The 226,672-nt window shown below is 71.5% G+C and carries 210 protein-coding genes and 3 tRNA genes (2 of these 213 only partly in view); 135 read left to right on the top strand and 78 right to left on the bottom strand.

What is annotated here, in order from left to right; all coding sequences use genetic code 11:
* The 7 genes in view from NBW76_RS15680 to NBW76_RS15650 are tightly spaced (at most 10 nt apart) and all read left to right on the top strand, a layout consistent with a single transcriptional unit that may run on beyond the window.
* Nucleotides 1-1,309, top strand: the 3' portion of a protein-coding gene (locus tag NBW76_RS15680) for an ABC transporter ATP-binding protein (protein WP_055969276.1). 257 nt of this gene lie to the left of the window's left edge; the window shows 1,309 of its 1,566 coding nt (coding positions 258-1,566); the start codon falls outside the window, past its left edge; the stop codon is at nt 1,307-1,309.
* Entirely contained in the window at nt 1,306-2,424 is a 1,119-nt protein-coding gene (locus NBW76_RS15675) for an ABC transporter permease (protein WP_055969272.1), read from the top strand. The genes NBW76_RS15680 and NBW76_RS15675 overlap by 4 nt, the downstream gene beginning before the upstream one ends.
* Nucleotides 2,421-3,683, top strand: coding sequence for an ABC transporter permease (locus tag NBW76_RS15670; RefSeq protein WP_055969269.1), 1,263 nt, complete (start codon nt 2,421-2,423; stop codon nt 3,681-3,683). The genes NBW76_RS15675 and NBW76_RS15670 overlap by 4 nt, the downstream gene beginning before the upstream one ends.
* Nucleotides 3,683-4,156, top strand: coding sequence for a cytidine deaminase (locus NBW76_RS15665; protein ID WP_156364670.1), 474 nt, complete (start codon nt 3,683-3,685; stop codon nt 4,154-4,156). Before NBW76_RS15670 ends, NBW76_RS15665 begins: the two co-directional genes overlap by 1 nt.
* On the top strand, nt 4,153-5,346 hold the full coding sequence (locus NBW76_RS15660) for a cytochrome P450 (RefSeq protein WP_235492866.1): 1,194 nt from the start codon (nt 4,153-4,155) through the stop codon (nt 5,344-5,346). The genes NBW76_RS15665 and NBW76_RS15660 overlap by 4 nt, the downstream gene beginning before the upstream one ends.
* The gene (locus tag NBW76_RS15655) at nt 5,343-6,662 is read left to right on the top strand and encodes a thymidine phosphorylase (protein ID WP_056574605.1); all 1,320 of its coding nucleotides are present in this window, start codon (nt 5,343-5,345) and stop codon (nt 6,660-6,662) included. The genes NBW76_RS15660 and NBW76_RS15655 overlap by 4 nt, the downstream gene beginning before the upstream one ends.
* A gap of 10 nt (nt 6,663-6,672) precedes the next feature.
* Complete coding sequence (locus NBW76_RS15650; protein ID WP_055969263.1) at nt 6,673-7,137, top strand: MaoC family dehydratase; 465 nt, start codon at nt 6,673-6,675, stop codon at nt 7,135-7,137.
* A gap of 635 nt (nt 7,138-7,772) precedes the next feature.
* Here the strand turns inward: NBW76_RS15650 and NBW76_RS15645 are convergent.
* The 3 genes from NBW76_RS15645 to deoC are packed head-to-tail and all read right to left on the bottom strand — an operon-like array spanning nt 7,773 to nt 11,147.
* A complete protein-coding gene (locus NBW76_RS15645; protein ID WP_056552598.1) occupies nt 7,773-8,660 on the bottom strand; it encodes an aldehyde dehydrogenase family protein in 888 nt (295 codons plus the stop codon).
* The gene (locus NBW76_RS15640) at nt 8,660-10,114 is read right to left on the bottom strand and encodes an aldehyde dehydrogenase family protein (protein ID WP_056552594.1); all 1,455 of its coding nucleotides are present in this window, start codon (nt 10,112-10,114) and stop codon (nt 8,660-8,662) included. The genes NBW76_RS15645 and NBW76_RS15640 overlap by 1 nt, the downstream gene beginning before the upstream one ends.
* Nucleotides 10,115-10,163: 49 nt before the next feature.
* Nucleotides 10,164-11,147: a deoxyribose-phosphate aldolase gene (gene deoC / locus NBW76_RS15635; RefSeq protein ID WP_082481282.1), complete on the bottom strand. Its 984-nt coding sequence runs from the start codon at nt 11,145-11,147 to the stop codon at nt 10,164-10,166.
* 183 nt (nt 11,148-11,330) lie between these two features.
* Between deoC and NBW76_RS15630 the strand changes: the two genes are divergently transcribed.
* The gene (locus NBW76_RS15630) at nt 11,331-12,410 is read left to right on the top strand and encodes an adenosine deaminase (RefSeq protein WP_055969240.1); all 1,080 of its coding nucleotides are present in this window, start codon (nt 11,331-11,333) and stop codon (nt 12,408-12,410) included.
* A 151-nt stretch (nt 12,411-12,561) separates the two neighbouring features.
* Here the strand turns inward: NBW76_RS15630 and NBW76_RS15625 are convergent, their stop codons facing one another.
* Nucleotides 12,562-13,131 carry a hypothetical protein gene (locus NBW76_RS15625; RefSeq protein ID WP_056552591.1) on the bottom strand — a complete coding sequence of 190 codons (570 nt, stop codon included), beginning with the start codon at nt 13,129-13,131 and terminating at the stop codon, nt 12,562-12,564.
* Nucleotides 13,132-13,312: 181 nt separating this feature from the next.
* Here NBW76_RS15625 and NBW76_RS15620 point away from each other — a divergent pair, with 181 nt between their 5' ends.
* Nucleotides 13,313-15,583: a 5'-nucleotidase C-terminal domain-containing protein gene (locus NBW76_RS15620; protein WP_056552588.1), complete on the top strand. Its 2,271-nt coding sequence runs from the start codon at nt 13,313-13,315 to the stop codon at nt 15,581-15,583.
* Nucleotides 15,583-18,348: an ExeM/NucH family extracellular endonuclease gene (locus NBW76_RS15615; RefSeq protein WP_056552585.1), complete on the top strand. Its 2,766-nt coding sequence runs from the start codon at nt 15,583-15,585 to the stop codon at nt 18,346-18,348. The genes NBW76_RS15620 and NBW76_RS15615 overlap by 1 nt, the downstream gene beginning before the upstream one ends.
* Before the next feature lie 91 nt (nt 18,349-18,439).
* On the opposite strand, the gene NBW76_RS15610 is transcribed toward NBW76_RS15615, so the two are convergent.
* On the bottom strand, nt 18,440-20,059 hold the full coding sequence (locus NBW76_RS15610) for a phospho-sugar mutase (protein ID WP_056552582.1): 1,620 nt from the start codon (nt 20,057-20,059) through the stop codon (nt 18,440-18,442).
* Nucleotides 20,060-20,115: 56 nt separating this feature from the next.
* Nucleotides 20,116-20,907, bottom strand: a complete 792-nt coding sequence (locus NBW76_RS15605; protein WP_056552579.1) for a purine-nucleoside phosphorylase — start codon at nt 20,905-20,907, stop codon at nt 20,116-20,118.
* A gap of 182 nt (nt 20,908-21,089) precedes the next feature.
* Here NBW76_RS15605 and NBW76_RS15600 point away from each other — a divergent pair, with 182 nt between their 5' ends.
* Both NBW76_RS15600 and NBW76_RS15595 read left to right on the top strand, forming a co-directional pair.
* Nucleotides 21,090-21,329 (top strand): hypothetical protein, encoded by a 240-nt coding sequence (locus tag NBW76_RS15600; protein WP_056552576.1) that lies wholly within the window; start codon nt 21,090-21,092, stop codon nt 21,327-21,329.
* Between the two features lie 243 nt (nt 21,330-21,572).
* Nucleotides 21,573-22,460, top strand: a complete 888-nt coding sequence (locus tag NBW76_RS15595) for an SGNH/GDSL hydrolase family protein (protein ID WP_056552573.1) — start codon at nt 21,573-21,575, stop codon at nt 22,458-22,460.
* 43 nt (nt 22,461-22,503) lie between these two features.
* On the opposite strand, the gene NBW76_RS15590 is transcribed toward NBW76_RS15595, so the two are convergent.
* Nucleotides 22,504-23,322 (bottom strand): aldo/keto reductase, encoded by an 819-nt coding sequence (locus NBW76_RS15590; protein WP_056552569.1) that lies wholly within the window; start codon nt 23,320-23,322, stop codon nt 22,504-22,506.
* 242 nt (nt 23,323-23,564) lie between these two features.
* Here NBW76_RS15590 and NBW76_RS15585 point away from each other — a divergent pair, with 242 nt between their 5' ends.
* Nucleotides 23,565-25,583, top strand: a complete 2,019-nt coding sequence (locus NBW76_RS15585) for a phospholipase D-like domain-containing protein (protein ID WP_056552566.1) — start codon at nt 23,565-23,567, stop codon at nt 25,581-25,583.
* The gene (locus NBW76_RS15580) at nt 25,580-26,881 is read left to right on the top strand and encodes a glycoside hydrolase family 5 protein (protein ID WP_082481267.1); all 1,302 of its coding nucleotides are present in this window, start codon (nt 25,580-25,582) and stop codon (nt 26,879-26,881) included. Before NBW76_RS15585 ends, NBW76_RS15580 begins: the two co-directional genes overlap by 4 nt.
* A gap of 16 nt (nt 26,882-26,897) precedes the next feature.
* Here the strand turns inward: NBW76_RS15580 and NBW76_RS15575 are convergent, their stop codons facing one another.
* Nucleotides 26,898-30,302, bottom strand: a complete 3,405-nt coding sequence (locus NBW76_RS15575) for a CDP-glycerol glycerophosphotransferase family protein (RefSeq protein ID WP_250246803.1) — start codon at nt 30,300-30,302, stop codon at nt 26,898-26,900.
* 293 nt (nt 30,303-30,595) lie between these two features.
* Between NBW76_RS15575 and NBW76_RS15570 the strand changes: the two genes are divergently transcribed.
* Both NBW76_RS15570 and NBW76_RS15565 read left to right on the top strand, forming a co-directional pair.
* Nucleotides 30,596-31,645, top strand: a complete 1,050-nt coding sequence (locus tag NBW76_RS15570; RefSeq protein ID WP_056552561.1) for an XcbB/CpsF family capsular polysaccharide biosynthesis protein — start codon at nt 30,596-30,598, stop codon at nt 31,643-31,645.
* An 82-nt stretch (nt 31,646-31,727) separates the two neighbouring features.
* The gene (locus NBW76_RS15565; protein WP_082481261.1) at nt 31,728-36,086 is read left to right on the top strand and encodes a CDP-glycerol glycerophosphotransferase family protein; all 4,359 of its coding nucleotides are present in this window, start codon (nt 31,728-31,730) and stop codon (nt 36,084-36,086) included.
* A gap of 16 nt (nt 36,087-36,102) precedes the next feature.
* Here the strand turns inward: NBW76_RS15565 and NBW76_RS15560 are convergent, their stop codons facing one another.
* Nucleotides 36,103-37,221 (bottom strand): citrate synthase 2, encoded by a 1,119-nt coding sequence (locus tag NBW76_RS15560; protein WP_055969195.1) that lies wholly within the window; start codon nt 37,219-37,221, stop codon nt 36,103-36,105.
* 80 nt (nt 37,222-37,301) lie between these two features.
* On the opposite strand from NBW76_RS15560, the gene pdxH reads away from it, so the two are divergent.
* Complete coding sequence (gene pdxH / locus NBW76_RS15555; protein ID WP_056552983.1) at nt 37,302-37,958, top strand: pyridoxamine 5'-phosphate oxidase; 657 nt, start codon at nt 37,302-37,304, stop codon at nt 37,956-37,958.
* 12 nt (nt 37,959-37,970) lie between these two features.
* Here the strand turns inward: pdxH and NBW76_RS15550 are convergent, their stop codons facing one another.
* Nucleotides 37,971-38,249 carry a hypothetical protein gene (locus NBW76_RS15550; RefSeq protein ID WP_156364669.1) on the bottom strand — a complete coding sequence of 93 codons (279 nt, stop codon included), beginning with the start codon at nt 38,247-38,249 and terminating at the stop codon, nt 37,971-37,973.
* A 50-nt stretch (nt 38,250-38,299) separates the two neighbouring features.
* On the opposite strand from NBW76_RS15550, the gene NBW76_RS15545 reads away from it, so the two are divergent.
* The gene (locus NBW76_RS15545; RefSeq protein WP_200914439.1) at nt 38,300-39,568 is read left to right on the top strand and encodes an MFS transporter; all 1,269 of its coding nucleotides are present in this window, start codon (nt 38,300-38,302) and stop codon (nt 39,566-39,568) included.
* A gap of 170 nt (nt 39,569-39,738) precedes the next feature.
* Here NBW76_RS15545 and NBW76_RS15540 read toward each other — a convergent pair whose 3' ends face one another.
* Together NBW76_RS15540 and NBW76_RS15535 are read right to left on the bottom strand one after the other, a co-directional pair.
* Nucleotides 39,739-40,455: a hypothetical protein gene (locus NBW76_RS15540; protein WP_056552548.1), complete on the bottom strand. Its 717-nt coding sequence runs from the start codon at nt 40,453-40,455 to the stop codon at nt 39,739-39,741.
* A gap of 88 nt (nt 40,456-40,543) precedes the next feature.
* Nucleotides 40,544-41,899 (bottom strand): deoxyribodipyrimidine photo-lyase, encoded by a 1,356-nt coding sequence (locus NBW76_RS15535; protein ID WP_055969182.1) that lies wholly within the window; start codon nt 41,897-41,899, stop codon nt 40,544-40,546.
* A 46-nt stretch (nt 41,900-41,945) separates the two neighbouring features.
* Between NBW76_RS15535 and NBW76_RS15530 the strand changes: the two genes are divergently transcribed.
* Entirely contained in the window at nt 41,946-42,635 is a 690-nt protein-coding gene (locus NBW76_RS15530; protein WP_055969178.1) for a metal-dependent transcriptional regulator, read from the top strand.
* Nucleotides 42,636-42,659: 24 nt separating this feature from the next.
* Here NBW76_RS15530 and NBW76_RS15525 read toward each other — a convergent pair whose 3' ends face one another.
* The 3 genes from NBW76_RS15525 to NBW76_RS15515 are packed head-to-tail and all read right to left on the bottom strand — an operon-like array spanning nt 42,660 to nt 45,684.
* Nucleotides 42,660-43,571, bottom strand: coding sequence for an NAD(P)H-binding protein (locus NBW76_RS15525; protein ID WP_156366822.1), 912 nt, complete (start codon nt 43,569-43,571; stop codon nt 42,660-42,662).
* Nucleotides 43,572-43,573: 2 nt separating this feature from the next.
* Complete coding sequence (locus NBW76_RS15520) at nt 43,574-44,380, bottom strand: DUF1295 domain-containing protein (protein WP_235492863.1); 807 nt, start codon at nt 44,378-44,380, stop codon at nt 43,574-43,576.
* Complete coding sequence (locus tag NBW76_RS15515; RefSeq protein ID WP_056552543.1) at nt 44,377-45,684, bottom strand: cyclopropane-fatty-acyl-phospholipid synthase family protein; 1,308 nt, start codon at nt 45,682-45,684, stop codon at nt 44,377-44,379. The genes NBW76_RS15520 and NBW76_RS15515 overlap by 4 nt, the downstream gene beginning before the upstream one ends.
* A 143-nt stretch (nt 45,685-45,827) precedes the next feature.
* Between NBW76_RS15515 and NBW76_RS15510 the strand changes: the two genes are divergently transcribed.
* The 3 genes from NBW76_RS15510 to NBW76_RS15500 are packed head-to-tail and all read left to right on the top strand — an operon-like array spanning nt 45,828 to nt 48,439.
* Nucleotides 45,828-46,277: a PGPGW domain-containing protein gene (locus NBW76_RS15510; protein ID WP_055969169.1), complete on the top strand. Its 450-nt coding sequence runs from the start codon at nt 45,828-45,830 to the stop codon at nt 46,275-46,277.
* Nucleotides 46,278-46,319: 42 nt separating this feature from the next.
* A complete protein-coding gene (locus tag NBW76_RS15505) occupies nt 46,320-47,495 on the top strand; it encodes a S8 family serine peptidase (RefSeq protein ID WP_056552540.1) in 1,176 nt (391 codons plus the stop codon).
* Complete coding sequence (locus tag NBW76_RS15500; RefSeq protein WP_056552539.1) at nt 47,492-48,439, top strand: 1-aminocyclopropane-1-carboxylate deaminase/D-cysteine desulfhydrase; 948 nt, start codon at nt 47,492-47,494, stop codon at nt 48,437-48,439. Before NBW76_RS15505 ends, NBW76_RS15500 begins: the two co-directional genes overlap by 4 nt.
* A 7-nt stretch (nt 48,440-48,446) precedes the next feature.
* Here the strand turns inward: NBW76_RS15500 and NBW76_RS15495 are convergent, their stop codons facing one another.
* Together NBW76_RS15495 and NBW76_RS15490 are read right to left on the bottom strand one after the other, a co-directional pair.
* Nucleotides 48,447-49,112, bottom strand: coding sequence for a hypothetical protein (locus tag NBW76_RS15495; protein WP_156364668.1), 666 nt, complete (start codon nt 49,110-49,112; stop codon nt 48,447-48,449).
* Nucleotides 49,105-50,751: an Ig-like domain-containing protein gene (locus tag NBW76_RS15490; RefSeq protein ID WP_056552532.1), complete on the bottom strand. Its 1,647-nt coding sequence runs from the start codon at nt 50,749-50,751 to the stop codon at nt 49,105-49,107. Before NBW76_RS15490 ends, NBW76_RS15495 begins: the two co-directional genes overlap by 8 nt.
* Before the next feature lie 156 nt (nt 50,752-50,907).
* Between NBW76_RS15490 and NBW76_RS15485 the strand changes: the two genes are divergently transcribed.
* Nucleotides 50,908-52,275, top strand: coding sequence for an NAD(P)/FAD-dependent oxidoreductase (locus tag NBW76_RS15485; RefSeq protein WP_056552530.1), 1,368 nt, complete (start codon nt 50,908-50,910; stop codon nt 52,273-52,275).
* Nucleotides 52,276-52,278: 3 nt separating this feature from the next.
* Here NBW76_RS15485 and NBW76_RS15480 read toward each other — a convergent pair whose 3' ends face one another.
* Complete coding sequence (locus NBW76_RS15480; protein WP_055969152.1) at nt 52,279-53,271, bottom strand: DNA topoisomerase IB; 993 nt, start codon at nt 53,269-53,271, stop codon at nt 52,279-52,281.
* A 112-nt stretch (nt 53,272-53,383) separates the two neighbouring features.
* Here NBW76_RS15480 and NBW76_RS15475 point away from each other — a divergent pair, with 112 nt between their 5' ends.
* Nucleotides 53,384-54,346 (top strand): PHB depolymerase family esterase, encoded by a 963-nt coding sequence (locus NBW76_RS15475; RefSeq protein WP_055969149.1) that lies wholly within the window; start codon nt 53,384-53,386, stop codon nt 54,344-54,346.
* 193 nt (nt 54,347-54,539) lie between these two features.
* Here NBW76_RS15475 and NBW76_RS15470 read toward each other — a convergent pair whose 3' ends face one another.
* Nucleotides 54,540-55,088: a TetR/AcrR family transcriptional regulator gene (locus NBW76_RS15470; RefSeq protein WP_055969147.1), complete on the bottom strand. Its 549-nt coding sequence runs from the start codon at nt 55,086-55,088 to the stop codon at nt 54,540-54,542.
* A gap of 58 nt (nt 55,089-55,146) precedes the next feature.
* Between NBW76_RS15470 and NBW76_RS15465 the strand changes: the two genes are divergently transcribed.
* The 4 genes from NBW76_RS15465 to NBW76_RS15450 all read left to right on the top strand — a co-directional run bounded on the left by NBW76_RS15465 (nt 55,147) and on the right by NBW76_RS15450 (nt 57,642).
* Nucleotides 55,147-55,608: a PaaI family thioesterase gene (locus NBW76_RS15465; RefSeq protein ID WP_055969144.1), complete on the top strand. Its 462-nt coding sequence runs from the start codon at nt 55,147-55,149 to the stop codon at nt 55,606-55,608.
* An 87-nt stretch (nt 55,609-55,695) separates the two neighbouring features.
* A tRNA-Arg gene (locus NBW76_RS15460) sits at nt 55,696-55,768 on the top strand.
* Nucleotides 55,769-56,020: 252 nt separating this feature from the next.
* Nucleotides 56,021-56,998 carry a hypothetical protein gene (locus NBW76_RS15455; protein WP_156364665.1) on the top strand — a complete coding sequence of 326 codons (978 nt, stop codon included), beginning with the start codon at nt 56,021-56,023 and terminating at the stop codon, nt 56,996-56,998.
* An 8-nt stretch (nt 56,999-57,006) separates the two neighbouring features.
* Nucleotides 57,007-57,642, top strand: a complete 636-nt coding sequence (locus NBW76_RS15450; protein ID WP_055969137.1) for a hypothetical protein — start codon at nt 57,007-57,009, stop codon at nt 57,640-57,642.
* Nucleotides 57,643-57,673: 31 nt separating this feature from the next.
* Here NBW76_RS15450 and NBW76_RS15445 read toward each other — a convergent pair whose 3' ends face one another.
* On the bottom strand, nt 57,674-58,852 hold the full coding sequence (locus NBW76_RS15445; protein ID WP_055969132.1) for a PQQ-dependent sugar dehydrogenase: 1,179 nt from the start codon (nt 58,850-58,852) through the stop codon (nt 57,674-57,676).
* Nucleotides 58,853-58,995: 143 nt separating this feature from the next.
* Between NBW76_RS15445 and NBW76_RS15440 the strand changes: the two genes are divergently transcribed.
* The 5 genes from NBW76_RS15440 (at nt 58,996) to NBW76_RS15420 (ending at nt 62,364) form a co-directional block, all read left to right on the top strand.
* Nucleotides 58,996-59,274 (top strand): hypothetical protein, encoded by a 279-nt coding sequence (locus NBW76_RS15440; RefSeq protein WP_055969128.1) that lies wholly within the window; start codon nt 58,996-58,998, stop codon nt 59,272-59,274.
* A 92-nt stretch (nt 59,275-59,366) separates the two neighbouring features.
* Nucleotides 59,367-60,371, top strand: a complete 1,005-nt coding sequence (locus tag NBW76_RS15435; protein ID WP_156364664.1) for a PHB depolymerase family esterase — start codon at nt 59,367-59,369, stop codon at nt 60,369-60,371.
* The gene (locus NBW76_RS15430; RefSeq protein WP_055969122.1) at nt 60,368-61,165 is read left to right on the top strand and encodes an HAD-IIA family hydrolase; all 798 of its coding nucleotides are present in this window, start codon (nt 60,368-60,370) and stop codon (nt 61,163-61,165) included. The genes NBW76_RS15435 and NBW76_RS15430 overlap by 4 nt, the downstream gene beginning before the upstream one ends.
* A 106-nt stretch (nt 61,166-61,271) precedes the next feature.
* Complete coding sequence (locus NBW76_RS15425; protein ID WP_156364663.1) at nt 61,272-62,168, top strand: NAD(P)-dependent oxidoreductase; 897 nt, start codon at nt 61,272-61,274, stop codon at nt 62,166-62,168.
* Entirely contained in the window at nt 62,158-62,364 is a 207-nt protein-coding gene (locus tag NBW76_RS15420) for a hypothetical protein (protein WP_056552521.1), read from the top strand. Before NBW76_RS15425 ends, NBW76_RS15420 begins: the two co-directional genes overlap by 11 nt.
* An 8-nt stretch (nt 62,365-62,372) precedes the next feature.
* Here NBW76_RS15420 and mscL read toward each other — a convergent pair whose 3' ends face one another.
* The 3 genes from mscL to NBW76_RS15405 form a co-directional block, all read right to left on the bottom strand.
* On the bottom strand, nt 62,373-62,756 hold the full coding sequence (gene mscL / locus NBW76_RS15415) for a large conductance mechanosensitive channel protein MscL (RefSeq protein ID WP_055969111.1): 384 nt from the start codon (nt 62,754-62,756) through the stop codon (nt 62,373-62,375).
* Nucleotides 62,757-62,841: 85 nt separating this feature from the next.
* Nucleotides 62,842-63,450 (bottom strand): SAF domain-containing protein, encoded by a 609-nt coding sequence (locus NBW76_RS15410; RefSeq protein ID WP_056552520.1) that lies wholly within the window; start codon nt 63,448-63,450, stop codon nt 62,842-62,844.
* Nucleotides 63,451-63,551: 101 nt separating this feature from the next.
* Nucleotides 63,552-63,863: an FmdB family zinc ribbon protein gene (locus NBW76_RS15405; RefSeq protein ID WP_055969105.1), complete on the bottom strand. Its 312-nt coding sequence runs from the start codon at nt 63,861-63,863 to the stop codon at nt 63,552-63,554.
* Nucleotides 63,864-63,981: 118 nt separating this feature from the next.
* On the opposite strand from NBW76_RS15405, the gene NBW76_RS15400 reads away from it, so the two are divergent.
* Genes NBW76_RS15400 through NBW76_RS15390 form a run of 3 tightly spaced genes read left to right on the top strand, consistent with a single transcriptional unit; the run spans nt 63,982 to nt 66,802 of the window.
* Entirely contained in the window at nt 63,982-65,349 is a 1,368-nt protein-coding gene (locus NBW76_RS15400) for a hemolysin family protein (RefSeq protein ID WP_056552519.1), read from the top strand.
* A complete protein-coding gene (locus NBW76_RS15395; protein ID WP_055969099.1) occupies nt 65,342-66,385 on the top strand; it encodes a hemolysin family protein in 1,044 nt (347 codons plus the stop codon). The genes NBW76_RS15400 and NBW76_RS15395 overlap by 8 nt, the downstream gene beginning before the upstream one ends.
* Before the next feature lie 3 nt (nt 66,386-66,388).
* Complete coding sequence (locus NBW76_RS15390; protein ID WP_055969096.1) at nt 66,389-66,802, top strand: VOC family protein; 414 nt, start codon at nt 66,389-66,391, stop codon at nt 66,800-66,802.
* Nucleotides 66,803-66,854: 52 nt separating this feature from the next.
* On the opposite strand, the gene NBW76_RS15385 is transcribed toward NBW76_RS15390, so the two are convergent.
* Nucleotides 66,855-67,445, bottom strand: coding sequence for a 5-formyltetrahydrofolate cyclo-ligase (locus tag NBW76_RS15385; RefSeq protein WP_056552516.1), 591 nt, complete (start codon nt 67,443-67,445; stop codon nt 66,855-66,857).
* A 47-nt stretch (nt 67,446-67,492) separates the two neighbouring features.
* Between NBW76_RS15385 and NBW76_RS15380 the strand changes: the two genes are divergently transcribed.
* From NBW76_RS15380 to NBW76_RS15350, 7 genes are all read left to right on the top strand, one after another.
* Nucleotides 67,493-68,833 (top strand): UTP--glucose-1-phosphate uridylyltransferase, encoded by a 1,341-nt coding sequence (locus tag NBW76_RS15380; RefSeq protein WP_056552979.1) that lies wholly within the window; start codon nt 67,493-67,495, stop codon nt 68,831-68,833.
* 5 nt (nt 68,834-68,838) lie between these two features.
* Nucleotides 68,839-70,161 (top strand): gephyrin-like molybdotransferase Glp, encoded by a 1,323-nt coding sequence (gene glp / locus NBW76_RS15375; protein ID WP_082480489.1) that lies wholly within the window; start codon nt 68,839-68,841, stop codon nt 70,159-70,161.
* A gap of 91 nt (nt 70,162-70,252) precedes the next feature.
* Nucleotides 70,253-70,681, top strand: coding sequence for a cyclic pyranopterin monophosphate synthase MoaC (gene moaC, locus NBW76_RS15370; protein ID WP_056580971.1), 429 nt, complete (start codon nt 70,253-70,255; stop codon nt 70,679-70,681).
* The gene (locus NBW76_RS15365) at nt 70,678-71,208 is read left to right on the top strand and encodes a molybdenum cofactor biosynthesis protein B (RefSeq protein WP_055969087.1); all 531 of its coding nucleotides are present in this window, start codon (nt 70,678-70,680) and stop codon (nt 71,206-71,208) included. Before moaC ends, NBW76_RS15365 begins: the two co-directional genes overlap by 4 nt.
* A gap of 10 nt (nt 71,209-71,218) precedes the next feature.
* The gene (locus NBW76_RS15360) at nt 71,219-71,830 is read left to right on the top strand and encodes a GNAT family N-acetyltransferase (protein ID WP_055969084.1); all 612 of its coding nucleotides are present in this window, start codon (nt 71,219-71,221) and stop codon (nt 71,828-71,830) included.
* Nucleotides 71,831-71,909: 79 nt separating this feature from the next.
* Nucleotides 71,910-72,836, top strand: coding sequence for a hypothetical protein (locus tag NBW76_RS15355; protein ID WP_056552510.1), 927 nt, complete (start codon nt 71,910-71,912; stop codon nt 72,834-72,836).
* A gap of 62 nt (nt 72,837-72,898) precedes the next feature.
* A tRNA-Ala gene (locus NBW76_RS15350) sits at nt 72,899-72,971 on the top strand.
* Nucleotides 72,972-73,165: 194 nt separating this feature from the next.
* Here NBW76_RS15350 and NBW76_RS15345 read toward each other — a convergent pair.
* From NBW76_RS15345 to NBW76_RS15330, 4 genes are all read right to left on the bottom strand, one after another.
* Nucleotides 73,166-73,513 (bottom strand): TraR/DksA C4-type zinc finger protein, encoded by a 348-nt coding sequence (locus NBW76_RS15345; RefSeq protein WP_056552508.1) that lies wholly within the window; start codon nt 73,511-73,513, stop codon nt 73,166-73,168.
* Complete coding sequence (locus NBW76_RS15340) at nt 73,510-74,640, bottom strand: glutamate--cysteine ligase (RefSeq protein WP_056552507.1); 1,131 nt, start codon at nt 74,638-74,640, stop codon at nt 73,510-73,512. Before NBW76_RS15340 ends, NBW76_RS15345 begins: the two co-directional genes overlap by 4 nt.
* Before the next feature lie 148 nt (nt 74,641-74,788).
* Complete coding sequence (gene ligD / locus NBW76_RS15335; RefSeq protein ID WP_055969072.1) at nt 74,789-75,730, bottom strand: non-homologous end-joining DNA ligase; 942 nt, start codon at nt 75,728-75,730, stop codon at nt 74,789-74,791.
* Nucleotides 75,731-75,803: 73 nt separating this feature from the next.
* Entirely contained in the window at nt 75,804-76,409 is a 606-nt protein-coding gene (locus NBW76_RS15330) for a cysteine hydrolase family protein (RefSeq protein WP_056552505.1), read from the bottom strand.
* A 90-nt stretch (nt 76,410-76,499) separates the two neighbouring features.
* On the opposite strand from NBW76_RS15330, the gene NBW76_RS15325 reads away from it, so the two are divergent.
* Nucleotides 76,500-78,005: an FAD-dependent oxidoreductase gene (locus tag NBW76_RS15325; RefSeq protein ID WP_056552502.1), complete on the top strand. Its 1,506-nt coding sequence runs from the start codon at nt 76,500-76,502 to the stop codon at nt 78,003-78,005.
* 2 nt (nt 78,006-78,007) lie between these two features.
* Here NBW76_RS15325 and NBW76_RS15320 read toward each other — a convergent pair whose 3' ends face one another.
* Both NBW76_RS15320 and NBW76_RS15315 read right to left on the bottom strand, forming a co-directional pair.
* Nucleotides 78,008-78,349, bottom strand: coding sequence for a hypothetical protein (locus NBW76_RS15320; RefSeq protein WP_055969063.1), 342 nt, complete (start codon nt 78,347-78,349; stop codon nt 78,008-78,010).
* A gap of 57 nt (nt 78,350-78,406) precedes the next feature.
* Complete coding sequence (locus NBW76_RS15315; RefSeq protein ID WP_055969061.1) at nt 78,407-79,006, bottom strand: TetR/AcrR family transcriptional regulator; 600 nt, start codon at nt 79,004-79,006, stop codon at nt 78,407-78,409.
* 65 nt (nt 79,007-79,071) lie between these two features.
* On the opposite strand from NBW76_RS15315, the gene NBW76_RS15310 reads away from it, so the two are divergent.
* Nucleotides 79,072-79,641, top strand: coding sequence for a dihydrofolate reductase family protein (locus NBW76_RS15310; RefSeq protein WP_056552498.1), 570 nt, complete (start codon nt 79,072-79,074; stop codon nt 79,639-79,641).
* A 6-nt stretch (nt 79,642-79,647) separates the two neighbouring features.
* On the opposite strand, the gene NBW76_RS15305 is transcribed toward NBW76_RS15310, so the two are convergent.
* Nucleotides 79,648-80,664 carry a DUF4349 domain-containing protein gene (locus NBW76_RS15305; RefSeq protein WP_056552474.1) on the bottom strand — a complete coding sequence of 339 codons (1,017 nt, stop codon included), beginning with the start codon at nt 80,662-80,664 and terminating at the stop codon, nt 79,648-79,650.
* Nucleotides 80,661-81,239, bottom strand: coding sequence for an RNA polymerase sigma factor (locus NBW76_RS15300; RefSeq protein WP_056552971.1), 579 nt, complete (start codon nt 81,237-81,239; stop codon nt 80,661-80,663). Before NBW76_RS15300 ends, NBW76_RS15305 begins: the two co-directional genes overlap by 4 nt.
* 504 nt (nt 81,240-81,743) lie before the next feature.
* Between NBW76_RS15300 and NBW76_RS15295 the strand changes: the two genes are divergently transcribed.
* The 11 genes from NBW76_RS15295 to NBW76_RS15245 all read left to right on the top strand — a co-directional run bounded on the left by NBW76_RS15295 (nt 81,744) and on the right by NBW76_RS15245 (nt 91,159).
* Nucleotides 81,744-81,947, top strand: a complete 204-nt coding sequence (locus NBW76_RS15295; protein ID WP_055969052.1) for a Flp family type IVb pilin — start codon at nt 81,744-81,746, stop codon at nt 81,945-81,947.
* 267 nt (nt 81,948-82,214) lie between these two features.
* Nucleotides 82,215-82,892, top strand: coding sequence for a Flp pilus assembly protein CpaB (locus tag NBW76_RS15290; protein ID WP_156364662.1), 678 nt, complete (start codon nt 82,215-82,217; stop codon nt 82,890-82,892).
* Nucleotides 82,889-84,085 (top strand): P-loop NTPase, encoded by a 1,197-nt coding sequence (locus tag NBW76_RS15285; RefSeq protein WP_055969046.1) that lies wholly within the window; start codon nt 82,889-82,891, stop codon nt 84,083-84,085. Before NBW76_RS15290 ends, NBW76_RS15285 begins: the two co-directional genes overlap by 4 nt.
* Before the next feature lie 2 nt (nt 84,086-84,087).
* On the top strand, nt 84,088-85,473 hold the full coding sequence (locus NBW76_RS15280) for a CpaF family protein (protein WP_055970252.1): 1,386 nt from the start codon (nt 84,088-84,090) through the stop codon (nt 85,471-85,473).
* A 4-nt stretch (nt 85,474-85,477) separates the two neighbouring features.
* A complete protein-coding gene (locus NBW76_RS15275; RefSeq protein WP_055969042.1) occupies nt 85,478-86,413 on the top strand; it encodes a type II secretion system F family protein in 936 nt (311 codons plus the stop codon).
* 1 nt (nt 86,414) lies between these two features.
* Complete coding sequence (locus NBW76_RS15270; protein WP_055969040.1) at nt 86,415-87,293, top strand: type II secretion system F family protein; 879 nt, start codon at nt 86,415-86,417, stop codon at nt 87,291-87,293.
* Nucleotides 87,294-87,583: 290 nt separating this feature from the next.
* Nucleotides 87,584-88,798, top strand: a complete 1,215-nt coding sequence (locus tag NBW76_RS15265; RefSeq protein WP_055969037.1) for an alkane 1-monooxygenase — start codon at nt 87,584-87,586, stop codon at nt 88,796-88,798.
* A gap of 1 nt (nt 88,799) precedes the next feature.
* On the top strand, nt 88,800-89,081 hold the full coding sequence (locus NBW76_RS16945) for a rubredoxin (RefSeq protein ID WP_082480484.1): 282 nt from the start codon (nt 88,800-88,802) through the stop codon (nt 89,079-89,081).
* A complete protein-coding gene (locus NBW76_RS15255) occupies nt 89,078-89,245 on the top strand; it encodes a rubredoxin (protein WP_055969034.1) in 168 nt (55 codons plus the stop codon). Before NBW76_RS16945 ends, NBW76_RS15255 begins: the two co-directional genes overlap by 4 nt.
* A gap of 4 nt (nt 89,246-89,249) precedes the next feature.
* Nucleotides 89,250-90,506 carry an NAD(P)/FAD-dependent oxidoreductase gene (locus NBW76_RS15250; RefSeq protein WP_056552472.1) on the top strand — a complete coding sequence of 419 codons (1,257 nt, stop codon included), beginning with the start codon at nt 89,250-89,252 and terminating at the stop codon, nt 90,504-90,506.
* A 50-nt stretch (nt 90,507-90,556) separates the two neighbouring features.
* Nucleotides 90,557-91,159 carry a TetR/AcrR family transcriptional regulator gene (locus NBW76_RS15245; protein ID WP_235492887.1) on the top strand — a complete coding sequence of 201 codons (603 nt, stop codon included), beginning with the start codon at nt 90,557-90,559 and terminating at the stop codon, nt 91,157-91,159.
* On the opposite strand, the gene NBW76_RS15240 is transcribed toward NBW76_RS15245, so the two are convergent.
* Nucleotides 91,156-92,685, bottom strand: coding sequence for a dolichyl-phosphate-mannose--protein mannosyltransferase (locus tag NBW76_RS15240; RefSeq protein ID WP_056552465.1), 1,530 nt, complete (start codon nt 92,683-92,685; stop codon nt 91,156-91,158). The two genes, NBW76_RS15245 and NBW76_RS15240, sit on opposite strands and share 4 nt — an antisense overlap.
* 73 nt (nt 92,686-92,758) lie before the next feature.
* Nucleotides 92,759-93,763: a hypothetical protein gene (locus NBW76_RS15235; RefSeq protein WP_056552464.1), complete on the bottom strand. Its 1,005-nt coding sequence runs from the start codon at nt 93,761-93,763 to the stop codon at nt 92,759-92,761.
* 189 nt (nt 93,764-93,952) lie between these two features.
* Between NBW76_RS15235 and rsmI the strand changes: the two genes are divergently transcribed.
* The 7 genes from rsmI to NBW76_RS15195 all read left to right on the top strand — a co-directional run bounded on the left by rsmI (nt 93,953) and on the right by NBW76_RS15195 (nt 102,317).
* A complete protein-coding gene (rsmI, locus tag NBW76_RS15230; RefSeq protein WP_200931228.1) occupies nt 93,953-94,801 on the top strand; it encodes a 16S rRNA (cytidine(1402)-2'-O)-methyltransferase in 849 nt (282 codons plus the stop codon).
* A 108-nt stretch (nt 94,802-94,909) separates the two neighbouring features.
* The gene (gene metG / locus NBW76_RS15225) at nt 94,910-96,478 is read left to right on the top strand and encodes a methionine--tRNA ligase (protein WP_056552461.1); all 1,569 of its coding nucleotides are present in this window, start codon (nt 94,910-94,912) and stop codon (nt 96,476-96,478) included.
* On the top strand, nt 96,475-97,350 hold the full coding sequence (locus NBW76_RS15220) for a TatD family hydrolase (RefSeq protein ID WP_055969013.1): 876 nt from the start codon (nt 96,475-96,477) through the stop codon (nt 97,348-97,350). The genes metG and NBW76_RS15220 overlap by 4 nt, the downstream gene beginning before the upstream one ends.
* Nucleotides 97,351-97,425: 75 nt before the next feature.
* Nucleotides 97,426-98,610, top strand: a complete 1,185-nt coding sequence (locus NBW76_RS15215; protein WP_055969010.1) for a resuscitation-promoting factor — start codon at nt 97,426-97,428, stop codon at nt 98,608-98,610.
* Between the two features lie 59 nt (nt 98,611-98,669).
* Nucleotides 98,670-99,485 (top strand): 16S rRNA (adenine(1518)-N(6)/adenine(1519)-N(6))-dimethyltransferase RsmA, encoded by an 816-nt coding sequence (gene rsmA / locus NBW76_RS15205; RefSeq protein WP_369797020.1) that lies wholly within the window; start codon nt 98,670-98,672, stop codon nt 99,483-99,485.
* Between the two features lie 61 nt (nt 99,486-99,546).
* Nucleotides 99,547-100,470, top strand: coding sequence for a 4-(cytidine 5'-diphospho)-2-C-methyl-D-erythritol kinase (locus NBW76_RS15200; RefSeq protein ID WP_055969007.1), 924 nt, complete (start codon nt 99,547-99,549; stop codon nt 100,468-100,470).
* The gene (locus NBW76_RS15195; RefSeq protein ID WP_056552458.1) at nt 100,467-102,317 is read left to right on the top strand and encodes an ABC-F family ATP-binding cassette domain-containing protein; all 1,851 of its coding nucleotides are present in this window, start codon (nt 100,467-100,469) and stop codon (nt 102,315-102,317) included. Before NBW76_RS15200 ends, NBW76_RS15195 begins: the two co-directional genes overlap by 4 nt.
* A 58-nt stretch (nt 102,318-102,375) precedes the next feature.
* On the opposite strand, the gene NBW76_RS15190 is transcribed toward NBW76_RS15195, so the two are convergent.
* A complete protein-coding gene (locus NBW76_RS15190) occupies nt 102,376-102,870 on the bottom strand; it encodes a MarR family winged helix-turn-helix transcriptional regulator (RefSeq protein WP_055969001.1) in 495 nt (164 codons plus the stop codon).
* A 74-nt stretch (nt 102,871-102,944) separates the two neighbouring features.
* On the opposite strand from NBW76_RS15190, the gene NBW76_RS15185 reads away from it, so the two are divergent.
* The 3 genes from NBW76_RS15185 (at nt 102,945) to NBW76_RS15175 (ending at nt 105,180) form a co-directional block, all read left to right on the top strand.
* A complete protein-coding gene (locus tag NBW76_RS15185; RefSeq protein ID WP_056552457.1) occupies nt 102,945-104,297 on the top strand; it encodes an amidase in 1,353 nt (450 codons plus the stop codon).
* On the top strand, nt 104,297-105,067 hold the full coding sequence (locus NBW76_RS15180; RefSeq protein ID WP_056552456.1) for a methyltransferase domain-containing protein: 771 nt from the start codon (nt 104,297-104,299) through the stop codon (nt 105,065-105,067). Before NBW76_RS15185 ends, NBW76_RS15180 begins: the two co-directional genes overlap by 1 nt.
* A 34-nt stretch (nt 105,068-105,101) precedes the next feature.
* Nucleotides 105,102-105,180: transfer RNA gene (locus tag NBW76_RS15175), tRNA-Gln, on the top strand.
* 265 nt (nt 105,181-105,445) lie between these two features.
* Here NBW76_RS15175 and NBW76_RS15170 read toward each other — a convergent pair.
* On the bottom strand, nt 105,446-107,119 hold the full coding sequence (locus NBW76_RS15170) for a CapA family protein (RefSeq protein WP_056552455.1): 1,674 nt from the start codon (nt 107,117-107,119) through the stop codon (nt 105,446-105,448).
* A gap of 39 nt (nt 107,120-107,158) precedes the next feature.
* Nucleotides 107,159-107,323, bottom strand: a complete 165-nt coding sequence (locus NBW76_RS15165; protein WP_235492862.1) for a hypothetical protein — start codon at nt 107,321-107,323, stop codon at nt 107,159-107,161.
* A 79-nt stretch (nt 107,324-107,402) separates the two neighbouring features.
* On the opposite strand from NBW76_RS15165, the gene glmU reads away from it, so the two are divergent.
* Nucleotides 107,403-108,848, top strand: coding sequence for a bifunctional UDP-N-acetylglucosamine diphosphorylase/glucosamine-1-phosphate N-acetyltransferase GlmU (gene glmU / locus NBW76_RS15160; protein ID WP_255353959.1), 1,446 nt, complete (start codon nt 107,403-107,405; stop codon nt 108,846-108,848).
* Nucleotide 108,849: 1 nt separating this feature from the next.
* Nucleotides 108,850-109,815 carry a ribose-phosphate diphosphokinase gene (locus tag NBW76_RS15155; protein ID WP_082481700.1) on the top strand — a complete coding sequence of 322 codons (966 nt, stop codon included), beginning with the start codon at nt 108,850-108,852 and terminating at the stop codon, nt 109,813-109,815.
* Between the two features lie 9 nt (nt 109,816-109,824).
* Here NBW76_RS15155 and NBW76_RS15150 read toward each other — a convergent pair whose 3' ends face one another.
* Nucleotides 109,825-111,210: a collagen binding domain-containing protein gene (locus NBW76_RS15150; protein ID WP_055968988.1), complete on the bottom strand. Its 1,386-nt coding sequence runs from the start codon at nt 111,208-111,210 to the stop codon at nt 109,825-109,827.
* 130 nt (nt 111,211-111,340) lie between these two features.
* Here NBW76_RS15150 and NBW76_RS15145 point away from each other — a divergent pair, with 130 nt between their 5' ends.
* Together NBW76_RS15145 and NBW76_RS15140 are read left to right on the top strand one after the other, a co-directional pair.
* Nucleotides 111,341-112,333, top strand: coding sequence for a glycoside hydrolase family 6 protein (locus NBW76_RS15145; protein WP_056552450.1), 993 nt, complete (start codon nt 111,341-111,343; stop codon nt 112,331-112,333).
* A gap of 66 nt (nt 112,334-112,399) precedes the next feature.
* Nucleotides 112,400-113,455, top strand: coding sequence for a response regulator transcription factor (locus NBW76_RS15140; RefSeq protein ID WP_056552449.1), 1,056 nt, complete (start codon nt 112,400-112,402; stop codon nt 113,453-113,455).
* A 61-nt stretch (nt 113,456-113,516) separates the two neighbouring features.
* On the opposite strand, the gene NBW76_RS15135 is transcribed toward NBW76_RS15140, so the two are convergent.
* From NBW76_RS15135 to NBW76_RS15120, 4 genes are all read right to left on the bottom strand, one after another.
* Nucleotides 113,517-114,245, bottom strand: coding sequence for a hypothetical protein (locus NBW76_RS15135; RefSeq protein ID WP_056552445.1), 729 nt, complete (start codon nt 114,243-114,245; stop codon nt 113,517-113,519).
* A gap of 51 nt (nt 114,246-114,296) precedes the next feature.
* A complete protein-coding gene (locus NBW76_RS15130) occupies nt 114,297-115,733 on the bottom strand; it encodes a glycosyltransferase (RefSeq protein WP_082481215.1) in 1,437 nt (478 codons plus the stop codon).
* A gap of 119 nt (nt 115,734-115,852) precedes the next feature.
* Entirely contained in the window at nt 115,853-116,932 is a 1,080-nt protein-coding gene (locus tag NBW76_RS15125) for a diguanylate cyclase domain-containing protein (protein WP_056552440.1), read from the bottom strand.
* Nucleotides 116,932-118,731, bottom strand: a complete 1,800-nt coding sequence (locus NBW76_RS15120; RefSeq protein WP_056552439.1) for a cell wall metabolism sensor histidine kinase WalK — start codon at nt 118,729-118,731, stop codon at nt 116,932-116,934. Before NBW76_RS15120 ends, NBW76_RS15125 begins: the two co-directional genes overlap by 1 nt.
* Nucleotides 118,732-118,988: 257 nt before the next feature.
* Here NBW76_RS15120 and NBW76_RS15115 point away from each other — a divergent pair, with 257 nt between their 5' ends.
* The 7 genes from NBW76_RS15115 (at nt 118,989) to NBW76_RS15085 (ending at nt 130,166) form a co-directional block, all read left to right on the top strand.
* On the top strand, nt 118,989-119,666 hold the full coding sequence (locus NBW76_RS15115; RefSeq protein WP_056552436.1) for a 50S ribosomal protein L25/general stress protein Ctc: 678 nt from the start codon (nt 118,989-118,991) through the stop codon (nt 119,664-119,666).
* On the top strand, nt 119,663-120,229 hold the full coding sequence (pth, locus tag NBW76_RS15110) for an aminoacyl-tRNA hydrolase (protein WP_055968966.1): 567 nt from the start codon (nt 119,663-119,665) through the stop codon (nt 120,227-120,229). Before NBW76_RS15115 ends, pth begins: the two co-directional genes overlap by 4 nt.
* Nucleotides 120,230-123,715 carry a transcription-repair coupling factor gene (mfd, locus tag NBW76_RS15105; RefSeq protein WP_056552430.1) on the top strand — a complete coding sequence of 1,162 codons (3,486 nt, stop codon included), beginning with the start codon at nt 120,230-120,232 and terminating at the stop codon, nt 123,713-123,715.
* A gap of 51 nt (nt 123,716-123,766) precedes the next feature.
* On the top strand, nt 123,767-125,122 hold the full coding sequence (locus tag NBW76_RS15100; protein ID WP_055968960.1) for an NAD(P)H-quinone dehydrogenase: 1,356 nt from the start codon (nt 123,767-123,769) through the stop codon (nt 125,120-125,122).
* 121 nt (nt 125,123-125,243) lie between these two features.
* Complete coding sequence (locus tag NBW76_RS15095; protein ID WP_056552425.1) at nt 125,244-128,039, top strand: SpoIID/LytB domain-containing protein; 2,796 nt, start codon at nt 125,244-125,246, stop codon at nt 128,037-128,039.
* A 40-nt stretch (nt 128,040-128,079) separates the two neighbouring features.
* On the top strand, nt 128,080-129,744 hold the full coding sequence (locus NBW76_RS15090; protein ID WP_056552420.1) for an N-acetylmuramoyl-L-alanine amidase: 1,665 nt from the start codon (nt 128,080-128,082) through the stop codon (nt 129,742-129,744).
* Nucleotides 129,745-129,779: 35 nt separating this feature from the next.
* Nucleotides 129,780-130,166: a phage holin family protein gene (locus NBW76_RS15085; protein WP_056552415.1), complete on the top strand. Its 387-nt coding sequence runs from the start codon at nt 129,780-129,782 to the stop codon at nt 130,164-130,166.
* A 6-nt stretch (nt 130,167-130,172) separates the two neighbouring features.
* Here the strand turns inward: NBW76_RS15085 and NBW76_RS15080 are convergent, their stop codons facing one another.
* Complete coding sequence (locus NBW76_RS15080) at nt 130,173-131,951, bottom strand: biotin carboxylase N-terminal domain-containing protein (RefSeq protein WP_156364659.1); 1,779 nt, start codon at nt 131,949-131,951, stop codon at nt 130,173-130,175.
* A gap of 140 nt (nt 131,952-132,091) precedes the next feature.
* Between NBW76_RS15080 and NBW76_RS15075 the strand changes: the two genes are divergently transcribed.
* The gene (locus tag NBW76_RS15075; protein ID WP_055968947.1) at nt 132,092-133,273 is read left to right on the top strand and encodes an acyl-CoA dehydrogenase family protein; all 1,182 of its coding nucleotides are present in this window, start codon (nt 132,092-132,094) and stop codon (nt 133,271-133,273) included.
* Between the two features lie 108 nt (nt 133,274-133,381).
* On the opposite strand, the gene NBW76_RS15070 is transcribed toward NBW76_RS15075, so the two are convergent.
* From NBW76_RS15070 to NBW76_RS15050, 5 genes are all read right to left on the bottom strand, one after another.
* Nucleotides 133,382-133,594, bottom strand: a complete 213-nt coding sequence (locus NBW76_RS15070) for a hypothetical protein (RefSeq protein ID WP_055968944.1) — start codon at nt 133,592-133,594, stop codon at nt 133,382-133,384.
* Between the two features lie 70 nt (nt 133,595-133,664).
* Nucleotides 133,665-134,267 carry a nucleoside triphosphate pyrophosphatase gene (locus NBW76_RS15065; protein WP_056552414.1) on the bottom strand — a complete coding sequence of 201 codons (603 nt, stop codon included), beginning with the start codon at nt 134,265-134,267 and terminating at the stop codon, nt 133,665-133,667.
* Nucleotides 134,268-134,411: 144 nt separating this feature from the next.
* The gene (locus NBW76_RS15060; RefSeq protein WP_082481212.1) at nt 134,412-135,068 is read right to left on the bottom strand and encodes a hypothetical protein; all 657 of its coding nucleotides are present in this window, start codon (nt 135,066-135,068) and stop codon (nt 134,412-134,414) included.
* Between the two features lie 7 nt (nt 135,069-135,075).
* Nucleotides 135,076-135,345 (bottom strand): acyl-CoA carboxylase epsilon subunit, encoded by a 270-nt coding sequence (locus NBW76_RS15055; protein ID WP_082481210.1) that lies wholly within the window; start codon nt 135,343-135,345, stop codon nt 135,076-135,078.
* On the bottom strand, nt 135,345-136,943 hold the full coding sequence (locus NBW76_RS15050; RefSeq protein WP_055968939.1) for an acyl-CoA carboxylase subunit beta: 1,599 nt from the start codon (nt 136,941-136,943) through the stop codon (nt 135,345-135,347). The genes NBW76_RS15055 and NBW76_RS15050 overlap by 1 nt, the downstream gene beginning before the upstream one ends.
* A gap of 51 nt (nt 136,944-136,994) precedes the next feature.
* On the opposite strand from NBW76_RS15050, the gene NBW76_RS15045 reads away from it, so the two are divergent.
* The 5 genes from NBW76_RS15045 (at nt 136,995) to purE (ending at nt 141,344) form a co-directional block, all read left to right on the top strand.
* The gene (locus NBW76_RS15045) at nt 136,995-137,819 is read left to right on the top strand and encodes a biotin--[acetyl-CoA-carboxylase] ligase (protein WP_056552413.1); all 825 of its coding nucleotides are present in this window, start codon (nt 136,995-136,997) and stop codon (nt 137,817-137,819) included.
* A 122-nt stretch (nt 137,820-137,941) separates the two neighbouring features.
* Nucleotides 137,942-138,448 (top strand): PH domain-containing protein, encoded by a 507-nt coding sequence (locus NBW76_RS15040; protein ID WP_055968933.1) that lies wholly within the window; start codon nt 137,942-137,944, stop codon nt 138,446-138,448.
* On the top strand, nt 138,435-139,442 hold the full coding sequence (locus tag NBW76_RS15035; RefSeq protein WP_055968930.1) for an adenylate/guanylate cyclase domain-containing protein: 1,008 nt from the start codon (nt 138,435-138,437) through the stop codon (nt 139,440-139,442). The genes NBW76_RS15040 and NBW76_RS15035 overlap by 14 nt, the downstream gene beginning before the upstream one ends.
* A 44-nt stretch (nt 139,443-139,486) precedes the next feature.
* Nucleotides 139,487-140,626: a 5-(carboxyamino)imidazole ribonucleotide synthase gene (locus NBW76_RS15030; protein WP_200914436.1), complete on the top strand. Its 1,140-nt coding sequence runs from the start codon at nt 139,487-139,489 to the stop codon at nt 140,624-140,626.
* A 223-nt stretch (nt 140,627-140,849) separates the two neighbouring features.
* A complete protein-coding gene (gene purE, locus NBW76_RS15025; RefSeq protein ID WP_055968927.1) occupies nt 140,850-141,344 on the top strand; it encodes a 5-(carboxyamino)imidazole ribonucleotide mutase in 495 nt (164 codons plus the stop codon).
* A gap of 7 nt (nt 141,345-141,351) precedes the next feature.
* Here purE and mqo read toward each other — a convergent pair whose 3' ends face one another.
* The 3 genes from mqo to NBW76_RS15010 all read right to left on the bottom strand — a co-directional run bounded on the left by mqo (nt 141,352) and on the right by NBW76_RS15010 (nt 144,322).
* Entirely contained in the window at nt 141,352-142,875 is a 1,524-nt protein-coding gene (mqo, locus tag NBW76_RS15020) for a malate dehydrogenase (quinone) (protein WP_235492861.1), read from the bottom strand.
* A gap of 162 nt (nt 142,876-143,037) precedes the next feature.
* Nucleotides 143,038-143,664, bottom strand: a complete 627-nt coding sequence (locus NBW76_RS15015) for an MSMEG_1061 family FMN-dependent PPOX-type flavoprotein (protein ID WP_055968925.1) — start codon at nt 143,662-143,664, stop codon at nt 143,038-143,040.
* A gap of 70 nt (nt 143,665-143,734) precedes the next feature.
* Nucleotides 143,735-144,322 carry a hypothetical protein gene (locus NBW76_RS15010; protein WP_055968922.1) on the bottom strand — a complete coding sequence of 196 codons (588 nt, stop codon included), beginning with the start codon at nt 144,320-144,322 and terminating at the stop codon, nt 143,735-143,737.
* Between the two features lie 124 nt (nt 144,323-144,446).
* On the opposite strand from NBW76_RS15010, the gene NBW76_RS15005 reads away from it, so the two are divergent.
* From NBW76_RS15005 to NBW76_RS14995, 3 genes are all read left to right on the top strand, one after another.
* Nucleotides 144,447-145,598, top strand: a complete 1,152-nt coding sequence (locus tag NBW76_RS15005; RefSeq protein WP_056552960.1) for an acyl-CoA dehydrogenase family protein — start codon at nt 144,447-144,449, stop codon at nt 145,596-145,598.
* 65 nt (nt 145,599-145,663) lie between these two features.
* Nucleotides 145,664-146,206, top strand: a complete 543-nt coding sequence (locus NBW76_RS15000; protein ID WP_082481208.1) for a flavin reductase family protein — start codon at nt 145,664-145,666, stop codon at nt 146,204-146,206.
* A gap of 780 nt (nt 146,207-146,986) precedes the next feature.
* Nucleotides 146,987-147,280 (top strand): GNAT family N-acetyltransferase, encoded by a 294-nt coding sequence (locus NBW76_RS14995; protein ID WP_055968919.1) that lies wholly within the window; start codon nt 146,987-146,989, stop codon nt 147,278-147,280.
* A gap of 48 nt (nt 147,281-147,328) precedes the next feature.
* On the opposite strand, the gene NBW76_RS14990 is transcribed toward NBW76_RS14995, so the two are convergent.
* Nucleotides 147,329-148,471 (bottom strand): LCP family protein, encoded by a 1,143-nt coding sequence (locus NBW76_RS14990; protein WP_056552411.1) that lies wholly within the window; start codon nt 148,469-148,471, stop codon nt 147,329-147,331.
* 169 nt (nt 148,472-148,640) lie between these two features.
* Here NBW76_RS14990 and NBW76_RS14985 point away from each other — a divergent pair, with 169 nt between their 5' ends.
* The 3 genes from NBW76_RS14985 (at nt 148,641) to NBW76_RS14975 (ending at nt 153,289) form a co-directional block, all read left to right on the top strand.
* Complete coding sequence (locus NBW76_RS14985) at nt 148,641-150,098, top strand: LCP family protein (RefSeq protein ID WP_055968914.1); 1,458 nt, start codon at nt 148,641-148,643, stop codon at nt 150,096-150,098.
* An 87-nt stretch (nt 150,099-150,185) separates the two neighbouring features.
* Entirely contained in the window at nt 150,186-151,661 is a 1,476-nt protein-coding gene (locus tag NBW76_RS14980) for an LCP family protein (protein WP_055968911.1), read from the top strand.
* Nucleotides 151,655-153,289, top strand: coding sequence for a CDP-glycerol glycerophosphotransferase family protein (locus NBW76_RS14975; RefSeq protein ID WP_056552408.1), 1,635 nt, complete (start codon nt 151,655-151,657; stop codon nt 153,287-153,289). Before NBW76_RS14980 ends, NBW76_RS14975 begins: the two co-directional genes overlap by 7 nt.
* 13 nt (nt 153,290-153,302) lie before the next feature.
* Here NBW76_RS14975 and NBW76_RS14970 read toward each other — a convergent pair whose 3' ends face one another.
* The 3 genes from NBW76_RS14970 to NBW76_RS14960 form a co-directional block, all read right to left on the bottom strand.
* On the bottom strand, nt 153,303-154,109 hold the full coding sequence (locus tag NBW76_RS14970) for an ABC transporter ATP-binding protein (RefSeq protein ID WP_082481205.1): 807 nt from the start codon (nt 154,107-154,109) through the stop codon (nt 153,303-153,305).
* Nucleotides 154,093-154,965 (bottom strand): ABC transporter permease, encoded by an 873-nt coding sequence (locus tag NBW76_RS14965; RefSeq protein ID WP_055968907.1) that lies wholly within the window; start codon nt 154,963-154,965, stop codon nt 154,093-154,095. The genes NBW76_RS14970 and NBW76_RS14965 overlap by 17 nt, the downstream gene beginning before the upstream one ends.
* A gap of 76 nt (nt 154,966-155,041) precedes the next feature.
* Nucleotides 155,042-155,713 (bottom strand): TIGR03089 family protein, encoded by a 672-nt coding sequence (locus tag NBW76_RS14960; protein ID WP_056552405.1) that lies wholly within the window; start codon nt 155,711-155,713, stop codon nt 155,042-155,044.
* Nucleotides 155,714-155,862: 149 nt separating this feature from the next.
* Here NBW76_RS14960 and NBW76_RS14955 point away from each other — a divergent pair, with 149 nt between their 5' ends.
* Genes NBW76_RS14955 through NBW76_RS14945 form a run of 3 tightly spaced genes read left to right on the top strand, consistent with a single transcriptional unit; the run spans nt 155,863 to nt 160,421 of the window.
* On the top strand, nt 155,863-156,117 hold the full coding sequence (locus tag NBW76_RS14955) for a WhiB family transcriptional regulator (RefSeq protein WP_055970219.1): 255 nt from the start codon (nt 155,863-155,865) through the stop codon (nt 156,115-156,117).
* 54 nt (nt 156,118-156,171) lie between these two features.
* Nucleotides 156,172-159,003: a glycosyltransferase family 2 protein gene (locus tag NBW76_RS14950; protein ID WP_056552404.1), complete on the top strand. Its 2,832-nt coding sequence runs from the start codon at nt 156,172-156,174 to the stop codon at nt 159,001-159,003.
* Nucleotides 159,000-160,421 (top strand): DUF5719 family protein, encoded by a 1,422-nt coding sequence (locus NBW76_RS14945; RefSeq protein WP_156364658.1) that lies wholly within the window; start codon nt 159,000-159,002, stop codon nt 160,419-160,421. The genes NBW76_RS14950 and NBW76_RS14945 overlap by 4 nt, the downstream gene beginning before the upstream one ends.
* Before the next feature lie 36 nt (nt 160,422-160,457).
* Here NBW76_RS14945 and NBW76_RS14940 read toward each other — a convergent pair whose 3' ends face one another.
* Entirely contained in the window at nt 160,458-160,907 is a 450-nt protein-coding gene (locus NBW76_RS14940; RefSeq protein WP_156364657.1) for a metallopeptidase family protein, read from the bottom strand.
* Nucleotides 160,908-160,956: 49 nt separating this feature from the next.
* Between NBW76_RS14940 and NBW76_RS14935 the strand changes: the two genes are divergently transcribed.
* The 12 genes from NBW76_RS14935 (at nt 160,957) to secA (ending at nt 174,775) form a co-directional block, all read left to right on the top strand.
* Nucleotides 160,957-161,292 carry a DUF3499 domain-containing protein gene (locus NBW76_RS14935; protein WP_055968889.1) on the top strand — a complete coding sequence of 112 codons (336 nt, stop codon included), beginning with the start codon at nt 160,957-160,959 and terminating at the stop codon, nt 161,290-161,292.
* Entirely contained in the window at nt 161,293-162,654 is a 1,362-nt protein-coding gene (locus NBW76_RS14930; protein ID WP_056552402.1) for a phosphomannomutase/phosphoglucomutase, read from the top strand. It begins immediately after the preceding gene.
* 18 nt (nt 162,655-162,672) lie between these two features.
* Nucleotides 162,673-162,843: a Trm112 family protein gene (locus tag NBW76_RS14925; RefSeq protein WP_082480477.1), complete on the top strand. Its 171-nt coding sequence runs from the start codon at nt 162,673-162,675 to the stop codon at nt 162,841-162,843.
* A 42-nt stretch (nt 162,844-162,885) separates the two neighbouring features.
* Entirely contained in the window at nt 162,886-164,328 is a 1,443-nt protein-coding gene (gene ahcY / locus NBW76_RS14920) for an adenosylhomocysteinase (RefSeq protein WP_055968883.1), read from the top strand.
* A 49-nt stretch (nt 164,329-164,377) separates the two neighbouring features.
* Nucleotides 164,378-165,070, top strand: coding sequence for an MtrAB system response regulator MtrA (gene mtrA, locus NBW76_RS14915; protein ID WP_055968881.1), 693 nt, complete (start codon nt 164,378-164,380; stop codon nt 165,068-165,070).
* Between the two features lie 91 nt (nt 165,071-165,161).
* Nucleotides 165,162-166,655 (top strand): MtrAB system histidine kinase MtrB, encoded by a 1,494-nt coding sequence (gene mtrB, locus NBW76_RS14910; protein ID WP_156364656.1) that lies wholly within the window; start codon nt 165,162-165,164, stop codon nt 166,653-166,655.
* The gene (locus tag NBW76_RS14905) at nt 166,652-168,436 is read left to right on the top strand and encodes a GerMN domain-containing protein (protein WP_055968877.1); all 1,785 of its coding nucleotides are present in this window, start codon (nt 166,652-166,654) and stop codon (nt 168,434-168,436) included. Before mtrB ends, NBW76_RS14905 begins: the two co-directional genes overlap by 4 nt.
* 85 nt (nt 168,437-168,521) lie before the next feature.
* Entirely contained in the window at nt 168,522-169,289 is a 768-nt protein-coding gene (locus NBW76_RS14900; protein WP_056552398.1) for a ComF family protein, read from the top strand.
* 30 nt (nt 169,290-169,319) lie between these two features.
* Nucleotides 169,320-169,976: a ribosome hibernation-promoting factor, HPF/YfiA family gene (hpf, locus tag NBW76_RS14895; protein ID WP_055968873.1), complete on the top strand. Its 657-nt coding sequence runs from the start codon at nt 169,320-169,322 to the stop codon at nt 169,974-169,976.
* Nucleotides 169,977-170,008: 32 nt separating this feature from the next.
* On the top strand, nt 170,009-170,674 hold the full coding sequence (locus NBW76_RS14890; protein WP_235492860.1) for a response regulator transcription factor: 666 nt from the start codon (nt 170,009-170,011) through the stop codon (nt 170,672-170,674).
* A 77-nt stretch (nt 170,675-170,751) separates the two neighbouring features.
* Nucleotides 170,752-171,957 carry a winged helix-turn-helix domain-containing protein gene (locus NBW76_RS14885; protein ID WP_235492859.1) on the top strand — a complete coding sequence of 402 codons (1,206 nt, stop codon included), beginning with the start codon at nt 170,752-170,754 and terminating at the stop codon, nt 171,955-171,957.
* Between the two features lie 109 nt (nt 171,958-172,066).
* Entirely contained in the window at nt 172,067-174,775 is a 2,709-nt protein-coding gene (gene secA / locus NBW76_RS14880; protein WP_200931791.1) for a preprotein translocase subunit SecA, read from the top strand.
* Between the two features lie 76 nt (nt 174,776-174,851).
* Here the strand turns inward: secA and NBW76_RS14875 are convergent, their stop codons facing one another.
* Together NBW76_RS14875 and NBW76_RS14870 are read right to left on the bottom strand one after the other, a co-directional pair.
* Nucleotides 174,852-175,343, bottom strand: a complete 492-nt coding sequence (locus NBW76_RS14875) for an Rv3235 family protein (protein WP_055968867.1) — start codon at nt 175,341-175,343, stop codon at nt 174,852-174,854.
* Nucleotides 175,340-175,999 carry a LysM peptidoglycan-binding domain-containing protein gene (locus NBW76_RS14870; protein WP_056552395.1) on the bottom strand — a complete coding sequence of 220 codons (660 nt, stop codon included), beginning with the start codon at nt 175,997-175,999 and terminating at the stop codon, nt 175,340-175,342. The genes NBW76_RS14875 and NBW76_RS14870 overlap by 4 nt, the downstream gene beginning before the upstream one ends.
* Nucleotides 176,000-176,112: 113 nt before the next feature.
* Between NBW76_RS14870 and NBW76_RS14865 the strand changes: the two genes are divergently transcribed.
* Nucleotides 176,113-176,610 (top strand): hypothetical protein, encoded by a 498-nt coding sequence (locus NBW76_RS14865; protein WP_056552394.1) that lies wholly within the window; start codon nt 176,113-176,115, stop codon nt 176,608-176,610.
* Nucleotides 176,611-176,667: 57 nt separating this feature from the next.
* Here NBW76_RS14865 and NBW76_RS14860 read toward each other — a convergent pair whose 3' ends face one another.
* Entirely contained in the window at nt 176,668-176,934 is a 267-nt protein-coding gene (locus NBW76_RS14860) for a helix-turn-helix domain-containing protein (protein ID WP_055968861.1), read from the bottom strand.
* Nucleotides 176,935-177,063: 129 nt separating this feature from the next.
* On the opposite strand from NBW76_RS14860, the gene NBW76_RS14855 reads away from it, so the two are divergent.
* From NBW76_RS14855 to NBW76_RS14840, 4 genes are read left to right on the top strand one after another with little or no spacing between them, the layout of a single operon-like run.
* Nucleotides 177,064-177,735, top strand: a complete 672-nt coding sequence (locus tag NBW76_RS14855; RefSeq protein WP_156364654.1) for a hypothetical protein — start codon at nt 177,064-177,066, stop codon at nt 177,733-177,735.
* Nucleotides 177,732-178,952 (top strand): hypothetical protein, encoded by a 1,221-nt coding sequence (locus NBW76_RS14850; RefSeq protein ID WP_056552389.1) that lies wholly within the window; start codon nt 177,732-177,734, stop codon nt 178,950-178,952. The genes NBW76_RS14855 and NBW76_RS14850 overlap by 4 nt, the downstream gene beginning before the upstream one ends.
* Nucleotides 178,953-178,990: 38 nt before the next feature.
* Nucleotides 178,991-180,391 carry a wax ester/triacylglycerol synthase family O-acyltransferase gene (locus tag NBW76_RS14845; RefSeq protein ID WP_055968855.1) on the top strand — a complete coding sequence of 467 codons (1,401 nt, stop codon included), beginning with the start codon at nt 178,991-178,993 and terminating at the stop codon, nt 180,389-180,391.
* A 1-nt stretch (nt 180,392) separates the two neighbouring features.
* Entirely contained in the window at nt 180,393-180,704 is a 312-nt protein-coding gene (locus NBW76_RS14840) for a hypothetical protein (RefSeq protein WP_055968853.1), read from the top strand.
* 90 nt (nt 180,705-180,794) lie between these two features.
* On the opposite strand, the gene NBW76_RS14835 is transcribed toward NBW76_RS14840, so the two are convergent.
* The 8 genes from NBW76_RS14835 to NBW76_RS14800 all read right to left on the bottom strand — a co-directional run bounded on the left by NBW76_RS14835 (nt 180,795) and on the right by NBW76_RS14800 (nt 190,232).
* Nucleotides 180,795-181,280 carry a DUF2505 domain-containing protein gene (locus tag NBW76_RS14835; protein WP_055968850.1) on the bottom strand — a complete coding sequence of 162 codons (486 nt, stop codon included), beginning with the start codon at nt 181,278-181,280 and terminating at the stop codon, nt 180,795-180,797.
* Between the two features lie 24 nt (nt 181,281-181,304).
* Nucleotides 181,305-182,081, bottom strand: a complete 777-nt coding sequence (locus NBW76_RS14830) for a PspA/IM30 family protein (protein ID WP_055968848.1) — start codon at nt 182,079-182,081, stop codon at nt 181,305-181,307.
* A gap of 74 nt (nt 182,082-182,155) precedes the next feature.
* A complete protein-coding gene (locus NBW76_RS14825) occupies nt 182,156-183,904 on the bottom strand; it encodes a TPM domain-containing protein (protein ID WP_056552386.1) in 1,749 nt (582 codons plus the stop codon).
* 61 nt (nt 183,905-183,965) lie between these two features.
* On the bottom strand, nt 183,966-185,195 hold the full coding sequence (locus tag NBW76_RS14820; RefSeq protein ID WP_056552383.1) for a bifunctional glycosyltransferase family 2/GtrA family protein: 1,230 nt from the start codon (nt 185,193-185,195) through the stop codon (nt 183,966-183,968).
* Nucleotides 185,192-187,348 carry a glycosyltransferase family 39 protein gene (locus tag NBW76_RS14815; protein ID WP_200932644.1) on the bottom strand — a complete coding sequence of 719 codons (2,157 nt, stop codon included), beginning with the start codon at nt 187,346-187,348 and terminating at the stop codon, nt 185,192-185,194. Before NBW76_RS14815 ends, NBW76_RS14820 begins: the two co-directional genes overlap by 4 nt.
* 77 nt (nt 187,349-187,425) lie before the next feature.
* On the bottom strand, nt 187,426-188,865 hold the full coding sequence (locus NBW76_RS14810; RefSeq protein ID WP_056552379.1) for a cell wall metabolism sensor histidine kinase WalK: 1,440 nt from the start codon (nt 188,863-188,865) through the stop codon (nt 187,426-187,428).
* 22 nt (nt 188,866-188,887) lie between these two features.
* The gene (locus NBW76_RS14805; protein WP_056552371.1) at nt 188,888-189,610 is read right to left on the bottom strand and encodes a response regulator transcription factor; all 723 of its coding nucleotides are present in this window, start codon (nt 189,608-189,610) and stop codon (nt 188,888-188,890) included.
* A gap of 166 nt (nt 189,611-189,776) precedes the next feature.
* Complete coding sequence (locus NBW76_RS14800) at nt 189,777-190,232, bottom strand: hypothetical protein (protein WP_156364653.1); 456 nt, start codon at nt 190,230-190,232, stop codon at nt 189,777-189,779.
* 359 nt (nt 190,233-190,591) lie between these two features.
* Here NBW76_RS14800 and NBW76_RS14795 point away from each other — a divergent pair, with 359 nt between their 5' ends.
* The 14 genes from NBW76_RS14795 to NBW76_RS14730 all read left to right on the top strand — a co-directional run bounded on the left by NBW76_RS14795 (nt 190,592) and on the right by NBW76_RS14730 (nt 203,657).
* Nucleotides 190,592-191,842: a CpaF family protein gene (locus tag NBW76_RS14795; RefSeq protein ID WP_056552368.1), complete on the top strand. Its 1,251-nt coding sequence runs from the start codon at nt 190,592-190,594 to the stop codon at nt 191,840-191,842.
* Nucleotides 191,830-192,681, top strand: coding sequence for a type II secretion system F family protein (locus NBW76_RS14790; RefSeq protein WP_056552365.1), 852 nt, complete (start codon nt 191,830-191,832; stop codon nt 192,679-192,681). Before NBW76_RS14795 ends, NBW76_RS14790 begins: the two co-directional genes overlap by 13 nt.
* Nucleotides 192,678-193,721: a type II secretion system F family protein gene (locus NBW76_RS14785; RefSeq protein WP_056552362.1), complete on the top strand. Its 1,044-nt coding sequence runs from the start codon at nt 192,678-192,680 to the stop codon at nt 193,719-193,721. The genes NBW76_RS14790 and NBW76_RS14785 overlap by 4 nt, the downstream gene beginning before the upstream one ends.
* Entirely contained in the window at nt 193,621-194,949 is a 1,329-nt protein-coding gene (locus NBW76_RS14780) for a recombinase family protein (RefSeq protein ID WP_235492883.1), read from the top strand. Before NBW76_RS14785 ends, NBW76_RS14780 begins: the two co-directional genes overlap by 101 nt.
* 379 nt (nt 194,950-195,328) lie before the next feature.
* The gene (locus NBW76_RS14775) at nt 195,329-195,559 is read left to right on the top strand and encodes a hypothetical protein (RefSeq protein WP_056552350.1); all 231 of its coding nucleotides are present in this window, start codon (nt 195,329-195,331) and stop codon (nt 195,557-195,559) included.
* Nucleotides 195,560-195,902: 343 nt separating this feature from the next.
* Nucleotides 195,903-196,121: a hypothetical protein gene (locus tag NBW76_RS14770; protein WP_056552348.1), complete on the top strand. Its 219-nt coding sequence runs from the start codon at nt 195,903-195,905 to the stop codon at nt 196,119-196,121.
* Nucleotides 196,118-197,191 (top strand): AAA family ATPase, encoded by a 1,074-nt coding sequence (locus NBW76_RS14765; protein ID WP_200932643.1) that lies wholly within the window; start codon nt 196,118-196,120, stop codon nt 197,189-197,191. The genes NBW76_RS14770 and NBW76_RS14765 overlap by 4 nt, the downstream gene beginning before the upstream one ends.
* 118 nt (nt 197,192-197,309) lie before the next feature.
* A complete protein-coding gene (locus NBW76_RS14760) occupies nt 197,310-197,636 on the top strand; it encodes a hypothetical protein (protein ID WP_156364651.1) in 327 nt (108 codons plus the stop codon).
* Nucleotides 197,637-197,823: 187 nt separating this feature from the next.
* Nucleotides 197,824-198,243, top strand: a complete 420-nt coding sequence (locus tag NBW76_RS14755; protein ID WP_056552335.1) for a helix-turn-helix domain-containing protein — start codon at nt 197,824-197,826, stop codon at nt 198,241-198,243.
* 11 nt (nt 198,244-198,254) lie between these two features.
* A complete protein-coding gene (locus tag NBW76_RS14750) occupies nt 198,255-198,887 on the top strand; it encodes a hypothetical protein (RefSeq protein ID WP_156364650.1) in 633 nt (210 codons plus the stop codon).
* On the top strand, nt 198,884-199,126 hold the full coding sequence (locus NBW76_RS14745; RefSeq protein ID WP_056552320.1) for a hypothetical protein: 243 nt from the start codon (nt 198,884-198,886) through the stop codon (nt 199,124-199,126). The genes NBW76_RS14750 and NBW76_RS14745 overlap by 4 nt, the downstream gene beginning before the upstream one ends.
* Nucleotides 199,127-199,325: 199 nt before the next feature.
* Nucleotides 199,326-199,619: a hypothetical protein gene (locus tag NBW76_RS14740; RefSeq protein ID WP_056552319.1), complete on the top strand. Its 294-nt coding sequence runs from the start codon at nt 199,326-199,328 to the stop codon at nt 199,617-199,619.
* Nucleotides 199,612-201,690, top strand: a complete 2,079-nt coding sequence (locus NBW76_RS14735; protein WP_156364649.1) for a tape measure protein — start codon at nt 199,612-199,614, stop codon at nt 201,688-201,690. Before NBW76_RS14740 ends, NBW76_RS14735 begins: the two co-directional genes overlap by 8 nt.
* Before the next feature lie 194 nt (nt 201,691-201,884).
* A complete protein-coding gene (locus NBW76_RS14730) occupies nt 201,885-203,657 on the top strand; it encodes a hypothetical protein (protein ID WP_056552311.1) in 1,773 nt (590 codons plus the stop codon).
* A 180-nt stretch (nt 203,658-203,837) separates the two neighbouring features.
* On the opposite strand, the gene NBW76_RS14725 is transcribed toward NBW76_RS14730, so the two are convergent.
* From NBW76_RS14725 to NBW76_RS14700, 6 genes are all read right to left on the bottom strand, one after another.
* Entirely contained in the window at nt 203,838-204,284 is a 447-nt protein-coding gene (locus tag NBW76_RS14725; RefSeq protein ID WP_056552309.1) for a hypothetical protein, read from the bottom strand.
* A 246-nt stretch (nt 204,285-204,530) separates the two neighbouring features.
* Nucleotides 204,531-205,184: a hypothetical protein gene (locus NBW76_RS14720; protein ID WP_056552306.1), complete on the bottom strand. Its 654-nt coding sequence runs from the start codon at nt 205,182-205,184 to the stop codon at nt 204,531-204,533.
* Between the two features lie 124 nt (nt 205,185-205,308).
* On the bottom strand, nt 205,309-206,118 hold the full coding sequence (locus tag NBW76_RS14715; protein WP_056552304.1) for a hypothetical protein: 810 nt from the start codon (nt 206,116-206,118) through the stop codon (nt 205,309-205,311).
* A gap of 188 nt (nt 206,119-206,306) precedes the next feature.
* A complete protein-coding gene (locus NBW76_RS14710) occupies nt 206,307-206,801 on the bottom strand; it encodes a hypothetical protein (RefSeq protein WP_156364648.1) in 495 nt (164 codons plus the stop codon).
* Between the two features lie 125 nt (nt 206,802-206,926).
* The gene (locus tag NBW76_RS14705) at nt 206,927-207,301 is read right to left on the bottom strand and encodes a hypothetical protein (RefSeq protein ID WP_056552302.1); all 375 of its coding nucleotides are present in this window, start codon (nt 207,299-207,301) and stop codon (nt 206,927-206,929) included.
* Complete coding sequence (locus NBW76_RS14700; RefSeq protein ID WP_056552299.1) at nt 207,298-207,630, bottom strand: hypothetical protein; 333 nt, start codon at nt 207,628-207,630, stop codon at nt 207,298-207,300. The genes NBW76_RS14705 and NBW76_RS14700 overlap by 4 nt, the downstream gene beginning before the upstream one ends.
* A gap of 478 nt (nt 207,631-208,108) precedes the next feature.
* On the opposite strand from NBW76_RS14700, the gene NBW76_RS14695 reads away from it, so the two are divergent.
* From NBW76_RS14695 to NBW76_RS14670, 6 genes are all read left to right on the top strand, one after another.
* Entirely contained in the window at nt 208,109-208,270 is a 162-nt protein-coding gene (locus NBW76_RS14695; RefSeq protein ID WP_156364647.1) for a DUF5302 domain-containing protein, read from the top strand.
* Entirely contained in the window at nt 208,267-208,665 is a 399-nt protein-coding gene (locus NBW76_RS14690; RefSeq protein WP_056552955.1) for a TadE family protein, read from the top strand. The genes NBW76_RS14695 and NBW76_RS14690 overlap by 4 nt, the downstream gene beginning before the upstream one ends.
* Entirely contained in the window at nt 208,662-209,084 is a 423-nt protein-coding gene (locus tag NBW76_RS14685; protein ID WP_056552297.1) for a hypothetical protein, read from the top strand. Before NBW76_RS14690 ends, NBW76_RS14685 begins: the two co-directional genes overlap by 4 nt.
* Nucleotides 209,081-209,491, top strand: coding sequence for a pilus assembly protein TadG-related protein (locus NBW76_RS14680; RefSeq protein ID WP_082481197.1), 411 nt, complete (start codon nt 209,081-209,083; stop codon nt 209,489-209,491). Before NBW76_RS14685 ends, NBW76_RS14680 begins: the two co-directional genes overlap by 4 nt.
* Nucleotides 209,492-209,625: 134 nt before the next feature.
* Entirely contained in the window at nt 209,626-210,552 is a 927-nt protein-coding gene (gene bla, locus NBW76_RS14675) for a class A beta-lactamase (RefSeq protein WP_055968826.1), read from the top strand.
* Between the two features lie 106 nt (nt 210,553-210,658).
* Entirely contained in the window at nt 210,659-211,246 is a 588-nt protein-coding gene (locus NBW76_RS14670; protein WP_055968825.1) for a hypothetical protein, read from the top strand.
* An 81-nt stretch (nt 211,247-211,327) separates the two neighbouring features.
* Here NBW76_RS14670 and NBW76_RS14665 read toward each other — a convergent pair whose 3' ends face one another.
* Nucleotides 211,328-211,846 carry a hypothetical protein gene (locus NBW76_RS14665; protein ID WP_055968824.1) on the bottom strand — a complete coding sequence of 173 codons (519 nt, stop codon included), beginning with the start codon at nt 211,844-211,846 and terminating at the stop codon, nt 211,328-211,330.
* 54 nt (nt 211,847-211,900) lie between these two features.
* Nucleotides 211,901-212,311 (bottom strand): HIT family protein, encoded by a 411-nt coding sequence (locus NBW76_RS14660; protein WP_056552289.1) that lies wholly within the window; start codon nt 212,309-212,311, stop codon nt 211,901-211,903.
* Here NBW76_RS14660 and NBW76_RS14655 point away from each other — a divergent pair.
* Together NBW76_RS14655 and prfB are read left to right on the top strand one after the other, a co-directional pair.
* The gene (locus NBW76_RS14655; protein ID WP_056552288.1) at nt 212,310-214,304 is read left to right on the top strand and encodes a cutinase family protein; all 1,995 of its coding nucleotides are present in this window, start codon (nt 212,310-212,312) and stop codon (nt 214,302-214,304) included. The genes NBW76_RS14660 and NBW76_RS14655 overlap by 2 nt on opposite strands.
* Nucleotides 214,305-214,354: 50 nt before the next feature.
* Entirely contained in the window at nt 214,355-215,467 is a 1,113-nt protein-coding gene (gene prfB / locus NBW76_RS14650; RefSeq protein WP_056552285.1) for a peptide chain release factor 2, read from the top strand.
* A gap of 4 nt (nt 215,468-215,471) precedes the next feature.
* Here the strand turns inward: prfB and NBW76_RS14645 are convergent, their stop codons facing one another.
* From NBW76_RS14645 to NBW76_RS14635, 3 genes are read right to left on the bottom strand one after another with little or no spacing between them, the layout of a single operon-like run.
* Nucleotides 215,472-217,568, bottom strand: a complete 2,097-nt coding sequence (locus tag NBW76_RS14645; RefSeq protein WP_056552283.1) for an iron ABC transporter permease — start codon at nt 217,566-217,568, stop codon at nt 215,472-215,474.
* 51 nt (nt 217,569-217,619) lie between these two features.
* Nucleotides 217,620-218,609: an iron-siderophore ABC transporter substrate-binding protein gene (locus NBW76_RS14640; protein ID WP_235492857.1), complete on the bottom strand. Its 990-nt coding sequence runs from the start codon at nt 218,607-218,609 to the stop codon at nt 217,620-217,622.
* Complete coding sequence (locus NBW76_RS14635) at nt 218,606-219,439, bottom strand: ABC transporter ATP-binding protein (protein WP_082481195.1); 834 nt, start codon at nt 219,437-219,439, stop codon at nt 218,606-218,608. Before NBW76_RS14635 ends, NBW76_RS14640 begins: the two co-directional genes overlap by 4 nt.
* Before the next feature lie 117 nt (nt 219,440-219,556).
* Between NBW76_RS14635 and NBW76_RS14630 the strand changes: the two genes are divergently transcribed.
* From NBW76_RS14630 to NBW76_RS14615, 4 genes are all read left to right on the top strand, one after another.
* Nucleotides 219,557-219,961 carry a hypothetical protein gene (locus NBW76_RS14630; RefSeq protein ID WP_200932642.1) on the top strand — a complete coding sequence of 135 codons (405 nt, stop codon included), beginning with the start codon at nt 219,557-219,559 and terminating at the stop codon, nt 219,959-219,961.
* Entirely contained in the window at nt 219,958-220,716 is a 759-nt protein-coding gene (locus tag NBW76_RS14625; protein WP_056552280.1) for an SDR family oxidoreductase, read from the top strand. Before NBW76_RS14630 ends, NBW76_RS14625 begins: the two co-directional genes overlap by 4 nt.
* Nucleotides 220,717-220,733: 17 nt before the next feature.
* The gene (sigJ, locus tag NBW76_RS14620; RefSeq protein ID WP_056552279.1) at nt 220,734-221,603 is read left to right on the top strand and encodes an RNA polymerase sigma factor SigJ; all 870 of its coding nucleotides are present in this window, start codon (nt 220,734-220,736) and stop codon (nt 221,601-221,603) included.
* A 177-nt stretch (nt 221,604-221,780) separates the two neighbouring features.
* Nucleotides 221,781-226,672, top strand: partial view of a GEVED domain-containing protein gene (locus NBW76_RS14615; protein WP_250246802.1) — the 5' portion only. The gene runs 14,368 nt beyond the window's last position; the window shows 4,892 of its 19,260 coding nt (coding positions 1-4,892); it begins with the start codon at nt 221,781-221,783; its stop codon lies off the right edge, out of view.

Here is a 226,672-nt window from a genome sequence, read left to right as displayed (position 1 = left end):
CTCGTCCCCGTCCGACGCGATCGCCGCCGGCGTGGGCATGGTGTTCCAGCACTTCATGCTCGCCGACAACTTCACCGTGCTCGAGAACGTCGTGCTGGGGGCGGAGAAGCTGCACGGCATCGGCGACGCCGCGCGCGCGGAGATCCGGCGCATCTCCGAGGCCTACGGGCTCGACGTCGACCCCGACGCCCTCGTGGAGGACCTCGGCGTCGGTGCACGCCAGCGCATCGAGATCCTCAAGGTGCTGTACCGCGGCGCCTCCGTGATCATCCTCGACGAGCCGACCGCCGTCCTCGTGCCGCAGGAGGTCGACGAGCTGTTCGAGAACCTGCGCGAGCTCAAGGCGGAGGGCCTCGCGGTCATCTTCATCTCCCACAAGCTCGACGAGGTGCTGTCGGTCGCCGACACGGTCACCGTCGTCCGTCGGGGCACCACCGTCGAGACGCGTCCGGCCGCCGGCGTCACGTCGCGTCAGCTGGCCGAGCTCATGGTCGGCTCGGAGCTGCCGAGCCCCAGCACCGAGACGTCCACCGTGACCGACCAGCCGGTCCTGGAGGTCCGCGACCTCGGACTTCCCGCGCCGGCGGGGTCGGGTAGGCCGCTCCTGGCCGACATCGACCTGACGATCCACCGCGGCGAGATCCTCGGCATCGCAGGCGTGGAGGGCAACGGCCAGGCCGAGCTGGTCGAGGCCGTCATGGGCATGCGTCCGGGTGCCACCGGCAGCATCGCGCTCAACGGTGACGACCTGGCCGGCCGGTCCACGCGGCTGCGCCGCGAGGCCGGCATCGGCTACATCCCCGAGGACCGGCACCGGCACGGGCTCCTGCTCGACGCCCCGCTGTGGGAGAACCGGGTGCTCGGCCACCAGACGCGCGAGCCCAACGTCAAGGGTCCGTTCATCGACCGCGCCGGTGCCCGTCAGGACACCCAGCGCATCGTCGACGCCTACGACGTCCGCACCCCTGGCATCGACACGCTGGCCCGCGCCCTGTCCGGCGGCAACCAGCAGAAGCTCATCATCGGTCGCGAGATGACGGGCGAGCCGAGCCTGCTCGTCGCCTCGCACCCCACCCGCGGCGTCGACGTCGGCGCCCAGGCGGCGATCTGGGACCACATCAAGCAGGCACGGCGCGACGGTCTGGCGGTGCTGCTGATCTCGGCCGACCTCGACGAGCTGATCGGCCTCTCGGACACCATCCGGGTGATCCTGCGCGGTCGCCTGGTCGGCACGTTCGACCCCGCCACCGTCACCCCCCAGCAGCTGGGCTCGGCCATGACCGGTGCCGACGAAGGAGGTCCGGCATGACCGACCAGCGACTCAAGCGCATCGCCCTCGCGGCGGCCGCGCCCGTCCTCGCCCTCGTGGCGGCGTTCCTCATCACGAGCCTGGTGCTCGTCGTGGCCGGCGACTCCGTCGGTGGTGTGTGGGGCCAGATCCTCAGCGTTCCCGAGGCGCGCGGGCTCACCAACATCGTCAACGCGGCCACGGTCTACTACCTGTCGGGCGTGGCGGTGGCCATCGGCTTCCGGATGAACCTGTTCAACATCGGCGTCGACGGCCAGTACCGCGTGGCGTCGTTCGCCGCCGCGGTCGTGGCCGGCGAGGCGTGGCTGCCCGGCTGGCTCAACACGGCCGCCGCGATCCTCGCCGCGATGCTGGTGGGTGCGGCCTGGGCCGGCATCGCCGGGCTCCTGCGCGTCACGCGCGGCGTCTCGGAGGTGATCTCCACGATCATGCTCAACGCGATCGCGACCGCCCTCGTGGCCTTCATGCTGCGCAAGGCGGCCGTGAGCGACCCGGGCTCCAACATCGTGGCCACCAAGGAGATCCCGGAGGGCAGCCGGATCCCCGGCTTCACGCTCTTCCCCGGGGCGCCGAACCAGGTCTACGGGTTCGTGTTCCTCGCGATCCTCGTGGGAGTCGCGTACTGGCTCGTCATCAACAAGACCCGGTTCGGCTTCGACCTGCGGGCCACCGGCCTCTCCGAGAGCGCCGCGGTGGCCTCCGGCATCGACGTCAAGAAGATGGTCCTCGTCTCGATGCTGCTGTCCGGTGCGGCGGCGGGCCTCGTGGGTCTGCCGATCCTGTTCGGCGAGGCCTTCGCGTACGGCTCGACCTTCCAGTCGGGCCTCGGCTTCGCGGGCATCGCGATCGCGCTGCTGGGTCGCAACCACCCGATCGGCATCGCGCTCGGCGCACTGCTGTTCGCCTTCCTGGACGAGCAGTCCAACCCGCTGCAGATCCTGCTCGACGTCTCGCCCGACATCGTCAAGATCACGCAGGGGACGATCGTGCTGACCGTCGTCATCGCCTACGAGGTGGTGCGTCGCTACGGTGTGCGGCTCGAGCAGCGCCAGGTGGCCGCGACCCTCGACGACGACAGACCGACCGGCCCCACGACGGAAGGAGTGAGTCGATGAGCATCGCGACTCCACCGGTCGGCGGCGCGCCGACGGCTCCCGCGACGAGGTCGCGGATCACGTTCCCGGTGGTGCTGCTCGGCATCGCGGGTCTGCTGCTGCTGTTCTCCGCGCTGCGGGTGATCACCGGAGCCGACGACCTCAACTCCTCGGGCACGCTGCGCGCGACCCTCGTGGCAGCGGTGCCGATCGGTCTGGCCGGCCTGGGCGGCCTGTGGGCCGAGCGCGCGGGCGTGGTGAACATCGGCCTCGAGGGCATGATGATCCTCGGCACCTTCGGCGCCGGCTACTACGGCTACTTCGTGGGTCCATGGTGGGGCGTGCTGGGTGCCATCGGCTTCGGCGCCCTGGGCGGGCTGCTGCACGCCGTGGCCACCGTCATCTTCGGCGTCGACCACATCGTCTCCGGCGTCGCGATCAACATCATCGCGCTCGGCGCCGTGCAGTACCTCGCGGTGCTCGCGTTCACGGGCGTGCCCGGCGGTGGTCAGACGCAGTCGCCGCGCATCGACGACCTGCCGAGCATCACCATCAGTGCGCTCGCCGACCCGCTCGGCGACCTCGAGGCCAAGAACTGGTTCTTCCTGTCCGACCTGGCCGCGCTCCTGCGTGCCCTCGTGTCGAACCTCAACGTGCTCACGCTCATCGCGCTCGCCCTGTTCGTGCTCACCTGGTACCTGCTGTGGCGGACCCGGTTCGGCCTGCGGCTGCGCTCGGTGGGCGAGAGCCCGGCGGCGGCGGAGTCGCTCGGCGTGAACGTCATCCGCTACAAGTTCGTCGCCGTGGTCACCTCCGGTGCGTTCGCGGGTCTGGCCGGCGGGTTCCTGGCGCTCGTGGCGGCCAACGGCTTCCGCGACGGACAGACCGGCGGTCGCGGCTACATCGGCCTGGCCGCCATGATCTTCGGCAACTGGCGTCCAGGCGGCCTGCTGGCCGGCGCCGGCCTGTTCGGCTACACCGACACGCTGCGCCTGCGCGGCGGTGGCGACACGATCCACGGGCTGCTGCTGCTCGTCGCCGTCGGCCTCGTGGCGCTGGCCATCTGGCAGTGGCGCCAGCACGGACGTCGGTCGTCCCTCGTGGCGGCGCTCCTGGGCGTCGTCGTGGCCGGCTGGTACTTCCTGACCAGCTCGGTCCCGGAGGACCTCACCGGCATGACGCCGTACCTCACCACGCTGCTCGTGCTGGCGCTGTTCTCCCAACGCCTGCGCATGCCGGCCGCGGACGGCAAGCCGTACCGCAAGGGGAGTGCGGGCTAGTGGCCGAATCGTTCGGTCTCGGCATCAGCACCGCCGACGACCCCGTCGACTGGGGCGCCCTCACGAGGTACGCGACCGAGGTCATGCAGCGCGCCTACGCCCCGTACTCGCACTACAAGGTCGGTGTGGCCGGCCTGGTCGACGACGGCCGGGTGGTGCTCGGCTGCAACGTTGAGAACGCGGCCTACGGCGTGGCCCTGTGCGCCGAGTGCGGCATGGTCTCCGCGCTGCACGCCACGGGCGGTGGCCGTCTGGTCGCGGTCGCGTGCGTGGACGGCGAGGGCCGTCCGCTCATGCCGTGCGGCCGGTGCCGTCAGCTCCTGTGGGAGAACGGAGGTCCGGCCATGCAGCTGCTCACCGCCTCGGGCGTGCGGACCATGGACGAGGTCCTGCCCGATGCGTTCGGTGCTGATGATCTCGCCTCCGGCGAGGGGGCCGACGACCGCGCTCCCGGTCAGGGGGGCGAGGAGTGACGGTCGTCCCCGACCTCACCAGCCCCGACCTGCTCGACGACCCGTACCCGTTGCTGGCCCGGTGGCGCGCCGCCGGGCCGATGCTGCGGTCGGAGCGGGAGGGTCGATGGGTGGCCACCACCCACGCGGCGGTGAGCGCCGTGCTGCGCAACCGCAGCCTCGGTCGGCTCTGGACGGACTGGGAGCCCTCCGAGCAGATGGAGCCGTTCAACACGCTGCACCGCAACCAGCTCATGGAGAACGAGCCCCCGGAGCACACCCGCATGCGTCGGCTGCTGGCCGGTGCGTTCTCCCGCGGCCACGTGGAGCGGATGGGCCCGCGCATCGAGGTGCTCGCCGACGAGATGCTCGACGACCTCGCCGACGACCTCCGTGCGGGTCGGCCCGTCGACCTGCTGGCGCGCTACGCCGAGCCCATGCCGGTGTTCGTCATCGCCGACCTGCTCGGTGTGCCGCGTGAGGACCACGAGCGGCTGCGCGACTGGTCCCAGGCCATCGTGCACATGTACGAGCAGGGTGTCGGCGACGACGTCCGCGCCGCGGCCGTGACGGCCAGCAGCGAGTTCGCCGCCTACGTGCGTGAGGTCGTCGAGCTGCGCCGCCGGGAGCCGGGCGACGACCTCGTCAGTGACCTGGTCAGGGAGCGGCAGGACGGGAAGGGCTTCAGCGACGACGAGCTCGTGGCGACCGTGGTCCTCCTGCTCAACGCCGGCCACGAGGCGTCGGTCAACGTGTTCGGCAACGGCATGCACGCGCTGCTGTCGCACCGCGACCAGCTGGCCCGGGTCACCGGGGGTGAGGTCAGCGTGGCCACCGCGCTCGAGGAGCTCATCCGCTACGACGCCCCTCTGCAGATGTTCGAGCGGACGGCCACCACCGACGTCGAGGTCGCGGGCGTGACCGTCCGTGCGGGTGAGACGGTGGCCTGCCTCATGGGCTCGGCCAACCGCGACGCCGACGTGTTCGAGCGGGCCGACGACTTCGACGTCGCGCGCGACCCCAACCCCCACGTCGGCTTCGGCATGGGCCTGCACTTCTGCCTGGGCGCGCCGCTCGCGCGCGTCGAGCTCGAGATCACCGTCCGACGGCTCCTCGAGCGCTTCCCCACGATCGCGCTCACCGGCGTCGCCCCGCGCCGGCCCACCTGGGTGCTGCGCGGCTACGAGTCCCTCGAGGTGACCCTGACATGAGCCAGACCCCGCCCCCCTCCGGCACCGAGCGCTTCGACGCCCCTGCGGTCATCGCGGCCAAGCGCGACCGGCACGCCCTCACCGACGAGCAGATCGACTGGGTGGTCGACGCCTACACCCGCGGGGTGGTGGCACCGGAGCAGATGTCGGCCCTGGCCATGGCGATCCTGCTGAACGGCATGGACCGGCGCGAGATCGCCCGATGGACGAACGCCATGATCGCCAGCGGCGAGCGGATGGACTTCTCGTCCCTCAGCCGTCCGACCGCGGACAAGCACTCCACGGGCGGTGTGGGGGACAAGATCACCCTCCCGCTCGCCCCGCTCGTCGCGGCGTGCGGCGTGGCCGTGCCGCAGCTCTCGGGCCGCGGGCTCGGGCACACCGGCGGCACGCTCGACAAGCTCGAGTCGATCCCCGGATGGCGCGCCGCGCTCAGCAACGAGGAGATGCTCGCGCAGCTGGAGGACGTCGGCGCCGTCATCTGCGCGGCCGGCACGGGCCTGGCGCCCGCGGACAAGAAGCTCTACGCCCTGCGCGACGTGACCGGCACCGTCGAGGCGATCCCGCTCATCGCCAGCTCGATCATGAGCAAGAAGATCGCCGAGGGCACCGGCGCGCTCGTGCTCGACGTGAAGGTCGGGTCTGGCGCGTTCATGAAGACCGAGGAGAACGCGCGCGAGCTGGCCGAGACGATGGTGGCGCTGGGCACCGACGCAGGCGTGACCACCGTGGCGCTGCTGACCGACATGTCCACCCCGCTCGGCCTCACCGCGGGCAACGCGCTCGAGGTCCGCGAGTCGGTCGAGGTCCTCGCCGGGGGCGGGCCTTCCGACGTCGTGGACCTCACGCTCGCCCTGGCCCGCGAGATGCTGGCGGCGGCCGGACGCACCGACGTCGACCCGGCCGACGCCCTGGCCGACGGTCGCGCGATGGACGCCTGGCGGCGCATGATCTCCGCCCAGGGTGGCGACCCCGACGCTCCGCTGCCCACGGCCCGCGAGACGCACGTGGTGACAGCCGAGTCCGACGGCGTCCTCACGACCCTGGACGCGTTCGGCGTCGGCGTCTCGGCGTGGCGTCTCGGCGCGGGTCGGTCCCGTCCGGGGGAGGACGTGCAGGCCGGTGCGGGCATCGAGCTGCACGCCAAGCCGGGCGACGAGGTTCGTGCCGGTGCGCCCCTGATGACTCTGCACACCGACACGCCCGAACGCTTCGAGCGCGCGCTCGAGGCGCTCGAGGGCGCGGTGCGGGTCGAGGCCACCGCGTCGGGCGTCGGCGGCGCGTCCGCGGATGTGGTCATCGACCGGATTGGTTAGGGTCGACTGCATGCGTGTGCTCAACGACCGTCACGAGGTCGCCGGGTCCGTCGGTGACGAGCTGGGCGTGAGCGAGTGGGTCCAGATCTCCCAGGAGCGGATCGACCTCTTCGCCGACGCGACCGGCGACCGTCAGTGGATCCACGTCGATCCCGAGCGGGCGGCCGAGGGACCGTTCGGCGCCACGATCGCCCACGGCTACCTGACGTTGTCGCTGCTGCCCTTCCTGGGCGCCCAGGTCTACGCCTTCGCCGGCGACGTCGCGCGGGTGAACTACGGCCTCAACAAGGTGCGGTTCATGACGCCGGTGGTCGTCGGCTCGAAGCTGCGCAACCGCGTGACGGTGCTGGACGTCCAGGACGTCGAGCGCGGCCAGCAGGTGACCCTGCGTCACCAGATCGAGATCAAGGGCAAGGACAAGCCGGCGTGCGTCGCCGAGACCGTCACCGTCCTCATCGAGGCCAACGGCGCCTGAGCGGTCGTCCGCACGGGGGCCGTGGGGCTGCTGCTGCGTCGCTTCGGTTGGGCGTTCGCTCGGTGCTGCGCTGACTCGGTCTGAGCTTCGCTGCGTGTTGTGCTGACTCGTCTGGGCGTTCGATCGGTGCTGCGCTGGCTCGGCTGGGCCTTCGCTCGGTGCTGCGTCGCTGTGGCTGCGACTGGACCTGCTCTCCGAAAGGGCCTCGACCGGCGACGGGGTCCGGACTCGGGTGGGCTCTCGGGGGGTGGCTCGGGGACGCAAGATTCTGCGTTGGTGCGTGAGGGGTCGAAGGATGCTGCGATTGATACGGGATTCCGTCTTGAACGCAGCATCGTTGGGGTTTCTGCACGCGAAGGCAGAATCTTGCGTAGATCACGCACAGAAGGAGAATCGTGGCCGCGCCCAGCAGACCCAGCCGGGCCGAGACCCACCGCTCCGGTCGAGGCCCTCTCGGAGACCAACCCCACTCGGGCTCACAGCGACGCAGCCGCAGGAGAGGACCCAGCCGGACGGCGCAGCAGCAGGCAAAGGCCCGCCCGAGACCGCGCAGCCGCGGGCCGGGACTCAGCCGGACGTGTGCAGCCGCAGGTCAGGCTGGGCCGAGGAGGCGCAACCGGAGGACGCGACGAACCTCAGTACGCCGACCCACCCGCCAGCGACACGGCGCCCACGGGGTGCCAGACGGTCTTGATCTCCAGGAACGCGCGCAGGCGGGCGGTGCCGGGGGCGGCGGTGAAGTCGGGCTCGCGGCGGGGGGAGTAGACCCGCTTCACGGTGCCCGACGCCGACCGCTCCAGCTCCACACGGTCGTCGGCCGCCATGCCGGTGAGGTCGAGACCGTTGACGTCGGCGTGGCTCGCGAGCCAGGGCATCATCTCGGCGGCCCGGCCGGTGAGCACGTTCACGACGCCCGCGGGCACGTCGCTCGTGGCGAGGACCTCGGCGAAGGTCACGGCGACCGTCGGGTCGGCCTCGGAGGCCACGACGACCACGCTGTTGCCGCCGGCGAGCACGGGCAGCACGGCGGCCACGAGGGGCAGCAGGGCCGACGTCGGCGACGCCGCGATGGCCACGACGCCGGTGGGCTCGGGTGCGGAGTAGCTGAAGTACGGGCCCGACACCGCGTTGGCGCCACCGAAGACGGCGGGCAGCTTGTCGGTCCAGCCGGCGAAGTGCACGACGCGGTCGATCGACGCATCGACCTCGGCGCGCGCCTGGGCGGCGGTCGCGCCACGGCTCTGCACGATGAGGTCGACGAGCTCGGTCCGGCGGGCCTCGAGCATCTCGGCCACGCGGTACAGCACCTGACCGCGGTTGTAGGGCGTGGCGCCGGCCCACTTCGAGAACCCGGACCGGGCGGCGACGACGGCGTTGCGGGCGTCCTTGCGGGAGGCGAGGGCGGCGTTGGCCATGAGCGACCCCTTCTGGTCGTGCACCTGGTAGGTACGGCCGGACTCCGAGCGCGGGAACGCGCCACCGATGTACAGCTTGTAGGTCTTGGCGACGGACAGTCGTGCCATCAGAGTGCTCCCTCGTCGTCGGTGTCGAGGTAGGCCGCCATGCCGGCGGTGCCGCCCTCGCGTCCGAAGCCGGACTCGCCGTAGCCGCCGAACGAGGCGGTGGGGTCGAACTTGTTGAACGTGTTGTCCCAGACGACGCCGGCCTTCAGGCCTGCCGCCATGCCCATGGCGCGCGAGCCCTTCTCGGTCCAGACGCCGGCCGACAGGCCGTACGGCGTGTTGTTGGCCTTCGCGAGCGCCTCCTCGGGCGTGCGGAAGGTCAGCGTCGTGAGCACCGGGCCGAAGATCTCCTCACGGGCCACACGCATCGACGCGGTGGCGTCGGTGAACACCGTGGGGGCCACGAACCAGCCCTTCTCCGGGAGCGCGCAGCTGCTCGTCCACACCGTGGCGCCCTCGTCGGCGCCGACCTGGGTGAGGTTCGTGATCTTGTCGTACTGCATCTGGGAGTTCACGGCGCCCACGTCGGTGTTCTTGTCGAGCGGGTCACCGACGCGCAGCGTCTCGATGCGCTTCTTGAGCTTCTCGACGACCTCGTCGGCCACGGACTCCTGCACGAGCAGGCGGGATCCGGCGCAGCACACCTGGCCCTGGTTGAAGAAGATGCCCGACACGATGCCGTCGACGGCCTGGTCCACGGCGGCGTCGGCGAACACGATGTTCGCGCCCTTGCCGCCGAGCTCGAGGGTGAGCTTCTTGCCGGTGCCGGCCAGCTCGGACTGGATGCGCTTGCCGACGGGCGTGGAGCCCGTGAACGCGACCTTGTCGACGCCCGGGTGGTTGACGATGGCGCTGCCGACGTCGCCGGCACCGGGGACGATGTTGACGACGCCGGGCGGCAGCTCGGCGTCCGCGAGGATCTCGGCGAGGATCAGCGCCGTGACGGGCGTCGTCTCGGCCGGCTTGAGCACGACGGTGTTGCCGGCGGCCAGCGCAGGGGCGATCTTCCACGCGGCCATGAGCAGCGGGAAGTTCCACGGGATGACCTGGCCGGCCACGCCGAGCGGGCGCGGGGCGGGGCCGAGCCCGAGGTGACCGAGCTTGTCGGCCCAGCCGGCGTGGTGGAAGAAGTGCTGGGCGGCGGTCGGGACGTCGAAGTCGCGGGTCTCGCGGATCGGCTTGCCGTTGTCGAGCGACTCGGCCACGGCCAGCTCGCGCGCACGCTCGGCGATGGCGCGGGCGATGCGGAACAGGTACTTGCCGCGCTCGGCCCCGCCCATGCGCGACCAGGGGCCGTCGTAGGCCTTGCGGGCTGCGGCCACCGCGCGGTCGACGTCGGCCGCCGTCGCCGTGCTGACGGTGGTCAGCGGCTCGCGGGTGGCGGGGTTGAGCGACGTCAGGTCGTCGCCGCCGCCGTCGACGAACTCGCCGGCGACGAACATCTGGTACCGCGGCTTGATCGCGGCGATCGCCGCCGACTCCGGGGCCGGGGCGTAGGTCAGGTCGAGATCCATGGGGCTGCTCATCTCTTCGGGTGGTGCTGGGCGGCGGACGGACGCATGGTCAGTCGACGCTCACGTAGCGGGGGCCGCTGTAGTGGCCGTTGGTCTGGGTGCGGCGCTGCATCAGCAGGTCGTTGACGACGCCGGAGGCGCCGAAGCGGAACCAGTGCGGGTCGAGCCACTGCGGGCCGGCGACCTCGTGGACGGCGACGAGGTAGGCGATCGCGTCCTTGGTGGTGCGGATGCCGCCCGCGGGCTTGACGGCGCGCTGGGCGCCGGTGAGGTCGTGCAGGTCGCGCACGGCCTGCAGCATCACGTGGGTGACGGGCAGGGTGGCGGCGGGGGAGATCTTGCCCGTCGAGGTCTTGATGAAGTCGCCGCCGGCCATCAGGGCCAGCCACGACGCACGACGCACGTTGTCGTAGGTGGCGAGCTCGCCGGTCTCGAGGATCACCTTGAGCCGCGCCGAGCCGGCGGCCTCCTTCACCCGGGCGATCTGGTCGAACACCAGGCCGTAGTCGCCGGCGAGGAACGCACCACGGTCGATGACCATGTCGATCTCGTCGGCGCCGGCCTCGAAGGCCAGGCGGGTGTCGGCGAGCTTGACCTCGATCGACGAACGCCCCGCCGGGAACGCCGTGGCCACCGACGCGACCTTGACGCCGGTGCCGGCGACCGCCTCGGCCGCGACGGCGACCATGTCGGGGTACACGCACACGGCCGCGGTCGACGGCGTGCCCTCGACCTCGCGGTCGGGGTTCACGGCCTTGCGGCACAGGGCCCGGACCTTGCCCGGGGTGTCCGCGCCCTCGAGCGTGGTCAGGTCGACCATCGAGATGGCGAGGTCGATCAGGGCCCGCTTGGTGTCCTTCTTGATGGAGCGCGTGGCCAGCTGGGCGGCCCGCGCCTCGACGCCGACGGGGTCGACGGCGGGCAGGCCGTCCAGGAACGTGCGCAGTGCCGCGGTGTCGGTGCCGCCGAGGCCTACGTTCGAGCGCAGGTCGTCGATGGACACGTCGACGGTGGTGTCGGGGGTGGGGCTCATGGACGGTTCTCCGGATCGGGGGTCGGGCGGGTGACGGGTGGAACCGCCCGGTGCGACGGTTCGGCGGGGTAGCCGTCGAACCCCGTGAAGTCTGCCACCTCGAGCCGCGCGTGGTCATGCCTCCACCGCAGAGGGCACGGCGCGTGCACGCCGGAGCCGCCGGTCCCGTGCCACGATGGGTTCGTGACCCTCACCGCCGACCAGATCCGACGCGCGCCCAAGGTGGCGCTGCACGAGCACCTCGACGGGGGCGTCCGACCCGCCACCGTCGCCGCCATCGCCGAGGAGGTCGGCCACGCGCTGCCCGCGCCCGCGGACCAGCTGGGGCTGTGGTTCGCCGACGCCGCCAGCTCGGGCTCGCTGCCGCGCTACCTCGAGACGTTCGAGCACACCGTGGCGGTCATGCAGCGGCCGCAGGACCTGGCCCGCGTGGCCCGTGAGTCCGTCCTCGACCTCGCGGCCGACGGCGTCGTGTACGCCGAGCTGCGCTGGGCGCCCGAGCAGCACCTGCGCGGCGGGATGAGCCTGTCCGAGACGGTCGAGGCCGTCCAGGCCGGCATCGACGAGGGCCGGGCCGAGGCCGCGGCCGAGGGCACGCCGATCGTCGTCGGCCAGCTGCTCACCGCCATGCGGCACGCCCAGCACGGGCTCGAGATCGCCGAGCTGGTCGTCGAGTACCGCGACCGTGGCGTCTGCGGGTTCGACATCGCCGGTGCGGAGGACGGCTTCCCGCCGATTCTGCACCTCGAGGCGTTCGAGTACCTGCGCCGCGAGAACGCGCACTTCACCATCCACGCGGGCGAGGCGTTCGGCCTGCCGTCCATCTGGCAGGCCATCCAGCGCTGTGGCGCCGACCGGCTCGGCCACGGCGTCCGGATCATCGACGACATCGACCTCGCGGCCGAGGGCGGCCCGCGGCTGGGTCGGCTGGCGGCCTACATCCGCGACAAGCGCATCCCGCTCGAGATGTGCCCGTCGTCGAACCTTCAGACGTCGGCGGTGCCCGGCATGCGCTCCATCGCCGACCACCCGATCGGCCTGCTCAAGGAGCTCGGCTTCCGGGTGACGGTCAACTGCGACAACCGGCTCATGAGCGGCACGTCGATGAGCCGCGAGATGCAGCTGCTCGTCGACGCGTTCGGCTACGACGCCGACGACCTGCGCTGGTTCACCGTCAACGCCATGAAGAGCGCCTTCCTCCCCTTCGACGAGCGCCTCGCCCTCATCGACGACGTCATCAAGCCGCGCTACGCCGCGCTCTGACCCACCCCCGCCCCACCGGCGGCCCGGGACCGTCAGAGGTAGGTCTCGCACCGAACCACGCCGTCGGAGGTAGGTCTCGCACCTCATCCGGACGCGATGAGGTGCGTCACCTACCTCCGACCTGACGAGGTCGGACGGTCTCGCCGGGTTTTCAGGTGGGAGAGCGGAGCATCCGCCGGGCCTGGCGGGGAGTCATCGGCTCGCAGCCGGCGGCCACGGCCTGCGCGACGACGCGGTCGTCGTCGTTCTTCAGGCGCCAACCACGGCGCACGAGCACCCACGGGCTCTTGCGGCCCTCGCGCAGGTCCCGTGCCAGGCGCAGCGCGAAGGTGACCAGCCGGTGCCGACGTAGGCAGATGGCTGCGTCGAGCAGGCCCGCCTCGCGACAGGCGGACACGACCTGAGGCGCGAACAGGCCCTCGGCGATGAACTGGTCGCCCACCACCAGGTGCTGCGTGCCGGTACGGGCGCTCGAGGCGAGGTCGTAGACGGGCACGTCCGTCCCGCCGCTCGCACACAGCTCGGCGATGGCGCCGACGGCGGCGACGGGGTCCCACGAGCCGGGGTGGTCCCAGTCCGGGATGCCCAGGCTGGACCGCGGCAGGTCGGGGTCGTGGCCCTCGCGGTAGAAGTCGTCGAGGCGCAGCACCGACCACCCCAGCACCTGTCCGAGGTGGGACTTCCCGACACCCGACGGCCCGGCCACGATCACGACGCCCACGAGGGGTGAGCCTACGAGACGCCGACGCAGGCGCCCACACCGCGACTTCACCCATTCGTCACGTGAGGGGCGTTGACGCCACAGGTGGTCGTCGGGTGAAATCGAGGCACGTTCCAGAGCTGGTCCGGGCGCAGTCGTGCCATCGGGGGGCCGACTCGACGACCCGAAGGACCGCTCTCACGTGAAGACACGTCTGCGCCGCGCTGCGGCCGCACCCGCTCTCGCCCTCGGCACCACCCTCGCGCTCGGAGCAGGCGTCATCGCCGCGGCCCCGGCCCAGGCCGCCGACGACGTCACCATCCGGCTGCTCGACATCAACGACTACCACGGTCGTATCGACGCCAACACGGTGAAGTTCGCCGGCACCGTCGAGCAGCTGCGAGCCGAGGCGGGCGAGGCGAACACGCTCTTCATGTCGGCCGGCGACAACATCGGCGCCTCGCTGTTCGCGTCCGCCACGCAGCAGGACGCGCCCACCATCGACGTGCTGAACGCTCTCGACCTGAAGGTCTCGACCGTCGGCAACCACGAGTTCGACCGCGGGTTCGCCGACCTCACCGGCCGGGTCGCCGACCGGGCGGACTTCTCCTACCTGGGCGCCAACGTCGTCTCCAAGGCCACCGGCGAGCCGGCGCTCCCCGCGTACGAGACCTTCGAGGTCGGCGGGCTCGACGTCGCCGTCGTCGGAGCGGTCACCGAGGAGACGCCCTCGCTCGTCTCGCCGTCGGGCATCTCCGACATCGAGTTCACCGACCCGGTCGAGGCGGTCAACGACACCGTCGCCGAGCTCGAGGCGTCGGCTACCCCGCCCGACGTCGTGGTCGCCGCGTACCACGAGGGAGCCGGGGCCGGGACCCCCGACGGCGCGACCCTGGAGCAGGAGGTGGCCGCAGGCGGCGCCTTCGCCGACATCGTGCAGAAGACCGACGCCGAGGTCGACGCGATCTTCACCGGCCACACCCACAAGCAGTACGCCTGGCAGGCCCCGGTGCCCGGCGAGGCCGGCAAGACCCGCCCGGTGCTGCAGACCGGCAGCTACGGCGAGTTCATCGGCAGCATCGACCTGACCGTCGACGGCGACACCGGCGACGTCACCAGCACCGCCACCAACGCAGCACGCACCACCACCGACGACGCCACCCTGGTGAGCCGGTTCCCGCGCGTGGCCGAGGTCAAGACCATCGTCGACGCCGCGCTCGCCAACGCCCAGGAGGTCGGCAGCAAGCCCGTCGCCGAGGTGACGGCCGACGTCACCACGGCCTACGCCGGCGGCAACCGGGACGACCGCTCCAGCGAGTCCACCCTCGGCAACCTGGTCGCCGACGCCCAGCTCGCCGGCGTGAAGGACACCCCGGCCGGCGCCGACCTGTCCGTCGTCAACCCCGGCGGCCTGCGCAGCGACCTGCTGTTCAAGGGCACCGGCGGTTCCAACGCCGACGGCGTGGTCACGTTCGCCGAGGCCAACGCGGTGCTGCCCTTCACCAACAACCTCAGCTCGGTCAGCCTCACGGGGGCCCAGCTGACGCAGGTCTTCGAGGAGCAGTGGCAGCGCGACGCCGCGGGCAACGTGCCCTCGCGCCCCTACCTGCAGCTCGGCACCTCGAGCAACGTCGCCTACACCTTCGACCCGACCCGGCCCGAGGGCGAGCGCATCACGTCGCTGCGCGTCGACGGCGAGCAGGTCGGTGCCGACACGACGTACAAGGTCGCGGTGCCGTCGTTCCTGGCCTCCGGCGGTGACAACTTCCGGACCTTCGCCGAGGGCACGGCGGTCGACACCGGACTGCTCGACTACGAGGTCTGGATCGACTACCTGGGCGAGAACAGCCCCGTCGCCCCCAGCTTCGCCCGGCACGCCGTGCAGGTGGAGGGACTTCAGTCCTCCTACGAGGAGGGCGGCACGGTCTCGTTCACGCTGCCGAAGCTCGACCTGACGTCGCTCGGCAGCCCGCAGACCCGCAGCGTCACCGCCACGCTCTACTCCGGCGACACCCCGTACGACCTGGGCGAGTTCCCGGTCAGCGACGGCGCCGTCACCGTCGAGCGCACCCTGCCGGACGGCGTCACGGGCGACGTGCGCATCGAGGTCGAGGCGACCCCGACGGGGACCACGGCGGTCCTGCCGCCGTTCTCGATCGAGGAGTCCGGCGCCGACGCCAGGCTCGACGTCGTCACCCTGCCCTTCGTCAGGCAGGGTTCGCCGTCGCTGCTGGTGGCCCGCGTCAAGGGCGGCGAGGGACGCCCGACCGGAAGCCTGACGGTCACCGACGCCGCAGGCACGAAGCTCGGGTCGGCCAGGCTGACCCGCAGTGGCGTCGCCGTCCTGCTGCTCGACACCCGCCGGCTCCCGGCGGGCGCACAGGTGCTCACGGCTGCCTACAGCGGCGACGACACCTACGCCCCGGTCGAGCGTGACCTGAAGGTCACCGTCGTCGCGAAGAAGAAGCGCTGATGCGCGGCGTGCGCGCCGGCGCCGTCCTGACGGCGGGCGCCGCACTGGTCGCCGGCCTGATGGCCGCCTCGCCGGTCCAGGCCGCACCCGACGGCGACGGTCTGGTGATCGGCGAGGCCTACCTGAACGGTGGCAGCAGCGGGGCCACCTACCTCAACAAGTTCGTCGAGATCGAGAACCCCACCGACGAGCCGATCGACGTGTCCGGCTGGTCGTTGCAGTACCGCTCGTACTCCTCGACCGGCGCGTTCACCGGCGTCATCGCCCTCGGCGACCACCACGTGGAGCCCGGCGGCACGCTGCTGGTCTCGGGCAACGCCAACGCCTCGAACGGCCAGGCGCTGCCCACGCCCGACGTCACGTCGTCGATCGCGTTCTCGGGCAACGCCAACGGCGGCACCCTGGCGCTCGTCCGCTCCACGTCGGCGCTGAGCGGCGACCGAGCGAGCGTGCTCGGCTCCGACCAGCTCGTCGACCTCGTCGGCTACGGCGCGTCCGCCACCTACGAGGGGAGCGGTCCGGCCCCCTCGGGGTACTCGGTCACCTCGTCGTTGCAGCGCACGGACGCGCAGGACACCGACGACAACGCGGCCGACCTGCGCGGCGGTGCGCCGACGCCGCAGGCCTGTGGCACCGACTGCGACGGGAGCGGCACGCCGCCCGAGCCTCCGGTCGACGTCACGATCGCCGAGATCCAGGGCACCGGCTCCGCCAGCCCGCTGGTCGGTCGGACCGTCACCACCAGCGGCGTGGTCACCGCCGCGTACCCGTCGGGCGGCTTCGACGGGCTCTACCTCCAGACCGAGGGCACGGGCGGCACCGCTCCCGCGGACCGGACGGCTTCGGACGGGGTCTTCGTCGCGTCGGCCGCCATGGCGGCCGACGTCGAGATCGGCGACCACGTCGAGGTCACCGGCACGGTGGCCGAGAGCTTCGGGCTCACCCAGGTGTCGCCCGGGGCCGGTGACTGGAAGCAGCTCGCCGACCCGGCCCAGGCCGTGAAGCCCACGCCGCTCACCCTGCCGCTGGGCGAGGCGCAGCGCGAGAGCCTGGAGGGCATGCTCGTGGCGCCCGAGGGTCGCTACACGATCACCAACAACTTCGGCACCAACACGTTCGGCGAGATCGGTCTCGCCGCCGGCGACACCGGCTTGCCGCAGCCCACCGACGTCGCCCGCCCGGGATCGGCGGAGTACGACGCCGTCGTGGCCGAGAACGCGCAGCGCCTCATCACCGTCGACGACGGCGCAGGCATCAACTTCACGAGCGGCGGCAAGAACACGCCGGTGCCGTGGCTGCGTCCCGACAACGAGGTGCGCGCCGGTGCCCCGGTCACGTTCACCGGCGACGACCTGGTGCTCGACTACCGGTTCAGCCTGTGGCGGCTCCAGCCCACCCAGCAGCTGACCGCCGACGGCGACGAGCCGATCAGCATCGGCAGCACGCGGGTCGCCGCTCCGAAGGACGTGGGCGGCGACGTCAAGATTGCGTCGTTCAACGTGCTCAACTACTTCACCCTCACCGGGGAGGCGTACGAGAAGTCCGGTGCCGGCACGTGCACCTACTACTCGGACCGCAACGGCAACCGGGTCACCGTCAACTCCTGCACCAACGACGGCCCCCGCGGCGCTGCCGACGACGCGAACCTGCAGCGTCAGCAGGCCAAGATCGTCAACGCCATCGACGCCCTCGGTGCCGACGTCGTCTCGTTGGAGGAGATCGAGAACTCCGCCGCCTTCGGCATGGACCGCGACACCGCGCTGCGTGCCCTCGTGGCGGCGCTCAACGAGAAGGCCGGCCGCGAGGAGTGGGCGGCCGTCGCGTCACCCACCCGGGTTCCCGAGCGCGAGGACGTGATCCGCACGGCGTTCATCCACCGCGTCGGTGTCGTCGAGCCGGTGGGGGAGTCCGTCATCGACGACGACCCCGCGTTCGACAACGCCCGTGACCCGCTGTCGCAGGAGTTCCGGCCCGTCGGCGGCACGGAGCGCGACGACTTCCTGGTGGTCGTGAACCACTTCAAGTCCAAGGGCTCGGGCTCCGGAGAGGACGCCGACACCGGCGACGGCCAGGGTGCGTCGAACGCGTCGCGCGTCCGCCAGGCCACCGCGCTGGTCGCGTTCGCCGACGAGCAGAAGGCCGCGGCCGGCACCGAGACGGTGTTCCTGACCGGCGACTTCAACAGCTACAGCAAGGAGGACCCGATCGCGGTCCTCGAGGACGCCGGCTACGTGAACGTCCCCGCGAAGTACACCGACAAGACCACGTACCAGTTCGGTGGCCTGCTCGGCTCGCTCGACCACGTGTTCGCCTCGCCGGCCGCGGTGGACAAGGTCACCGGTGCCGACGTGTGGGACATCAACGCCGACGAGTCGCTGGGGCGTGAGTACAGCCGCTACGACAACAACGTCACGCGCCTGTACGACACGAGCCCCTACCGCGCCAGCGACCACGACCCGGCGATCGTCGGCTTCACGGCGAAGCAGAAGGAGCCGCAGGTCGGCCCCACGCGCATCGCCGTGACCGGCTACACCGCACCGCCCAAGGTCACGCTCACGGCCACGGTGGCCGGAGGTGACGTGAAGGCCGACGGCGGCGTGCTGCTCGTGCTCGACGGCTGGCGCCCGGTGGGTGTCGCGAAGGTCGTGGACGGCACGGCCTCGGTGCGGCTCTCCGGGGTCGGCAAGGGCAAGCGGACCCTGACCCTCGTCTACTCCGGCGACCGCCGCGTGAAGCCCGGGGTCACCCTCTACCGCACCCGCTGACCAGGTCCGGAGCCCCGCATCGGTGGATCGTCAACCGCAGCAGTGCCCCTGCGGTTGAGGATCCACCGATGGGTGGGGTCGGGCGGGTGGATCAGGCGAGGCCGAGAGCGACGGCGAGGTCCGTCTTGACGGCCTCGAGCGTGGCCGACGCCTCCTCGCGGGCGACCTCGACCGAGTCGGTGACCGGCACGACCACCTCGACGTAGCACTTGAGCTTCGGCTCGGTGCCCGAGGGACGGCAGATGATGCGCGCGGCGTCGCCGAGGCCCAGGCGGATGCCGTCGGTGGGGGGCAGGCCGGCGTACCCGTCGGCCAGGTCGTCGACGGACGTCACCTCGAGCCCAGCGAGCAGGCGGGGCGGGGTGCTGCGCAGCGTGCTCATGGCCGTCGCGATGATCGACAGGTCCTCCACGCGGACCGAGAGCTGGCCCGTGGCGTGCAGACCGTGCTCGCGGTACAGGTCGTCGAGCAGGTCGAGCAGCGTCCGGCCCTCGGCCTTCAGCTCGGCGGCGAGCTCGAGCACCGCGAGGATCGCCGAGACGCCGTCCTTGTCGCGGGCCACGTGCGGGGCGACGCTGTAGCCCAGCGCCTCCTCGTAGCCGAACACGAGGTCGTCGATCTTGCCCAGCCACTTGAAGCCCGTGAGCGTCTGCTGCCAGCGGCGGTCGTGCGCGGCAGCCTGGCGGCCGAGCATGTCCGACGACACGATCGAGGACCCGTACGTGCCCATCGCGCCACGCCGCAGCAGCAGCTCGGCGAGCAGCACGCCCGTCTGGTCGCCGGTGAGCATGCGGAACCCCTCGTCGTCGCGGACGCCGACGGCGCAGCGGTCGGCGTCGGGGTCGTTGGCCACGATCACGTCGGCCTGCACCTCCGAGGCCAGCTTGAGCGCCAGGTCCATGGCGCCGGGCTCCTCGGGGTTCGGGAACGCGACGGTGGGGAAGTCGGGGTCGGGGTCGCCCTGCTCGCGGACCACGTGGAGCGGCGCGAAGCCGGCACGGCGCACGACCTCGACCAGCGTGTCCCGGCCGACGCCGTGCATGGGGGTGTAGACGGCCACCACGTCGCGCGGCCCGTCGTGCGCGAGGTCGACGACGGCCTGCACGTACGCCTCGGCCACCTCGGGGCCCACCGTCGTGTAGTCGTCGCTGCGCGGGAGCTCGTCGACCCGCCCGACGGCGTCGATGAGGGCGGAGATGTCGGTGTCGGCCGGAGGGACGATCTGGCTGGAGTCGCCGAGGTAGACCTTGTAGCCGTTGTCCTGGGGCGGGTTGTGCGAGGCCGTGACCATGACGCCCGCCGAGCAGCCGAGGTGCAGGATCGCGTGGGCCAGCACGGGGGTCGGCAAGTGGGTGGGCAGCAGGTAGGCCCGCACACCCGCCGCGTGCATGATCTCGGCGGTGTCGCGGGCGAACACGTCGGAGTTGTGACGGGCGTCGTAGCCGACGACGACCGACGGGTCGTCGGGCGTCTCGCGCAGCAGGTAGGCCGCGAGACCTGCCGCCGCCTTGGCCACGATGACCCGGTTCATCCGGTTCGGCCCTCCACCGAGTGCACCGCGCAGCCCCGCAGTACCGAACTGCAGCCGCTCGTCGAAGCGGTCGTGCAGCGCGTCCAGGTCGTCGGCGTCGACGAGAGCCTGCAGCTCGGCACGGGTAGCCGGGTCAGGATCCTGGTCGATCCAGTCGAGGGCGAGGTCGACGACGGGCATGGTTCCTCCTGGCGGGCGGTGCTGGTGGGAGCGGTGCAGGTCGGGTGGGGCGCCCACTAGATCCGGGGGATGATGTCGGCGAGCAGGGCGCCCATGCGGCTCGCGGCCGCCTTGCCGGCCTCGAGGACCTCCTCGTGGTTGAGGGGCTCGCCGGAGATGCCGGCGGCGAGGTTGGTCACGAGCGAGAGTCCGAGCACCTCCATGCCGGCCTCGCGTGCCGCGATCGCCTCGAGCGTGGTCGACATGCCGACGAGGGTGCCGCCGATGGCACGCACCATGGCGATCTCGGCGGGCGTCTCGTAGTGCGGGCCGGGGAACTGCACGTACACGCCCTCGTCGAGCGAGGGGTCGACCTCGCGGCACAGGGCCCGCAGGCGCGCGGAGTAGAGGTCGGTGAGGTCGACGAAGTTCGCGCCCTCGATCGGTGAGGTGGCGGTGAGGTTGATGTGGTCGCTGATGAGCACGGGGGTGCCGGGCGTCCAGCTGGGGTCGAGCCCGCCGCAGCCGTTGGTGAGCACGACGGTGCGGACGCCGGCTGCTGCCGCGGTCCGGACGCCGTGGACGACGGCCGCCACGCCCTTGCCCTCGTAGAAGTGCGTGCGCCCGAGGAACACGAGGGCGCGGCGTTCTCCGATCTTGACCGAGCGCACCGTGCCGCCGTGGCCGGCGACCGCCGGTGCACTGAATCCGGGCAGGTCGGCCAGGGCGATCTCGTGGTCAGGGGTCCCGAGGGCGTCGGCGGCGGGCAGCCAGCCCGATCCCATCACGAGGGCGACGTCGTGGGTCGCTCCGTCGGTGCGGTCGGCGAGGGCTTCCGCGGCTGCGCGGGCGAGTTCGGCGGTGGTCACCGGTCCACCCTACGAGACGTGACGGACGCCACCGGTCCGGGCGAGTCACCGCCGTGCCCGGTTCCGGGCGCCGAAGGTCCCGACACGGGACCGGACAAAAGAGTGACTAGTCAGGTCTAGTCCTAAAGAACTAGTTCCGTGTAGTCTCCTGTGACCAAGGGGATGGACGAAAGGACTCCGGAGTGACGACGATCCGCACGCGCAGGGTGATCGCCTCGAGCGTCGCCGTGCTCGCGGCCACCGCGTCGCTGGTGCTCGTGCCGGCCACCGCGCAGGCAGCGTCCCAGGCCGGCATCCAGCCGCTCGTCACCCAGGCCATCCAGCCGCTCGACACCGACGGCATCCAGCCGCTCGACACCGACGGCATCCAGCCGCTCGACACCGACGGCATCCAGCCCCTCACCACGGTGGCGGCCGCATGACGCACTGAGACTTCCGGCCTGTCGGGGGACGGGCCGGACGGTGGAGCATCTCGGGGGGATGGTCCATCACACACGACGAGACCCTGGCCGTTCGGGGGGATGGCCAGGGTCTCGTCGCGTCTGGGCACCTGCGCCCCGACGCCTACTAGTCCGATCGAACCATCTTCGTGTGCTCCCCGACGCGCACGAGCGAGCATGTGTGACCCTTGACCGTCACGATCATCTCGGGGTTGGGAAAGACACATGCTCGACGCGCGCGCGCTCACGAAGAACCTGATTGCCGTCGGCGCAGTCACCGCAGGTCTGTTCACCGTCATGACGGTGCCCGCCATCTCCGACGAGCCGACGGCCGACCCCACGCCGTCGGCGGCCGTCTCGACGCCCGCGCCGACGACCGAGGTCGAGCCGTCCGCGGAGCCGGAGCCCACTGCGGAGCCGACGCCGACCCCCGCGCCCACCACGAGTGCGCCGAAGCCGAGCCCGACCCCCACCGCCACCGCCAGCAAGGCTGCCAGGGCCGCCTCGGCGCCGGCGCCGGGCGAGCCGCTCCTGGTGTTCGGTGACTCCACCAGCGCCTGGTTCTCCGACCAGCCCGGGTCGCCGTCGCAGGGCTGGTGGTCCAAGGTCGCGGCCAAGGCCGACATGCGGGCCGTGCTCTCGGCCGAGTCGGGCTCGGGCATGTGGGCCCGCGGCAACAAGTGCGGTGGCACCCGCTTCGACCAGCGGCTCTCGGAGATCGCGCGCATCAAGCCGGCCAAGATCATCGTGGCCACCGGCCGCAACGACTACCACCGTTGCCGCGGGGGTCAGGGGCAGGGCTACGTCACGAGTCCCCGCGCCCAGGTGGAGCTGGCGATCAGCAACTACATGACCAAGCTGGACAAGGCGCGCAAGGCCGAGGGGATCCCGGCGAACGAGGTCTACGTGACCACGCCGTGGGGCACCGACGGACGCAGCGTCCACTCCTGGATGTGGAAGGCGCAGAAGCGCGAGGCCGAGAAGCGTGGCTTCACCTACGTGACGGTCCGCTTCCTCGACGACCTGTTCACGCTGGACAAGACCCACCCGAACGCGCTCGGCAACACCAAGCTGGCCGAGGACTTCCTGCGGGTCTCGAAGATCGCCGGCTGACGGACCGGCCGCCGGGCCTGGACCGGCCCGACGACCGACATCGTCAGTTGAACTCGGACGGATCGGGTCCGGTGCGCTCGTCGCGGTTGATGGCGCTGATGCGCTGGAGCTCGTCGTCGCTCAGCTGCACCTCGGTGGCGCCGAAGTTCTCGGCGATGCGCTCGGGCGTGACCGACTTGGGGAACACGACGTTCTCGAGCGCCAGCTGCCAGGCCAGGACGACCTGACCGGGCGTGGCGTCGTGCGGCTCGGCGATCTCGACGACGGCGGGCTCGCTGAGCACGGCGCCCTGGGCCAGCGGGCTCCAGGCCTCGGTCACGATGCCGTGCTCGGAGTGGAACGCCCGCAGCACGTCCTGCGTGAGGGCGGGGTGCAGCTCGACCTGGTTGACCGACGGGGTGGTCAGGCCCTCGTCGGCCAGGCGCTGCAGGTCCTGGACGCGGAAGTTCGAGACGCCGATGGATCGCACACGGCCGTCGGCCTTCAGCTGCTCGAACGCCTTCCAGGTGTCGACGAAGCGGTCCTTCTCCGGCGTGGGCCAGTGGATGAGGTAGAGGTCGAGCACGTCGAGACCGAGCCGGCCCATGCTGGCGTCGAAGGCCCGCAGCGTGGACTCGTGTCCCTGGTCGTCGTTCCACAGCTTGGTGGTCACGAAGACCTCGTCGGCCAGACCCGTGGCCTTGAGCGCCGCGCCGACGCCCTCCTCGTTGCCGTAGATCTTGGCGGTGTCGATGTGGCGGTAGCCGACCTCGAGGGCCTTCTCGACGGCCGCCTGGGTCTCGGCGGGATCGATCTGGAACACGCCGAACCCCAGCTGGGGGATGGTGGTTCCGTCGTTCAGGGCGATGTCACGCACGGTCATGGTGGTGCTCCTGTTCGTGGGGGAGGGTCGGTCGGGGCGGGAGCTGCGCGATGGTCGGCGCTCCGCAGCCGCAACCCCCAGCATGGCAACCAGGTGGGGACCGGCAAGTCCGACGGTCGACCGCCCTGAAGGGCAGGGGAGATGTGCGCGAACCGGTCGGTGCGCGGCGGTCATCTTGGTACGATCATCCAGACTTCGTCTCGGGCTTGGAAGGTCGTACCCCTGTGTCTGTCCGCTCACTCATGCGCGCAGCCGTGCTCGCACCGCTGCTCGCGCTGCTCGGCGGACTGCTGGTCGCCGCCCCGGCCTCGGCCGTCACGGTGACCATCACGTCGAACCTCACCAAGGTCCGGGAGGGCTCGCCGGTGGAGTTCTCCGGCAAGGCGCCCGCCGGCTCCACGGTGCAGCTCTACCAGGGGGCACACAAGATCCCGACGCCCAGCACCACGGCCAGCACCAAGGTCCCACTGCCCGCGGCCACCACCAAGGCCACCTCGAGCGGAACCTGGAAGATCACGATCGTCTCGGCCGAGCGCGCAGCCGACGGGAAGAAGTACGTCGACGGCTTCCGCAACTATCGCGTCCGCGTCGGCTCGACCCAGTCGGCCGCCCGGCAGGTCAACTCCTACCGGCCCGTGTCGGTCTCGCTGAGCAAGACGATCAGCGGCAAGAAGACCGCCGTGGCGACGAACGAGGAGATCTACAGCCGCAGCGGCATCACGTTCTCGGCCGTCCTGTCGTACGGAGTCAAGGGCAACCCGGCCTACCTGCAGCGACGGGTGCCCACCCGCAGCTCGTCGGGCAAGATCACCGGCACCCAGTGGGCCACGGTCAAGACCGCCACGACCGGTTCCACCGGCGCCAACCGGACCGTCAGCTTCGGGTCCGTCTCCACGCCCCCCGGCCGGTGGCAGTACCGCGTGTCCACCAAGCTGGTGGGCCTCTACGCCATCGGGTACTCCACCACTCCCGCCGTGCACGTGGTCAGCTGCACCACCTACCCCTCGCGCCCTGCGGGCATCCAGCCCGCGTTCTCCAACCCCGGCGCGTACTCCACGGCCGACAGGACCAAGCGGTCCAAGGCGCTGCGCGACCAGCTGGTCAAGACCATCTGCGCCGCCGACACCGGCGCCGAGCTGAAGCTGGCCATGTGGCACATCGACGACGATGGGCTCTACAAGAACCCTCCCGAGATGGTGAACCCGATCCTGCGCGCGCTCGACTACGTGAGCGCGACCCGCAAGGTGAAGGTCAGCATGGTGGTCAACGACACCACCGGCAAGCAGGCCTACACGACGGAGTGGCTCAAGCAGATCGCCGCCCGCAATGGCGGTGGCTACTACGAGTGCAAGGAAGCCTGCATGAGCGACCGCGGGCTGAGCGGGCAGAACAACGCGGGTGACAACCACCAGAAGCTCCTGACCATCAGCAAGGCCAAGGGCGCACCCGTCACGGTCATCTCGACCTCCAACTGGTCGTACTGGCAGCTGCGCGACTACTGGAACTCCAGCTCGGTGCTGTGGAACGACGCGAACATCTACGCGCGCTCCTCGGCACGGTTGTCGCAGATGATCCAGGCCGCCGAGCGGACCTCGGCCGGCAACGGTGGCTGGGCGACCTCGGGCGCCGACGGCTTGGTCAAGAGCGCCGACGACAACACGTGGGCCCCGGCCGACGTCAGCTCGGGCGACGGCATGGTGAGCGCCAAGGAGCGGAAGGGCTCGGGCTCCGGCGCGGCTCGCACGGCTGTCTCGTTCTCGCCGTCCGGAGGCTACGACCCGATCCTCGATCGGCTGAAGGGTTCGAGCTACACGTGCGACAAGGGTGAGGCTGTGCGGTTCGCGGTGCTGCTCGGGACCGGCGACATCGGCACCAAGTGGGTCGACACGATCAAGGAGCTCAAGGCGAAGGGCTGCAAGGTCTACGTGGTCATGAGCCGGCCGATCCCGTCCGGCTCGCACGTCTTCGGTACCGACAAGGCGACGTTCGACGGGCTGAAGAAGCAGCTCGGCGGATCCACGACGTACCTGCGCTGTGGCCAGTACATCCACACCAAGAACATCCTGAGCGACGAGAAGTCGTCGGTGTGGACGGGGCCGCGCAACCTGGACTACTCCGGCTTCAGGCTGAGCGACGAGACGACCCTCCGGGTCTGGAACGACCCGACGCTCTACAACAGGTACAAGACCGACTGGATCAACATCTGGAAGAAGTCCACGAGCTGCGGCTCGACCCACGCAGCGTTCATGAAGCTGCGATGACCTCTTCGCACCGGCAGCGAGGCCCTTCCACCACGTGGAAGGGCCTCGTGGCCGTGGTGGCGCTCCTAGTCGTGGCGCTGGCGGGCGTGGTGGGGGCCCGCCTGCTCGACGTCGGTCCCTACCGTGACACGGGCGCGAGCACGTCGGCGACGCCGGCCGCGAGCGCTTCACCCACGCCGACGCTGCCCGCCGTGGGCGGCATGCGGGCCGAGGAGATCGACGGTCGCATGCGCATCGTCGACGAGACCGGCGAGCGGTTCAAGGTGTCGGCCGCCAACTGGTACGGCGCGGAGACGCCCGACCTGGTGCCCGGTGGCCTGGACCGTCGGCCGCTGGCCGACATGGCCGAGGAGCTGGCGGGAGCCGGCTTCAACACGGTGCGGCTCCCGTGGTCGAACGAGATGGTGCGTGACGACGAGGTGCCGGACCCGTCGCGGGTCGCTGCCAACCCTCAGCTCCAGGGCAAGACCGCGCTCGAGGTGTACGACGCGGTCGTGGAGGCACTGGCCGACGCCGACCTCAGGATCATCCTCGACAACCACCACTCCACCGCCGACTGGTGCTGCAACATCCGCGACGGGAACGGCCTCTGGTACACCGCCGAGCACCCCGAGAGCGAGTGGCTCGAGCACTGGACGCTCATGGCGAAGCGGTACGAGGACCAGCCGGCCGTGATCGCGGCGGAGCTGCGCAACGAGATCCGGTTCGACGTGAAGACCGACCGCATGCCCACCTGGGGGAGCGGTGACGAGGAGACGGACTGGAAGCGTGCTGCCACGCTGGGCGTCGAGGCCGTGCACTCGGTGGCTCCCCGCCTGCTCGTGGTGGTCGGCGGCCTGGAGCACAACTCCAAGCTGATCGAGCAGTTCCGCGACCCGTTGAAGATTCCGCGCCAGGACAAGCTGGTGTACGCGGTGCACGACTACGCCTGGCGCCACTCCGACGAGGCGCTCAGCAGCCAGTCGCTCTTCAACCGACGCATCCAGACCCGGTGGGGCGGGATGAACGACGCCCGCAACGACTTCGCCGCTCCGGTGCTGCTCACGGAGTGGGGTGCGTGCATCCGCCACGACGCCTCCGAGACCGACTGCGACCCCTCGCGCGCCAAGTTCCTGACCCGCATGGCGTCGAACCTCGAGACGACCGACATCGGCTTCGCCTGGTGGGCGTTCAACGGTACGCAGTCGTCCGGCTACACCCGCACACGCGGCAAGGACGAGACCTACGGCCTCGCCGACACGCAGTGGAGGCTGTCCTTCGACGCTCTGCCCAGCGAGCTGCAGGGCCTGCTGCGCTGAGGGCCGGCGAGGTCGGTCAGTCGACGAAGAACTCGTCGACGACCCGTCGCGCCGCCTTGCCGTCGTCCCACGGAGCGAAGCGCTCCTTGAACGAGGCGTAGCGCGCGCCGTACTCCGCGTCGTAGGACTCGAGGGCGTCGAGCGCGGCGAACAGCTGCGGCTGGGTGCTGCACCACGGCCCGGGCGCGATCGGCTCGAGGTCGAAGTAGACACCCCGGGCCCGCACGTACTGGGCGAAGTCGGGCACGAAGTAGAGGATCGGCCGACCGGTCAGGCAGAAGTCGAACATGGCCGAGGAGTAGTCGGTGAGCAGGGCGTCGGCGCTGAGGTACAGGTGGTTGATGTCGTGGTGGTGGGTGACATCGATGACCTGGGCGGTGGACCGGTCGCTCAGGTCGTGCCGGGCGTTGAAGCTGTGGCCGCGCAGCAGCACCACCCAGTCGTCGCCGAGGTGACGGGTGAGCGCCGACAGGTCGAGCCCGGTGAACAGGGAAGCGGTCCAACCCTCGCGGTTCAGGTCACGGAAGGTGGGCGCGTACAGCAGCACCTTCTTGTCCTGCGGGATGCCCAGCTCCTCGCGCAGTCGCAGGCGCTCGTCGAGGGTGGTGTCGACCAGGGCGTCGTTGCGGGGGTAGCCGGTCTCGAGAACCGTCCCGTCGTAGGAGAACTCCCGGGGGACCAGGTCGGTGAAGTAGGGGCTGGGCGAGATCATCGCGTGCCAGTGTCCGCCCTCGGCGCGGCGCACGGTTGCTTCCTCGGCGCTCATCCGCTGGTGCTCGACCTGGGACCGGCCCACGTACTTGTAGGGCGTGCCGTGCCAGGTCTGCAGGTAGCGCTGGTGCTCGCGGGGGGCGTAGCCGTCGATGCCGCCGTAGTTGTTGACCAGGAACCGGGCCGCGGCCAGCTTCTCGTACCACTGGGTGCTGTGCTTGACGATGGGGACGCCGCCGGGCGGGACCTGGACGGAGTGGTCGTCGACGCCCCAGTAGAGCGTGAGGTGCGTGTCGCGGCGCAGGAGCTCGCGGTGGATGGCCAGGGCGCTGTCGCAGGCGTTCGACCCCAGGTCGACGTAGAAGAACACCGCCTCCTCCGGCTCGACCTGGGCGTCCTCGCCGAAGGCGATGCGCGACTGGCGCCGGCTGTAGACGCTGCGGTCCGGCTCCGGCACGGGAGCGTCGAGGATCAGGCTGAGCCGACCGGTGGTGGTGGCCTTGACCGTGAGGTGCGCGTCGAAGTCATCGCGCTGGATCGGGTAGGTCTCGACGATGGGCAGCGCCGTGCGCAGGGTCCACGGCTCCTTCGTCTCGGCATCGCGCAGCGTGAGGGAGTAGCGGCCCGCGGGCAGCGGCCTGCGGCGTCCGTACCAGTCGGTGAAGCCGAGGTCGACCGTGGTCGAGAAACGCGAACCGTCCACCTCGAGGTCCTTCCAGGCGCTCGGCTGGTTCTCGGCCCGGTGCACCGCCAGCTGGAGTCGCGACCCAGGGGTCGTGCCCGACAGGCGCACCCTCGTGGCGCTGACGACGTCGAGCGCCTCGATGGTGGCCGAGCTGCGCTCGTCGCTCACCGCGATCATGCCGCGGCGGGTGCGCATGACGCTCGTGGTCACGTCGTCCTGCGCGGTGACCAGGTGCTCGGGCAGGTCCACGGGCAGGACCCGCCCCGCGGCGGTGCGGACCTTGAGGCCGCGCACCAGGTTGCCGCGGGTGGTGGGCGGGGGGACGTCGACGCGGAGGCGGTAGCCACGGGTGATGCGCTGGGTGAGCGTGGCCTCGCTGCGCTCCACCGGGTGCGGGTGGTCGAGCCACGCCGCCACCAGCGGCGACGTGAGGGTGGAGCTCAGGTCGACCGTGAGTCGGCGGTGCGACAGCTGCACGCGCGTGGCGCGCACCTTGGGGCGGCGCAGCACGAGCGTGACGGGTTGGCGCGGCTCCACGAGCGGGTCGACCACGAGGCCGGCGCCGACCTCGTGGGCGGCGACGGTGCGCAGGGTGCCGTTCCGGTCCTGCTCGACCAGCTCGGTCGACCGCTTCACCTCGCCGGCGACCACGGTGGCCACCAGGACCCAACGTCCCGAGCTCATGGCCTCGGCCACGTGGGGATCGTCCAGGTCGAGGACGGCGGTGAAGGCGGAGTCGGCGTAGGTGCGCATGGCGTCCTTGGCCAGCACGTCGACGGAGTGGTCGGTGCGTCGGCTGTGCGGCAGCTCGACCCGGGTGCCGTCGGCGACGTTCAGGGCGCTGATCTCGAGGGTCTGCTGACCGGCGTCGACGGTGTAGGGAACGTAGGCCCAACCCTCGATCTCGAGCACGTTGCCGCGCCAGCGCATGGCGGTGAGCTTGTGCTTGACCTGCGACCCGCTGATGAGCGTGCGGCTGGGGCGGGACAGCGGAGGCAGGCGGGACGGGTAGTTGGCGCTGCTGAGCACCAGCTCGCCGCTGCGCACGTCGGTCAGCCGCTCGGTGCCACTGGCGAGGAACCAGGCGTAGATGTCGGCGGCGGTGGCTGCTCCGAAGGCCACCGTCGAGGAGAAGAACAGTCGGTGCCCGTCGTGGATCCTGTTGCGCAGCTGCTCGGAGGTGCGGGCCCAGTAGGTGCGGACCACCTCGGTGAACAGGTCGCAGTACGCCTCGTCCGCGTCACCGACGTGGCGGGCGAAGACCCACAGGTCTCCGTGGAACAGCTTGAGGAAGAGGTGGTCGCTGATCGAGGTCTCGCGGTCGGCCCGCAGGATCTGGTGCATCTCGGCGATCGCCTCGAGCTTGGCCTGCATGTTGGGCAGCTCGTTGCGACGCTGGGTGATCGAACCGCCCTCGTCCCGCTCGCGCCAGGAGTACACCGGCTGGGGGAGCACGTCCACGGACTCGGCGAGCACGTAGGCGCGCGACATGGGCGCCATGTCCTCGTACAGCCGCCCGACGGGGAACGCGAGGTCGATGCGGTCGATGAACGTGCGCCGGAACAGCTTGTTCCAGACGACGGTGTCGTAGACGAGCTCGGGATGCTGAGCCAGGTTGGTGCGGAGGCGCCGCCGACGGTGGGACTCGCGCTGGTTCCAGGCCTGCCAGTTACGGGTGGAGTTGAACCGGCGTACGTTGCCGGTCGCGAACTCCGACTCGCTGACCATCAAGGTCGAGAGCATGCGCTCATACGCCGTGGGGTGCACCAGGTCGTCGCTGTCGGCGAAGGCGACGAACTCGCCGGTCGCCGCGGCCATGCCGACGTTGCGCGCGTGCGAGAGCCCACCGTTCGGCTGGTGGATGACCATGACCCGCTCGTCCTCAGCGGAGATCTCGTCGCAGATCGAGCCGGAGCGGTCGGTCGAGCCGTCGTCGACCAGGATGATCTGCAGGTCTCGGTACGTCTGGCGCTGCACGCTGCGCACCGCGTCGCGTAGGTACCGCTCGACGTTGTGGACGGGCACGACGACAGAGACGAGCGGCAAGGCCGAGTGCTGCTCGATCAGTCGTGTCGAGGTCTCGACACGTCGCTGCTGGGATCCCCGAGATGGTGAAGGTCTCCAGCGGAGGTGCTTCCTACGCATGGTGCCCGATCTTCCGATGAACGTGGTGCGGCTCTAATCTAGACGATCGGTTGATTTCATTCTGGTGAACGACCAGAGTCGGTCCGATCTGGCGCGTGGTGCGGTTAAAGTTGTCTAGTGCTTCATGCGAGGGGACGAGCGATCGACGTTCGAGTCGAGGGCGACGGAGAGGCATGAAGGAAGCGGTTCTCGCTGTCTCGGTAGACGGTGGTGTCGACGCGCTCCGCGAGGCGTTCGAGCGGAACGAAGGGCGACCCAACTGGTTGCACGTCTCACACGAGGGAATCGGCGCCTCGGACGCGAACCTGATGCTCGCGGCTCGGCGGGACTTGCGTGCACGTGCTCTGCTCGACGAAGTGACGAACCGCGGCTTCTACAGCTTCCGGGTCGAGGACTCCGTGACGCGGCTCGTTCATGAGGAATCGATCAGGTACCTCTGGTCGCAGGTCAAGGATGGTTCGTACGCGATCACGCCGGACAACGTCGTCCACCTGCTGCAGCCCGCCATGGACGCCCCGGCCCGCAAGCTCGTGGTCGTGTTCTCCGCCATGGGCACGGGCATGGCCGACACGAGCATCAACCGCTACTTCGTGCATTACTTCAAGAAGCTGCAGAAGTTCATTGCGAAGGACATCGCCGTCCTACGCATCGCGGATCTCGGCGGTGTGAAAGGGGCGTTCTATCGCGACACGACCTTCCAGCCGCGCAACTTCGAGCGGATCGCCGGGCTCATCGACGCCACCGCGAACGAGCTCGGTCTTGATCGTCGACAGGTTGTCCTGCTGGGGGGAAGCAAGGGCGCGACAGGGGCGCTGTACCACGGTCTTCACGGGGGTTTCCCGTTCTTGTCTGTCGATCCGATCGTCTCGGACGACTTCTACGAATCCACGATGGCCGACGCGCACTACACCGGTAGCGACATCTACCCGTGCTCGAAGCAGGAGCTGACGTCTCGGCTCGTCAAGGAGTTCAAGGTCTCGGGGAAGGCGTTGGATGAGGTGAGCCGCGTCGTTCTCACCTCGTCAAGGTCCCCGCAGTTTCCCTACATCGAGCCTCTGCTCGTCAACGAGCTGCGCTCCGACCTGACCTTTCTGGACGCGACGACGAATCGCATCGTGGACCACGGATCGGTGCTCACCGAGACGCTCCACATTCAGACCATGGCGCTCAACGCGCTGTTGTTCGATCTCGGAACGCCGACAGGCGTGCTTGAGATGCCGTGAGCGTCGTTGGCAAACGGGACCATCGCGAGACCAGGAAGCGCGGGGGCGGAACTGCTTCCGTGAACGAAGGGACCAAGCTGGCATGAGCTTTCGGACACGCATACCTCGTGCCCTGCGTCGTCGAACAAAAGAGAATGCCACGGCGGGCCCGCCCCCACTTCTCTCCGTGATCGTCCCGACCTACAACGTCGAGGCCTACCTCGCCGAGGCCGTGAACAGCCTGGTCGATCAGACGTACCCGAACATCGAGATCATCGTCGTGGACGACGGGTCGACGGACGACAGCGGCGTCATCGCCGACCGGCTCGCCGACGATCACGCGAACGTCCAGGTGATCCACCAGGAGAACGGCGGACTCGGCCACGCGCGCAACACCGGGGCGCGAGCAGCGCGGGGTGAGTACATCGCCTTCGTCGACAGCGACGACATCGTCCCGCCCGGCGCCTACAAGACGATGCTCGGAGTCGTGCGCAAGACCGGTTCGGACTTCGTGACGGGAAACGCCGAGCGGTTCACCGGGAGCAGGACCTGGCCTGCGTGGAACCAGGCGATCTCGCACCGCCGCGAGGCGCGCCGCACGACGATCCACAAGACTCCCGAGCTGCTCTACGACACCCAGGCCTGGAACAAGGTCTTCCGCAAGGACTTCTACGACCGCATCGAGGTCCAGTGGGTCGAGGGACGTCTCTACGAGGACATGTTCCCGGTGCAACGCGCCTACTTCGCCGCCGAAGCGGTCGACGTGGTCCACGACGTGATCTACCGCTGGCGCAGCCGCGACGAGTTCGACTCGATCACGCAGCGCCGTCGCGACCTGCGCAACCTCGTGGACAAGATCGAGATGGTCGACCGCGGGGCCGTCCTCGTCGAGGAGTCCGGTGACGCAGCGCTTCGCGAGCTCTTCGTGCAGAAGCTCTTCGACGGGGATCTCTTCGCCTACAGACAGTGGCTCGGCCAGGATCTCGCGTTCGACGAGGCCTTCGTCTCGGCGGTCCGCAGGCACTGGCCGCGGGACGGCGAGATGCACGTCCTCGACTCGATGTGGCTGGAGCGCCGTGTGTTCTACGCCTCGATCGTCGAGCACGGTCTCGACGAGGCGCTGCGTGCTTGGCAGTGGGTCCGCGAGAACCGGTTCCGGCTGCCGACCGTCATCCGGGACGGCCGACTGACGGTGGATCTCGAACGTCTCGACCCCGAGGCCCCGGTGCTCCCGGAGTCCATCTGGGTGATCGAGGCGGAGTCGCAGCTGAACTGCACCGTCACCGACGTCAGGTGGACGGGAACGCGGCTCGTCATCACGGGCTGGGCCTACATCCCCAACGACGAGCACCTCGAGCAGCAAGTCGTCAGGGTCGTGGCCGGGCGCGGCGATCGGTCGTTCGCCTTCGAGGTCGAACGACACGACACCCCGTACGCCAGCAGGTACGCGGCGTCGGAGCTGCGGTCGCACGCATGCACGGGCTTCACGGCGTCGTTGGACGTCGAGCACCTGCCTGCCTGGACGGACGATCTCGAACGGACGACGCGACTGCCGCTGCAGGTCGAGGTGGAGCGGGCAGGACTCGTCCGAAAGGGTCCCGTCGCCAAGGTGTGGCGTGGCGGTTCGATCCACAGCCTGGTCGCACGCCACACCAGCAACGACCTGCGGGTGCACGTGGTCGGGCGCGCAGGCGATCCGCTCGTCGTCGCCGTCGGACGCGCGGGGATCACGGCTTCGACCGCGTCCCTGGTCGACCGGCAGCTCACGGTGGAGCTCTCGGAGACGTCTGCCGCGCAGGTGGTCGAGGCTTGGTTGGAGCACGACACGAGCGGCGCGCGCACGGACGTCGAGATGGACTCCTCGGACGGGCGCGTCACGGTCTCGGCCGAACTGCGCGACGTCGGCGACCGCGGCTGGGTCACGCGGTACCTGAAGGTCAAGACCATGACCGGCTCGGTCCACCGGGTCGAGCTGCCGATGGGAGCGACGACCTCGACCGAGTCGCCGGACACGGCGCTGTGGCTCGGACGCACGGGATGGGGTCTGCTGACCGTGACGGACCGACCAAGGGTGGTCGAGGTCGACGAGGTGGAGCTCGTCCCAGGAGCGGTGATCCTTCGTGGGACGGCGGCTCCGGGCGTCTCCATCGACGTCGGACGAAAGCAGCTGCGCCACACCACGGAGGTGTGGGTGACCGCCCGGCGCGACGGAAGGACCTTCGAGGTCGAGGTGCCGATGTCGTCGGGGGACGATGAAGCACCGCTGAAGTCGGGCACCTACAAGTTCGTCGTGCGAGCCACCGATGCGCGGGCATCGCACCGGTACGACTGGCTGTTGCGATCGTCGGTGGAGGGAGCGGCTCACGCGCCCTTCCGGAGGGTGTTCGACGATCACGCCATCCAGGTCAACCTGACCGGATCGCGTGAGCTGCACTTCTGGTCCGAGCCACCCCTGGAGCCCGACGAGCGCTCGAAGCACTGCCAGGTGGAGCGGGCGGCGGCGTCGCGTCGGCTGCCGATCCAGGAGGCCGTCTTCTGCACCACCTACTTCGGGTTCGAGGCGTCGGACTCACCTGAGGCGATCCATCACGAGATCCGGCGGCGCTTCCCCGAGCTGCCCGTGTACTGGGGCGTGGTCGACCGCTCAGTCGTGGTGCCCGAGGGTGGCACGCCGGTCGTCATGATGAGCCAGGAGTGGCACGAGGCGATCGCCACCTCGCGGTTCCTCGTGAACAACGTGGGCTCGATCATGCAGGGCTACAAGCGCCGTCCCGACCAGGTCGACGTCCAGACCTGGCACGGAACCCCGCTGAAGATCGTCGGCCACTCGTTACTGAACCAGCAGGGCAAGGACGACTCCGAGCTGATTCGAGAGGGTGCCCAATGGGACCTGCTCGTGTCGCAGAGTCCCTACTACAGCGACGTCGTCGCCCGGGAGTTCTGTACGCGGGCAGAGGTGATCGAGTCCGGGTACCCGAGGAATGACGAGGTCGTTCGGGCCGATGCCGGGAGGATCGCAGCGCTGCGGTCGATGCTGGGGATCCCCGAGGGCGACAAGGTCGTCCTCTACGCGCCCACCTGGCGGGACAACCTCAAGTCCGGCTGGTCGGCGAAGTTCTTCGAGGCGCTCGACCTGGAGCGACTGGCGAAGGACCTCGGGGAGAACTGGACTGTTCTCCTGCGCGGCCACGGCTTCAACGCCCGGGCAGGAGACCCCTCGCGGTCCTCCGGTCAGGTCATCGACGTCACGCAGCATCCCCGCATCAACGACCTCTACCTCGTGGCCGATGCGCTCGTGACCGACTACTCGTCGGTGATGTTCGACTTCTGCGTCACGGGGCGACCGATCATCTTCTACACGCCCGACCTCGAGTCATACCTCGCGCAGCGACCGACGTATGTCGACCTGCTCGAGATCGCGCCCGGCCCGGTGGTGCGCGACCAGAGCGCGCTCCGTGACGCACTCGCGGACCTCGACCGGACGGTCGAGGACCATGCGGCTGCCTACGCGAGCTTCGTCGAGCGATTCGCGCCGTGGGACGACGGCAGGGCGGCGGAGCGTGTCGTCGACGCGATGCTTCGCAAGCGCGACGAGAAGACCACCGCAGCGGCGAGCGAGTTCTCGCGCGGGTTCCACCAGACAGCGCTGCATCATCTGCAGGACGCTCCGGAGTTCGCGACGTTGGCGGACGTCGTGCGGAAGGGAGCCGACGGCCGACCCGTGATCTACGTGCCCAACGTCGGGAACTGGGGGGACGCCCTGATCCACCAGGGAGTTCTGCGCTTCCTGGAGCGCGAGGAGATCGACTATGTGATCAGCTGGCGGAAGTACTGGTCGACGCTCGGCAAGCGCCATCCGGAGGTCGACACGTCGAAGTCGCTGATGCTGATGTCGGCAGGCGGTGCCTGGTGCGAGAACTGGTCCCACGGACGTGACGCCGTCGAGGAGCTCGCGCCGTCAGTGGCACGAACGATCGTGCTGCCCTCGACCTACGAGCTGGGGCCGGCGAACGTCCCGGACGGCCACGAGATCACCTACTTCGCGCGCGACACCTCGCTCAGCCGCGCCGCCAACCCGGACGCCACGTTCTGCCACGACATGGCGTTCTACCTCGACCTGGACCTCGACCTCCCTCTCCCGGCACAGACCCGGCGGAGCTACCTGCGGGAGGACAAGGAGGCGTCGCCGCAGCAGCACCGTGGTCTTGCGGACGCGGGATCGTTCGACATCAGTCGTCTGCGCACGGCCGGCGACCCGGTGGAGCCGTTCTTCCAGATCGTCGCAGGGTCCAGGCAGGTGCGAACCGATCGACTCCACGTCGCCATCGCCGGAGCGATGCTGGGCCTGGACGTGGAGCTGCTCGGCGGGAGCTATCCCAAGGCCAGAGCGATCTTCGACAGCTCGATCGCGCCGCACTTTCCTCAGGTGCGCTACCTGGAGTGGCCCACCCCCGCCGAATGACGCAGGTGGGGGCGGCTCAGCCCTTCGCCCACTCCTCGTTCCAGCCCTCGACCTCGTCGGCGCTGCGGGGGTCGGGGCCGGTGTAGACCGACGAGGGCCGGATCAGGCGGCCCTTGTTGTACTGCTCCAGGATGTGGGCGCTCCAGCCGGCGGTGCGCGCCGACGTGAACATCGCGGTGAACATGTTCGGCGGCACCTCGGCGAAGTCGAGCACGATCGCGGCCCAGAACTCCACGTTGGTCTCGAGGACGCGGTCGGGGCGGCGCGCACGCAGCTCGGCGAGTGCAGCCTGCTCGAGCGCCTCGGCCACCTCGGCGCGGGGGGCGTTGAGCTCCTTGGCGGTGCGGCGCAGCGTGCGGGCACGGGGGTCCTCGGCGCGGTAGACGCGGTGGCCGAAGCCCATGAGGCGCTCGCCGGAGTCGAGGAGGTTCTTCACGTAGGCCTCGGCGTCGCCGGACTTCTCGACCTGCTCGATCATGTGCAGCACGCGCGAGGGGGCACCGCCGTGCAGCGGGCCCGACATGGCGCCGACGGCACCGGAGAGCGCTGCGGCCACGTCGGCACCGGTGGAGGCGATGACGCGAGCGGTGAAGGTGGAGGCGTTCATGCCGTGCTCGGCGGCCGAGACCAGGTAGGCGTCGATCGCCTTGGCGTGGTCGGGGTTCACCTCGCCGCGCCAGCGCATCAGCATCCGCTCGACGATGGTGGCCTGCTCGTCGATGACGGCCTGGGGCACCATCGGCTTGCCGACGCCGCGGGCGGCCTGTGCCACGTACGACAGGATCATCACGGCGGTGCGGGAGAGGTCCTCGCGGACCTGCTCGGGGGTCTCGATGTCGTAGAGCTGGCGAAGGCCCCACGCCGGAGCGGTGAGGGCGATGGCGCTCTGCACGTCGGCGCGGATGTCGCCGGAGTGCACGGGGATGGGGAACGGCTCGGCGGGCGGCAGGCCGGGCTCGTAGTGGCCGTCGACCAGGAGGCCCCAGATCTTCTCGAACGGCACGCGGCCGACGAGGTCGTCGATGTCGACGCCGCGGTAGCGCAGCGCGGACCCTTCCTTGTCGGGCTCGGCGATGTCGCTCTCGAAAGCGATGACGCCCTCGAGCCCGTGGTGAACCTTCACGTCTTCAGCCATGGCTGCATTGTGCCCTGGACCGCAGGGCCTGTGTGCGGCGCGTCCTGCCGGTGGTCCTGAGCCGCACTACCGTGGTGGTCATGACCGGCTCCGTCGACGCAGCACGACTCGCGGCCATGCGCAGCGAGTACGAGAACGCCGGACTCGACGAGGGCACGGCCGGTGACGACCCGATGGACCTGCTGAGGCGGTGGCTCGACGACGTCGTCGACGCGCAGGTGCCCGAGCCCAACGCGATGGCGCTCGCCACCGCCACGCTCGATGGTCTCCCGTCGGTCCGCACGGTGCTCATGAAGGGGCTCGACGACCGGGGCATCACGTTCTTCACCCACTACAGCTCCCGCAAGGGAGTGGAGCTGGCAGCGAACCCGCGGGCCGCGGCCACGTTGCTCTGGCACCCCGTGCAGCGCCAGGTGCGGCTGGAGGGACACGTCGAGCGGCTGCCGGAGGAGGAGAGCGACGCCTACTTCGCGAGCCGGCCGCGGGGCGCCCAGCTCGGCGCAGTCGCCTCGCACCAGTCGCGGCCGGTGGCCGACCGCGCGGCCCTCGAGGAGCAGGTGCGCGAGGCCACCGAGCGGGCGGGAGACGCCGAGGTCCGACGGCCGTCGACGTGGGGTGGCTACCTCCTGGTGCCGACCACCATCGAGTTCTGGCACGGCCGGCGCAACCGCGTGCACGACCGCCTGCTCTTCCGCCATGAGGGCGCCGGCTGGACGCGCACTCGCCTCCAGCCCTGAGACCGACCCGACTCAGAGCACGAGGGCCGCGGTCACCGCCGCCGGCAGCACGCCGAGCAGGGTCCACGGTGAGACCGGCGAGAGCCGGTGCACCAGCCGTCCGGCCGAGACCGCGGCGGTGCCGAGCGCGCCCATGATCGCGACCAGCACGATCGCGGCGTCGTGCCGCTCGCCGGCGAGCATCGTGACCGCGGCGGCCAGCGCTCCGAGGGGGAAGCAGGACACCGCGACGACGAGCAGGCTCACGATCCACTGCTGGACCTGCTGCGTCGTCATCGGTGGTCGGGCCATGACGTGATCCTGCCAGCGAGGGTCGGTCACCCATGCGCCAAGATCGTTGCGTGGGGAGACTGTCAGGGGTGGCCGGTGCGGTGCTGACCGACGTGCGTCCGCTGCGCGCGTCACCGGCGTATCGACGGTTGTGGCTCGGCCAGACCGTCTCCGCGTTCGGCCAGCAGATGACGATCGTCGCGATCGCGTACGAGGTCTACTCGCTCACCACGTCGTCGTTCTCCGTCGGCCTCATCGGCCTGGCCGGACTCCTGCCCCTCGTGCTCGGCGGGCTCTACGGCGGCGCGCTCGCCGACGCCTTCGACCGACGTCGGGTCGCCCTCGTGTCCGCCCTCGGGTTGTGGCTGTGCTCGATGGCCCTCGTCGCCCACAGCCTCGCCGGCGTCGACTCCGTCGGCTTCCTCTACGGGCTGGTCGCCGTGCAGTCGGCGCTGTTCGCCGTCAACCAGCCCGCGCGGTCGGCCATGCTGCCGCGCCTGCTGCCGGCCGACCTGCTCCCGGCCGCCAACGCCCTCGGGATGGCCGCGACCAACCTCTCCTTCACCGCCGGGCCGCTGCTCGGCGGGCTTCTCATCGCCTGGAAGGGTGTCGACGCCGCCTACCTCGTCGACGTCGTGCTCTTCGTGGCCGCCCTCTACTCCCTGTTCCGGCTGCCGGCGCTGCCGCCGCTCACCCGCCAGCCCGTCCCGGGCCTCCGGTCGGTGGTCGAGGGGCTGCGCTTCCTGCGCACGGCACCCAACGTGCGCATGACGTTCGTGATCGACCTGTTCGCGATGGTGCTCGCCCAGCCACGCGCCCTGTTCCCTGCCCTCGCCGTGACGGTCTTCGCGACCGGCCCGGAGACCCTCGGGCTCCTGCAGGCCGCTCCCGGCATCGGTGCGGTGATCGCGTTCCTCGTGTCCGGCTGGGTGAGCCGGGTGCACCGGCACGGGGTCGCCGTCGTCGCAGCCGTGTGCGTCTACGGTGCCGCGGTGTCGGCGGCAGGGGTGTCGGTCTTCTCCGGCGCGAGCCTGCTGTGGTTGTGCGTGCTCATGCTCGCCTGCTCGGGTGCGGCCGACATGGTCAGCGCCGCCTACCGGTCGACGATCCTGCAGACCGCGGCCCCCGACGAGCTGCGCGGCCGCATGCAGGGCGTGTTCATCGTCGTCGTCGCCGGTGGCCCGCGCCTGGGCGACTTCGTGATGGGCTCGCTCGCCGGTCTGGCGGGGGAGGCCTGGGCGATGACGATCGGCGGGGCGCTGTGCGTGGCCGCCACGGCCTGGTTCGGCCTGCGGTCGCGTGGGTTCCGCGCCTACGACGCGCGCGAACCCACGCCGTAGCGGGTGCTCGACGCGTCGTTCGACTCGTTGGGAGGTAGCGCACCGAACGGGCGCGTCTGAGGTAGGTCTCGCACCTCATGCGCCGTCGATGAGGTGCGACACCTACCTCAGGCGGCGGTGTCAGGTGCGCTACCTACCTCTGACCAGGGCACGGAGGTGACGAGGAAGGGTCAGGAGAAGCGGGCGAGGTCGATCTCGATCCAGACCTGCTCGGCCCGACCCAGCAGCTCGCCGTCGACGGTGTGCAGGGCGGTGGCGGTGCGGAACTTGCGGCCGTCGCGCTCGCGCAGGAGGCCCGACGCGAGCAGCGCCTCGCCCGCGGCGGGACGACGCAGCACCTCGGCCGTCATCCGGCCCAGCACCATCGGCTGCGCGGTGAAGTCGGCGGCCCAGCCACCGGGGCAGTCGAGCGCCGCCCACGTGGTGGGGACGTCGAGCAGGCCGTCGCTCCCGGCCACGGCGGGGTCGGGGGTCCAGGTGCCCGCCGTGCGCCCGTCGCCCACCGGACCGGTGAAGAGCCGCAGGCCGTCGCCGGGCTGGCGAGCCGTGCCGCAGGTGAAGCACAGGTCGAAGGGGTGCGACGCGAACCCGGGGTACGACGCCACGCCCTGCTCGGCCTCGTCGATGCTCGGGGCGGTGAGCGGCTCGTGCTCGAACGACCCCGACGTCGCCTCGCCGATGAGCGCGCCACCGGCCGTCACGAGTCGCACCTCCTCGGGGTGGTCCTCCCAGGTGAGCGGGACCTCCAGCGGGGGCGGCTGCCGAAGGGTGGCCGTCACCACCGTGCTGCCGTGCCGCTCCTGCTGCTGCGCGGCGAGCAGGCCGCTCACCCAGCCGCCGTTGCCTGAGTGCTCCGGGCCGTTGAACCTGCGGGGGATCGTGGTCACGGGACCACCGTAACCACGCCGCACGGTCCGGGCGACGACCCCGGTCCCGAAGCTCTCGCGTCAGGAGTCCGGTCGCCGGCGGCCCTGATCAGGAACGCATGGCCTCGTAGCGGCGCAACGACTCCTTGCGCTCCTCGGCATGGTCGACCATCGGCCCGGGGTAGTCCGCCGGCGGCTCGTCCAGGCGCCACGGCTCGTGGACGAACCGGTCCGGGACGTCGCGCAGCTCCGGCACCCACCGGCGCACGTACGTGCCGTCGGGATCGAACTTCTTGCCCTGCGACGTCGGGTTGAAGATGCGGAAGTACGGGGCGGCGTCGGTGCCGCACCCGGCCACCCACTGCCAGCCGTGCTGGTTGGAGCAGGGGTCGGCGTCCACGAGCAGGTCGAGGAAGTGGTCGGCGCCCACGGTCCACTCCAGGTGCAGGTCCTTCACCAGGAAGCTGGCCACGATCATCCGCACGCGGTTGTGCATCCAGCCCTCCGCCTGCAGCTGGCGCATGCCGGCGTCGACGATCGGGAAGCCGGTGCGGCCGTCCTTCCACAGCTGCAGGTCGCCGCCGGGGTGGTCGTACTCCATCGTCTCGAACCGCTTGTCGTAGTAGCCCTCGAGCGTGTCGGGCCGGTGGTGCACGACGTCGGCGTAGAACTCGCGGAACGCCAGCTCGCGCGCGTAGGCCTCGGCGCCCTTGCCGCCCCGCTCGGCCAGGTCGGCGAGCATGGTGCGCGGGTGGATGGTGCCCCACTTCAGGTGCACCGACATGCGCGACGTCGCGTCGCGGCCGGGCACGTCGCGCAGGTCGTCGTACTCGTCGACCTGGTCGATCCAGTCGCGCCAGCGACGTCGGGCCGCCTCCTCACCGAGCGGGGGGAGGGTGACGCCCTCGGGCGGGTCCACGTCGGGCAGCTGGGTGGTGCGCACGTCGGCCTGGATCCACGGCACCGAGCGGACACCCGGGGCCGGAGCGCGCCATCCGTGGGCCTGCCACGCCCGGTAGAAGGGAGTGAAGACCCGGTACGGGGTGCCGTCGTCCTTGGTCACCCGACCGGGCGCGACGGCGTACGAGGAGCCGGTGCGCACGAACGCCAGGTCGTCGTCGGCCAGCGCCTTCTCGATGCGCTCGTCCCGGCCCGACTCGTACGGGCCGTAGTCGGCGGCCACGTGCACGCTCGACGCCTCCACGGCACGCGCCACCCGCGGCACGACCTCCTCGGGCTTGCCGTGCACCACCACGAGCCCACCGACGCGTTCGTCGAGGTCGCGCAGCAGTCCCATGAGGTACGCCAGACGGGTCCGACCGTTCGGCCCCCAGTAGTGGTCGTCGAGCACGAACATCGGCACGACGCCGTCGGGACCGGCCTCGATGGCCTCGCGCAGGGCCGGGTTGTCGTTCAGCCGGAAGTCGGATCGGAAGCACATCACGGAGGTCGGCACGGGCACCATCCTCACGCGTGCACGCGGTGTCTGCACCTCATGGAACAATGGCCGCGTGAGCGAGCTGATCGACACCACCGAGATGTACCTGCGCACCGTCTTCGAGCTGGAGGAGGAGGGCATCGTCCCCCTGCGCGCACGCATCGCCGAGCGCCTCCACCAGAGCGGGCCCACGGTCAGCCAGACCGTGGCGCGCATGGAGCGCGACGGCCTGCTCACCGTCGAGGGCGACCGCCACCTCGAGCTGTCCGACAAGGGTCGTGCCCTCGCCACGCGGGTCATGCGCAAGCACCGTCTCGCCGAGCGCCTGCTCACCGACGTCATCGGGCTCGAGATCGAGTTCGTGCACGAAGAGGCCTGCCGCTGGGAGCACGTCATGTCCGAGCAGGTCGAGCGTCGGCTCGTCGAGCTGCTCGAGCACCCCACCGAGTCGCCGTACGGCAACCCCATCCCCGGGCTCGAGGAGCTCGGCGAGGTCGTCGACGACTCCACGTTCCTGCACGGCGTCGAGCCGCTCACCAAGGTCACCGGCCGTTCCGACGAGCCCGTCCGCCGCATCGTCCGGCGCATCGCCGAGGAGCTGCAGAAGGACACCGAGGTCATGTCGGTCCTGCGCCGCGTCGGCGCGCTGCCCGGCAACGACGTGCTCGTCTCGCGCGGTCACGACGGCGTGGTCGTCGCCCGCCAGGGCGAGACCGCCGAGATCGACGCCGACGCCGCCGCGCACATCTTCGTCTCGGAGTAGACCCCGCCCAGGGCTGCCGCAGCGCTAGGGGCGCTGCGTGGCCTGGCGGAGCGCTGCCTCCACCGACGTCCGCCCGCCGGGCGGGAGCCCCACGAGGTCGTCGATGTCGTGCTCGGTGCACACCATGTCGAGCGACAGGCTGTGGACCAGGGCGGCGTTGAGCGAGCTGGGACCCGGCGCGACGGTACCGACGAGCAGGCTGAACGTGTGCGGCAGCAGCACGGGGAACAGCAGCGTCGACGGCACCCGTCGGCCCGCGGCCCGCGCGTGGGCCTGGATCAGCTCGCGGTACGTGACGACGTCGGGCCCGCCCACGTCGAAGCTGCGCCGCACCTCGCCCTCGAGGTCGGTGACGCCGACCAGGTAGTGCAGCAGGTCCTCGAGCCCCACGGGCTGCATCGTGTGCTTCAGCCACGTCGGCCCGACGACCACGGGCAGGAGGCGGGTGGCGACCTCCATGAGGTCGAACGACGCCGAGCCTCGACCGATCACCATGCCGGCGCGCAGCACCACCGCGGGGACGCTGCCGCCGAGGAGGATCTGGGCGACCTCGTCGCGCGAGGCCAGGTGCTCGGTCAGCTCGCTGTCCCCGGGCGGCAGCAGGCCACCCAAGTAGACGATGCGCTGCACGCCGGCCTCGGCAGCCGCCGTGGCGAAGGTGGTGGCGAGCACCCGGTCGGCGGCGGCGTAGTCGTCACCGTCGGACATCGCGTGCAGCAGGTAGTGGGCCACGCCGACGCCTGCCAGCGCACGGGCGAGGACCTGCGGGTCACCCGCGTCGCCCTGCACCACCTCGACCGACGACACCCATGCGGCGTCGGGCAGTCGAGCGGGGTTGCGGACGAGCACACGCACCTCGTCGCCGCGTGCGACGAGCCGCTCGGCCAGGTGCGCCCCGACGAAACCCGTGACCCCGGTGACCAGCACCGGCGCCATCGTCACGCCTTCTTCGGGGGCAGGGGGATGAAGCCGCTCGTGCGACGGACGTAGTCGTCGTAGCCGGGCTTGGTGCGCTTCATGCCCTTCTCGTTGAGCGAGGCTCCTGTGACCTTCGTGAGGAAGATCGTCATGGCGATCGGGCTGATCACCGTGGCCACACCGGCCCACGACGACGCCGCCACGATCCAGATGCCGGTCCACACGCAGGCGTCGCCGAAGTAGTTCGGGTGCCGGGTGTAGCGCCAGAGGCCCTGGTCCATGACCTGGCCCTTGTTCTCGGGGTCCTTCTTGAACCGGGCCAGCTGCCAGTCGCCCACGGCCTCGAAGAACAGACCGACGGCCCACACGGCTGCGCCCAGCCAGCCGAGCCAGCCGATCGTGCCGACGTTGTTCATGCCCACCATCACCGGCGTGGCCACGAGGAACATCGCGATGCCCTGGGGGAGGAACACCCGGGTGAGCGCGACCTGTCCGAACGAGCGTCCGTCCTTCTCGGCCAGCTCGGCATAGCGGGGGTCCTCGTCCTTGCCGCTGTTGCGGTGGTGCAGGTACACCGCGAGCCGCACGCCCCACACGGCGGTGAGCACGAGCAGCAGCAGCTGGGTCCCCGGCATCCCGTCGCCGTAGCCGGTCACGAAGACCGAGACGACGGCCACCGCCACGAAGCCCAGCGGCCACGCGGTGTCGACTACGGTGAGCTTCTGGATGCGCACCGAGATGGCCATGCAGACGGCCATGAGGACGACGACCGTGAGCAGGCCGAAGCCGAGCGTGACCAGCGCGTGCGAGGTGTCGTTGGCGATCAAGCCAACCACTCCAGGGGGCTGGCCGGCATGTCGCTGCGGCCGGCGGGGGAGGGCTTCACGGCCAGGATCTGGTCGACGCCCATGCGATTCTCCTCGAAGGCGAGCGACCCGCCGGCCAGGTAGAGGCGCCACACGCGGGCGGTCTCCTCACCGACGAGGGCCACGGCCGTGGTCCAGTTCTCCTCCAGGTTGGCGGCCCACCCGGCGACGGTCTGCGGGTAGTGCTCGCGCATGGCCTGCACGTCGCGGATCTCCAGGCCGGCACCGGCGATGAGGCCGATGGTCTTCGCGATCGGCTTCATGTGCATGTCGGGGGCGATGTACGTCTCGATGAACGGTCCGCCACCGGGACGGTCGCCGGGCGCGTCGTTGCTGCGCGACATCTGCTGGATGAGCACGCGTCCGCCGGGGCGCAGGTAGCGCTGGATCGACTCGGTGAACACCACGTACTCCTCGTCGCCCACGTGCTCGCCCATCTCGATGGAGGCGATGGCGTCGATCGTCCCGTCGGCCACGCCCGCTCCGGCGAGGTCGCGGAAGTGGCGCAGGCTCACGTCGACGCGGCCCTGCAGCCCACGCTCGGCGGCGCGCTTCATGACGTAGTCGCGCTGCTCCGACGACAGCGTCACGCCGGTGACGTGCACGCCGTAGTGCGCGGCGGCGTGCAGGCTGAGCGAGCCCCAGCCGGAGCCGATGTCGAGCATCCGCATGCCCGGTCGCAGCCCGAGCTTGCGGCAGACGAGGTCGAGCTTGGCCGTCTGCGCCTCCTCGAGGGACATCGACGGATCGGCGTGGAACCCGCTGGAGTAGGCCATCTGCGGGTCGAGGATGAGCTCGTAGAAGTCGTTCGACAGGTCGTAGTGGTGGCTGATGGCCGCCCGGTCACGCTCGCGGCTGTGCAGCTCGCCGGTCAGGTTCGACTCGGCGGCCGGTGCGGCGGGGCGTCGGCCGATGGCGCCCAGGCGCACCGCGAGGTAGGCGCCGCGCAGCTTGAGGCGCAGGCTGATCTTCGGCCGACCGGCCTTGCCGTCGGCCTCGCGGGCCACGCGGACCGCCTCCCACATGGTGCGCAGGCCATCGGCCAGGTCGCCCTCGAGGTCGAGGTCTCCCTGCACGTAGGCGCGGGCGACGCCGAGCTCACCGGGGGAGTGCAGCACGTGCCGCACGGCGCGCTTGTCGCGCAGCACCAGCACGGGAGCGTCGGCCGGTCCGGCCTCGCTGCCGTCCCAGAGCCGGAGCCGGACGGGCAGGGACATGTCGAGGGCTTCCTCGGCGAGGGACAGCAGGGCGGCGGCCTTGTTCATGGGTCAATCCTGGTCTGGTCGGCGTGGACCCGCCATCCGGGGTCCGCGAGAACCATTCGATGCCGTGGCCACCGTGGATCGGTGTGTCCAGGACCGCACCAGGTCCGTGCCCCGGTGTGGGTGGACTAGGGCATCCTGTGGCCATGAAGCAGCAGCGTCGTGAGCGCGGCGTGCTCGAGCGTGTCGCCACCGAGACGTTGGGCTGGGTCCTGGTCGTGGTGGGGATCATCCTGTGGCCGCTCCCGGGACCCGGCCTCCTGATCATCCTCGCGGGCATCACGGTGCTCTCGCGCCAGCACGCCTGGGCGCGGCGGGTACTGGGGCCCGTGCGCGAGAAGGCGATCGAGGCGGCGCGCTTCGGCGTCGCCACCTGGCCGCGCATCACCCTCAGCGCCCTCGGCGGGGTGTGGCTGTTCGCGCTCGGCGTCGTGTGGTGGATGTCGCCGACGATCCCGGAGTTCAGCGTGCTCGGCGTCGGCTTCGGACCCCGGCTCCCCGCGGCTGGATGGGCCACGGGCCTGGGGCTGATGGCCTCCGCGGTGGTGGCGTGGGGTCTGCTCGTCTACAGCGTGCGGCGCTGGCGAACGCGGTAGTCTTCGCCCGTGACGCCCCGACGTCGTCGTCCCCCTGTCGCTGTGACCGTCCTCGCCGCGACGGTCGCCGGTCTCCTGGCGTCCGGGATCACTCCGGTCGCCGCGTCGGACGAGCCGCCGGTGGACCGGACGGCGGAGCGGATCGTGGCCCGCGCCGCGGACGGCCAGCCGTTGCGCGTGGTCACCACGACCCTCGGACCCCAGGGTCGACCTGAGATCAGCACCACCGTCGTGTCCAGTCGCGATCGAGCCAGGCTGCTCGTGGCCCGTGCGCTGCGCGACCGCGACGTCGACGCGGTGTCGGTCGCGCTGCCCGTGCGCACGACCGCGTCGAACGACACGCTCCGCCCCCGGCAGTGGGGCCTGACCCGGCTCCAGGCCGAGACCGTCTGGACGCGGGCGAACGGCGCCGCCACCAGGACCACGAGGCGTGCGGTCGTCGCCGTCCTCGACACCGGGGTCGACGCCACGCACAGCGACCTCAGGGGCAACGTCGGGGCGGGCTACGACGTGCTGGCTCCCGGCACCAGCGCGGCCGACCCCAACGGCCACGGCACGCACGTGGCCGGCATCGTGGCCGCCGTCGCGGGCAATAGTCGTGGGGTGGCCGGACTCGCGCCCCGCGCGGCCATCCTGCCGATCAGGGTGCTCGACTCCGCGGGCCGCGGCACGAGCGACGCGGTCGCGCGCGGCATCGTGCGTGCGGCCGACCGTCGGCCTCACGTCATCAACCTCTCGCTGAGCATCCCGGGCGACGACCCCGCCGTGCGGCAGGCCGTGGCCTACGCCCAGCGCAGGGGCGTGCTCGTGGTCGCCGCGGCCGGGAACACCGGGTGCGGCCTGTTCGTACGCACGCAGTACCCCGCCGCCTACGCAGGAGTCGTCGGGGTCGGGTCGCTCGACTCCTCGCTCGCCGCCTCGCGCTTCAGCAGCTGCGGATCCTGGGTCGACGTCGCCGCTCCGGGGGGCGGCATCTGGTCCACCGTGCCGAGGCAGAACAGGGTGGGCTGCTCCGGGACCTACTACTGCTCGCTCAGCGGCACGTCGATGGCGGCGCCGCACGTGGCCGCCGCAGCGGCGATGGCCATGAGCCGGCGTGGCTGGAGCGCCGGCACGGTGGCCGCGCGCCTCGAGAGCACGGCCCGCGACCTCGGCGCCCGCGGCAAGGACCGGACGTACGGCGCCGGCCTGCTCGACGTGAGGGCCCTGGTGGGATGACCTTCCTCGCGCGCCGCTTCCCGGACGCCGACCTGCCGTGGGTCCGGCTCGGGACCGGCCCCACGCCGGTGCGGGAGCTCGACGGATTCTGGGTCAAGGACGAGGCGGGCTTCGGCGACGGCGGGTGGGGTGGCAACAAGGTCCGCAAGCTCGAGTGGATCATCCCCGAGCTCCAACGTCGGCGCCGCAGAGTGATGTTCACCGTGGGTGGCATCGGGACCCACTGGGGTCTCGCCGCCGCGCTCTACGGACGCGAGCACGGGCTGCGCGTGGTGCTCGGCCTCGTCGACCAGCCGGTCGACGACCACGTGCGCGAGCAGACACGACGCCTCGACGCCTCCGGTGCCGACATCCACCGGTTCCGGTCGGTGCGAAGCCTGAGGCGCACCGCGCCCCTCCTGCTCGCGCGCTACGCCGACGGACTGCGTCTGCCGCACTACGTCCCGGCCGGCGGATCGACCGCGGTCGGCAGCCTCGGGTACGTCGAGACCGCCCTCGAGATCGCGGAGCAGGTCCGGGCCGGTCTGCTGCCCGAGCCGGCCACCGTCGTGACGGCGGTCGGGTCCGGTGGAACGGCCGCCGGCCTCACGCTCGGGCTGCGCATGGCGGGTCTGCGCTCGCGGGTGCTGGGCATCGTCGTCAACGACGCCTTCCGCCTCGACGCCGTCACCATCGCGCGCCTGGCCGACCAGACGGCCGCACTCCTGCGCACCCGGGGCGCTCTCGTGGAGGAGCGCATCGGTCCGCGCGACCTCGTCGCCGACGCGTCGTGGCTCGGCGAGACCTACGGTGCCCTGACGCCCGAGGCCGAGGAGGCCCGCGCCTGGGCCGCAGACCAGGGCCTGGAGCTCGAGCCTGTCTACACGGCCAAGGCGCTCGCCGCGATCCGCGGGAGCGCCCTCGACGGCCCCGTGCTGTTCCTGCAGACGCACGGCCCGCGGTAGCCGACCACTATCGGGGTGGCGCGTCCCCGCGCTCCTCGAAGGGAGTCATGGGCGGCATCAGGTGGGTGAGCTCCTGGCTGAGGTGCGCCCAGCGGGCGACCTGGCGCATGCGGTCGCCCTCGGCCGTGCGCTGGCCGTCGCCCCACGGTCGGGGCCACCCGCGCGCGAGTGACAGGACACCGCCCGCAGCGAGCAGACCCGTGCCGATGGTCCGCCTCCGCCACGACGGGGCCACGTAGAGCTGGTCGCCGAAGCCCGAGTGCGGGATCCAGCGGAACGCGCCGACCTGCTCGGCCGACTGGATGCCATGGTGCTGCGCCTGGCGCACCGTCAGGAGAGCCGTCTCCTCGACGTCGCCACCGGTGAACGCCACGATCGACGTCGCGGGCGGACCGGACGCCGGCTCAGGCTCCGGGACCTCCACGAACCAGAGAGGAGGTGCCTTGGGTGCCGCGTCCGCCGTCACCTCGAGCCGGGACACGAGCCCGTCGGTCAGGTGTGCGACGGCGACGACGCCCGCGGCTTCCTCCGGCCCGGCCCCCGACTCGGGAACCGTCAGCGCGGTCCCGTCGGCGTGCCGGTCGGACTGGACGAGCGAGACCCGCACGAGCGCGCCGTCGGGGTCGACGACACGCACGTGCCAGATCGGGAACGCGGGTGCGTCGTCAGGCACCCGCGGCGTCCCTGCGGCGTCGGCTCCCCGCGACAGCGACCGCACCGGTCGCGAGCAGTGCTCCGCCGAGGGCCAGCAGGCCCGCATCGGGTCCACCGGTCGAGGGAAGACCGGCTGCGGCGGGTCGGACGCGATCGCCTCCCGAACCGGCACCTTCGCCGTCCGAGGCGTTCTCGCCGTCATCGGAGTCGTCCGGGTCGGTGGGGTCGACCGGCGTGACGGCACCGTTGTCGCTGACCAGCACGCTGACCGTGGCCGTGTCGGACCCGTTGCCGTTGGTGAGGCGGTAGGTGAAGGTGTCCACGCCCTCGAAGCCCGGCTCCGGCGTGTAGCGGATCCGCTGGGTGCCCGCGCTCGGCACGGCCAGCACGCCGACGCGGTCGTCCGGGCCCGGCTCCGGCGTCGGAACCGTGGCCTCGCCCACCAGCTCGGCGGTGCCGCCGTCGGGCTGGGACGCGACGTCCAGCGTCGTGCCCGGGTCCTCGCTGTCGTCGTTGGCGAGCACGTCGACGTCGACCGGGTCGCCGTCGAAGGACTCGTCCTCGTCGTCGACGGCATCGGGGAGGATCGCGCCCGCGTTCGTGAACAGGGCGACGGCGCTGTCGGAGGACTCACCGGGACTGAAGAAGAAGCAGTACTCGGGTGTCTCCTCCGTGCACGGGTCGATCACGCGCCGACGCGGCGAGGCGATGGCGCCGGGCGCGGCCGACTCCTGGGTGATGACGTAGGTCGAGCCGGGGTTCCCCTCGCGCTCGCTGCACCTCGACGAACCGGGGCCGAACTCGAAGGTGGTGAACGTCGTGCAGGTCGTGGGATCCGGGGTCGTACCGTCGGCGCGGATCTCCTGGATGCGGAACACGCCGCCGGCCGTCCCCTGGGGGGCGTAGGACCCGTCGGCCAGCTGTACGCCCACCCGGAACTTCGTGGTGCCGAAGTCCGCGTTCACCGGCGGTGCGACGTAGGCCTCGACCTGCAGGTCCACCGTGGCCGTGGCGGTGGTGCCGTCGGCCGTCGTCACGCGGTAGGTGAACGAGTCGGGTCCGGTGTAGTCCTCGTCGGCGTCGAACTCGACGCGCAGCGAGCCCTCGCCCGGTACGTCCTGGCCGGGCTCCTCGAAGCGGGATCCCACCACGTAGGCCGTGCCGTGCTCGCCCTGGCTCTCGATCGTGAGCGAGCGGATCGCGTCGGTGCTGGTGTCGTTCTGGAGGACGTAGAACGTCCCGGTCCGGCCCGCGGTGACGTCGCCCGTGTCGTCGGCGAGCACGAGCTCGGTGTCGGCGGCGGCCACCTCGGGCCCCGGCGCGGCCTCGGCGGCGGGCTCGGCCTCGTCCTCCGTCGGGGCCACCTCGACCGGCTCCTCGGCCGGTGCGGCGACGTCCTCGGACGCAGGTCCGTCCACGGCGTCACCTGCGGGGGGCTCCTCGGCGAGCGCTTCCTGCTCCTGCTCGGAGGTGAGGGACGGCTCGACGCCGGACGACTCGGTGGTGGTCCGGTCCGTCGAGGACGTCTCGGGAGCGAGGTCCTCGTCGGCCATGGCCGTCGGCGCGACGCCGACGAGCGTGACGAGGGTGGCGGCACCCGTGACGGCCAGACGGCCGATCGGGGTGCGCAGGAACGAGGTGCCGGAAGGCAGGGACATGAGGCTCCGCGGGAGTGCGATGTGGGTCGTCCCGCGGGTGCGGGCTCCGTGAGCGTAGGTCACGGCGGCCGACTCCGCCCGCCTTTCGCGGCTCTGTTCACCCGGGAGTCGCGCCCCGGTCCTGCGCGAGGACCAAGGCGGGGCCACGATGGAGGCATGACGACGTGCGACGTGGTGGTGATCGGTCTCGGACCCGGTGGCGAGGCGCTGGCGGCCCGACTGGCGGGGGAGGGGCTCGAGGTCGTGGCCGTGGAGTCCGGTCTCGTGGGCGGTGAGTGCCCCTACTGGGGCTGCATCCCGTCGAAGATGTTCATCCGCGCCGCCGGCGCGATCGCGGAGACCCGGCGCGCGGTGGAGCTGGCCGGCGCCGCGACGGTCGAGCCCGACTTCTCCGTGGTCGCGAAGCGCATCCGTGAGCAGGCCACCGACGACTGGGACGACACCGTGGCCGCCGAGCGGCTCGAGAAGTCGGGCGCGCGCCTGGTCCGCGGTCACGGTCGGCTGGCCGGTCCCGGCGTGGTCGAGGTCGACGTCGCCGGTGGGGGGACGCAGCGCATCGAGGCCCGGCGCGGCGTCGTGCTCAACCCGGGGACCCGGGCCGCGGTGCCGCCGATCGACGGCCTCGCCGGCACGCCCTTCTGGACGAACCACGAGGCTCTCGAGGCGACCGTCCTGCCGAGCTCCCTCGTGGTCATCGGTGGCGGGCCGATCGGGCTCGAGCTGGCGCAGGCGTTCGCTCGCTTCGGCAGCGAGGTCACGGTGGTCGAGGTCGGACCCCGGATCCTGGGCCCCGAGGAGCCCGAGGCCTCCGACGTGCTGCGGGGTGCGTTCGAGCGCGACGGCATCGACGTGCGCGAGGGCGACAGCATCACCTCCGTCTCCCACGACGGCACGCAGTTCACCCTCGACCTTGCCTCGGGCACCGTCCACGCCGAGCAGGTGCTGGTGGCGGCCGGACGGAAGCCGTCCATCGGCGACCTCGGGCTGGAGACCGTCGGTCTCGACCCTGACGCCCGGTCGATCGAGGTCGACGACGCGATGCTCGCGACCGACGGCGTCTGGGTCGTCGGTGACGTGGCCGGGCGCGGCGCCTTCACCCACGTCTCGATGTACCAGGCGGACCGCGCGGCCCGCGCGATCCTTGGGGAGGACCTGCCCGACTACGACACCTCGTTCCCGCGGGTGACGTTCACGGACCCGGAGGTCGGCGGCGTCGGCCTCACCGAGAAGCAGGCGCGCGACCGTGGTCTCGACGTGGCCGTCTCCACCACCGACCTCGCGCAGAGCTCGCGCGGTTTCACCCACGGCCCGGGCGCCGAGGGCGTCGTCAAGATCGTCGTCGACACCGCCCGCGACGTCGTCGTCGGCGCCACGGTGGTCGGACCCGCCGGGGGCGAGACCGTCTCGGGTCTGGCGGTGGCGGTCCGCGCCGAGGTCCCGGTGGCGACGTTGCGGAACTCCGTGTTCGCCTACCCGACGTTCTGGCGAGCGGTCGAGAGCGTGCTGCAGGACGTGGCGGAGTAGCCCTCAGCCCTTGCCGAGCAGCTCGAGGACCTGCTTCTCCAGCGTGCGGCTCACCGGCTCGCCCGGAGCGACGGGACGGTGGCCGCCGGCCACCACGACCCCGTCGTCGAAGAGGTCGACGACCCGCGGGTCCACGTACGACGAGCGTGCGACGGCCGGGGTGTTGCCGAGGTGCTCGGAGACCTCCCGCATGGCGGCGGCCACCGACTTCTTGCGCGCGGTCTTGGTCGACGCGTCCGACGAGGAGAGGGCGGCCGCCGCGATCACGGTGCCGCGCCACGTGCGGAAGTCCTTCGCCGAGAACTCCTCGCCCAGCATCTCCTTCACGTAGTCGTTGACGGCTGACGCCCCGAGGGTCGACCAGCCGTCGTCGCCGCGGTACGCCAGCAGGACGTCGCCGCCGGTGCGGCGGCGACGCAGCGGCTCGAGCGCCGAGATGAGCCTCTCGTCGCGCAGCGCGACCTCCAGGTCCTGGCCGCTCTTGGCCACGTAGGAGAACACGAGCGTGTCGCCGTCACGTCGGACGTGCTGCTTCTCGATGGTGGTCAGCCCGTAGCTGCCGTTCTCGTCGGCGTAGCGGTCCGAGCCCACCCGGAAGATCCCGAGGTCCAGCAGACCGAAGGCCAGGGCGGAGACGCTGCGCAGCGTCGGCTCGTCGGTGACCTCGTCGCGGGCACGGTCGCGGACGTCGAGCAGTGCTGCGGCGAAGCCCTCCATGTGCACGAACTTCTCGGCGTCGCGCCGTTCGCGCCAGGCCGGGTGGTACAGGTACTGACGGCGTCCGGCGTCGTCGGTGCCGACCGCCTGCAGGTGGCCGTTGTGCGCCGGGCAGATCCAGACCTTCGTCCACGCAGGCGGGATGACGAGCTGCTTGCAGCGCTCGACGTCGATCTCCTGCAGCGGGGCGCCATCCTGGTCGAGGTAGCGGAAGCCTCGGCCGTGTCGCACCCGCGACCAGCCGTCCATCGAGGCGGAGACTCTGCGCAGCCGGACCATGCAGCGACGGTAGGTCGCCTCCGTGGCCGCCGCGACTCGAGCCGAGCGCCGACGCGGCGTCGATCACGAGGTGTCGACCTCGGCGTGGGGCGGGACCCGGCAGACTAGGGGCGTGCGAGCTCTCGTCGCGGTCGTCGTCCTGTCCCTCACCCTGGGCGCCTGCACGCGCGGTTCGGCAGGCACCGAGGCGCGACCGACCGGCACGCCGTCGACGGCCGGGTCCGCGGGGACGACTCCCGGCTGCGGGTCCGTGCCCGACGACGTCACCGGGGCGACGCGCGACGTGACCCGCAGGATCACGGTCGACAGCACGCTGCGGCAGTACATCGTGCACGTGCCGACCGGCTACGACGGCTCACGCCCCCTGCCTGTCGTGTACCTCTTCCACGGTCTCGGCAGCTCCGCCGCGGAGGTCGCGACGTACGCGTCGTTCCCGGCGGCCGCCGACGACCGGGACTTCATCCTCGTCTCGCCGCAGGCCACCGGGACGCCAAGCACCTGGGACGTCCTGACACCGGCCTCCACGGCCGGCTCCGACGCCGCGTTCTGGCTCGAGCTCACGACGTCGCTCGGCGACGAGTGGTGCGTCGACGACGACCGGCAGTACGCGGCCGGCATGTCGAACGGGTCGGCGGTCATCTTCGCGATGGCCTGCTCGGGCGAGTTCCCGTTCAAGGCCTACGGCGGCGTGGCTGCCACCTTCTACGACGACGCTGCCTGCGGTGACGCCCCGCCGGCATCGGTCGTCTACTTCCACGGCACGGGCGACGAGGTGGTCCCGTTCGACGGCGGGGAGACCCCGTTGTTCCCCGTCCGCTCGGTCGACGCCGTGATGGCCGACTGGGCGAAGCACGACGGCTGCGCCACGAAGCCGCGCACGACCGAGGTGGCCTCCGACGTGGAGCTGGAGCGGTGGCGCGACTGCGACGGCTCCGCGCGCCTCGAGACGTACGTGATCGACGACGGTGGGCACACCTGGCCCGGGGCGGACTTCGAGGTGCCCGTGCTGGGGAAGACCACCTCCTCGATCGACGCGACCGACCTCATGGTCGAGTTCTTCGGGCTGGGCGACTGAGGGTTCGCTGGGCGACGGACTGGCCGACTGGGCCGAGCGAGGGATGGAGCACGCGCGCACCCTGCCTCCGCAGTGACGTGAGGGCGGGGACGCGGTGGGTCGCGGAGACTGCGCGCTGTCGTCGCGCGCGACGCCGCTGAGCCGTTACGTTGGAAGGACCTCCCCCCGTGCCGACCCCTGGAAGGCCACTGGCCTAGGTGCGGGGGGAGGCCCCGAGCAGCCCCGTCAGGTGGCGCCGGACGTCGTCGAGGGGCTCCGGGTCCCGAGCCACGCGCGAGCGCAGGATGGCTCCCTCGACCGCACTGAGAGCCACGCTGGCGGCGCTCGGGTCGCCCGTGGTCTCGGACAGCAGGGCGTGCAGGCGCTCGAACACCGCCTGGGCGGCAGCGTTCACCACCGGGTCGTCATCGACCGCCGCGGCCGCGATCGGACAGCCCAGTGCTCCGCCGTGGCGACGGATCTCCCGCTCCCACCAGTCCAGCATTGCCTCGAGCATCGCGACGGCGGGCTGCTCGGGGGCGGCCGCGGCGCCGTCGGTCATCAGTCTCTCCAGGTGTCGTCCTGCGACCCGGACGGCCTCGGCGACGAGGGCCGGCTTGCCGGCCGGGAAGTGCTGGTAGATCGATCCGCGCGCCGCACCGCTGCGCTCGAGGACCTCGGCCACGCCGGTGCCGTGGACCCCACGCTCGCGCACCAGCGCGATGGTGGCGGTGACGATGCGGTCCCTCGCTCCGGTGGCCATCGACCCACTATAGACCGATCGGTCTATAGTGGGTCCTCGTCGATCGAGAGGGTCCGTCATGACGTCGCTGTCAGCCGAGCAGCTGGAGCACCTGAAGCAGCTCACCGGGCTGGAGTTCCTCCGGACCGCCTTCGCGGCCGAGGACAGGCCGCCCTTCATCGGGGACCTCCTCGGCCTCGAGGTCGAGTCGCTGGAGGAGGGGACGGTCGTGTTCTCGGTGCCGACCAAGCCCACCTTCGCCAACCCCCTGGGGTCCCTGCACGGCGGCATCTGCGCCACCCTGCTCGACTCGGTGATGGGCTGCTCGATCCACTCGACGCTCGAGGCGGGCGTCGGGTACGGGACGCTCGAGCTCAAGGTCAACTACATCCGGACCGTCCCGGTCGACGGTGCACGCCTGGTCGGGACCGGCCGCACCATCCACGTCGGACGCCAGGTGGCCACCGCCGAGGGCTCCATCGTCGACGCCTCCGGCCGGCTCGTCGCCCACGGCACCACGACCTGCATGATCTACCGCTGACCTGCCGAGGTCGGGTCGGCTGCGCCCCGCTCCTGCCGCGCCTGCCAAGATGGGGGTGCGTCGTCACCCCTCGGGGCTCGGCGCCCCGCCCCCGTAGCTCAGGGGATAGAGCAACGGTTTCCTAAACCGCAGGTCGCAGGTTCGAATCCTGCCGGGGGCACGTACGGCCGGGGCGTGGGGCACGTACGGCCGGGTCGTGATGGGCGCGGAGCAGCAGCGGCAGGGAAACGGTCTCCTCAGTCGCAGGTCCCAGGTTCGAACCCAGCCCGGCTTCGCCGGTCGCCGGCCCGAAAGGTCCGGGCCGCGCCGGGTCCAAGGTCCCCTTTCGTGGGAGTGCGCCCCGTCGACCTGCGCAGAGCCCCATACTGGTCGCGGCCCGCCCCCTGTCCCGTCCGGAGCACCGATGTCCCTCATGAGCGCTCGCTCGCCCCTTGCCCGCCTCACCGTCGCGGGCGCCTGCGCCGTGGCCGGTCTCGTGACCGTCGCCGCGCCTGCGCTTGCCGACGACACCACCTCGAGCGACGTCGACGGCTCCGAGGAGTCGACGCCGACCTCCACGCCCGAGACCTCCGCGGCCCCGGACGGCGAGTCCGACGTCGAGGAGAGCACCAGCCCGGAGACCGGGACGTCGACGTCCGAGGCGACGTCCACCGAGGACACGCCCGACCCGAAGGTCGTCGACGACGTCGACGAGGCCGAGGAGGTCGTTCCGAACTACGGGTCGCGCAAGTTCCGGGTGGGTGTCCGCCTCGCCGAGGACAACGACCTCCCCGCCGGGACCGTGACCGAGGGCAGCGTCCTCCGGGTGACGGTGACGAGCCAGGACGGCGCCGACTCCGAGACCTTCGACTGCACCACCATCGCGGTCGGAGACCCGGGGAGCGGCGACAGCCAGTGCGAGGGCAACTTCTTCCGGCCCTACCCGAACCAGCCGGAGCTGCGCGCCAGCGCCCGAGGTGTCGACATCGACGATCCCGGCCAGTCCGCGACGGACCGGTTGAACTGGTACTACACGACGCCGGGGGCCACGGTCACCGTCCAGCACCTCTCGTCCCCGGGCGAGCTGGCGCCCGAGACGAGGACCGCAACCGTCACCCCGTGCGAGGTGAGCGAGACCGATGCCCTCTTCTGCGACGACACCGCGGACGTGTGGTTCGAGCTGGGCGCGCCGAATCCGGAGGAGCCGGCCGAACCGACCGATCCCTCGGGCCCGACCGATCCCTCGAACCCGGCTGACCCCTCGGACACGAGCGACTCCTCGGACGCGGCCGGCTCGGCACGTCTGCCCGACACCGGGGGCCCGGAGGGCGCACTCCTCGCGCTCGGTCTCGCCATGGTCGCCGCCGGCGGCACGGCCGTCGCGGCCGGCCGACGCCGTTCGGACGCCTGAGCCGCCTCGTGCTCGGGCCGCAGGTCTGGCGCTGTCGGGCTCTGGGGCCCGACGGCGCCACGGCCTGGTTCGCGTCGGTCGTCGGTGGCGCTCGCCCCGACGGCACCGTGACGGAGCTGCTCGCCGCAGAGGCCGAGGACCTGGTGCGTGGGGAGACCGTGCTCTGCCGGCTGACCCCGCGGGCCGACGGCACGCCATTGCGGCTCGAGGTCGCCCCCGCGCTGCTCGAGCGCACCGGTGGGCTCTGGTTCGTGCAGGTGCACGAGCCCCAGGAGCGTGAGCCCGCGACCAACCTCGTCGCCTTCGCCGGCGGGACGGTCCCGGCAGGTGAGGTCCTGCAGGGACGTCTGCCGCGCGAGGCCGGCGTCCGCGCCGCCGACCAGGCCGGTGCGGTTCGGTGGTGGCCGCGCACCGGAGAGGTGGACCAGGTCTACGTGGCCCCCACCCGCCGGCGCAGCGGGCTGTCCACCGTCCTGCTCGCCGCCGCCGGCACGGTCGCGACGGCCACGGGCACGCCCCCGCTCTGGGGAGACGGGCAGCGCACGGCGCTCGGCGAACGGATGAAGCAGGGCTCGCCGTGGAGCCACCGGTTCGCCGAGCTGGAGCACCTGGCGCCGCCGATGACGCCGTTCGACGAGCGTTGAGCCGGGACCTGCGTGCCGCCCTGGCGTCCCGTCAGCGCGGCGTGATGCGCAGGATCTTGTCGTCGGACCCGTTCGACGTCGTCACGTAGAGCGCGCCGTCGGGGCCGAGCTGCGCGCCCCGCAGGCGCCCGTACGTCCCGTCGAGCTCCGGCGGGCGCACGTCGTCGACGAGCTTCAGGGCCGAGTCGAACGTGAGGAAGCGCAGGTGCTGACCCTTCAGCGCCGAGACCGCCAGCGCGCCGTCGAGCGCACCCCAGCTCTCGCCCGTCACGAACGCGGCTCCGCTGGTGGCGATGGTCGGCTGGCCGGAGCTCCACGACGCTGCCCGCTGCGCTCCTGGGATCGCGAAGTCGGTCATGGGCGAGTTGGCGCCCTCGTTGTAGAACGGGTCGCCGGCCTTCCGCGCCACGGGGTTCCAGCCGTGGTTGCCGCCCTTGACCAGGCCGTTGATCTCGTCGTCGCGGTACGAGCCGTGCTCGGCCGACCAGATGCGGCCCGTGGAGGGCTGACGCGCGAGCCCCTGCACGTTGCGGTGGCCGTAGGTCCACAGCCGCCGCTGCATCGCGTTCGCGGCCGTGCCCCACGGGTTGTCGCGGTACCCGTTGCCGGTCGAGCTGACCACGCGGAGCACCTTGCCGCCGCCGGACCGAGGCGCCTGCGGCACGTCCGGTCGGGCCGCGTCGCCGGTGCCGATGTAGAGCGAGAAGCCCGCGCCGCGCTCCAGGGCGCAGCCGCCGTGGCGCCCCGAGCGGGAGACCAGGCTGGTCACGAGGTTGCGCGAGAAGGTCGCCTTGCGCGTGGTCCGGTCCAGCTTCCAGGCGACCACACGGACGTCGGCTGTGGAGCCCGAGCGGTAGCCGTGGCAGGTGAAGAAGAGGCCGGTCTTGGCGAAGTCGACGGAGGTCTCGATCCCCATGAGCCCCGTCTCGCCGCCGTTCCACATGCCCGCCGGGCGGGAGAGGACGACCGTCGAGCGGCCCGACGGCTCGAGCATCGTCACGGTCCGGGCGTCGCGCTGGGTGTAGAGCATCGAACCGTCGGGCAGGAACGTCAGCGCCCAAGGATGGACGAGTCCGGACTGCACGACCTCGACGTCCAGGGCCGGGGCCTCGGCGGCAGCGGAGGTGGCGGCCGGCGTGCCCCCGACCAGGAGGGCAGCGGCGAGCGAGGCGCTCGCGCACAGGACGACGGAGACGCGGCGCAGGTTCATCGACCCAGTATCCGTGCGGTCCGCCGATCCGTCACCCTCTCCGGCGAGGTCGTCACGTCGCCGACGCGCGCCGACGCGGGATCGGTCGTACGCTCACCGCACCACGCAGCACGCCCGCGCACCTCGGAGGCCTCATGTCACGGATGGACGAACGCTCCTGGACCGTGGTCGTGTACGAGGTCAGCGGCGTGCGCGAGCAGCAGAGGATCCTCGCCGACTTCCACACCGCGGCGATGAGCGGCGTGGTCGCGCTGGGTACCCACAACGGGTCCAGCGTGTACGTCGTGGTCGAGTGCCGGGGCGCGGGTGACCAGTGGCTGGTCGACGCCGTCGTGCACCAGATCGACCCCGGGGCCCGGTGCACCAGCGAGCACCCGCAGCCTGCGGGGCTCGCCTCCGTGGTCGCTCCCGCAGACGGCTGACCGCCCGCAGGGGGTGCGCGCCCCGGAGCGCGGGTGACGGCCGACGCGTCGACGATGCCGAGGCCGGGGTCCGCGCCGCGTAGGATGTGCCCGTGGTGTCCCTGGTCCGTCGTGCTCGCACGCATGCCTCGGGACCGCTCCTCGTCCTCCTCGCGTCGGTGCTCACGGCGAGCCTCGTGCTCGCCGGCACCACCATGGCGCGTTCCGACGAGCCGGCGGCCCCGCCCGTCGCCGACGGTCCGTGCAGCACCCCCGCGCCCGGCATCATCGGCACGAGCCAGCGCACCATGACCTTCGGTGGCGCCGACCGGCGCTACCTCGTGCACGTACCCGCCAGCTACGACGGCAGCCGCCCGCTGCCGGTCGTCGTGCTGTTCCACGGTCTCGGACGAGATCCGGAGTCGATGCTGCGCATGACCCGCATGGACCAGCTGGCCGACACCGAGGACGCCGTGGTCGTGGCACCCCAGGCGCTCGGCAACGTCCCCGCGTGGCGGTTCCGTGAGGTCGACGGTCGCGACGGGGCCGACCTGGCCTTCGTCGACGCGCTCCTCGACGACGTCCGCAGCACGACCTGCACCGACGAGTCGCGCACCTACGCCGTCGGCTTCTCCAACGGTGGCGCCCTCACGATGGCGCTCGCGTGCCGCGACGACGACCGCTTCGCCGCGTACGCGTCGGTGGCCGGCCCCTACCGCACCCCCGAGTGCGCCCAGGCGCCCGCCCGGCCCCTCATCGTGTTCCACGGCATGAAGGACAAGGTCGTCCCGCTCAAGGGTGCCGCCAAGACGAAGATCGGGCGGCTCCCGTCGGCGGTGCTCACGGCCGCACGCTGGGCCCAGCAGAACGGGTGCCTGCCGGGTGCGCGCACCAAGCTGCCCGGTGGCGTCGTCCACCTCGCCTACACGCCGTGCGCGGGCGGCGCCGACGTCGAGGCCTACTTCCTGGGCGCCGGCAAGCACCGCTGGCCCGGCGGTGACGCGCCCGGCGCCACCGTCGACTCGCCCCGGACCCGACCGGCCAAGGGTGACGTGGACGCGACCCAGCTGATCTGGGACTTCGTGCGCACGCACTCCATCGACCAGGAGAAGCCATGACCAAGCCCGTCGTCTCGTGGCTCACCGACATGGACGGCGTCCTCGTGCACGAGGAGCGCGCCATCCCCGGTGCGGCCGACTTCATCGCGGCACTTCGCACGCAGGAGCGCCCGTTCCTGGTGCTCACCAACAACTCGATCTTCACCCCGCGCGACCTGCGGGCCCGCCTGCACGCCGCCGGGCTCGACATCCCGGAGTCGGCGATCTGGACGTCGGCCCTGGCCACCGCCAAGTTCCTGAGCGAGCAGCGTCCCGAGGGAACCGCCTACGTGATCGGCGAGGCCGGGCTGACGACGGCCCTGCACGACGTCGGCTACGTGATGACCACCCGCGACCCCGAGTACGTGGTGCTGGGCGAGACCCGCACCTACTCCTTCGAGGCGATCACCAAGGCCATCCAGCTCATCGAGAGCGGGGCCCGGTTCATCGCCACGAACCCCGACCCCACCGGTCCCTCTCCGTCGGGCAGCCTGCCGGCCACCGGATCGGTCGCGGCGCTCATCACGAAGGCCACCGGCGTCGAGCCCTACTTCGTGGGCAAGCCCAACCCGCTCATGATGCGCACGGCTCTGAACCGCATCGAGGCCCACTCCGAGACCACCGTCATGATCGGCGACCGCATGGACACCGACGTGCTCTCGGGGCTCGAGGCCGGGCTCCGCTCGATCCTGGTGCTCACCGGCTCCACCTCCCCGGGCCAGGTCGACCGGTTCCCGTTCCGGCCCACCCGCGTCGTCGACTCGATCGCCGACGTCGTCCCCCTCGTCTCCGAGCTGGCCGACAGCGACGCCTGAGGGCCCTGGGCCCGGTTCCGCTATCCTGGTCCGATCGATCGCCCGACCGGCGGTCGACACCAGTCCACACACGGCGGTACACCACCCGACGTCACGGAGCCAGAACGTGAAGGTCTTTCTCACCGGAGCCAGCGGAGTCATGGGCCGCTCGACGATGACGAGTCTCGTCGACGCAGGACACGACGTCGTCGGTCTCGCCCGATCCGACCGGGCCGCCTCCGTCGTCGAGGCCCACGGCGGCCGCCCGCACCGCGGCACCGTGTTCGACGCCGACGCGCTCGTCGAGGGCATGCGGGGCTGCGACGTCGTCATCAACTTCGCCGGACGGATGCCGGTGGGCCTGTCGATGCTGCGCCCCGGCGCGTGGCGGGCCAACGACCGGATCCGGGCGATCGGCTCGCAGCGGGTGGCCCAGGCGGCCCTCACGGCCGGCGTCCCACGACTCGTGCAGCAGAGCCGTTCGTCCATCTACGCCGACGGTGGCGACGACTGGATCGACGAGCAGGCCCCCGTCGAGATCACCCGCGACACCGACACGGTGGCCGAGGCCGAGCAGCACGCCGAGGCGGTCCGCCGGCACGGCGCCGACGTGGTGGTGCTGCGCTTCGGCCAGATCGTCGGCCCCGACCCCAGCTCGCGCTGGATGGTGCGTCGTGCCCGGTCCGGCCGGCCCACCGGCTGGGGCGACCCCCAGTCGTGGGTCCACCTCGTGCACGTCGACGACGTCGGCACCGCAGCGGAGTCGGCCCTCACCGCGCCGGTGGGCACCTACAACGTGGGCGCCGAGCCCTGCCGTCGTGCCGACCTGGCCGAGCAGCTCGCGCTCGCGGGCGGGCGCCGCGGCGGGCGCTTCCACCACCGCATCACCCAGAAGGTCGCGGGCGTGCGGCTCGAGACGTTCTCGCGGTCGCAGCGCATCAGCTCGCAGCGCTTCGGCGATCGCGCCGGCTGGCACCCCCTGTTCCCCAAGCTCACCCCGGACTGGCTCGACGGTGTCGGCTGACGACGAGGCGCGGCGCGCGGAGCAGGAGCGCCGGCGCCGGGCCGCGCTGCTGCTCGGGGACCTGCTGCCCGACACCACGCGCGACGAGCGCGACGACGACGTGTCGCCACCGCCGCGCACGAAGGGCGGGACGCCCGCACCGTCTCGTCGTGACGACGAGCTGATGCGGGACGTCCCGCCCCATCACGGCGGCTAGACCAGAGGTCAGCCGATCGGACGCTGCAGCGAGTCGCGGATCTCGCGGAGGAGCTGGATGTCCTCGCTGACGCCCTCGGGCTCGGGCTCCTTGCCACGCGAGAGACGCTCGTTGACCGCCTTCATGGGCACGACGACGACGAAGTAGACGACCGCCGCGGTGAGCACGAAGGTGATGATGGCGGTGATGAACGCCCCGTAGGTGAACACCTGACCGTTCACCTCGAAGCTGCCGCCCGCCGTGCCACCGCCGCTGACCAGCCCGATCAGCGGGTTGATGAACGAGCTGGTGAAGGCGCTGACGAGTGCGGTGAACGCCGTGCCGATGACCACCGCCACGGCGAGGTCGACGATGTTGCCGCGCAGCAGAAAGTCCTTGAATCCCTGGATCATGGTGTCCCCCTAGGACGGTTGGAAGAGTCGTCCTCGAGCGTAGGGCACGGGATGCGCGGCTCCGAGCACCGTCGCCGTGGGTTCCTCAGGCGGTGCCGGGGGAGACCGTCACGACGCTGAGCTGCGCCTCGAGACCGGCACGGGCGAGGGCCAGGGCGGTCTCGCGTGGCGTCTGGACGGCGAGCGTGGCCTCCTCGGCGCCGTCCGGCGCGGGCACGGCAGCGACCTGCGCGGACGTCGCGACGACCGTGGCCCTCGGTCCGTCGTCGCGCGCGGCCACGGCCACGACGTCGACCCGGTCGCCGACCCGCAGCCCCTGGGTGGCCGCTGCGTCGGCGAGGCGGAGCGTGGTCACCACGTGGCCCTCGGGCAGCTGGTCGGTGGTGCCGGCCGAGAGCACCCGGGCGTCGGTGAACACCTCGCCGGCGCGCATGGGGCCTCCGACGCGTCGCCCCAGGAGCGTCTCGACGTCGGTGAGGACGCGGGTGGGAGCCGCGGTGCGGGGGAGCCGGGCCACGGTGACGTCGGCGTCGGTCAGGGCGTGCCCGCTGGGCAGGTCGGCCGCCGCCACGGCGACCGTGACCGTGTCGCCGGGCTGGCGGACCGCGACCACCGTGAGGAGCACGGCCAGGCCGGTGCACACCGCGGCCAGGAGTCGGCGGTGGTCGAGCACGGCGGAGCGGAGTCGGTCCATCCGTGCAGGCTAGGAAGTGGGCGGTCTGCGCTCCACCGGTCGTCCACAGCCCCGGCGCGGCTCACGTGGTGCGGACCACGAAGCAGCACGGGGAGCCGGGGTCAGGAGGCAGAGCCTCCGGAGGACGTCGAGCTGCTCGACGTCGCACTGCTGGTCGAGGTCTTCTCCTTGGCGCCGCCGGAGTCCTTGCTCGCCGGCGTGCTCGAGGAGCTCGAGGAGTCCGACGAGGTCGTCGTCCCACGGCTGTCGTTGCGGTAGAACCCGGAGCCCTTGAACACCACGCCCACCGCGTTGAACACCTTGCGGAGCCGGCCCTGGCAGGCAGGGCACTCGGTCAGCGCGTCGTCGGTGAACGACTGGTGCACCTCGAGCGCTTCACCGCAGTCGGTGCACTGGTACTGGTAGGTCGGCACGGGTCTTCTCTCCTGACGTCATGCCGGCGCTCAGGTGCTGAGCCGGCAGGAACTCCTGACGGGCAAAGGGTACAGTTCAGTGCATCGTGACCGACCCCGACTCAGCCGGAATGACCGCATGACCGAGCTTCTGCTGCTGGGCCTCTCGTTCCTGCTGATGCTCGCCTGCGGCGTGTTCGTGGCCGCGGAGTTCTCGTTCGTCACCGTCGACCGGGCCACGGTCGAGCGCGACGCGGAGCAGGGCGACGCCGGAGCGGTCGGCACCCTCAAGGCGCTGCGTTCGCTCTCGACCCAGCTGAGCAGCGCACAGCTGGGCATCACGATCACGAACCTCGCGATCGGCTTCCTCGCCGAGCCCGCGATCGGTCGGCTCGTCCGGGGGCCGCTGGAGGACCTCGGCGTCACCGGTGGGGCCCAGAGCGCGGTCTCGTACGCGATCGCCCTGTTCGTCAGCACCGTCGTGACGATGCTCGTGGGCGAGCTGATCCCCAAGAACCTGGCGCTCGCGCTCCCGCAGCGCACCGCGGCCGTGACCCAGCTGCCGCAGCGGCTGTTCACCACGGTCATGGCCTGGCCCATCCGGTTCCTCAACGGCACCGCCAACCGCACGCTCCGTGCGCTCGGCGTCGAGCCGCAGGAGGAGCTGAGGTCGGCCCGCTCGCCGCTCGAGCTGCGCTCGCTCGTGCTCCGGTCGGCGCGCGAGGGTGCGATCGACGACGAGACCGCCGACCTGGTGGCGCGCAGCATCGCCTTCGGCGACCGCACCGCCGCCGACGTGCGCACCCCACGCGTCCGGGTGCACTTCCTGGAGGCGCGCGACACCGCCCTCGACGTGATCGAGGCCGCCCGGCAGACGGGTCACTCCCGCTTCCCCGTCACGGGGCGCTCGCCCGACGACGTGATCGGGATCGTCCACGTGAAGCAGGCGGTGGGCGTCGACCCCGACCGCCGCAGGAGCGTGCGTCTGTCCGACCTCGCCGGCCCCGTCACGACCGTCCCCGACAGCCTCGAGCTCGACCCGCTCCTGGTGCTCCTGCGGGAGCAGGGCATGCAGATGGCGGTCGTCGTCGACGAGTTCGGCGGCACCGACGGCATCGTCACGCTGGAGGACCTGGTCGAGGAGATCGTCGGCGAGGTGCTCGACGAGCACGACCGGCTGTCGTCGCCCAGCCGCCACCGCCAGGACGGCACGTGGTCCCTGTCGGGCCTGCTGCGGCCCGACGAGGTGCTCGAGCAGACCGGCGTGGCGCTCCCCGAGAGCGAGGACTACGAGACCGTCGCCGGCCTCATGCACGCCGAGCTCGGCCGGCTCGGCGTCCGGGGCGACGTGGTCCGGCTCGAGGTCGACCCCACGCCCGACGACGAGGACGACCCGGAGCCGCTGCCCGTCTCGCTCACCATCGACCGGATGGACGGGCGCCGCATCGACCGGGTCACGTTGACGATCGAGGGGCCCGCCGACGGCGAGGAGGCCGACCATGGGTGACTGGTTCGGCATCGGCCTGACCGTCGTGCTGCTGGCGCTCAACGCCCTGTTCGTGGCGGCGGAGTTCGCCCTCATCTCGGTGCGGCGCACCCAGCTGGAGCCGTTGGCCCAGGCCGGCTCGCGCAGCGCCAAGCTCGCCCTGAAGGCCATGGAGAACGTCACGCTCGCCATGGCGGCCGCCCAGCTGGGCATCACCATCTGCTCGCTCGGGCTCGGCGCCATCAGCGAGCCGGCGCTCGCCCACCTGATGGAGCCGGCGTTCGAGGCCGCGAACGTCCCCGACGGCCTGGTGCACCCCATCTCGTTCGTCATCGCGCTGTCGATCATCGTCTTCCTGCACGTCGTCTTCGGCGAGATGGTGCCCAAGAACCTCGCGCTCGTGAAGCCCGACCGCGCCTCGCTCGTGCTCGGTCCGTTCATGCTGGTGGTCATCGCGATCCTCAAGCCGCTGGTCGTCTCGCTCAACGGCATCGCGAACCTCTCGGTCCGCCTGCTCGGCGTGCAGCCGGTCGACGAGGTGGCGTCCACCTACACCCACGACGAGGTGGCCGGGCTCGTCGAGGAGTCCCGTCGCGAGGGGCTGCTCGACGACGACGAGTACGGCCTCGTGCAGGGCGCGCTGGAGTTCCACGACGGTCGGGTCGACCAGGTGCTGCTGCCGCGCGAGAGCCTCATGACCATCGCGCCGTCCGCCACCCCGGTCGACGTCGAGCAGGCGTGCGCGAGCACCGGCTTCTCCCGCTTCCCGGTCACCGACGCCGGCGGCGACCTCACCGGGTACCTGCACATCAAGGACGTGCTGGAGACCGACGAGACCGCCCGGAACGAGCCGATCGCCGACAAGTGGCTGCGACCGCTGTCCACGGTGGGCGTGGGGTCGGGGCTCTACGAGGCGCTGCGCGTGATGCAGGCCAAGGGCTCGCACATGGCACGGGTGGCCGACGAGTCGGGCGCCGTGCTGGGCGTGATCATGCTCGAGGACGTGCTGGAGGAGCTCGTCGGCGAGATCCGCGATGCCGAGCGCCTCGAGGTCTGACCCGTGGATCCCCGTCTCAGCTTCGTGACCCTGGCCGTGCCCGACCTCGACGCGGTGCGCCGCTTCTACGTCGACGGCCTCGGCTGGCCCGTCGAGCTGGAGGCGGACGACGAGGTGATCATGATCCGCGTGGCCGACAAGGTCGTGCTGTCGCTGTGGTCCGAGGCCGGCTTCGAGGCCGAGGTCGGCCCGATCCGCCGCGGCGAGGGCGTCGCACCGATCACGCTGGCGCACAACGTCGGCACGCCCGAGGAGGTCGACGCCGTGCTGGCGGCCGCCCGCGAGGCCGGTGCCGTGCACGTGGCGGCGGGGGAGCACCGCGAGTGGGGCGGGTACTCGGGCTACTTCGCCGATCCCGCCGGCTTCCGCTGGGAGGTCGCGCACAACCCGGGACCGATCGGGCAGGCCGTGCTCTGAGCCGAGTCCTGCTCAGTTCGCGCTGCTCGGTGTCTGGGCTCGGGCTCGGGCGTCACGGGACCCGGAAGACCCCGTTCTCGGTGACGACCACGTCGACCGGCACGTCGTGGTCCTCGTGCGGCACCTCCGGCACCAGCTCGTCGGCGTGCACGAGCGCGACCAGGAGGGGGCGCCGCGTCCCGGACAGCGACGCGAGCGCGCGGTCGTAGTACCCGGCGCCGCGCCCCAGACGACGTCCGTGGTGGTCGGCGGCGAGGGCCGGGAGGACGACCACGTCGACCCCGTCGAGCGCCGCTTCGCCGACGGCAGGGCCCACCGGCTCGTCGACCCCGAGCCGTGACCTGCGGGTGGCCGCCGTCGGGTCGTGCTCGACCCAGGCGAGCGTCCCGTCGTCGTGGGTGACGGGCAGCAGGACGGTGATCCCGCGTGCGACGAGCCCGTCGAGGAGGACCGCGGTCCCGGGCTCGTCGGCCATGGAGCGGTAGGCCGCCACGCGGCCGGCGCGGGCGATCGACGGCAGCGCCAGCAGGTGCGCGGCGAGCGCTTCCGCGACGACCGCCCGCTGGTCGGGGGTCCGACGACGGCGCGACTCCAGCAACGGGCGGCGCGCGGCATGCTTCGCCTCTGCGATCGACCGGTCCATGTGACTAGCCTAGGCGGGTGGACGGACTGGAGCTGGCGCGCACGAAGATGGAACGGGCCGACGTGGCCGCACCGGCGATCGAGGTCTTCAGCGACTTCTACCGCCAGCTCGAGGGAGGGGCGACGGGGCTCGTGCGCGAAGCCGACGTCGAGCCGCTCGTCGACGTCGACCGCGCCGCCGACGTCGAGTCCGACCCGCAGGCCCAGCGCGACGCCGCCGCCGTCACGGCGGTCATCAAGCTCAACGGCGGGCTCGGCACGTCGATGGGCATGGACCGTGCCAAGACGCTGCTGCCCGTGCGGGCCGACCTCACGTTCCTCGACGTCATCGCCCGGCAGGTCCAGCAGGTGCGGCGCGACCACGACGTGTCCCTCCCGCTGCTGTTCATGCACAGCTTCCGGACCCGTGACGACTCCCTCGCGGCGCTCGCCGCCCACGAGGGGCTGGAGGTCGACGGGCTGCCGCTGGACTTCCTGCAGAACCGTGAGCCCAAGCTGCGCGCCGACGACCTCACCCCGGTCACCTGGGACGCGGACCCCTCGCTCGAGTGGTGCCCGCCCGGGCACGGCGACCTGTACACGGCGCTGCTGGTCTCCGGTGTCCTGGAGCGTCTGGTCGATGCCGGGTACCGCTACGCCACGGTCTCCAACGCCGACAACCTCGGCGCCGCGCCCGACCCGGCGATGATGGCGTGGTTCGCCTCCGCCGGCGCTCCGTACGCGGCCGAGGTGTGCCGGCGCACCCCGGCCGACGTCAAGGGCGGCCACCTCGTGGTCCGCCGGTCCGACGGCCGGCTGGTGCTGCGCGAGACGGCGCAGACGGCCGACGAGGACGCCGAGAGGGCCGCCGACCTGACGGTGCACCCGTTCTTCCACACCAACAACCTCTGGTTCGACCTGCCGCGCCTGCTCGAGACGCTCCGCTCGAGCAACGGCGTGCTGGGGCTGCCGCTGATCCGCAACGAGAAGACCGTCGACCCCACCGACCCCACCTCGCCGAAGGTGGTGCAGATCGAGTCGGCGATGGGCGCAGCCGTGGAGGTCTTCGACGGGGCCACGGCCATCGAGGTCGACCGGTCGCGCTTCCTGCCGGTCAAGACCACCAACGACCTCATGCTGCTGCGCTCGGACGTGTACGGCCTCGGCGACGACGCGCGCCTCCGGGCCACGGTCGACCCGCGCCCGCTCGTGGACCTCGACCGCCGGTTCTTCACGACGATCGCCGACTTCGACGCCCGGGTGCCGCACGTCCCGTCGCTGTCGGGAGCGTCGTCGTTGACGGTGCGCGGCGACTGGCGGTTCGAGCGCGACGTGGTCGTGGTCGGTGACGCCCGGCTCGACGACGACGGCACGGCCCGCAGCGTTCCGGCGGGCACCCGGTTAGGCTGACGCGCATGTCGTCCGACGTGGGGAACGAGACCGGTCAGCAGACCGGTGACGCCGCTCCCGTCCGTGGACCCCGCCCTCGGGTGCGTCCGCAGAGCGTGCCCGACGGGTTCCTGACGGTCGAGGACCACCTCGAGCAGATCCTGCGCGGCATCGGACCGCTCGAGCCGTACGACCAGCCGGTGGTCGAGTCGCTCGGCCTGCCGCTGCATGCCGACGTGCGCGCCCCGATCTCCTTGCCGCGCTTCGACAACTCCGCGATGGACGGCTACGCCCTGCGTGCCGAGGACCTCGCCGAGGCCAGCACGGCCCAGCCGGTCGAGCTCCCCGTGGTGGGGGACATCCACGCCGGGACCTCTCGTCCGTTCGCCATCTCCCCGGGCACCGCGGTCAAGATCATGACGGGCGCCCCGGTGCCGCGGGGCGCCGACACCGTGGTCCCGTTCGAGGACACCGACCGCGGGAACGCCCGCGTGCGGTTCACGTCGGCCCCCCGCGTCGGCGCCAACGTGCGTCGTGCCGGCGACGACGTGCGCGAGGGCGACCTCGTGCTGCCGGCCGGCACCGTGGTCGGTCCGCGCGAGGCCGGGCTCCTGGCGTCGCTGGGTCTCGGTCGTGTGGCCGCACGCCCCCGGCCCCGGGTGGTGGTGCTGTCCACGGGCAACGAGCTGCGTGAGCCGGGCGCCCACCTCGACTACGACTCGATCTTCGACGGCAACAGCTACATGCTGGCCGCGGCGGTGCGCGCGGCCGGCGCGATCGCCTACCGCGTCGGCGCCGTGGGCGACGACCCCCGCACGTTCCGTCGCACGCTCTCGGACCAGCTGGTGCGCGCCGACCTCGTGGTCACGAGCGGTGGCATCAGCGAGGGCGAGAAGGACGTCGTCAAGGAGACGCTCTCGGCGCTCGGCACCGTCTCGTTCCCCAAGGTCGCGATGCAGCCCGGCAAGCCGCAGGGCTTCGGCACGATCTTCGACGAGCAGACGCCGATCATCACGCTGCCCGGCAACCCCGTCTCGGCCTACGTGTCGTTCGAGGTGTTCGTGCTGCCCGCGATCCGCCGCCTCATGGGCCTCACGCCGTACCGGCGGCCCATGGTGCACGCGGTCCTCACGCAGGACGTGGTGTCGTCCCCGGGTCGGCGCCAGTACGTGCGTGGCGTCTTCGAGGTCACGCACCGCGGGGCGAAGGTGACGCCGCTCGGCGGCCACGGGTCGCACCTGCTCGGGTCGCTGGCGCACGCGAACGCGCTCATCGTGGTGGGGGAGGACGAGACGGCGCTCAACCTCGGCGACACCGTGCGCACCCTCGTGCTCGACAGGCCCTTCTGACGTGGGCGCGGTTGACCCCGACGGGAGTTCCGGGCCGCGGGCGGAGAGCCGGCAGAGCCTGACGCACGTCGACGAGACGGGCGCCGCTCGCATGGTCGACGTCGGTGACAAGGACGTCACGCGGCGCACCGCGACCGCGGAGGGTCGCGTCGAGGTCTCGTCCGAGGTCGTGGCGCTGCTGCGCGGGGAGGGCGTGCCGAAGGGTGACGCGCTCGGCGTCGCGCGGGTCGCGGGGATCATGGCGGCCAAGCGGACCCCCGACCTCGTGCCGCTCTGCCACCCGTTGGCCATCAGCGGCGTCGACGTGTCCCTCACCGTCGTCGACGACGCCGTCGAGATCAGTGCCAGCGTGCGCACGACCGATCGCACGGGCGTGGAGATGGAGGCGCTGACCGCCGTCACGGTCGCGGCCCTCACGGTCGTCGACATGGTGAAGGCCGTCGACAAGCACGCGCGCATCACCGACGTCGAGGTCGTGGCCAAGTCCGGCGGCCGCAGCGGCGACTGGAGCACGTCGTGACCTCGGTCCCCGAGCCTGTCGAGGGGCGCCGTGCCGCGGTCGTCGTCGCCTCCAACCGCGCGTCCGCCGGGGTCTACGAGGACCAGACGGGTCCGATGCTCGTGGAGGCGCTACGCGCCTGGGGCTTCGACACCGACGACGCCGCCGTGGTGCCCGACGGCGAGCCCGTGGCCGACGCGATCTCGGTCGCGCTTGCGGCCGGCGCGGCGGTCGTCCTCACCACCGGAGGCACCGGCATCAGCCCCACCGACCGGACCCCCGACGTCACCCGACCCCTGCTCGACCGCGAGCTCCCCGGCCTCGCCGAGGCCCTGAGGGCGGCCGGCGTCGCCAAGGGCGTCCCCACGGCCGTGCTGTCGCGTGGCCTCGCCGGCGTTGCAGGGAGCACCCTCGTCGTGAACCTGCCCGGGTCCCGTGGAGGCGTCAAGGACGCGATCGAGGTCCTGGCCCCCGTGGTCGGGCACGCGGTCGACCAGCTCGCGGGCGTCGACCACGGCGGTCCCGACCACCCGCAGGCCCACACGTGAGGGTCCGGACGTGAAGGGGTGGCCGGTCGAGCTGTCGCACGGCGACGTGGGCGTCCGGCCGCTCAAGCGGTCCGACGCGGGCGCGTGGGCGCGACTGAGGCGCGCCGACGTGGCGTGGCTGGCGCCGTGGGAGGCCACCCTCCCGCCCGGAGGAGGCTCGGCGCCGATGTCCTACCGGGCCATGATCGGCGCTCAGCGCCGTCGGGCCCGTCAGGGCAAGGCCATGCCGTTCGCCGTGACCTGGAAGGGCGAGATGGTCGGCCAGGTCACCGTCAACGGCATCGCGTGGGCGTCGGCGCGCTGGGGCAGCATCGGGTACTGGATCTCGCGGCGGCACGCGGGCCACGGCATCACGCCGGTGGCGGTGGCGCTCGTGGCCGACCACCTGCTCGACACCGTGGGTCTGCACCGCGTCGAGATCTCGGTGCGACCCGAGAACAGCGCGAGCCTGCGGGTCGTGGAGAAGCTCGGGCTCGACGAGGTGGGGCTCGCTCGGGAGTACCTGCACATCGACGGCGCGTGGCGTGACCACCGGATCTTCCAGGCGCTGGCCGACGACCGCCCGGGGCGCCTCCTGGCCCGCGTGACGGGCGCGGACGACGCCCGCGAGCCGGTCACCTGAGTCACACCCGTCACAATCTTCACGCGACACACGGTGTGACCTGCGCCGATTCGTTCGGCGTCCGCCCTACCGTTGCGGCGTGGGTGCCAATGGACTGATCGTCGCGTTCGTCGTCGCTGTGTGGGCGGCGTACTTCGTGCCGCTCGTCCTGCGACGGTACGACGAGGCCAGCTCCTCGGAGTCCCTCGAGTCGTTGAGCCCCCTGAGTCGGGTCGTCTCCAGGCGGCGCGAGGCCGCACAGCCCGAGGAGGTCGATCCCGTGGACGAGATCGTCGACGAACCCGTCGTCCCGGCCGAGTCGGCCCAGCCCGTCGCCCCGCAGCCCGCTTCCTCCGCGCCGACGCGTCGGGCCGCGATCGTGGCCGCCCGCCGTCGCCGTCGCACGCTGCTGACCCTGCTCACGTCGCTGGTCCTCGTCGGCGGTCTGGCCGCCTTCTCGGTGGTCTCCCCGGTCTGGGTCGGTCTGCCCGCCCTTCTGGTCGTCGCCTGGCTCGTGGCCTGCCGCGTGCAGGTGCGCGCCGAGCGTGGCATCAGCAGCCCCCGCCGTGAGCGCGCCTCCCTCGCCTCGCGGCTGCCCTCCCTCAAGCGTGCAGCCCAGTCGGCGGCGTCCGACGTCGCCACGCGCTCGTCGCGTCGCGCCACTCCCGAGCGCACCGTCGACGACGAGCACACGATCGTGGTCTCCGGCCAGTTCGAGGACGTCGAGCCCGACCGCAAGCACGTCATGCAGCGCACGGAGCTCCCTGCCGACGCGCTGGAGGAGAAGCTGCAGATCGCGGTTCCGTCGGTGTCCACGTCGGGCACCCCGCTTTGGGACCCGCTCCCGGTCACGCTGCCCACCTACGTGACCAAGCCGCGGGTCGGCCGCACGGTCCGCACCATCGACTTCGACGCTCCGGGCACCTGGACGTCGGGCCACGTCGAGGGCGAGGACGTCGAGCTGCCGGGTGGCCGGACGGCCGGCGAGACGGTCGCCGAGCAGCCGCGGCGGGCGTCCGGCCAGTAGGTCCCGGTGCTCGCCGGGTCGGTGCGGAAGCGCCCGGCCCTGGTGCTAACCTGGATCGTCCTGGGGCATTGGCGCAGTTGGTAGCGCGCTTCGTTCGCATCGAAGAGGTCAGGAGTTCGAATCTCCTATGCTCCACTCGTAGGACAGAAGGCCCCCATCACTCGTGATGGGGGCCTTCTGCGTGTGAGTCGGGGGCCTTCTGTCCTACGAATCAAGGCTAGGGATTCGGGGACGACCGAGCGCCAGCGAGGGAGGGAGTCTCCTATGCTCCACTCGGATGAGACAAGGCCCCCGTCACTCGTGACGGGGGCCTTGTTCGTTGCTGCGCGCTATCCCCGACGCCCCGACCTGGCGCAGGTCAGGCAGGAGGTCGCGTGGGGGTAGGCCTCCTGCCGCGCTCGCTCGACCGGACCGCCGCAGGACTCGCAGGTGGCGTACGTGCCGCCCTCCAGCCGCTGGAGGATGCGCTCCACCTGGGTGAGGAGCTCGCGGTCCCGCGCCTCGGCGAGGACGTCGAGCTCGGTCGCCACGTTGACGTTCGCGTGGTCGACCGAGTCGCCGCACTCCGGACCGGTGCGGCGGCGCTCGCGGAGGCGTGCGGCCAGGTCGTCCTGCTCGAGGAGCATCCGGGCGCGAAGCTCGTCCAGGTCGTCGGGTGTCCAGGTCGTCTCGCTCATGCCGAGGACGTACCCGACTCCGACGTCTCGACGCGTGCAGTCGCCAGCGCCTGGCGCGTCCTCTCGACGACGTGGTCGGCCCACCGCTGGGGATACCCGGCTGCGACCCGGCGTGCGCGGCCTGCCGCCCCTCCGTCCGCCAGGAGCGCGTCGACGTGTGACCGGACCAGGGTGCGGTCGCCCGCCGCCCCGAGCGCGTCGTCGACGGCATCCAGCAGGGCCTCCACCGCCTCGGCAGCGGGGACGGGTGTCCCGTCGACAGGGTGGAGGAGCCGACCGGTGACCCCGTCGCGCTGCGCGAGCCAGCGCGCGGTCCGCAGGCGGGCGACGGACCACCCTGGGAGGTCGGGGACCCCCGCGACGGTCGTCACGAGCGAGCGGACCAGACCCGCGAAGGCAACGGCGTCGTCCACGTCGAGCTGCACGTCCATGACCCGGACCTCCACGGTCGGGGTCGCGCGCCCGACCCGGGCGTCGAGGTAGACCATGCCGTCGTCGATCGCCACGCCCGACGCCACGGCGGCCTCCACCTCACGGCGGTAGGTCGCCAGGTCGCCGAACGGCTCCGTGGGCCCGGCCGTCGGCCAGCGGTCCCACTGTCGGGCGCGCCACGACGCGAAGCCGGTGTCGGTGCCCTCGCTGAAGGGGGAGCCGGCCGACAACGCGGTCACGACGGGCAGCAACGGCCCGAGGCGGTCGATCACCCGGACCGTCTCCTCGTCGTCCTCGACGTCGACGTGGACGTGCATCCCGCAGACCGCGACCGCCGGGAAGAGGTCGCGATGCCGGTCGGCCATCCACCGGTAGCGCTCGTGGGGCGTCACGTGCTGCGGGCGGCCCACCACGGGGGTGGGAGAGGGAAGCAGCGCGGCGCCCACGGCCTGCGCGTCCGCCGCAGCGCGCAACCTGGCCTCGACGACGTGGGCGCGCAGGGTCGCGAGGTCCTGGGCCGGATCGGTCGTCGTCTCGACCTGCTCCAGGAACAGCTCCTGCGTCACGTCCTGCGGTGCGCCCTCGTCCCGGTCGTCGTCGACCTCCTGCACGTCCTCGGACCGGGGCACCGGCCTGGCGGTGCGTGGGTCGACGAGGTACATCTCCTCCTCCACGCCGATGCTGCGAATCGTCATCCGTGGTGCTCCTTCGTCGGGCCATCGGGACCGGTCGGCGTGGGTGCGGGCCCGCCCACGATGCCGGACCCGTGCCCAGGCGGGTACCCGCGCCGGCGCGTGCGAAGCGCCTGACGCACGATCGTCGCGTGCGGGCCGGCCGGCTCGTTCAGGCGTCGGGGTCGTCGTCGACGTCGACCCCGTCGCGGTCCGCCCACTCCAGGAGCGGGGCGAGGTCGAAGACGGCGTCGTCGATCCCGGCGTGCAGGTCGCCGAGCCGGGCGAAGCGGGGCGGCACGGTCTCGAGGGTGAAGTCGCGCGGATCGACGTCCGGCACCTCGTCCCAGGTGATCGGGGTCGAGACCCGCCCGTCGGGCACGCCGCGCACCGAGTACGCCGCGGCGATCGTGTGGTCTCGGGCGTTCTGGTTGTAGTCGATGAACACCTGCGACGGGTCACGGTCCTTGCGCCACCAGGTCGTGGTGGCCTCGTCCGTGCGCCGCTCCACCTCCCGCGCGAAGGCCAGGGCCGCACGTCGGACGTCGGTGAAGCCGTGCTCGGGCGGGATCCGGACGTACACGTGCAGACCGGAACCTCCCGACGTCTTCGGGAAGCCGACGGCACCCAGCTCGTCGAGGACCTCGCGCGCCACGGCTGCGACCCGCTGCACCGTGGCGAAGTCGCACGCGGGGCCGGGGTCCAGGTCGATCCGCCACTCGTCGGGCTTCTCGGGGTCGTCGCGGCGGCTGTTCCAGGGGTGGAACTCGACGGTGGACATCTGCACGGCCCACACCACGGCGGCGAGCTCGGTGACGCACAGCTCGTCCGCGGTCCGGTCGTAGCGCGGGAAGGTCAGGCGCACCGTCTCCAGCCACGGTGGTGCACCCCTCGGGACGCGCTTCTGGTGCACCTTGTCGCCCGCGAGGCCCTTGGGGAAGCGGTGCAGCATGCACGGTCGCTCGAACAGTGCGTTGACGATGCCGTCGCCCACGGCGAGGTAGTACTCGACGAGGTCGAGCTTGGTCCACCCTCGTTCGGGGAAGTAGACCCGGTCGGGGTTCGAGACGCGCACGAGCCGGTCGTCGACCTCGACCTCGACTGCGTCCGCCACGAACCCAGACTGTCATCGGGTGGGGCGGGGTGCCAGGTGAGGCGGGTGCGCAAGCGCCGACGCCGGCCCGCGCTCACCCGTGTGGCCAGCCGTCGGCGGGATCCGCGACAGGTTGCCGGTACTCGTCCGCGAGCCAGCGGATCGCCTCGGTGTGCGCATGGGTGTCGTCGGAGGCGACCGCCTCGCCCGCCAGGACGACGGACAGGTCGTGGGCGTACGCGCTGGCAGCCGTCATGGCCACACAGGCCTGGGTCGAGACGCCGGCGACCACGAGATGGTCGACGCCGTGTCCCCGCAGCAGCGCGGCCAGCCCGGTACCGAGGAAGGCGTCGTCCCGTCGCTTGAGGACGGAGGTCACCTCCAGGTCCGCGAGCTCGGACACCCGTGACGCGCCCGGCGTCCCCGCCAGCGCGACCGGCTGCCCGTCCTCGCGCATGTTGAGGGCCCAGGTCTCGGGATCCTCGGGCAGCTCGGTCCGCACCTCGACGACCAGGGCGTCAGCGCCCTCGGCCAGGTCGATCCAGCGTCGCACCGCGCGCAGGAGCGCGGGCCTTCGCTCGCGCAGGCCCGGGGCGTCGAGGAAGTCCTCCTGAAGGTCGATGAGCACCAGTGCACTGCGGTGCACATCGGCGTCGTTCGTCGTGCGGTCGTCCCGCGAGGCTGCCGTCGTCTCGTCCACGTCGTCCTCGTACCCCGAGCGGCGTGGCGCATGCCCGTGCAAGGTCCGGGTACTCGTCGGTCGACGGTGTCCGTCGACGAAGGAGCACGCATGACCGCCCGAAGCCTCTGGGAGATCGAGCGCCCCAGCCACGTCCCGCAGTCCCGACCCGCGCCCGGGTCGGCGTACGACGACGTGGTGCTGGGTGGCGGAGTGGTGGGTCTGTCCGTCGCCACCGAGCTGGCCCACCGTGGACGACGGGTGACCGTCGTCGAGGCTCGTCCCGTCATCGGCGGCGGGACGTCGGGACGCTCCACCGGCAAGCTGAGCCTGCTGCAGGGCACGCGTCTGTCGACGATCGAGCGCCACCACGGCAGCAGCGCGGCGGCCGCGTACGTGCAGACCTGCCAGGAGGCTCTCGCGTGGATCGAGCAGGTGCTGGAGCGCTGGGACGTGCCGTTCCAGCGGAGGCCGGCCGTGAGCTGGGCCGCGCACGAGCGCGAGATCAAGGCCACGCGTGCCGAGGACGCGGCTGCGCGACGCGCCGGGCTGGCCACGCGCTGGCAACGCGCCGTCCCGGGCGGTCTTCCGGGGTACGGCGCCGTGGTGCTCGAGGACCAGCTGCAGGTCGACCCCCTGGCCTACACCGCCGCGCTGGCCCAGGAGGCCGTCGACGCCGGGGTCGACGTGCAGGTCGGCCGACGTGCCAGGTCGGTCGGAGGCGGTGAGCGGCCCGTCGTGACCCTGGACGACGGCACCGAGCTCGTCGCCGAGCAGGTGGTCGTCGCGACCGGTCTGCCCGTGCTCGACCGGAGCGCAGCGTTCGCCACGACGAAGCCGCACCGCTCCTACATCGTCGCGTTCGAGAGCGACCAGGAGCTCGAGCCGATGGCGGTCTCCGTCGGCTCGCCGTCGTGGACGGTGCGCGGTGCGACGGACGCCGACGGACGTCCGCTCGTCCTGGTCGGTGGGCACGGTCACGCGGTCGGTCGATCCATGCCGGCCGGACGGCACGTGGAGGCACTGCGGGGCTGGGCCGGGGAGCACCTGGACGTCGGACGTGAGGTCGCGGCGTGGTCGGCGCAGGACTACCAGACGCCCGACGAGGTGCCGATCGTCGGACGGACGCGCGGGTCGTCGCGGGTCCACGTGATCACCGGGTTCGGCGGGTGGGGCCTGGTGGCAGGCGTGGGTGCGGCGCGCCGCCTCGCCCGAGCGGTCGCAGAAGGGGACGAGGTTCCGGTCGTGCCTCCGCGCCGGCTCCTGGGCGCTCGCGCCGCAGCAGCGGTCCTCGGATGGAACTCCGAGGTCGGCGCGCACATGACGTCCGGCTGGTTGGGCGCCCTCGGTCGGGCGCCGGTCACGCCCGGTGAGACGCAGGGCGTGGTCACGCGAGGTCGACCGCCCGTCGCCACGTCCGTCGTGGACGGCTGCACCCGGTCGGTCTCCGCCGTGTGCCCGCACCTCGGCGGCATCGTCCGCTGGAACGACGTCGAGGGCTCGTGGGACTGCCCGCTCCACGGGTCACGCTTCGAGGCCGACGGCCGACTCATCGAGGGACCCGCCACGCGTGGTCTCGCCCCGGTCCGCCCGGACGCCGACGAGTCGACGACCTGAGATCAACGGGTGTCGTGGGGCGGGCCGTCCCGCTCCTGGAGGTCCCGCCGGTCCGCGGTCCTGGCCTTGAGGATCGTCACCACCCTCGAGAGACCTGCGGCGAAGATCGCCACGGGCAGCACGGCGTATGCCCAGGGTCGGGGGAGCACGTCCCGGTCCACCAGCACGAGGACGACCACCACGGCGACCACCACGAGCGTGATCGCCGCGATCGTCCACCGCCACCAGCCCTCACCGGTCCCGCTGCCCCCACGCCGCGCAGGCGGGTTGTACCAAGGCCGCTTCATGCTGCCGCTCCAGTCGTCCGGCTCTCGCCCGTCGTCGCTCACACTGTCGTCGCTCACGGTCGCCTCCTCGTCGCGGCTCGTACCAGAGGTACCCGCGACGGTCCCGGCCACGCGTCAGGCGGGTAGGGGACCGGGCCGGTCGGACGGCACGAGTCGTTCGACGGTCTCGGCCACGTAGGCGTCGAGCTCGGCGTCGTCGACGAGGCCGGGGAGGGTGAGCGCATCGACCACCAGCCAGTTGAGGGCCTGGTAGAGCAGACGCACGGTGACGGCGTCGCCCGGCATGTGCCACTGCTCGTGGGTGCTGATGTTGCTCAGCAGGTCGGCCCGTACGCGATCGGTCAGCACGTCGCGGACGCCTTCGCGCCGGGTGGCCTCGAGCCGAAGCTCGAGCAGGGCGAGGAAGCCGGTGCGGTAGTCCACGATCCGGCGCACGGTGTCGACCATCAGCCGGACCAGCAGGTCGCGGTCGCGGGGAGCATCGGCGGGCACCACCACCTGGCTCGCGCCGTCGAGGAGCCGCTCGTAGACGCGCTCCCCGGCCTGGGTGAGCAGGTCGTCGCGGTTGCGGAAGTAGTTCGACGCCGTCCCGGCCGGAGCGTCGGCGCCGGCGTCGACCGCTCGGAACGTCAGGCCACGTGCTCCCTCGGCAGCGAGCGTCTGGATCGCGGCGTCGAGGAGGGCAGCCCGTCGAGCCGGGTTGGATCGTGCCACGTGAGACCACTCCAGTCGTAGTGCTACCGTTGAACCACTACGAACAGAGTACTCAGGGGGACCCCATGCGGAAGCTCGTCTACTACGTCGGCACGTCGCTCGACGGCTACATCGCCGGACCGGAGCACGAGGTCGACTTCTTCGCCCTCTCGGAGAAGATGCTCACCTGGATCTGCGAGCAGTACCCCGAGACCCTGCCGCACGCGTTCCGCGAGTCGCTGGGGCTCGCCGACGCGCCGAACCAGCACTTCGACACGCTGCTGATGGGACTCGGGACCTATCGGCCGGCCACGGACGTGGGCATCACCCGGCCCTACCCGCACCTGCGCGAGGTCGTGGTCTCCTCGACGCTCGAGGCGCCCGATCCCGCCCTCGAGGTCGTCCGCGGCGACGTCGTCGAGCGGGTCCGGGAGCTGAAGTCGCAGGACGGGCAGGACATCTGGCTGTGCGGGGGCGGGCGGCTCGCCGGGAGCCTGCTGCCGGAGATCGACGAGATCGTCCTCAAGCGGTACCCGGTCGTGGCCGGGTCCGGGCGGCCCGTGGTCGACGGCCCCTTCCGGCCGGCGGCGTTCCGCCCCACGGACTCGGTCGCGTTCGACGACGGGGCTCTGGTCACCTGGTTCGAACGGGCCTGACAGCGGTCAACGCCTGCGGCGCAGCCAGCCGGCCAGGCGCCAGAGCAGCCACCCCAGCAGCGCGACGCCGAGCCAGGGGAGCACGGCCCCGAGCGCCTCGACGCCGGCGTTGACGACGGCGACCAACGCGTTCCAGCCCGACTGCAGGCCGCCGACGAAGCCGCCGGGGTCGACCGACTCGGCGCCGTCGCGGGTGACGAGCTCGACCGACAGGGTCGAGAGGTCGACCTGGTCGCGCACCGCGCGCCGCTGGGCCTGGAGCGACTCCAGGTCCGCCTGGCGCTCCGACAGCGCCCGTTCGACGGCCAGCAGCGCCTCTGCGTCGTCCGCGTCGGTGAGGATCTCGAGCAGACGATCGACCGACGTGGTGAGGCTGCGGATGCGGGCGTCGAGATCGGCCACGCGGTCGGTCACGTCCTCGCGCGCGACGTCGAGCCCGGTGACGGTGCCGTAGGTGCGCAGCCGTGCCACCGTGCGGTCGACGGCGTCGGCCGGGACCCGCACCACGAGGGACGCCGACGTCACCCGCCCGCGCGTGCCGGACTCGTCGCTCGTGTACTCGGCCCGCTGGTCGATGCGTCCTCCGGCTCGATCGACCCAGGCAGCCAGGGCGTCCGCCACCTCCGCCGGCGCCGAGACACGCACGGTGGCGCTGCCGGTCGTGACGACCTGGCGCTCGGACTGCTCGACGTCGGGCAGCTCCTGTGCCGTGGCTTCGTCGGTGTCCACCTCGGTGCGGAGGCCTCCCGCGGCGTCCTCGGGCTGCTGGGGTGCAGCGGCGACGTCGGCGCTGCTGTCGGCGCCGGCCGCGTCACCCCCGTCGTCGGGTGCGACGAGGAGGCTGGTCCCGAGGCCGCCGATGACGACGACCACGCACGCAGCGGCCGCGCCCCCCACCACGCGCCGGGCGCGACGGCCGCGACGCGTCACGTCGGCGTCCACCTGGTGCATCACGCCCTGGCGCATCCGGCTGATCCGCTCGTCGCCGAGGCCGTCCAGCTCCTCGTTCCCACGTCCGGTCATGACGTCTCCCTCATCGCGCGCAGGTCGGCGCGGAGCCGGCCGCGCAGTCGGTGCAGACGGTTGCGGACCACGGCGTGGGTCACGCCGAGCTCACGCGCCGCCTGCTCGTAGCTGTGGTCCCCGTCGATGCACAGGGCGTACAGCCGCTGGTCCAGCTCGCCGAGGGCCGCGACCGCGGCGTCGATCTCGACCCGAGCCAGCTCGGCCTCCACCGTCGACTCGACGTCGTCCCGGGCGGGAAGGTCCTCGTCGAGCTCCGCAGTGCGGCGTCGCGCCGCCTTGCGGGCCGCGTTCAGGGCCACCTGCCGGGCGGTCACGAGCAGCCACGGCAGCACGGACCCGTCCACCAGCCGGATGGTGCGCGAGCGACGCCACGCGACCACGAAGGTCTCCTGGGTGGCGTCCTCGGCCGCGTCGGCGTCGCGCAGGACGCGGAAGGCCTGCCAGTAGACGGCCCGGACATGCCGGTCGTAGAGCTCGCCGAACGCGTCGCGGTCACCGGTGCTCGCCCGCTGGAGCAGGCCGCCGTCCGTGTCGGCGTCGTCGCCGGTCTCGGACGTGCGGGGCCTGCTCACGGGGGCCTCCTGGCGGGTGGTCACAACCGGTACGTGTCGGTGGACGCCACATCGTCTCACCGTCGAGATCGGGGGGGTGCGGACATGGCGAAGGTCCCTGGCGGACCCTTCCGCGGTCCCGACAGGGTCGGATCGGCGGACCGACCGGACTAGTCCTTCGAGTCGCCGAGGGTCGACCGGCCGTGGGTGATGGCGGGCGGGCGCAGGAGGTGTCGCGCCGCCGTCGTTCGGCGAGGGGTCCGGCGCGCCGTCGAAAAACACTGGAAAATCGGGAACCTCACCGGCTCGGACCACACCATGTCGTGTGTGTGGTGCGATGGTGCTCCACCGAACCGGAGTGCTTCACACGGTTTCGTCCATAGTTCGTTGTGACCAGGAAAAGATGGCCCGTAACTTCCAGGACGGCCCGGGACTTTAGGCCTTACCTTCTTCTCAGGGAGCGCCACCAACAGGGGTGGCGGAGCAGCCGGTCACCGGCGGCTCACCATTCTGAGGGAGAACACCATGCACGCATTCAGCACCGTCCTCGCCTTCGTCGCCGGCCTCAAGGACCGCCGCGACGAGAAGGGCGCCACCGCCGTCGAGTACGGCCTGCTCGTGGCACTCATCGCCGCCGTCCTGATCGTCGTGATCGGGTTCCTGGGCGGCGACGTCCGTGACGCCTTCACCGGTGTCGAGACGGCCATCGACGGCCAGGCCGGCGGCTGATCGAGAACCTGGGACGGTGCCGCGAGCTCGGGCTCGCGGCACCGTCTGCTCGATCGTCACGAGCGGCCCTGAGGAACTGAGGCCTCAGCGTCGACTCTCGCCACCCACCGGAGAGGGAGCCCGGAGGGCGGCACAGCAAGCAACAGGGTGAGGGACGGTCCCGCGACGGGGTGCACAGGCATCTCGGGGCGTCCTGTCTGGCGTCCCCACCACCCCTCGCGGTCCGGGGTCATGGACCGTGCGCTTCACGAGAACAGGGAGATCTTCGTGAACAAGCAACTTCTGGCCATCGGTGCAGCCGTGCTGCTGGCCGTGCTCGGGTTCGCTGCCCTCTTCGCCTACGCGAAGGGTGCCGACGACCGGGCCTTCGAGGGGACCGAGCGCACCACGGTGCTGCGGGTCACCCAGGAGGTGGCGACCAAGACGCCGTCCTCCGAGCTGAGTGCGAGCGTCGAGGCCGTCGAGCTTCCCAAGGCAGCCGTCGTGCCCGGTGCCGTCACCGACCTGTCCGAGCTCGAGGGTCTGGTCACGCGTGGCGTGCTCGTGCCCGGGGACCAGCTGACCCCCGCCAAGTTCGCCGAGGCCGGCGACGTCAAGGGTGACGCCGCCGTGCCCAAGGGCATGCAGGAGCTGTCGATCCTGCTCGAGGGCCAGCGGATCGTCGGTGGGGCCCTGGCGGCCGGCGACACGGTCGGCGTGGTCGCCAGCTACAGCGGGAGCAGCGCCATGGCGGTCGACGGCGTGCCGGTGCTCAAGGTCGACGCCGGGGTAGGCGACGGCCAGAGCACGGCCGGCGCCACCGTGACGGTCGCGGTCAAGACCGCCGACGTCACGAAGATCGTCAACGCCATGGAGTTCGGCAAGGTCTGGATCACCAAGCAGAACGAGGACACCGACACCGGTGGCGGTGGCGTCGTCACGTCCGACGAGGTGCTGGACCGATGAGCCTCGTCCTGATCGTCGGCGGCGACGACGAGCTCGCCGCCCGGGTGGAGGCCACCATCGGCCACCAGTGCGTGACGCTCGGTGCCGACGCGTTGCAGGGGGACTCCACGAGCTTCCTGCGCGGCCTCGACCCCACCGTCATCCCCGACGCCATGGTCCTCACGTCCGCGGTGCCGCTCGCTGCGTCGATGGCCCTGGCGCGCGAGGTCGCGGCCGTCCGGCCCGACGTCGACCTGGTGCTGGTCGCGGCGACCGAGAAGGAGATCATGCTCGAGGCGATGCGGTCGGGCATCCGCGACGTGGCTCCGAGCATCGACGACCCGAGCCTGCTGGCCGGACTGCGGGCGCGGCTCGACGCGCGCGCGCCGACGTCGTCGGGAGACCCGCTCAAGCTGGCCCCCAAGACCATGCCCGTCGACTTCCGGTCCCGCACCATGACGGTGCTGTCGCCGAAGGGCGGGGTGGGCAAGACCAGCATCTCGACGAACCTCGCGGTGTCGCTCGCGCAGCAGTCGCCGATGGAGGTCGTGCTGGTCGACCTGGACCTGCAGTTCGGCGACGTCTCGACGGTGCTGGACCTTCGCCCGTCGCACACGCTCGAGGACGCCTTCGGTCCCGGAGCGCACGACAGCCTGCTGCTCAAGACGTACCTGACGGTGCACGACGCCGGCTTCTTCGTCCTCTGCGGCGCCGAGAGCCCGGCCGCGAACGACCACGTCACGGCGGAGCAGGTGAGCGCGCTCGTGCGACAGCTGCAGGAGCAGTTCCGCTACGTGGTCCTGGACACGGCCGCCGGGCTCGAGGAGGCGACCCTCGGAGCCCTCGAGGCGAGCGACGACGCGATCCTCGTCTCGACGATGGACATCGCCTGTCTGCGCAGCGTCCGCAAGGAGATCGAGCTGCTGGGCGAGCTGTCGCTGATGCCGCCGTCGCGCCACGTCGTGCTCAACTTCGCCGACAAGCAGTCGGGTCTGAAGGTCAAGGACGTGGAGGCGCTGCTCGGTGTGCCGGTCGACCTGGTGCTGCCGCGCGCCAAGGAGGTGCCGGTCGCGTCGAACAAGGGCGTGCCGCTCGTCGTCACCAGCAAGTCGAACCCGTTCGCCAAGGCGGTCAAGTCGCTGTCGAAGAAGATCTACGACCGTGCGCGCGCCACCGAGGGCAAGCAGGGCCACAAGCGGCTGGAGGTGGCGTGACCATGCGGCTGAGCGACCGCCTCGCGAGTGCGCGCGAGACCAGCACCTTCTCCTCGTCCGTGGTCGAGGAGGAGCTGGAGGAGGTCGAGGCCACCGGTGCTCTCGGTGACGCCTACGCGACCATGAAGGCCCGCGCGTCCGAGGCGCTGCTCGACCGGATCGGGGCGCGCATCAACGACCCGAGCCTGACCGAGGAGCAGCTGCACACCTTCGTGCGCGAGGAGCTCACCGCCGTCATCGAGGGCGACCAGCAGCTGCTGCTGAGCTCCGACGAGCGACGTCGGCTGGTCCGCGACGTCGAGGACGACGCGATCGGGCTCGGACCGCTGGAGCGGATGCTCGAGGACGAGTCCATCACCGAGATCATGGTCAACCGCTTCGACCAGGTGTACGTGGAGCGTCGCGGCCGGCTGACCCAGGTCGCCACCCGCTTCGCCTCCGAGGAGCACCTGCGTCGCGTGATCGAGCGCATCGTCAGCAAGGTCGGTCGGCGCATCGACGAGTCGTCGCCGCTCGTGGACGCGCGGCTCTCGGACGGGTCCCGCGTGAACGCCGTCATCCCGCCGCTGGCCGTCGACGGCTCGTCGCTGACGATCCGCAAGTTCAGCAAGGACCCGTTCACGGTCAGCGACCTCATCGGCTTCGGCAGCATGACCGAGCAGATGGCCCAGCTCCTGCACGCCTGCGTGCAGGCCAAGCTCAACATCCTGGTCAGCGGCGGCACCGGCACCGGCAAGACGACGCTGCTGAACGTCCTCAGCCGGTTCATCCCGGCGGGGGAGCGGATCGTCACGATCGAGGACGCCGTCGAGCTCAACCTCCAGCAGCCGCACGTGGTGCGCATGGAGGCGCGGCCGGCCAACATCGAGGGCAGCGGCGAGGTGACGATCCGTGACCTGGTGCGCAACTCGCTGCGCATGCGTCCGGACCGCATCGTCGTCGGCGAGTGTCGTGGCGGCGAGGCGCTCGACATGCTCCAGGCCATGAACACGGGCCACGACGGCTCCCTCTCCACGCTGCACGCCAACTCGCCCCGCGACGCCATGTCGCGGCTCGAGACGCTGGTGCTCATGGCGGGCATGGACCTGCCCCTGCGGGCGATCCGCGAGCAGGCCGCCAGCGCGGTCGACCTCATCGTGCAGATCCAACGACTGCGCGACGGGACGCGCCGCGTCGTGAACGTGACCGAGGTGCTCGGCATGGAGGGTGACACCGTCGTGCTGCAGGACGTGTTCACGTTCGACTTCGCCGCCGGGGTCGACGAGCACGGGAAGTTCCGAGGCCACGCCATCCCGACCGGGATCCGGCCACGGTTCAGCGAGCGCTTCGAGGACCACGGCATCGCGTTCGACCTGGAGAACCTGGTGCGTCAGGCGAGGGTGGGGTGACCCGATGCTGATCATCGGAGCGGTCCTCGTGCTCGCCGCGGTCTTCTGCGGCTACCTGGCCGTGGTCGGGATGCCGGAGACGCGAGGCACGCGTGGCCGGGTGGCCCAGTACGCCGTGCTCGAGCGCAAGCCGCTGCTCAGGCGGATGAACGACGGTGCCGTCTCGACGGTGGAAGGGGTGCTGAGCCGTCGAGGCTGGCGGCCGTTCACCTCCGACGAGCTCGAGCTGGCCGGCATGAGGTCGTCGGTCGCCGCGCTCGTCGTGCTCGTCCTCGCCCTCGGTGGAGGGACCTTCTTCGGGCTGGTGGCCCTGCAGCAGCCGGTGCTGCTCTCCTTCGTGGCCTCGCTGCTGGTGCCCGTCGTGGCCAAGGTGGTGGTGCGCGCCAAGGTGGGTCGGCGACGCAAGCGGTTCGCCGGACAGCTCGGCTCGCTGCTGCAGATGATGGCGTCCTCGCTGCGGGCCGGCCAGAGCCTGCCCACGGCCATGGACGCGGCGTCGCGCGACGCGGACTCGCCGATGGCCGAGGAGCTGACGCGGGTCGTCAACGAGTACCGCATCGGCCGTGACCTGGTGGACGCGATGGAGCAGGTCGCCGACCGGATGGAGTCCGACGACTTCCGCTGGATCGCCCAGGCCATCGAGGCCCAGCGCGAGACCGGCGGCAACCTGAACGAGATCCTCGACCAGGTGGCCGAGACCATCCGCGAGCGGCACCACATCCGCGAGCAGGTGATGGCGCTGTCGGCCGAGGGCCGGATCTCGGCCTACGTGCTGATGGCCCTGCCCATCGGCATCGGGATCTACTACTCGATGGTCGCGGCCGACCGCATGGGGGTCTTCATCGACTCGGGCATCGGCAAGCTCATCATGCTCGGCTGCGGCGTCATGTACGTGCTGGGTGGCTTCTGGATGCGGTCCATCGTGCGGATCGAGTTCTGACATGGTCCTGCTCGCAGCACTGCTCCTGCTCATGGCCCTCGGGCTGGCCCTCGTCGGCGCCGGCGTGGTGGCCGCGCCCGGAGGCGGAGCCGTCCGCAAGCGGGTCAAGACCATGACCCGCGTCCCCGACAGCGTGGCCGACAGCGGCGTGCAGAAGGTCGACGAGACGCGCGCCGACCTGTGGGAGCGCTTCACGCCGAGCACCCTGCTCAAGCGGCTCGAGCGCAACATGGTGCTGGCCGGCCACCCCGAGGGGTGGACGCGTGAGCGGGTGGTGCTCATGAAGCCCGCCGGCGCGCTCTTCGGGCTGCTCTTCGGGTCGATGCTCCTGAGCCGGTTCGACCACCCGCTGATGCCGCTGGCGGCGGCCGGGTCCGTGGTCCTGTGCTACTTCGTCCCGGACCTGCTCGTGTACAACTACGCGGTCAAGCGCCAGGAGGACATCCAGAAGGCCCTGCCCGACCTGCTCGACCAGATCGTCATCTCGCTCGAGGCCGGCGTCGGCTTCGAGGCGGCGCTGGCCAAGGCCGGCGAGCGCGGCAGTGGTCCGCTCAACGACGAGCTCGTGCGGCTGATGCAGGACATGAGCCTGGGCATGTCGCGCAAGGAGGCCTACCTGTCGCTCGCCGACCGGACGTCGGTCGACGAGCTGCGCGCCTTCTGCAAGGCCGTGGTGCAGGCCGAGGAGTTCGGCGTCTCGATCGCGAGCGTCGTGCGCAGCCAGGCCAAGGAGATGCGGCTGAGCAGGCGCCGTCGGGCGGAGGCCAAGGCGCAGCAGGTCCCGGTCAAGATCCTGATCCCGCTCATGACCTGCATCCTGCCGGTGCTGTTCGCGATCGTGCTGGGCCCGGCCATCGTCTACGCCTACGCCGTCAACTGACCACTCGGACCACAACTGAACACGCCGGCTCCCGCCGGCCCACAAGCTCCCCGGACCGCGGTTTCCCTGTTGCCCCGGTCCGGGGCCTCAGCGGGCCGTCCCCGACTCCCGTCGGGGGCGGCTCGCTCTGATCTCCCCGCTTGTCGTCGGGGCGCGTCCACCGGCGAGATGTGACGCCCACCACTTGACAGGAGCTAAGGGGTTGTCAAGCGGCTTGACAGTTAGTACCTTTCTGTCAAGTGATCCGCGCCGCACCCCGCAGCGTCGCGACCGGCAGCAGGAGGTACATCATGACGATCTCGGCCACCGTCGACGGCCGCACCGTCGAGTGGAACGACAGGAAGCGCCATCTGTGGATCATGGGCGCGATCATCCCGCTCATCCCGCTCACCATGTGGGGCATGTACGCCGCCACCGGGTGGAGCGGCGTGTGGTTCTTCGGACCGTTCTTCGTGTTCGTCCTCATCCCGCTCTTCGACCTGATGGCCGGGCTCGACCCGAACAACCCGCCGGACGAGCTCATCGAGGCGCTGGAGGAGGACCGCTACTACCGCTGGGTCACCTACGCGTTCATCCCGCTCCAGCTCGTCGGCTTCATCTGGGGCGCCTACCTGCTCGGCGGCGGCACGCTGCCCGGCATCCCCGACCCGCTGAGCGTCCTCGAGAGGATCGGGCTGGCCACGGGCCTCGGCATGGTCGCCGGCATCGGGATCAACACCGCCCACGAGCTGGGCCACAAGAAGGAGGAGCACGAGCGCTGGTTCGCCCGCATCGCCCTCGCGCAGACCTTCTACGGCCACTTCTACATCGAGCACAACCGGGGCCACCACGTGCGGGTCGCCACCCCCGAGGACCCCGCCAGCAGCCGGCTGGGCGAGACGGTCTGGGAGTTCATGCCGCGCACCGTCCTGGGCAGCCTGAAGAGCGCCTGGTCGCTGGAGAAGAAGCGCTTCGCCCGGCTCGGCAAGAGCCCGTTCAGCCTGAGGAACGACGTCATCAACGCCTGGGCGTTCAGCGTGGTGCTGTGGGGCGCGCTGACCGTCGCCTTCGGCCCCGAGATCCTGCCCTACCTCGTGCTCCAGGCCATCCTGGGCATCTGGCTGCTCGAGTCGGTCAACTTCCTCGAGCACTACGGCATGAAGCGTCGGAAGCTGGAGTCCGGCCGCTACGAGCGGGTCAACCCGTCGCACAGCTGGAACAGCAACAACATCGGCACCAACGTGCTGCTCTACCACCTGCAGCGGCACAGCGACCACCACGCCAACCCGACGCGTCGCTACCAGGCCCTGCGCGACTTCAAGCAGGCTCCCGTGCTGCCCACCGGGTACGCCGGCATGATCGTCGCGACGTGGATCCCGGCCGTGTGGCGCCGGGTCATGGACGAGCGCGTGCTGTCGCACTACGACGGCGACGTGAACCAGGCGAACCTGCATCCGCGCATGGCGGACCGGTACCGGGCGCGCTACGGTTCCGCGACCGCCACCGATCTCGAGGGAGCCGCCTGACATGGCCCGCTTCATCTGCCCGAACTGCGAGTACGTGTACGACGAGACCGTCGGCGACCCCCGTGAGGGGTGGCCGCCCGGCACGGCGTTCGACGACGTCGACGCCGACTGGACGTGCCCCGACTGCGGCGTGCGCGAGCAGGTCGACTTCGTGCCCGAGGCCGAGTTCACCGGCAACGACCAGGACGGCGACATCATCAGTGCCGAGACGCGGGCCGCACGGGCCCGCGAGCAGGCGGAGCAAGACCGGATGGGACAAGCACAGCGAGGAGCGCAGCAGTGAAGGTGTGGGAGTGCCAGCAGTGCGGATTCATCTACGACGAGGCCCAGGGCTGGGAGGAGGAGGGCTTCCCGCCGGGCACGAAGTGGGAGGACATCCCCGACGACTGGACCTGCCCGGACTGCGGCGCGGCCAAGGCCGACTTCACGATGACGCAGGTCGGCTGAGTCGATGACCGTGACCACGGACCGCTTCGTGATCGTCGGCGCCGGCATCGCGGGCGTCAGCGCGGCCGGCGCAGCGCGCCTGGCCGGTTTCGAGGGCGAGATCGTCCTGATCGGCGACGAGCCGGAGCTGCCCTACCGTCGGCCCCCGGTCTCGAAGGAGGTCGTGCGGGGCGAGAAGGGTGCTGACGACATCCGCATCCGCAAGGCGGAGTGGTACGAGCAGCAGCGCATCGACCTCCGCACGGACCAGGCGGTCGCGTCCGTCTCCGTGGAGGACCACGAGGTCACGCTGGCCTCGGGCGAGGTGATCGGCTACGGGAGCCTCCTGCTCGCCACCGGCGGCTCGGCGCGCACGCTCGACGCCGTCACCACCGAGGCGGGCGCCGCCGGCGTGCGGACGCTGCGGTCCCTCGCCGACGTCGACGGCATCGTCTCCGCCCTCGGGCCCTGCCGGCCCGTCGTGGTCGTCGGTGCCGGGCTGATCGGGTCCGAGATCGCCGCCAGCGCACGGGAGCGAGGTGCGGAGGTGACCCTTCTCGAGGCCGCTGCGTCGCCGCTGCCGCACCTGCTGCCGCCGGCGCTCGGCGACTTCTACGCCGCGCTCCACGCCGAGCAGGGGACCCACCTGCACTGCGGGGTGGAGATCACCTCCATCGACGCCGGCACCGGGGACGCCGCCGGGCACACCGTCGTGACCGCCGCCGACGGTCGTGCGTGGTCCGCGCCCGTCGTGGTGGTCGCCGTCGGCATGGCGCCGAACAGCCGGCTCGCCGTCGAGGCCGGCATCGAGGTCGAGGGCGGTGCGATCGTCGTCGACGACCACGGCCGCACGAACGCCCCCGACGTGTACGCCGCCGGCGACGTCGCCCTGCTCCCGAGCGGGGTGCTCGGCGGGATGCACCGCGTGGAGCACTGGCAGGGAGCGCAGAACCACGGCGCTGCGGTCGGCAAGGTCGTGGCCGGCCAGGACCTGGCCTTCGACGAGGTCCCGTGGTGCTGGTCCGACCAGTACGGGCACACGCTGCAGGTGACGGGCTGGCCGGCTGCTGGCCACGACGTCGCCCTGCGCGGCTCGCTCGAGGCCCGCGACTTCACCGCGTTCTACCTCGACGGCGGCGTGCTGCGCGGTGCCGTGGCGCTCGGCCGCCCGGCCGACGTGCGGCTCGCGCGCCGGTGGATCGCCGAGGGCGCGCGGCCCGAGCCCGGGCTGCTCGTCGAGTCCGACGATCTCGCGGAGGCACTCACCGAGGTACCGGCGTGACCGTCGCCGCCGACCTTGGCGCAGCGACGTACGGTGCCGTCGTGCCCTCCATGCGCGAACGCCTCCTCGACGCGGCCCAGCAGGTCGTCGAGTCCGAGGGGTGGAGCGCGATCACGATGTCGCGGATCGCCCGGCTGGCCGGGGTGAGTCGTCAGACCGTGCACAACGAGCTCGGCACCAAGCACGCCCTGGCGCAGGCGCTGGCGCTGCGCGAGCTGGACCGCTTCCTCGCCGTCGTGCGCGACCGCCTGCGGGAGGCCGACGACATCGTGTCCGGCGTCCGGGCGGCCTGCCGTGGCGCCCTCGAGCTGGGGGAGCGCAGCGTCCTCGTCCGCACGATCGTCACGTCGGTCCCCTCGGAGCAGGACGGCGACCTGCTGGCGATCCTCACCACCGAGTCCGGCGAGATCGTGGAGGCGGCGTCGGCCGTGGTCAAGGCCGAGCTGGTCGACCAGTTCTCGCCGCTGCCGTTCGCCGACGCCGAGCTCGACGTGGCCGTCGAGGTGGTGGTGCGGCTCGTGCTCTCGTCGATCACGCGACCGTCGAAGCCGGCCCGCGAGGCGGCCGACGAGGTGGCCTGGATGCTGGGTCTGGCCATCGCCGGGCGCGAGGCGTCGGGCTCGGCGGTGGCTGCTCCTGGCTCCGGGACCTAGATCCAGCGGCTGAACCACATCCGGCGGTACCAGGCGTCGTAGGAGATCAGCGCGTCGGTCCAGATCGGCTGGAAGAACCAGAAGAGGACCACGGTGGCCACCACGAGCAGGCCCACCACCAGCCCCACGGCGTAGCGCTGACGCGCCGTGGTGGCCGCGCGCCGCGCCTCGTCGACCAGCAGGCAGACGGCGACGATCATGAACGGGAGCACGACCACGGCGTAGAAGCTGAAGATCGGTCGGTCGGTGCTGAGGAACCAGGGCAGCCATCCTGCGGCGACGCCGACCACCGGCACCGCCCAGCGACCGTCGCGGGTCCGGAACCACGCGACGACCGAGGCGATCACCGCGAGGGACCCGGTCCACCACACGGCGGGGTTCCCGAGGGCGGTCACCACGCGCATGCACGACGAGTCGGCCGGAGCGCCGCAGGTGGCGGCGGGCAGGTCGTTCTGCGCGTCGAAGGCCACCGGCCGCTCGAGCACGAGCCAGCCGAGCGGGTTCGAGGCGTAGGGGTGCGTCTTGCCCGCGAGGTAGTCGCCGGTGTGGAAGTCGAACAGCATCACGTGGAAGTGCCAGAGCGACCGGAAGGCGTCGGTGACCGCACCGAGCGCGCCGGGGGTGGGCGACGCGACGTAGGTGCCCCACGACGGATCGCCCAGGCCGTAGCGCTCGGCGTACAGCTCGTGGTGCAGCAGGAACCCGGTCCACGACACGAGGTAGACCACGAGGGTCACGCCGACGATCGTCACGAAGGCCGGCAGCCCGGTGACCAGGGTCGTGCGGATCCAGCCGAAGCGTGGTCCCGACGACCCGGTCTCACGTGCGTGGCTGCGTCGGGCCAGCACCTCCCACACCACGACGACGAGGCCGAACGCGGCGAGTGCGTAGAGACCGCTCCACTTCGTGGCCGTCGCCATGCCGAAGCACAGTCCGGCGGCGAGCTGCCAGGGTCGCCAGGGCCGGTGGCGGTCGAGCCGTGCGCGGACGGCGTCGCGGTCTGCGACGAGGCAGGCCACGGCGGCGACCACCCAGAAGGCGAGGAACACGTCGAGCAGGGCGGTGCGCGACATCACGAGGTGCATGCCGTCGAGGCACAGGAGCAGCCCGGCCAGGCAGCCCACCCACGTCGACCCGGTGAGCCGGCGCACGAGCCGGGCCAGCACGAGGACGGTGAGGGCACCGACGACGGCGGCAGAGACGCGCCACCCGAAGGAGTCCATGCCGAACAGCTGCTCACCGAGCGCGATGAGCCACTTCCCGCCGTCGGGATGGGCGATGTAGGCGGGCTGTCCCGTCATCAGGTCCGCGAGGTCGCCCGCCACGATCTTGTCGTTGGCGTCCTCGACGAAGTCCTGCACGTAGCCGTGCTGCAGCAGCGAGTACGCGTCCTTGGCGTAGTAGGTCTCGTCGAAGACCAGCAGGTTCGGCCGTCCGAGGTGCCACAGCCGCAGCACCAGCGCGAGCACCGCCACGGACAGCGGGCCCACCCACCCCACGACGCGCTCCCGCTCCCACCCTCGCACCCGCCCATCCTGCCAGCCCGCCCACCATCGGTGGATCATCAACATCAGCCGGACCGAAGGTGCCTCAGCAACGTCAGCGGCGGATCTGCGGTTGCTGAGCCACCGACGAGTCGCGGCCGCGACGTCGCGCATCGTGGCGCCAGCGCGTCGGCACCTCGAAGAGGGACTGCCACCGGCGCCCGACGAACGACGGGGGAGCACCGGTGTATCCCTGCCGCACCATCAGCTGGTGGATGGCCCGCACGGTTGCCGCCGGGGTCTCGAGCATCGACGAGGTGGCCTGGAAGTACGCCCAGGCACCCCCACGGAGTCCGCCGTACCGGTGGATGTCCCGCTCGAACTGCGCGACGTTGAAGGCGTGCTGCCGTCCTTCGTACTCGATCAACAGCTTGAGCCAGCGGTACACGAGGTCACCTCGGGCCAGGAAGCGGCCGTCCGCGTCGTGGACGTCGGCGTTCGACTCCGGTCGCGGGAGTCCAGCGCCCACGAGCAGGCACCGCAGCTCGCTCTCGGGCAGGCTCGCGGACCCCGGGTCGACCAGCTCCAGGGCCCGGCGCAGCTCGTCCGCGCCAGGGCGCCAGTGGTCGGTCTCGGTGAACCGGCGGAGGTCGTGCACGCGGACGTGTCCTCGGTGCAGCACCCAGTCGGCGAGCTTCACCACGTCGAGCAGGCGGAGGATGCTCGCGGCGCCCGTGAGGGCAGCCGCGATGCTCACCCCGCCGTCGTCGACCGGTGGCAGGGCGACCGTGCGGTGCAGGAAGAGCTTCGAGGGCTTGGCGGCGAGATGCAGGTCGCGGGGAACCGTGAAGTGGAGAGGGAACAGCGGTCCCAGCTCGACGCCGAGATGGACCAGCCGGGTCTGGTGGCTGGCGTGCGCGTCGCCTGGAAGGGCCAGACGTCCAGCCTCGACCCAGGCGCGGGGCGTCATGAGGGTGTCCTCGAGCCGGTACACGGACGGGAACAGGTCGACGAAGCGCGAGTGCTGCAGCTGGCGCGCCGTGACCCCGAGCGCGAGAGCCTCGTCCCGGTGGAACGGTCTGCCGTGCAGCTCGGCAGGAACACGGCGTGGAGATCCCATGGGACCAGTCCAGACCCGGACGCCCGGTCTCGACAGGGATCCCGTCGGTGCTGTGGATGGCAACGCTCCTTCGACGTGGCGCGGTCCGGTCCTGTGGACGCACCCCAGTCATCGGTGGATTCTCAACCGCAGCCCGCCTGCTGAGGTTGAGGATCCACCGATGGGGAGCCTGATGTTGAGAATCCACCGATGGGGGAGGATGGGGGGATGCTGATCCTCGCGGCGACTCCCATCGGGCGGGCGGACGACGCGTCGCCGAGGCTCGTCGCTGCGCTCGGGTCGGCCGACGTCGTGGCGGCGGAGGACACCCGACGTCTGCGCAGGCTCGCGGCCGACCTCGGTGCGACGGTCGGTGGGCGGATCGTCTCCTACTTCGAGGGCAACGAGCGCGAGCGCACCCCCGAGCTGGTGGAGCACCTCCAGGACGGGCTCGACGTGCTGCTCGTGACCGACGCCGGCATGCCGAGCGTGTCCGACCCGGGGTACCGACTGGTGGTCGCGGCGCTCGAGGCCGACGTCGACGTGCACGCCATCCCCGGCCCCTCGGCGGTGCTCACGGCCCTCGCGGTCAGCGGGCTGCCGGTCGACCGGTTCTGCTTCGAGGGGTTCCCACCGCGCAAGGCCGGCGAGCGCGACCGTGCCTTCGCCGCACTCTCCACCGAGCCCCGCACCATGGTGTTCTTCGAGTCGCCGCACCGCACCCGTGCCACGCTCGCCGCCCTGGCCTCGGCCCTCGGCGACGACCGTCCCGCCGCCGTGTGCCGCGAGCTGACCAAGACCTACGAGGAGGTCGCGCGCGGCACGCTCGCCGAGCTGGTGGCCTGGGTCGACGAGCAGGAGCACGGCGTCCGCGGCGAGGTCACGCTCGTGGTGGCCGGCCACGTGGCCGTCGCCGCCGACCTCGACGACGACGCCCTCCGGTCCCTGGTCGCCGCCGCCGAGTCCACCGGGCTCAGCCGCAAGGACGCCGTCGCCCAGGTGGTCGCCGACACCGGCGTGCGCAAGCGCGTGGTCTACGACGCCGCCCACGCACGCTGACAAGCGGCCGACCCCGCCCCTGCCGACCCCGCCCCGACCGACGCCCCACGACCCCCGCCTGCTCGACGCAGCGCCGGACGTCCGGGCCGCGGTCACTAGGATCGTGGCGTGTCCTACTACGTCACCACGCCGATCTACTACGTCAACGACGCGCCGCACATCGGCCACGGCTACACGACGGTCATCGGCGACATCCTCACCCGCTGGCACCGGCAGCGTGGCGAGGACGTCTGGTACCTGACGGGCACCGACGAGCACGGCCTCAAGGTGCTCCGCAAGGCCGAGCAGAACGGCGTCACGCCGCAGGAGTGGACCGACCGGCTGGTCGAGACGGAGTGGAAGCCGCTGCTCGAGACGCTCGACATCGCCAACGACGACTTCATCCGCACCAGCGAGGCGCGCCACGAGGCGGGGTCGCAGGCGTTCTGGCAGGACCTCTACGACCGCGGCGAGGTCTACAAGGGCGAGTTCACCGGCTGGTACTCCGTGGGGTCGGAGGAGTTCGTGGCCGAGGACGACGTCGCCGACGGCGAGGGCGACGACGAGGGCCACAAGGTCTCCGCGCTCGACGGCTCCCGGGTGGAGCACATGACCGAGGAGAACTACTTCTTCCCGCTCAGCAAGTACGCCGACCGCCTGCTCGAGCTCTACGAGAGCAACCCCGACTTCATCCAGCCCGAGTCGGCGCGCAACGAGGTCGTCTCGTTCGTGCGCCGCGGGCTCAAGGACCTCTCCATCAGCCGGTCCACGTTCGACTGGGGCATCAAGGTCCCGTGGGACCACTCGCACGTCATGTACGTGTGGATCGAGGCGCTCCTCAACTACGTGACGGCGGCGGGCTACGGCGTCGACGACGAGCGCTTCGGCGAGCTCTGGCCGGCCGACGTGCACCTCGTCGGCAAGGACATCGCCCGGTTCCACGCGGTCATCTGGCCGGCCATGCTCATGGCCGCAGGCCGCCCGGTGCCGCACCGCGTGTTCGCCCACGGCTGGCTGCTGGTCGGCGGGCAGAAGATGAGCAAGAGCAAGGCCAACGGCATCCGTCCCGACGAGCTGGTCGACGTGTTCGGGTCCGACGCCTACCGCTACTACTTCGCGCGGGCGCTCACGTTCGGCGCCGACGGCTCGATCTCCTGGGAGGACATGCGGGCCCGGTACCACGCCGAGCTGGCCAACGGCTTCGGCAACCTGGCCTCGCGGGTGGCCGCCATGATCGGCAAGTACTTCGACGGCGCGCTGCCCGCCGCCGGCCCGCACGGCCCGGCCGAGGACGCCCTCGTCGCGCTGGTCGAGGAGTCCGTGCTCGAGGCCGACCGCGCGATCGACCGGATCGCCCCGCAGGACGCGCTCGCCCAGGTGTGGCGGATCGTCGAGGCGCTCAACGGCTACCTCACCGAGCAGGCGCCGTGGCAGGTGGCCAAGGACGAGTCGCAGAAGGAGCGGCTCGCGACCATCCTGGTCACCGCGGCCGAGGGCCTGCGCGTGCTGGCCGTGCTGCTCAACCCCGTCATGCCGAAGGCGTCGGCGTCGCTGTGGGAGTCCCTGGGTGCCGAGCCGGCGCTGGGCGCGCTGGCCGACCAGCGCATCTCCGCGGCGGCGGCCTGGGGCCGGCTGCCCGAGGGCTCGGTGATCACGAAGGTCCCGAGCCTGTTCCCGCGCATCGAGGACGCCGAGTGACCGACGCGGGCTCGGCCCGCTGGCCCTGGCCGGACGCGCCCGAGCCGTTGCCGTCGCCGGTGGTCGACAACCACTGCCACCTCGACCACCGGATCAAGGGTGGCCTCGTCATCGACGTCGACGACGCCCTCGACCGTGCTGCCGCGGTCAACGTGAACCGCATCGTGCAGGTCGGCTGCGACCTCGAGGGGTCCCGGTGGGCGGTCGAGACGGCCCGGGCCCACCCGGCCGTCGTCGCCGCCGTGGCCCTGCACCCCAACGAGGCGCCACTGCTCGACGCCGACGGCACGCTCGACGCGGCCCTGGCCGAGATCGACGCGCTCGCGCAGGACCCGCAGGTGCGGGCGGTGGGGGAGACCGGGCTCGACTACTTCCGCACCGGGCCCGACGGTCGCGACGCGCAGCACCGCTCGTTCCGTGCGCACGTGGCCATGGCGAAGCGCCACGACCGCACGCTCGTCATCCACGACCGCGACGCCCACGACGACGTGCTCGCGCTCCTGGACGACGAGGGCGTGCCCGAGCGCACGGTCATGCACTGCTTCTCCGGTGACGCCGACGTCGCCCGTCGGTGCCTCGACCGTGGCGCGTACCTGTCGTTCTCCGGCACGGTCACGTTCAAGAACGCCGAGCCCCTGCGCGAGGCGCTCGCGATCACGCCGACGGATCGGATCCTCGTCGAGACCGATGCGCCGTTCCTCACACCGATGCCGCACCGCGGGCGCCCGAACGCCTCGTTCCTCGTCCCGTTGACGGTGCGTTTCATGGCTGAGTTCCTGGGCCGATCCGTCGACGACCTCTGCCGGGCCATCGACGAGAACACCGACCGCGCGTTCGGAGGATCCTGGCAGCAGCACGGCTCCGCTGTTTGACGGCACGGGCCTCCTGTCGCAGGGTGGTGAGGCTGCCCATCTCCAGCCGTCCCTGTCCCCGACCAGAGGAAAGCAGTGCGTCACCCCTTCTCGAAGTCCCCCCAGACCCCCCAGACCGGCTCCTCGGCCACCCCCGCGGCGACGCCCTCCCGCAGTCGCCACCGCCAGACGAAGAAGCGTGTCGTCATCGCGCTCAACCTGGCCGTGCTGCTCGTCATCGGCGCCGGTGTCGCCGCCTACGGCACGCTCGGCAAGACCGTCACGCTCGACGTCGACGGCCGCAAGGACACCGTCCGCACGTTCGGCGCCTCCGTCGGGTCGCTGCTGAAGAGCCAGGACGTCCGGACCACCGACGCCGCGGTCAACGCCGAGCCGACCGCCTCGGTCTCCGACGGCGACACGATCAAGGTCCGCTACGCCAAGGACGTCGTGCTGGCCGTCGACGGCACGGTGAAGCGCGAGACCGTGCACGCCGCCACCGTCGGCGACGTCCTCGACGAGCTCGACGTGGACCCCGCCCCGGGAGCCGACGTCAGCGCCGACCGCGACACCCGGCTCGACGACACGGGCTCGCAGGTCGTCGTGTCCAACCCCAAGAAGCTCACGGTCTCCGTGGACGGTGACGACCGCTCGGTCACCAGCGCAGCCCCGACGGCCGAGGGCGTGCTCGAGGAGGCCGGCGTGCGGCTCGACCAGAACGACGAGGTCACGGCCGGCGACGCGATCGGTCGCGCCGCCCTGGTGAAGCCGGGCGACGACGTCGAGGTCGTGCGCATCGAGATGGTCGACACCACCGAGAAGCTCGAGCGCGACCTGAAGGTCGAGTACCGCGACGACGACTCCCTCGAGAAGGGCACCGAGAAGGTCCTGGAGGAGGGGAGCCCCAGCGAGGTCCAGCAGCAGGTGCTGCTCACGAAGGCCGACGGCAAGGTCCGCCACCGCCTGGTGCTCACCTCGAGGACGCTCGAGAAGGGCGCGCCGCGCGTCGTGGCGCGTGGCACCGCCGAGGCCCCGTCCGTCGAGGACGGCAGCGTGTGGGACCGCATCGCGAAGTGCGAGTCCGGCGGCAACTGGAGCATCAACACCGGCAACGGCTACTACGGCGGTCTGCAGTTCTCGGCGGCCACCTGGCGCAGCGTCGGCGGGCCCGGCCTGCCGCACGAGCACAGCCGCGAGGTGCAGATCAAGTACGCCAAGATCCTGCAGCAGCGGTCCGGCTGGGGCCAGTGGTCCTGCGCCGCGAAGGTCGGTGTCGGCTGAGCGGCCCGGCGCTCCCGCCGTCGTCGTCGCGCCCGCCCTCGTTGCTGGGCGCGACCGAGGTGCGTCGGATCGCTGACGCGATCGGCCTGCGCCCCACGAAGCAACGTGGCCAGAACTTCGTGGTCGACGCCAACACCGTCCGGCGCATCGTCCGCACCTCCGGGGTCGGTCCCGACGACGTCGTCGTCGAGGTCGGCCCCGGACTGGGTTCGTTGACGCTCGAGCTGCTGGGCGTGGCCAGCCAGGTGGTGGCCGTCGAGATCGACCCGGTCCTCGCAGGACGACTGCCGATCACCGTGGCCGAGCACGCGCCCGACCACGCCGACCGGCTCCACCTCGTGCAGGCCGACGCCATGCGCGTGGAGGAGCTGCCGGGCCCGGCGCCAACGGCGCTCGTGGCCAACCTGCCGTACAACGTGTCGGTGCCGGTGCTGCTGCACCTGCTCGAGCGCTTCGACTCGATCGAGTCCGTGCTGGTGATGGTGCAGGCGGAGGTGGCGCACCGACTCGCCGCCGGCCCCGGGTCCCGCACGTACGGGGTGCCGAGCGTCAAGGCGTCCTGGTACTGCGACGTCGCCCTGGCCGGCACCATCGGGCGCCAGGTGTTCTGGCCCGTCCCGAACGTCGACTCGGCCCTCGTGTCCCTGCGTCGCAGGCCCACGCCGGGCGACGAGACCCTCCGCCGCGCGACCTTCCGGGTCGTCGACGCCGCGTTCGCCCAGCGCCGCAAGACGCTCCGCGCGGCCCTCTCGGGACTGGTCGGCTCGGGCGCGGCGGCGGAGGAGGCGCTGCGGGCCGCAGGCGTCGACCCGCAGGCACGCGGGGAGCAGCTCGACGTCGCCGACTTCGCCCGCATCGCGACGGTCCTCGGCTGAGCCCTCGACCGGTGGGCCCGTTGCCACGGCGCCGCGCTCGGCCCGTCTGTAGGTTGGGGCGGTGACTTCCGTCAGCGTGCGCGTGCCCGCCAAGATCAACCTGTGTCTCGGCGTCGGGCCCGTGCGCGAGGACGGCTTCCACCCGCTCGCGACGGTGTACCAGGCCGTCGACCTGCACGACGAGCTGCGCGCCACCGTGGTCGACTCCGACGAGATCACCGTGACCACGACGGTCGACGTCGAGGAGGCCGAGGCCGAGGCCGCGCTGGTGCCCGAGGGATGGGACAACATCGCGGTCCGTGCGGCTGCCGCGCTGCGTGAGCACGCCGGCATCGAGGCCGGCATCGACCTGGCCATCCGCAAGGTCATCCCGGTGGCCGGCGGCATGGCGGGCGGCTCGGCCGACGCGGCGGCGGCGCTGGTGGCCTGCAACGACGCGTGGGGGCTGGGCTACTCCCGGCACGACCTCGAGCCGGTGGCCGCGTCGCTCGGCAGCGACGTCCCGTTCCTGCTGCACGGTGGCAACGCGATCGGCGGTGGCCGCGGCGAGACGGTCAGCCCCGTCCTCGCCCGCGGGTCGTACCACTGGGTCTTCGCCGTGGCGGCCGAAGGCCTGTCGACGGCGGCCGTCTACGCCGAGTTCGACCGGCTCAACGAGGGACGCGACGTGCCGGAGCCCGAGGTGCCCGACGCCCTCCTCGCCGCGCTCCGCTCAGGCGATGCCCAGGCGCTCGGTGCGGCCCTGTCCAACGACCTGACCGAGGCATCGCTGTCGCTGCGGCCGGAGCTCGCGGCCACGCTCGACGTCGGGCGCCAGGCCGAGGCTCTCGGGGCGATCATCTCCGGGTCCGGCCCCACCTGCCTGTTCCTCGCCTCCGACGAGCAGCACAGCCTCGACATCGCGATCGCCCTCGCCGGTGCCGGTGGCTGCGCCGACGTCGTGCAGTCCACCGGCCCGGTCCCGGGCGTCCGCTTCATCGGATGAGCGGCAACACTCGCGGCGGGGGCACCACCCGCCCCCTCATCGGTGGTGAGGGCCTGCAGCTCTCGTTCCCGACCAAGGACGTGCTCGACGACGTCACCCTGGGCCTGGCCGAGGGCCAGCGCGTGGGCGTCGTCGGCCGCAACGGCGACGGCAAGTCCACCCTCATGCGGGTCCTCGCGCGACGGCTCGAGCCCGACGAGGGACGCATCACCTGGCGCCGCGACCTGCAGGTCGGCTTCGTGGACCAGGCCGACGTGCTCGACCCCGCCGTGGTCGTGTCCGACGCGGTGGTGGGCGACACGGCCGAGCACGAGTGGGCCGGCGACGCGAAGGTGCGCGACGTCGTGAACGGTCTGCTGTCCGACGTCCCGTGGGACGCGCGGGTGGGGGACCTGAGCGGTGGTCAGCGTCGACGGGTCTCGCTCGCGGCGGTGCTGGTGGGCGACCACGACGTCCTGTTCCTCGACGAGCCCACCAACCACCTCGACGTGGAGGGCGTCACCTGGCTCGCGGCGCACCTCAACGCCCGCTTCGCCTCGGGGCAGGGGGCGTTCGTGGTGGTCACCCACGACCGGTGGTTCCTCGACGAGGTGTGCACCGACACGTGGGAGGTGCACGACGCGGTCGTCGAGCCGTTCGAGGGCGGCTACGCCGCGTACGTGCTGCAACGGGTCGAGCGCGACCGGCAGGCCGCGGCCTCGGAGTCGCGTCGCCAGAACCTGCTGCGCAAGGAGCTGGCGTGGCTGAGGCGCGGCGCGCCCGCGCGGACGTCGAAGCCGAAGTTCCGCATCGACGCGGCCAACGAGCTGATCGAGCGCGAGCCGCCGGTGCGCGACGAGGTGGCGCTCAAGCGCGTGGCCACCGCGCGTCTGGGCAAGGACGTCGTCGACCTGCTCGACGTGTCCGTGGCCTACGGCAGCCACGAGGTCCTGCAGCGGGTCGAGTGGCGGATCGCCCCCGGTGAGCGGGTGGGCATCCTGGGTGCGAACGGCGCCGGCAAGAGCACCCTGCTCGGCCTGGTCGCCGGGACGGTGCAGCCCTCGAGCGGCCACGTCAAGCGGGGCAAGACCGTGCAGGTGGCCACGCTGTCGCAGTCGCTGGCCGAGCTGGACGAGATCGCCGACGACCGGGTCCGCGACGTCGTGGCCGGGCGCCGCGCCAGCTACCAGGCCGAGGGCGCCGAGGTCACGCCGTCGCAGATGCTGGAGCGGCTCGGCTTCTCCAGCGTCCAGCTGTCGAACCGGGTCAAGGACCTCTCCGGTGGCCAGCGGCGACGGCTCCAGCTGCTGCTGGTGCTGCTCGACGAGCCCAACGTGCTGATCCTCGACGAGCCGACGAACGACATGGACACCGACATGCTGGCCGCGATCGAGGACCTCCTCGACACGTGGCCCGGGACCCTGCTCGTGGTCAGCCACGACCGCTACCTCCTGGAGCGGGTCACGGACCACCAGTACGCCGTGCTCGACGGCCGCCTGCGTCACCTGCCGGGCGGGGTCGACGAGTACCTGCGGCTGCGCCGGCGGGAGGCGGCCGAGGCGTCCGGCGGTCCCGACGCCGTCGCCACGGCCACGGCCGGCGGGACCCCGGGCGGCGTCGCCTCGTCCACGACCGGATCCGGACCGAGCCGTTCGGCGGGATCGGCGCAGGACCGTCAGGACCGCAAGGAGGTCGCCCGGCTGGAGCGCCAGATCGAGCGGCTCACCGCGCGCGAGGCCGACCTGGAGCGTCAGATGGTGGAGGCCGCGGCCGAGCCCGACCGGCTGCTCGCCCTGTCGAGCGAGCACGCCGAGGTGCTGGCCGACCGCGACCGGCTCGAGGAGCGGTGGCTCGAGCTCGCGGACTGACGGACCGCGACCTGCGGCCCTCGGCCCTGTGAGAGCGGCGTCGCCCGAGCGGGGACGCTCAGACGTGGCGGGCGAGCGTGCGCAGGGACGCAGCGAGCGCCTCGGCGTCGCGGGGCGGGAGGCTCGAGAGCAGGGACCGCTCCTGCTCCAGCAGCTCGTCGAGCGCGGCGTCGACGGCGCTGCGTCCGGCGGCCGTGAGCGTCACCTGGACGCCTCGGCGGTCGGCCGGGTCCGCCTCGCGCGAGACGAGTCCCCGCTCGGTGAGCCGATCGACGCGGTTGGTCATCGTCCCGCTGGTCACGAGGGTCTCGGTGACCAGGCGCCCCGGGGAGAGCTGGTACGGCGGGCCGGAGCGGCGGAGTGCCGAGAGCACGTCGAACTCCCACGGCTCGAGCGAGTGGGCCGCGAAGGCGGCGCGGCGGGCGCGGTCCAGGTGGCGCGCGAGGCGAGTCACCCGGCTCAGCACCTGCATGGGCGTGGTGTCGAGGTCGGGACGTTCGCGCTGCCAGGCCGCGACGATGTCGTCGACCTCGTCACGCTCCTCGACACCCATGCCGCCATCCTACTGCGTCAAGAATCTTGATGTCGAGATTGTTCTGGCCGCGGACTACCTCTACCGTTTCGACCATGGACGTCGTCGACCTGGTGGGCAAGGGCCCGGCCACCCTCGTGCCGCTGCTGCGTGAGGGGTCGGTCTCCTCGCGGGAGCTGACCATCGCCACCCTCGACGCGATCGAGCGGGAGGACGCCCGGGTGAACGCCGTGGTCGAGCTGCTCGCCGACGAGGCGTTCGACGCCTCGACCGAGGCCGACGCCCGCATCGCGCGGGGGGAGCGCGGGCCGCTGCTCGGCGTCCCGGTGGCGATCAAGAACGACCTCGACGTGGCCGGGCGGGTCACGGCCCTCGGCAGTCGAGCGGTGTCGCGGGTGGCGGCCCAGGACGCCGAGCTCGTGCAGGCCCTGCTGGCGGCCGGGGCGGTGCCGGTGGCCACCACCACCCTCCCCGAGCTGGCGATCTACGGCTTCACCGAGTCCGCAGCGCGTGGCATCACCCGCAACCCGCACCACCTCGACCGCTCCAGCGGCGGCTCGTCGGGTGGGTCGGCCGCGCTGGTCGCGTCCGGGGCGATCGGCGTGGCCACGGCGTCGGACGGCGCCGGCTCGATCCGGATCCCGGCGGCCAGCTGCGGGCTCGTGGGCTTCAAGACCACGCACGGCTACCTCCCGGGGGCCGGTGGTTGGCACGGCCTGTCCACCCAGGGGTGCGTCACGCCGACGGTGCGCGACACGGCGGTCTACCTCGACGCCGTGGGCCTCGGCGGTGCCGGTGCACTGGCGCACGCCGCGTCCACGACACCGCGCTCCCTGCGCATCGGGGTGAGCACCAGCACCGCTGCGGCCACCCGGGCCGAGCCCCTGCACCGCGACGTGAAGGCGGCCCTCGACCACGTCGCCGGTCTGCTCAGCGACGCGGGGCACGAGGTGGTCCAGGTCAAGGTGCCGTACGGCCTCGACGTCAAGGCGCTGACCGTCCGCTACCTCGCCGGGATCGCCGACGCCGCGCGCGCTGTCGACGACCCGACCCTGCTGGAGCCGCGCACGCAGCAGATCGCTCGTCTCGGCCGAGCGTTCGGTCCCTCGTCGGTGGCCTGGGCGCAGCGCGCCGGACTGCGGTTCGGGGCGACGGTCCACGACCGGCTCGGCGTCGACCTGCTGCTCACCCCCGTGATGAGCGGCCCGGCGCTGCCGGTGGGCCGCTTCGCCGGCAAGGGTGGCCTGCGCACCGTGCTCGGCATGAACGCCTTCTACCCCTACACCGCCCAGTGGAACCATGCGGGCGTGCCGGCCGTGTCGCTGCCCGTGGGGCGATCACGCAAGAAGGACCTGCCGCTCGCGGTGCAGCTGGTGGCCCGTCGCGACCAGGACCCGCTGCTGATGTCGGTGGCCTCGCAGGTCGAGTCGCTGCTGAGGGCCGAGTGATGCGCTGGGACCCGACGCAGTACCTGCGCTTCGCCGACGACCGCGGGCGCCCGTTCGTCGACCTCGTCGCCCGGATCCGGGGCGACGCCGCGACGGTGGTCGACCTCGGCTGCGGCGCCGGCAACCTCACGTCGGTGCTGCGTGGCCGGTGGCCGGACGCGCAGGTGCTGGGCGTCGACGCGTCGCCGGAGATGATCGAGCGGGCGAAGGCGGCCGACGACGACCCCGGCGCGCGGTACGAGCTGGCCGACGTCGAGACGTGGGCGCCCGCCGAGCCGGTCGACGTCATCACCTCGAACGCGATGTTCCAGTGGGTGCCCGAGCAGGAGGCGGTGCTGAGGCGACTGGCCGACGCCGTGCTCCCGGGCGGCTCCATCGCGGTGCAGGTGCCCAACAACGCCGACGCCCCGAGCCACTCGCTCGTGCGCGAGGTCGCCGACCGGCCTCGGTACGCCGACCACACGCGGGGCGTGCTGGGGGTCCGTGGAACCGCGCCCGAGGTCTACCTCGAGCTCTTCGCCGACCTCGGCTGGGAGTGCGACGCGTGGGAGACCACCTACCTGCACGTCCTCCCGGGCGAGGACCCCGTGTTCGAGTGGGTCAAGGGCACGGGCGCTCGCCCGGTGCTCGCGGCGCTGCCGGACGGGCTCCGCGAGGAGTTCGTCGAGGAGTACAAGGCCGAGCTGCGCACCGCCTACCCGCGTCGCCCCTTCGGCACGGTGCTGCCGTTCCGGCGCACGTTCGCCGTCGCCACCCGCCCGCTCGGGTAGCCTGGTCCCGCCGTCGCGGCCCACGCCGCGACGTTCCCCGGTTGGTCTGCCGGCAGGGCCCGCCTGACTTTGAATCAGGACAAGCGACGCAGGTTCGACTCCTGCCCGGGGAGCGCCGGCCGCTCGGGCGCGGTCCCACCGGCCAACGATCCTTGCGCCTGGGGGGCTCGACGTGACCATGGTCCCCTCGGGTCCAGGCGCGTAGTGTCGAGAGCAGGTCGGCACGCGCCGACGGGTGACCCCGGCCAGGTGTGGGAATCTCGGAAGCCGCGGAGTGGATCGTGGGACCTGCGGTCCTGCACGTGAGGTGACTCGTGTGGGGCCGCAGTCTTGGGGCCCGGTCGCGCGACGTGCCACGTTCGTCCGCCCCTCGTCCCGTCAGGGTGCTGCGTAGTGCTGGTAGTCCGGCTCCGGGAAGTCGGCGCCCCGCTCCCAGCCGATCCCCGTGAACGCCCGGTCGACGACGTCGCCGTCGACGATGACGCCGGGCGCTGCGTCGGTCCCGGGGGAGCGGTCGACGCCGACGAATGCCTGGGCCGCGGGCGGTCGTGCGGTCCCGTCGACCACGTAGGGGTTCTGCACCGGGTTGGTGTCGACCGCGCGCCCGTAGGCGTGGGCCGACCACGTGTCGGTGCCCGCGACCGTGCGGCAGTTGTAGCCCGAGCTGTTGTTGGCGGCCATCGACCGGTCGTCGTCACCGTCGAACTCGTCGATGATGCGCATCGACTGCAGCGGGAACCGCTCGCGGTAGAGGGTGCCGAAGACCCGAACGACGTCGGCGGCGACGTCGGCGTGCACCACGATCTCGCCCTGGTGCGCCAGGCCGTCGAACCCGACGTACGGGAGCGTGACCAGCCGCAGGTCCGTGAGCGGCACCGGGCAGGTGTCGGGATCGTGGCTGGTCATCCGCTGCCGGGTGGCCGCGTCGATCCCGTCCACGGAGGCCTCGAAGGCCGGCAGGTCGGGCGGCGTCGGTGCTCCCGCCTCGCCGGGTGGTGCGGTGAGCCCGGTGGTGTCCCGCAGGGCGCGCCACGACATCACCGCGGCGTCGGCGGTCTGGCCGGACAAGGGGGTCGGTCCGCCGCCCTCGGGCGGGATCAGGCCGGGGCGCCACTGGTCGTCGGTGACCTGGCCGTCGGTCAGCGTGACCTGCAGGACGCCGGACTCGGCCGTGTCGCCGTGGTACCAGTGGAAGTTCCCGAGCCCGTAGGCGACGTAGGTCGAGTCGAGCGTGCCCGCTCCCATGGGGATGTGCGTGTGGGCGCCCACGACCACGTCGGCACCGGCGTCGGCGAGCGCTTCGGCCAGCTCCTGCTGCGCCGCGGTCGGCTCGGCGAGGCCCTCGGCGCCCCAGTGCAGATAGACCACCACCACGTCGTCGCGCTCGACGGAGGTGCGGACGGAGGAGAGGAGGCGCGTGGTACCGGCGCCCCTGGCGGTCGCGAGTCCGGGCCCGCTGCCCGGCTCCGCCGTCCAGACGGCCGCCTCGCTCTCCAGCGGGGAGGCGTCGGCGGCGTGGACGGCCACCGACGTCCCGCGGATGGTCCGGCGGTGGGGCGCGTAGGCGGCCTCGTCGTCGAGACCGATCCCCACCACCGCGACGGGGCCGTCCTCGGCCGCCGCCACGCTGTCGCGCACGCCGCGCACGCCGTAGTCGGCGCCGTGGTTGTTGGCCATGGACGCCACGTCGACGCCCGAGCGCTCGAGGACGTCGAGCGCCGACGCCGGTGCCCGGAACCAGTAGCGCGCCTCGGGTGACTCGAGCTCCTTGGCGGCCGGCTCGCCCCGGGTGGTGAGCGCCGTCTCGAGGTTGACGACCGCGAGGTCGGCCGCGGCGAGCAGCTGCGACATCTCGCCGAGCGTCGCGTCGCCGTCACCCGGCACGTCCGAGAGGTCGCCCTCGAAGTGGACGTCGCCGGCGAAGGCGAGCGTGATGGCGCGCGACGGGTCCTCGACCTCGGTGTCGAAGGACCAGGCGTGGACCGAGCATCCTCCGAGCAGCGCGACGACGCCCGCGAGCACGGGTCCCGTCCGCCGGCGGCGCTGGTCCATGCGTCGATGCTCCGTGACCGTGCCAAGCAGGCCGGTCGGTCAGTCCTCGTCGAGCGTGCCGACGGGGTCGAAGGTGAAGGAGCCGAGGTGGCGCTGCACCCCGCGGAAGGTCTCGGCGACCTCCGGGTCCTGCAGGGCCTTCTCGAGCGAACGGAGGGCGTCCTGCGTCCGGGCGTCGGTGGTCTCCTCGACGGGATCGGTCATCCCTCATGGTCTCCCGGACCGACGCGGTCCGCAGACCGAGTCGAGCGATCGGGTCCGGACGCTCCGTACACTGGCGGGCGTGCCTGACTCCACCACGCCGACCGTGACCGCGATCGTCCTCGCCGCCGGCGCCGGGACGCGCATGAGGTCCCGCTCGGCCAAGGTGCTGCACCCCCTGGGCGGGCGCAGCATGGTCGCCCACGCGCTCACGGCGGTCCGCGAGGTCGGCGCCTCGCAGGTCGTCGCGGTCGTGGGCCACGACCGTGAGCAGGTCTCCGCCGCCGTCACCGAGCTGGACGCCGGCGTCGTGCAGGCCGTGCAGGAGCAGCAGAACGGCACGGGGCACGCCGTCCGCGTCGCGCTCGACGCCCTCGACGAGGTCCCCGAGGGCACCGTGCTCATCACCTACGGCGACGTCCCGCTCCTCACGGCCCAGACGCTGTCGGAGCTGCTGCTCGACCACACCCATGCGGGTCGCGCCGTCACGATCCTCACTGCCGAGCTGGACGACCCCAGCGGCTACGGCCGCATCCTGCGCGACGAGCAGGGCGCCGTGGTCGCGATCCGCGAGCACAAGGACGCGACGGACGACGAGCGGGCCGTGCGCGAGGTCAACAGCGGCATCCTCGCCGTCGAGGCCGCATTCCTGGACCACGCCACGCGCAAGCTCGACACCGACAACGCGCAGGGCGAGCTGTACCTCACCGACATCGTCGGCACGGCCGTGCGCGAGGGCCGCCCGGTCGGGGCCCACGTCCTCGAGGACGTGTGGCAGACGGAGGGCGTCAACGACCGGGCCCAGCTGGCCCGCCTCGGCAAGGAGCTCAACCGGCGCACGACCGACCACTGGATGCGCCAGGGCGTCACGATCGTCGACCCCGACACCACGTGGATCGACTCCGACGTCAGCCTCGGCACCGACGTCACGCTGCTGCCCGGCACCCAGCTGCTCGGCGCGACGACCATCGGCGACGGTGCCACGGTCGGGCCCGACACCACGCTGCGCAACGTCGAGGTCGGCGACGACGCCACCGTCGTGCGCACCCACGGCTCCGACGCGGTCGTCGGAGCCGGCGCGAGCGTGGGCCCGTTCGCGTACCTGCGTCCCGGTGCGGTGCTGGGCGACCACGGCAAGATCGGCACCTTCGTGGAGGTCAAGAACTCGACCCTCGGCGAGGGCGCCAAGGTGCCTCACCTCAGCTACGTCGGCGACGCCGACGTCGGCGAGGGGACCAACATCGGTGCCGGCACGATCGTCGCCAACTACGACGGGGTGAACAAGCACCGCACGGTGGTGGGCAAGCACGCCCGCACCGGTTCGGACAACGTGTTCGTCGCCCCCGTGACGATCGGCGACGGTGCCTTCACCGGCGCCGGGACGATCGTGCGGGAGGACGTCCCGTCGGGGGCGCTTGCGGTGAGTGCTGGGACACAGAGGACCATGGACGGGTGGGTGCAGCGCAAGCGGCCGGGCACCCCGTCCGCTGCTGCTGCCGCCGCCGCCGAGGAGCCCGCTGGTGAGTGACCTGCTCAAGAAGACGCCGACGAAGAAGATCATGCTCTTCTCGGGCCGGGCGCACCCCGTGCTCGCCGAGGAGGTCGCGAACCTGCTCGAGGTCCCGCTCGTGCCGACCACGGCGTACGACTTCGCGAACGGTGAGATCTACGTCCGCTTCGACGAGTCGGTCCGCGGCAGCGACGCGTTCGTGATCCAGAGCCACGCGGCCCCGATCAACGAGGCGATCATGGAGCAGCTCATCATGATCGACGCGCTGAAGCGGGCCTCCGCCAAGCGCATCACCGTGATCCTGCCGTTCTACGGCTATGCCCGTCAGGACAAGAAGCACCTCGGCCGCGAGCCGATCTCGGCTCGTCTCATGGCCGACCTGTTCACGGCCGCCGGCGCCGACCGCCTCATGACGGTCGACCTGCACACGGCGCAGATCCAGGGCTACTTCGACGGTCCCGTCGACCACCTGCTGGCCATGCCGATCCTCACGCGCTACGTGAAGAAGAAGTACGGCAAGCAGCCGCTCGCGGTCGTCTCGCCCGACGCCGGTCGCATCAAGGTCGCCGAGTCGTGGGCCAACGCCCTGGGCGGCGCCCCGCTCGCGTTCATCCACAAGACCCGCGACCCGCGCAAGCCGAACGAGTCGAAGGCCAACCGCGTCGTCGGCGAGGTCGAGGGACGGTGCTGCATCCTGGTCGACGACCTCATCGACACCGGCGGCACGATCGTGCAGGCCGCCGAGGCGCTGAAGGCCGACGGCGCCGCCGACGTGGTCATCGCGGCCACGCACCCGGTGTTCTCCGGTCCGGCGGTCGACCGGCTCAAGAACTCGGTGGCCACCGAGGTGGTCGTCACCAACACGCTGCCGCTGAACGACGACCAGCGCTTCGACAAGCTGACCGTGCTGTCGATCGCCCCGCTGCTGGCCCAGGCCACCGCCGCCGTCTTCGAGGACGGCTCGGTCACCAGCCTGTTCAGCTGAGCCGTCGGGTCAGCTGACGCCCGCTGCGGCGGTCGCCGTCGGGGTCGCGCTCGGGGTCGGGGTGGCCGTCGGCGTCGCGCTGGGAGTGGACGTAGCGCTCGGTGTGGGCGTGGGCGTGGCGGACGGCCACGGGAACGCGGGCGAGCGCACCAGCATGAAGGGCTGACCGTCCTCGACCGCGAGCACCTGGCGGCACGTGCTGTCGGGCAGCAGGGGCTGGTTGGCCGCGACCGCCATGCCCTGCCGGGCACTCAGCCCGTTGAGCCGCACCGGCTGCCACTTCTTGTCGACCTCGTCCTCGATCACGATGCTGACGTCGCACGTGGCGGTGGGCAGGGTCCCGCCGACCGTGAACGCGCCGGTCGCGTCGGTCTCGACCTTGCCGTGCTGCACTCCGTTGCCGTCGTAGGCCGAGACCTTCACGCCCTTCGCGGGCATGCCGGTCCTCGCGTCGAGGACACGTCCGCTGAGGCTGCCACCCTTCTGGCCGAGCTTGACCGACGTGTTCAGGGTGCGTCCTGACCTCACCGATCCCGACAGGTTCACGGTGCGGCCGAGGTACCCGTCGGTCCCGGGCACCTGGACGCGGTAGGACCCCGGGTGGAGGCCCTGGACGCTGAACCGGCCCTGGGTGACCTTGACGACCCAGAACTGGCCGGTCGTGCGGTGGACGAGGGTCACCCACGGGCTCGTGGAGATCAAGGTGTTGTCGCCGCGGTAGACGCGACCGACCATCGAGCCGGCCCGGCTCCTGAGCGCGATGTCGACCGACCGGACGACACCGAGGTTGGCTGCGCCCGCAGCGCGTGCCGGTCCGGTCCAGCGCTTGGCGCGGTCGAAGGTGAAGAGGGAGAAGCGCGCGTTCGGCAGGCCGCCGATGGCGTACTGGCCGCGGCTGTTGGCCTTCACCTCGTAGGTGCGGCCGTTGGACCCGGCGGGCACGTTCTCGACCGCGAGGACCCGGGCTCCACCTGCCACCTTCCCGCCGGCGCGGACGGTACCGGTGAAGGCCCCGCCGCGGCGCAGCGTCACGTCGCGCTGCGTCCCCTCGCCGGCCTCGACCGAGACACGGACGTCGACGTCCACGTGCGCCTTCACGTCGTAGCGCGGCCTGGTGTCGGTGAACTGCAGGATGTAGTCGCCGGCGGGCAGGTCGAGGGAGTACGCGGTCCCCTTGGTGCGGACCTCGCGGAGGTAGCCCCACCCGGAGGTGAACACGCGCACCTTGATGCCGGACAGGTAGCGGGTGCTCTTGCCCACGCGCTCCTTGATGTCGCCTGCGACCCATCCGGTCGGCTCGGCGGCGGCCACGGGCGACACGAGCCCCAGCAGCAGGCCGGCGACCGCCAGGACGATGGCGGCGCGCGCGCCACGACGACGTGCGTCGGTGTTCATGACTCCCTCTCCGGTGGCGCGTCCCAGCGCCTGTCTCCCGTCCGGGAGTCTAGGTCCGGGAACGTCGGATCGACCCCGGCCTTGCACGATCTGAAGGTAATCTTGAGCGAAGCCTGAGGGAGGAGCGCGAGTGCAGAGCCGGCGTACGCGACGCCTGGAGATCGTCGGTACGGCCGTCGCCGCCGTCGTCGCCCTCGTCGTCGCCCTGAACCTGGTGGGCGTGCCCGTCCGGCCTCCCTTCTGGCCGGGTGGGGCCCAGGGGTCGAACCCGTTCGACGCGGCCGCCGTGCACGTCGACCCGCAGTCGCAGGCGGCGCGCGCCGCTGCCTCCGCCGCCGGGGACGACGCCAGGATCCTGGGCCGGCTCGCTGCCACCCCCACCGCTGTCTGGCTGACCCCCGAGGCGACGCCGACCGACGTGGTCGAGGAGCACGTGCGGCGCATCGCCGTGCAGGCGCGCGACGAGGACTCGGTCGCGCTCTTCGTCCTCTACGGCATCGCCGACCGTGACTGCAGCGGCCAGGAGTCGGCCGGTGGTCTCCCACCCGACCAGTACCGCGACTGGGTGCAGGCGGCGGCCGACGGCGCCGACGGCATCGGGACCTCCGCCGTGGTGGTCGAGCCGGACGCGCTGGCCGACGCGGGGGAGTGCGCGGACCCCGACGAACGGATCGCGCTGCTCGAGGACGCCGTCACCCGCTTCGTCGACGCGGACGTCACGACCTACCTCGACGCCGGCCACTCGGGGTGGGTCGCACCGGACGAGATGGCCGGTCGTCTCCAGCAGGCCGGGGTGGAGGACGCCCGCGGCTTCTCCACGAACGTCTCGTTCTACGCCGACGACGCCACGGAACGCGCGTACGCCGACGCGGTGGCCGACGCCCTCGGTGGTGGGCACTACGTGATCGACACCGGGCGCAACGGGAACGGGTCCGACGGACAGTGGTGCAACCCTCCGGGCCGGGCCCTCGGCCGCGCGCCCTCGGTCGGCGACGGGCGCCTGGACGCCCATCTCTGGATCAAGCCGCCGGGTGAGAGCGACGGCTCCTGCGGAGGTGGTCCGGCGGCCGGCACGTGGTGGACCGAGCGGGCCCTCGAGCTCGCTCGCGCTGCTGGCTGGTGATCGTGACCCGCAGCGCATTCCTGCGGTTTCAGGGGCGATGGACGCCGTCGTTGCTACGCTCGACCCATGGGAGAGAGTTCTGCACGCCTTGCGGTCGTCATCGAGGATGACGCCGACGTCCGGCACCTCCTGCGCACGATCCTCGTCCGGAGCGGTTTCGAGGTCATCCTGACCAAGGACGGCGCCGAGGGCGTCGAGGCGGTACGCGCCCACGATCCCGAGCTCACCACCCTCGACGTCAACATGCCCGGCATGGACGGCTTCGCGGCCGCCAAGCTGATCCGCGAGTTCAGCTCCACCTACATCATCATGCTCACCGGTCTGGACGACGAGATCGACGTCGTGCAGGGACTCGACTCCGGCGCCGACGACTACCTCGTGAAGCCGTTCCGGCCCCGCGAGCTCCGCGCCCGGATCGAGTCCGTGATGCGTCGCCCGCGTCAGCACGTGACCACCACTGCTGCAGCCGCCGCGACCGACCGGACCAGTCCGGCGCAGCCCCAGCAGTGGGCCCAGCCCGCGGCCGAGCCCACTCGGTCCGACGCGGAGCAGCAGCACCTGCCCCAGCGCGAGGTCGCGCCGTCGCCCGCTGCTCATCATGCCGTCGCCCAGCAGGCAGCAGCCCAGCACGCAGCGCCGCAGACCCACCCTCCTCACTCGTCCGCGCACCCGGTGCACTCGGCTCCGGCAGCGCCGCCCTCCGCCGGTGGCTGGTCCTCCGCGGGTCGCGTGGGCGTCGCCCACGCCCCCTCCGTGAGCGCGGGTGCCGCTGCAGCCCCCGCCACCGGTGCGGACGCCTGGCTCCGCTCCAACGGACTCGCCGTCAACGTGGACACGCGGACGGTCGTGGTCGACGGACGCAACGCCGACCTCACCCGGACCGAGTTCGACCTCGTCGCCTCGCTGCTGACGACCGGACGCCGTGTGCGGAGCAAGGCCGACCTCGTCCTCACGCTGCGCGGCCAGAACTACGTCACGACCTACTTCGTGAACGAGGCCGACAAGCGCGCCGTCGAGGTGCACATGGCCAACATCCGTCGCAAGCTCGGCGACTCCAGCACCACGCCGCGCTGGATCGAGACCGTGCGGGGCGTCGGCTACCGCATGGCCGAGGACGGCTGAGCCGGACGTAGGGCGCGAGCCCCCGGAGGAACCCGCGCCCGCAACGCCTGGCGTGGCGCCGTCAGTTGGCGTTGATCGGGATCTTCTGGGCCTCGGTCGGCTTCTTCGAGGCGAAGATCGCGATGGGGACCTCCTGGGTCACCAGCTCGGGCTCGTACTCGTCGCTGCCGCGTGACTTCTGGATCCAGACCGTCGCGCTGAAGGTGAGCGTGACGCCCTGGGTGTCGGCGGCCAGCGGGCCGATCTTCTGGTTGCGCAGCTCGAACGCGCCCTTGGGCGAGGTGATGAGCATGCCGTACTTCGTCGAGACCGGCTGCGGGTCGAAGGTGATCTTCTTCGCCTCCTCGTCGAGCTCGTAGGGGTTCTCGACGGCACCGGAGGGCGTGGTGGTCGCCGACGTCACCTCGATGCGGTCGAGGTAGACCTTGCGCTTCTTGCTGAACTTGTCGCGGAGCTTGCGGGACAGGTCGTAGGACTGGAGCGTGAAGGAGAAGTACTTGTCGCCGCCGGGGTACCACTCGTTGGTGCGCGGCGTCGACTTGGTCGGCCAGATCGTGTAGACGAAGTCCATCGAGCCGACCTTGACGTGCGACTGGAACGTGCCGTCACGGGTGAACTGAGAGTCGAAGGCCGCGGTGGCCGAGGCCGTCGGCGCGGGCTCGTCGGCCTGTGGCGCGTCCTCCTTCAGGACGCCGCACGAGGAGAGCACGAGGGCGAGGGCGACGGCGGTCACGACGGCGGCGAGGGGCCGGCGGGCGCGACGGGACGGGCGGGGCTGAGCGCTGGTCACGAGAGGTTTCCTTCGGGAAGCAGGGGTGCGAGGTGGTGGTCGGTCGGGCGCTCACACCGTGTAGCCACGGTAGTTGCGCAGGATCTTGATGCCCATCCAGAAGGTCTGGGACACGGTGATGACGCCGAGGATCGGCCAGCCGACGGCGAGCACGTCGGACCTCAACCCGATGGGCAGCTGCATCCACGCGGCGGCGGCGGCCGCGAACACGAGCAGCGCGATGGCGAAGGGGTACAGGTAGCTGTTGCCCGAGCCGCGCTCGGCCTTCGCCTGCGCCGCCCAGTTGTCGGTCTGCTTGCGGCTCGCGAACTTCGTCCACGCGCGCACGAAGTGCCCGATCCGGATCCACATGTAGATCTCGGCGGGCAGCAGCAGCACGGCGAAGAGGATGTCCCGCCGGTGGCCGTAGTGCATGGAGCGGGCGACCCGGTAGTTGAGCAGGATCGCGACGACCGGTGGGATCAGCCACCACGGGCTGAACACGAAGGCGTCGATCGACAGGCTGGCGAGCAGCAGGGAGAAGAACATGGCGCGCGTGATGATGTTGAGCACCATCGAGAGGTGCTCGAACCAGCGCAGCCGCAGGTTGGGGTGGAAGGGCTGTCCCTTCGTGTCACCGCGCTGGCCCGGCCACATCAGCTCGATCGCGCCGAAGTTCCACTTCACCTGCTGGGCGTCGAGGGCGCGCAGCGTGTTCATGCCACCCACGTGGGCGCGGGCGGTGGCGCTGATCTTCGTCAGGTAGCCGGCGCTCTTGATCTGCAGCGACAGCAGGGAGTCCTCGACCTCGCTGTCCTTGACCCAGGGCGCGCGCTGGTGGGTGAGCGTCATGACGTCGCGCAGCGCCTGCGTGGAGAAGATGGAGAACTGCCCGCCGAGGACGGCCATGTTCCGGCCGCGCAACAGGTTCTGCATGTTGAAGGCGGCGAACTGGGCGCGCTGCCCGGCGGTGAGGAACTTGGCCATGGCGGTCGGCAGGGCGCTGTCGTCGATGCTGTAGATCGCGGAGATGCCGCCGATGCGGTCGTCGCTCATGATCTCGTCGACGAGGTCCTTGATCGCGGTCGGCTCGGGCGTGGTGTCACCGTCGACGCCGATGATGTAGTCGCAGCCCTCCGCCAGGAAGAAGCCGTAGTTGAGCGCGCCGACCTTCTTGTCGGGGTTCTCGCCGATGTCGTGCACGAAGATCTCGACCAGCTGGGTGCCCTCCGGACGGTCCAGCACGTGCTGCCCGGCGTAGTGGCCGGCGATCTCCACGGTCTCGTCGGTCGTGTTGTTCACGACGACGTGGATCACGTCGGGCAGACGGGTCTGCACGAGCAGGGCATCCAGGACGGAGGCGATCGTCTCGGCCTCGTTGTACGAGGGGACGACGCACGCCACGGTGGCGCGGGGCTTGATGCTCCCGGCCACCTCCTCGACGGCAGCGCCGAGCGCGCGGTGCAACGCCTCGGGTGAGGCGTCGAAGGCGAGGGGGTGGCGGTCCATGGGTCCGCTGGGGTCGTACGACACTGAGGGCTCCTGCAGGGATCGGTCGGTCCGACCAGCCTGGTGCCTCACGCTCAGGTTTCGCCTCGGTGCGTGATCAAGGTCTGCTCAAGATTGCCTCAAGCGTGTCGAGCAGCCTCCGCCGCCGTCATCAGCGCGGTCAGGTCGGCGCGTGACGTGTAGGTGTCCGCCGTGCCCAGCAGCACCGGGACCGGGACGTCCTGCGGCTGGTCCGGCTCCGTGGACCTCGTGTAGAGGGCGTGCTCGACGGCCGCGGCCATCTCGGCCGCACGCTCGGGTGAGTCCGCCGGTGCGAGGACGGCGAACCGGCCGACGCCCAGGTATCCCAGCACCGACCAGGCGGGCACGTGCCGGCGCAGGGTGTCGGCCAGCGTGGAGAGGGCCAGGTCGCCGCCACGCCGACCGAAGGCCTCGTTCAGCTCCGCGAGGTCCGTCACCTCGGCCAGCAGGAGGGCGGCATGCCCGCCGCGCAGCTCCAGCCGACCGAGCCGGTCGGACGCGGCCTCCAGGAACTGGCCGCGGGAGTGCACGCCGAACGCACGTCCCGTGCCGTGGTCCTCGGACCACCACGCGCCGTCCCGCTCGGCGCGCATCGACACCAGCAGCTGCAGGCCGACCGTGGTCGCGACCACCAGGAACGTCGCCGGGAGCAAGGTGGAGCCGTCGTCGCCTCGGTGGACGAGGGAGTTGATCGTCGCGGCGGCGGCGAAGAGGCCGAGGACGACCTGCAGGAGGCTGACGTTGACATTCAGGCGCATGGGTCCGCGGTGCAGCTCCACGATGGTGGCGACCGCGAAGCCCGAGGCCGCGAGGTAGCCCGACGGGATGACGGCCGACCCGGCGGCGGAGAGGGCGAACCAGGCGACCAGCACGACGGCGGCGACCAGCAGGGGTGCTGCCGGCAGGGGAGTCGCGCCCCGGAACCAACGCACGCCCGACCACATCAGGCCCAAGGTCATCACGGCACACGCCGCCCCCGCGGCCTCCACTTCGACCGTCCGCACGAATACCTGGTCGATGAGCGGGGCGAGACCCGCACCCAGGGCCGCCATGAGGCTTCCGCACCACAGCCGGTTGGCCGGATCGTTGTGCCGCAGGGCGGTCGTCAGCGCGAACGGCACCGCGACCGCGAGGAAGACCGTGAGGGTCCCGGCGAGGAACAGCTCGGACGAGGTCATCAGGCCACGTCCTGCTCCGCCGACGAGACGTCGGCGGAGGCGGGCAGCCAGACCGAGACCGTGGTGCCCTGCTCGGGCCGGCTGCGGATGTCGATGACGCCGCCGTGCGCCTCGACGATCTGTTGCGCGATGCTCAGCCCGAGGCCTGTGCCCTGCACGCCGGAGTCACGCGCGCCCCTCGTTCGGTAGAAGCGGGTGAAGAGCGCCTGCAGCTCGTCCTCGGTCATGCCGTGGCCGGTGTCGGCGACGACGATCTCCACCCCCGGGACCGCGGGGGCTCCGTGGGGCGACCCGGCGCCGCCGTCGGCCTCGACCGGTCGAGGCCGCGTCACCTCGCGGACCGACACCTCGATGGTGCCGTCGTACCGGTTGTACTTCACGGCGTTGGTGAGCAGGTTGTCCACGACCTGGCGCAGACGCAGCGGATCGGCAGCGATGTCGATCTCGGTGGCGGCGTCGACGCGGACCGTGACCAGACGTTCGGTGGCCACGGGACGGACGCCCTCGACCGCCTGCCGGACCACCGCGCTGGGGGTGCAGGACTCGCGCACGATCCTGAGGGGGACGCCCGGGGTGCGGCTGCGGGCGGTCAGGAAGTCTCGCGAGAGCGCCAGCATGCGCTCGGTGTTCTCGAGCGCGACCTCCATCAGCTCGCGCGCCTCGTCGCCGAGGTCGGGCTCGGCGAGGGCGAGCTCCAGGTAGCCGAGGGCCGACGTGAGAGGCGTCTTGATCTCGTGGGACACGGCCGCCACGGCGTCGTCGCGCGCCTGCTCGTCGGCCAGCTCGCGGCTCACGTCACGGGCGACCACGACGTACCGCTCCGACCGGTGGCTGGCCACCCGACGCACGCTCACGTGGAGCGGTACCTGCGAAGGCCCGGGATGGCCGAGGCGCACCAGGGCGCGCTCGACCTCCTCGCCCGCCCGCGAGAGCGTGAGCGGGTGGGACCGGGAGTCCAGGGGGGTGGTGCCGTCCGCGAGGTAGAACGGCCCGTCGCGCACGACCGACGCGGCGTCGACCGCGCCGATGCGACGGGCCAGGTCCTCGGCGGCACGGTTGGCCGACGTGGTGCCGTCGGCGTTGAACGTCACCACTACGAAGTCGACCACGTCGAGCACCTCCGCGAGCACCCGCTCCTGGGTGCGCGCCGAGTCCAGCGCCGACCCGACGAGCCGGGTCTGGGCCTCCAGGAGGCGACGCTGCGCGACGTTCCGCCGGGTCCAGCGGCTTCCCGCCCACGACGACATGCACAGGAGCAGGCCGAGGTTGAGCACCGTCGCCACGCCGGCCCGCCAGGGCTGGTCGCCGTTCAGGTCCTTGACGGCCTGGGCCGTGAGCAGTCCGACGAGGCTCGCCGAGAGCACGATGACACGCGGAGGCGTCGGCAGCTGGACGGCGACCCAGGCCACCGGGAGGACGGCGAGGACGAAGAAGCCCGACCCCGGTGCGGCGAAGAACAGCAGGCTGCACACCACGACGTCGAGCAGGCAGATCAGGGTCGCCGCGACCACGGTGGCGCCGCGACGCTCGATGCCGAGCGAGCCGAGCAGGGCCGACAGGATCGCCGTGAACCCGGCCAGGACGGCACCGACGGTGAAGACCGCGGGGTGCGCGGGCAGCGACGTGGCGATCGCGGCGACGACCGGGAAGGCGAGGGCCGTGAGGAAGAGGAACTGCGCAGCGAAGACCTCGCTGGGCGCGACCTGGGGCTGTGCCTCGTGGAGCGGTGCCTCGTGGGGTGGGGCGTCGTCGCCCGACGTGACCCGTCCCGAACGTCCCGGGAAGGTCGGCATCAGCATGGGGAAACCCTAGCAATTCCAGGCCGGGCGCGAGGGCGCTTCGGCCGAGGTCGACCTGGTGCGGGCGGTGGCCGATTTCACCGGCGAGGACCGGCTGCGGTAGGCTGCGGCAGTTGCCTCGGCGAGGGTCGGCCCGTCCGACCGTGATCGACAGGGCGCTCCACGGAGTGTCGTGTTCGAGCGCCTGTCGCGACGTCCCGGCCGTCGACGCGGCCGCCCCACACGTCTTCCCGCACCACCACCCCCAGGAGCTTCCCGTGGCCGAGATCAAGATCCCCGCAGAGACCCGCACCGAGTTCGGCAAGGGCGCTGCCCGTCGCATCCGTCGCGCCGACCAGGTGCCCGCCGTGCTGTACGGGCACGGCAGCGACCCGGTGCACGTCACCCTGCCGGGCCACGCGCTCATGCTCGCGTTGAAGAACAGCAACGCACTGCTCTCCATCGCGCTGGGCTCGACCACCCACCTCGCGATCCCCAAGCAGGTCCAGCGCGACCCGCTCAAGGGCTTCATCGAGCACGCCGACCTGCTCATCGTCAAGAAGGGCGAGAAGGTCACCGTCGACGTCCCCGTGCACGTCGAGGGCGAGGCCGCGCCCGGCACCCTCGTGGTGCTCGAGAACGCGAGCGTCTCCCTCGAGGCCGAGGCCACGGCCATCCCGGAGTCGGTCGAGGTGTCCGTCGAGGGCCTCGAGGTCGGCGCCCAGGTGCTCGCCTCCGACCTCACGCTGCCCGAGGGCTCGACCCTCGTCGTCGACGACGAGCTGCTCATCGTCAACGTGACCGCTGCGCCCACCGCCGAGGAGGTCGAGGCCGAGCTGGAGGAGGCCGAGGCCGAGGCCGGCATCGAGCGTGACGAGTCCGACGAGGAGGCCGCCGAGGCCGCCGAGGGTGACGACGCCGAGGCGCCTGCCGAGGACGCCGACTCCGAGTCGTGACCTGGCTGGTCGTGGGGCTCGGGAACCCGGGCCCCACGTACGCCGCCACCCGGCACAACGTGGGCTACCTCGTGGCCGACGTGCTCGCCGACCGCATGGGCGGTCGGTTCAAGGCCCACACGTCCGGCCGCGCCGAGGTGGTCGAGGGCCGGCTCGCCGGCGAGCGCGCCGTGCTCGGTCGGGCCCGCTCGTACATGAACGAGAGCGGCGGACCGGTCAAGACCCTGACGTCGTACTTCGACGTCGAGCCCGAGCACCTCGTGGTGGTCCACGACGAGCTCGACATCGACTTCGGTGCTCTCCGTCTGAAGCTCGGTGGAGGCGACAACGGCCACAACGGGCTGAAGTCGATCCGTCAGTCGATCGGCACCGGCGACTTCCACCGGGTCCGCGTGGGCATCGGTCGTCCGCCCGGTCGCCAGAGCGTGCACGACTTCGTGCTGAAGCCGTACTCGTCCACCGAGCGCAAGGAGCTCCCGGTGCTGCTGGAGGAGGCGGCCGACGCCGTCGAGAGCCTCCTCACGCGAGGACTATCCGAGACGCAGAGCGCGTTCAACCGGTAGATGGACCTCCACGCACTGCTCTCGCCCCACCTGGCCGGGTCGCTCGCCGACGTCGTGTCGCAGCGCCCGCGCACCGTCACCCTGCAGGGACCGGCCGCGCTGCGCCCCTTCGTGGCACGTGCCGCGGCCGACGCCTCCACCGTCCTCGCCGTCACCCCCACGGCCCGCGAGGCCGACGAGCTCGCCGCTGACCTCTCGGTGCTGCTCGGTGACGACGCCGTGGTGGTGTACCCGGCGTGGGAGACCCTTCCGCACGAACGGCTGTCGCCGCGCTCCGACACCGTGGGCCGACGGCTCGCCGTCCTGCGGCGGCTGGCCCACCCCGGCGCCGGCGCGCCGCCCGTGCGCGTGGTGGTGGCGCCGGTGCGGTCGATCCTCCAGCCGCAGGTGGCCGGCCTGGCCGACCTCACCCCGGTCGAGCTGGTGGTCGGTCAGCAGGCCCCGCTCGACGACGTGGTGCGCGACCTGGCTGCCGCCGCCTACGTGCGGGTCGACCTCGTGGAGCGTCGCGGCGAGTTCGCGGTGCGCGGCGGCATCGTCGACGTCTTCCCGCCCACCGAGGACCACCCGCTCCGCATCGACTTCTGGGGCGACGAGGTCGAGGAGATCCGGTGGTTCTCCGTCGCGGACCAGCGCACCACCGACGCGGTGGAGCGCCTCTGGGCGCCGCCGTGCCGTGAGCTGCTGCTGACCGACGAGGTGCGCGGCCGCGCGGCGGCCCTGGCGACGGAGCACCCGGCGCTCGCCGAGCTGTTCGGCAAGGTGGCGGAGGGGCACGCCGTCGAGGGCATGGAGTCGCTGGCCCCGGTGCTCGTGGACGAGCTGGAGCTCCTCGTCGAGGTGCTCCCCTCCGATGCCGTGGTCGTCGTCAACGACCCCGAGAAGGTGCGGGCGCGTGCGGCCGACCTGAATGCGACGAACGAGGAGTTCCTGCAGGCGTCGTGGGCGGCCGCGGCCACCGGCGCCGCCGCTCCCATCGACCTCGGCGCGGCCGCGTTCAAGGAGCTGGAGGAGGTTCGCGCCGTCGCCCTGGCGCGTGGCCTGGCGTGGTGGAACCTGTCCCCGTTCGGTCTGGACGACGAGGACACCGTGGTCGTGCCCGCCGAGGCGGCGCCGCTGTACCGCGGCGACACCGAGCAGGCCGTCGCCGACGTCCGGGGCTGGTTGGCCGACGGCCGGTTCGTCGTCGTGGCCGCGCCGGCCGCCGGGCAGGCCCAGCGCACGGTCGAGTGGCTGGCCGAGCACGACGTGCCCGCCGCACTCGTGGACGGGGACACCCCGGCGCCGGAGGCGGGGAGCGGTGTCGTGGCCGTGCTCGTCGCCGACGTGGACCACGGGCTCGTCGCCGCGAAGGCCGTCCTGCTCACCCACGACGACCTCGTGGCCCAGCGGGCCGCCGAGCGCCCCGACCGCTCGAGCATGCCCGTGCGCCGCCGCAAGCAGGTCGACCCGCTCGAGCTCAAGGCGGGCGACCACGTCGTGCACGAGCAGCACGGTGTGGGTCGGTACGTCGAGCTGGTCAACCGCACGATCCAGGGCGCGGCCCGCGAGTACCTCGTGATCGAGTACGCCCCCAGCAAGCGCGGACAGCCCGGTGACCGGTTGTTCGTGCCCATGGACCAGCTGGACCTCGTCAGCCGCTACGTCGGCGGCGAGAGCCCCAGCCTGGACAAGCTGGGCGGCGCGGACTGGACGGCGCGCAAGAACAAGGCGCGCAAGGCCGTCCGACAGATCGCCGGCGAGCTGATCAAGCTCTACGCGGCACGGCAGTCCACGAAGGGTCACGCCTTCGGCCCCGACACGCCGTGGCAGGCCGAGCTCGAGGACGCCTTCGCCTTCGTCGAGACGCCCGACCAGCTCATCACGATCGACGAGGTCAAGCGCGACATGGAGCGGCAGGTCCCCATGGACCGGCTCGTCTGCGGCGACGTCGGCTACGGCAAGACCGAGATCGCGGTGCGCGCGGCGTTCAAGGCCATCCAGGACGGCAAGCAGGTGATCCTGCTGGTCCCGACCACCCTGCTCGTGCAGCAGCACTACGCCACCTTCGCCGAGCGCTTCGGCCAGTTCCCGGTCACGATCAAGCCGCTGTCGCGGTTCCAGACCGAGAAGGAGTCGCAGGCCACGCTCGACGGCCTGGCCGACGGCAGCGTCGACCTCGTGGTCGGCACCCACCGCCTGCTGCAGCCCGGTGTCCGCATCAAGGACCTCGGACTCGTCATCGTCGACGAGGAGCAGCGGTTCGGCGTCGAGCACAAGGAGGCCCTCAAGCACCTGCGGGCGGCCGTCGACGTGCTGGCCATGTCGGCCACCCCGATCCCGCGCACCCTCGAGATGGCGGTCACGGGGATCCGCGAGATGTCCACCATCGCCACGCCTCCGGAGGAGCGGCACCCGGTGCTGTCCTTCGTCGGCGCCTACGACGACAAGCAGGTCGCCGCGGCGATCCGGCGCGAGCTGCTGCGCGAGGGCCAGGCGTTCTTCATCCACAACCGGGTGCAGTCGATCGACAAGGTCGTCCGACGGCTCGGCGAGCTCGTGCCCGAGGCACGCATCGCGGCCGCGCACGGCCAGATGGGTGAGCACCAGCTCGAGAAGGTGATGGTCGACTTCTGGGAGAAGCGCTACGACGTGCTCGTCTGCACGACCATCGTGGAGTCCGGCCTCGACGTCTCCAACGCCAACACCATGATCATCGAGCGGTCCGACACCCTCGGCCTGTCGCAGCTGCACCAGCTCCGCGGCCGCGTGGGCCGAGGGCGCGAGCGCGCCTACGCCTACTTCCTGTACCCGCCCGACAAGCCGCTCACCGAGACCGCGCACGACCGCCTGGCCACCATCGCCCAGCACTCCGAGCTCGGCGGCGGCATGCAGGTGGCCATGAAGGACCTCGAGATCCGCGGCGCCGGCAACCTGCTCGGCGGGGAGCAGTCAGGGCACATCGCCGACGTCGGGTTCGACCTCTACGTCCGGCTCGTCGGCGAGGCGGTCGCGGAGTTCCGCGGCGAGGGCGAGGCCGGACCCCAGGGTGCGCGCGAGGTCAAGCTCGAGCTCCCGGTCGAGGCCCACCTCCCGCACGACTACGTGCCGAGCGAGCGGCTGCGTCTGGAGATGTACAAGCGTCTGGCCGACGTCCGTTCCCTCGACGACGTCGCCGAGCTGCGTGCCGAGCTGGTGGACCGCTACGGCGAGCCGCCGGAGGTCGCCGAGGTGCTGCTCGACGTCGCGCGGCTGCGGGTCGCGGTGCGTGCTGCCGGCCTCACCGAGGTCACCTCCGCCGGGTCGCAGATCCGCTTCGGTGGGCTCTCCCTCCCGGAGTCGGCGCAGATGCGTCTGCGTCGGGTGTACCCGAAGAGCATCTACAAGCCGGCCACCGACGTGGCCCTCGTCCCGGCGCCGCGCACGGCGCCCGTGGGCGGTCGTCCGCTGCGGGGGCGCGAGCTCCTCGAGTGGGTCGACACCGTGGTGCAGACGCTCGTCGCCTGAGCAGGCCCGCCCCCGGCGGGGCAGGGCGTCGCACGGTGCGAGAATGGCGCCGTGACTCATGTGGTGATCATCGGCGGGGGACCAGGCGGCTACGAGGCCGCGCTCGTGGCGGCGCGTCTGGGGGCTCAGGTCACCGTGGTCGAACGCGACGGTCTGGGCGGCTCGACCGTCCTCACGGACTGCGTGCCCAGCAAGACGCTCATCGCGACGTCGGACCTGCTGACCGAGGTCGAGTCCTCGGCCGAGCTGGGGGTCGAGGTCCCGCGTGACGTCCGCGCCGACCTCGCCGCGGTGAACGACCGGGTCATGAAGCTGGCACTGGCCCAGTCCGCCGACATCGCCGGGCGCCTCGAGCGCGAGGGCATCGAGTTCGTCAAGGGATCCGCCCGGCTGGTCTCCGCCGGCTCCGTCGAGGTCGACGGTCGTACGATCCAGGCCGACGCCGTGCTGGTCGCCACCGGAGCGCACCCTCGGGTCAGCCCCGACGCGCTCCCCGACGGCGAGCGGATCCTCACGTGGGAGCAGGTCTACGCGCTGCGCGAGATCCCGGACCACATGATCGTCGTGGGGTCCGGCGTCACCGGCGCGGAGTTCGCGAGTGCCTACAACGGGCTCGACGCCCGCGTCACGCTCGTCTCGAGCCGCGACCGGGTGCTGCCCGGTGAGGACGAGGACGCCGCCGAGCTCATCGAGGACGTCTTCACCGAGCGTGGCATGACCGTCATGGGCCAGTCCCGCATGGCCTCCGTGCGGCGCGACGGCGACCAGGTCGTGGTCACGCTCACCGACGGTCGCGAGGTCGTCGGGTCGCACTGCCTGCTCGCCCTCGGCTCCATCCCGAACACCGCGGACCTCGGGCTGGAGGAGGCCGGCGTCGTGCTCGACGAGAACGGCTTCGTCCGCGTGGACCGCGTCTCGCGCACGAGCGTGCCCGGCATCTACGCGGCCGGCGACTGCACCGGGGTGCTCATGCTCGCCTCCGTCGCGGCCCAGCAGGGCCGCATCGCCATGGCGCACCTGCTCGGTGACGCCGTGCACCCGCTCGACCTGCAGAAGGTCTCGAGCAACATCTTCACGTCGCCGGAGATCGCGACCGTCGGCCTGTCGCAGCGCAAGATCGACGAGGCCGGCCTGCACGTCGACGTCGTGATGCTGCCGCTGGCCACGAACGCGCGCGCCAAGATGCAGGGCGTCCGTCACGGCTTCGTCAAGCTCTTCTCGCGCCGCGGCATGGGCGTCGTGGTGGGGGGAGTGGTGGTGGGCCCGCGAGCGAGCGAGCTGATCCACGCCGTCTCGCTCGCCGTGTCCGCCTCCCTGACGGTCGACCAGGTGGCCGACGCGTTCACGGTGTACCCCTCGCTGTCGGGTTCGGTGGCGGAGGCGGCTCGCAGTCTGCACCCCCGCTGACCTGCGGAAATGACAGGCGTGTAGTTCACTCACACCGGTGGAAGTCGCCGCCGATGTGTGGTTCCGTTGGCCTGGCTCGCTCGTCACATCCGTCACATCTGTCACAGGATCGGTCTTCCCCATGCGCCCCTGGACCTTGGTCCGGCGAACTGTCCCGTTCGCCGTCGTCTCCGCCGTCGCGGTGGCCTCCCTCGTCTCCACGTCCGATGCCGCGCCGCCGGCCGTCGTCACCGCCGAGGCGAAGCCGGCCGAGGTGACCGAGACCGTGGTGCCCCCGGTCGACCCGGCCGAGGACGAGGCTCGCCCCGACCAGAGGACGGCGCCGAGCACCCCCGAGGCCGAGGAGCCCCAGCCGGCCGCGGAGCTGACCCGGTCGACCGAGACCTTCTCGCTCCTGGGCGTGACCTGGGACGCCGGGTCGACCGACGAGGACCCGACGGTCGAGGTGCGCTGGCGCTCGCTGGCCGACGGCTGGAGCGACTGGACCACCCTGGAGACCTCACCGACCGATCCCGCGTCCACCGACGTGCGTCCCGGCACCGACCCGCTCTGGGTCGGGGAGTCCGACGGCGTCGACGTCCGCGTCAGCACCCCGTCCGGGCGCTCGCCGAGCGGTGTGCGGGTGTCCACGGTCACCGACGGCGAGAACGGCAGCGCGACCGTGCCGACGGCGGCCGCCGTCGGCCAGCCCAAGATCATCAGCCGCGCCTCGTGGGGCGCCAAGAGCGGATCGTCCTGCAGCGCGCCGGTGTACGGGGCCTCCATGCTCGGCACGACGCTGCACCACACCGCCGGCTCGAACAGCTACACCAAGGCCCAGTCCGCCGGCATCGTGCGATCCACGCAGGCGTACCACACGGGAAGCCAGGGCTGGTGCGACATCGGCTACAACTTCCTCGTCGACAAGTACGGCCAGATCTTCGAGGGTCGCAAGGGCGGCATCACGAAGATGGTGCGCGGTGCCCACGCCGGCGTCAACGCCGCCAACGAGCGCACGGTCGGCGTCTCGATGATGGGCAACTACGACGTCGCGCAGGTCCCCGCAGCCATGAAGACCGCGGTCGCGGACCTCATCGCGTGGCGCCACTCGCTCGCCGGCCTGAAGGCCACCGGCACGTACTCCCTCGGGGGCAAGACGGTGAACCGGATCATGGGTCACCGCGACGTCAAGAGCACGGCGTGCCCCGGGCGCTACGGGTACGCGTGGCTGACGCAGTCGGGCGGCCTGCGCAGCGAGGTGGCCAAGCGCCTCGCCGGCACGTCGACGAGCACCCCGACCCCGAGCACGCCGGCCCCCGGCACCGAGATCCAGAAGCTCGCGGCCAAGATCGGCAGCACCAAGCTCGGCAAGGTCGTGCGGGCCGAGTGGGGCAACTCCACCCAGCGTCGCGCGATCTACGCCAACATGGACCTGCTCTGGACCAAGGCCGCGGGTGCCTACGCCGTCTCGGGCCCGGCGAAGACCGAGTTCTACCGCACCGGTGAGCACAACGGCTCGCTCGGCTTCCCGACCGGTGACCCGGTGGCGACCTCGGTCACGGGCACGAAGGTCCAGCGCTTCCAGAAGGGAGCGGTGTACCTGGTCACCAGCGGGTCGAGCACCGCCGGCTACGCGCTCTACGGACCGCTGTACAAGGAGTACCAGGCCCAGAAGGAGTCCGCCGGCAAGCTCGGCGTGCCGCGGTCGACCGTCTATCGCGCACGGACGGGCTACCAGCGCCTCAAGCTGACCAAGGGCTACCTGGAGCTGTCCGAGGCCTCGGGCGTCGTCAGCACCTGGTACGCGGGCGGCATCGGTCCCGACGGGCTCACCGTGCCGAGCAGTCGCACCGTGACCTTCCGTGGCCACGGCTTCGGTCACGGCATCGGCATGAGCCAGTACGGCGCGCAGGGTGCGGCCCGCTCCGGCAAGACGTTCAAGGAGATCCTGGCCGCCTACTACCCCGGCACGACCCTGTCCGAGCGCACCGGGAGCATCCGCGTGCTGCTCGGCGCGGCGACCTCGTCGACGGTGACGGTGACGGCTCGCTCGGGCCTGGCCTACCGCAACATGGTGTCGGGCAAGCGGATCGTCCTGCCCGCCACCCGCAACGGCAAGACCGTCTCGCAGTGGCGGATCATCCCGCTCACCGCGGACCCGAAGAAGTCCGTGCTGCAGTACCGGACCGGATCCACCTGGACCGCCTACGACCGGAACTTCTGGACGGGCGACGCGCAGTTCGAGGCCACGAAGGTGGCACTCGTGATGCCGGGTGGGAGCGTGCGGGAGTACCGCACGAGCGTGCGCTCGGCCGTGCCGTCGAAGGGCGCCACCACGCGCAAGACGGTGAACGTGACGTCGATCGACAACTACACCCTCGGCGTCGTGGCGGCCGAGATGCCGTCGAGCTGGGAGCCGGAGGCGCTCAAGGCGCAGTCGGTCGCTGCGCGCACCTACGGCGTCCGCTCGCTCACCCCGTCGCGGTACTACGACGTGTGCGACACGACCTCCTGCCAGGTCTACAAGGGCGTGGCCGGCCAGACCGCGACCACCGACAAGGCCGTGCTGGCGACCCTCGGCGCGATCCTCACCTACCAGGGCGCGCCGGCGTTCACGCAGTACTCGTCGTCCTCGGGCGGCGCCTCGGCGCCGGGCAGCCAGCCGTACCTGAAGGGACGCCTCGACGCCTGGGACGACTGGTCGGGCAACGCCAACCACGACTGGACCGCGTCCGTCCCGGCCGCCACGATCGAGAAGGCCTACCCGCAGGTCGGGACCCTGCGCAGCCTCAAGGTCACCAAGCGCGACCTGATGGGCGACTGGGCGGGCCGCGTCGAGTCGATCACGCTCACGGGCACGAAGGGGTCGACGACGGTCACGGGGCCTCAGCTCCGGTTCGCGCTCGGGCTACGCTCGCACTACTTCCGGTTGGGCTGAACCTCGGTCCACCGGCTCGATCCGAGGGGGAATCGACCTGATGAGGCACCTGTCCGTCGCTCTGACCACGCTCGTCCTGGCCGGGGGCGGGCTGGTGGCCCCTGCGGCTGCCGCAGCCCCGGCGACCGGTCCTGCGCCGGCGCGCACGGCGTCGTCCGGACAGGACGTCTCCCTGGAACGGTTCGAGCGCCCGAAGCACCGTGCGGTGGAGGCGTCGCGGAGCCGCGGCGAACGCCGTCTGGCCCGGACGACGGCGCGGACCGCCGTCCCGAGCGCACCCGTGGTCTCGGAGATCGCTCCCCGGACCGTCCCGTCGTTCTCGATGGTCGGCGCCACCTGGTCGCCGACCCCCGGACTGGGGGACGTGGTGGTGCAGGTGCGCACGCGCACCGCCGACGGGTGGGGTGCCTGGCAGGAGATCCCGCAGGACGAGGAGACGGTGGAGGCCGGGCGGCCCGGCACCGAGCCCATGTACGTGGGGGAGTCCGATGCCGTGGCGCTGCAGGTCGCCTCCAGCTCGGGATCGGTGCCTCGCGGGCTCAGGCTCGAGACCCTCGACCTCGGGTCCGACGGCGCAGGCTCCGCGACCTCGGCGAGTGCACCTGTGAGCAGCCTGGCCCAGGCCGCCGACGCCTCGCCCACGTTCACGCCCAAGCCGGCCGTCATCAGCCGTTCCTCCTGGGGGGCCTCGGCGGGTGGCTCGTGCGACAGCCCCCGCGTCGGCATGACCACGTTCGGCGTGACGCTGCACCACACGGCCGGCTCGAACTCCTACACGAAGGCGCAGTCGCGCTCGATCGTGCGGGGCATCCAGTCGTACCACGTGAAGAGCCGCGACTGGTGCGACATCGGGTACAACGTGCTCGTCGACAAGTACGGGCAGATCTTCGAGGGCCGCAAGGGCGGACTCGATCGCACGGTCCGCGGCGCCCACGCAGGGAACGCGAAGGTCAACACCTACTCCATGGGGGTGTCGATGATGGGCAACTACGACACCGCCAACGTCGGCACGGCCACGCGCTCCGCCCTGGTGAAGGTCATCGGCTGGCGCCTGGGCACGTTCTACCGGGGCGCCAAGGGCACCTGGTCGGCCGACGGCAAGACCTACCAGGTGATCCACGGGCACCGCGACGTCCTGGGGACGGCGTGCCCCGGACGCAACGGCTACGCCTACCTGCCGACGCTGCGCAACAGCGTCGCGTCGTACATCGCCGACTACGACTCCGAGATCAAGCGGTACGCCGCGAAGCTCGGCCGCGACCTGACGGGCTACCCGTACGCCAGCGAGTACGGGAACGCGACCCAGCGCAAGACCTTCTTCCAGGCCATGGAGCTGTACTGGAAGCAGGGCGTCGGCGTGTTCTGGGTCGGCGGCCTGGTGCGTGGCGAGTACAACCACCTCGGCGCCCACGCCGGAGTGATGGGGTTCCCCACGGCCCTGCACGTCCGCACCGCGGATCCGGCCGTGAGCGTGCAGCGCTTCGAGCGCGGCAGCGTCTACCGGGTGGTCCGCGGCTCGGGCACGATCGCGCTCGGCATCCACGGCGGCATCGAGGACCTGTACCGCGAGCTGGGGGAGTCCGAGGGACGCCTCGGCGCTCCCGAGACGCGGGTCTACCGCAAGCCGGGCCTGTCCCGAGCGCGGTTCGACGGCGGCATCATCACGCAGCGTGACGGCAGCCCTGCGGAGGTCGCGTACCGGTGAGCGCGGCGGCGCGCAGCGTCGTGGATACTCGCACCATGCAGTCGATCGGGCGGTCCCTGGCCATCGCGGCCCTCGCGAACATCGGTTCCTTCGGTCTCACCGCCTGGTTGCTCGACGGGTTCGACATCCGCCTCGGCGGCTTCGTCGCAGCGGTCGTCCTGTTCACGGTGCTCGCGGTCGGACTGCGTCGCGCGACCACCACCCTGGCGCCGCGGCTCGCTCGACCGTCGGCCGTGATCGGGGGCCTCGTGGTCACGGCAGCGGCCCTCGTGCTGACGGACGCCGTCGTGCCCCGCCGTGGGTTCGACCTGGAGGGGCCGTGGACCTGGGCGATCGTGATCCTGGTCGTCTGGGCCGCAGGGGTCGCCTACGGCGAGGTCGACACCCAGGCCCCGGCGGACGTGCCGCCCTTCGAGGCCTGAGGGCCGCTACTCCGCAGCGGGGGCGTCGGCGATCGTCGCGACGACCTCGCCGGCACCGATCGTGGCGCCGATCTCGGCCGAGAGCCCGGTGACGGTGCCCGCCTTGTGCGCGGTGATGGGCTGCTCCATCTTCATGGCCTCGATGACGAGCACGGTGTCGCCGGCGGCGACCTCCTGGCCCTCTTCGACGGCGACCTTGACCACGGTGCCCTGCATGGGCGAGGTGAGGGAGTCACCGGACGCAGCGGCGCCCGCGGCCTTGCCGCCCTTGCGCTTCTGCTTCTTGGCGCCACCGCTCGCGGCGCCGGCCACGGCTCCGAGCCCGCCGGGGAGGACGACCTCCACGCGCTTGCCGGCCACCTCGACGACGACCCGCTCGCGCTCGGCGGGCTCGTCGGTCTCGGAGGCGCCCGCGTACGGCTCGAGCTGGTTGTCGTAGTCGGTCTCGATCCACGTCGTGTAGACGTCGAACGATCCGTCGGACGCGTTGTAGGCCGGGTCGTCCAGCACGTCGCGGTGGAAGGGGATGACCGTCGGCATGCCGTCGACGACGAACTCGTCGAGGGCACGGCGGGAGCGCTCGATGGCCTGCTCGCGGGTGCGCCCGGTGACGATGAGCTTGGCGATGAGCGAGTCGAACGCGCCCGGCACGGTCTCGCCCTCCTCGTAGCCGCCGTCGAGGCGGACGCCCGGGCCGCTCGGGGGAGCCCACTTCGTGAGCGTGCCCGGAGCCGGGAGGAAGCCGCGGCCACCGTCCTCGGCGTTGATGCGGAACTCGATCGAGTGGCCGATGATCTCCGGGTCGCCGTAGCCGAGCTCCTCGCCGGCGGCGATGCGGAACATCTCGCGCACGAGGTCGATGCCCGTGACCTCCTCGGAGACGCAGTGCTCGACCTGCAGGCGCGTGTTGACCTCGAGGAAGCTGATGGTGCCGTCGGCGGCGACGAGGAACTCGCACGTGCCGGCGCCCACGTAGCCGGCCTCCTTGAGGATGGCCTTCGACGAATCGTAGAGGCGCGCCAGCTGGTCGTCGGACAGGAACGGCGCGGGGGCCTCCTCCACCAGCTTCTGGTGGCGGCGCTGCAGCGAGCAGTCGCGCGTGGAGACCACGACGACGTTGCCGTGGCTGTCGGCCAGGCACTGCGTCTCGACGTGGCGGGGCTTGTCGAGGAACTTCTCCACGAGGCACTCGCCGCGACCGAAGGCGCTGACGGCCTCGCGGACGGCGGACTCGTAGGCGTCGGGGATCTCCTCGAGGGTCTTGGCGACCTTGAGGCCACGACCGCCACCACCGAAGACGGCCTTGATGGCGACCGGCAGACCGTTCTCCTGGGCGAAGGCCACGACCTCGTCGGCGTCCTTGACGGGGTCCTTGGTGCCGGGAGCGAGCGGGGCGTTCGCCGTCTGGGCGATCTGCTTGGCCTTGGCCTTGTCGCCGAGGGCCTCGATGGCCGCGGGCGGGGGGCCGATCCAGACGAGTCCGGCGTCGATGACGGCCTGGGCGAACTCGGCGTTCTCGGCGAGGAAGCCGTAGCCCGGGTGCACGCTGTCGGCGCCCGAGCGTTGGGCGACGGCCACGATCTTCTCGATCGAGAGGTAGGAGTCGCCCGGGGTCGAGCCCTCCAGGGAGTAGGCCTCGTCGGCGAGCCGGACGAACAAGGCGTCGCGGTCGGGCTCGGCGTAGACGGCGACGCTGCCGATGCCGGCGTCCTTGCAGGCTCGGACCACGCGGACCGCGATCTCTCCACGGTTGGCGATCAGGACCTTCTGCAGGGGCTTGCTCACGGACGGCTCTCCTCGGGATGGACAGGCTGGGCGGGGGCGGGCACTGCCTGCCGAGTGTAGGGGGCGGGACGGCCCGAGGGTGGATGAGGTACGTCACGCGGACGTCCGACCGTCGGGTTAACGAGTGTTAACCTGAGTGCATGGTCGACGTCGCACAGCTGTCCGGTCTCTCCCGCGAGCACGAGGACTTCCGCCGCACGGTGCGGGAGTTCGCCGAGTCGAGGATCGCGCCGCACGTCGCGCAGTGGGACCGCGAGCACCACTTCCCGGTCGACGTCGTGCGCGAGATGGGCGACCTCGGTCTGTTCGGCCTCACGGCGCCGGAGGAGTACGGCGGCGCAGGCGCGGACTTCACCAGCCTGTGCGTCGCGATCGAGGAGCTCGGTCGCGTCGACCAGTCGATGGGCATCACGCTCCAGGCCGGGGTCGGTCTCGGGATCAACCCGATCGTCGCGTTCGGCACCGCGGAGCAGAAGGAGCGCTGGCTGCCCGACCTGGTCGCCGGTCGCGCCCTGGCGGGCTTCGGCCTCACCGAGCCCGGAGCCGGCTCCGACGCGGGTGCCACGCGCACCCGCGCCGTGCTCGACGGCGACACCTGGGTGGTCGACGGCGCCAAGCAGTTCATCACCAACTCCGGCAACGACCTGACGTCGGTCGTCACCGTCACCGCACGTACCGGGGAGCGCGCCGACGGGCGTCCTGAGATCTCGGCGATCATGGTGCCCGCGGGAACGCCCGGGTTCGTGGCTGAGCCCGCCTACGACAAGCTCGGGTGGCACATCTCCGACACCCACCCGCTGGCCTTCACGGGGGCGCGCGTCCCCGCCGACCACCTGCTCGGCGAGCGCGGCCGTGGCTACGCCCAGTTCCTCGCCACGCTCGACGACGGCCGCATCGCGATCTCGGCGCTCTCGGTCGGCTGCCTGCAGGCCTGCCTCGACCTGTGCGTGCAGTACGCGGGGGAGCGGCAGACGTTCGGGGTGCCGATCGGTGCGAAGCAGGGTGTGGCCTTCCAGATCGCCGACCTCGCCGTGCTGCTCGAGGGGGCGCGGGCCCTGACCTACCGAGCCGCAGCCCTGAAGGACGCCGGAGCCCCGTACGCCGTGGTCAAGCAGGCCGCGTCGGTGGCCAAGCTGCACGCGACGGAGTCGGCCGTGACCGGCACCCGCATCGCGACGCAGGTCTTCGGCGGGTACGGCTTCATGGAGGAGTACCCCGTGGCCCGGTTCTACCGCGACGCCAAGATCCTGGAGATCGGCGAGGGGACCAGCGAGGTGCAGCGCATGCTGATCGCCCGCGGGCTGGGTCTGCCCGTCGAGTGACTCACGGGCAGGTCAGGCCTGCGGTGCCGTCGCACCGATCCGTGCGCGACTGTCGCCGGGCATGCCGCTGCCGGCCGTTCCCAGGCGACGACCAGGCCCCGGACTCCGTCAGAGGCTGACGAGCGCGCGGCAGGGAAGCGGCACGTGGCGCACCTGGTCGCCGAAGTCGACCTGGGCCGACCGGGTGCCCTGCAGGCTCACGATCCGGCCGAGACCGTAGGTGTCGTGGCTGACGCGCGAAGCCACCTCGTAGACCGCGTCCGGCTCCACCGCCTGGGGCTGGAAGGGGCTGGACGCGTGGAACTTGCGACGAGGGGCCATGTCCCCATTCTCTCATCTTCCTGCACGTTCCGGTACCGAGTTCTCGTCACACGCTCGCTCGCGGGGCTCGTCACACCGCGCCGGGACGATTCCAGAGGTCGGTCCAGACGACGTCGAGATCGGCCACGAGGTCGCGCAGGAGCGGCAGGCTGATGCCCACCACGGTGTGGGGATCGCCCTCGATCCCGCGGACGAACGCGCCGCCCAGGCCGTCGATCGTGAAGGCTCCGGCCACGTGCAGCGGCTCCCCGGTGGCGACGTACGCGTCGATCTCGGCGTCGCCGACGTCGGCGAAGTGCACGACGGTGGAGGCCGCGTCGACGACCTCCCGGCCGGCACGGCGGACGCAGTGCCCGGTGTGCAGCACGCCCGAGCGACCACGCATCCGACGCCACCGGGCGCGCGCGGTCGCGGCGTCGCCGGGCTTCCCCAGGATCTCGCCCTCGAAGGCGAGCACCGAGTCGCAGCCGACGACGAGCGCGTCCGGGTCGTCGACCGTCGCCGCGACCGCGCGGCACTTCAGCTGCGCCAAGGCCGCGGCCAGGTTCGCGGCGTCGCGTGACTGCACCTGCGACTCGTCGACCCCGGAGACGACCACCTCCGGCTCGATGCCGGCCGCTCGCAGCGTCGCGAGCCGGGCGGGGGACTGTGAGGCCAGGACCATGCGCACCATGGGCCCATCGTGGCAGGACCGCTCTCGACCCCCCATCGGTGGATCCGCAACATCAGGGGTGCTTCGGGGCGGCCATCGGTGGATCGGCAACCTCAGCGCCGTCCCTGCGGTTGAGGATCCACCGATGACGAGGGCGGCGCGGCGTCAGTCGGGCAACGGCGGTGGGGACCCGTACGTCGCGGGCTCGGCGCGGAGGTCCGGGTGGGCTAGGACGGCGTCGACGAGCGCCTGCGAGCCGCCGATCGTCAGGCTGTCGTCGTCCACGTCCTGGGCGATGCACCACGACCGGTCCTGCGGCCAGACGAACGAGGCGGGAGCCAGCCGACGTGGCCAGTCCGGCGCCTCGGGGCGGGCGCCCCAGCGACCGACGTCCGACAGCGGGCCGCGGAAGAGCAGGTAGGCCCGGAACCCGTCCAGGTCGGCCCGCGGCGCCTTCATCACGGCGTCGTCGAACGCCGGCGGGATCCGCGGCGGCCTGGGGCGGCGGAAGACCCGGCCGAAGCCGGTGAGCGCCGGGCTCTGGTAGAGCATCGAGACGGCATCGCCACCCTCGATGTCGCCCCACCCCTCCCAGAGGGCGAAGACCGCGTCGTCGGGCGTCGAGGTGTGGGCGGTCGCCAGGTGGACGACGTCGGCGTGGACGACGTCGTCAGTTCGTTCCGGTGAGGCGTCCCTGTCGAACGGGACCTGCGCGTACGCCTCGAAGCCCGGCGGTCCCTGGCCGGCGATGACACCCCAGTCCGCGTCGGCCCGCACGATCCAGTCCGCCGCCGACACGTCGGGCTCGTGGCGCAGGGTCATGCAGGACTCAGGCCCAGGCGGAGCGACGCCAGGCGTCGGGGCCCACACGGTGCGGCGTGCGGTGCGCGCGCACCGGGTGTCCCCACTCGCTGCGCGGTGCCGGCTTCGCGCCCGCTGCGGCGTTCGCGGCAGCTGCGTTGCGTGCGGCCACGACGGCCACGAGCGCCGCCAGCTCCTCGGGCGACAGGTCGCCGCGGACCACCCGCAGCACCGGCGTGACCGGTGCTGCGGGCGTCTGCTCGGCGGCGTCGGCCGCAGGCGTCGTCTCGTCGCTCATCAGAGCGGGATGTTCCCGTGCTTCTTGGGCGGGAGCGTCTCGCGCTTGGTGCGCAGCAGGCGCAGGGCCTTGGTGACCTCGGCGCGGGTCTGCGACGGCTCGATCACGCCGTCGATGTAGCCGCGCTCGGCCGCCACGTACGGGTTGCAGAGCGTGTCCTCGTACTCCGTCATCAGCTCGGCGCGCTTGGCCTCGGGGTCGTCGGCCGCAGCCACCTCGCGGCGGTACAGGATGTTGACGGCACCGGAGGCGCCCACGACGGCGATCTGGCCGGTGGGCCACGACAGGTTCACGTCGGCGCCGAGGTGCTTGGAGCCCATGACGTCGTACGCACCGCCGTAGGCCTTGCGCGTGATGATCGTGACGAGCGGGACCGTGGCCTCGGCGTAGGCGTAGATGAGCTTGGCGCCGCGGCGGATGATGCCGTTCCACTCCTGCTCGGTGCCCGGCAGGAAGCCCGGCACGTCGACGAACGTGAGCACGGGGATGTTGAACGCGTCGCAGGTGCGCACGAAGCGGGCGGCCTTCTCGGAGGCGTCGATGTCGAGGCAGCCGGCCAGCTGCATGGGCTGGTTGCCCACCACGCCGACGCTGCGACCCTCGACCCGGCCGAAGCCGATCACGAGGTTCGGCGCGAACAACGGCTGGACCTCGAGGAAGTCGCCGTCGTCGAGCACGGACTCCATCACGGTGCGGATGTCGTAGGGCTGGTTGGCCGAGTCCGGGATCAGCGTGTCGAGCGCCAGGTCGGTCTCGTTGCGCTCCAGGTCGACGCCCTCGTCGTAGACCGGCGCCTCCTCCATGTTGTTCTGCGGCAGGAACGAGATGAGCGCCTTCACGTACTCGAGGGCGTCCTCCTCGTCGGAGGCCAGGTAGTGGGCGTTGCCGCTGCGCGTGTTGTGCGTGCGGGCACCGCCCAGCTCCTCCATGGTCACGTCCTCGCCGGTGACCGTCTTGATGATGTCGGGCCCGGTGATGAACATGTTCGACTTCTCGTCGACCATGACCGTGAAGTCGGTGACCGCGGGGGAGTAGACGTGGCCGCCGGCGCACGAGCCCATGATGAGCGAGATCTGGGGGATGACGCCCGACGCGTGCACGTTGCGGCGGAAGATCTCGCCGTACAGGCCGAGCGAGACCACACCCTCCTGGATGCGGGCGCCGGCGCCCTCGTTGATGCCGATGATGGGGCAGCCCGACTTGATGGCGAGGTCCATGACCTTGGTGATCTTCTCGCCGTACACCTCGCCGAGGCTGCCGCCAAAGACGCTGAAGTCCTGGCTGAAGACGCACACCTGGCGGCCGTCGATCGTGCCGTATCCGGTGATGACGCCGTCGCCGAGCGGCCGGTTGTTCTCGAGCCCGAACTTGGTGGAGCGGTGCCGGGCCAGTGCGTCGAGCTCGACGAAGGAGCCCTCGTCGAACAGCTGGTCGATGCGCTCGCGGGCGCTCTGGCGGCCCTTCGCGTGCTGCTTCTCGGCCGCCCGCTCGGCGACCTCGACGGTCGCCTCGTGGTGCCGGCGCCGGAAGTCGTCCAGCTTCCCGGCGGTCGTGTGCAGCTCCGGACGCTCTTCGATCTCTGCCTCTGCTTCGCTCACGTGGGTCAGAGTAACGATCCTCGACGCGCCGTGGTGTGTGAGGCTTGACGCATGAGCAGCGACCGTCGCGACACGCCGGGGCCCGGGGGGCGCGATCCCCTCGACGTCGACGAGCTGCGTCGCGTGCTGCTGCTCGAGGGGAGCGTGTGGACGGGCCTCGAGGTCTCCGCGTCCACCACGAGCACCAACGCCGACGTCGTCGCCGCGGTGGGTGCCGGCGCTCCCGAGGGCCTCGTGGTCGCGACCGAGCACCAGACCGCCGGCCGGGGGCGGCTCGACCGGCGGTGGGAGACGCCGCCGGGGGCGGGGCTCATGGTCTCGGTGCTCCTGCGCCCCGACGGCGTCGCCCTGCCACAGTGGACCTGGCTGCCGCTGCTGACGGGCCTCGCGGTCGACCTGACGGCGCGGGACTGCGGTGTGACCTCCGGGCTGAAGTGGCCCAACGACGTGCTCGTCGAGGGCCGCAAGATCAGCGGGATCCTGCTCGAGCGTGCCGACGGGCCCGCCGGTCCTGCCGCCGTGGTGGGGATCGGCCTCAACGTGTCGTCGACGCCGGACGAGCTGCCGGTGCCCACGGCGACCTCCCTCGCGATCGAGGGGGCCACCACCGTCGACCGGGGGGTCGTCCTCCAGCTCCTGCTGGGCCACCTCGAGCGGCTCTACCGGCCGTGGTTGGCGAGCGCCGGTGACCCGGCGCTCCTGCGGCGCGACTACCTCGAGCAGAGCGTGACCCTCGGGTCGCGCGTGCGGGTCGAGCTGCCCGACGGGTCCACGCTGACCGGCGTCGCCCACGACATCGACCCGCTCGGCCGGCTCGTCGTGGACGGGCGGGCGATCAGCGCGGGCGACGTGACCCACGTCCGTGCCGTCGGCTGAGCCTTCCGCCGCCCGTGCGACCAGCGGGTCCCCAGGTCACCCACGTCGTCGGGAGGCTCGACGACGGAGGCCTTTGCCCAGACGTCGCCCGCGGCCCGTGCGCCACGTGGGAGGATCAGCCCATGGCCCTCTCACGCAAGCTGATGATGGACGGTGAACAGACCGTCGCGACGACCCGGACGCACGTCAAGGTGCTGTTCGTGCCGCTGGTCATCCTGTTGGCGGTCGCCTTCGCCGGAGGCTTCCTCGCCGCCCAGGTCGGCAACAGCGGGGACGGGTACGTGCGCTGGGTGATCATCGGCATCGCCGTCGTGCTCGTCCTGTGGGGCAGCGTGCTGCCGTTCGTGCGCTGGTTCCTCTGGACCTACACGCTGACCAACAAGCGCATCGTCGAGCAGAAGGGCATCCTGACGCGCGAGGGGCGGGTCATCCCGCTCAGCCGCATCAACGACGTCTCGTTCGAGAAGAACCTCAACGACCGCATCCTCGGCTGCGGGACCCTCATCATCCACAACGCGAGCGACGAGGCCGGCCTGGAGCTGCGCGACATCCCGCGCATCGAGGGCTTCCACCGCACCGTCAGCAACCTCGTGTTCGACTCGCACCGCCAGAGCGATGAATCGGTCTGAGCTGCGTGACGAGCTCGCCCGCCTGATCCTGCAGGAGGGCATGGAGCTCACGGGTGAGCAGGTCGCCGGGAAGGCCGGGCTCGACCTCGACCGCGCCGAGCGGCTCTGGCGCTCGCTGGGCTTCGCCGACAGCGGCGACGATCCGGCCTACGGCGAGCACGACGTGGCCGCCGCGCGACTCGCTGCGCTGGCGCTCGAGGAGGGCGTCCTCGAGGAACGCACCATCTTCCGGATGACCAGGGCGCTCGGCCAGACGCTGGCGCGGCTGGCCGACTGGGAGGTCCAGACGATCGTCGACCAGGTGGAGTCCGACGTCGAGTCGGGCCGGGCCGCGAGCCGCCTGGAGAGCGCCGTCGCGATCGCCGAGCACGTGGGGCCGGGCTTCGAACGGCTCCTGCTGTACGCCTGGCGGCGTCACCTGGCCGCCGCGGCCGGCCGCCTCGAGGCGCTCGGGGCCGTCGACGCCGAGCTGCTGTCGACCACCATGAGCATCGGCTTCGCCGACCTGTCGCGGTTCACCGCCATGACCAACACGCTCGACGACGCCCGCCTCGGCGAGCTCGTGGAGAACTTCGAGACCCGGTGCACCGACGTCGTCACGTCGCGTGACGGCCGGGTCATCAAGGCCCTCGGCGACGCCGTGCTGTTCGTGAACCCCGATCCGCGTGAGGCCACGCTCACGGCGCTCGAGCTCGTGGCCAACATCGGCTCGCGCGACGACCTGCCCGACGTGCGGGTCGGCTTGGCCACCGGCTCGGTCATCAGCAGGCTGGGCGACGTCTTCGGCCCGCCCGTGAACCTGGCCGCGCGCCTCTCCCACGTGGCCCGCAGCAACCGGGTGCTCGTCGACGACGAGACCGCCGGACACCTCACCGACGACGAGTTCGAGATGCGCGCGCTGCCCCCACGGCCGCTGCGCGGCTTCGGCAACGTCTCGCCCATCACCATCAGCCGCCGGCGGGCGTTCCGTCCGCGCACGGTGCGGCGCTGGTAGCGGGGGACGTCGGAGGGCGGACGAGGGGTCAGTAGGCTCCTGCCATGCCGCTGACCCCGCACCTGGCCGTCGTCGGTGGCGGCCAGCTCGCCCGCATGATGCAGGTGCCCGCCGTGGCCCTCGGGCTCCGCATCCGCCTGCTGGCCGAGGGCCCCGACGTCTCGGCCGCACAGGTGGTGCCCGACCAGCTGGTGGGCGACCACACCGACCTCGCCGACCTGCGTGCCGTGTGCGACGGCGTGCCCGTCGTGACGTTCGACCACGAGCACGTGCCGCCGGCCCACCTGCGCACGCTCGAGGCGGAGGGACACCTGCCTCGGCCCGGGCCCGACGCCCTGCTGTACGCACAGGACAAGGGCGAGATGCGGGTGCGCCTCAGCGTGCTCGGCCTGCCGTGCCCGCTCTTCCTCCTGCTGCCGAGCGAGGCGGAGGAGGCCCTCGCCGAGCTCGAGGACTTCGGCTACCCCGCGGTGCTCAAGACCACCCGGGGCGGCTACGACGGCAAGGGTGTCTGGGTGGTCCGGTCCGAGGACGAGGCGGCCGAGGTCCTGGCCGCTGCCGACGGCCAGGAGCTCGTCGCGGAGGAGCTGGTGGACTTCCGTCGCGAGCTCAGTGCCCAGGTGGCCCGCAACCCCTCCGGCGAGGTCGTCGCCTACCCGGTCGTGCAGTCGACGCAGGTCGACGGCATCTGCAAGGAGGTCGTGGCGCCGGCTCCCGACCTCGACCCCGCCCTCGCGCAGGAGGCCACCGACGTCGCGGTGCGCGTCGCCACCGCGCTGGGGGTCACCGGCATGCTCGCCGTCGAGCTGTTCGAGACCAGCGACGGACGCGTGCTCGTCAACGAGCTGGCGATGCGCCCGCACAACACCGGTCACTGGAGCATCGACGGCGCCGCCACGAGCCAGTTCGAGAACCACCTGCGCGCCGTCCTGGACCTGCCCCTCGGCCCGGCGACGCCGCACGCCTCCTGGTCGGTCATGGTCAACGTGCTCGGTGGCGCGGTGCAGGACCTCGAGGCGCAGGAGGCCGTCGTCCTGGCCGCCGTGCCGCACGCCAAGGTGCACCTGTACGGCAAGGCCGTGAAGCCCGGTCGCAAGGTCGGCCACGTGACCGTCGTCGGCGACGACCTCGACGTGGTGCTGGCCGACGCCCGTCGCGCGGCCGCCCTCCTCCAGGACGGCTGACGACGTCCTCCACGTCGCCCTCCCGACACCACCCGCCGGCACCGCCCCCCCTGAGCGGTGACTTCTCCACCGAATGTGCGGAGACCCGGTGCGCGGTGCGGATTCCACCGTCTCAGCGCTGGGGCGGTGGAGTCCGCACCGCTCGACCGCACCCGGCACCTCTCGGTGGAGAACTCACCGCTCGGGGGGAGGGGCGGCGCCGGACCTCGCTAGGATCGCGGCCATGAGCGCAACGCCCCGCGTGGGCATCGTCATGGGGTCGGACTCGGACTGGCCGGTCATGGAGGCGGCGGCGCAGGCGTGCGCCGAGCTGGGGGTGGCGTACGAGGCCGACGTCGTCTCGGCCCACCGGATGCCCGACGAGATGCTCGCCTACGGGCGTGACGCGCACACGCGCGGCATCGAGGTGATCATCGCCGGTGCCGGCGGCGCGGCGCACCTGCCCGGGATGCTGGCCGCGGTCACGCCCCTGCCCGTCATCGGGGTGCCGGTGCCGCTGAAGTACCTCGACGGCATGGACTCGCTGCTCTCGATCGTGCAGATGCCCGCGGGCGTCCCCGTGGCCACGGTCTCGATCGGCAACGCCCGCAACGCCGGACTCCTCGCCGTGCGCATCCTCGCCGTCGGCGACGACGTGCTGACCGGGCGCATGCTGGACTTCCAGGCCGAGCTGGCCGACGCCGCCCGCGCCAAGGGCGAGGCGATCCGCGACCGCTGAGGAGGGCTCAGACGGTGGTGCCGGTGAGCCCGAGCGTGCGGTCCGTCCAGTCCTTGAGGTCGGAGTACAGCGACGGGTTCTCGCCGAGCGACAGGCCGTAGGACGGCACGATCTCCTTGAGCTGCGGCCGCCACCCCTCGATCTGCCCGGGGAAGCAGCGCTCCAGCACGTCGAGCATCGCGGAGACCGCGGTGGAGGCGCCCGGCGAGGCGCCCAGCAGGCCGGCGATGGACCCGTCGGCGGCATTCACGACAGTGGTGCCGAACTCGAGGGACCCGCCGAAGCGGCCCTTCTTGCGCACCACCTGAACGCGCTGACCGGCCGTGATGAGCTCCCAGTCCTCCTCCTCGGCGAGCGGGGCGAAGGCGCGCAGGTCCTCGACCTTGCGGCCGCGGGTCTTGGCGAGCTCGAGGACCAGGTACTTGATGAGCCCCCACGAGGTGACGCCGATGGCGGCCATCGGCATGAGGTTGTGCGGACGGATCGAGAGGGGCAGGTCGGTGAACGAGCCCTCCTTGAGGAACTTGGGCGTCCAGCCGGCGTAGGGGCCGAACAACAGCGACCGCTTGCCGCCGATCACGCGGGTGTCGAGGTGCGGCACCGACATCGGCGGGGCGCCGACGGCGGCCATGCCGTAGACCTTCGCCTCGTGCTTCTCGGTGACCGTGTCGTCGAGGCAGCGGATGAACTGCCCGCTCACGGGGAACCCGGCGAAGCCCTTGATCTCCTCGATGCCGGACTTCTGGAGCAGCTGGATCGCGCCGCCGCCTGCGCCCACGAACACGAACTTGGCGGAGATGGTGACCGTGCGGTCCTCGGTCCGGTCCTTGACCTTGACGCGCCAGGTGCCATCGGTGTCGCGGCCGAGGTTCTTGACCTCGTGGCCGTAGCGCACGTCGGCGCCCTGGGCGGTGAGGGTGCCGAGCATCTGGGCGGTCAGGGAGCCGAAGTCCACGTCGGTGCCGTGGTCGGTCCAGCTGATGGCCACGTCCTCGCGCTCGTCGCGCCCCTCGGCCATGAGGGGCAGGCGCCGGGCGAACTCGTCACGGTCGTGGATGAAGTCGAGTCCGGCGAAGAGCGGGTGGCCGGCGAGGGTGTCGTGGCGCTTGCGCAGGTACTCCACGTTCTCCGCGCCGCGCACGAAGCTCACGTGCGGCACGGGGTTGATGAACGTCGACGGGTCCTTGAGCAGGCCGTTGTCCACACCGTGCGCCCAGAACTGGCGCGACAGCTGGAACTGCTCGTTGACGGTGATCGCCTTCGACACGTCGACGCTGCCGTCGGGCTGCTGCGGCGTGTAGTTGAGCTCGCAGAGCGCGGAGTGGCCGGTGCCGGCGTTGTTCCAGGGGTCGCTGCTCTCCAGCGCCGGGGCCTCGAGGCGCTCCAGGACCGTGACGGACCAGTCGGGCTGCAGGGTCTTCAGCAGCGAGCCGAGCGTGGCGCTCATGACGCCGGCGCCGACGAGCAGCACGTCGGTCGTGATGCGCGTGGGTGTGGCGGACTGACGTACGGGGGATGCGGGCGTGTTCAACGCGGACTCTCCTGGATCTCACCGGGGCAACGACGTGGTCGACGTCTGCAGCACCGTCAAATCTCCCGCGTGAGGCACGGTGAGCGCGACTCGAAACGGTGTGATCTTGCTCAGGAGGTGTGTGATGTTCCTCGCGTCGGGGCCGCCGGCCCCTGCGGCCCGTCAGTACAGGGCGGCGCGATAGGACTCGCCGTAGTAGGCGGCGATCTCCTCGAGCGTCTCGTCGGGCCGCTCGAGGGCGTGGGCGATCTCGGGCCGTGACGGCACGGAGTCCGGCCGCCACGTGCTCGGCTCCCACAGCTCGGACCTCAGGAACGCCTTGGCGCAGTGGAAGAAGACCTGCTCGACCGCGACCTCGCAGACCAGCACCGGTCGGTGTCCCTTGACCTCGAGGTGCTCGAGGTAGGGCGGCGGCGCGTGGTCGGTGCGCAGCAGTCGCGCCCGCCCGTTGACGCGCAGCGTGTCGCCGCGACCCGGCACGACGAACAGCAGTCCGACGTGGGGGTTGGTGAGCACGTTGAGGTAGCCGTCGGCCCGACGGTTGCCCGGCCGCTCGGCCAGGGCGATGGTGTGCTCGTCGACCACGTGCACGAGCGACCCGGCCGGGTCGCCCTTGGGTGACACGTCGCACGAGCCGTCAGCTGCCGACGTCGACAGCAGGCAGAGCGGGGAGGCATCGAGCCACGCGACGTGGAGCGGGTGCAGGCGGTCCCGGTCCTTCGCGACGGTGCGGGGCAGGGGGGTGCCGAGCACCTCGCGGAGCTCGTCGACGTCGTGGATCTCGGCCATGGCGACACGCTAGCCCCCGACCGGTGCGCAGCCGAGGCGCTCCGCCGCGGGTCGGCGGTCGCGCCTCGGGTCAGTGGTCGCGGATGAACGACGTGACGCGGGTGAGCGTCGGGGTCCGCGGCGCCGAGCCGAAGCCGAATCGGACGGGCGGGTCCACGGGCGCCAGTGGGCCGAGGTCCTGGCCGTCCCACGCGACGGACGCGGACTCCACCCCCCACGCGTCGGAGGCGGCGTACCACTCCGTGCGTCCCCGACCGGCGCTGCCGTGGGTGCGCACGCCCGGCATCACGCGTCGTGCGATCGGGTCGCAGAAGCGCGCCCAGGCCTCGCGGTGCGCGAGGGGAGTCGGGACGGCCTGCAGCAGCCAGCCGATCGGCGCGCGCGTCCCGGGAGTCCAGCGGGCGCTCAGTGGGCCGGCGTCGATGCCCCATCCGGCGAGCGCCACGGGGACGATCCGGACGTCGTCGAAGGTGTAGGTGGTCGAGACCAGGTCGGCGATGCGCTCGTCGGGGGCGAGCAGCACGCGGTGCCCGTCGGGGCGCTCGACCATCGCATCGGCGAAGCGGCCGTACGGGCTCCGATCCCACATGCCCACGACGACCCGGGTGCCGCTGGTGGTGCCGAGCCCGACGATGTGGCCGTCGAATCGTTGGATCACGCCTCACAGTGTGGGCGATCCCACGCGTCCCGGCAGTGTGAGCGGAGGGCGGGCGACGTACTATTGCTAGGTCGTCCTAGTATTTCGATCTTCGTCAAGCATCTGGAGCCGCACCGTGTCCGACATGTTCGTGTTGTCCGAGGAGCACCAGGCCATCCGCGAGGCGGTCCGGGCCGTGGCCCAGGCCAAGGTCGCGCCCTTCGCCGCCGAGGTCGACGAGGAGGCTCGCTACCCCCGCGAGGCCCACGAGGCACTCGTGGCGGCCGACTTCCACGCCCCCCACGTCCCGGAGGAGTACGGCGGAGCCGGTGCCGACGCGCTGGCCACGGTGCTGGTCATCGAGGAGATCGCCCGCGTCGACGTCTCGGCGTCGCTCATCCCGGCCGTGAACAAGCTCGGGTCGCTCCCGGTCATCCTCGGAGGCGACGAGCGGATCAAGAAGGACTACCTCTCGCGCCTCGCGGCCGGCGAGGGCTTCAGCTACTGCCTCTCCGAGCCCGACGCCGGGTCCGACGCCGCGAACCAGAAGACCCGCGCGGTGCGCGACGGCGACCATTGGGTGCTCAACGGCACCAAGCGCTGGATCAGCAACGCGGGGGAGTCGGAGTTCTACACCGTCCTCGCGCAGGCCGACCCCGAGAAGCGCAGCAAGGGCATCACGGCCTTCGTGGTGGAGAAGTCCGACGAGGGCGTCTCGTTCGGAGCGCCCGAGAAGAAGCTGGGCATCAAGGGCTCGCCCACGCGCGAGGTCTACCTCGACGACGTCCGCATCCCCGAGGACCGCATCATCGGCGACGTCGGCCAGGGCTTCGCCCTTGCCATGCAGACGCTCGACCACACCCGTGTGACGATCGCCGCGCAGGCGGTCGGCGTCGCGCAGGGCGCCCTCGACTACGCGCTCGGCTACGTCCAGGAGCGCCAGCAGTTCGGCAAGCCGATCAGCGACTTCCAGGGACTGCAGTTCATGATCGCCGACATGGGCATGAAGATCGAGGCCGCGCGCCAGCTCACCTATGCCGCTGCGGGTCGGTCCGAGCGCGGCGACAAGGACCTCACGTTCTTCGGCGCCGCGGCGAAGGCCTTCGCCTCCGACACCGCCATGCAGGTCACCCTCGATGCCGTGCAGCTCCTGGGCGGGTACGGGTACACCCGCGACTACCCGGTGGAGCGGATGATGCGCGACGCCAAGATCACCCAGATCTACGAGGGCACGAACCAGGTCCAGCGGATCGTCATGGCTCGTCAGCTGCTCGCGGGGATCCAGTCGGACCTCTGAACGGAGCGCTTGACCTCGAGTGGACTTGAGGTTCTAGGGTCGTGAGGACGAGGAAGGGAGACGGCATGGGCACGCGCACGGACGTGGAGACCGGGGCCGACGCGATCTCGACCCACGGCTCCGCCGGTGTGGCCGAGCTGTTGAAGGCGGCGTTCCGACGCCACGCCAGCGGCGTCGCGATCATCACGGCGACGGGTCCGGACGGTCCGGTCGGACTCACCGCCTCCAGCGTGGCCTCGGTGTCCACCCACCCGCCGGCGCTCTCGTTCTCGGTCCTGACGTCCAGCACGTCCGGCAGCGCGATCGCCGAGGCGGCGGAGCTCGACGTCCACCTGCTCCCCTCGGGGCTCGCCGACCTGGCCGACGCCTACGGCCGGTCGGCCGGCGCGCGCTTCGTCCCCGAGCAGGGCTGGGCGTCCGACGACGTCGGCACCACGCTTCCCGAGGCGGTCGCGTCGCTGCGGTGCGTGCCCCTCGCGCGGGTGCCGGTGGGGGAGTCCGTCGTCGTGGTCGCCGAGGTCCGTGACGTGCAGCTCGGTCCCGTGGGCGAGCCCTTGGTCTACCACGACCGGACGTACCGGACGGTGGGCGCGATCAGCGACCGCTGACGAGGCGGTTCCACTCGGCCGCCGCGTCGCGGTCGGGTGGTCTCCGTGTTCTCCTGCGGGTGCGTTGCTCGAGGTGGGCTTTCGGTTGCTGCTGCGCTGCTCCGGCTGGGTCGTGCCTTGCGGCTGCGTTGCTGTGGCCCGTCGTCGACCTGCTCTCCGAAAGGGCCTCGGCCGGCGGCGGGGTCCGGGCTCGGTCGAGCACTCGGAGCGCGGCTCCCGGTGACGCAAGATTCTGCGTTCGTGCGTCAGGGGGCCAAGGATGCTGCGTTCGCGGTTGGATCCCGTCGTGAACGCAGCATCGTTCGGGCTTGAGCACGCGAAGGCAGCATCCTGCGTCCGCCGGGGCCCCGGTGCGTGTGGGGTGGGCAGAGATTCTTCCTCTCCGTGGCACGGTCCACGCGAAGGAAGAACTGTGCGTGGATCACGCGCAGATGGAGAATCGTGGCCAGGCCCCGCAGACCCAACCGAGCCCAGACCCCCGGCTGCGGTCGAGGCCCTTTCGGAGACCGACCGGCCTCGCAGCCACAGCGACGCAGCAACAGGAGAAGGCCCAGTCGCGCCCCGCAGACCCAGCCGATTCGAGACCCACCGTTCCGGTCGAGGCCCTGGGAGACCACCCCGACTCGCGGCCACTGCGACGCAGCAGCGAGCGGAAGTCGACCCCCGCCCCGCGGACCCACCCGCAACACCCGGACCGACTGAGGCCCTTCCGTGACGTGACAGGATCCTGGTGCGGCACTCGTACGGAACTGGTGCGGCGCACGACCGAGAGGATGTCCCATGGCAGAGCTGACCGTCGAGGACCAGCCCGGCAAGAACCGGTTCGAGGCGCGCCTCGGCGACGAGCTCCTCGGCTTCGTGGAGTACCAGCGCACCGACGAGCTGGTCGTCATCACCCACACCGAGGTGCCGCGCGAGAACGAGGGCCGTGGCATCGGCTCCCTCCTGGCACGCGGCATCCTCGACGACACGCGGGCCCGGGGGGCGAAGGCGCTCGTCACGTGCCCGTTCGTGCTCGCCTGGATCGGGCGCCACCCGGACTACCAGGACCTGCAGTTCAACGCCCCTCGCTGACCTGCTGGGACCCGCGCCGACCGGCCCGGTGGCCGGCGGCTCCGCCGCTCAGTCCTTGGGCAGGCCGTCGGCCGTGCACAGGTCGCCGATGCTCCCGGTGCGGTCGGCCTTGACGAGGTCGAACATCTGCTGGCTGCGCTCGGCGTCCCAGCGGACCGAGAAGTCGGCCAGGGGGACGGTGCAGCTCAGACCGTCCGACCCCATGGCCGAGCGCAGACCGAGGGCGAACTTGACCAGGTCGTAGGGGTTGGTGCCCTCGCCGATCTGCACCGCGCTGGCCGCGCCGGTGTTGACGCCCCAGTACCGGACCGGGTTCACGATCGTCCACGGCGACGCCGCCTTCTTCGCGATGCCGCTGATCACCTCGCGCTGGCTCTGCACGCGCTGGATGTCCTGCGTGGCGTAGCTGTGGCGGTTGCGCGAGTACGCCAGCGCCGTCGCACCGTCGGCCTCCTGGCACCCGGCCTTCACGTCGAGCCCGGAGTCCTTGTCCTTGATGTCCTCCTTCGGGCAGATCTCGACGCCACCCAGGGCGTCGACCACCTTCACGAGCCCGCCGAAGCCGATCTCCACGTAGTCGTCGACCGTGATGCCGGTGTTCTGCTCCACGGTCTGGGTCAGCAGCTGAGCGCCTCCGTAGGCGTAGGCCGCGTTGATCTTGGTCGAGCCGTAGCCCGGCACGTCGACGATCGAGTCACGGGGGATCGACATGAGCATCGACGGACCGGCGCCGGTGTGCAGCAGCATGATCGTGTCGGTGCGTCCGCGACCTCCGCCGTCCCCGCCCGTGCTCAGCTCGGACTGCTCCTCCTTGCTGAGTCCGGCCCGGCTGTCCGAGCCGACGATGAGGAAGGTGGTCCCGGGCTGGTCGCCCGGACGCTCGGCCTCGGGCTGGAACGGGATCTTCGAGGCGGTCGAGTAGGCGTAGAGAGGCGTGCCGACCAGGAAGGCGAGCCAGGCCAGCAGCAGCAGAGCCACGACGCGCCCGGGCCCGCGTCGGCCGCGCTTCCTGCGCGGCGGCTCCGCCGCGGGTCGGCGGCTCGACCCGGGCGGGGGCAGGTTGGGGGGCGGCAGCTCGTCTCGGCGCACGGTCTGCTGCGGCTGCTGCCGGGTGCGGTCGCGATCGGCGTCGCGGTCGTCGCCCGAGCCGTACAACCATCCGTAGCTGTCCTCGGGGCGTTGCTCTGGCATGGGTCCGAACCTATCCGAGCGGTACCCGTCGGCGGTGCTTCTGCGCGGTGGCGCCACGCAGAAACCTGCTCGTCCCGGCGCGCCCTCGACCTCGGGTACAGAGTTTGTGTGACGATCGACGCGACCTGCTCGCCCTGCTCTTCCCCCGGCAGCGACCTCTGAGGACGACATGCACGAGAACACCCGTACCTCGCCCCACTCGCCCTCGACGGGCCCGGCGGCGGCCCACGCGGCCTCCGAGCGCATCCAGCTGCGCCGCGCCCTCACGCTGACCGTCATGACGCTGGTCATGCCCGGCTCGGCCCAGATCGTCACCGGCAACAAGCGCATCGGCCGTATCGCCCTGCGCATTTGGCTCGGCTGCCTCGCGGTCGGTGCCCTCGTGCTCGTGCTCGCCCTGACCTCACGGTCCGGCCTGTTCATGCTCCTCACCGACGGGCGGATCCTGACGCCCGTCCGGTACGCCCTCATCGGCGGCGCCCTGTTCTGGATGGTCCTCATCGTCGACGCCTGGCGCCTCGGCCAGCCGCTGCGCCTCGCCCGTCGGCACCGGTTCTGGGTCGCCGGGCTGAACGGCGCGCTGTGCTTCGTCACCGCCGGCGCCATGTTCTTCGGCGCGCACCTCGTGGGCGTCCAGACCGGCGTGCTCGACACCGTGTTCGCTGCCTCCACGACCTCCAAGCCCGTCGACGGCCGCTACAACGTCCTGCTCATGGGCACCGACTCCGGCAAGGACCGCTCGGGCATGCGCCCCGACTCGCTCAACGTCGCCAGCATCGACGCCGAGACCGGCCGCACGGTGCTCATCGGCCTGCCGCGCAACCTCGAGGACGTGCCGTTCCCCTCCGACTCGTTCATGAAGAAGGAGTTCCCGTCCACGTTCGACTGCGACGGCTGCTACCTCAACGCGGTCAACACGTGGGCCGACGACAACGCGGCCCAGATGGGTGTGAAGAAGGTCGGGCACCGCACTCCCGGCATCCAGGCGACGATCGACGCCGTCGAGGCCATCACCGGGCTCGACCTCAACTACTACGCCCTCGTGAACATGGCGGGCTTCTCCGACCTGATCGACGCCGTGGGCGGTGTCAGCATCGACGTCCAGGAGCGCACGGCGATCGGCGGCATCGGCTCGCCGATCCGTGGGTACATCGAGCCCGGACGCCAGAAGCTCACGGGCGACCAGGCGCTCTGGTACTCCCGCAGCCGCGTGCTCAACAACGACTTCTCGCGCATGGGCCGCCAGAAGTGCGTCATGACGGCGATGCTGCGCGAGCTCAGCCCCAAGAAGGTCCTCATGAACGTGGAGAAGATCGCCGACTCGAGCAAGACGCTGCTCGACACCGACATCCCGGCCCGTGACCTCAACGTGTTCATGGACCTCGCGCTGAAGGCCAAGGCGCAGCCCATCTCGTCGGTCTCGCTCGTGCCTCCGGTGATCTTCACCGGCAACCCCGACTACGACAAGGTGCGCTCGCTCATCTCCAAGGCGATCGACAAGGCCGAGGGCAAGAAGCAGGCGAAGGACGGCATCCTCGCCGCGTCCCTGTCGGTGCCCTCGTCGGCGGGTGACGCGAAGGACCCGACCAAGGCGAACCAGAGCGACGACCTCGACTCGTCCTGCTGATCACGCCGTGCTCACGGGTCGTGGACGAGAGGGCTTGGCGCGGTGAGCGATAATGGTGCGTCGCCAGCACTTCGAGACCGAGGAACCATGACACGTCGTCGCGCGAAGGTGCTCAGCCGTGGACCCGACGTCGACGACCTGACACCCCGGTTGCGGTTCCGTCGCGCCCTCCGCCTGTGCCTCATGTCGGCCGTGGCACCGGGATCGGCGCAGCTGGCCGTCGGCAACCGCTGGGTCGGTCGCATCGCTCTCACGGTGTACGTGCTGCTGCTCGCCGGGCTGGGCTACCTCGTGTGGACCTACCGAGGTGACCGCGCCGGCATCATCGGGCTGGTCACCGACCCCGACGTGCTCCAGGTCTTCCGCATCGGCGTCGGCGTGCTCGCGGTGGCCTGGGCCGCCCTCTTCATCGACGCCTGGCGTCTCGCGCGTCCGCTGCGCCTGACGCCCGCGCGGGCCGGCGTCGTGGTGGTGCTCAACACCGCCCTGGTCGTCGGTGTCCTCGGCTCGGCGGTCTACGCCTCGCGCGTGAGCACGGCGAGCCGTGACGCCGTGCAGGAGGTGTTCTCGGCCGAGACCACGAGCCCTCCGCTGGCCGGTCGCTACAACATCCTGCTCATCGGCTCGGACTCCGGCAAGGACCGCACCGGCATCCGGCCCGACTCCATGACGGTGGCCAGCATCGACGCCTCGAGCGGCAAGACGGTCCTGGTCTCGCTGCCGCGCAACCTGCAGAACGTGCCGTTCCGCGAGTCGTCGCCGATGCACCAGCTGTACCCGTTCGGCTACAACTGCGGCTCCGAGTGCCTGCTCAACGCCGTGCACACGGCCGCCGAGAACCGCAGCGACCTCTACCCCGGTGCCGCCGACCCCGGGCTCGAGGCGACCATCGACGCCGTCGAGGGCGTCACCGACCTCTCCATCAACTACTACGTGATGATCAACCTCAAGGGCTTCCGCTCCCTGGTCGACGCGGTCGGCGGCGTCGAGATGGACGTCAAGACACGGCTCGCGATGTTCGGCAAGGAGGACGCCTACAAGCAGACGTACATCGAGCCCGGACGCCAGAACCTCGACGGCAACCAGGCGCTCTGGTACGCCCGCAGCCGGATCCAGTCCGACGACTACACGCGCATGGGACGCCAGAAGTGCCTCATGGTCGCGATGCTCGACCAGATGAGTCCGCAGACGGTGCTGCTCAACGCCACCGACATCGCCAAGTCGGGCGCGGAGCTCCTGTCGACGAACATGCCCTCGGAGGCGCTCGGCGAGTTCGCCGACATGGCCCTGAAGGCCCGCAACACGAAGATCCGCACGGTCTCGCTCGTCCCGCCGGTCGTCTCCACGGTGACCCCGGACTACCCGCTCATCCAGGACATGATCAAGCAGGCCATCATCGAGACGCACGGTGGCGACGCCAACAAGGGCGAGACGTCGGCCGAGCCCGAGTCGTCGGCGACGCCGGACCCGAGCGACCCGACGCAGACGCCCTCCACCGATCCCTCGGAGGACCCGAGCCAGGCCGCGGCGAACAACGTCGAGGACCTGGACGCCGCGTGCTGAGTGCCGCCGACCTGGAGGGCTCGAAGGGCTTCGTCGACGCGATCGACGTGGACGCCGACGCAGGCACGGTCACGCTGCACGCCCACCTGCGGGTGCCGGACACCCGCGTCGACGAGCGGCCGGGCCTGGACGCAGAGCTGCGGCTCGGGGACGTCCGGGTCGGGGCGCGATGGGTGGAACGACCGGACCGCCGGGTTCGGTACGGCCCCTGGTCCGCACTGGTCGTCGAGGTGCCCCTCGCCGCGTGGCCGCGGGGCGTCGTCCGCCCCGAGATGGCCGTCGAGGGCCGGGTGCTGCGGCTCCGCCCGACACGGGCCCTGTTCAGGAACGCCACCCTCGGGGCCCACGGCGACGTCGCCCTCGACGTGCGAGCCGACGGCGACGCGGTCGTGGTCGAGCTGCTCGACGGTGGGGAGCGTGCGGCGGCGCGGCTGAGGCGCCGCTCCGACCTGCGTGCGGTGCGCCGGCGTGAGCCGCTCTGGGGCTGGCGGGTCCTCCGTGCCCTGACCGGGTGGATGCACCGCCGCCCGCTCTGGCTGGTGGGGGAGCGACGTGACACCGCGCAGGACAACGGCGCTGCGCTCTTCGCGCACCTGCGCCGGCACCGGCGCGACCTGCGGGCGTACTACGTCGTCGAGCGGGGCACCCCGGGCTGGGCCCGGATGCGTCCGCTCGGTCGCGTGGTGGCCCACGGGTCGTGGCGGCACCGGCTGCTGCTGTGGCACGCCAGCCACCTCGTCAACGCCTTCGACCCCGACGTCTACGGCATCCCGGAGGCGTGGGGACGCGACGACTACGTGCGCCACGTCCGGCCCCGGGTCGGCACACGCCGGGTGTTCCTCCAGCACGGCGTCGTCTACCGCGACCTGGCGCCGGTCATCGGGCGGCTGGTCGCCGGGTACGACCTCGTGCTCACGTCCGCAGCGGCCGAGCGTGACTGGATCGCCGGACGGCTCGGGTACGGGGACCGTGCGGTGCTCACCGGACTGCCTCGCCACGACCTGCTCGTCCGTGAGCCTGCCGCCGGGGGGCCTCGGGTCCTCTTCGCGCCGACGTGGCGGGCCGACCTGGTCGTGCCCTCCTACCGGGAGGGCGGCGGTGGCCCCGTCCGTGGCGTGGAGGAGTCCGGGTACGCGCAGCTCGTCCGTGGGGTCGTCGAGCACCCCGCGCTGGCTGCTGCGCTCGAGCGTCACGGCGCCGTGCTGGAGGTCCTGCCCCACTACGAGGCGCGGGGGCTGCTCGCCGACCTCGTGGACGCCCGGTCGGACGTGCGACTGGTCGACCAGGAGCGTGAGGAGTTCGGTGCGGTGCTGCGCCGCGCCTCGGTCTTCCTCACCGACTACTCCTCGACGTTGTTCGACGCGGCCCTCCTCGGCCTGCCGGTGGTGGCGGCCCACGTCGACCCCGCGTTCGAGCAGGCCGGGCGCCCGCACGCGTTCGAGGTCGACGAGATCGGCATCGCCACCGTCGTGCGCGACGTCGACGCCGCCGTCGCAGCGGTGGTGGAGCGGCTGGACGCCGGGCGCCGTGACCCCGCCGCCGACGCCGCGGTGCACCGCTTCTTCGCCCATGCCGGCGACCAGGGAAGCGCGGCCCGGGCGGTCGCTGCCATCGAGGCGATGTCGTGACCGGAGGGCGCGGCTACTTGGACTTCTCGTAGGCGGGGATGACCTCGTCGGGCGGTCCGTCCATCATCAGGACGCCCTTGTTGATCCAGATCACCCGGTTGCAGGTGTCGCGGATCGAGCGCATCGAGTGGCTGACCAGGAACACGGTGCCGGCGTTGTCGCGGATCTCGCGGATGCGGGCCTCGCTGCGGTCGCGGAAGCCCTTGTCGCCGACGGCGAGCGCCTCGTCGACGATGAGGATCTCGTGGTCGCGCGCCGTGGCGATCGCGAACTTCAGGCGCGCGGTCATGCCGGAGGAGTAGGTGCGCATCGGCAGGTCGATGAAGTCGCGGATGCCGGAGAACTCGACGATCTCGTCGTACTTCGCCTCGATCTCGTCGCGGGACAGACCGAGCGCCAGTCCGCCCAGGATCACGTTCCGCTCGCCCGAGAGGTCCTTGATGAGCGCGGCGCCGACCCCCAGCATGCTCGGCCGTGACGACGCGTAGATGGCGCCCTTGGAGGTGGGGGTCAGGCCGACGATCGCGCGCATGAGCGTCGACTTGCCCGAGCCGTTGGAGCCGATGACGCCGATGCTGTCGTTCTCGTAGGCCGTGAACGAGACCCCCTTGAGGGCGTGCACGGTGCGGGTGCTGCGGGACCGCTGCATGAGCTTGCGCCCCGCGTCGGCCGCGGTCGCACGCTTGCCGGTGGCCAGCACCTTGTACTCCACGTGCACGTCGACGACCTCCACGACGGGACGTCGGGTGAGCTCCCCCGTCGGCCCGGCGCTGTCGAGGCCCGTGTCGTCGAGGCCCGTGTCGTCAGTCGGTTCGGCCATAACGCTCCTCCGCCGCCCAGAAGTAGATGGTGCCGAACACCAGCACGGCCACCGACCAGGCGGAGGCGTACGCCCAGAAGTGCCAGGGCATCGTGTACGAGGGCCCGTCCAGCAGGATGGCCCGACCCAGCGACAGGAACTCGTGGATCGGCTGGGCGTCGGCGACGGTCCGGAAGATCGAGTTCGCGTCGAAGCGCTGGTCGATGCTGTAGAAGATGCCCGACGTGTAGAAGAAGAACCGCGAGACGAACGGCAGCAGCTGCGTCAGGTCGCGGAAGTGCACCGTGAGACGCGCCGTGATGAGCGTGAGCCCGGTGTTGAACACCGTGAAGAGCAGGACGAGCGGCACCAGCAGGAGCCACTCGACGTCCGGCACGCTGCCGTAGGCCAGCGCCACGGCGGCCATGATGACCACCATCGGCACGAACTGCATGAACCGCTGCGCCACGAGGGCGAGCGGGAGGGACATGCGCGGGAAGCTGAGGCTCTGGACGAGCGCGGCGTTGGAGGTGATCGACTTCGCGCCGGTGGTGAAGCACGTGGAGAAGTACTCGAACATCAGGACCCCGATGACGAGGAACGCCACGAACGACTCGACGCCGCGGCTGGTCTGCAGCAGGAAGCCGAACACGAGTCCGTAGACCGCGGCGTTGAGCAGGGGCTTGAGCACGACCCAGCCCATGCCGAGCCGGTTGCGCCCGTTCTCGGCCTCGAGCCGGTAGCGCGCCAGCGAGTAGATGAACTCGCGGCGCCGGAGGACCTCGGCGAGGTAGCGGAGCAGCGGCGGCCGTCCACCCACCTTCGTGAGCCCGTGGGTCCCGCCCGTCTTGCTGGCGATCGCGCGGTGACGACTCATCCTGGCGGAGGGCCTTTCTGTCGTCGCGGCGGCGGGCGGGGAAGGGGATGCAGCCGTCGAAAGTGTAGTGGATGGGTCAGGGCTGGACATGGGCCCGCTCCTGCTGCGCCACGCGCTCCAGCTGGTCGGCGTCGGCACCAGCCACGACCACGAGCGATCCACCACCACGCAGGGCGCTCACCAGGAGCAGCGCGTCCCGGCGGAGGTCGCCGGGCTCCACGAGCACCCGCCGCGGATCGGGAGCGCCGAGCTCGACGAGCCCGGCGTGGTCGAGCGGGTCCGCGCCGGCCAGGTCGAGCGCGGCCGACCCGGCGTGCGGGACGTCGAGGGGCGTGAACGCGTCCGGCTGCCCCGGGACGACGGTGGCGAGGTCGACGAATCCCTCCGGCGGGCTGACGAAGGGGCCACCGAGCGGACGCAGCGACGCGGCCAGACGCACCGGCTCGTCGCCCACGAGGTCGGGGCCGCTGACCCCGATGTCGGCGTCGCGGTCGACGATGACCGCCCCCACGGTCCAGGAGGAGAGCAGCCACACGAAGCGCAGCCAGTGGCTCGGCAGGCCGATCCGGACGCGGGTCCCGATCTCGGCGTCGAGCTCGTCGACGAGCAGGGACGCCGTCTTCGCGACCCAGTTGGCGGTGGTCGTGGCACTCAGCTCCACCCGTTCGCCGGTCGTGCGGTCGTCCCAGGTGAGCAGCGGTCGCCCGGGTTCGCGGACGGCGGGGAGGAGGTCGGCGAGGGTGGGCATGGGTCCATCCTCCCGCCGTGGCGCGAGCGCGGTCGGGTGGGGCCGGTGAGCACGGCGCGGCCCCTGGAAGGCGGCGCGACACGCCGGAGGTTCCGCGGATCGTGCAATTCCGCTTGACGTATGGCAGCGCCAGGCGTGTAATTACGGACATGTCATTCGATCTGGGTCTGCCACTGTCGCCCGAAGAGGAGCTCATGTGGCAGGAGCGTGCGCTCTGTGCCCAGACCGACCCGGAGGCGTTCTTCCCCGAGAAGGGCGGCTCGACCCGGGAGGCCAAGCGGGTCTGCCTCACCTGCGACGTCCGGGGCGAGTGCCTCGAGTACGCCCTGGCCCACGACGAGCGGTTCGGCATCTGGGGCGGGCTCTCCGAGCGGGAGCGGCGCAAGCTCAAGAAGCGCGCCTGAGGCGGCGTCCGGGCGCACCCGGCCGCACTTTCGCCCCCCGCTAGGTTGGCGGGCATGGACGAGCCCGGTACCGACGACGAGGCACCTGTCGTCCCCGCCTGGCGATCGTCGCCTCCGACGGTGGGGGCGGTCCTCGTCACCCACAACGGAGCCCGGTGGCTCCCTCAGGTGCTGGCCTCCTTCGCCGCCCTCGAGCACGACCCGACCCTGTGGCGGGTCGTCGACGTCAGCTCCACCGACGACGGGGCCGACCTGGTCCGCTCCTCGTTCGGTGCGGACCGCATCACCTACGCGCCGGCCGGGACCGGCTTCGGCGAGGCCGTCCACCGGGCGGTCTCGGCCATGCCGCGCACGGACTGGATCTGGCTCCTGCACGACGACGCGGCGGTGCGTCCCGACACGCTGGCCGCCCTCCTCGACGAGGCCACCACGGCCGACGACATCGCCGTGGTCGGTCCCAAGATCCGCGAGTGGCCGTCCCTGCGGCGCCTCGTCGAGGTGGGTCTGACCGTCACGTCCACCGGTGCCAGGGAGACCGGGCTGGAGACGGGTGAGCCCGACGCCGGCCAGCACGACTGGCCGCGCGACGTGCTCGCGGTCAACACCGCCGGCATGCTCGTGCGTCGCGACGTGTGGGACGAGCTGGGCGGACTCGACGCCGAGCTCCCTCTGTACTTCGACGACGTCGACCTCGGCTGGCGCGTGGCACGGGCCGGGTACCGCACCCGGATCGCCCCGCGGGCCGTCCTCTTCCATGCCGAGGCCTCGCGTCGCGGGACCCGGCGCCGGGTGGCGGGCGACGTCGAGCCCTGGGAGCAGCGACGGGCAGCGCTCCACGTGCAGCTCGCGAACGTGTCCGGTCGCCGGTTCTGGTGGCAGTACCTCCGGCTGCTGGCCGGGACCCTCCTGCGCACGCTGGGTCTCCTCGTCGCCCGCGACCCCGAGGCGGCCGGCGACGAGCTGCAGGCGCTGGTCTCCGTCTACGCACACCCCGGCCGGCTGCGCGACGCCCGGCGGAGCCGGATCGGCACCGCCCGCCGCGACGACCGGGAGGTCCGACACCTGTTCGCGCCGTTCTGGCTGCCCTACCGGCACGGGTACGACGCCGCGCGCGACGCGGTCGTGGCGCTCGTGCGACCCGAGTCCGTCGAGACGACGGGACGCCGGTCCACGGCCGACGAGGGCGTCGGCGACGCGCCCCTCGACGACGGACCGTCGCTGTGGAGGCGGAGGCCCTGGCTCGTCACGGTGTCGGTGCTCGTGCTCCTCTCGCTCCTGGCCGCCCGGGGGCTCTTCGTCGGGCCGGCGGGGAGCTCGCTCACCGGTGGGGCGCTCGGTGCCACCCCCGGCTCTGCGGGGGAGTGGTGGCGGATCTGGTTCGAGCGCAGCCACGACGTCGGCCTGGGCAGCACCGACCCGGTGCCCACGACGGTGCTGCTGCTGGCCCTCGCCTCCACGCCCGTGTGGTTCGCGCCAGGGCTCGTCGTCGGACCGCTCCTGCTGCTGGCCGTCCCCTTGGCCGGGCTCACGGCCCACCGTCTGGGACGGCGTCTCACCGACCACCGCAGGCTGCGGATCGTCTGGGCGGTCGGCTACGCGCTGACGGTCGTCGCCACCGGAGCGGTCTCCGAGGGTCGGCTCGGCACGGTCGTCGCCCTCGTGGTGCTGCCCGTCGTGGTCACCACGACGCTGCAGCTGGCCGATCACGGGGAGGCGCCGCGTCGCACGGCCCTGCGGTGGGGGATCTGGGTGGCCGTGGGCACGGCCTTCGCCCCCGTGGTGCTCCTGCTGGCCGTCCTCGGTCTCGGGGTCCTGCTGCTGGTCGACCGCAGGCTCGCCCGACCGGCGCTGATCGGCGTGGCGGTCGCCGTGGTCCTGGTGGGCCCGTGGCTGCTCACCCGGGTGCTGCACCCGATGCTGTGGTGGTGGGAGAGCGGCGAGCTCCTTCCCGGCGCCGGGCCCGGGTGGCGGACCGCGCTCGGACTCGTCGTCGGCCGGGCGGGCTCGCCGGAGCAGGCGCCCCTCTGGCTCGGGGCGGGGCTCGTCGTCCTGGCGGTCCTCGCGCTCCTGCCGCGGGCCACGCGCTCGGTCGCCGGGGTGTGCTGGGTGCTCGGACTGCTGGCCCTGGCGGTCGCGGTCGTCGGCGTCGTCGTGGACGGTGCCGTCCCGGGGAGCCCGGTCCCGGTGCAGCCGTGGGTCGGCGTCCCGGTCGGGGCCGTCGTCCTGGCGCTCGGCACGGCCGCACTGGTCGGCGTGCCGACCCTGATGGCCGACCGGGGCCGGAGCGCAGGCGTCGCGGTCCTGGTCGTCGCGCTGGTCCTGCCCGTCGGCACGGGGGTCTGGTGGGTGGCCCGCGGTGTCGCCGACCCGATCGACCGGGCGCGTCCCGACAGCGTCCCGGCCTTCCTCACGGAGCGTCCCGGTGACACGCTGGTCGTCTCCGGCTCGACGGCCGAGGGGGTCCTGGTCTCGGTCGTCCGCGGCGAGGGGCCCGTGATCGGCGAGGAGGGCCTGCGACCGTCCGAGCGCTCCACGGCGGACCTCACGGCAGCGGTGGAGTCGGTGCTGTCGGCGCCGGGTGCCGACGGGATCCGGCGGCTGGGCGCCCTGGGCATCGACGCGGTGTACGCCCCCGACGTGGACGCCGACGTGGCCCGAGCCCTCGACGCCGCACCCCTGCTGGAGCCCTCGGGCAGCGACGCGCCGACGTCGCGCGTCTGGACGATGGTGGAGCCGGCCGCGCGGCCCGCCGTCGACGGGGTGCCGTGGCGGCCGTGGGTCGCCGGCGGTCAGCTCGTGCTGTGGCTCCTCGCCATCGTGCTCACCGCACCGGTCCGGCGCCGCGAGAGCACGGTCGAGGACGACGCCGAGGAGGTCCGGGCATGAGTGGCGGAACACGCGTGCGCGGTGGATCGCGATCTCGATCCGCCCCCGGCGGTGGTCGCGGGCTCGCCCTCGCCCTGCTGCCGGTGATCGCGGCGGGCCTGGTCGTCGCGGCAGGGCTCGCGCCCGCCGCGCCCGGGTCCACCGAGGCGCCGCGCCCGGTGCCCGCGAGCGAGACCACCTACGCCTGCACCGGTGCGCCCGACCTCGCGACGGGCCAGGTCGACGCCGGATCCTCGACCTCGGCTCGAGCGCGGCCCGGTGGCGCCGCCGTCGACGGTGCCGCCGACCCACGGAGCTGGGTCCGCTCGGAGCTCGACGACGTGCTGGGCGACGACGCCGACGCGCTCGTCGTCACGCAGCGCGGCACGGGGTCCGGCGCGGTCGGCTTCGTCTCCGGGACCCTCGACGAGGACCAGGGCGAGGGTCTCGTCGTCGGCCGGTGCCAGGGCGTCGTCGCCGACGCCTGGTACGCCGGGCTCGGGTCGGGTCAGCGCCACCTGAGCGACCTCGTGCTGACGAACCTCGCCGACACCCCGGCCGTCGTCGACGTGTCGCTGTGGTCGGCGGACGGCCCCGTCGACGCGGTGGGCGGAGACGGTCTCGTCGTCGAGCCGGGCGACACCCGCACGGTGCCCCTGGCCGACCTCGCGGCGGGCGAGCCCGACCTCGGGGTGCACGTCTCCCGTCGTCGAGGCGCCGTCGCGGTCTCCGTGCTCGACACCTCCACGGGCGCCTCGCAGGGCTCGGAGCTCGTGAGCCCGGCACCCGAGCCCGCGCGCCGTCTCGTGGTGGCCGGGCTCCCGGCCGGGGAACGCGGCCGCACGCTCCACGTGCTCAACCCGTCGGGGTCGACGGCCCGTGTCGCGGTCGAGGTGCTGGGATCGGACGGTGCGTTCGTCCCCGAGGGCCTGGGCGAGGTGAAGGTCGGGGCCGGGCGGGTCGTGTCGGTCGAGGTCCCGCGCAGCGCGGGGTCGGGACGCGTCGCCCTCCGCCTGGTCGCCGACACCCCGGTCGTCGCGACGGCCTCGGTGTCCCCGACCGGTGACGACACGGTGACGACGGAGGCGGTCGGACCGTGGACCGGCCCGGCGGTCGTGCCGGTCAAGGGAGGCCTCGGCGTGCCCGAGCTCGTGCTCAGCGCCCCTGGCGCCGACGTGGACCGACGAGTCGTCCTCGAGGCCCGCGACGCCGACCTCGAGGTGGTGTCGCGTGCCGAGGTCGCGGTCCCCGCGGGCACGACGATCGGGGTGGACCCCGACGACGAGCTCGACCTCGACGGCGTGACGTCGCTCGTGGTCCGCTCGACCGGGGGCGTGGTGGGCGCGGCGCAGTTCAGCGACGGCGACCGGAGAGCGAGCCTGGCGCTGACCGCTGCCCCGACGGACGTCCTCGCACCACGGGTCCGACCGGCGCCCTGAGCCCCGCCCACGACCCGGCCGTGCCGGTCGTCGTGGTCAGCGAGGATCGAGGTCGTCGGGGGAGACCTGCCAGACCTCGGCGAGACGGTGCAGGACGACGTCCCAGACCCGGTCCTCGAGCTCGACCCGGCTCGTGCAGCGGTCGGTGAGCGGTCGGCGGTAGAGCACCACGAGGGCCACGTCGCCGCGTCGCGACAGGTTGCTCAGCGGCACCTCGTCGGTCCAGTCGGCCGGCAGCAGGGGGACGTCCTCGACGACGACCTCGACCTCGTCGGGCTCGGCGTCGAAGTGCTTCTCGAGCGGCGCAAGCACACCGGCGACCAGGTGGTCGAACTCCTCGCGGGGCGTCCGGTGGGCCGGGACGCTCGCCGGTGACAACGGGCCGGGCAGGGCGAGTGGCCCGCGTGCAGCGCGTCGGCGCGCCCGCATCCGACCGGGCCGGGGTCCGCTCACCGCCCCGCCGAGGTGCTGCAGACGTCCCGCCACACCGAGAGCCTAACGGCCCGGAGGCCGATCACACGGCTACGCTCGGCGGGTGGGTGCTGTTCGACGCTGCACGCGGTCCGCGTGCTCCCAGCCGGCTGTGGCGACGCTGACCTATGTCTACGCCGACCAGACCGCGGTGCTCGGCCCGCTGGCCACGGCGGCGGAGCCGCACACCTACGACCTGTGCGAGGCGCACTCAGCCCGGTTGTCCGCGCCCAACGGCTGGAGCGTGCTGCGGCTCGCACCCGACCCGTCCACGGTGCGCCCGAGCCACGACGACCTCCTGGCGCTCGCCGACGCGGTGCGCGAGGTGGGCCGCCGACGTCCGCGCCCTGCACCGGGACCACCGGGACTGACCCTGGTCCCCCCACCGAACGAGGACTGAATGCACGCACGGCTGCGCCCTGTCGTCAAGGCCTACGACGTCCGTGGTCGGGTCCCCGACCAGCTCGACACCACGATCGCGCGGGCGCTGGGCGAGGCCTTCGCCGACGAGGTCGGCATCGCGGACGGCGGGGGACGCGCCGTGGTCGGCCGCGACATGCGGGCCTCCTCGCCCGACGTCGTCCGGGCGGTCGCCGACGGGATCCGGTCGCGCGGCGCCGACGTCGTCGACATCGGGCTCGCCTCCACCGACATGCTGTACTGCGCGTCCGGCGTGCTCGACGTCCCGGGCATCATGGTCACCGCCAGCCACAACCCTGCGGCCGACAACGGTCTCAAGCTGTGCCGTGCGGGCGCGCGACCGATCGGTCTGTCCACCGGCCTGGCGGCCATGGCCGAGGCGGCCGGTCCGCTGCTCGAGCGCGAGGAGTCCGCCGTGCCGGCACCGGTCGGCACGGTCGAGACGCTGGAGTTCCTGACCACCTACGCCGACACCCTGCTGCGCCTGGCGCCGGTCGAGGGCCGTCGGCTGAAGGTCGTGGTGGATGCCGGCAACGGCATGGCCGGGCACACGGTCCCCGCCGTGCTGGGCCGCCTCGACCTCGAGGTGATCGGTCTGTACCTCGAGCTCGACGGCACCTTCCCGAACCACGAGGCCAACCCGCTCGACCACACCACCCTGGTGGACCTGCAGGCCGCGGTCCGTGAGCACGGGGCCGACCTCGGCCTGGCGTTCGACGGGGACGCCGACCGCTGCTTCGTGATCGACGAGCACGGCGACGTCGTCGCGCCGTCCGCCATCACGGCGCTCGTGGCCTCGCGCCACCTGCTCCTCGAGCCCGGCGCCACCATCCTGCACAACGTCATCTGCTCGCGGGCCGTCCCCGAGATCGTCACCGAGCGCGGGGGAGTGCCCGTCCGGACGCCCGTCGGGCACTCGCTGATCAAGGCGGAGATGGCCCGCACCGGCGCGGTCTTCGGCGGCGAGCACTCCGGGCACTTCTACTTCCGCGAGTTCTACCTCGCCGACTCCGGGATGCTGGCGGCGCTGCACGTCCTGGCCGCCCTGGCCGAGACCGACTCCACGGTCAGCGCCCTCATGGCGGAGTACTCCCGCTACAGCGCGTCGGGCGAGATCAACAGTCGGGTCGACGACGCGGACGCCGTGATCGAACGACTCGTCCGCGCGTACGCCGACCACGAGCAGGACCGACTCGACGGCCTGACGGTCACCGCCGCCGACTGGTGGTTCAACGTGCGGGCCTCCAACACCGAGCCGCTGCTGCGGCTCAACGTCGAGGGTGCCGACGAGGCCACCATGGGACGGGTGCGTGACGAGGTGCTCGCCGCGATCCGGTCCTGAGCCCTCTAGAGTGGACGCATGATCCTCGACCCCGCACTCCTGGAGATCCTGGTCTGCCCGCAGTGCCGGTCGTCGCTGTTCGTCGACCACGACGCGTCGGAGCTGGTGTGCCAGGCCTGCAGCCTCGCCTACCCCGTCCGTGACGACATCCCGGTGATGCTGGTCGAGGAAGCGCGCGCTCTCTCCTGACTCCCCCCACGCACCAGGGGCGGGCCGGGTATCCTGGGCGACATGGATTTCAACGTCGCTGACCTGTCGCTCGCCGAGTTCGGACGCAAGGAGATCGAGCTCGCCGAGCACGAGATGCCGGGCCTGATGGCCATGCGCGAGCGCTTCGGGGACAAGAAGCCCCTCGCGGGCGCCCGCATCGCCGGTTCCCTGCACATGACGGTCCAGACCGCCGTGCTGATCGAGACCCTCGCCGACCTGGGTGCCGACATCCGCTGGGCCACCTGCAACATCTTCTCCACCCAGGACCACGCGGCCGCTGCGGTCGTCGTCGGCCCCCACGGCACGCCGGACGACCCGCAGGGCGTCCCGGTCTTCGCCTGGAAGGGCGAGAGCCTCGCCGAGTACTGGGACGAGGCCGAGAAGGTCTTCGACTTCCCGGGCGTCGACGGCGAGGTGGGTGGACCCAACATGCTCCTCGACGACGGTGGCGACATCACGATGCTGCTGCACCTCGGCGTCGAGTACGAGAAGGTCGGCGCCGTGCCGCCCCAGGACTCCACCGACAACGAGGAGTTCAAGGAGGTGCTGCGCGTCCTGGCCCGCTCGCTCGAGAACGACCCCAAGCGCTGGACGAACCGCGCGCCGCTCGTGAAGGGCGTCTCGGAGGAGACCACCACCGGCGTGCTGCGCCTCTACGACCGCTTCCGCGAGGGCACGCTGCTCTTCCCGGCGATCAACGTCAACGACTCGGTCACGAAGAGCAAGTTCGACAACAAGTACGGCTGCCGCCACTCGCTCATCGACGGCATCAACCGCGCCACCGACGTGATGATCGGCGGCAAGGTCGCCGTCGTGTGCGGCTACGGCGACGTCGGCAAGGGCTCGGCGGAGTCCCTGCGCGGCCAGGGTGCGCGCGTCATCGTCACCGAGATCGACCCGATCTGCGCCCTCCAGGCCGCGATGGACGGCTACGAGGTCAAGCGTCTCGAGTCCGTCGTCGAGACGGCCGACATCTTCATCACCACGACGGGCAACTTCGACATCATCACCGTCGAGCACTTCGAGAAGATGAAGAACCAGGCCATCGTCGGCAACATCGGCCACTTCGACAACGAGATCAACATGGCGGGCCTGGCCAAGATCCCCGGCATCGTCAAGGACGAGATCAAGCCGCAGGTCCACCAGTGGATCTTCCCCGACGGCAAGAAGATCATCGTGCTCTCGGAGGGTCGCCTGCTCAACCTCGGCAACGCCACCGGCCACCCGTCGTTCGTGATGAGCAACTCCTTCACCAACCAGGTGCTCGCGCAGGTCGAGCTGTTCACGAAGGCCGACCAGTACGAGCTGGGCGTGCACGTGCTGCCCAAGCACCTCGACGAGGAGGTCGCCCGTCTGCACCTCGACGCCCTGGGTGTCGAGCTCACCGAGCTCACGAAGGAGCAGGCCGCGTACCTCGGCGTCGACGTGGCGGGGCCGTACAAGTCGGACCTCTACCGCTACTGAGGGTGGTGAGAGCGAGCACGATGGTCCGGCACACGGCGGTCGAGCGTCGATGAGCTACCGGCGCAGCAAGCGCGACCGGGTGCTCGTCGTCGACGACGACGCGTCGCTCGCCGAGATGCTGACCATCGTGCTCGAGGCCGAGGGGCTCACGACCCTCGTCTGCCGGTCCGGCGACGAGGTGATGACGGCCTTCGGGGCGTTCAAGCCCGACGTGGTGCTGCTCGACCTCATGCTGCCGGGCATGGACGGCATGAAGGTGTGTCGGCAGATCCGTGCCGGCTCGGCCGTGCCGATCATCATGCTCACGGCGAAGTCCGACACCCCCGACGTGGTGCGCGGTCTCGAGGCCGGGGCGGACGACTACATCACCAAGCCGTTCAAGAACACCGAGCTGGTGGCGCGGGTGCGGGCGCGCCTGCGTCGCACCGATGCGGTGGGCGAGGTGCTCGAGTTCGGCGACATCGTGCTCGACCCGGCGGCCCACACCGTGAGCCGCAAGGGACGTCCGCTCGACCTGACACCGCTGGAGTTCGACCTGCTGGCGTGCCTGCTGGGCAACCCCGAGCAGGTGTTCACCCGCGAGGTGCTCCTCGAGCGCGTGTGGGGGTACCACCACCCGGGCGACACCAAGCTCGTGAACGTCCACATGACCCGGCTGCGGTCCAAGATCGAGGACGACGCCGAGTCGCCCGAGGTGATCCGCACCGTGCGCGGCGTGGGCTACCAGGCCATCGCGCCATGACGACGACGCCGGCTCCGGCCACCCGGCGTCGGCGGGCCACGTGATCCGGCGGGTCGCCTCGCTCTGGCGTCGCTCGCTGCAGACGCGGGTGGTGACCAGCACCGTCCTGCTCGTGGCGCTGGTGGTGGGTCTCGTGGGGTGGGCGCTGCTGCAGCAGGTCGCCGACGGTCTCACCGAGAGCCGCAGCGACACCGCGGTGGCCGAGGCCCGGACGGGTTTCGAGAAGGCCCAGGCCGAGCTCGACGCGGCGGTGGAGACGCAGCCCCAGGCGCAGGCTCCCACCCTGACCCAGCTGGTTGACTCCGTCACCGACACCGACAGCGAGAACCGTGCCTACGAGCTCGTGCTCGAGGGGCCGCTCGGCTCCGGCAGCGGGGCACCGCCGATCCGCTCGTCGGCCGAGCTCGCCCCGGGGTCCCTGCCGACGGACCTGCGAGCGGAGGTCCTGGACGGTCCGGGCGTGTTCTGGCGCTACTCCGAGCTGTCGCTCGTGGGTGCCGACGCCAGCCCGGCCGTGGTGGTCGGCAGCCAGCTGCGGTCGCCGGGGACGGGCGACACCTACGCCCTCTTCTACCTGTTCTCCCTCTCCGAGCAGCAGCAGACGCTGTCGCTCGTGCGCAACGCGCTGCTGCTCGGCGGCCTGGCCATGGTGCTCATGGTCGGCGGGGTCGCCTTCATCGTGTCGCGCCAGGTCCTCACGCCCGTCCGGCTGGCCCGACGCATCGCGGAGCGGTACGCCGCCGGCAGCCTCGAGCAGCGCATGCACGTGAGTGGCGAGGACGACATCGCCCGGCTGTCCACGTCGTTCAACCAGATGGCCGCCAGCCTGCAGAGCCAGATCCGACGTCTCGAGGACCTCTCGCGTCTGCAGCAGCGGTTCGTCTCCGACGTCTCCCACGAGCTGCGCACCCCGCTCACGACGGTGCAGATGGCGAGCGAGGTGCTGTTCGACGCAAGGCGTCGCTTCGACCCCCAGACGGCTCGCTCGACCGAGCTCCTCAAGCGGGAGCTGGACCGGTTCGAGGAGCTGCTGTCGAACCTGCTCGACCTCAGCCGGTTCGACGCGGGAGCGGCGCAGCTCGAGCTCGCCGACGTCGACCTCGCGCGGGTGGCCCGCGCCGCGGCCGAGGACCCGATCCTGGCGCGCGGCGGCATCGTGGGCCGTGCGGTGGGTGCAGATCGTCCGGCGGTGGTGCAGGCCGACATCCGCCGCATCGACCGGATCGTGCGCAACCTCGTGGCCAATGCGGCGAAGTACAGCGGGTCCGACGTCGTCGAGATCGAGGTCGCCCAGGACGCGTTCGCGGTCTCGCTCGCGGTCCGCGACTTCGGCGTGGGCCTGCAGGGTGACGAGAACCTGCGGGTCTTCGACCGGTTCTGGCGCGCCGATCCGGCGCGCACCCAGGGCGGCACCGGCCTGGGCCTGGCGATCTCGCGCGAGGACGCCGTGCTGCACGGTGGCACCCTCCAGGCATGGGGCAGGGCGGGCGAGGGCAGCGAGTTCGTGCTGACCCTCCCTCGCGTCGTCGACCCGGCCAGACGTTCCGTCGCGCCGCTGCCCGTGGTCCGCAGGGTCTTCGCGTGAGGGGCCTGCGGCTGGTCGCCGCGGCGACCGTCCTGGTGGTCGTGGCCGGCTGCTCGGGCATCCCGACCGGCGGGACCGTGCAGCAGGTCCGCGAGGACGACGACCTCGGCCAGAGCACGGTGCGCTACGCCCCGGCCCCGCCGAGCCCGGGCGCCACGCCGCAGCAGGTGGTCTCCGGCTACCTCGACGCGATGCTCGCGTTCCCGCCGTCGACCGGTGTGGCCGAGCAGTACCTCACGCAGGGCGCGGCGGAGCGCTGGAACCCGGCCGCCGCCACGCACGTCTACCGCGACCCGCTGGTGTCCGCCGTGCGTGCGGACCGTCGCGACGACGGCATGCAGGTGGAGCTGACCGCACGGGGGGTGCTCGACCTCGACGCGCGCGGTCGCGTCGAGCCCGCCGCCACCCGGGAACGACGCTCGTTCGGCCTGCAGCAGGTGGACGGGGAGTGGCGGATCTCGGCACCACCGGAGGGCCTGCTGGTCACCGAGAAGTTCTACACCGACTACTACCGGGCGTTCCCGGTGTTCTTCTTCGACCGCTCCGGTGAGCGTCTGGCGCCCTCGGTGGTGCACCTGCCGGCGGGTGAACAGCTCGCGACGTCGCTCGTGACGTCGCTGGCGCGGGGTCCGTCCGACCCCACCGCCCAGCTCCGGACCTACGTGCCCGGCCTGGGCGACCTGCGCCCCTCGGTCCCGGTGGACGCCGAGGGCGTCGCCGAGGTCGACCTGGGGCCTGATGCCGCGCAGCTGTCGGTCGCCGACCAGGGGCGTCTGGCGGCACAGCTGGTCTGGACGCTGAGCCAGGTCCGCGACGTGACCGGTGTGCGGGTCTCGGCGGGCGCCACCGTGCTGACACCGCGGGGACAGCGGGTCCAGCCGGTCGGGTCGTGGCGGCGGTACGTGCCCCGCGCCGTGGAGTCGGGGCCCTTCGCCGTGCTCGACGGGGAGGACGCCGGCGTCGTCGAGATCGTGGGTGCCACGATCCGCCCGGTGCCCGAGGCGTGGGCCGTCGAGCCGGACGAGACCGCCGCCATCGACGTGGGGCCGTCGCGGGTGGCCACGCTGTCCCGCTCGGGCGACGTGCTCGTGGTCCGCAGGACCACGGGCGAGGATCGGGTGGAGGTCGCGGTGACGGACCTCGTCTCGGCCCGGTGGCTCCCCGACGACGTGCTCGTCGTCGTCGACCGCCCGGGCGGCGGGTCGCGGGTGCGGGTCGTCGAGCCCGACGCCACGCGGTCGATCCCGTCGGCGGCGCTCGCGTCGCTGGACGTCACGTCGTTCGCCCTCTCGCCCGACGGGTCGCGGTACGCCATCACGACCGCGGGCGGGGGTTCCGGGCCGGGGGCGGAGGACGGAGCGGGCGGGGGTTCCGGGCCGGGGGCGGAGGACGGCACCGGCGGGGGCGGCCTGGTCCGCATCGGGGCGGTGGAGCGGTCCGCCGACGACCGCGTGGTGGGACTCGGTGCGTCCGTCGCGCTGCGATGGGACGTCGGCCGGCCGGCCTCGGTGGCCTGGGTCGACGGAGCGCGCCTGGCGTTCCTCGGTGACACCGACCTGGGGCGGCAGGTCTTCGAGGGCATGGCCGACGGCACGGAGCTGGAGGGTGGCGGGGCCGGCGGAGCGCCGGTGCTGCCCGACGTCGGTGCTCGGACCCTCGTGGTCGCGGGGGAGCAGCGCTGGGCCGTCGACCGGCGCGACCGGCTCTGGTACCTCGGGCCCGGAGCCACCTGGACGCGGCTCGGCGTCGGAGCGGTGAGCACGCTGTCCCCAGGGGTCTGATCCCGCCGACGGGTCGTGGTCCCCCTCGTCCACACCCTGCGGGGCACCCCTGGTGCGAGGTCCTTGGCCGGCCCACGCTCGTGGGGTGGACCCTCTGCTCGCCGCGGCCGACCTGCTGCTCGGCGCTGCCTGCGCGGGCTGCGGGTCCCCGGCCGTGGACCTGTGCGGACCGTGCCGGCGCAGGATCGCACCGCGACCGCGCCTGGTCGCGGACCGACCGGTCCCCGTCGTGGCGGTCGGGGAGCACGAGGGTGTGCTGCGTGACGTGATGCTGGCCTGGAAGCGGGGCGGACACACGCGGCTGGGCCCGACGATCGGTGCGCTCGTCGCGGCGTCCGTGTGCGCGCTGGAGCCGGGCCCCGCCGTCTGCCTGGTGCCGGTGCCGACCACCAGACGCGGCCGACGTCGGCGCGGTGGTGACCTGCTGACGAGCGCGGTGCAGGAGGCCTCGCGGCGCCTGGAGGCGGTGGGGCTGCGGTCGACGGTGGTGCCCGCCCTGACCTTCGAGCGGGAGCCGAGGGACCAGGTGGGCCTGGCTGCACGGGAGCGTCGTGGGAATCTCGACGGCGCGCTGCGACGGTCGCGTCGTCGCCTCACCGGTGGTGCGGACGTGGTGGTCGTCGACGACGTCGTCACCACGGGGGCCACGCTGGCCGAGGCCGTCCGCGTGCTCGTCTCCGACGGCGTCGGTGTGCTCGGTGCCGCCGTCGTGACAGCACGTCCGGCGCCCGGATCGACCACGAGGGACGTCCGCGAGGGCCGGGGTCGTGGGCGGGGACACCCGCCGTTCGGGACGAACTCGGCCGTCCTCTGGAATATGGGCCCCCGGCGGTCTACGGTCACTGATATGTGAAACGCACGACCGAGCGCAGGGAGGCCCTCCATGGAAATCGTCGTCAACGGCCGGAACAGCGAGATCTCCGAACGATTCCGCGAGCACGTCCAGGACAAGCTGCACCGGATCGAGAAGTACGACCAGCGCCAGAAGATCCACCGCGTCGAGGTCGAGGTCACCCACGAGAAGAACCCTCGTCAGCACGAGCATGCCGCCCGCGTCGAGATGACCCTGCGCTCCAGAGGGCCGGCGGTCCGGGCCGAGGCGAGCTCCACCGACCAGCACTCGGCGCTCGACTCGGCGATCGACAAGCTGGAGGCGCAGCTGCGTCGCGCGACCGATCGCCGCCGGATCAGCCACGGCAAGCGTCGACCCACCTCGATCGCGGAGATGCCGGCCGACCTCTCGACCGACCTGCTCGACGGCAGCCAGGACGACCCCGACGTGGAGACCACCACGATCGCCGGCGTGGAGGTCCAGGGCGACTGCCCGCTCGTGGTGCGCGAGAAGACGCACAGCGGCGTCCCCATGACCCTCGAGCAGGCGCTCTACGAGATGGAGCTGGTCGGTCACGACTTCTACCTGTTCCTCGAGAAGGACTCGATGCGTCCGAGCGTCGTGTACCTGCGCAAGGGCTACGACTACGGCGTCATCCACCTCGACGTCGACGAGTCGGGCTCGATCGAGGGCGGGATCGCCCCCTGACGCGAACGCGCGCTGCGTGGCATGATGCGGGAGTGACTTCTCGGGCACCTCGTATCCGCGTGCTGCTCGTCGACGACCAAGAGCTGTTCCGTCGTGGCGTGTCGATGGTGCTGAGCGCCGACGCCGACCTCGAGCTCGTCGAGGTCGGCGACGGCGACCAGGCCATCGCAGCGGTGGAGGAGACCCCGGCCGACGTGGTCCTGCTCGACGTCCGCATGCCGGGTCGCTCCGGGGTCGAGGTCTGCAAGGCGATCAAGGCCATCTCGCCCTCGACCGGCATCATCATGCTGACCGCCAGCGACGAGGAGTCCGACCTCTACGAGTCGATCCGCAGCGGCGCCTCCGGGTACCTGCTCAAGGACGGATCGACCTACGACCAGGTCGCCGAGGCCGTCCGGCTCGTGGCGGCGGGCCAGTCGCTGATCAGCCCCAGCATGGCCACCAAGCTGCTCGACGAGTTCGTGCAGATGTCGCGCAGCCCGGCGCCGGCCACGGCGCAGCTGACCCAGCGCGAGCTGCAGGTGCTGCGGCTGGTCGCGAAGGGGCTGAGCAACCGCGAGATCGCCGAGGAGCTCTACATCAGCGAGAACACGGTCAAGAACCACATCCGCAACATGCTCGAGAAGCTGCAGATGAAGTCGCGCATGGAGGCAGCCATGTACGCGGTGCGCAGCAACCTGCTCGACGACTCGGTCTGAGCGTTCCCGGGGTCGTGGTCGATCCGCGGTGACGGCTCCTGCAGGATCCGTCCGTGCGGCAGGGCAGGATCGACGGTGTGACCGAACGACTCTCGACCCTGCAGGCCCGCCGGATCGCCCTCGCGGCGCAGGGCTTCACGCGGCCCCGCCCCGACGCGGTCGAGCGGCGCCACCTGGTCTCGACGCTGCGCCGTCTGGGCTTCTTCCAGATCGACTCGGTGAACGTGCTGCAACGGGCGCACTACCTGCCGCTGTACTCACGCGTCGGGCCGTACGACCTCGAGGTCTTCCATCGCGCGGCAGGGCGCGCACCGCGCGCGATGTTCGAGTACTGGGCGCACGTCGCGACCTTCGTCGACGTCGACCTGTGGCCGGCCATGCAGCACCGCATGGCGGGCCGGCGCGGTCTGTGGGGCGGACCCGAGCGCGTGGCGCAGGAGCAGCCCGACCTCGTCGACGCCGTGCTGGAGCACGTGGCCGCGCACGGCCCGCGCACCGCTCGCCAGGTCGACGCCGCCGTCGGCGAGGAGGCCGATCGGGACCGGTCCCACTGGGGCTGGAACTGGTCGGCCACGAAGAACGCGCTCGAGTACCTCTTCCACACCGGGCAGCTCACGTCGGCGCGACGCACCGCGCAGTTCGAGCGCCAGTACGACCTGCCCGAGCGGGTGATCCCCGCGGCGGTGCTGGCGCGACCCGCGCTCGACGAGGCCGAGGCGCACCGGGTCATGGTCGAGCACGCGGCGCGGGCCCACGGGGTCGCCACCGCCCCGTGCCTGCGCGACTACTTCCGCTCCGCCCCCGAACCCACGCGGGCCGCCATCGAGGACCTGGCCGACGCCGGCGTCCTGCTGCCGGTCCAGGTCCGGGGGTGGGACCGGCCGGCCTGGCTGCACCACGAGGCCGTCCGGCCGCGCGCGGTGCGTGCACGCGCCCTGCTCAGCCCGTTCGACCCGGTCGTCTTCGAGCGCGAGCGTGCGGAGCGGCTGTTCGGCTTCCGCTACCGCATCGAGATCTACGTGCCCGAGGCCCAGCGCGAGTTCGGGTACTACGTGCTGCCCTTCCTGCTCGGCGACGACCTGGTCGCCCGGGTCGACCTCAAGGCGGACCGGTCGCGCGGCACGCTCGTCGTGCACGGCGCCTGGGCCGAGGCCGGCGCGCCGGGCGACACCACGGCCGAGCTCGCCGAGGAGCTGCGCACCATGGCGGCCTGGCTCGGTCTCACCGCGATCGAGATCGGCCACCGCGGCGACCTCGTCGAGGGGCTGCGCGACCGGGTGTAGTGGTTCGGAGACGGGGTCCACGACCCGACCCCGGACGTCAGGCCGCTCGGCATAGACTGCGAGAAGCCCGACTTACCAACTCAGGAGTGCGTCCACCGTGCCCAAGGTCATCGACAAGATCCTCCGCGCAGGCGAAGGCAAGATCCTGCGACAGCTCGCCGCGATCTCCAAGCAGGTCAACGCGCTCGAGGACGAGTTCCGCGAGATGAGCGAGGACGAGCTGCGCGGCATGACCGCCGAGTTCCGTGAGCGCCTCGACAACGGCGAGACCCTCGACGACCTGATGCCCGAGGCGTTCGCCACGGTGCGCGAGGCCGCGAGCCGGGTGCTCGGGCAGCGGCACTTCGACGTGCAGGTCCAGGGCGGCGCCGCGCTGCACCTCGGCAACATCGCGGAGATGAAGACCGGTGAGGGCAAGACCCTCGTCGCGACGCTCCCCAGCTACCTCAACGCCCTCACGGGCAAGGGCGTGCACGTCATCACGGTCAACGACTACCTCGCGCGGTACCACGCCGAGTGGATGGGGCGGGTCTACACCTACCTCGGGCTCAGCGTCGGCATGATCCTGCCGAGCATGACCCCGCCGGAGCGCCGCGACGCCTACGCGTGCGACATCACCTACGGCACCAACAACGAGTTCGGCTTCGACTACCTGCGCGACAACATGGCCGACGACATCGCGGCCTGCGTCCAGCGCGGACACAACTTCGCCATCGTCGACGAGGTCGACTCGATCCTCATCGACGAGGCCCGCACGCCGCTCATCATCTCCGGCCCCACCGAGGACGAGGTGAAGTGGTACGGCGAGTTCGCGCGCATCGTGGGCGCGATGACCATCGACGTGCACTACGAGGTCGACGAGAAGAAGCGCACCGTCTCGGTCACCGAGGAGGGCATCGACCGCGTCGAGGACCAGCTCGGCATCGACAACCTCTACGACGCGGTGAACACCCCGCTCATCAGCTTCCTCAACAACGCCATCAAGGCCAAGGAGCTGTTCCGGCTCGACAAGGACTACGTGGTCCTCGACGGCAACGTGATCATCGTGGACGAGCACACCGGCCGCATCCTCGACGGACGTCGCTACAACGAGGGTCTGCACCAGGCCATCGAGGCCAAGGAGGGTGTCCGGATCCGCGAGGAGTACCAGACCCTGGCGACCATCACGCTGCAGAACTACTTCCGTCTGTACGACAAGCTCGGCGGCATGACCGGTACGGCCATGACCGAGGCGAGCGAGTTCGACAAGACCTACTCGCTCGGCGTGGTGCCCATCCCCACCAACAAGCCCGTGGCCCGTGCCGACCAGCCCGACCTCGTCTACCGCACGGAGGCGGCCAAGTTCGACGCCGTCGTGGAGGACATCGCGGAGCGGCACGCGACCGGCCAGCCGATCCTCGTCGGCACCACGAGCGTCGAGAAGAGCGAGCGACTCTCCAAGCTGCTGCGCAAGCGCGGCATCCCGCACGAGGTCCTGAACGCCAAGCAGCACGAGCGTGAGGCGGCCATCGTCGCCGTCGCAGGTCACCGCGGTGCGGTCACCGTCGCCACCAACATGGCCGGTCGAGGTACCGACATCATGCTCGGCGGCAGCGTCGAGTTCCTGGCCGACGCGGCCCTGCGCAAGCAGGGTCTCGACCCGCTCGAGAACGCCGAGGAGTACAGCGCCGCCTGGCCGGCCACCCTCGAGCGCATCGAGGCCCAGGTAGCCGAGGAGAAGCAGGCCGTCACGGACGCCGGCGGCCTTGCTGTCATCGGCACCGAGCGCCACGAGTCGCGCCGCATCGACAACCAGCTGCGTGGACGTTCTGGCCGTCAGGGCGACCCGGGCGAGACGCGCTTCTACCTGTCGCTCGAGGACGACCTGATGCGCCTGTTCAAGGCCGACTGGGTCAACTGGGTGCTCCAGACGATGAAGATCCCCGACGACGTGCCCATCGAGAACAAGCGCGTCACGGGTGCGATCGCCTCGGCCCAGAGCCAGGTCGAGTCGCAGAACTTCGAGACCCGCAAGAACATCCTCAAGTACGACGACGTCATGAGCCGTCAGCGCGAGGTCATCTACGGCGAGCGCCGCAAGGTGCTCGAGGGCGCCGACCTGCAGGACCAGGTCACGACGATGATCACCGACACGGTCACCGGCTACGTCAACGGCGCCACCGAGGGCTTCCCCGAGCAGTGGGACCTCGAGCAGCTGTGGACCGCCCTCGGCACGCTCTACCCGGTCTCCCGCACCGTGGAGGAGGTCGAGGAGGAGGCCGGCGGACGCGAGCACCTCTCCCGCGAGGGCCTGGTCGAGACCATGACCGAGGACGCACTCGCCGCCTACGCGCGCCGCGAGGAGGAGCTCGGGGCTCCGGTCACCCGTGAGCTGGAGCGCCGCGTGGTGCTGAGCGTGCTCGATCGCAAGTGGCGCGAGCACCTGTACGAGATGGACTACCTGCGCGAGGGCATCGGTCTGCGGGCCTACTCGCAGCGTGACCCGCTCGTGGAGTACCAGCGCGAGGGCTTCGACCTGTTCAGCGCCATGATGGACAGCATCGCCGAGGAGTCGGTGGGCTTCCTGTTCAACCTCGACGTCCAGGTGGAGGAGAGCGCCGTCGACGAGACGCACGACCACCCGCACGTCCAGGCCAAGGGTCTGGAGCCGAAGGCGGAGCAGAAGCTCTCCTACTCGGCGCCGTCCGAGGACGGCGACGTCGAGGTCCGCGCCGACGACGAGGACCCCGCTGCCGACAAGCAGCGTCAGGCCAAGCAGAAGTCCAAGGCACGCCAGAAGACCAAGGCGCAGCGCCAGTCCCGCAAGCGCAACCGCTGAGCCGGGCTCGCCGGGTCCGAGGGCCCGGCGAGCAAGGACTCCTCCGGTCGCGGGCTCGAGGGCCCGAGGGCGGGTCCTAGGCCCAGACGAGGGCGGTGCAGGTCCACACCTGGCGCCCGCGGGGCGAGGTGACGAGCTCCAGCCGCAGGGCGACGGCCCGCGATCGCCCGCGGTGCACCATGCGTCCGGTGACCTCGACCGCGCCCGCGTGCACGACGCTGAGGTGGACGGACGCCAGGCGTCCGCCGACGGCGCGCTCGTCGCGACGTCGGGGTCGTCCGGAGCGCTCGCCCGCCAGCGCCGTGACGAGGGCCGCGTGGGCGTCGGGCGTCATCCAGGCCGACAGCTGACGGGCCGGTCGGCCCCCGCAGAGCACCTCGGTGAGCCCCTGCATGAAGCGGGCGATCGGCGCGCGCAGCTGCCGTGCGAGCTCCTCGCCGTCGCGGGTCCGTGGGACGGGGACCACGGACGAGGGTGAACCGGGTAGTGGCAGGGGCAGCTGGGTGGGGAGCGCGTCCTCGTCGGTGATGAAGCGCGCCGGGGTCCGGAGCTCGGTCGCGGCCCTCATGCTGCTCCTCCGGGGGCCACCAGACGCTGGCCGGGACGGATGAGGTCGGGGTCGGAGCCGATGACCTCGAGGTTCGCGAGGTACCACCGCCTCGCCGCGTCGGCGATCTCGCCGTCGTGGGCCGAGGGCCCGAGCGAGCGTGCCGCGATGGACCAGAGGGTGTCGCCGGGGGCGACGAGCACGATCTCGCGTCCCTGTGGCGGAGGTGCCGACGGTTCGACCGGGGCCACGAGCACCGGCCGGTCGGGCAGCGACAGTCCGTCGAGTCCGACACCGGTAATCCGGTGCCCGGCGTCGGACCGGTGCAGGGCACCCTGGTCGGTCGTCTGCCGATCCGGACGAGGATGGTCGACGCCGGCGTGGGCGGTGCCGATCCCGAACCCGGTGACGACCCCGGCGAGCAGGATGCCTCGCAGGGCGCGGGGGACCAGGCGTCCGGCGGCTCGGGCCGCACCGCCGCCCAGGACGCACGCGCCCAGGGCCAGCGACGTCCACGTCGCGACGGCGAGCAGGGCCAGCTCGACGAGCGCGCCCAGGGCCACGGGGAACGACGGCGAGGAGAGCTGGTCGACGGTGGTGGCGACGTGCGGCAGGCGCAGGACGAGCGAGGTGAGGGCGAGGCTCCAGGTGACGAACCCGGTCCGGGACAAGCGCATCGGTCGTTTCCTAGCGTTTGACGACGTTTGATGACAGTGAAGGTCGTTCGTGTCGTGTCGTCAAGGGTTCGTGCACAGGGGTCGGACGCCCGTGCCCGCGCTACGGTGCTGCCATGCGCTGGGACCGACTCTTCGCCGACCTCGAGGCCGCCGCGGACGACGACGCGTTGGTCGAGCGCGACGCGATGGTGGCCGAGCTGCGCGACGAGGAGTGGTCACGGACGCCGTGGCGCGAGCTGCTCGGCGGTCAGGTGGAGGTCGAGGTCGCCGGGGCAGGTCGGCTCGGCGGGACCGTGGGGCTGGTCAACGAGCAGCTCCTTCGTCTCGACGCCGGGGGGCTGGAGCACGTGGTCGCGCTGGCTGCGGTGCTGGGCGTCCGCACGGACGGACGTGCGCCGGCGCTCACGTCGGTGGACGCGCGACTGGGGTGGGGCCACGTGCTCCGCCGCATGCGTGACGACGGTGACGAGGTGCTGCTCGTGCGTGTCGACGGCTCCAGCCTGCGTGCGCGAGTGGAGCAGGTGGTCGACGGGGGCGTGCTGGTCCGCAGCGCGGAACGGACCCTGCTGGTGCCGCTGCAGGCGCTCGCGGTCGTCACGGTCCCGCGCTGAGACCGGATCGGCCCGGCGACGGGCGAGGATCGGAAGGCGGGGACCGGAAGGCGGGGATCAGACCGTCGCGTCGTCGTCGCTCGCCAGGTCGGCGTCGGCCAGATCGCCCTCGCCGAGGTCGGCGACGGCCTGCTCGGCGCGGGCGTACTGGCGCTGGATGTAGTCCTCCAGCTGGTCCTTCTCGACCCGCCACTGGTTGCGGCCACCGATCTGGATCCCCTTGAGCTCCCCGGATCGCACGAGGGCGTAGACCTGTCGAACCGTCACGTTCAGCACCTCGCCGACGTCGGCCAGGGTGAGGAAGCGGGGGGACCCATCGGACATGGGTCCCAGTTTTCCACGCTGCGGTGTCACGTCGAGTCGCGGCCGTCCGACCTGTGGACGACCGGACGGGGGACCGTTCTCCACAGCGAGGGCTGGACGCCCACGCCGTCGCCCAGTACAAACATGCCCATGGCGAACTGGCGGGGGCCACGATCGAGCGGCGGGACGACCGGACGGACGGGCGCAGCGGCGCGCGTGCGTCAGCAGCCGTGGAGCGATCCTCGGCTGGTGCTGGGCGTGCTGCTCGTGCTCGGCGCGACCGTGCTGGGTGCCTACGTCGTGGCAGCGGGCGACGACACGGAGCCCTACTGGGCGTTGAGTCGCGACGTCGCCGCCGGAGACCCGGTCGAGCGGTCCGACCTCGTCGAGTCGCGCGCGCGTCTCGGTGAGCGCGCCGCCGGCGCCTTCCTGCGCACCGACCAGGAGCTGCCTGCCGACCTCGCGTCCCTCAGGTGGGCGCGCGCTGGACGCGGCGGCGCGCTCGTGGAGCGGTCCGCGATGGCCCGCGACGGCGCCGGAGGTGCGACCGAGCTGCCGCTCTCCGTGCGGCTCGGCGCAGCGCCCGACGACCTGCGCAGCGGCGACCGAGTCGACGTGTGGGTCGGACCGTCGCCCGAGGACGGTGCCGAGGCGGGCGAGGCCGCGCTCGCACTCACCGACGTTCCCGTGGTCAGGAACGGTGCCGTCGTCGGCGCCGGTGGCACGCGCACCGTGCTGGTCGACGTGGCCGGGCTCGACCTCGACGGCGAGATCGTCGCGGCCCTCACCGCTCGCCACGTGACGATCGTGCGTCGCGCATGAGCGGCAGGCCCCACCGTCGGGTCGTCCTCGCGGCCGCCGGTGCGGGGTGGGAGGTCGACGCCGTGCGGGAGCTGGAGTCGGCCCGTGACCTCGTGCTCGTGCGACGGTGCGTCGACGTCGCGGAGCTGATCGCGGTGGCTCAGGCGGGTGGGGTCTCGGTGGCCGCGGTCGACCTGTCCGTCCCCGGCCTCGACCTCGAGGCGGTCCGAGCGGTGCGGGCGGCGGGGGTCACCCTGGTCGGGCTCGGACCGACGGATCGCGCCGAGGCCCTGGGCATCGACGTGGTGGGCCCGGGCTCGGCCGTCCTCGACGCCGTCCGTGCCGTCGAGGTGTCCGCGACCGCCACGGGCAAGGACCTCGCACCCGGTCCTGCGTCGGTCGAGCCCGCCGGGCCTTCGGACGTCGCGGACGGCAGCACCTCGCGGCGACGCGGCACGCTGGTGGTGGTGTGGGGGCCCGCGGGCGCGCCGGGGCGCAGCGCGGTCGCCCTGGCGCTCGCCGACGAGCTGGGCCGCGACGACGCCCGGTGCGTGCTCGTCGACGCCGACACCTACGGCGGTGCCCAGGCGCAGCAGCTGGGACTGCTCGACGAGGTCTCCGGCCTCATGGCCGCGTGCCGCGTGGCCAACCAGGGCCGGGACGTGGACCTGGGCGAGCACCTCCAGGCCCTGCGTCCCTCGCTCTCGGTCCTCACCGGTCTCCCGAGGCCCGACATGTGGATCCACGTCCGACGCGCCGCCCTCGAGCGCGTGGTCGAACGGCTGCGTGACACGACCGACGTCGTGGTGGCCGACGTGGGCTTCTGCCTCGAGCCGGGTGAGGGGGTCGCCGGGGCGGGCCGCAACCAGGCCACGGCGGCCTTGCTCGAGCTCGCCGACGTCGTCGTCGCCGTGGGTCGGGCCGACCCGGTGGGCCTGACGCGTCTGGTGAGGGGACTGCACGACCTCGACGACCTCGGGGTCGTGCGCCCGCTCGTCGTGCTCAACCAGGTGCGCGCCGGCATCGGCTGGGGTGCCGAGGAGCTGGCCTCCACCGTGCACCGGCTGGCCGGCGCCCGGCCCGTCGCCCTGCTGCCGCAGGACGGCCCCACCCTCGACACCGCCGCGCTCCGGGGTGCCACCGCGCGGGAGGTGGCCTCCGGCTCGCCGTTCGTGGCCGCGGTCTCCGACCTCGCGCAGCACGTGCTGGGGGTGACGCACACCGCTGTGTCGCCGTGACGGCGGTGGTAGGTTCGTCGCGATCCGTGAGGAGTGAGATGCAGCGACTGAGTCCGCTGGACGCGATGTTCCTGAACCAGGACAGTCCCGACGTCCCGCGCCAGGTGGCGTCGCTCGCGATCCTCGAGCCCGGCGGGGCGTTGACGTACGACCGGCTGATCGGTGTCATCAACGAGCGGCTCGACATCGTGCCGCGGTACCGCCAGGTGCCGCGCAAGGTTCCGGGGGCGCTGGGGACCCCGCTGTGGGTCGACGACGAGGGCTTCGACATCTCCCTTCACGTGCGGCGGTCGGCCCTGCCACGTCCGGGGACCCGCGACGCGCTGCACGAGCTGGTCGGCCGGCTCGTGGCCCGCAGGCTGGACCTCGACCGTCCGCTGTGGGAGCTCTACCTCATCGAGGGCCTCGAGGACGGCAGCGTGGCGCTGCTGTTCAAGGCCCACCAGGCGCTCGTCGACGGGTCGGAGACGATCGACCTCGCCCAGGTGCTGCTCGAGGAGACCGACCGGGTGCGCGAGATCCCTCACGAGGACTGGAACCCGCGCTCCGCGCCCGGGCCGCTCGGCGCCGTCTCGGCCACGCTGGAGCGGAACGTGCGTCATCCGGGCGAGGCGCTGCGGATCGCGGAGCTCAACGTCGGTCGCGTGGCGCGACACCTCCCGGTCGTGGGCGGCGGACCGGTCGCCACGCGCGGCGTGCTGTCGGCGCAGCTGTCCCGCCACCGCCGGTTCACCACGCTCTCCACCTGTCTGGACGACTACCGCCGGGTCCGCGACCAGCACGGCGGCACCGTGAACGACGTCATCCTCGCGGCCATCACGGGTGGCATCCGTGGGTGGATGCTCACCCGCGCCGAGCCGGTCACCGCCAAGACCAGCTTCCGGGCCATGGTGCCGATGTCGGTGGTGGCCGACGACGGCCTGCCGACGTCGCTCGGGTCCAAGGTCCGCGGGCACCTGCTCTCGCTGCCGGTCGGCGAGTCCAACCCGGTGGTCCGCCTGCACCAGGTGTCGTACGCCCTCAAGGACCACCGCGAGACGGGCTCGGCCGTGGCGGCCAACCAGCTGGCGAGCCTGCCCGGGTTCGCGACGTCGACGTTCCACGCCGTGGGCGCGCGCGTCGCGGCCGCCGAGACGTCCCGCGGGCACCAGATCACGATCACGAACGTCCCCGGCCCCCAGGAACCCGTCTACATGGCGGGCGAGCAGCTGGCCGAGGTCTACCAGGCGATCCCGCTCATCGACCATCGAGCCGTGTCGATCGCGGTCACGTCGTACCACGGTCGCGTGTTCTTCGGCATCGTCGCCGACCGTGAGGCCGTGCCCGACGTCGACGTGCTGGGGCAGTGCATCAGCGAGGCGCTGGAGGAGCTCGTCGAGACCGTCGGACCCCGGCGCGGGCGGGCCCCGCGCGGCCGCCAGAAGCCGCGACGGGTCTGACGTGCGGGTCTGGGTGGGCGTCGACGCCGACGGCCTGCGCCGGCTGCGCGACGGTGGCGCGCTCGGCGGCGAGGTGGTGGCCGCGGAGTCCGAGGACGAGCAGCACGAGTACGAGGCGCTCGTCGCAGCGGCCGAGGACGGCCCCGTCGTGGTCGTCGCCGACGTCGAGACGACGGACATCGATGGCGCGACGGCCCTGGCCGACGTCACCGCGTCGGACGTCGAGGCGCTCCACGTGGACGCCGACGGCAGCGGTCAGCTCGCCTGGTACGCGCCGCAGGAGATCGAGGCCGTGCTCTCCCTGCTCGGCTGACCACGCCGCACGCCCCCGCGCCAGGACGACACGGCGCGGCACGACGAAGGGCCCCGACCGACCGGTCGGGGCCCTTCGCGTGGTGCTGGATCAGAGGCGGGTCATGCCCAGCTCGACCTCGTTCTTCAGCGAGCCGCGGATGGCCTTGGCCACCTCGGGCTCGATCTTCTTGCCGATGAACGGGATCTTGACCGTGACGTCACCGTTGACCGTGAACTCGGTGCCGCCGCCCGTGGACTCGAGCACCGCGGTGCCGAGCATCTCCGCGGGCTGGCCGATGATGCTGACCTTCACGTCGGCGCGGCGGCTGCCGTCGGCGGCGGGAGCGCTCCACTTCTCGGTCTGCTTGACCTTGACGGTGTCGCCGGTGAGCTTCTTGACGAAGTCGGGCATCTCGGCCGGCTGGGTGCGCACGATCGTGATCGTGACGCCGTCACCGGACTCGTCGACGTCGACGTCGATGTCGCTCGCGCCGGACTCCTCACCGGACTCGGTGCGGAACTCCTGGCTGGAGATGAGGCCGAACACGGCCTCGACGTCGGCATCGCCGTAGGAGTAGGTCTCGTTGAACTTCATGGCGTCATCCTTGCAGGTCTCGGATCAGGGCGTGGTCTGTTCGGGGGCGTCCTGGCCGGCCTCGACCTGACCGGCCGGGGCAGCCCCGAGCTGGCCCTTGAGCTCGGACAGCCGCGCCTCGATCTCGAGGGCGGTCGAGTCGGCCTCGAGCTCCTCGAACTGCGAGTCCAGGCTGGAGGAGGCCAGCTCGGCCTGGCCGGCGACCCGTGCCTCCTCGCGGCGCACCTTCTCCTCGAAGCGCGAGAGCTCGCTCGTGGGGTCGAGCACGTTGATGGACGAGACGGCCTGCTGCACCTGCGACTGCGCATCGGCCGTCTTCTGGCGGGCCACGAGCTGGTCGCGGCGGGTCTTCAGGTCGTCCAGACGCGTGCGCATGGTGATGAGCCCGGTCTTGAGCTTCTCGACGGTCTCGTTCTGCGACGCGATGGAGGGCGCGGCGGCCTTCGCCTCGTTCTCGAAGCCGATCTGCTTGCCGAGCGCCACCTTGGCGAGCTGGTCGAAGCGGTCGGCCTCGCCCGTCTGGCCCGCCGTGCGCAGGGCGTCGGCCTTCTGGGAGGCGGCGATCGCCTTCCCGCCCCACTCCTTGGCGGCCGCGACGTCCTCGCGGTGGTCGGCCTCGGCGAGCCTGAGGTTGCCGATGGTCTGTGCCACGGCCTCCTCGGCCTCGGCGATGCTGTTGGTGAAGTCGCGGACCAGCTGGTCGAGCATCTTCTCGGGGTCCTCGGCCTTGTCCAGCATCGAGTTGACGTTCGCGCGGGTCAGCTGGGCGATGCGTCCGAGGATGGACTGCTTCTGTGCCATGGTGCTCTCTCTTCCGGTCGGCGTGCTGGGTGCTGGGTCGGGAGGTGCTGGTGTCGGGGTGGGTGGTCAGGATGTCAGAAGCGTCCGCCGCCGCTGCGCCGCGAACGTCCGCCGCCGCTGCGTCGGCTGCTGCTGCGCCGTGAGCTGCTGCTCCGGGAGCTGCTCCGTCGGGAGCTGCTGCTGCGGGAGGGGCGGCGGCTCCGGCCGGAGCTGCCGCCGAACCCACCGGGCAGTCGGGGCAGGCCACCGCCGCCACCGCCGCCCCCTCCGAGGATGCCGCCGAGGGAGAGGTCGTCGCGGTCGGAGGTCGATCGCCACGCCGCCACGTCGGCCTCGGCCGTCGACTGGGCCTCCTTGACGAGGGCCGCGGCGCGCTCGAGGGTGCGGGTGGCGCCGGCAGGGTCACCCGTCAGGGCGAGCCGTCCCTCGTCGAGCAGGCGCGCAGCCTCGGAGAGCCGGGTGCGGGCGGTGCTGCCGACCGCGCCGCGGTGCGTCTCGACGTAGGTGGTGACCGCCGAGACGGTGGCCACGACCTGTCCCAGCAGGTCGTCGGCGTCGTCGCGGATGGTCTCGAGGTCGGTCCGGGCCGTGTCGATGGCGTCGAGCAGGGCGGTGGCCTGGGCGGTGGCGTCCTCGGCCGTGCGCAGGTGCAGGGCGGCGGTCGCGGCGTCACCGCTCGTGAGGGCGCCCTGGGCGAGGGTGACCTGCTCGGCGGCCTTGGTCGTCAGGGACTCGGCCCGCACGACGTTGTCGGCCACGGCGGCCAGCGCGCTGCCGGAGTGCGTGGACTGCAGGGACTCGAGCGTGGCGCGGGAGGCGGGCAGCCGCTCGACGGTGGCGGCGAGGACCGGCTGGAGCGCCGCCACCGCCTCCGGAGCGCGCGTCTGCAGGTCGCGGACGGCGTCGAAGCGCTCCACCTGGGCGTCGAGGGCGTCGTCGACCTCGTCGCAGATCTGCAGGATCCGGGAGTGGAGCGTGCGGCGCTCGGCGTCCGTCTCGGGCTCGGCGTCGTCGAGTCGTTGACGCAGGGTGAAGGCCTCGCGGACGCGGGAGCGACCGTCCTCGATCACTGCGCGGAACTCCGCGGTGGCGGTCGTGCCGAACTGCGCCTCGGCGAAGCCGAGCTCCTGGGCCGAGGACTGGAGGGCGTCGTCGACGTCGACGAGCGCCTTGGCCGCCGCCGCCTCGAGCTCCTCGTCGGTGAGGATGCTGGCGGGGTCGACCGGTCGGCCGTGCTCGTCCACCACCGGGTGGGTGTGGTCGTACCGGCGACGGGAGCGGTGGATGGCGTAGCCACCGCCGGCAGCGGCGAGGCCCACGCCGCCGACGATCCAGCCCCAGGGGATGCCCGAGTCCTGGCTCACCTCGGTGAGCCCCTCGGCCGCCCCGACGGCCGCACCCGCCCAGTCGTCCTGGCGCAGCGCGGGAAGGATGAAGTCGCGGTCGACCTTCTCGAGGTCGGCGTCGGAGAAGTCCTCGGCGTCGGCGTCGTAGCCGTAGGAGCGCTGGTCGAGCGCGATCGCCAGGAGGACGTCGGCGCGTCCGAGGCCCGAGCGTTCGGCGGTCTGCGCGGCCCACTCCGAGCCGGTGAGGCCGCCGAAGTCGCTGACGTAGACGACGAAGAGCTGGCGGTTGGTCTGCTCGTAGTAGGCGTCGAGCGCCGTCTGGACCTCGGCCGTGTCGCCGCCGAGGGCGTCGGCGCGGTCGGTGATGTTCCCCGTGACGTCGATCGGGTCCTCGGCCGCCGCCGGCCCCGCACCCACCATCGCCAGGGCGAGCAGCGTCGCGGTCACGGCCAGGGCACGTCTGACGGAGGGTGACATCACGTGTCGATCTTGGCCGATGGGCGGTCGCGGGACAACAGCCGGGCCCGGCGCGCCCGCCTCAACCCGGTTGCCGGTCGTCGGTGCGGAAGATCCAGGTCCGCATCAGGACGAACCGGGCGACGGTGACCGCGAGGTTGGCTGCGGTGAGCACCCCGACCTCCAGCACCCGGTGCTCGGTCCCGGCCAGGTCGTGGAGCGTCCAGAGGGCGCCGCTCGTCGCGAGGACCCCAGCTGCGAGCACCGCCAGCCCCTGCAGGTGGTGGACGGCGGCCCGGTCGCGACCACGAACCCCGAACGTGAAGCGTCGGTTGGCGGCCGTGTTCGCGACGGCGGTGACCAGCAGCGCCGCCATGTTCGCCCCCTGGGCGCCGAGGGACGACCTGAGCAGGAGGTACAGCGCGGCGTACGCGAGCGTCGAGAGCACCCCCACGAGGGCGAACACGACCAGCTGCGCCGACACCCCACCGCCGGCGCTGCGCCGCGTGGCGCGACCGAGCTCCTCGCCGAGCCGAGCCACCGGCACCTGCCCCCGCACCAGCGCCAGGCCCAGGCGAGCCATCCCACGCAGGTCGTCGAGCGCGGTGCGGACCACGTCGACGCTGCTGTCGGGGTCGTCGACCCAGTCGACCGGCACCTCGTGGATGCGCAGCCCGGCCCGCTCGGCCACGACGAGCAGCTCGGTGTCGAAGAACCAGGCGTCGTCGTGGACGAGGGGCAGCAGGCGCTCGGCCACGTCGCGTCGGATCGCCTTGAAGCCGCACTGGGCGTCGCTGAAGCGGGCGCGCATGGTGCCGCGCAGGAGGTAGTTGTATCCGCGCGAGATGATCTCGCGCCGCGGGCCGCGGGTCGTCCTGGCGCTGCGGGCCAGCCGCGACCCGATCGCGAGGTCGGAGTGTCCGGTCAGCAGGGGTGCGACGAGCGGCAGGAGGGCGTTGAGGTCGGTCGAGAGGTCGACGTCCATGTACACGAGGACGTCGGCGTCGGACGTCGACCAGGCTGCCTTGAGCGCGCGGCCCCGTCCCTTCTCGCCCAGCCTCACCACCCGGACGCTCGCGTGCTGCGCGGCGAGCGCGTCGGCGAGCTCGGCGGTGCGGTCGGTGCTGGCGTTGTCGGCGATCGTGACGCGAGACGGGAACGGCAGGGTGGCCAGGTGGTCGAGGACGGTCAGGACCGACGCGACCAGGGCTCGCTCCTCGTTGTGGACGGGAACGACGACGTCGATGGTCCCGGTGCGGCGGACGGTCGAGCCCGAAGTGTCGGCCGTGGCCGCGAGGTGCGCCGCGCTCATGCGATCCCGCCCGACAGGTCGTAGAGCGTGGTGCCGTCGACCGTGGTCGCGGTGAACGTCTCCTCGACCCACGCCTGGATCTGGGTGCTCGTTCCGCCGCTCGCGCCGGGACCGCCGCGTCCACCTGCCCCGCGTCCACCTGCTCCGCCTCCGCCGATGAACCAGTGGACCTCGCCGTCGGCGACGAGCTGCTGGAACTGCGCCAGGGTGGGGGAGGGGTCCGAGCCGTTGAAACCGCCGATCGCCATGACCGGCTCCCCGGTGGAGAGCTGGTAGCCCGAGGCGCTGTTCGAGCCGATCGCCGCGGCCACCCAGGTGTACGACCCCGCGTCCTGGGTGAGGAGGGCGTCGATGGCTTCCGACGACGTGGAGCCGTCGAGCAGGCCACCGGTTCCTGGTCCGCCCTGGTTTCCGCCGCCCGGGGCCGTGCCGGTCCCACCCGGAGCCCCCTGCGGTCCCGCGCCCTGGGGCGGCTGTCCCTGGCCGGTCCGGCCGTCCTGCAGCTGCGGCGGCTGACCACCGCCGGGGCCGCGTCCACCTCCCGGGCCGGCGCCGAATCCGCCGCGGCCCGTGCTGGGGCCGGCGGACGGGATCGACCCGGTGTGGGCGCTGCCCGCGGTGTCGACGGCGTAGGCCGTGGGCCCGGCCAGCAGGGCGACGAGGCTCGCGAGAGCGACGGCGAGCCCGGCACGTCGACGCAGTCGTGCGGGGACGAACTTCAGCAGCACGACCATGATCGCGCTGACGCCGGCCAGCGTGACCACGAGCGGCGCGAGCCAGGGCAGGAAGCCGTCGGAGCGTCCGAGCAGGACCGTCGCCATCGCCGCGGTGGACAGCAGCACGGCCACGGCGGTGACGGCCGCGGTCACGGTGTGCCGGTGCTGCCAGAGCACGTGGCCGCCGATCCCCAGGATCGCGGCGATCGCCGGGGCGAGCGCCACCGTGTAGTACGCATGGAAGATGCCGGCCATCAGGCTGAACGTCAGGCCCGTGACCAGGAGCCAGAGACCCCACACGACGAGCCCGGCCGTGACCGGACGGGTGCGACGGTCCTCACCGGCGCGGAGGGTGAGCCAGAGCGCCGCGACCAGCAGGAGCAGCGCCGCCGGCAGCAGCCACGCGACCTGACCGCCGATCTCGCTCGAGAACAGGCGCAGCAGCCCGGTCTCGCCCCAGCCGGCTCCGCCGCCTCCGGGCATCCCGCCGCCGCCGACGGACCCCACCTCGTTGCCGTTCAACCGACCGAGACCGTTGTAGCCGAGGGTCAGCTCGAGGATCGAGTTGTCCTGCGAGCCGCCGATCCAGGGGCGGCTCGAGGCGGGCCAGAGCTCGACCGCCAGGACCCACCAGCCGCCGGCCACGACCATGGCCGCGAAGGCGACGACCAGGTGGACCAGACGGCGGGCCAGGGGGACGGAGGCGGCCAGCAGGTAGACACCGGCCAGCGCCGGGAGGACGAGGAACGCCTGGAGCATCTTGGTCAGGAAGCCGAGGCCCACGAGCGCCCCGCCGAGAGCCAGCCATCGCGCGGCACGCCGGGGGTCCTCGAGCGCACGGAGGGTCGCCGCCGTCGCGCCGACGAGGAGCAGCACCAGCAGGGCGTCGGGGTTGTTGAACCGGAACATCAGGACGGCGACCGGGGTGAGGGCGAGCACGAGCCCGGCACCGAGCCCGGCCCACGCGTTGCCCGTCGTGCGGCGCACCGTCGTGTGCAGCAACGCGACGGTGGCCACCCCCATGAGGGCCTGCGGCACCAGGATGCTCCAGGAGGACAGTCCGAACAGCCGGACCGAGAGAGCCATCACCCAGATGGACAGGGGGGTCTTGTCGACGGTGATGGACCCGGCGGCGTCGGACGCGCCGAAGAACATCGCCTTCCACGAGTCCGACCCGGCCTGCGCGGCGGCCGAGTAGAAGGAGTTGGCCCAACCGGACGAGCCGAGGCCCCAGAGGTAGAGCGCCGCGGTGCCGACGAGCAGCAGCACCAGCGCCGGTCGGGCCGCCGGGTGGTCGGCGGAGTCGCCCCGCCACGCTCGGGCGAGGACCCCCGGCGTCCTCGACGTGGGCCCGTCGAAGGAGCCGGCGTCGGAGGAGCCGGCGTCGGGGGTGCTGCGGGTCTGGTGGGTTTCGGGCATCGTGGCGGTCTGGTCCATGTCGCCGATGCTCGACGGCGCTCCTGGGGTGGCGCCCTCGGCGGACTGTGCCGCTGCTGTGAGGTGTCGGCGGGCCGTCAGGTCCGGGGGAGCGTGATGCCGAAGGTGGTGCTGCCGGGCTCGCTGGTGACGGCGACCGTGCCGCCGTGGGCCTCGGCGATGGCCGCGACGAGGGACGTGCCCAGGCCGGCGCCGCCGGACTCGCGGGTGCGCGACGAGTCGCCGCGGGTGAAGCGCTCGAACACCACGGGCAGCAGGTCGGGTCCGATGCCGGGCCCGTCGTCGTGCACCTCGACGACGGCGTGGTCCGCGTCGGGGAGGCGGAGCCGTGCCGTGACCACGGTGCCGGGTGGGGTGTGCCGGGAGGCGTTGCCGAGCAGGTTGGTGACGGCCTGGTGCAGGCGGAGTGCGTCGCCGGGCACCTCGATCGGCTCGTCGGGGAGCTCGAGGCGCCAGGTGTGCCCACCGTCGACCACGCGGGCGTCGCTCACGGACTCGGCGAGCAGGAGGCTCAGGTCGACGGGCTCGCGCTCCAGCGGGCGGCCGGAGTCGAGCCGAGCTAGCAGCAGCATGTCGTCGACGAGGGTCGACATGCGCGCGGCCTCGGACTCCACCTTGGTCAGCTGGTCGGTCCCGGTGCGCCGACCCAGCTCGGCGTAGCCGCGGATCGTCGAGAGGGGCGTCCTCAGCTCGTGGGAGGCGTCGGCGAGGAACTGGCGGACCTGCTGCTCGCTCTCGTGCCGGGCGTCGAGGGCCTGCTCCACGTGCGTGAGCAGCCGGTTGAGGGCCTCGCCCACCTGGCCCACCTCGTTGCCGGGGTCGGTCAGCTTCTCGGGCACGCGGACGGTGCGGCCCACCACGCCGCTGTCGAGCGGGAGGGTGGTCACCTCGTGGGCGGTGGCCGCGACCTCGCGCAGGGGACGGAGCTGGCGGCGCACGAGGACGACGCCCACGAGCCCGGCGGCCGCCGCGCCGAGCACGGTCAGCAGCGCCTCCCACCAGAGCAGGCGGGTGAGCGTCTCGTCGAGGTCGCCGGTCGGCAGGCCCTGGACGACGACGGTGCCGTCGGCGGTGGTCGTGGCGGCCACGCGCACGGAGCCGAGGCCGGGGAGGTCGACGGTGAGGGGCTCGTCGTCGGGGTCGACGTCGGCCAGCGCGTCGAGGGCGGAGCTGGAGAGCGGACGCAGCCCCGCGCTCTCGGTGATCTGCACACCGGCTCGGCAGTCGTCGGTGTAGACGGCGGTGAGGCTGCGGGCGGACTGGCCGAGGGACGGCCGCGGGGGCTCGCCGCACAGGGCGCTCGGCCGGGGGCGCGAGCCGAACGGACCACCGGGTCCGTCGCCGACCGGGTTCCCGCCGGCCTGGACCCGGGCGCGTTCGGTGGACTGCGCGAGCTCGGCGTCGAGGCGGTCGGTCAGGTAGGCGCGCATGACGAGGGTCGCCGCACCGGCGACGAGCAGGCTGACGGCGACGACGAGCGCCACGACGGTGAGGACGAGTCGTCGAGTCAGGCTCATCGCGACGCTCGCACGTTCTCGCTCACGCGGGCTCGACCGGCTTGAGCACGTACCCTGCTCCACGCTTGGTGTGGATCATGGGCTCGCGACCGGCGTCGATCTTCTTGCGCAGGTAGGAGATGTAGAGCTCGACGACGTTGGCCTGCCCGCCGAAGTCGTAGTTCCAGACCCGGTCGAGGATCTGCGCCTTGCTGAGCACGCGGCGCGGGTTGCGCATGAGGAAGCGCAGCAGCTCGAACTCGGTGGCGGTGAGCTCGATCGCGGTGCCGGCCCGGGTCACGTCGCGGCTGTCCTCGTCGAGGACCAGGTCGCCGACGACCACCACGTGCTCGGCACGGGCCTCCCGGGCGCCGGTGCGCCGCACGAGCGCGCGCACGCGGGCCACGACTTCCTCGAGGCTGAACGGCTTGGTCACGTAGTCGTCGCCGCCGGCGGTCAGCCCGGCCACGCGGTCCTCCACGGCGTCGCGCGCGGTGAGGAAGAGGACGGGCACGTGCTCGTCGCGCTGGCGGATGCGGCGCAGCACCTCGAGGCCGTCGAAGTCGGGGAGCATCCAGTCGAGGACGACCACGTCGGGTCCGAACTCACGGGCGGCGTTCACAGCCGTGCGGCCCGTGCCAGCGGTGCGCACCTCCCAGCCCTCGTAGCGCAGGGCCATCATGAGCAGCTCGGCGATGTTGGGCTCGTCGTCGACCACGAGGACCCGCAGCCGGCTGCCGTCGGCGCGCGTGAGGGAGGCGTTCATGTCTCCAGTGTGGCCGGGCTGTCCGTCGGCTGTCCGTGAGTCACCTGTGACGTTCCTGTGAGCGCTGGTGCGGCCGGGTCCGCGAGGCGAGTGCTCGGCGTGCCGAGACGGAGACACCCTCCGGCCCTGGGTGTGGGCGGAGGGTGCTGGTGGTTCCGTGCTGCTCTCAGGCGGCGCCGAGGTCGGCGGCCACGGGGGCCTCGAGGGCGCGCACGCGAGCACGCGCGATCTCGGCGAGGTGCATGGTGCGGCGCGCCTCGGCGAGGTCGCCGACGGCGATGAGGTGGTCGACGAGCGGCTCGAGGTCGTCGACGTGCACGCCCTCGACGAGGCTCGCGTACTCGATGAGCTCCGACAGCAGGGCGCGCAGCAGCAGGTGGCCCTCCAGGTCGTCGTCGGTCGGTTCGTCACCGGTGACGAGGCGCAGCTGCTGACCGAGGTCGAAGGCGGTCTCGGGGGTGAGGCTGTCCTCGCGGGCCGCGGTGGCGACGAGCTCGAGCACGGGGCTCAGCCCCTCGCGCGCGGGGATGAGCGCGGCGCCGACGACCAGCTCGAGCACGCAGGCATGACGGGAGAACGCGTCGTCGCTCGACGGGCGCTCGGCCACATGTGTGATCGTCATGTTGAAACCACTTCTCCCCACTCCCATGAAGATGCTGGCAGGTCACGAGGCGATGGTCCCTGGTTCTTCAGGACCATTTCCGCGTGGCCGACACCACACAGGGTAGGCGACCCGGGTCTTTCGCCGCTAGTCCTTGGAAGGACCTCTTGCTCTCAGGGTGCCTCGGCGTGGCTCGAGGCTCACGCGAAGGTGGGCGCGACTTCTGGGTCGCCTCCCCGACACAGCGGGACGCCTGCCGCCGACGTCCACCGACCTGAGTCCGGACGTCCGTCCACACCCTGCGTACGAGGGCCTTCACGGATGGGGTCTTCTTTGGGAGACTCTCCGGCACTGCAGGACTTTTCGGGGGAAGGGTCGAGGTGGATCCAGTTCAGGCGACGCTCGCGGACGAGGTCCGCGAGCAGGTGCGCCGCCGTCGCATCGATCCCCAGGTCGAGGCCGACGCGGTGCGCCAGCTCGCGATCGACGTGGTGGCCGAGCACGAGAAGCGGTCGCTGACGGGTGCGGTGCGCTCCCTCGACGAACCCGACCGGATCGTGGGCGGCATCGTCGCCGACGTGGCCGGGTTCGGGCCGTTGCAGGCGTTCCTCGACGACCCGACGGTCGAGGAGGTGTGGATCAACGAGCCGGACCGGGTGTTCGTCGCGCGCGACGGCAAGCACGAGCTGACGTCGGTGATCCTCACGGCTGCGCAGGTGCGCGAGCTGGTCGAGCGGATGCTGTCGTCGTCCGGCCGCAGGCTCGACGTGTCGCAGCCGTTCGTGGACGCGATGCTGCCCGGAGGTCACCGCCTGCACGTGGTCCTGGAGGGCATCTCGCGCGGGTTCAGTGCGGTCAACATTCGCAAGTTCGTCGCGCGGGCCCACTCGCTGGACGACCTCGTGACCCTCCGGACCATCGACGCCACGGCCGCACGGTTCCTGCGAGCAAGCGTCGTGGCGGGGTTGAACGTCGTCGTGTCCGGGGGGACGCAGGCAGGGAAGACGACCCTGTTGAACTGCCTGGCCGCCGCGATCCCTGGGTCGCAACGTCTGCTGACGGTCGAGGAGGTCTTCGAGCTGCAGTGCGGACGCCACCCCGACTGGGTCGCGCTCCAGTCCCGCCAGGCCGGCCTCGAGGGGACCGGCGAGGTGGATCTGCGGATGCTGGTCAAGGAGGCGCTTCGCATGCGCCCGAGTCGCATCGTGGTGGGCGAGGTCCGCTCCGCCGAGTGTCTCGACATGCTGCTCGCCCTCAACGCCGGTCTCCCCGGGATGGCCAGCGTGCACGCGAGCTCGGCCCGTCAGGCGCTCACCAAGCTCTGCACGCTCCCGCTGCTCGCCGGGGCGAACATCACGAGCGACTTCGTGGTGCCGACCGTCGCGACCTCCGTCGACCTCGTCGTCCACACCTCCATCGACCACGCGGGCAGGCGAGCCGTGCAGGAGGTCGCGGCGGTCACCGGGAGGGTCGAGAACGGTCTCATCGAGACCGAGACGGTCTTCAAGCGCGAAGGAGGCACGCTGCGGCGCGGCCACGGTCGACCGGCTCGGCGCGACGCGTTCGAGCGCGTCGGCATCGATCTCGACGACGTCCTGGTGCCCGAGGAGGACTCCGGATGGGCGCCCTGATCGGACTGGTCCTGGGGCTGGGCCTCGTGCTCGTGCTGTGGGCGCTGGCCGACCCGCACCCGCGACCTCGGGGTCGGTCGACCCGCTCGCTGCGCGAGCTGCTCGACGCCGCCGGGCTCTCCGAGGTGACGCCGGCCGGTCTGTTCGGGCTGTGCGGCGGGTCGTTCCTCGTGGCCGGTCTCGTGATGACGATCGTGTCGCGGGTCCTGGTCGTCGGTCTCGTCTTCGGCGCGCTGGCGGCGCTGCTCCCCGTGGCGACGTTGCGGGGTCGCGCACGTCGGCGTGCACGGGAGCACGCCGACCTGTGGCCCGACGCCGTCGACAATCTCGCCTCCGCGGTGCGCGCCGGACTCTCGCTCCCCGAGGCGGTGGTGCAGCTGGGGGAGCGGGGCCCGGAGGGGCTGCGGGAGCCGTTCGTGCGTTTCGGGCGCGACTACCAGTCCACCGGACGGTTCGACGCGGCCCTCGACCGCCTGAAGGTGCGCCTCGCCGACCCGACCGGCGATCGCGTGGTCGAGGCGCTGCGTCTCGCGCGCGACGTCGGCGGAGGAGACCTGGGACGCATGCTTCGCGCCCTCTCCGGTTTCCTGCGCGAGGAGGCTCGGACCCGCGGTGAGCTCGAGGCGCGCCAGTCCTGGACCGTGAACGCCGCACGCCTCGCGGTCGGTGCCCCCTGGGTGGTCCTCGCGGCGCTCAGCCTGCAGCCGGACGTGGTCGCCAGGTACGCCACCGCCACCGGGGCCGTGGTCCTGACCGTGGGCGCGGTCGTGTGCGTGGTCGCCTTCCGGCTGATGCTGTGGATCGGTCGGCTTCCGCAGGAGCGGCGGGTCCTCGCATGAGCCCCGTCGTCGGAGCGGTCCTCGGTGCCGTCCTCGCGAGCGGTCTGCTCCTGGTGCTCACGTCCTGGCGGCGTGTCCGGCACCCCACCCCGATGATGCGGATCGACCCCTACCTCGGCGACGTCCTGCCGACGTCGGCCCGCTCGACCAGCACCGTGGGTGCCGTCTACGGGCCGCTCCTGCGCTCGGTCGGCGACGTGGTCGGCCGGGTGACCGGTGGTGCCTCCGGCGTCGAGCGACGGTTGACGCGGCTCGGGTCGCCCTACGGGGTCGAGGAGCTCCGCATCCAGCAGCTCGTCTGGGGTGCTCTCGGGTTCGGTGTGGCGTCGGTGATCTGCACCGTCGTGTGGACCACCTACGGCGGGTCGCCCCTGGTCCTGATGGTCGTGTGCGTCACCGGCTTCGTCGCGGGCGTCCTCGGGCGGGACACCTGTCTCTCGTCGCAGGTCAAGCGTCACGAGGCCCGGCTGGCCGAGGAGTTCCCCGTCGTGGCCGACCTCCTCGCCCTGGCGGTCGCTGCGGGGGAGAGTCCGGTGGCCGGGCTGGAGCGGGTGCTCCAGGTCCTGAGGGGTGGTCTGGCCGACGAGCTCGGCACCGTCCTGGCCGACGTACGGACCGGGCGGACCGTGCCCGCGGCGTTCGACGCCCTCGCGGCCCGAACGGGCGTGGCGAGCATCGCCCGGTTCGCCGAGGGGCTCGCCGTCGCGGTCGACCGCGGCACCCCGCTCGTCGACGTGCTGCACGCCCAGGCTGCCGACGTGCGCGAGACCGCCCGTCGCGACCTGATGGAGGCCGGCGGCCGCAAGGAGATCCTGATGATGGTCCCGCACATCATGCATCCGGGGTACTACCATTGTCTATGTGAACCGAGAAACTTCCGCTGTGATCTACGCCCGAATCTCATCGGACGACGGAAGCGCGCTTGGTGTCGCGCGACAGATCGAAGACTGCACTCGGCTGGCGACAGATCGCGGCTGGACCACCGCCGAGACCTACGTCGACAACGACGTCAGTGCGAGCACCGGACGGCGTCGTCCTGAGTACGAGCGACTGCTCAGTGACATCACGCGGGACAAGGTCTCGGCCCTCGTCGTCTGGGACATCGACCGGCTGACCCGCACGCCAGCCGAGCTCGAGACACTCATCGATCTGGCCGAAGCGCACGGTGTTGCGCTCGCATCGGTCGGAGGAGAGGTCGACCTCGGAACGCCACAGGGACAACTCACGGCCCGCATCAAGGGCAGCGTCGCTCGACACGAGGTCGAGCAGTCCTCGCGGCGGCTCAAGCGGAAGTTTCTCGAGCGCGCGGAGAGCGGACTTTCACACGGCAAGGTTGCCTTCGGCTACGTCCGTGAGCCGGTGATCGATGAGACCGGCACGGTCCGTGGGTACACCGAGATGCTCCACCCCGAGCAGGCGGCGGTGATCCAGACCGCCACCAAGCGCATTCTGGCCGGCGAGCCGCTGCGGGCGGTGGCGTCGGCGCTGAACGAGACGGGGTCGATGTCGCCATCGGGCAAGCCATGGTCCGGCACCACTCTTCGACAGGTGCTCCTCCGCGAGAGGAACGCGGGTCGCCGCGTCCATCAGAAGCAGGTCATCGGCAAGGGCAACTGGCCGGCCATCGTCGACGACGACTCATTCGATCGGCTCGTCGCACTGCTCCGAGACCCTCGACGTCGGACCGGCAACAACGGGGGAGTGAAGCACCTCCTCAGTGGCATCGCGATCTGCGGCAACTGTGGCGAGCGGCTCAGGGGCGCGGCCGCGCATGAGTACGGCAAGAAGAAGCAGCCGCGGTCCTACGCCTGCCAGAACTGTTACCGGGTTCGGCGCAAGGCAGATGCGGTCGACGAGGTCGTTGAGGGTGTGGTGATCGCCCGCCTCGAACGACCGGATGCGGCCGACCTGTTCGCGGGTGACTCCGACGCGATGACTCAAGCGACGAGCGAGAAGCTCGCGATTGAAGCTCGCCTGGATCTGCTAGCGGATCAGTTCGCCGATGGGCTGATCACCGGGTCGCAGCTCGAGCGCGGTACGGCACGACTCAGACCGAAGCTCGCGGAGGCTGAGGCACGGATCATCGCGGCGAGCCCGTCGCCGGAGTACGCCGAGCTCGTAGGGCTTGGCGTCAGGGCTCGGTGGGAGGCGCAGTCGCTCGACCGCAAGCGGGCAGTGATCGACGCGCTGATGAAGGTGACTGTTCTGCCGTCCGGGGCGGGGCAGCGGTTCGCGCCAACGCAGGTCCAGATTGGATGGAAGTCATGACCCCCTCGGTCCGCGTTCGATGCACGAAGTGCCGGCGCGTCTTGGGTGTGGCGACGCGAGAGAACACGTCTGAAGGTGAGGACTTCTGGTTCACCAGATGCCGGAAGTGCGACATCCCCCCGCCTGGGCGATTGATCCAGGTGCTCGTCAAGACAGGTCGGCAGCGTCTTCACCTAAAGGCCGCGCTCTCGTATGACCAGATCGAGTCCGCACTTCGATCATCCGAATCCCGCGGTCGCCCGACGGACATCGATGTGCGTGTCGCGGACCCCGGAGACAAGCAGTCGGGGTAACTTTGACTTGTCGTCGTAGTGACGGCCTCGCCCCTCGGGTCAACCCGTAGAGAATCGCCTGGGCATGCGGAACTGGAAGGTTCCTCATGTCCATTGTTGTTTCCGGGCAGTTGTCCGAGAAGCGGCGGAAGCTGCGCGCCCGCAAGGGAGTCGCTGTTCGACTCGGCAACGAGGCCGAGGCCGCGCGGCTCGACGCTGAGATCCGCGCCGAGCGCTTGGCTGACTACATCCGAGTTGCAGTAGATGCTGCGCCGCCGCTCTCTGTTGAGCAGCGCCAGCGTCTGGCCGTCCTGCTGAGCGGCGGTGACGCCGCATGACCTACTCACAGAGAAGGCGCCTCGCGGGTACGAACCACGAGGCGCCGGAGTCGAGCAACGGCCAGGCTGACGACTACCTCGATCTTAGGGCTGAGGACGATGTTCTCGCTCGGATTAGGCAGCGGGCTGCGTGCGACCCGCGAAAGGCACGTCGTCACGAGCAGCGGCGTGCTCGACGCCGGCAGCAGTTCTTCGACTCGTTCGTGCGCCCCGACCCAATCCAGCCGAACTCTTGGGGCATGACCGCCGATGAGTTGCGGGACTACGCGGCGCAACTGCGGCGTCAGGGCTGGTCCGACTGGGAGATCCGGGCGCGCTTGGCAGACCCGAGGGCGGTGGCCGCATGAAGCGCCTCACGGTCCGACGACTGGTCGGCAAGGACACGGTCTTCATCACTGGCTACAAGTCCAGGGAGTTGATCTACGCCGTGGGCGGCAAGCCGCTCTGGAACCGCACCTATCAGGCGTGGATGACTGGGGTCCGTCGCGGCTCTGACGTCATCGCGCTGGCCGAGCTCGAGGGGTACGAGGTCAGCTACGACGAGTTCGGCGGTGCGGCATGAATGACTGGGGCGCTGCCGACGCGCTCGCCGCCGTGCCTGAGCTCGTTGATCAGACGGATCGAAGGCCATGGCAGCCCGTGGACCTCAGCGCCGTGCTCGATGGGTCCTGGGAGCCGCCTGAGGCCGCCGTGGGACGCCGGAGCGACGGTGTGGGGCTGTTTTATCCTGGCAAGAGTCACACGATCGCGAGTGAGTCCGAGGCCGGCAAGACGTGGCTGGCGCTCTCGGCGTGCATCGATGAGCTGACAGCCGGGCGCCACGTCCTCTACTTGGACTTCGAGGACGACGAGGGCACGCTGGTCCGTCGGCTCCTCGCACTCCAGATCGCCCCGAAGGTCATCGCCGCTCAGTTCCACTACCTGCGGCCGCACGAGGCGCTCGGCGGAGGGATCAATCACGACGATCTCCGCTCGGTCCTGAGCGAGTTCAAGCCAACACTGTGCGTGCTCGACGGCGTCACGGAAGCCATGACCCTGCACGGGATGGACCCGCTCAACAACAAGGACGTCGCTGCGTTCGGGCGGATGCTCCCGCGCGCGATCGCCGAGGCCGGCCCGGCCGTCGTGTGCCTCGATCACGTCGTGAAGTCCAGCGAGAACCGAGGCCGCTACGCCATGGGAGGTGTGCACAAGCTCAACGGTCTCGACGGCGCCGCCTTCGTCCTGGAGAACAGGAAGCCGTTTGGCGTGGGGCTGACAGGCGTCACGTCCGTCCGCTTGGCGAAGGACCGGCCGGGCCAGCTCCGCAAGCATGGCTTGCCCGGCAAGGAAGGGCTCGTCTGGTTCGCCGATCTGCGGTTGACCAGCCACGCAGAGGGTTTCCTCGAGGTCGAGATCGCGCCTCCCGAAGCTCGGGTCAACGAGCCATTCAGGCCGACCGCCCTTATGGCGGAGATCTGCAGGGTGCTCGAGGAGCACGGGCCACTGTCGGCCGCCAAGATCGAGGCTCTCGTGAAGGGCAAGGCCACGACGATCCGCCAGGCCAGGCTCCTGCTCCAGGTCGAGAAGTACGTCACGGACAGCACTCCGCACGAGTTGCTCAAGCCGTGGGGTGGTGAGTCGAATGACTGACTCTCGTCCCCTCGTCCCCGGCTCGTCCCGGCTCGTCCCGGACGAGGCTGCACCACCCTCGTCCCTCGTCCCTCCCCTTAAGGAGGGACGAGGACCAGGGGTGCAGAAGGGGCATTCGGTGGAGGGCAACCTCGTCCCCCGTCCCGGTGAAGTTAAGAGCACCCGTCAGGAGGCTCTCGCCGATCTGATGCAGCAGATTTTCACGCACGAAGAATCAGGCCGATCGGTCCCGTGCGTGAACCCGAAGCTGAGTGCGTGGTGGCTCAGCGAGGACGTCGAGGTGCAGGAGGCTGCGGCACGGGCCTGCACGACCTGCCCGGCACTTCGTGACTGTCGCGCCTACATCGACGAGTGGCCGGAGGACGGTGGCGTGTGGGCTGCGCGCATCCCGGCGACGAGAGGTCGACACACGCGCGACCTGCTGGCGCGGGGTGGTGCCTCGTGAGGTGCGATCTAGTGACGACGCTGAGCAGCGCGCTCCGAATCACGGCGACCTCGGTGCCAGACACGCGAGAGCAAGTACACGCCGCCGACCAGGAAGACGGGCACAAGGAGTATCAGCACCAGCAGGATCTCGGTCGGTCCGATCTGTCGCATCACTCGCACAGCCTAGGTCGGCTGGGGGTGGTCTCGTGAGCACTTCGCGAAGGTCCTACATCCTCAAGGCCAGCGAGCCGATGGTGATGGTGCCGGCTCGTATCGCTGCCTTGCTCGAACGGGGGACGGACATCTCAGCCCTCCGGGTGCGGACCCGCGGCATCGATCCCGAGGCGTCGGCGGTGCTCGAGGCCGTCCGCATCGTGGCGATGAGCTGGTCACCAGCACCGGACTTTGCGCCAACGCAAAGCGAGGACGACAGCGAGCGCAAAGTCGCCGGATGCTCGGAGCAGTGGATGACAACTGGACAGGTTGCTCAGCGGTTGGGACTCACCCCGCAGGCGGTACGGAACGCGATCCGCGCCGGCCGCCTGCGGGCCACCCAGCAAGAGGGCAACAGGTTCCAGGTCAGCCGAGAGGACTTCGAGCAGTACCGAGCCGCGCGAGCGGGATGAAGGGACAGAAGATGGATCGAGAGCAGGCGACAAAGATCCTGACCGAGGCAGGTCGCGAGCACGAGGTCGTGGAGATCCTCGAGGGGATGCACGACCGCACCAGCGCGGCGTACAAGTCGATCGAGGATGACCCCGACCTGAACGACGAGGCGAAGCAGCGCCGGCAGGCGACCTACTACCTCGGCGTCATGGACGAGGTAAACGAGAAGCTCAGCGACCTCGCCTCACGAGTCACCGTCGTAGACCATGACGACGCTTCGACGATCTTCGGTGTGAAGGACCTCGACGGTGACCCGGCCAGCCTGGCGATCTCACGGCGTGATGCGGGTGACCGCGTGGACGCCAGCGACTCGGTGGAGGACAAGAGGAACCTCCTTGACCGGGCGCTGCGCTCCGGTGACGAGGTCCTCGCTCGTGCCGTCCTGGAGTGGGCGGTGCAGGCAGGGGACAAGGAGACCGTGAACCGCTACCTCTCGGCCCGACCCGAGCACCAGGCAGGACTCGAGCGACTCTGGGCGGCCGAGCATTCTCCGCGCCGAGGCTCCATGCGAACTGCCTTCGCCCTCTCCGGACTGAGGGGCGGACGGCTGAGCGGCATGACCAGCTACCAGATCCAGGCACTCACCGAGCCGGCTTACCGATGAGCAGCGCGGACGCTGCGGCGCGCGAGTTCGCCGACCGCCTGCTCGGACGAGAGTCGGTGTTGCCACCGCTCGCCGACGGCCAGGGCAAGACCGACCGGCCCGCAGACCTGGCCGGAGGTAACCGCGCATCGCGCGAAGGTCGTGGTGCAGAGCAGACGCGGCGCCCCGACCACGAGCGGCGCAAGTTCGCGAGCGAGCTGATGGGTCATGAGTTCCGAGACGAGAGGTACTTCGACTGATGGCTCGATCGATGACCCAGGGGGAGGCCCCCGGTCCCTGCAACGGCAGGCAGTCTCGACGCATACGGCCTTTCACACACACAGAGCTTGGATCCTCAGGCGTGTGGAAAAAGCGAATGGGGGGCAAGGCCCTGTGCCGGAGGAGGGCCGAGGCCAGGAGGAACGGGGACCTCCCCCTGGTCACGCGGGGAGGCCCGCGATGACCTCCTCGACTGACGCCGGCAACGGCATCCGACTTGCTCAGCAGGCAGTCGCCGCGGCGTCGCTCGATGACAGCGCACGGTCGCTCAGGCTGATCAACAGCGCAAATGAAGCAGAGGCGAAGTGGGCTGCGGCCTACCTGGTCGACTGCCTGATCCAGCTCACCGACCGACTGCCCGCCAAGAGCAAGCGCCAGCGCCGTCGCATCCTCCGTGAGGCGATCACCAATGACGAGGACGTGATCGCCAACCAGGTCGCCGTCTTCCTAGACGAGGAGGCCCATCGTGGCTGAAGTCGCAGGCCCCGCTTATGTGACGGTGGCACCATCGCTCAAAGGCTGGGAATCCAAACTCAACAAGCAGATCGCCACCCCTCTCGACAAGGCGGGCAAGAGCGGCGGCCAGAGCCTCACGGCCGCGTTCGGCAAGGTCGCCAAGACGGGCATGAAGGTCGCCGCGGTGGGCGTCGGCGCTGTCGTCGGCACTGCGCTGTCAAAGGGATTCGGACGCCTCAAGGGGATCGAGGACGCCGAGGCGAAGTTGCGAGGGCTGGGCAACTCGGCGAAGTCCATCGACAAGATCATGGCGAACGCACTGGAGTCCGTGAAGGGCACCGCGTTTGGCTTGGACGAGGCCGCCACTACGGCTGCCGGCGCTGTCGCCGCTGGAATCAAGCCGGGCCAGCAGTTGGCGAAGTACCTCGGCACCGTGGCGGACGTCGCCGCCCAGACCAATACCTCGATGGAGGAGTCTGGCCGGGTCTTGAACAAGGCGCGCACGATCGGCGCCGCGTACAACGACACACTTCAGACCCTTGCGGAGCGCGGGCTGCCGGTCTATCAGCTCCTCTCAAAGGAACTCGGCGTCTCCGCTGGCGAGGTCAAGGATCTCGCTTCGAAGGGCAAGATCAGCGCGGGAGTCCTTGAGAAGGCGCTTCGTCGGCAGGTTGGCGGGGCGGCGATGGAGGCCGGCAAGACCACCTCTGGCGCATTCAAGAACATGAACGCCGCCCTCGGACGGCTCGGCGCCAGCGCCCTCTCCGGAGTCTTCCCGAAGCTTTCCGGCGGCATGGGCTCAGTCACCAAGCGCCTCGACGAGCTCGGGCCCGCTGCTGAGAAGTTCGGACGAGGGTTCGGCACGTTCATCGAGGATGTCGGTCCGCCGACCGTCGATGTGCTGAAGTCGATTGCGGACGCCGGCAAGACCGTCGCCCCCGTCCTGAAGGCGATCGCGGGCGGCTTCGCGGCACTCCCCGGCGGCGCGCAGAAGATCCTCCTGCTGGCCGGTGCCGCACTGGTCCTCAAGAGCCGCTTCGACATCGCCACGCCGTCGCTGGCGAACTTCGATCGTCAGGCCGCGCTGACCACGGCGAAGTCGGTTGGACTGAAGGTTGGCGCCCTCGGCGCCGCGGCTGGGTTCGCGACGCTCGCCAGCAAGACCGGCGGCGCGTCCAGCTCGCTGGGCTCCCTCGCGACGGTCGGCGCTGGTGCGGCCGCAGGGTTCGCCGTCGGCGGCCCTTGGGGTGCGGCGTTTGGCGCTGCCGGCGGAGTGCTGTCGATCTTCACGAGCAAGTCCGATGCGGCCGCAGCATCACAGGCGCGATTCAAGGCTGCCGGCGCCGCAGTCGTTGCCACCCTGAATCAGCAGACGGGTGCGCTGAGTGCTGCATCCCGTGCCGCTGCCGCCAAGTCGTTGCAGGACAGCGGAGCCCTCACGATCGCCGAGGAAATGGGTATCTCGCTTGCAGACGTCACGGACGCAGCACTGGGCAACAGGGCCGCTTTCGACCGCGTGAACGCTGCTACGAACCGCTACGTAGCCGCCCAGGGAGACAGCTACGGGGCGAACCTGGCGGCCAAGGCATCCGTCGACGTTCTCTCGAAGTCAATCGGTGGTGTTCAGTCAAACATCAACGGGTTCCGCCGCGGCCTCAACCAGACCAACGAGGCACTCGGGAAGCTCGACGGCAAGAAGGTCGCCGCGGAGATTCGGATCAATGGCCTGGGTGGAGCGCTCGCCGGGCTCGCGGCAGTCGGCTCGCGTCTCGACTCGATCATCGCGAAGAACGCGAAGGTCAAGGTCGGCAACAACGCCAAGGGCACGGACAACTGGCGCGGCGGTCTGACCTGGGTGGGTGAGCGCGGCCCCGAGCTCATCAACCTCCCGAAGGGCTCGCAGGTTCACACGGCGCAGGAGTCCAAGCGGATCGCGAACATGAAGCCGAAGACGGCTGCTGAGTCCTCGGGAAGTTCAACTGCTGACTTGCAGGCCGCCGTCACCCGAGGCGTGATCAAGGGACTCACCGGAGCCACCTGGCGAGCTGACGACCGGGGGAACATGCGCCTCCACTCGATGGGGGGCTGACGTGAGCGACGGAGTCCTGGCGATTGACGCCGTCAGTGAGACCCGACGACCCCGCTGGGTCTCCACGGTCACGGCAACATGCGACTTCATGCGATGGGGCCCTGAGGTTAACGTGTCGTTCGCGGCTGAAAACGCACCCGTGAAAGACCTGGGCATATGGCACGCTCGCTCTTATGTGGAGGACGCATGAGGCCGTGTTCGAGGACAGCCATGTGTTGTTCACTTGGGCCTTCGGGGTCGAACTCAAGGGCTTGAGCGGAGCCGCCGACCGTCTGCTCGGCAGCGGAATGGCGGATGCCGTCTCATACTCAGCTAGGTCGAATGTCCTCCTCGCACCGGAGTTCCGTCAGCGAGATCGACTTATGAGGAAGGCAGACGACCTCGCGGACGTCCTGCGCCAGTTGGTGGAACTCGACAGAGTCGGGTTCCGTGATCTGCTCAGGCTAAGTGCCAGAAACCCGAGGACCATCGGGACGTTGACTCGAGTTGCACTGGAGGCCGCACGACCACGGCGTCCGGTTCCGGGATCTACGCCGGACGAGGGTCAGAGCCTTCAGGAGACCATCGCCGTTCTTGAAGAGGCCGCTCAGGAGATCCGTTCGACGGCAGCATCCGCGCAGGTGTACCTAGCTGCCTTGCGATTTTTTGAGATGCGGATGCTCAGGCCGTCCTACCTGGATCGATCGACCGCCGTCAGAGTGCAGTTGCGGCCGATCAAACTCGTGGTCAAGTTGGCGGGCAAACGAGTGGAGCAGATTTGCCATCCTCTGTTGCTGCTTGGTTCCGGCGGCGTGGTTCTGGTGTCGCTCCAATTGGAGCTTCCTGAGTCAATTGAGACCGTCGATCTACTCGAGGCCCTACGGGCCTCAGAGGTACGGCTAGAAGACGCTTGGCTTGCGCCGGGGCTGGCTGCATCCTCAAGCCTGGCGTCGGACGCTCAAGAAACGGACGCTGAAGGCTGGGTCCGTCTACCCCGGTCCCAGGAGTCAATGGGATTGGGGCTCGACGACGTCTGGGCCGTTCTCCAGGAAGCTGTATTGCGAGCTGCGAAGCTTGAGTCTTACGGAGAGTGGTTGTGCTACCCCACCTTGCAGTTCCGTGCCGGCGGATGCTGTCGCTCTCACCAGAGTTGGCGCAAGAAGCACGAGAACGACCTTGCAAACATCCTGCTCAAATTGCCTGATCGTAGATCGCTCACCCGCCAACAAAAGGAAGCCGTTCCCCCGGACACCTCTTTCATGGAACGCTCGTCCCTCTGGCACTCACAGGCGATCACAGTGTCTCTCAGCGCGCCGGACGAGGTCATCGAGAATCAGATTGAGAGGTTCGCCACCGCTCAGATTGTGGTCGAGATCTTCCTTATCCAGTTGATGTCCTTGCGCGTTCTTAGCGACGCCCTTGCGGTGGCGGCCGGACAAGGCCTTCGGGGACTTCGACAGCATCAATTGAGGCTCATTCTGGCGCTCGAAGAGTTCGATCACCCAGTGTTTTCCTACGGTTCCGCAAGCGATGATGCCAGCCGCATGTTGGAAGCGATGGGGGCTTCTGGGACGCGAGCCCGGCTCCGTGACAGAGTTTCAGATCTCGGCTCGCTCATCGCCGTGGGGAGATCGGAAAAGAGTGCATCTCGCGGCGTATGGTTAGCCGCCGCTGCCCTAGTGGTTGCCCTGGTTTTCTCCGTACCATCCCTTGCGGAGGCCGTGCGTGAACTGCGAACTGTGCCGGCGGGCACACCCTTCCTCGGCTCGTTGCTCGCTCCCCTTCGCGAGGGCGAAGTTTCAGCAGCTGTAGTGGCGGCTTGGGGGGTCGTGTCGGCGCTCGCTGGGCTCGCAATCTTGCCCGCCCTGTTGAACGTGGCACGTCGCGCGCGAGTCGTGTCATTTCCTCTCAAGCGCCGTCGCCATGCCCACCGTTGGTCTGAGGGGACCATTACGATCCTCGATCGGGGAGAACCTGGCGACCTTTGAGTCGAAGCATGTCAATCGACGCAGCCGCGACGGTTACCTCACTTCCGACCGGAAGCATGCTTCCGGTCGACGAGCGCCAGGCCGCCGAGCTCCGTGGCGCGACGTCGAGCGTGCTAACGCCCGGTTCGGACTCGAAGCTGCATGCATCCCAACGCACGCAGTGAGCGCCGAGTGCGAGGTCTAGACAGTGCGCCAGAGCTCGTAGTCTTCCTCAACTTCGAGGAGACCAAAGTTGAGCTTGCTCAGCGCGGACTTGCTGTGCTCATTCAACGGGTGCACGCGCGCGGAAATGCGTCCCCCAAGAGCTCTCTCCCGCAACTCCGGGAGGAGGGTGTCGAACGCGTGAGGGCCATACTCGTTCCCTTGGTGGAACAGGTGCACGCCCATAAAGGCTACGAAAATGCCTGCCTCAGGGTCGTGTTCGTCGGCGTCCTCATACCCAACTACGACCGATAGATCGTGGTTGAAGTGGAACAGCCGGACCTCGCGGTCCTGCCGCTCAGCCTGCCACCCGAGAGCGCCGCGGATGGCATCCTCGACCTCAGCTTCCCACTCACGTTCCGGAGACTGACAACAAAACGACTCAAGATCGTGCCGGTCGCTCTCCTCGGCCCTACGTCCGGGCATCGGACGCGCCGGAGGATGTCAGTCGAAGGCTGGACGCGGTTTGGAAGGCGTGAAGTGAGCGATCGGCGCGTCCGAGTCGCTTGCCAGAAGAGCAAGCTCGGAAGGTGTGAGTGAAGCGGACTTCGCTCGGCTGGATGAGCGAACCACGATCCAACTTGCCTCGTCCACTGCGCGAACCGTGTTGGGTGCGTCTGTGTAAGCGATAGTCGTCATGGTCGTCTCCCCTCTGCTCTAAGAATGTAAACACTACAGCCCCGCCGCTAGTTCCCGCACGACGCCCGTTGCCTTTGAGACGAAACCTTCACGGGCCGCCAAGATCTCGTTCGCGCTGGTGAGACCAGTAGTCGATGGCTGAAAGATCAGGACTTCGCCGAACACTGAGCAGGGCGGCAGCTCGCTCTCTCGCGGGTCCGCAGGTAGCACATGCTGGGCACCGAACTTCAAGGTCCGACCGCGAACGTCCTGGCGGAGGCGCTCCCTCAACTGCTGAGCGTTCACGACGCCGAACTCGACCTGAAGTGGCCCGAGTTCGTCCTCGATGTCAGCAAGGATGGCCACATCTGATGCGCGGAACGTCGGCGGGACGCGTTCCGACAAGTTGAACCGAACTGCGCGCTGCGCCAGCGACTCGCGAACTTCGTCGAAGTCGAGGTCGACGGGCACGCTAATCAATGCGCGAAAGCCGCTCACGCGGATGTTCTGGGGGCGCATCGTGTTGAGCGTTCCTTCGATGGTTCGTGCCACCGAACTGGGCAAGCGCTCTGTGGTGACTTGTTGGAGCACCAGCGAGTTGCGGCCGGTGTTCACCCGGTGTTGCAAGGATCCGACGGCGACGCCGACGATGTCTTCCTCGTCGATGAAGGCCTTGGGCGTCAGGTTCTCTTCGTACCAGTCCAGCAACTCGGATCGTCGGCGAGCGAACGTGAGGATTGGATCCCACTCAAGAATGAGTGCAGAACTCCATAGACGAGCGCCAGTCACAAGGGAAACCTACAACTCTTTGGCGCGGTGAGTGGTACGACCTCTAGCGCGGCTCCGGGAAGTTCTCGGGGGTTAGTCCACCCTTCGGCATCTGCAGCTTGTTCCGTGTCTCGCCGCGGCGGTGCGCGTTCCAGGCGTAGATGACGAGCGCCAGTGCCTCCGTCTCGTTCACCCGTCCGCCGGAGACGCGCATCTTCACGATGCGGTTGCGCAGGGCGGCGACGGGGGAGTTGCTGGGCACGCCGTCTCCGTCCGCGATGCGCGCGAGGAACCAGTCGGCATCGTCGGTGTCGAGGTCGGCGAACAGCCAGTGGCAGAGACCGACCACGGATGCGGGCAGGAGCGTGCGGGAGGCAAGGCGCACTGCTGCGTCGGCCGACGTCCGGATGCTCGGGTGGGTTTCCAGAAACGCATTCATCTCGCGTGGCGTCGGACGGACAGCACCGGTGTTCGTGCGGGCGCCTTTGGACCACATGACAGCCCGTCTGGCGACCGCAGCCAGGGTGGTGGTGTTCTCCTCGCCCTGGAGCTTGAGAGCGTCTGCGTAGGTACGTTTCGCGCCGGCATCGACCGTGTCCATCACGGTCTCGTCCACCCCGCGGACCACGATCATCGGGACAGTGGTGTGGGCGACAATCACGGCCGAGAGTCGGTGCTGGCCGTCGATGAGCCGGCCGGCGGTGTCGAACTTGAGGGTCTCGCCGTTAAGGACCCAGTTGCCGGTGGTCATGTCGCGGGCATAGCCGTCGATCACGGCTTTGCGGATGTTGCGGTTGTTCGGGTTCTTAGCGAGCCAGCGTTCGGCGAGCTCGGGGGAGACGTCGACGATCTCGACGGTGGGGGTGGTGGGCATGAGGGGTCCTGTCTGAGGTGTTCAGGATTGAACACCTGCGAGGGGTCGGCGTGTCTACAAATGTGGACAGGGTCAATCGGGGAATCCCGATTACCGCTCGAGCGAGGTAATCGTCATTTGACGAATGCCTCTGCCGCCCTCGAGGGACGGCGGGCCGGGTGAGCCTCGGGTGAGGTTGAAGCGGGCGATCACTGCGCGGCCGCCTCTTCTTCAAAGGCCGCCTCGACCCAGGGGTGCGACGCGCGGTAGCGCTCCATCCATGGCGCAGGCCTTTGAGGAGGCTGCTCAGGATGGAATTGCTCGAATCGAGCCAGAGCGGTCTTCATCTGAACTCCGGCCCGCCACTTCGCCCATACCTTGAGAGTCCGAAGATCCACTCCTAGAAGGCGGATGCGCGCGGGACCGGAGAAGGCTCGGTCGTCAGAGTCCTTCGCCAGGAGCTCGAACAGCACCGGATCGACCAGTCGCTGACTCGCAACAAGATGCACCTTCTCTTCCTCGCGTGGCGTAGAAAGGCCGGTGTAGTTGGTCGGCCCACGCTCGAGGTGCACGAGTTCATGAGTCAGAGTGCATCGCAGTTGCTGTTCTGTGAGATCGGCGCGGAGGGTGATGGACAGATTGGTGAAGTCGGTGACTCCGAGGGGCCGGTCCCACTTGCTGACCTTCCCGATGTGCCATTGCATGTCCACGCCTCTGCGCGAACGAAGATCGGTCCACGGTTGGTACGCGGAAGGGCGAGTCCACATACGTTGAGCGATAGCTTCGGCGAGCTTTGGGTCGAGTTCGGGACGAGGAGATCGTGCGGTACTCACGACTTGGCCTTCTCCCAGAGCGCGGTCAGCACACGCTGCCACTCTGGCCAGTCGCTCGGCATGACCTCGTGGGTGCCCATGTAGCCGCTGCCGTCGTCGCCGCCGAGCTCGATCCTCACGGGGTCGAAGTCAGTCCAACCCTCGACGACGATCGGCCGCGAGCCGACGATCTCCGTCCACACGAGCCGAGCGGTCATCTCCGTGCCGCGCGACGTGGGCCACGCGATCTCCTCGCCCTCGTGATGCACCGTCCACTGCCCGTCGTCCCAGGCGTGCAGGGCCTCGCGGTCGTGAACCGCGGTGCACCACCTCGGACAGGTGAACGTCTCGCGCGCTTGGACGGGCAGCGTCTCGCCTTCGAGCGCGGTCATGCCTGCACCGCCTCGTGAGCGCTCAGCATCGCCTGCAAGAGCTCGATCGCTTCACGCAGCTCGACGATCGTGGCCTCGCTGTCGGTGGTCACCGATCGCTGTCCAGCCTGACCGTCTTCATGCAGCACGATCACGAGCGTGGTCTGCTCATGCGCGATCTGGACGGCCTGCTCCGACGAGCGGCCCACGCCCTGCTGAACCTTGATCCCGATGTCCGGATCGGCGGCATAGTGCCAGACGCCGCCGGGCTCCGGGTAGATGCGAAACGAGTCGAGCTGCATCCCGTCGAGGCAAGTCAGTGACGGCGGGAGAGCGGTAGCGTTGCTCATGATCGATCCTTCGTTGGTGGTTGGGTCGGTCCACGCTCCCGGTCGCTTCAGACGACGCGGGAGCACTTTCGTGTCAGCCGGGTGTAGCGCTGACGAATGTTGCTCCCCGTCGTCTTCCTCGTGCTGCCGGTCACCGTCGTCTTCGCCTTCTACCCGGGCCTCGTCGGCCTCCGCCTCTCCAGCTGAAGGAGCGTCATGTCACGACTGAACAGAAGAGTCCTCGAACGACTGCAGCATCCCCCGCACGACGAACGGGGTGACGTGCCCGGGTGGGTCATGATCACGGTCATGTCCGCCGGCCTCGTCGCGCTGCTGGCGGCGATCGCCGGCCCGGAGCTGAGCTCGATGCTCAGGGACGCGCTCGACTCGGTGCGTTGAGGTCCGGTGCGGAGCCGATCTCTCGCGAGTGCGAGCGCTCGCATGCTGCCACCGTTCGGGGTGCCCTGGGGGTACGGTGGCCGGAACCCTAGGAGGCACCGTGGCGAACGACGACCTGAAGGCCAAGATGCGCGAGGCCCTCGAGAAGAAGGCCGGCAAGCACCACGCGTCGGCCCAGACCGCCGAGCACGACGGCAGCGAGAAGTCGCACGGTGCCGACAAGCCGATCGCCCAGCCGGAGTTCCGCCGCAAGAGCGTCTGACCCGCCGCGAGCGTCGAGCACACCAGGAGCGCGGGTCGGCCGTCGTCGACTACGTGCTCGTCGTGGTGGTGCTCGTCCCGCTCGTGCTCGGCATCATGCAGCTGGGCCTCGTGCTGCACGTCCGCAACACCCTCACCGCCGCCGCGTCCGACGGCGCGCGAGCAGGTGCCCCGCTCGGCGCCTCGAGCGGTGAGGCGGTGGCGCGGACGCGACGGATGATCTCGGGCAGCCTGTCCGAGCGGTTCGCGAGGTCGGTGACGGCATCGCGGGGGTCCGTCGACGGCGCCCCGGCGCTCGTCGTGCGGGTGCGTGCCGAGGTGCCGGCGCTGGGGGTCCTCGGGCCGAGCGTCTCTCTCGACGTCCGCGGTCGCGCACTCCTGCAGGAGGAGCCGTGAGGTGCGAGCGCGGCTCGGCCCCGGTGGAGTTCGTCTGGCTGACGGTGCTCCTGCTCGTGCCGTTCGTCTACGTGATGATCGCGGTCTTCGACGCCCAGCGCGCCGCCTACGGGGTCTCCTCGGCCAGCAAGGCCGCGGCCCGTGCCTACGTGCAGGCGCCCGACACCGCCACAGCCGCCGACCGGGCGCGCAGGGCCGCAGCGGTGGCGCTCGCCGACCAACGGGTCGACGCCGACGTGGTGGTCACCTGCCTCCCGACGCCGGACGCGTGCCTGCAGCCCGGGTCCTCGGTGCGGGTGTCGGTGCGCACCGTCCAGCCGCTGCCGCTCACCCCGTCGGCGCTGGGGGAGCGGATCGGTGGCATCGCCGTCGACTCCGACCACACCGAGCCGTTCGGCTCGTTCCGGGAGGGCCGATGACGCGCCGGGTGGGGCGCGACGAGCGGGGGAGCGTGACGGTCATGACGATCGGCTTCCTCGTGGTGATCGGCCTGCTCCTCGCGGTCGTGGTGAACGCGTCGTCGGCGTACCTGCAGCGTCAGGAGCTCGCCCACCTGACCGACGGGGCCGCGCTGGCCGCGGCCGACGGTCTCGACGAGGGCGCCTTCTACGCCGAGCGGACGATCGAGCTCGATCCCGCCGCGTCGCGACAGCTGGTGGCCGGCTACCTCGCGGGCGAGGACGTCGCCGGTGTCGACGTCGCGGTCCGGGGTGACACGGTGAGCGTCCGGCTCGAGCGTGACGTCGAGCTGCCCTTCACCCCGCCCGGCTGGCCCGACCAGGCCCGCGTCTCGGCGGAGGCGTCGTCGCAGCTGCGGCGACCGTGACCCGGTACCACTCGCCGGGGCGGGCCCGTCTCGGACACTTCCGGGTCGTGCCGGCCGACCTGACCGCCCCTCAACTGTCCGAAACGGATGTGGGTCAGGGAGGGGCGTTCGAGGCGATCTGGTCGAATAGGGGCATGCGTCGTCTGCTGCTGCCCGTGATCGCCGCCGCCCTCGTGCTCGCCGGGTGCACCGGCGGGGACGACACCCCGGACGGCGGCGAGGAGCCGACGGCCACCGCGTCGCCCACCTTCTCGGCCGACTTCGCCGACCTGGAGGAGGAGTACGACGCGCGCCTCGGCGTCTACGCCATCGACACCGGCACCGGACAGGTCGTCGAGCACCGGGCCGACGAGCGGTTCGCGTACGCGTCGACCATCAAGGCGCTCGCCGTCGGTGCGCTCCTGCACGAGAAGCCTCGCTCTGTCCTGGACCAGACGGTCGAGCTGGGCGAGGAGGACCTCGTCGAGAACTCGCCCGAGCTCGAGAAGGCCGTCGAGGAGGGCGAGACCGACCTGACGGTCCGTGAGCTCGCCGACGCCGCCGTGCGGTACAGCGACAACACCGCCGGCAACCTGCTGTTCGACCTGCTCGGAGGACCCGAGGAGCTGCAGGGAGTCCTGCGCGAGATCGGCGACGAGACGACGATCGTGTCGCGCATCGAGCCCGAGCTGAACGAGGCCGTCCCCGGCGACGACCGCGACACCACCACGCCCGAGGCGCTCGCCACCACCCTGCGCGCGTTCACGCTGCTCCCGGCCGACGGTGACGCCGTGAACAACGGCTACGCGCGCGCCATGCTCACCGACCTGATGGTCCGAAACACCACCGGTGACGACCTCATCCGCTCGGGCGTCCCCGACAACTGGGAGGTCGCGGACAAGACCGGCGCCGCCGCCTACGGCACCCGCAACGACATCGCCGTGCTGCGCCGCGCCGACGGCGACCCGATCGTGCTCGTCATCATGTCGTCGAAGACCGAGCAGGACGCCGAGTACGACAACGACCTCATCGCCGACGCCACCCGCGTGGCCGTCGCCGGGTTCGACCCCGAGGCCGACTGAGCGACCCCGGAGACCCCCGGGGGCTTCGCAGCGAATTCGCAGCACCCGCTCGTAGCGTCGTCGACGAGAGCCGGGACAGGCCCGGCGAGATCCCTCGGGGGGATTCATGAACCGCATCAGCAGGAAGCTCGCCCTCACCGTCGCCGGAGCCGCACTCGTCGCCCCGCTCGCCGGGACGTCGGTTGCCGGCGCCTCGCTCGCGCCGACCCAGGGCGAGACGAGCGGCAGCAACGTCACCGCTGTCAGCGACGACACCGTCCAGACCAAGGCGACGATCAGCGGCGCCACGGTCATCACGCGCGCCAAGAAGTGGCTGACGGCCAACAACGGCAAGCCCGTCCCGTACAGCCAGGTCTCGAACTGGAAGGACGGCTACCGCCAGGACTGCTCCGGCTTCGTGAGCATGGCCTACGCGTACGGCAAGCCGGGCCTCAACACGGTCGGTCTGGCCGACTCCAGCGTCAGCACGAGGTTCACCAGCAAGAACAACCTCAGGAAGGGCGACACGATCATCGACCCCAACGGCACGAGCACCTCGCGCCACGTGGTCCTGTTCGAGAAGTGGGCCAACTCGGCCAAGACCCAGTACTGGGCCGTCGAGCAGCGCGGCACCTACGGCACCACCTACCGCAAGCTGTCGTACGGCATCGGCTCGGACCAGTACGACTTCTACCGCCAGAAGAAGCTGTCCTGACTCCCTCCGCAGCACGACGGCGCCCCACCCTCACCGGGTGGGGCGCCGTCTCCGTTCGAGCAGGTCGTGGGCGGCTCCGGGTCAGCAGCCGCCGCAGGTGTGGAAGGTGACGTCCCAGTGGCTGCCCTCCTGGGCGTACTCGTTGCCGGCTCCCGACCGGTAGAGCCGCGCTCCGTCGCTGCGGGTGCCGACGTACGTGAACGTGTTCGTCACGTACGACGTCAGGCAGCTGGAGAGGCTGAAGTCCAGCTTGTAGCCGTTCGCGTGGCTGTAGGTGCCACCCGCGTGACCGGTCTCGGTTCCGCCCGTGATGTTGAGTGCGCAGCCGCTGGCGGACCTCAACGTGCGGGCGCCGTCCACGCTGGTCTGGCGCAGCCCGTCGAACGACGTGCACGTGGGGTTGGTCCGGTCGGTGCATCCGCCCGACGACGACCACGTGATGCCGGCCGCTCTGAACGCCGACTCGGCCTGGGCCTGCGTCACCGCCGAGGCCGACGTGGACAGGCCGACCACGGCGCCGAGACCGAGCATCGTGCCGGTCAGGAGCACCGCGAGGCGGCGGAGGACGGACGGTCTGGTGCTGTTCCCCGATGTGTTCATGCCCTCCATGCCAACCCGAGGAATCAGCATGGCGCAACCCCCTCCGGGTGACGCTCAGGCGACCAGAACCTGACGCAGCCGCTCGCCGTAGGCCGCAGCCTCGCCTTCCTCGTACTTCGTGCGGGGCCAGAAGAAGCCGCGCAGACCGTCGCCCTTGGTGCGGGGGACCACGTGCACGTGCAGGTGGGGGACGCTCTGCGACACCACGTTGTTCATCGCCACGAACGTGCCCTGGGCGCCCAGGGCCGACGTCATCGCCGCAGCAGTGCGACGGGCCGCGGAGAACAGCGGGACCGTCAGCTCGTCCGGGAGCTCGAGCAACGTGTCCACGTGGACGCGGGGGACGAGTAGCGTGTGACCCCTGAAGACGGGACGATTGTCCAAGAACCCCACGACCGCCGGCTCGTCGAGCACCACCTCGGCAGGTTCGCTCCTACTGACCACGTCGCAGAACAGGCACGCCATGGCTCGATCCCAGCACACGACCGGACGCGCCGCGCGCCGGCCGGCGCTGCTGGCGGGCCTGGTGGTGGCACTCGTCCTCGCGGGCCTGGGGCCCGCCGACGCGGCGTCGCGTCGCGTGTCGCTGACGGTCGCCCCCACGACTCCTCTGGTCGGGGCGAGCGTGAGCGTCTCGGGGACCGTGACGTCCACGCCTCGTCGCACCAAGGTCGTGCTGCAGCGTTGGAGCGGCCGTCGCTGGCTGAGCCTCTCCACCGTGCGCACGGGGACGCGCGGGCGATTCACGGCACGCACCGCCGCGGCGTCACCCGGTCGCTGGTCCTATCGCGTCCGGGTGCCGGCCGCAGGCAAGCGGAAGGCGGTGACCAGTGGTGTCCGGCGCGTGGACGTGCTCCGGGGCAGCAGCGTGAGCCTGTCCGTCGAGCACCGGTCCGCGGCGTGGACGTTCGTGCAGGTGAGGGGTCTCGTGAGGAACGCGCGGACGGGCGCGCCGGTCCGTCTCGAGCGCCGGGTCGCGGGCGCCTGGCGGCGGGCCGCCGACGGCAGGGTGGGCGCCGGCAGCCGCTACGACGTCGGTCTCGAGCTGCCGGTCGGCACCTCCTCCGTGCGCGTCGTCGCGCCGCGCGACGCATACCGTGCCGCGGCCGTCAGTCCCACTGTCACCGTCACGGTGGTGCCGCCTCCGGCGACCGGCTCGAGCGCGACTCCCACTCCGCCGGCGCAGCCTGCGGCCGAGCCGTCGCGCACGGTCTCCGGCACGATCACGGGCCAGGTCACCTGGGCGGCGGGAAGCACCGTCGTGCTCACCGGTCCGGTCGACGTCGCGGCGGGCGCCACCCTCACGGTGGAGGACGGCGTGGTGGTGCGCTCCGCCGGCCACGCCCTCACCGTCCACGGGACCCTGCGGGCCGGTCGCTCGGGCACCACCACCTTCACGTCCACGTCGACGGCCCCCCGAGCGGGCGACTGGCCGGGCATCCGGGTCGCTCGGCGCGGGCACGCCGACCTCGGGCGGTCGCACGTGTCCGGTGCCGACACCGCACTGCGAGTCGTCCGGGGCGGGTCCGCCCAGTGGCGTGGATCGGTCGCGGCCTCCGCCGCCGGCCTCGACTCCGACGGGTTCGCCGACGCCCGCCACGTCGACTGGGGGAGCCCGACGGGGCCCGCGGCCTTCGGCACCGGCGCCGCCGTGCGGGGGTACGGCGCGCTGGTGGTTCCGTGGCAGGGCTTCACGCCGGGCACGGGCAGCACGTGGCTCGCCGAGGACGCGCCGCAGGTGCCCTGCGTCGACGTGGTCCTGGTCGGGGCACGTGGCTCGGGCGAGGCGCCGCAGGGCTCGGACGCCTACGAGGACGCGGCCTTCGGCGGGACGGGAGTCCCGACGTTCGGCGTGCTGCACGGTGCCTACTCGACGGTGCAGGAGGCCCGTCCGGCCACCTCGTTCACGGTGGTGCCCGTCCGGTACGCGGCGGCCGGGTACCCGCCGGCCGACGACTCGGTCGACTGGCCCACGTTCTCGGCGAGCCTGCGGGGCGGTGCCGACGCCGTCGCGGCGCTCACCGCCGACGTCGCGCGTCGCTGCCCCGACAGCCTGGTGGTCCTCGTGGGTGCCTCCCAAGGTGCTGCCGCCGTGCGAGCCGGACTGGTCCAGGCCGACGGCGCGGGTCGCGACGCCGTCGCCGCCGTCGGCCTCCTCGCCGACCCCAGCACCGTCCCGGACGCGAGGGAGACGATCTGGTCGACCTCGTGGACCACCCGGTCCGTCCCGAAGGTCGGTGGCGTCGTCCCGATGTCCTCGTTCGCGCGGGCCGCGACGACCGACCTGCCCGACGACGTCGCCGCACGCACCCTCGCGCTGTGCCACGAGGGTGACGCGGTCTGTGACGCCGGTCCCGACGCCTCGATCGAGCGGCACGCGGACTACTCCGCGCAGGAGACCCTCGACCTGGGCGCGGCCCTGGGCCGTCTGGTGCTCGACCGTCTCGGCGACCGCTGAACCGCCCGGCCGAGCGGCCGCGCCCGGGGCCCTGGCGGTAGCCTCGACAGGTGGCCACCGACTTCGCAGAGCAGATCAAGGAGCTCAGCGCGACCCTGACCTCCATCGAGAAGGTCCTCGACCTCGACGCGATGCAGACCGAGATCGACGAGCTGCAGGAGGAGGTCGGCGCACCCGACCTCTGGGACGACCAGGCGAACGCCCAGCGCGTCACCGGTCGACTCTCCGTGCTGCAGTCGCAGATGGAGCGCATCGTCGAGCTGCGCAGCCGCCTCGAGGACCTCGAGGTGCTGGTCGAGCTCTCCCAGGAGGAGGGCGACGCCGACTCCCTCGCCGAGGCCGAGACCGAGCTGACCCGCCTGCGTGCCCTCGTGGAGTCGCTCGAGGTCCGCACGCTGCTGTCGGGCGAGTACGACGAGCGCGAGGCCCTGGTGACCATCCGCTCCGGCGCCGGTGGCGTCGACGCCGCCGACTTCGCCCTCATGCTCCAGCGCATGTACGTGCGCTGGGCCGAGCGGCACGACTACCCCGTCCAGATCTACGACACCTCCTACGCGGAGGAGGCGGGCATCAAGTCCACGACCTTCGCGATCAAGGCGCCCTACGCCTACGGCACGCTGTCGGTCGAGTCCGGCACCCACCGGCTCGTGCGCATCTCGCCGTTCGACAACCAGGGCCGGCGCCAGACGTCGTTCGCGGCCATCGAGGTCGTGCCCGTGCTGGAGCAGACCGACGAGATCGACATCCCCGACGAGGAGATCCGCGTCGACGTGTACCGCTCGTCCGGGCCCGGCGGCCAGTCGGTCAACACCACCGACTCGGCGGTCCGTCTCACCCACATCCCCACCGGCGTGGTCGTCAGCTGCCAGAACGAGAAGAGCCAGCTGCAGAACAAGGCCAGCGCCATGGTGATCCTCAAGGCCAAGCTGCTCGCGCTCAAGAAGGCCGAGGAGCGTGCCCACCTCGACGAGCTGCGCGGCGACGTGCAGGCGTCGTGGGGCGACCAGATGCGCAACTACGTGCTCAACCCGTACCAGATGGTCAAGGACCTGCGCACCGAGCACGAGACCGGCAACACCCAGTCGGTGCTCGACGGCGAGATCGACGACTTCATCGAGGCCGGCATCCGCTGGCGCAAGAACCAGGAGACGGCGAACGCCTGACGTCCTAGGTGCGCCGCGACCGGTGCAGCAGGTACAGGAAGTACGGCGTGCCGATGGCCGCGGTCAGCAGGCTGGCCGACAGCTGTGTCGGCGCCACGACCGTGCGGCCGAGCAGGTCCGACAGGCTCAGCACGATCGCACCCAGCAGGGCCGCCACCGGGATCACGAGACGGTGACGCCGCCCCACCAGCGCGCGTGCGGCGTGGGGCGCCACGAGCCCCACGAAGCCGACGACGCCGATGACCGAGACCGCCGCCGCCGTGAGCAGCGTGCCGCTGCCGAGCAGCAGCAGACGCGAACGGGCGGGGTCCACCCCGACCACGCGCGGCGTGTCCTCGTCGACCGACAGCAGGTCGAGACGACGTGACGCCGCGAAGGCGATCGGCAGGAGGAGGACGCACGCGACCACGAGCGGCGTCAGGTGCTCGTAGGCGCGACCGTAGGTCGACCCCGACAGCCAGGTGAGTGCCTTGGCCGCGTTGAACGGGTCGGTGGCCACGATCAGCACGGTCACGGTGGCCGTGGCGCCGTAGGCCACGCCCACGCCCAGCAGCACGAGCCGGTCGGTGGCGAAGCCGCTGCGTGCGGCGAGGCCGAACACGAGCGTCGCGGCCAGCAGCGCCCCGGCCACGCTCGCCCCCGAGATCGCCCAGAAGCTCGCGGCCGGCACCGCAGTGACCACGACGACGGCCCCGACCGAGGCGCCTCCGGACACGCCGAGCAGGGTCGGGTCCGCGAGGGGGTTGCGGGTCACGCCCTGGATGAGTGCACCTGACACGGCCAGCGCGACCCCGGCGATCACGGCCGCGACGATCCGCGGCGCCCGGGCGTCCATGACGCTCGACGTGATCGGGCCACCGCGGCCGGCGAGCCAGTTGAGCAGGTCGCCGACCAGGAACATCCGGTCGCCCACCAGCATCGACGCGCCCGCGACCACCACCAGCAGGACCACCAGCACGCCGATCAGCAGACCGGGGCGACGCACCCCCAGTCCGCGCACGTCGAGCGCGTTGCCCGCCTCGTCCAGCCGTGATGCGCGCAGCCGCATGGCGAAGCCGACCAGCACCACCGCGCCGAGGATCGTGGTGGCCACCCCGGTGGGCACCTGCACCGCCCGTTGGGAGCCCATGACCGCCCGCACCGTCACGTCGGCGAGCAGCACCACCGCCACGCCGGCCAGGCCCGACAGCGGCACGAGCGCACGGTGACGGTGCAGGCCCTTGACCCGCGACGTGCCCAGCCGCACGAGGGCGGGGGCGACGAGACCGATGAAGCCGATGGGCCCGGCTACGGTCACGGAGACCGCCGAGAGCAGGACGGCCAGGACGATCACCGTCAGCTGGGTCCTGCGCACCGGCACGCCCAGCGACCGGGCCTCGTCGTCGCCGAGGGTGAGCAGGTCGAGGCGTCGCGCGTGCAGCAGCGTCACGGCCAGCACCACGACCATGAGCGGGGCCATCAGGCGCAGCGTGCCGAAGCCGTTCTGGCTGAGCGTCCCCGCCTGCCACGCCTGCAGGCCGATGGCGCCCTGCGGGTCGAGGATGATCAGCATCGTCGAGATCGCCATGAAGCCCAGCGAGATCACGGTGCCCGCGAGCACCAGCCGGACGGTGCCGTACTCGGTGCCCGCCAGCGCGAAGACGACGAGAGCCGCGAGGAGGCCGCCACCGAAGGCGAGCACGAGGTCGCCCGCGATCACCGACGGCACGCCGACCGTCGCGCCGACGGTGACGGCGAGGAACGCTCCGGAGTTCACCGCGAGCGTGTCGGGGGAGGCCAGCATGTTGCGCGCCACCGACTGCATCACGGCGCCGGCGACGCCGAGGGACAGGCCCACGACCACGCCCGCGGCCAGGCGCGGCAGACGTGACTCGACGACGACCGCGGTCGCCTGCCCCGACCCGGTCCCGGTGAGCCAGCCCCACAGCTCCGGAACGCCGACGTCGGCGGTGCCCTGCACCACGTGCACGGCCGCCACCACGGCGATGGCGACCAGCAGCCCGAGGGCCACGACCGCGACCCGCCACCTGGACGTGGGCGCGCCGACCGGCGTCGGGGAGGTGTGCTCCTCGACGCCGGGGCGCTCTGCCGTCAGGGTCATGGGGCCGTGAGGGTCATGCGGTCGTGGCCTCGGGGTCCAGGTCGTCAGTCCTCAGGAGACCTGGTCCGCGACGGCGTCCAGGAACTGGATCATCGACTTCGGGCCACCGAACATCCAGATCTTGTCGGGGAAGCGGACCACGTCGCCGCTCTCCACGAACGGCAGCGACGTCCAGACGGTGTTGTCCTTCAGCGTGTCCGCGTACGGGTCGGTCTCGGCGTCGTTGGCGATGTACCAGTACTGCGTGTCGTCGGGCAGCTTGGTCAGGCCCTCCACGTCGGTCTGGGCCAGGCCGTAGGCCGGGTCGGGCTCGAGGCCGTCGATGGCGTCCCAGGCGTTCTCGAAGCCGAGCTCGCCCAGGATCGTGCCGAGCTGCGAGGTGGCCGTGTACGGCCGGACCGAGACGGCGTCGCCGGTGTCGTAGGCGTCGCTGAACGCCACGGTGGCGCCGGCGGCGTCGGAGTCGGCGACGGCCTTCTTGGTGTCGGCCAGCTTCTCGTCGAACTCGGCCTTCAGGTCCTTCGCCTCGTCCTCGGTGCCGGTGGCCTTGGCCACCAGGTCGAGGTTGGCGAACATCTGGTCGATCTGCTCGCCGGCCTTGCCGCCGGGCAGGACGATCACCGGGATGGTCTTCTCGATCTGCTCCACGGCGTCGCCGGCGAGGGTGTCGGTGACGACGAGCGCGTCGAGGTCGAGCGAGGCCAGCGTGTCCAGGCTCGGCTCGCCGCGCGTGCCGAGGTCGGTCACGTCGCCGTCCAGCTCCACGGCGCTGTCCCAGGTGGCGAAGCCCTTGACGTCCGACACGCCGACCGGCTGGACGCCGAGCGACACCAGGTACTCGGCCGCGTTCCACTCGGTGGCCGCCACGCGGGTGGCGGGCCCGTCGAGGGTGATCTCCTTGCCGCGCGAGTCGGTGAGGGTGATCTTCTTCCCGCTGGACTCCGCAGAGCCGTCGGAGGCGTCCTCGGTGGTGCCGCAGGCGGCGAGCACGGTGGCGAGCAGGGCGGTGGCTGCCACGAGCGGCAGGCGGATGAACGTCACGGGGTCTCCTTGAGGGGGGTCGGACGGGTGTGGTGACGGGCCACGGCGCGGGTGCGGACGTGGCCGGTGGAGGGGTCGACGTGGACGTCGACCTGGATGCCGTAGGCGGCGCTCAACCGCGCGGAGGTGAGGACGTCGGCCGGAGGGCCGGCCGCGTCGACGCGACCGTCGACGAGCAGCACGACGTCGTCGGCGATCGCGGCGGCCTGGTCGAGGTCGTGCAGGACGATGCCGATCGCGATGTCGTGGTGGTCGGCGAGGTCGCGGACCGTGTCGAGCAGCTCCACCTGGTAGCGCAGGTCCAGGAACGTGGTGGGTTCGTCGAGCAGCAGCACCGCCGTGTCCTGGGCCAGGCAGCTGGCCAGCCAGACGCGCTGCAGCTGCCCGCCCGACAGCGTGTCGACGGGACGGTCGGCGAGGTCGGTGACGCCGCACATCCCCATCACGCGGTCGACGACGACGGCGCCCTCGGGGTCGCCGCCTCCCCAGCGTCCGCGGTGCGGGTGACGGCCGTACTCCACGACCTCCCGGACCGACACGCCGCCGGGCACGCTCCGCGACTGCGAGAGCAGGGTCAGGCGCGTGGCCAGGTCGCGCCCGGCCAGGTCACCCACGGGGGTGCCGTCGCCCAGCTCCACCCGACCGGAGTCCGGCTCGTGCAGGTGGGCCAGCGACCGCAGCAGGGTCGACTTGCCCGAGCCGTTCGGTCCGATCAGCGCCGTGACCCGGCCCGCGTGCAGCGCGACGTCGACGTCGTGGACGACCGTCGCGCGGCGGTAGCCGGCCACGATGCCGGTGCCGCGGAGCTGGAGGGTCGAGGCGCGGGACACGCGACAAAGGTTAGGCACACCTATGTGACGCGCCGACGTCGGCCCCGGACCTCACACCTGCGCGGGCTGCGTCGTCGTAGGGGTGTGAACACGAGGACACGACGATCGATCCTGCTGGTGACCGCCGTCGTCGGGCTCTACGTCGGGTCGTGGGCGGCCGCCGTGCCGCGCTCGTTCTACGACTCGTTCCCGGGCCTCGGCTCGGTGTGGGTCGCGGTGGACGGCCCCTACAACGAGCACCTGGTCCGCGACGTCGGGGCGCTCTACCTTGGCCTCGCCGCTGCGAGCGTGGTCGCAGCAGCGAGCCACCGCGTCGAGGGCGGTCGTGCGGTCGGCGTGGCATGGCTGGTGTTCTCGGTTCCCCACCTGACCTACCACCTGGCGCACCTGGAGGGCTTCACCGTCCGGGACGTCATCGGTCAGGTCGTCGCGCTGAGCGCCACGGTGGTGCTCGCGGTACCGCTGGTCGCCCCTGCCCGGGCGAGAAGCACCGAACGTCCCACAGGAAGGAAGACGCCATGAGGATCGCCGTCGCCGGAGGAACCGGCATGGTCGGGAGGCACGTCGTCGACGTCGCCCGCGAAGAGGGCCACGAGGTCGTCGTGCTGTCGCGTGCGGCGGGGGTGGACCTCACCGAGGGCGAGGGCCTCGACGTCGCCCTTGCGGGGGTCGACGTCGTCGTCGACGTCACCTCGACCGCGACGCAGGACGCGCAGGAGTCGCGACGGTTCTTCGACGCGGTGACCCGCCACCTGCTCGCGGCGGAGGAGCGTGCCGGGGTGGGTCACCACGTGGCGCTCGGCATCGTCGGCAGCGACCGCGCGACCGGCGGCTACTACGTCGGCAAGGTGCACCAGGAGCAGCTCGTCGAGTCCGGTGCCGTGCCCTGGACGATCCTGCGCGCGACCCAGTTCCACGAGTTCGCCCAGCAGCTGCACGGTCAGGTGACGCTCGGGCCGTTCGTGCTCGTCCCCGTCATGCGCAGCGAGCCGGTCGCGGCGCGGGAGGTGGCAGAACGCCTCGTGGCCCTCGCCGTCGGGCGACCGACCGGTCGGGCCAGGGACCTCGGTGGCCCCGACGTCCGTCGCATGGTCGACATGGTGCGCGCGTACGCGCGGCAGGTCGGTGACCGGCGTCGCATCCTCGCCGTGCCGCTGCCTGGACCACTCGGCCGGGGGATGCGCGACGGCTCGCTCCTCACGCGCGCCGGGGCCGACCACGGCACGACCGAGTTCGAGGCCTGGTTGTCGACCGTCACCTCGGAGCCGCGAGGATGACCAGCGATGATGACCCGATGAGCGAACCGTCCCTGGGTCCGGCGCTCGAGGAGCGCGAGCGCCTCCTGGCCACCGCCTTCCGGCTGCTCGGCACACGGGCGGACGCCGAGGACGCCGTGCAGGAGGCCTACGCGCGCTGGTACCGGCTCGGCGACGACGAGCGGATGGGGATCCGCCGACCCGGCGCCTGGTTGACCACCGTCGTGAGCCGTGTCTGCCTGGACCAGCTCGGCTCCGCGCGGGTCCGACGAGAGCGGTACGTCGGTCCGTGGCTGCCCGAGCCGCTGCCCGACCCCGACGCGCTGAGCGACCCCGCCGACCGCGTGACGCTCGACGACCAGGTGACGTCGGCGGTCATGGTGCTGCTGGAGTCGTTGACCCCGGCCGAGCGGGTCTCCTTCGTGCTGCACGACGTCTTCGGGCTGCCGTTCGACGAGATCGCGGCGGCGGTGGGCCGCTCCCCGCAGGCCTGCCGCAAGCTCGCCTCGGCGGCTCGTGCCGACCTTCGCGAGCGACGTCGGCGTGAGGCAGCCCCGCGAGATCACGACGCGGTGGTGCGGTCCTTCCTCGCGGCCTGCGCCACCGGTGACATCGCCCAGCTGCTGCCGTTGCTCGACCCCGACGTGGCGCTCACGTCGGACGGTGGGGGCATCGTGCGCGCGGCACGCAACGTCGTGCGTGGCCCCGACCACGTGGCTCGGTTCCTCCTCGGCCTGGCCGCGAAGGACGCCGACCTCACCTTCGAGCCGACTGGTGTCGAGGGCCGTACCGGGGTGCTGGTGCGCCGGGGACCACAGGTGGCGGCCGTGGTCGTCCTCGACGTGCAGGAGAGGATCCGTGACGTGTGGATCACGGTCAACCCCGAGAAGCTGGGCGCATGGGGCTGAGGCGCGTCACCGGGCCCGGGATTCGCCTACGTCGACCGAGAAGCGACGCTCCCGGCACCCGCGCACGGTTTAAATGGATTCCGGCGCATGTCCTCAGGATGATTTAAGGTGTGATCGGGTTCGCAGGAGGCGATCCTCCACCGGCTCCCGCCGGCGGTGCTCGTCTCGGGAGAATCGATGGATCCGCGACCTCGTCGCCTGGTGCGCCAGGCCCGACGACGACGCCACGGGATGTTCGCCGTGGCGCTCGCGCTGGTCGCCGGAACCGTGCTCGTGCCGATCCCCGGACTCGCACCCGTCCAGGCGCAGGAGCAGAACACCCAGAACATCGCGGTGACGTCCGCGAACGCGCCTTCGACAGCCACACAGACCCAGCCGTCCGGCCTGCAGGTCACGTACGGCATCGCCGAGAACACCGGGAACATCGACGGCGTCACCGGCAGCGGCGGGATCAGCGGCACCGGGACGATGTCGGCCAAGGGAGGCACCAACACCCTCTTCGAGCCTGATCTCGACCTCACGCGCAACGCGCTGTACATGAACGTCGACTACGGCAACGGCAGCGGCGGCACCGCATGCACGCCGCCCCTGACCAACGGCGCCACCAGCACCTGCGCCAACCGCGGCACCATCACGGTCAACTTCAGCCAACCCGTCGACAACCCGACGCTGCACCTCACCGGTCTTGGCGGCAACCTGCAGAACAACAGCGTCCCGGTCCTGGTCTTCAGCGGCGCGGGCCGCCTGACCGGGAGCCAGGGCGCCACGGCTGCCACCTTCGGACCGGTGGCCGCAGGCACCAACCTGACGACGACGAGCACCAGCTGGAGCACCACCAACCCGCGCGCCAACCCCACCTGCACGGCCAACCTGGCCGTGTCGAACGGCGCGACCGCCGGGTGCGGCAGCATCCCGATCCGCGGCACCGGGCTCACCCAGCTGACGATGGCCATCGACCTCAACGCGATCTGCCTCTCCACGACGTGCGGCACCCTCAACACCGCCGACGCCTCGGAGCAGTTCGGCATGGTCGTCACGACTGCCCAGGACTGGGGCGACGCCCCCACGTCGTACAACGGCACGCAGGCGCCGGCGCACGCCGTCACCAACCTGCGGCTCGGGAGCGCCATCGACAACGAAGACACGCTGACGCAGGCCAACCAGACCACGAGCCCCTACGCCGTGGCCGCCGGCACCTCGGCGAACGGCTCGAACGGCGACGGGGCCGACGAGGACGCCTTCGGCTCGCTGCCCGACGTGCTGGCCCAGGGCACCGCTCCCTACACGCTCACGGTCCCGATCTCCGGCGCCACCAAGCCCGGCACCGTGGCCGGCTGGATCGACTTCAACCGCAACGGCGTCTTCGACACGGGAGAACGAGCGGCCGCCACGTTCGTCGCCGGCGCCACCTCCGCGACCCTGACGTTCGCCAAGCCGGCCGGCCTGACCGCGGGGACCACGTACGCCCGCTTCCGCACGTCCTACGTCGCCACGGACGTCGCCCAGCCCACCGGCCTCGCGTCCTCCGGCGAGGTCGAGGACTACAGCCTCACGATCGCGAGCGAGGCGCCGGCGCTGTCCCTGGTGAAGTCGGCCGGCGCGGTGGTCGACGCCAACTCCAGCGGACGCCAGGACGCGGGCGACACCGTCCCCTACACGTTCACCGTCACCAACACGGGCAACACCGTCCTGCAGGGCGTGGCCGTGACCGACCCCAAGATCCCCTCGGTCGCGTGCTCCACGACGACGCTCGCGGTCGGCGCCTCCGCCACGTGCACCGGCAGCTACACGCTGACGCAGGCCGACGTCGAGGCCGGCTCCGTGCCGAACACGGCCACGGTCAACGCCCAGAGCCCGAACGGCACGGCCGCCTCCGCCACCGCCTCGACCACCCGCAGCGTCACCCGCACGCCGGCCATCACGCTTGCCAAGACCGCCGGGACGCTCGAGGACGTCGACGGCAACGGTCCGGACGTCGGCGACACGATCCCGTACACCTTCACCATCACCAACAGCGGCAACGTCGCGCTGGCCACGACGCGGGTCGACGACGCCAAGGTCGGCTCGGTCTCCTGCCCGACCGGCTCGCTGGCGCCCGGTGCCACCCGAAGCTGCACGGCCACGTACACGCTCACCCAGGCCGACGTCGACGCCGGCCGGGTCGTGAACACGGCCACCGCCACGGGCACGTCGGCGGCCGGCCCCGCCACCTCCGCCGAGGCGACGGCCACCCGGACCTTCACCCCCTCGTCCTCCTTCGGCTTCACGAAGCAGGCCGCGCCGGTCGTCGACGTCAACACCAACGGCCGCACCGACGCCGGCGACACCGTCCGGTACACGTTCACCTTCACCAACACCGGCGCCACGACCCTGTCCGGCGCCGCGGTCAGCGACCCGCGAGTCGGTCCCGTCACGTGCCCGACCGCCGCGGTCGCGCCCGGCGGGACGGTCTCGTGCGCCCGTACCTACACGCTGACGCAGGCCGACGTCGACTCCGGCGCCGTCAACAACACCGCCACCGGCACGATGGCCGCCCCGGAGGGTCGACCGGCCCCGGTGTCGCGGACCGCGTCGGTCTCCACGCCGATCACGGCGGCCAACACGCTGGGGCTGGTGAAGTCGGCCGGGCCGGTCGTCGACGCCAACGGCTCCGGCCGCCAGGACGCCGGCGACACGATCGCGTACTCCTTCCGCGTCACCAACAACGGCAACCAGACGCTCGACGCGCCGGCCGTCTCCGACCCGAAGGTGGGCGCCGTCGTCTGCGGTCCGACGTCGATCGCGCCGGGCGCCACGATCACCTGCACCGCCACGTACCGCCTGACCCAGGCCGACGTCGACGCGGGCCAGGTCGCCAACACGGCGACCGCCACCGCGGCCGACCCACGCGGGTTCGCGGTCGCCTCCGGCTCGTCCTCCACCTCGACGACGGTCACCCGGGTCCCGTCGCTGGCGCTCGACAAGATCGCCGAGACCGCGGTCGATGCCGACGCCGACGGACGCATCGACGCCGGTGACACCGTCCGCTACCGCTTCGAGGTGCGCAACAGCGGCACCGTGACGCTCGACCCGGTCAGGGTCACCGACACCCGCCTCGGCACCGTCACCTGCCCCACCGGCCCGCTGGCGCCCGGCGCGACCGTGGCGTGCACCCCGGCCGTGTACTCGCTGACGCAGGCCGACGCCGACGCCGGCTCGGTCAACAACACCGCGACGGCCACCGGTACGCCGCCGGCGGGCGCCGCCGTCACCAGCACCGACAGCACGTCGACGTCCTTCGCCGTGACGGCCACCGTCGCCCTGGCCAAGACCGCCGGCGCCGTCCAGGACCTCGACGGCAACGGTCCCGACGCCGGCGACCGCGTCGCGTACGGGTTCACCGTCACCAACACGGGGACCGCTAGTCTCACCGGCGTCCGCCTCACCGACCCGCGCCTCGGTGGCGCCGTCGCCTGCACGCCCACCACGCTGGGCGGTGGCGCCACCGCGACCTGCTCCGGCACGTACACGCTGACGCAGGCCGACGTCGACGCCGGCCAGGTCGTCAACACGGCCAGCGTCGAGGCCACGGGCCCGCAGGGCCAGGTCGTGCGCGACACCGCCACGGCCACCCGGTCCTTCACACCGGCCTCGTCCTTCGTCTTGGACAAGCAGGCGGGCGCGGTCGCCACCGGGGCCGACGGTCGCGTCGACGCCGGCGACACCGTGCCCTACAGCTTCGTGCTCACCAACACGGGCTCGACGACGCTGCGGGCGGCCGACGTCAGCGACCCGCGCCTCGGGCCCGTCACGTGCGCGGGCACGTCGATCGCGCCCGGCGCCTCCGTGACGTGCACGAAGTCCTACGTCCTCACCCAGGCCGACGTCGACTCCGGCGCCGTCAACAACTCCGCCACCGCCACGATGCAGGCGCCCGACGGTCGGCCCCAGCCGGCCCCGTCGTCGGACTCCACCTCGACGGTCCTGGCCGCGAGCGGCGCGCTCGGCCTCACCAAGACCGCCGGTCCCGTCGTCGACGCGAACACCTCGGGCCGCCAGGACGCCGGTGACACCGTCACGTACACGTTCCTCGTCACGAACAACGGCAACCGCACGCTCTCCGGCGTCTCGGTCACCGACCCCACCACCGGTCCCGTCTCGTGCCCCACGGGGACGCTGGCGCCCGGCCAGTCACGCAGCTGCACCGTGACCTACACCCTGACGCAGGCCGACGTCGACGCCGGCCAGGTCGTCAACACGGCCACGGCCCGGGCCACGGACGGCGACGGCCGCGTCGTCACGTCCGGCACGGCGACGGCCACCCGCACCGTTGCCCGCGTGCCGTCGCTCGTCCTGGACAAGCAGGCCGGCACCCCCGTCGACACCGACGGCGACGGTCGCATCGCGGCCGGCGACACCATCCGCTACACCTTCTCCGTCCGCAACAGCGGCACCGTGACGCTCGACCCGGTGACGGTCAGCGACCCGCTGCTCGGCACGGTCGAGTGCCCGGCCGTGGCGCTGGCGCCGGGGGCCACGCTCGAGTGCACCCCGGTCGTCCTGACGATCACCCAGGCCCAGGCCGACGCGGGCGCGGTCAACAACACGGCCACCGCGACCGGCCGGCCGCCGACGGGACCGGCCGTCACGAGCATCGACGGCACGTCCACCACGCTGCAGCGCGCCTCCGCCCTGGCCCTGACCAAGACCGCGGGCGCCGTGCAGGACCTCGACGGCAACGGCCCCGACGCCGGCGACACCGTCGCGTACACGGTGACCGCCCGCAACGCCGGCACGACGACGCTCACGGGCGTCCGCGTCACCGACCCGCTCCTGCCGGACCTCGCCTGCGGCGCGACGACGCTCGGGCCGCGCGCCTCCCTCGACTGCACCGGCACGTACACGCTGACCCAGGCCGACGTCGACGCCGGGCGCGTCGTCAACACCGCCACCGCCACCGCCACCGCCCCGGGCGGCGTCGCCGTCGCCGCGCAGGCCACGGCCACCCGACCCTTCACCCCGGCCTCGTCCTTCAGCCTGGACAAGCAGGCCGCCGCGGTGGCCACCGGGGCCGACGGGCGCGCCGACGC

The organism is Aeromicrobium sp. Leaf245 (assembly GCF_942548115.1).
GTDB lineage: Bacteria > Actinomycetota > Actinomycetes > Propionibacteriales > Nocardioidaceae > Aeromicrobium.
This window is presented reverse-complemented; position numbering and strand designations above follow the sequence as displayed.

Excerpts from the sequence above, each read along its gene's own strand:
- NBW76_RS14645 (WP_056552283.1), bottom strand. The coding sequence starts at position 217,568 with ATGACCCTGACGGCAGAGCGCCCCGGCGTCGAGGAGCACACCTCCCCG.
- NBW76_RS15130 (WP_082481215.1), bottom strand. The coding sequence starts at position 115,733 with ATGGACCGCCACCCCCTCGCCTTCGACGCCTCACCCGAGGCGTTGCAC.
- NBW76_RS14990 (WP_056552411.1), bottom strand. The coding sequence starts at position 148,471 with ATGCCAGAGCAACGCCCCGAGGACAGCTACGGATGGTTGTACGGCTCG.
- NBW76_RS15185 (WP_056552457.1), top strand. The coding sequence starts at position 102,945 with ATGGACGTCGTCGACCTGGTGGGCAAGGGCCCGGCCACCCTCGTGCCG.
- NBW76_RS14705 (WP_056552302.1), bottom strand. The coding sequence starts at position 207,301 with ATGACCGCGCTCGAAGGCGAGACGCTGCCCGTCCAAGCGCGCGAGACG.
- NBW76_RS15005 (WP_056552960.1), top strand. The coding sequence starts at position 144,447 with ATGTTCGTGTTGTCCGAGGAGCACCAGGCCATCCGCGAGGCGGTCCGG.
- NBW76_RS15015 (WP_055968925.1), bottom strand. The coding sequence starts at position 143,664 with ATGGCCGAGATCCACGACGTCGACGAGCTCCGCGAGGTGCTCGGCACC.
- NBW76_RS14715 (WP_056552304.1), bottom strand. The coding sequence starts at position 206,118 with ATGCCCACCACCCCCACCGTCGAGATCGTCGACGTCTCCCCCGAGCTC.
- NBW76_RS15170 (WP_056552455.1), bottom strand. The coding sequence starts at position 107,119 with ATGGACCAGCGCCGCCGGCGGACGGGACCCGTGCTCGCGGGCGTCGTC.
- glp (WP_082480489.1), top strand. The coding sequence starts at position 68,839 with ATGTCGTCCGACGTGGGGAACGAGACCGGTCAGCAGACCGGTGACGCC.
- NBW76_RS16945 (WP_082480484.1), top strand. The coding sequence starts at position 88,800 with ATGGCCCGCTTCATCTGCCCGAACTGCGAGTACGTGTACGACGAGACC.
- NBW76_RS15295 (WP_055969052.1), top strand. The coding sequence starts at position 81,744 with ATGCACGCATTCAGCACCGTCCTCGCCTTCGTCGCCGGCCTCAAGGAC.
- NBW76_RS15310 (WP_056552498.1), top strand. The coding sequence starts at position 79,072 with ATGCGGAAGCTCGTCTACTACGTCGGCACGTCGCTCGACGGCTACATC.
- NBW76_RS15190 (WP_055969001.1), bottom strand. The coding sequence starts at position 102,870 with ATGGGTGTCGAGGAGCGTGACGAGGTCGACGACATCGTCGCGGCCTGG.
- NBW76_RS15440 (WP_055969128.1), top strand. The coding sequence starts at position 58,996 with ATGGACGAACGCTCCTGGACCGTGGTCGTGTACGAGGTCAGCGGCGTG.
- NBW76_RS15455 (WP_156364665.1), top strand. The coding sequence starts at position 56,021 with ATGAGCGCTCGCTCGCCCCTTGCCCGCCTCACCGTCGCGGGCGCCTGC.
- NBW76_RS14775 (WP_056552350.1), top strand. The coding sequence starts at position 195,329 with ATGTCCATTGTTGTTTCCGGGCAGTTGTCCGAGAAGCGGCGGAAGCTG.
- deoC (WP_082481282.1), bottom strand. The coding sequence starts at position 11,147 with ATGAGCCCCACCCCCGACACCACCGTCGACGTGTCCATCGACGACCTG.
- NBW76_RS15245 (WP_235492887.1), top strand. The coding sequence starts at position 90,557 with ATGCGCGAACGCCTCCTCGACGCGGCCCAGCAGGTCGTCGAGTCCGAG.
- NBW76_RS14860 (WP_055968861.1), bottom strand. The coding sequence starts at position 176,934 with ATGTCCGATGGGTCCCCCCGCTTCCTCACCCTGGCCGACGTCGGCGAG.
- NBW76_RS15615 (WP_056552585.1), top strand. The coding sequence starts at position 15,583 with ATGCGCGGCGTGCGCGCCGGCGCCGTCCTGACGGCGGGCGCCGCACTG.
- NBW76_RS15285 (WP_055969046.1), top strand. The coding sequence starts at position 82,889 with ATGAGCCTCGTCCTGATCGTCGGCGGCGACGACGAGCTCGCCGCCCGG.
- NBW76_RS15305 (WP_056552474.1), bottom strand. The coding sequence starts at position 80,664 with ATGACCGGACGTGGGAACGAGGAGCTGGACGGCCTCGGCGACGAGCGG.
- NBW76_RS15000 (WP_082481208.1), top strand. The coding sequence starts at position 145,664 with ATGGGCACGCGCACGGACGTGGAGACCGGGGCCGACGCGATCTCGACC.
- sigJ (WP_056552279.1), top strand. The coding sequence starts at position 220,734 with ATGAGCGAACCGTCCCTGGGTCCGGCGCTCGAGGAGCGCGAGCGCCTC.
- bla (WP_055968826.1), top strand. The coding sequence starts at position 209,626 with ATGCGTCGTCTGCTGCTGCCCGTGATCGCCGCCGCCCTCGTGCTCGCC.
- NBW76_RS15070 (WP_055968944.1), bottom strand. The coding sequence starts at position 133,594 with ATGGCCCCTCGTCGCAAGTTCCACGCGTCCAGCCCCTTCCAGCCCCAG.
- hpf (WP_055968873.1), top strand. The coding sequence starts at position 169,320 with ATGGAAATCGTCGTCAACGGCCGGAACAGCGAGATCTCCGAACGATTC.
- NBW76_RS14785 (WP_056552362.1), top strand. The coding sequence starts at position 192,678 with ATGAGCCCCGTCGTCGGAGCGGTCCTCGGTGCCGTCCTCGCGAGCGGT.
- NBW76_RS15125 (WP_056552440.1), bottom strand. The coding sequence starts at position 116,932 with ATGACCTCGTCCGAGCTGTTCCTCGCCGGGACCCTCACGGTCTTCCTC.
- NBW76_RS15480 (WP_055969152.1), bottom strand. The coding sequence starts at position 53,271 with ATGGTCCGGCTGCGCAGAGTCTCCGCCTCGATGGACGGCTGGTCGCGG.
- NBW76_RS14660 (WP_056552289.1), bottom strand. The coding sequence starts at position 212,311 with ATGGCGTGCCTGTTCTGCGACGTGGTCAGTAGGAGCGAACCTGCCGAG.
- NBW76_RS15610 (WP_056552582.1), bottom strand. The coding sequence starts at position 20,059 with ATGCCCGTCGTCGACCTCGCCCTCGACTGGATCGACCAGGATCCTGAC.
- NBW76_RS14700 (WP_056552299.1), bottom strand. The coding sequence starts at position 207,630 with ATGAGCAACGCTACCGCTCTCCCGCCGTCACTGACTTGCCTCGACGGG.
- NBW76_RS15550 (WP_156364669.1), bottom strand. The coding sequence starts at position 38,249 with ATGGCCCGACCACCGATGACGACGCAGCAGGTCCAGCAGTGGATCGTG.
- NBW76_RS15035 (WP_055968930.1), top strand. The coding sequence starts at position 138,435 with ATGAATCGGTCTGAGCTGCGTGACGAGCTCGCCCGCCTGATCCTGCAG.
- NBW76_RS15500 (WP_056552539.1), top strand. The coding sequence starts at position 47,492 with ATGACCTTCCTCGCGCGCCGCTTCCCGGACGCCGACCTGCCGTGGGTC.
- NBW76_RS15465 (WP_055969144.1), top strand. The coding sequence starts at position 55,147 with ATGACGTCGCTGTCAGCCGAGCAGCTGGAGCACCTGAAGCAGCTCACC.
- NBW76_RS14830 (WP_055968848.1), bottom strand. The coding sequence starts at position 182,081 with ATGGCACAGAAGCAGTCCATCCTCGGACGCATCGCCCAGCTGACCCGC.
- NBW76_RS14810 (WP_056552379.1), bottom strand. The coding sequence starts at position 188,865 with ATGAGCCTGACTCGACGACTCGTCCTCACCGTCGTGGCGCTCGTCGTC.
- NBW76_RS14825 (WP_056552386.1), bottom strand. The coding sequence starts at position 183,904 with ATGTCACCCTCCGTCAGACGTGCCCTGGCCGTGACCGCGACGCTGCTC.
- NBW76_RS14925 (WP_082480477.1), top strand. The coding sequence starts at position 162,673 with ATGATCCTCGACCCCGCACTCCTGGAGATCCTGGTCTGCCCGCAGTGC.
- NBW76_RS15095 (WP_056552425.1), top strand. The coding sequence starts at position 125,244 with ATGCGCCCCTGGACCTTGGTCCGGCGAACTGTCCCGTTCGCCGTCGTC.
- pdxH (WP_056552983.1), top strand. The coding sequence starts at position 37,302 with ATGACCGGCTCCGTCGACGCAGCACGACTCGCGGCCATGCGCAGCGAG.
- NBW76_RS15325 (WP_056552502.1), top strand. The coding sequence starts at position 76,500 with ATGACCGCCCGAAGCCTCTGGGAGATCGAGCGCCCCAGCCACGTCCCG.
- NBW76_RS15470 (WP_055969147.1), bottom strand. The coding sequence starts at position 55,088 with ATGGCCACCGGAGCGAGGGACCGCATCGTCACCGCCACCATCGCGCTG.
- mtrA (WP_055968881.1), top strand. The coding sequence starts at position 164,378 with ATGAGCTACCGGCGCAGCAAGCGCGACCGGGTGCTCGTCGTCGACGAC.
- NBW76_RS15410 (WP_056552520.1), bottom strand. The coding sequence starts at position 63,450 with ATGGACCGACTCCGCTCCGCCGTGCTCGACCACCGCCGACTCCTGGCC.
- NBW76_RS14965 (WP_055968907.1), bottom strand. The coding sequence starts at position 154,965 with ATGAGTCGTCACCGCGCGATCGCCAGCAAGACGGGCGGGACCCACGGG.
- purE (WP_055968927.1), top strand. The coding sequence starts at position 140,850 with ATGAGCGCAACGCCCCGCGTGGGCATCGTCATGGGGTCGGACTCGGAC.
- NBW76_RS15560 (WP_055969195.1), bottom strand. The coding sequence starts at position 37,221 with ATGGCTGAAGACGTGAAGGTTCACCACGGGCTCGAGGGCGTCATCGCT.
- mfd (WP_056552430.1), top strand. The coding sequence starts at position 120,230 with ATGGACCTCCACGCACTGCTCTCGCCCCACCTGGCCGGGTCGCTCGCC.
- NBW76_RS14865 (WP_056552394.1), top strand. The coding sequence starts at position 176,113 with ATGCGCTGGGACCGACTCTTCGCCGACCTCGAGGCCGCCGCGGACGAC.
- NBW76_RS15275 (WP_055969042.1), top strand. The coding sequence starts at position 85,478 with ATGCTGATCATCGGAGCGGTCCTCGTGCTCGCCGCGGTCTTCTGCGGC.
- NBW76_RS15270 (WP_055969040.1), top strand. The coding sequence starts at position 86,415 with ATGGTCCTGCTCGCAGCACTGCTCCTGCTCATGGCCCTCGGGCTGGCC.
- NBW76_RS15670 (WP_055969269.1), top strand. The coding sequence starts at position 2,421 with ATGAGCATCGCGACTCCACCGGTCGGCGGCGCGCCGACGGCTCCCGCG.
- NBW76_RS15090 (WP_056552420.1), top strand. The coding sequence starts at position 128,080 with ATGAGGCACCTGTCCGTCGCTCTGACCACGCTCGTCCTGGCCGGGGGC.
- NBW76_RS14945 (WP_156364658.1), top strand. The coding sequence starts at position 159,000 with ATGAGTGGCGGAACACGCGTGCGCGGTGGATCGCGATCTCGATCCGCC.
- NBW76_RS15585 (WP_056552566.1), top strand. The coding sequence starts at position 23,565 with ATGCGCGCAGCCGTGCTCGCACCGCTGCTCGCGCTGCTCGGCGGACTG.
- NBW76_RS15650 (WP_055969263.1), top strand. The coding sequence starts at position 6,673 with ATGCGTGTGCTCAACGACCGTCACGAGGTCGCCGGGTCCGTCGGTGAC.
- moaC (WP_056580971.1), top strand. The coding sequence starts at position 70,253 with ATGGTCGACGTCGGTGACAAGGACGTCACGCGGCGCACCGCGACCGCG.
- NBW76_RS15195 (WP_056552458.1), top strand. The coding sequence starts at position 100,467 with ATGAGCGGCAACACTCGCGGCGGGGGCACCACCCGCCCCCTCATCGGT.
- NBW76_RS15565 (WP_082481261.1), top strand. The coding sequence starts at position 31,728 with ATGAGCTTTCGGACACGCATACCTCGTGCCCTGCGTCGTCGAACAAAA.
- NBW76_RS15040 (WP_055968933.1), top strand. The coding sequence starts at position 137,942 with ATGGCCCTCTCACGCAAGCTGATGATGGACGGTGAACAGACCGTCGCG.
- NBW76_RS15490 (WP_056552532.1), bottom strand. The coding sequence starts at position 50,751 with ATGTCCCTGCCTTCCGGCACCTCGTTCCTGCGCACCCCGATCGGCCGT.
- NBW76_RS14670 (WP_055968825.1), top strand. The coding sequence starts at position 210,659 with ATGAACCGCATCAGCAGGAAGCTCGCCCTCACCGTCGCCGGAGCCGCA.
- NBW76_RS14870 (WP_056552395.1), bottom strand. The coding sequence starts at position 175,999 with ATGCGCTTGTCCCGGACCGGGTTCGTCACCTGGAGCCTCGCCCTCACC.
- NBW76_RS15340 (WP_056552507.1), bottom strand. The coding sequence starts at position 74,640 with ATGACGATTCGCAGCATCGGCGTGGAGGAGGAGATGTACCTCGTCGAC.
- NBW76_RS14625 (WP_056552280.1), top strand. The coding sequence starts at position 219,958 with ATGAGGATCGCCGTCGCCGGAGGAACCGGCATGGTCGGGAGGCACGTC.
- NBW76_RS15045 (WP_056552413.1), top strand. The coding sequence starts at position 136,995 with ATGAGCAGCGACCGTCGCGACACGCCGGGGCCCGGGGGGCGCGATCCC.
- NBW76_RS15150 (WP_055968988.1), bottom strand. The coding sequence starts at position 111,210 with ATGAACACCGACGCACGTCGTCGTGGCGCGCGCGCCGCCATCGTCCTG.
- NBW76_RS15525 (WP_156366822.1), bottom strand. The coding sequence starts at position 43,571 with ATGGCGCCGGTGCTGGTCACCGGGGTCACGGGTTTCGTCGGGGCGCAC.
- NBW76_RS14950 (WP_056552404.1), top strand. The coding sequence starts at position 156,172 with ATGGACGAGCCCGGTACCGACGACGAGGCACCTGTCGTCCCCGCCTGG.
- NBW76_RS15030 (WP_200914436.1), top strand. The coding sequence starts at position 139,487 with ATGCCGCTGACCCCGCACCTGGCCGTCGTCGGTGGCGGCCAGCTCGCC.
- NBW76_RS14845 (WP_055968855.1), top strand. The coding sequence starts at position 178,991 with ATGCAGCGACTGAGTCCGCTGGACGCGATGTTCCTGAACCAGGACAGT.
- mscL (WP_055969111.1), bottom strand. The coding sequence starts at position 62,756 with ATGATCCAGGGATTCAAGGACTTTCTGCTGCGCGGCAACATCGTCGAC.
- NBW76_RS14970 (WP_082481205.1), bottom strand. The coding sequence starts at position 154,109 with ATGGCCGAACCGACTGACGACACGGGCCTCGACGACACGGGCCTCGAC.
- NBW76_RS15515 (WP_056552543.1), bottom strand. The coding sequence starts at position 45,684 with ATGAACAAGGCCGCCGCCCTGCTGTCCCTCGCCGAGGAAGCCCTCGAC.
- NBW76_RS15675 (WP_055969272.1), top strand. The coding sequence starts at position 1,306 with ATGACCGACCAGCGACTCAAGCGCATCGCCCTCGCGGCGGCCGCGCCC.
- NBW76_RS14955 (WP_055970219.1), top strand. The coding sequence starts at position 155,863 with ATGTCATTCGATCTGGGTCTGCCACTGTCGCCCGAAGAGGAGCTCATG.
- NBW76_RS15250 (WP_056552472.1), top strand. The coding sequence starts at position 89,250 with ATGACCGTGACCACGGACCGCTTCGTGATCGTCGGCGCCGGCATCGCG.
- NBW76_RS15535 (WP_055969182.1), bottom strand. The coding sequence starts at position 41,899 with ATGGTGCCCGTGCCGACCTCCGTGATGTGCTTCCGATCCGACTTCCGG.
- NBW76_RS14790 (WP_056552365.1), top strand. The coding sequence starts at position 191,830 with ATGGGCGCCCTGATCGGACTGGTCCTGGGGCTGGGCCTCGTGCTCGTG.
- NBW76_RS15235 (WP_056552464.1), bottom strand. The coding sequence starts at position 93,763 with ATGGGATCTCCACGCCGTGTTCCTGCCGAGCTGCACGGCAGACCGTTC.
- NBW76_RS15645 (WP_056552598.1), bottom strand. The coding sequence starts at position 8,660 with ATGGCACGACTGTCCGTCGCCAAGACCTACAAGCTGTACATCGGTGGC.
- NBW76_RS14815 (WP_200932644.1), bottom strand. The coding sequence starts at position 187,348 with ATGGACCAGACCGCCACGATGCCCGAAACCCACCAGACCCGCAGCACC.
- NBW76_RS15590 (WP_056552569.1), bottom strand. The coding sequence starts at position 23,322 with ATGACCGTGCGTGACATCGCCCTGAACGACGGAACCACCATCCCCCAG.
- NBW76_RS14805 (WP_056552371.1), bottom strand. The coding sequence starts at position 189,610 with ATGAACGCCTCCCTCACGCGCGCCGACGGCAGCCGGCTGCGGGTCCTC.
- rsmI (WP_200931228.1), top strand. The coding sequence starts at position 93,953 with ATGGGGGAGGATGGGGGGATGCTGATCCTCGCGGCGACTCCCATCGGG.
- NBW76_RS14875 (WP_055968867.1), bottom strand. The coding sequence starts at position 175,343 with ATGAGGGCCGCGACCGAGCTCCGGACCCCGGCGCGCTTCATCACCGAC.
- NBW76_RS15140 (WP_056552449.1), top strand. The coding sequence starts at position 112,400 with ATGGGAGAGAGTTCTGCACGCCTTGCGGTCGTCATCGAGGATGACGCC.
- NBW76_RS14750 (WP_156364650.1), top strand. The coding sequence starts at position 198,255 with ATGGATCGAGAGCAGGCGACAAAGATCCTGACCGAGGCAGGTCGCGAG.
- NBW76_RS14960 (WP_056552405.1), bottom strand. The coding sequence starts at position 155,713 with ATGCCCACCCTCGCCGACCTCCTCCCCGCCGTCCGCGAACCCGGGCGA.
- NBW76_RS14980 (WP_055968911.1), top strand. The coding sequence starts at position 150,186 with ATGACACGTCGTCGCGCGAAGGTGCTCAGCCGTGGACCCGACGTCGAC.
- NBW76_RS14710 (WP_156364648.1), bottom strand. The coding sequence starts at position 206,801 with ATGCAATGGCACATCGGGAAGGTCAGCAAGTGGGACCGGCCCCTCGGA.
- NBW76_RS14930 (WP_056552402.1), top strand. The coding sequence starts at position 161,293 with ATGCACGCACGGCTGCGCCCTGTCGTCAAGGCCTACGACGTCCGTGGT.
- NBW76_RS14745 (WP_056552320.1), top strand. The coding sequence starts at position 198,884 with ATGAGCAGCGCGGACGCTGCGGCGCGCGAGTTCGCCGACCGCCTGCTC.
- NBW76_RS15400 (WP_056552519.1), top strand. The coding sequence starts at position 63,982 with ATGACCGAGCTTCTGCTGCTGGGCCTCTCGTTCCTGCTGATGCTCGCC.
- NBW76_RS15085 (WP_056552415.1), top strand. The coding sequence starts at position 129,780 with ATGCAGTCGATCGGGCGGTCCCTGGCCATCGCGGCCCTCGCGAACATC.
- NBW76_RS14800 (WP_156364653.1), bottom strand. The coding sequence starts at position 190,232 with ATGACGATCACACATGTGGCCGAGCGCCCGTCGAGCGACGACGCGTTC.
- NBW76_RS14740 (WP_056552319.1), top strand. The coding sequence starts at position 199,326 with ATGACCTCCTCGACTGACGCCGGCAACGGCATCCGACTTGCTCAGCAG.
- NBW76_RS14835 (WP_055968850.1), bottom strand. The coding sequence starts at position 181,280 with ATGAAGTTCAACGAGACCTACTCCTACGGCGATGCCGACGTCGAGGCC.
- NBW76_RS15395 (WP_055969099.1), top strand. The coding sequence starts at position 65,342 with ATGGGTGACTGGTTCGGCATCGGCCTGACCGTCGTGCTGCTGGCGCTC.
- NBW76_RS15445 (WP_055969132.1), bottom strand. The coding sequence starts at position 58,852 with ATGAACCTGCGCCGCGTCTCCGTCGTCCTGTGCGCGAGCGCCTCGCTC.
- NBW76_RS15580 (WP_082481267.1), top strand. The coding sequence starts at position 25,580 with ATGACCTCTTCGCACCGGCAGCGAGGCCCTTCCACCACGTGGAAGGGC.
- NBW76_RS15265 (WP_055969037.1), top strand. The coding sequence starts at position 87,584 with ATGACGATCTCGGCCACCGTCGACGGCCGCACCGTCGAGTGGAACGAC.
- NBW76_RS15385 (WP_056552516.1), bottom strand. The coding sequence starts at position 67,445 with ATGGACCGGTCGATCGCAGAGGCGAAGCATGCCGCGCGCCGCCCGTTG.
- NBW76_RS14680 (WP_082481197.1), top strand. The coding sequence starts at position 209,081 with ATGACGCGCCGGGTGGGGCGCGACGAGCGGGGGAGCGTGACGGTCATG.
- NBW76_RS15380 (WP_056552979.1), top strand. The coding sequence starts at position 67,493 with ATGGAACGGGCCGACGTGGCCGCACCGGCGATCGAGGTCTTCAGCGAC.
- NBW76_RS15120 (WP_056552439.1), bottom strand. The coding sequence starts at position 118,731 with ATGCTGATGCCGACCTTCCCGGGACGTTCGGGACGGGTCACGTCGGGC.
- NBW76_RS14770 (WP_056552348.1), top strand. The coding sequence starts at position 195,903 with ATGAAGCGCCTCACGGTCCGACGACTGGTCGGCAAGGACACGGTCTTC.
- NBW76_RS14855 (WP_156364654.1), top strand. The coding sequence starts at position 177,064 with ATGGCGAACTGGCGGGGGCCACGATCGAGCGGCGGGACGACCGGACGG.
- NBW76_RS15280 (WP_055970252.1), top strand. The coding sequence starts at position 84,088 with ATGCGGCTGAGCGACCGCCTCGCGAGTGCGCGCGAGACCAGCACCTTC.
- ahcY (WP_055968883.1), top strand. The coding sequence starts at position 162,886 with ATGGATTTCAACGTCGCTGACCTGTCGCTCGCCGAGTTCGGACGCAAG.
- NBW76_RS14820 (WP_056552383.1), bottom strand. The coding sequence starts at position 185,195 with ATGAGCGCGGCGCACCTCGCGGCCACGGCCGACACTTCGGGCTCGACC.
- NBW76_RS15655 (WP_056574605.1), top strand. The coding sequence starts at position 5,343 with ATGAGCCAGACCCCGCCCCCCTCCGGCACCGAGCGCTTCGACGCCCCT.
- NBW76_RS15180 (WP_056552456.1), top strand. The coding sequence starts at position 104,297 with ATGCGCTGGGACCCGACGCAGTACCTGCGCTTCGCCGACGACCGCGGG.
- NBW76_RS15570 (WP_056552561.1), top strand. The coding sequence starts at position 30,596 with ATGAAGGAAGCGGTTCTCGCTGTCTCGGTAGACGGTGGTGTCGACGCG.
- NBW76_RS14765 (WP_200932643.1), top strand. The coding sequence starts at position 196,118 with ATGAATGACTGGGGCGCTGCCGACGCGCTCGCCGCCGTGCCTGAGCTC.
- NBW76_RS15485 (WP_056552530.1), top strand. The coding sequence starts at position 50,908 with ATGACGACGTGCGACGTGGTGGTGATCGGTCTCGGACCCGGTGGCGAG.
- NBW76_RS15510 (WP_055969169.1), top strand. The coding sequence starts at position 45,828 with ATGAAGCAGCAGCGTCGTGAGCGCGGCGTGCTCGAGCGTGTCGCCACC.
- NBW76_RS14725 (WP_056552309.1), bottom strand. The coding sequence starts at position 204,284 with ATGCCCGGACGTAGGGCCGAGGAGAGCGACCGGCACGATCTTGAGTCG.
- NBW76_RS14655 (WP_056552288.1), top strand. The coding sequence starts at position 212,310 with ATGGCTCGATCCCAGCACACGACCGGACGCGCCGCGCGCCGGCCGGCG.
- NBW76_RS15345 (WP_056552508.1), bottom strand. The coding sequence starts at position 73,513 with ATGAGCGAGACGACCTGGACACCCGACGACCTGGACGAGCTTCGCGCC.
- NBW76_RS15065 (WP_056552414.1), bottom strand. The coding sequence starts at position 134,267 with ATGGTGCGCATGGTCCTGGCCTCACAGTCCCCCGCCCGGCTCGCGACG.
- NBW76_RS15075 (WP_055968947.1), top strand. The coding sequence starts at position 132,092 with ATGGTCGACGTCGCACAGCTGTCCGGTCTCTCCCGCGAGCACGAGGAC.
- NBW76_RS15595 (WP_056552573.1), top strand. The coding sequence starts at position 21,573 with ATGCTCGACGCGCGCGCGCTCACGAAGAACCTGATTGCCGTCGGCGCA.
- NBW76_RS15430 (WP_055969122.1), top strand. The coding sequence starts at position 60,368 with ATGACCAAGCCCGTCGTCTCGTGGCTCACCGACATGGACGGCGTCCTC.
- NBW76_RS14985 (WP_055968914.1), top strand. The coding sequence starts at position 148,641 with ATGCACGAGAACACCCGTACCTCGCCCCACTCGCCCTCGACGGGCCCG.
- NBW76_RS15060 (WP_082481212.1), bottom strand. The coding sequence starts at position 135,068 with ATGACCCTGCGCCACGAGCCCGACGTGTCGGCGGCGGACTGGATCGTG.
- NBW76_RS14995 (WP_055968919.1), top strand. The coding sequence starts at position 146,987 with ATGGCAGAGCTGACCGTCGAGGACCAGCCCGGCAAGAACCGGTTCGAG.
- NBW76_RS15055 (WP_082481210.1), bottom strand. The coding sequence starts at position 135,345 with ATGAGCGACGAGACGACGCCTGCGGCCGACGCCGCCGAGCAGACGCCC.
- NBW76_RS14665 (WP_055968824.1), bottom strand. The coding sequence starts at position 211,846 with ATGAACACATCGGGGAACAGCACCAGACCGTCCGTCCTCCGCCGCCTC.
- NBW76_RS14850 (WP_056552389.1), top strand. The coding sequence starts at position 177,732 with ATGAGCGGCAGGCCCCACCGTCGGGTCGTCCTCGCGGCCGCCGGTGCG.
- NBW76_RS15165 (WP_235492862.1), bottom strand. The coding sequence starts at position 107,323 with ATGACCGATCCCGTCGAGGAGACCACCGACGCCCGGACGCAGGACGCC.
- NBW76_RS15640 (WP_056552594.1), bottom strand. The coding sequence starts at position 10,114 with ATGGATCTCGACCTGACCTACGCCCCGGCCCCGGAGTCGGCGGCGATC.